Here is a 230,686-nt window from a genome sequence, read left to right on the forward strand (position 1 = left end):
CTCGATCTTGATCCGGGCCTTGTCGGTGGCCACGTTCGGCAGGTTCACCGTCGCGGTACCGGTGTTCGGGGTGCTCTCGGCCAGCACGTACGGGAAGGTCTCGCCACCGTTGACCGACAGCGTGATCTTCACGTTGCCGGTGTTCACCGGTGCCGCGTCGGTGCCGGCGACGTCCCAGGTCACGGCCTGCGCCGAGCCACCGTCGACGGTGGTGGCGGCGGCCTGCGAGGTGACCAGGAACGGCCCGGCGTCCGGCGCCAGGGTCAGCGCGACGTTGGCGCTGCCGACGCCGCCACCGCCGAGGCGACCGTCACGGGCGGTGAGCTTGAAGTTCAGCGTACGGTCGTTGTTGAAGCCGACCCAGTCGCGGGTGGGCAGGAACTCCGAGTAGCAGTCCAGGATCTCCGGCGGGACGTTCGAGGCGCTACCGCTGGTCGGCGGGGCCGGAGCGGTCGGGCAGGCACCAGTCTTGGCGTTGGTGTTGCCCACCAGGATCTGCGACATGTCCGGGAAGACCCGGGTGGAGTTCGTGGTCACCGCGTTCTGGCCCGGCGAGTGGTACTTCAGCGCGTCCTCCGGGGACACCCACGCCGGCTCGCCGAAGACCCGGAACAGCGGGCCGTTGGTCTTGGTGTTGTTCATCAGCGCGGTACCGGCGCTGCCGCCCCGGTCGTTCTGCTCCCACAGGTAGGTGAGTGTGTCACCGTCGACGTCGGTGGCGCTGCCGGTGAGGGCGAACGGGGTACGCACCGGGATGGTGACGTTGGCCGGCACGGTGACCACAGGAGCGTGGTTGGCGGTCTGCTCGACCAGGTACCCACCGTTGTCGATGGCACCACCCTTGGCGGTCTCGCCGACGAAGCCGGTGACCTCGTTGAGGTTGGTCAGGGTGAGCGGGGCGACGTTGGTGGCGGCCAGGGCGCCGGTGAAGGTGACCTGGAAGCCGGTGTCGTTGAGCGCGCCGCTGCCACCGAAGGCGGCCACGTTGACCGTGGCCCCCGCCGGCCAACCGGCGATGGACTCGATCGCCGCCTTGATCCCGGCGGTGGTGTAGTTGACCCCGCGCACGATCGGCGCCGAGTCGACGCCACCGTAGTTGACGGTGAACGAGTCACCGTCGGTGTCGAAGCCGATCAGCGACACCGTCTGCACCTCGTTGATGGCCGGCCGGTTCGCGGTCACGAAGTTCGTGATCTCGGTGAAGGTGCGGTGCGACCAGTACGGGTCGGTGTGCGGCTGGAGGTTGTCCTGCCGGCAGATGCCGGCGTACGCCATGATCGACGAACCGCTGCCCGGCTCGTACGAGTTGGCAGCGCTGCGGTTGCCACCGGAGCAGTTGTGCTGGTTGCCGTTGAAGGTGTGGTTGCCGGCGAACTGGTGACCGATCTCGTGTGCCACGTAGTCGACCGCGAAGTAGTCACCGACCGGGTTCGGCAGGCCGGTGCAGCCACGGGCCTTGCCGTCGCCGCCGACCACGCCGAGACCGGCGATGCCGCCGCCGCTGAGGCCGAGGCCGATGTGGCCGACGTCGTAGTTGCTGGCACCGATGATCTGGCCGAGCACGATCCGGTTGCGGTTCAGCAGGCCGCCGCTGCACCCGGCGACCTGGGCCGGGGTGTAGCACGGCGCCGAGCCGCACGGGCCGTTCGGCTCGGTGGCCAGGGCCGGGGTGTTCAGGTTGGTCTTGTCAGTGTCGTTGACCAGGACGAGCCGGATGGCGGTCTCGTCCTCGTAGATCTGGTTCACCCGGTTGATCAACGTCACCTTCGCCGCGGTCACGTTCTCCGCACCGAAGTAGTTGGCGTACGTCGGGTCGGTGACGAACGCGAGGCGGTAGGTGCGCAGGTTCACTCGCGGGCCGGCCACCGGCTCGTCGAGCGCCTCGTGGATCTCGTCGTGCAGGGCGTGGGCCGCCGTCTCGACGTCCTCCCGCTCGACGAAGTCGCCGTGCCGGTCCTCCAGGTCCCGGGCGAAGTAGCTCGCGTACAGGCTCTGGTCGCGCTCGTAGAGGGGGTCGATGTACCAGGCGCCTTCGGCCGAGCGGATCGAGGCGTGGAAGCCGAGCGGGGTGAGGTCCGCCCGGATCGTCGCGGTCGGGTCGTCCAGGCCCTTACCCGCGTACGTGGTGATCTCCGGATGCTTGGCGGCCAGGCCGGCCTCCATCACCGGCGACTTGACCAGCTCGAAGCGCTGGAAGGTGCCATCCGGCGCGGGCAGTGACACCACCTTCTTGAGCTGGCGCAACGCCCGGCGGTTCTCCGTCGGGGCCTGGTCCAGCACGCCCTTGATGCCGGCACGGTCGAGAGTGTAGGCACTGAGCCGCTTCGCCTTGATCGCGGCCGCTCGGCCGGACTTGGTCGCGGCGGGCTTGCCGTCCACCTTCCGCCACGGTCCCTCGGCAGAGGGTGCTGCGGAAGCGGGCGCCGGTGCCGCCAGGACCGGCAGCAACGCCGCGGTCATCACGGTTGCCAGGAATGCGGCCAGTCGACCACGGCGTGACCGGCCGTGGATCGACCGACCACCCGATGGGTGGGTGAGGGGGGTCCTCAAGTCAGCTCCCTGTTGATGGAGGGGTGAGACCGACCACGCCTGCCCGGGTCCACGGGACAGGCGTGAATGATCTACGGATCTGACAGCACCCTAAGCGGACAGCGAGAGTCAAACATCCCCTGAACAGGGCAGAAACTGGCCGCCAGTCCACCTGCTACCCGCCGGGCCGCAGCATCGGGAGCGGACCACCCTATGTGGAGCCTCTGCGTCGACCAGCTTCGACGCAAGACCAAAACGCTTGCATCGCGTAAACCTTTCGGACGGCGATGGCAATCGCCGTGATTTCTATCGTGTTAACGGCTGCCGACCGGAGATCCTGGATGACAACCGACCCAGAGTACGGGACAGGCAAGCTAAATCACATATCTAAATCTCTAGATGTTTTGGCCTTAGCATCCATGTCAGCCAGTTCCACAGTCACCGGTGGGCCTGTCACAAACAGGCTGGCCGTGCATCGGAAAGGAGGCGGGAGATGATCTTCTCCCGGCCACCCCGGCGCCTCGGGCGCCTCGGACTCACCGCCACTGCGGCGCTCACCACCCTGGCGTTCGCCGCACCAGCGAACGCCGAACCGGCGCAGGGTCGGATCATGCACGCCGACGACCGAAGCGCCGTCGCCGGCTCGTACATCGTCGTGCTGAAGGACAGTGCGGTGAGCCGGGCACAGGTCGGGGCGACCGCCAAGTCGCTCGCCGACAAGCACGGCGGCAGCGTCGCCCGTACCTACCGCGACGCGCTACGCGGCTTCGAGGTGCGGCTGTCCGAGCGGGCCGCCAAGCGGCTGGCCGCCAACCCCTCCGTCGAGTACGTCCAGCAGAACCGCACCGTATCGATCGCCGGCACCCAGTCCCCCACCCCCTCCTGGGGTCTGGACCGCGTCGACCAACGGGCCCTGCCGCTGAACAACAGCTTCACCTACCCCAACGACGGCACCGGTGTCACCGCGTACATCATCGACACCGGAATCCGGTTCTCCCACTCCGACTTCGGCGGGCGGGCGGTCACCGGATTCGACGCCATCGACGGCGGCAGTGCCGACGACGGCAACGGGCACGGCACCCACGTGGCCGGCACGGTCGGCGGCACCGCGTACGGAGTGGCCAAGGGAGTCACCCTGGTCGGCGTACGCGTCCTGGACAACAGCGGCGGCGGCACCTACGCGCAGGTGATCGCCGGCATCGACTGGGTCACCGCAGACCACCAGCCGGGCGAGCCCGCGGTGGCCAACATGAGCCTCGGCGGCGGCTACGACCAGGCCACCAACGACGCGGTCAACCGTTCCATCGCCGACGGCGTGGTCTACTCCATCGCGGCCGGCAACAGCAGCGCCAACGCCTGCAACTACTCGCCGGCCAGCACCCCGGCCGCGATCACCGTCGGCGCCACCACAAACACCGACGCCCGCGCCAGCTACTCCAACTTCGGCACCTGCCTGGACATCTTCGCCCCGGGCAGCAGCATCACCTCGGCCTGGATCGGCAGCGACACCGCGACCAACACCATCAACGGCACCTCGATGGCGGCCCCACACGTCGCCGGGGCGGCGGCCCTGGCGTTGGCCGCCAACCCCGGCTACACCCCGCAGCAGATCCGCGACCTGCTGGTCAACGACGCCACCAACAACGTGGTGACCAACCCCGGCACCGGCTCACCGAACAAGCTGCTCTACACCGGCAACATCGTGCCGCCCACCCAGGACTTCGGCCTCACGCTCACCCCGGGTGCCGGCGCCGTCGCCCCGGGCGGGTCGACCACGGTCACGGTCAACACCACCACCACGGTCGGTACGCCGCACAGCGTCGCGCTGAGCGTCAGCGGCCTGCCGGCCGGGGTGACCGCCGGCTTCAGCCCGGCCGCCGTCACCTCCGGTGGCACCGCCACGCTGACCCTGAGCACCGCCGCCACGACCGTGCCCGGTCTCTACACGCTGACCGTGGTCGGCACCGGACCGGAGACCTCGCAGGGCGCCACCTTCGCCCTCACCGTGAACGGTCCGCCCGGCTGCACCCAGACCAATGCCACCGACCACCCGATCAACGACAACGCCACAATCGAGAGCACCGTCGTGATCCACGGATGCGGACGCAACGCCAGCGCCACCAGCATCGTCGAGGTACGCATCTACCACACTTGGATCGGTGACCTGACCGTGTCGCTCATCGCCCCGGACGGCACCGCGTACGTGCTGCACAACCGCACCGGCAGCAGCGCCGACAACATCTTCCAGACCTACACCCGGAACCTGTCCGGCAAGGCCGCCAACGGTGCCTGGAAGCTGCGGGTCCAGGATTCCGCCTCCCTGGACACCGGCTACCTGGACAGCTGGGGGTTGACCCTGTGACCTGACCCGACGCCGTGTCCGCGACTGACCTGCGGACAGCACAGCGCCCGGAAATCCGGCCATCAGCCGGCTCTCCGGGCGCTGGTGCGTACGCTCAGACGTTGAAGCCGAGGGAGCGGAGCTGGTCCCGACCCTCGTCGGTGATCTTGTCGGGGCCCCACGGCGGCAGCCAGACCCAGTTGATCCGAATGTCGTTGACCAGACCCCCACCCGGGCCGGTGGTCAGCGCCTGGCGGGCCTGGTCCTCGATCACGTCGGTGAGCGGGCAGGCCGCCGACGTCAGGGTCATGTCCAGGGTGGCCACGTTCTCGTCGTCGACGTGCACCCCGTACACCAGGCCGAGGTCGACCACGTTGATGCCCAACTCCGGGTCGACGACGTCCTTCATGGCCTCCTCGACGTCGGCGACGGCGGCCTTGCTGCGCGCTGCCGGCGTGACACCGTCGGCGGCGGGGGTCGCGGCGGGCTCGGTCGCCACGGCGCCCGACTCCGGCGTGCTGGTTTCCTCGGTCATGCCTTCACCTCCGTCGGGCTCGCGCCCACACCGGCGCGTGCCGCGGCGTCCTTGAACGCCATCCACGGCAACAACGCGCACTTGACCCGGGCGGGATAGCGGGCTACGCCCTCGAACGCCACCCCGTCGCCGAGCACCTCCTCGTCCGGCGTGACCTGGCCACGGCCGGACATCAGCGCCACGAACGCCTCGTGCACCTGGAATGCCGCCCCCGCCTCCCGGCCGGTCAGCAACTCGTGCAGCACGCTCGCGGACGCCTGGCTGATCGAACAGCCCATCCCGTCGTACGACACGTCGTGCAGCACCTCGCCGTCGGTGGCCACCCGGACGGTCACCTCGTCACCGCAGGTGGGGTTGACGTGGTGCGCCTCGGCCACCCGGTCGGTCGGCTCCACCGGGTCGCGCAGCCCCCGCCCCTGCGGGTGCTTGTAGTGATCCAGGATGATCTCCTGGTAGAGCGATTCAAGCTGCATCAGCCGAATACCTTCCGCACCTGCTCCAGGCCCGCCACCAGGGCGTCGATCTCCTCCGTGGTGGTGTAGAGGTAGAACGAGGCCCGGGTCATCGCCGGCACCCCGAACCGGGTGCAGACCGGCCGGGCACAGTGGTGACCCACCCGCACCTGCACCCCCAGGGAGTCGAGCACCTGCCCGACGTCGTGCGGATGCACGTCGCCGAGGGCGAAGGAGATCGTGCCACCCCGGCCCACCGGCACCTCCGGGCCGAAGATCCGCAGGCCGGGCACGCTACCCAGAGCATCCAGGGCGTACGCGGTCAACTGCTTCTCGTGCCACTGGATGGCCCGCATGTCCAGCGCGGTGAGGTAGTCCACGGCCGCGCCCAGGGCGACCGCCTCGGCGATCGGCGGGGTGCCCGCCTCGAACCGGGTCGGCGGCGCGGCGAAGGTCGAGCCGGCCAGGCTCACCGTCTCGATCATCGAGCCGCCGCCGAGCACCGGCGGCATCGCGGCGAGCAGTTCCCCCCGCCCCCACAGCACCCCGATGCCGGTCGGACCACACATCTTGTGCCCGGTGAAGACGATGAAGTCCGCGTCCAGGTCGACCACGTCGATCGGCATGTGCGGCACGGACTGCGAGCAGTCCCACAGCAGCAGCGCGCCGACCTCACGCACCCGGGCGGTGATCCGCGCGGTGGCGTTGACCGTGCCGAGGATGTTGGACATGTGCACCAGCGAGACGATCTTCGTCCGCTCGGTGACCAGCTCCGTCAACCCCGACTCGTCCAGCCGGCCCTGCTCGGTGACCGGGAACCAGCGCAGCGTCGCGCCGGTGCGCTCGGCCAGCAACTGCCACGGCACGATGTTCGAGTGGTGCTCCATCTCCGAGATGACGATTTCGTCACCGGGGCCGAGCCGGAACCGAGGGTCGGCGTCCGGGCGCAGCGAGGCGTTGGAGAAGGCGTACGCCACGATGTTGATCGCCTCGGTGGAGTTCTTGGTGAACACCACCTCGTCGACGCTGGGCGCGTTGACGAAGCCGGCGACCTTCGCCCGAGCCGCCTCGTATCCCTCGGTGGCCTCGGTGCCCAGTGTGTGCACCGACCGGGACACGTTGGCGTTGTGCCGCTCGTAGTGTTCGCGCAGCACGTCGAGCACCTGACGCGGCTTGTGCGAGGTGTTGGCGCTGTCGAGGTAGACCAGCGGATGGCCGTTGATCTCCCGACCCAGGATCGGGAAGTCGGCGCGTACCGCCGCCACGTCGAAGCGCGGTACGTCGTCGTACTGCGGCATCCCCGGCGGGATCGCGATGGTGGTCATCGTCGTGACCAGCCTTTCCTTGGAGGTCAGGCCCGCGCCGAACCGGCCCCGGCCGCGTACCGCTCGTAGCCTTCTTCCTCGAGCTTGTCGGCCAGCTCCGGGCCGCCCTGCTCGACGATCCGGCCGGCCACGAAGACGTGCACGAAGTCCGGCTTGATGTAGCGCAGGATCCGGGTGTAGTGGGTGATCAGCAGCAGGCCGGTGTCGCCGGTGTCGCGCACCCGGTTCACGCCCTCGCTGACCACGCGCAGCGCGTCGACGTCCAGGCCGGAGTCGGTCTCGTCGAGGATGGCGATCTTCGGCTTGAGCAGCTCCAGCTGCACGATCTCGTGCCGCTTCTTCTCACCACCGGAGAAGCCCTCGTTGACGTTGCGCTGGGCGAAGGCCGGGTCCATGTGCAGGCGCTCCATCGCCCCGCGCAGCTCACCGCCCCAGGTACGCAGCTTCGGCGCCTCGCCGTCGATCGCGGTCTTGGCGGTACGCAGGAAGTTCGCCACCGACACGCCCGGCACCTCGACCGGGTACTGCATGGCCAGGAAGAGACCGGCGCGGGCCCGCTCGTCGACGGAGAGTTCCAGCACGTCGACACCGTCGAGGGTCACCGAACCGCCGGTGATCTCGTACTTCGGGTGCCCGGCGATCGAGTACGCCAGGGTCGACTTGCCAGAGCCGTTCGGGCCCATGATGGCGTGGGTCTCGCCGGAGCGGACGGTCAGGTCGACACCGGCCAGGATCGGCTTGAGCTCACCCTCGGGCAGCTTGACCGACACCTGCAGGTCACGGATCTCCAGGGTGCTCATTATCGGGTCACTCCATTGCTCGGCTGCGGGCGGCCGTCGTCGCCCACGGGAAGGTAGATGTCGCCGTCGCGGACTTCGACGGGGTAGACAGGAACGGGTTCGGTCGCGGGCAGGCCGGTCGGCTCGCCGGTACGCAGATCGAAGCGGGAGCCGTGCAGCCAGCACTCCAGCGTGCAGCCGGACACCTCGCCCTCGGAGAGGGCCACGGCGGCGTGCGAGCACTCGTCGTGCACGGCGTAGAACCGGTCGTCCTCACCGTGCACCAGAGCGATCTGGGTGCCCTCGACGTCGGCGCTGATCGCGGTGCCCTTCGGCAGATCCTCGACCGCACAGATCCGGATCATCAGGCGCCCGCCTTGGCCAGCCGCGCCTCGATGGCCTCCCCCAGCCGCTCGCGCAGCTCCTCGACCGGGATCTTGTTCAGCAGCTCGGCGAAGAAGCCCCGCACCACCAGGCGACGGGCCTCGGCCTCCGGGATGCCCCGGGCCATCAGGTAGAACAGCTGCTCGTCGTCGAAACGGCCGGTGGCGCTGGCGTGGCCGGCGCCGGCGATCTCGCCGGTCTCGATCTCCAGGTTCGGTACGGAGTCCGCCCGGGCACCGTCGCTGAGCAGCAGGTTCCGGTTGATCTCGTATGTGTCGGTGCCGGTGGCCTCGGCCCGGATCAGCACGTCACCCACCCAGACCGTACGGGCGCTGTCACCCTGCAACGCGCCCCGGTAGCCGACGTAGCTGCGGCAGTCCGGCACGGTGTGGTCGACCAGCTGACGGTGCTCCAGGTGCTGGCCGGAGTCGGCGAAGTAGACCCCGTACAGCTCGGCCTCGCCACCCCGGTCGGTGTACTCCACCGTGGTGTACTGCCGGACCAGGTCACCGCCGAGGGTCACCTGCACGTGCAGCACCCGGGCGTCGCGGCCCAGCTTCACCTTCAGGTGCTGGGCCTGCACGGCGTCGTCGGCCCAGTCGGCGACCGTGACCAGGGTCAGCTTCGCCCCGTCCCCGACGGTCACCTCGACGTTGTCGGCCAGGGTCGCCGAGCCCACCTGCTCCAGCACCAGGATCGCCTCGGCGAACCGGCCCACCTCGACGAAGGTGTGCCCGAAGGCCACCCCCTCGCTGCCCTCGCCGACCACCCGCAGCAGGGCCGGACCGCTGATCACCGCGTCCTGGGCCACCCGCACCAGCAGGGCCTGCGCGAAGCCGCCGTAGGCCAGCGCGCTGACCCGGTCGACGGGGGTCAGCACGCTACCGACCCGCTGGTCGTCGCGGCTGATCCGCTCCACCGTCACGCCCTCGGGCAGGTCGGCGTACTCGTGCCGGACCGTGCCGGTGGCGACCCGGTCGTCGCCGACCAGAGCGCGCAGCCGCTTGAGCGGGGTGAAACGCCACTCCTCCTCCAGGCCGGTCAGGGCCGGGAAGTCGGCGACGTCGTACGAGCGCAGCGCCTGCGACTTGGTGGTCGGCGGCGCGGAAGCCTGGATAGTCATCTCGTCCTTGGTCTGTTCTTGCGACGACGGTGAAGGTGCTGGGATGGCGGGCCGGAGGTACCGGCCCGCCGGGCGGGTCAGCCGACCGCGCCCTCCATCTGCAGCTCGATCAGGCGGTTGAGCTCCAGGGCGTACTCCATCGGCAGTTCCTTGGCGATCGGCTCGATGAAGCCACGCACGATCATCGCCATCGCCTCGTCCTCGCTCAGGCCCCGGCTCATCAGGTAGAAGAGCTGGTCCTCGCTGACCTTGGAGACGGTGGCCTCGTGCCCCATCGAGACGTCGTCCTCACGGATGTCGACGTACGGGTAGGTGTCCGAGCGGGAGATGGTGTCCACCAGCAGGGCGTCGCACTTGACCGTGCTGGCGCTGCTGTGCGAACCCTCCAGCACCTGCACCAGGCCCCGGTACGAGGTCCGGCCGCCGCCCCGGGCGATCGACTTGGACACGATGGTGCTGCTGGTGTGCGGCGCCGCGTGCACCATCTTGGCCCCGGCGTCCTGGTGCTGCCCCTCGCCGGCCATGGCCACCGAGAGCACCTCGCCCTTGGCGTGCTCGCCGGTCATGTAGACCGCCGGGTACTTCATGGTCACCTTGGAGCCGATGTTGCCGTCGATCCACTCCATGGTCGCGCCCTCGTGGCACACCGCGCGCTTGGTGACCAGGTTGTAGACGTTGTTCGACCAGTTCTGGATGGTGGTGTAGCGGCAGCGGGCGTTCTTCTTGACGATGATCTCGACGACCGCGCTGTGCAGGGAGTCCGAGGAGTAGATCGGGGCGGTGCAGCCCTCGACGTAGTGCACGTAGGCACCCTCGTCGACGATGATCAGGGTCCGCTCGAACTGGCCCATGTTCTCGGTGTTGATCCGGAAGTAGGCCTGCAGCGGGATCTCCACGTGCACGCCCTTCGGCACGTAGATGAACGAGCCGCCGGACCACACGGAGGTGTTCAGGGCGGCGAACTTGTTGTCGCCGACCGGGATCACCGTGCCGAAGTACTCCTTGAAGATGTCCTCGTGCTCCTTGAGGGCGGTGTCGGTGTCCAGGAAGACGACACCCTGCTCCTCCAGGTCCTCGCGGATCTTGTGGTAGACCACCTCGGACTCGTACTGCGCCGCGACCCCGGCGACCAGCCGCTGCTTCTCCGCCTCCGGGATGCCCAGCTTGTCGTAGGTGTTCTTGATGTCCTCGGGCAGGTCCTCCCAGCTGGTGGCCTGCTTCTCGGTGGACCGGACGAAGTACTTGATGTTGTCGAAGTCGATCCCGGTAAGGTCGGCGCCCCAGGCCGGCATGGGCTTGCGCTCGAACAGCCGCAGGCCCTTCAGCCGCAGGTCGAGCATCCAGGCCGGCTCGTTCTTCTTGGCCGAGATGTCCCGCACCACCGCCTCGTTGAGGCCACGCTGGGCCGCAGCCCCGGCGACGTCCGGGTCGGCCCAGCCGTATTCGTAGTTGCCCAGGGCGGCTAGCTGCTCCTCCTGGGTCAGGGGCTGGACGATCTGCTCGGTCATCTATCTGTCCTCACAGTGGTGACGGTCATACCGGACTGGGCAGGCGGCGAACCGGGAATGTGCGTGGTGCACACCCCGTCACCGTGCGCGATGGTGGCCAGGCGCTGCACGTGCGTGCCGACCAGGCGGGAGATCACCGTGGTCTCGACCTCGCACAGCGCGGGAAACTCGGCGGCCACGTGTGCCACCGGGCAGTGGTGCTGGCAGAGCTGGCCGCCGGAGGCGATCGTGGACGCACTGGCAGCGTAACCCTCGGCCGTCAGCGCGGCGGCGAGTGCCTCCGCGCGGGCCATCGGGTCGTCCCCGGCGTCGGCCAGGGCCGCCCGGCAGCGGGCCTCCAGGGCGGCCACCTGCTCGGCGGCGAACTGCTCCACCGCCTCCGGTCCCCCGGTACGCGCGATCCAGCGCAGCGCGGCGGTGGCCATGTTGTCGTAGTGGTGGGTGCCACAGCGGCTACGGGCGGCGTCCGTCAGCAGGAAGACCTTGGCCGGTCGGCCCCGTCCCCGGTGACCGCGTACGGTCTGCTCGCGGGCGATCACGTCGCCGTCGGCGAGCATCGCGTCGAGGTGCCGGCGGATCGCCGCCGGGCTGAGCCCCAGCGCGCCGCCCAGTTGGGCCGCGGTGGCGGCGCGGCGCTCCAGCAGCAGCTGGGTGACCCGGTCGCGGGTCGACAGGTCGGCGCTGGAAGCACCCTCGCCGGCCGGGCGGGCGGAGGCGGGCGGCACCGTACGACCGGCGGCCGAATCGCCCGCCGGCGGGTGCTCAGGGAGCCCTGCCGCCTTTTTCACAACGCCCACGTTACGTAATTCAACCAGGCCCTGCAAACGGGGTACCGGTGATCCGAACCACCGATCGGGCGGAGTCACCCGATCGGGAACAACTACGGTGCGTAGGATTCGCTCCGTGAAGCCACCTGCCCGGTTCTCGGTCTCCACCACGCTGCTCCGCCGCCTGGCGTTCGCCAACATCGTCGCCAACGTGGTGATCGTCGTCACCGGCGGGGCGGTCCGGCTGACCGCCTCGGGCCTCGGCTGCCCCACCTGGCCCAGGTGCACCGATGATTCGTACACCACGACCGCCGAGATGGGCATGCACGGGGTGATCGAATTCGGCAACCGGCTGCTGACCTTCGTCCTGGTGGCGATCGCCGGTGCCACCCTGCTGGCCGTCCTGGCGCACCGCCCGCGTCGAAGGGGCGCGCTGTCCCTCGCGCTGGGCGTCGTGCTGGGCATCGTGGCGCAGGCCGTGATCGGCGGCATCACCGTACGCACCCAGCTGCACCCCTCGGTCGTCGGCATCCACTTCGTGGTCTCGATGCTGCTGCTGCTCGTCTCGTACGCCCTGTGGCGGCAGGTGCGCGAACCCGAGGGCCCGAAGGTCGCCCTGGTCCCCCCGGCGCTGCGGACCCTGACCTGGATCACGGTCGTGGTCAGCGCGGCGGTGATCATCGTCGGGGTGCTGGTCACCGGCAGCGGCCCGCACGCCGGTGATGCCGACGCGGTCCGCAACGGCCTGGACCCGCAGGCCATCTCCCAGGTGCACGCCGACCTGGTCTTCCTGCTGATCGGCCTGACCGTCGGCCTGTGGCTGGCGCTGCGCGCCCTCGGCGCCCCGGCCGGGGCGGTACGGGCCGCCCGCACCCTGCTGCTGGTCGAGCTGGCCCAGGGCGTGATCGGCTTCGTGCAGTACTTCACCAACCTGCCGGTGCTGCTGGTCGGCGCCCACATGCTCGGCTCCTGCCTGGTCTGGCTGGCCACCCTGTCGGTGCTCTGGTCGATCCGGGAACGTCGCCCGATCGCCCCCGACCCCACCGCCCCGCACACCCGGACCGGCACACCGACCCAGGAGCCGGCGGCCGCGAGCGCCTGACCCGCCCCAGCGCCGAGCCTCGGCCCAGCGCTGGAACCGCCGCAAGATCACGCTCGATGCCGGATCGAGTGGCTTCGGTCGCGAGGAAGGCCACTCGATCCGGGATCGTGTCAGCGCGGCTCCGCCGCCCGCCCTCTGCTAGGCGGTGCGGGTCAGGTGGAGGCGGATGGCCTCGGCGAGGCGGTCCGGGGCGCCCTCGGCGTAGCCGAGGAACAGGGAGGGCTCGGTCAGCTCCAGCTCCACCAGCACGGGGTCACCCTCCGGGCCGGGGATCAGGTCCACCCGGGCGTAGAGCAGTCGGTCCGACCCGCCGGGCAGCGCGGCCAGGGTCTGCTCCGCCACCGCCAACTGGTCCCCGGTGGCGGTTCGCGGGTCGATCTCCTCGGCCTTGTACAGCCCCTCCGTACCCAGGTCGGGGCCGGTGAGCATCGGCCCCTTGCGGATGGCGTGGCTGAACGCCAGCCCTTGCGGGCCGGCGAAGTAGAGCAGGGCGGTCTCCCCCACGGTGTCCACCGCACTCAGGTACGGCTGGATCATGGTGATCCGGCCCGCAGCGCCGAGCCGACGGACGTGGGCAACGGCCAGTTCCCGGTGCTCCGGATCGGCCAGGTCGTAGCGGCCGGTGTCCTGGCTACCGGCGCTGACCGAGGGCTTGATGACGTACTCGCCGTCGTCGGCGGGGGGTTGCCAGTCCTCGCCGGGCAGCACCCAACCGGTGGGCACGGTGGGCACCCCGGCGGCGGAGAGCTCGTCCAGGTAGCGCTTGTCGGTGTTCCACCGCACCACATCGGCCGGGTTGGCCAGTCGGGGTACCCCGGCGGCCCAGGCGACGAACTCGGCGTGGCGGGACATGTAGTCCCAGGGTGAGCGGAGCACGACCAGGTCGTATCCGGCCCAGTCGACGGCCGGGTCGTCCCAGACGGCTGGTTCGGCCGTGATGCCGCGCTCGGCCAGCGGGGCGATCACCAGGCGATCGTCCGCTTCGAGGTCGGTGAATTCGGTGCAGGTGACGAGAGCGACCCGGGGTTCCCCCCGGGTCGACTGGTGGTGGTCGGTCAATTTATCTCAACGGGCCATCGTGCGTCGGGCCATCGATCGCCAGAGGTCGTTGCTCGGGCGCATCTGGTCCATCAGTTCCCGCTCCCAGGCGTTCTCCACGGCTACTCCGGCCTGCGCGCAGGCCTCCCGGGCGACGACCGTGTCCTGTGCGAACTGGTCGCCCCACGCACCGTCCGAACCCACCAGGACGATCCGTGCGCCGCGCTTGCCGACGTACTCGATGACCGCCTTCGCCCCGCCGTGTCCGGCGGCGAACGACTTGATGCCCGCGACCAGCCCGTTGGGGGCCGACCCGGAGGCGGTCTGATCAGCCGTCAGCGTCGTATCGGAACCATCTGCCATAACGCGAAGCCTAAGCAGACATGGGGCCGTACGCAGGAGAACCGTAAGCGTTTTGTGATACCGATAACGCCGAGGTTTAAGCAGGCCGGGAGGATTTTTGCCCGTATTTACCCGGACCAAAGCGGCCACAACGACCGGCTAGACCGGGGCGAACGACCCGGATCACCCGAGTTGGTCGATAATCCTGATTGGCCGACAATTCAGACAACCGAATACCGCATCACAGAAGAAGCCTGGCGTTGATCGAGAGCCCGGCTGACGCCTCAGAGGAGGGCGTCGAGGGCGGCGGCGGCGAAGACGATGGTCAGGTAGGTCGTGGACCAGTGGAACAGCCGCATCGGCTTGACCGCCTCGCCCCGCCGGGCCCGGCCGGCAAGCTTGTGCGCCTCGATGATGAAGATCGCGCCCACCACGGCGGTCGGCACCCCGTACACCGGGCTCAGGCCCAGGGCCCAGACGGCCAGCGAGGAGAGCACCGTCAGCCAGGCGAAGAGGATGATCTCGGCGTTCACCCGGCGGACGGAGGCCACGACCGGCAGCATCGGGATGCCGGCGCGGGCGTAGTCGTCCCTGTACTTCATCGCCAGGGGATAGAAGTGCGGCATCTGCCAGAAGAAGACCACCGCGAACAGCCCCCAGGCCACCGGGGACAGGGTGCCGGTCACGGCCGCCCAGCCGATCAGCACCGGGGCGGCTCCACACGCTCCGCCCCAGAAGGTGTTCGCCGCCGTGGTCCGCTTGAGCCACAGGGTGTAGACCAGGTCGTAGTAGACGATCGCGGCCAGGGTCAGCCCGGCGGCCAGCAGGTTGGTGAAGGCCGCCATCAAGACGATCGAGACCACCGCCAGCACCAGACCGAAGATCAGGGCGTTACGCGGCGTCACCGTGTGGGCGGGCAGCGGACGACGCTTGGTCCGCCGCATCACCTGGTCGATGTCGCGGTCGATGTAGCAGTTGAGCACGCTGGCCGCCCCGGCGGCGAGCGAGCCACCGACGAGCACCACCGCCATCAGCCACAGCGAGGGCAGGCCGCCGTGCGCGAGCATCATCGCCGGCACGGTGGTCACCAGCAGCAACTCGACGATGCGCGGCTTGGTCAGCGACACGTACGCGGCCACCACCGCCCGCACCTCGCGGGAGCGGGCCGGCGACTCCTCCGCCGAGCGCACCGGCGACTCCCCGTCAGGGTTACTGACCGGGCGCTCGGTGATCATGCTCACGGATTGCCACCTTCCAGCGTGGGCAGGGGAGGTCGGGACGGTCGGACCCAGCGGATCGACACACAACCGCCCCACACACTACGCGCTGTCGTTTTGGCTGCCCGGGCGACCCGGCAACGGTGCCAACCGTCACACCGACGGTGGATCCGCGCAGCTGAACCCGGCAACCGACCGGAACCGTACAGACCAGCATGTTGAGATCCTCGGGCGCACGTTCAGACACGCTCGATAGGGTCACCAGTGAGGGTTCCGCCCAACTCGCCGAGGAGCACTAACCACCGTGGCTGCCAAACGACCCGAGCACCCCGCACTTGACTGGTCCGACCTCGACCGCCGCGCCGTGGACACCGTCCGCGTGCTGGCCATGGACGCCGTGGAGAAATCCGGCAACGGCCACCCCGGTACGGCGATGAGTCTCGCCCCCGCGGCATACCTGTTGTTCAACCGGGTCATGCGGCACAACCCGGCCGACCCGTCGTGGCCCGGCCGGGACCGCTTCGTGCTGTCCGCCGGCCACTCCAGCCTGACGCTGTACATCCAGCTCTTCCTGGCCGGCTACCCACTGAGCCTGGACGACCTGAAGTCGCTGCGGCAGTGGGGCTCGCTCACCCCGGGGCACCCCGAGCACGGGCACACCCCGGGTGTGGAGACCACCACCGGCCCGCTCGGGCAGGGCATGGGCAACGCCGTCGGCATGGCCATGGCGGCCCGCCGCGAGCGCGGCCTGTTCGACCCCGAGACCGAGCCCGGTGACTCCGTGTTCGACCACCACATCTGGTGCATCGCCTCCGACGGCGACATCGAGGAGGGCATCAGCCACGAGGCCAGCGCCCTGGCCGGGCACCAGCAGCTGGGCAACCTCTGCGTGATCTACGACGACAACGAGATCTCGATCGAGGACGACACCCGCATCGCGATGAGCGAGGACGTGGCGGCCCGCTACGCGGCGTACGGCTGGCACGTGCAGACGGTCGACTGGCGCAGCGGTGACGCCGACCAGGGCGACTACCACGAGAACGTCGAGGCGCTGTACGCGGCGCTGCTGGCCGCCAAGGCGGAGACCAGCCGCCCCTCGTTCATCGCCCTGCGCACCATCATCGGTTGGCCGGCGCCGAACAAGCAGAACACCGGCAAGATCCACGGCTCGGCGCTGGGTGCCGACGAGGTGGCCGCCACCAAGGAGATCCTCGGCTTCGACCCGGCTGTCTCGTTCGAGGTGGCCGAGGAGGTGCTGGCCCACGCCCGGGGCGCCCTGCGCCGCGGCGAGGCCGCCCAGCAGGAGTGGTCCACCGCCTTCGGCGCCTGGTCCGAGGCCAACCCCGAGCGCCGGGCCCTGTACGACCGACTGGCCGCCCGGGCCCTGCCGGAGGGCTGGACGGAGGTCCTGCCGGAGTTCCCGGCCGACCCCAAGGGGGTGGCCACCCGGGCCGCCTCCGGCAAGGTGCTGGGCGCCCTGGCCCCGGTGCTGCCCGAGCTGTGGGGCGGCTCCGCCGACCTGGCGGAGAGCAACAACACCACGATGAAGGGCGAGCCCTCCTTCGTACCCAGCCAGTACGCCACCAAGGAGTTCCCCGGCCACGAGTACGGCCGCACCCTGCACTTCGGCATCCGTGAGCACGCCATGGGCGCGATCCTCAACGGCATCGCCCTGCACGGCGGCACCCGCCCGTACGGCGGCACCTTCCTGGTGTTCAGCGACTACATGCGGCCCTCGGTGCGGCTGGCCGCGCTGATGAAGCTGCCGGTGGTCTACGTCTGGACGCACGACTCGATCGGTCTCGGCGAGGACGGCCCGACCCACCAGCCGGTGGAGCACCTGACCGCGCTGCGCGCCATCCCCGGTCTGGACGTGGTCCGCCCGGCCGACGCCAACGAGACCACCTGGGCGTGGCGGCAGGCCCTGGAGCACACCGACCGGCCGACCGCCCTGGCGTTGAGCCGTCAGCCGCTGCCGACCCTGGACCGTTCCCAGCTGGCCGGTGCCGAGGGGGTCGCCAAGGGCGGTTACGTGCTGGCCGAGGCGTCCAACGGCAAGCCGCAGGTGATCCTCATCGGCACCGGATCCGAGGTGCAGCTCTGCCTGACCGCCCGGGAGCGGCTGGAGGCCGACGGCACCCCCACCCGGGTGGTGTCGATGCCCTGCCAGGAGTGGTTCTTCGAGCAGGACGAGGCCTACCGGGAGTCCGTGCTGCCGCGCGGGGTAAAGGCCCGGGTGAGCGTGGAGGCGGGCATCGGGATGTCCTGGCGCGGGATCGTCGGCGACTGCGGCGAGAGCGTGAGCCTGGAGCACTACGGCGCCAGCGCCCCGCACTCGGTGCTGTTCGAGCAGTTCGGCTTCACCCCCGACCGGATCGTGGCGGCCGCGCACGCGGCGCTGACCCGGGTCGGGGACATCACCGGTTTCACCACCGGCAACTGAGGGGAGCGTTGGCGCACATGACTACCGACAGGCTGGGCGAGCTTTCCGCCGCGAAGGTGGCGGTCTGGCTCGACGACCTTTCCCGGGTACGACTGTCCTCCGGCGGGCTGGACCAGCTGCGCCGGGAGAAGCACGTGGTCGGGGTGACCACCAACCCGACGATCTTCGCCAAGGCGTTGAGCGACGCCGACACCTACGACGGGCAGCTGCGCGACCTGGCCGTGCGGGGGGTCGACGTCGAGGAGGCGGTCCGCATGCTCACCACGTACGACGTGCGGTGGGCCTGCGACGTGATGCGCCCGGCGTACGACGCCAGCGGCGGGGTCGACGGCCGGGTCTCCATCGAGGTGGACCCGCGGCTGGCCCACGAGGCGGAGCGCACCGTGGCCGAGGCCAAGGCGCTGTGGTGGCTGGTCGACCGGCCGAACCTGTTCATCAAGATCCCGGCTACCGAGGACGGCCTGCCGGCGATCACCGCCACCCTGGCCGAGGGGATCAGCGTCAACGTGACCCTGATCTTCGGGCTGGACCGCTACTCGCAGGTGATGGAGGCCTTCCTGGCCGGCATGGAGCAGGCCAGGGCCAACGGCCACGACCTGTCCAAGATCGCCTCGGTGGCCTCCTTCTTCGTCTCCCGGGTCGACACCGAGGTGGACAAGCGGCTGGAGAAGATCGGCTCGGAGGAGGCCAAGGGCCTGCGCGGCAAGGCCGCCGTGGCCAACGCCCGGCTGGCGTACGAGCGGTACAGCGAGGTCTTCGGCAGCGACCGCTGGCAGGCCCTGGCGGCGGCCGGGGCGCACCCCCAGCGCCCGCTGTGGGCCTCCACCTCGACGAAGAACCCGGACTACCGGGACGTCATCTACGTCGAGGAGCTGATCGCCCCCGGCACGGTCAACACCATGCCGGAGGCGGTCATCCACGCCTACGCCGAGCACGGCGAGACCCACCCGGACACGGTCACCAACGCCTACGACGACGCCCGGCAGGTCTTCGAGCGGCTGGCCGCGGTCGGCGTCGACATGGCCGACGTGATCGAGGCCCTGGAGCGTGAGGGCGTGGAGAAGTTCGAGGCCAGCTGGCAGGAACTGCTCGACGGGGTACGCAAGTCGCTGGTCGCCGCCGCCAAGGGCACCGGCCACCCGGGCGGCGCCGCCCAGGCGTAGGCACCCCGGTCTCCCCCGCGCCGCCGCCGATGACCGGTGGCGGCGCGGGTGATCCGAGGGGGTGATCCGAGGGCTCACGGTTGGGTAGCGTTCTTCAGACAACCGGTACGGTCGATGTTGATCTGCCGGTACCCGGTGGGCCGTACTCCTGAGAGGTGCTGCCGGCGGGCCCGGGCCGGTCGGTGCACTGTGGGGCATGACGATGGACGATGTGGACGAGCGGAGCGAGGAGGCGGCGTGAACCCGCTGCGCGACCCGCAGGACCGGCGACTACCCCGGATCCCGGAGCCCTGTGCTCTGGTGATCTTCGGGGTGACCGGGGACCTGGCCCAGAAGAAGCTGTTGCCGGGCATCTACGACCTGGCCAACCGGGGGCTGCTGCCACCCGGCTTCGTGGTCGTCGGGTTCGCCCGGCGTGACTGGGTCGACGGCGACTTCGCCTCGCTGGCCCGGGAGGCGGCCAAGAGCCACGCCCGCACTCCCTGGCGCGAGGAGGTCTGGTCGCGCCTGGAACACAACATCAAGTTCGTCGGTGGCTCGTTCGACGACGACACCGCCTTCGACCGGCTCAACCAGTGCCTGGACGGTCTGCGCGACAGCCACGGCATCCACGGCAACGCGGCCTTCTACTTCTCCATCCCGCCGGCCGCCTTCCCGGTGGTGCTCAAGCAACTGGCCCGTACCGGCATGGCCGACAACGAGCGGTGCGGCGGCTGGCGTCGGGTCGTGGTCGAGAAGCCCTTCGGGCACGACCTGCCCTCGGCGAAGGCCCTCAACGACCTGGTCGACGACGTGTTCACCCGGCGGGACGTGTTCCGCATCGACCACTACCTGGGCAAGGAGACCGTTCAGAACATCCTCGCCCTGCGCTTCGCCAACAGCCTCTTCGAGCCGCTGTGGAACTCGCAGTACGTCGACTCGGTGCAGATCACCATGGCCGAGGATGTCGGTATCGGCTCCCGGGCCGGCTTCTACGACTCCGTCGGCACCGCCCGGGACGTGTTGCAGAACCACCTGCTGCAACTGCTGGCCCTGGTGGCCATGGAGGAGCCGACCAGCTTCGACGCCGACGAGATCCGGGCCGAGAAGCTCAAGGTGCTCAAGGCCATCACCCTGCCCAAGGACGTCAGCGAGGGCACCGTACGCGGGCAGTACCTGCCCGGCTGGGTCGGTGGCCAACGCGCCAAGGGCTACCTGGAGGAGGACGGGGTTCCCCCCACCTCGACCACGGAGACCTATGTGGCCGTCCGGCTCGGCATCCAGAACCGCCGCTGGGCCGAGGTGCCCTTCTACATCCGGGCCGGCAAGCGGCTGCCCCGGCGGGTGACCGAGGTGGCGGTGATCTTCAAGCGGGCCCCCCACCTGCCGTTCAACACGACCGACATGGAGATGCTCGGCAACAACCAACTCGTCATCCGGGTCCAGCCGGACGAGGGGGTGGTGCTCAAGTTCGGGTCCAAGGTGCCGGGCACCACGATGGAGGTCCGGGACATCGCGATGGACTTCCAGTACGGCGAGGCCTTCACCGAGTCCAGCCCGGAGGCGTACGAGCGCCTCGTGCTGGACGTGCTGATCGGTGACCGGACCCTGTTCCCGGACGCCGCCGAGGTCGAACAGAGCTGGGCCGTGGTGGACCCGCTGGAACACGCCTGGGAGGGCACCAAGCCCGAGTCCTACCGGGCCGGCGAGTGGGGTCCCCGCGCCGCCGACGAGATGCTGGCCCGCGAGGGTCGGGCCTGGCGGCGGGCGTGACCGGACACCCCGAGCGAACCTGGAGGCTGCGTTGATCGGACTGTGGGACACCACCGGCAACGAGGTGGTCAAGGCGCTCGCCGCGGAGCGGCGCAGCGCCGGTGGGGTGGCCAGCGGCATGGCCCTGACCCTGATCGTGGTGGTCGACGAGAAGCGGGTCCGCGACGCCGAGGCGGCGGCCACCATCGCCGCCGCCGCGCACCCCTGCCGACTGCTGGTGGTCGTCCGCTCCGACCTGGAACGGGACCGCAGCCGGCTGGACGCGGAGATCGTCGTAGGCGGGCGACTGGGCCCCTGCGAGGCCGTCGTCATGCGGATGTACGGGCGGCTGGCGTTGCATGCCGAGTCGGTGGTGATGCCGCTGCTGGTGCCGGACGTACCCGTGGTGACCTGGTGGCACGGCGAGCCGCCGATGGAGATCGCCACCGACTTCCTGGGGGTGGTGGCCGACCGGCGGATCACCGACTCGGCCCAGGCCGCCGACCCGATCGAGGCGCTGCGGCAACGCGCCCGGGACTACGCCCCCGGCGACACCGATCTGGCCTGGACCCGGATCACTCCGTGGCGGGCCGTGGTGGCCGGGGCCTTCGACACCACGGAGGCCCAGCTGACCGAGGCGGCCGTCATCGCGCCGCCGAGCGACCCCACGGCCGCCCTGATGCGCGGCTGGTTGCGCAGCCGGTTGGGCATCAAGCCACGCTGGGAGCGGACCAGGGAGTTCCCCCGGATGCGTGAGGTGCAGCTGCGCTGCGCCAACGGCGACGAGCTGACCCTGACCCGGGACGACAACGTGGCCATCTTCCGGCGTACCGGTCAGGAGGACCGGATCCTGCCCCTGGTCCGTCGGCCCCTGGGCGACGAGTTGGCCGAGGAGCTGCGCCGACTCGGCCCCGACCAGGTGTACGCGGAAGCCCTGGGTGCCTTCGCCGGACTGACCACCCTGGACCGTCGGCCCAGCCAGCGGGTGCACGTCTGGAAGGACCCGGCCACCGCGGAGCGGGCCGAGGCCGGGGTCACCGCGCACGCCTCCACGAGTACCCAATCCTGACCGCCCACCCCGCAAGAGGGCACTACACCGACCGCCCGGGCGGTCGCGGAAGGACACCATGAGCGAGGCGAGTGTCGCCGTACACGCCGATGCCGACCTGCTGGCCCAGGCGGTCGCGGCGCGGTTGGTGGTGAAGTTGCTCGACGCCCAGGCCGAGCGTGGCCAGGCGGCCGTGGTGCTGACCGGTGGGCGGATAGCCGCCGCGGTCTACCGGGCCGTCGCGGCCCTGCCGGCCAAGGACGCGGTGGACTGGTCCCGGGTCGACATCTGGTGGGGTGACGAACGGTTCCTGCCCGCCGGTGACCCGGAGCGCAACGAGACCCAGGCTCGGGCAGCGCTGCTCGACGCGGTGCCGGTGGCACCGGAGCGGATCCATGCGATGCCGCCCTCGGACGCCGGTGCCGACCCGGAGGAGGCCGCCGCCCGGTACGCCGCCGAACTGGCCCGGGCCGCCCGCCCCGGGACGGCCGTACTCCCCCACTTCGACGTGCTGATGCTCGGGGTGGGCGAGGACGGCCATGTCGCCTCGGTCTTCCCGGAGCATCCGGTGCACTACGAGAGCCGGCCGGTCAGCGCGGTGCGGGGCAGCCCCAAGCCGCCCCCGGTGCGGATCACCCTGACCCTGCCGGCGATCAACACGGCCGAGGAGGTCTGGTTGGTGGCCAGCGGGGCCGACAAGGCCCGATCGGTCGGGATGGCCCTGGCCGGGGCCGGGCCGGTGCAGATCCCGGCCGCCGGGGTGCAGGGCACCAGCCGCACCCTGTGGCTGCTCGACCGGGCCGCCGCGGCCGACGTCCCCGCCCGCTTCCGCAGCCTCCGCTGAAAGGAGGGGCCCCTTATTAACGCCTCGCGTAGTACAGGGGCCCCCGCTTAACACATCGGTCTGAGGCAGGCGGTGGCGTGCAGGCGGCGCTCAGCTCCCGCCACGCCGGTTGCGTAGGGCGGCGAGGGCCTCGGCGAGGATCGCCTCCCCCTCGGCGTCGGTACGCCGCTCCTTCACGTACGCCAGATGGGTCTTGTACGGCTCGCTGGTGACCCGGCCGGGTGGATCCTGGGCGTCCGGGCCGGCGGGCAGCCCGCAGCGGGGACAGTCCCACAGCTGCGGGGTCGCCGCCTCGGCAGCGATGCGGATGTCGGTGCGGTGCCCGTTGCGGCACCAGAAGCTGACCGAGCGGCACGGCACCGGCCGGTGGCGTTCGGGGTGGCGGGGCGGCGCGGACCCGACTCGGGCGCCTCGGATGACATTGCCGTTCGACACGGCGCTCGCTCCTGTCGTCGGAGGGGACCGCCGTCGAGGGGTGGACGGCGGGCGACGCGGTGCAGCGGGTGAAACGACGTGCGCGCGGCCCGTCGGGTGACGGACCGCGCGCAGATTGTACGACTAGTGGCGCCTGATCAGACGCCGACCTGCAACCGAAGCCAGAGGCCGAGCCCGACGATGCAGGCGAACCAGACGATGCCCACCAGCACGGTGTAGCGGTCCAGGTTCTTCTCAGCCACTGACGACCCGGCCAGGCTGGAGCTGACGCCACCGCCGAACATGCTGGACATCCCACCACCCTTGCCGCGGTGCAGCAGAATAAGCAGGACGAGCAGTACGCTCGTGATGACCAGCAACACGATCAACGTGTAGGCGAACCAGATCGGCATGGCGGGGGTCAGTCCTCTCGTTACGATCCTCGCCCGGGCAGTTCGGGCACGGCGGCACCGACCGGCGGACGGGCGGAGTCAAGGATAGCGAGCGATCAGCCGGTGATGTGCTCCGGGAACCGGCAGATCTTCGCGAACTCCTCGGCGTCGAGGCTGGCACCGCCCACCAGAGCGCCGTCCACGTCCGGCTGGGCCATGATCGACGCCACGTTCGACGACTTCACCGAGCCGCCGTAGAGGACCCGTACCTGGTCCGCGGTGCCCTGGTCGAAGGTCTCGGCGAGCCGGGTACGCAGCGCGCCGCACACCTCCTGGGCGTCCTGGGGGGTGGCCGTCTTGCCGGTGCCGATCGCCCAGACCGGCTCGTAGGCCACCACGACCTTGGTCACCTGCTCGGCGGAGAGCCCCTTGAGGGCCCCGTCGAGCTGCTCGGCGCAGTGCGCTACCTGCCCGCCCTGCTCCCGGACGTCGAGCCCCTCCCCCACGCAGAGGATCGGGGTGAGCCCGTTGGCCAGGGCGGCCTGCACCTTGGCGCCGACCAGGGCGTCGTCCTCGCGGTGGTACTCCCGCCGCTCGGAGTGCCCGACCACCACGTAGGTGCAGCCCAGCTTGGCCAGCATCGACCCGGCGATCTCGCCCGTGTAGGCGCCCGAGGCGTGCGCGGAGAGGTCCTGTGCCCCGTAGCCGATCAGCAGCTTGTCGCCCTCGACGACGGTCTGCACCGTACGCAGGTCGGTGAACGGCGGCAGGACCACCGTCTCCACCTCGGTCAGCTGCTTCTCGGTGAGGCTGGCCGCCAACTTCTGCACCAGCAGGTTGGCTTCCAGGTGGTTGAGGTTCATCTTCCAGTTGCCGGCCATCAGGGGCCGGCGAGGGGCGCTCGCCATCAGTTCTCCAGAGCCGCGATGCCGGGGAGGGTCTTGCCCTCCAGGTACTCCAGGGAGGCGCCGCCGCCGGTGGAGATGTGTCCGAAGGACTTATCGTCCAGGCCCAGGGCCCGCACCGCAGCGGCCGAGTCACCGCCACCGACGACACTGAAGGCGTCGGAGGCGGCGATCGCCTCGGCGACCCCCCGGGTGCCGTTGGCGAACGCCGCCATCTCGAACACCCCCATCGGGCCGTTCCAGAAGATCGTCCGGGCGTTGGCCGGGCCGTCGGCCGAGGAGCCCCGCAGGGCGGCGGCGAAGCCGGCCACCGTCTCCGGCCCGATGTCCAGGCCGACCCGGTGGCTGGGGATGCCGTCGGCCGGCACCACGTCGTGCGCGGCGTCCGGGGCGAAGGCGTCCGCGGCCACCACGTCGACCGGGAGCATGATCTTGCCTTCGGAGCGCTCCAGCAGATTGCGGCAGGTCTCGACCATCTCCTCCTCGCACAGCGAGGTGCCGATCTCGTGGCCCTGCGCCTTGAGGAAGGTGAAGCACATGCCGCCGCCGATGAGCAGCCGGTCGACCGTGGGTAGCAGCGCCTCGATCACGGCGAGCTTGTCGGAGACCTTGGAGCCGCCGAGCACCACGACGTACGGCCGTTCCGGGTTGCCGGTGAGGGTGGAGAGCACCTCCACCTCCCGCAGCACCAGGCGACCGGCGACGTGCGGCAGCCGGGCCGGTACGTCGTACACGCTGGCGTGCTTGCGGTGCACCGCGCCGAAGGCGTCGTCGACGTAGGCGTCACCGAAGGCGGCCAACTGGTCGGCGAAGGCACCCCGCTCGGCCTCGTCCTTGCTGGTCTCCCCCTTGTTGAAGCGGAGGTTCTCCAGCAGCGCGACCTCGCCGTCGCCCAGCGCCGCCACGGTCGCCTGGGCGGACTCGCCGACCGTGTCGGTGGCGAAGTGCACCGGGGCACCGAGCAGCTCGCCGAGCCGCCCGGCCACCGGGCTGAGGCTGAACTGCGGGTCCGGGCTGCCCTTCGGCCGGCCCAGGTGCGAGCAGACGATCACCTTGGCGCCGGCCTCGGTGAGCGCACCCAGGGTGGGCAGGACCGCGCGGATGCGGCCGTCGTCCGTGATGGCACCGGTCTGCTTGTCGAGCGGGACGTTCAGGTCGGCGCGCACCAGCACGCGCCGACCCGACACCCCCTCGGCGAGCAGATCGTCGAGGGTACGGATGCTCACAGAGCTAGCCTCCCGTTCGTGACTGCGGGGCTCGCAAGCTCACTCCTCGCACTCACAGCGACTGACCGACCAGCTTGACGAGGTCGACCAGGCGGTTCGAGTAGCCCCACTCGTTGTCGTACCAGCCGACGACCTTGACCTGGTTGCCGATGACCTTGGTCAGCGGCGCGTCGAAGATGCACGACGCCGGGTCGGTGACGATGTCGGCGGAGACGATCGGGTCCTCGTTGTAGGTGAGGATGCCCCGCAGCGGACCCTCGGCGGCGGCCTTGATCGCGGCGTTGACCTCGTCCACCGTGGTCGCCCGACCGACCGTGACGGTGAGGTCGGTGGCCGAGCCGGTGGGGATCGGCACCCGCAGGGCGTACCCGTCCAGCTTGCCCTTGAGGTCCGGCAGCACCAGGCCGATGGCCTTGGCCGCACCGGTCGAGGTCGGCACGATGTTCAGCGCGGCGGCCCGGGCCCGACGCAGGTCCTTGTGCGGCGCGTCCTGGAGGTTCTGGTCCTGGGTGTACGCGTGGATGGTGGTCATCAGACCACCCTCGATGCCGAAGGTGTCGTGCAGCACCTTGGCCATCGGGGCCAGGCAGTTGGTGGTGCAGGAGGCGTTCGAGATGATGTTGTGCTTGGCCGGGTCGTAGGAGCCCTCGTTGACCCCCATCACGACGGTGACGTCCTCGTTCTTGGCCGGCGCCGAGATGATGACCTTCTTGGCCCCACCGTCGAGGTGCGCCTTGGCCTTGGTGCCGTCCGTGAAGAAGCCGGTGGACTCGATCACCACGTCCACACCGAGGTCGCCCCACGGCAGCGCCGCCGGGTCCTTCTCGGCGTACGCCTTGATGCTCTTGCCACCGATGGTGATCTCGTCGGCGGTGGCCTTCACCTCGTGCGGCAGGCGGCCCAGGATGCTGTCGTACTTGACAAGGTGGGCGAGCGTGGCGTTGTCGGTGAGGTCGTTGACCGCAACGACCTCCACGTCAGCGCCGGACGCCAGCACTGCCCGGAAGAAGTTACGGCCGATGCGGCCGAAGCCGTTGATGCCAACCCGGATGGTCACAGGTCCCATCTCCTCGCGTTCTGGTTCGCCGGCGTGGAGACCCTCGGCCGGCGAAGCGGTGTGCGCCGACCGTTGGAGCCGGCCGTTGACGATTCATCTCGGCCACCCCGCCGCGGTCCGAGGGACCTGACCGCCCGAGGCGGTGGGTACGGCGGGTGCACCGGTTCCGGCCCCCTTGCCGTACGCAAGCGACCCTATCCGAGCGCGTCGAGCCGCGCTGCGTCGGGTGGTTGTCCACCCCACACCACACGGGACACCGCACCGCGCCGACGGCGCGTGTCGGCCCGACACCGACCCGCCCGCCGGACGACCCACCGTCCTATCAGACCACGAGCATGTCCGGCGTGACTGCCGCTTCGGTATCCGGGATGCCCAGGTCCCGGGCCCGCTTGTCGGCCAGGGCCAGCAGCCGGCGGATCCGACCGGCGATGGCGTCCTTGGTCAACGGCGGGTCGGCCAGGGCACCCAACTCCTCCAGGGAGGCCTGCCGGTGCTCCAGCCGCAGCCGACCGGCCGAGGTCAGGTGCTCCGGCGCATCGTCGGCGAGGATCTCCAGCGCCCGGGTCACCCGGGCCGCCGCGGCCACGGCCGCCCGCGCCGAGCGGCGCAGGTTGGCGTCGTCGAAGTTCGCCAGCCGGTTGGCGGTGGCGCGTACCTCCCGGCGTACCCGACGTTCCTCCCAGGCCAGCACGCTGGCGTGGGCTCCTATGCGGGTGAGCAGGGCGGCGATCGCGTCGCCGTCCTTGACCACCACCCGGTCCACCCCCCGCACCTCACGGTTCTTGGCGGTGATGCCGATGCGGCGGGCCGCCCCGACCAGGGCCAGGGCCGACTCCGGCCCCGGGCAGGTGATCTCCAGGGCGCTGGAGCGGCCCGGCTCGGTCAGCGAACCGTGCGCCATGAAGGCCCCCCGCCAGGCGGAGACCGCACAGCAGACGTTGGCGGCCACCACGTGCGGCGGCAGTCCCCGCACCGGCCGACCCCGCACGTCCAGCAGGCCGGTCTGCCGGGCCAGCGCCTCGCCGTCCTTGACCACCCGGACGATGAAGTGGCTGCCCTTGCGCAGCCCACCGGAGGCCAGCACATGAATCTCACTCGGGTAGCCGTAGACCTCGGCGACCTCCCGGCGCAGCCGACGCGCCACCGCGCCGGTGTCCAGTTCCGCCTCCACCACCACCCGTCCGGAGACGATGTGCAGCCCACCGGCGAACCGCAGCAGCGCGGCCATCTCCGCCCGCCGGCAGCAGGGCTTGGGCACGTCGACCCGACTCAGCTCGTCCTTGACCGCAGCCGTCATCGCCATTGTGCGTCCCCTCACGGACCGGTTCCGGCGTGTCGCCGGAGATTACGTACGTGTCTAACGATCGGCGCCCAGTACGGGCACCAGGGCGGCGGCCAGTGCGGCCGGATCATGACGGGGAGTACCGTCGTCGACCGCGACGGGAGCGAGGACCAGTCGGGCCCCCAGGGATTCTGCCGCACGGTAGACCGGGGCCGGATCCCCGACGGCCTTGGAGTCGGCGAGCACGTAGTCGACCGTCAACTCCGGCAGGTACCAGCGCAGGGCCGCCAGGTGGTCGGCGACGGACAACCCGAGGGTCTCCTGCTCGGCGGCCAGGTTCAGGGTGACCAGCCGACGAGCGGGACTGGCCAGGATGGCCGCGGCCAGCTGGGGTACCAGCAGGTGCGGCAGGACGCTGGTGTACCAGCTGCCCGGCCCGAAGATCAGCCAGTCGGCGGCAGCCGTCGCGGCGACCGCCTCCGGACATGCCTCCGGAGCCTGCGGGGTCAGCCGCAGGGACTCCACCCGGCCCGTACTCACCGCCACCTGGTGTTGGCCGCGTACGGTCCGCACCTCGTCCGGCCGGTCCGGATCGGTGCCGCGTACCTGCGCCTCGATGTCCACCGGCTGGCAGGACATCGGCAGCACCCTACCGACCGCGCCGAGCATCGCCCCGGCGTGCTCCAGGGCGGCCACCGGGTCACCCAGCAACTCCATCAGCCCACAGAGCACCAGGTTGCCGACGGCATGACCGGCCAGGGCGTCCCGGCGCCCGCTGTCGGCGGCCACCGCGGCGAACCGGTGCTGGAACAGCCCGGCGCTGCGGCGGGTGGCCGGATGATCCCCGGCCAACGCGACAAGTGCCTGCCGCAGGTCCCCGGGGGGCAGGCCACCCCGCTCGGCGCGTAACCGCCCGCTGGAGCCACCGTCGTCCCCGACGGTCACCACGGCGGTGATGTCCAGATCCAACTCGGGTGCGCAGCGGCGCAGGGCCCGCAGCGCGGCCGACAGGCCGTGCCCACCCCCGAAGGTCACCACCCGGATGGTCATTCCCGCCCCAGGTCCCGGTGCTGCGCGTTGGCGGCCAGGCCGGCCCGGCGCAACCGGGCGGCCAGTTCCTCGGCGATGGCCACACTGCGGTGCTTGCCGCCGGTGCAGCCCACCGCGACCGTCAGGTACCGCTTGCCCTCCCGCTCGAAGCCGGCCGTGGTGGCGCCGACGAGATCGGTGTACGCCGAGACGAAACCGTCCGCCCCCTCCTGCCCCAGCACGTACGCGCTGACGGCCTCCTCCCGACCGGTGTGCTCCCGAAGTTCCGGCACCCAGTACGGGTTGGGCAGGAACCGGGCATCCAGCACGAAATCGGCGTCCGGCGGCAGGCCGTACTTGAAGCCGAAGGAGATCACCGTCACCCGCAGCTTGCGGGCGTCCTCCCCACCGAACAGCTCCTCGATACGCCGACGCAGTTGGTTGACGTTCAGGTGGCTGGTGTCGATGATCACGTCGGCCTGGTCGCGGGCCTCCTCCAACAGCCCCCGCTCGACCGCGATGCCGTCGGCCAGCCGCCCGTCACCCTGCAGGGGGTGGGAACGGCGCACACTCTCGAACCGGCGGATCAACACCTCGTCGTCGGCGTCGACGAAGACCACCCGGGGCGCGTAGCCCCGCTCCTTGAGCTCCCGGATCGCCTCGGCCAGGTCCGTGGAGAAGGCCCGGGAGCGGACGTCCAGCACCATCGCGGTACGCCGGGCCGCCCCGCCGGCCTTGACGGCCAGCTCGGCCATCTCCAGCAACAGGGCCTGGGGAAGGTTGTCCACGACGTAGAAGCCGACGTTCTCCAGAGCCCGGGCCACCGTGCTGCGCCCACCGCCGGACAGTCCGGTGACCACGACCAGGGTGGTGTCCGTCTCCGCCGCCCCGGGACCGCCGGTGTGATGACCGTTCGTGTGCGCCTCGCCCACCCGTCAACCCCCAAGCTGTGGCGCTCCGGTCAGGCCGACCGGGCATGGTCAAAGCGACTCTAGTGCCGCCCGCCGGACCCTTGCCACCGACGCCCCGACCTCCCCGGCCAGCCCGCATGCCCCGACAGACCCGCCGGTCGGCCGCTGTGTCGGCTGACTGACGGCGCCCGGCCGGCTACGGCGTTATCCTCCGGCCATGGGCAGACACGGAGCGCGACTGCGCTGGGTGGTGGCCCTGGTCTCGGTCACCGTCGCCGTACTGGCCACGATCGACCACGCGCGGCAACGCCAACGTGAGCACAATGCCAGCCCCGAGGCCGTCACCGTCACCGTCGAGGCGATGTTGCCGCAGCCGGACCAGGTGGCCGACCTGGCCGCCGCGTACGGCTGGCGCGACGGCTCCGCCCCGGTCGAGGACCCGGACGACCAGTCAGTGCTGCTGCGGTTGCGGTGGTCCGGCCCGGGCCAGCCCGGCACCTATCAGGTGATCCTGCTGGACAACCGGCTGGATCCACCCCGGGTGGTGCCTCCGACCGGTGGCTGGGACGCCACCGGCAGCACCGGGTTCAACTGGGCCGGTTCGTACGAGACCCTCGCCGGACGGTACGACTTCCTGGCCGGTGCCGTCTCCCGTCCGGAGTCGAGCGACTCGCTGCGTACCCCGGACAACCTCGGCGCGGTCAGCACCCGGGCGGTCGCCGAGGGCGACCTGGTGGCCCTCTTCCAGATGGGCCCCGCCGCCGCCCTCCTCACCGACCCCGCCGACCTGCTGGTAGCCCTCTGCTACGTAGACCCCACCGGCACCCCCCGCTGGGCCAAACCCGTCCCCCTTATCCCGTGACTGGCTCACCGCCAGCGGCCATCGGCTCAGCTCCTAGGATCTGCTGAATGAAGGACAACCGCTGGACGACGGTCACGCCCGCCCAGTTCGACCGGGAGCGTGCCGCGGTGGAGCACGTCCGGCGGCTGCTTCCCGACACCGAGCCGTACCGCGCCTGGTCGAACTTCACCTTCACCGCCGAATCCGGTCATGTTCACGAGGTCGACCTCTTGGTGGCCGCGCCAAGCGGGATCTACCTGATCGAGATCAAGAGCCTCAGCGGCCGGCTCACCAACAACGGGTCAAACTGGTTGCTGGGCAACGAATCGGTCAGGACTTTCGACAATCCCCTGCACCTGGCCGACCTCAAGGGCAAACGGCTGCGCTCACTGCTGACCGCGCAGGCGCTGAAGGAGCGTCTCGCAATCCGGATACCCTTCATCCAAGGCGCGGTCTTCCTGTCCTTACCTGAACTGCAGATCGCCCTCGCAGACCATCAACTGCACTGGGTGTTCGGTCCGGAGCCGACCGAGAACGAAAAAGGCCGTCCACTTCCGGGAATCTGGTCAGGACTTCTTGGTCGCGCACCCCAAGACGAGCGGGGGCGGGTCACTCCGGAGGTCTCCCGGGCACTGCCCCGGTTGCTCTCCGGTGTCGGTGTTGCCCGCAGCCGCCGATATCACCAGGTCGGCGCATGGCAACTCGACGCCCGTCCCATCGATGTCGGCCCGAACTGGCAGGACCACCTAGCCCACCACGACCAGTTCGACCGTGAATATCGGCGGGTTCGCATATATCTGGTGGAACGGAATTCGGCCAAGGCCGAGCGGGCCAGCATCGAACGCGCCGCACGGCGTGAAATGCTCGCTCTGCACGGGATCAGCCACCCCGGCATCGTTCAAGTCGACACGATGGAGCCGCACGACGGCGGACCAGCGTTGGTCTTCCGTCACGACCCTCGTGCCATGCGACTCGATCACTTCATCACGCAGTACGGCGCTCGGCTGGAGATCGGCCGCCGGCTTGACATGATCCGCCAACTTGGCGACGCGGTCGCCTACGCCCACGGACGACGGCTGTACCACCGGGCCTTGTCCGCCCGCAGCGTCCTGGTGACGCCGGGCGAGCAGAGGCGTGGACAGACCGAGGATGATGCCTGGCTCAGACCACGTGTGCAGATCAGTGACTGGCAGACCGCCACCCGGCTGCCCCATTCGTTCAGCGGCAACAGCGCCGATCTGCCGATTCCCTCGACAACACGGTTGAGCGCTCATCTGGATCGATCCGCTGAGGCATACCTCGCGCCGGAACTGAACACTCCCGCCCCCGATCCCGTCGCGCTGGACGTCTTCGGGCTGGGCGCCCTCGCCTACCTACTGCTTTGCGGCCAGCCCCCGGCCAGCAATCGGCGCGAGCTGTTGACCCGGTTGACCAGCGACGACGGCCTTCGACCATCGTCGTCCGCCGACTCGATCTCTGAGTTCATGGACGAGCTGGTTCAGGCTGCCACCGCACCGGTACCGACTCGCCGCCTCTCCAGTGTCGCGGAACTACTCGAGATGCTGACGCTGGTCGAAGAGGAACTGACCGCGCCGACGAGCCCCCAAGCCCCCACGACGGACTCGGTTGACCTGCTGGAAGCGCGGGTGGGTGACCAGATCTCGGACTGGCGGATCATCAGAAAATTGGGCACCGGCTCAACTTCCCGAGCCTTTCTCGCAGAGAACCTACGCACTGGTGCCCGTGAGGTGCTCAAGGTCGCCCTTTCGGACGAGAAAGCGGGACGGCTGACGCACGAGGCACAGTTGCTACGCGGCATTCACAAGGATTCGCGCATCATCCGGCTTGCCCGTGAGGAACCAGTCCACGTCCCGCCCCGCTGGGTGATCGTGCTTGAGCACGCCGGTGAAGTGACCGTCGCACGCAAGCTGCGGGAAGACGGCCGGTTGACGATCGACGAGCTGGAGACGTACGCCGACTATCTCTTCGGCGCCGTCGACCACCTGCAGGGCGAAGGCGTGTTCCACCGGGACATCAAGCCGGACAACATCGCCATTCGGATCAGACCCAACCGGACTCGCCAGCTGGTGCTGTTCGACTTCTCGCTGTCCGGGGTGCCATTGGATGACATCGAGGCCGGCACTCCCCGGTATCTCGATCCCTTCCTGGGCACCACCGCCCGCCCTCGGTATGACGAACACGCCGAACGCTACGCAGTCGCCGTGACCCTGCACGAGATGGCCTCCGGCGAATTGCCTATCTGGGGGGATGGCGCGACCGAGCCCCGGTACACCGACGGGCCGCCGGTACTGGCCGCCGAGGCATTCGACCCGGCCATCCGGGACGGCCTCGTCGACTTCTTTCACCGGGCTTTCCACCGCGATGCGCGCCAACGACACGGTTCCCTGAAGGACATGCGGGACGCCTGGCAACAGGTCTTTCGCCGCTCCGACCACCACGCCCCAATCGGATCCGTCCATCCTGAGGACGAGGCGGAGGGCACTCAGGACGAGCGGGATGCCGCCGCTGATCGCGCGACACGGGCGACGGTGCTGGAGGCGTCCGGCCTCACCCTGCGGGCGGTCTCCGCTGCCCACCGGCTCGAGGCAACCACCGTCGGCGAGTTGCTGGCCCTGGGATCAAAGCAACTCTTCACCCTGCCCGGTCTCGGTGCGAAAACCCGGCAGGAGTTGCAGCGCCGACTCCGGCAGTGGCGGGACCGACTGGGTGAGCAGGAGACCGCGCCGACGACCGCAGCCGACCGGGCTGCCGCGCAGTCCGAGATCGACGCGGCACTGAAGACGGCGTCGGAGGCAGATCCTGCCGATCTGGTCCCGGACGCGCTGGCCACCATGGGCCTGGACACCATCATCGCCCGGCTGCTACCGGACCCGAGCTCCGGTAAGCGCAACCCCGACGAGGTGGAGACGATCCGGATGTTGCTCGGTCTGCCGGACGAGGCGGGCAACCTGCCACCGCTGACATCGTGGCCGGAGCAGACGGCGGTCGCCCGGTTGGTCGGGGTCAATCCGGGACGGGTGGCGAAGTTTCTGAACGCGCAGCGCAAGCGATGGTACGCAGATCCAGTGGTTCGCAGCGTCCGGCTCGAACTGATCGATCTGCTTGCCGAGAGCGGCCGGGTTATGGGGGCGTCCGAACTGGCCGCCGCTCTACTTGTCCGCCGGGGTTCCGGCAAGGACAAGGACGAGTTGCGCCGGTCCCTGGCCATGGCGTCGGTACGGGCTGCCGTGGAGACCGACACCTTGACGGGCGAGCCCCGCTTCGTCTCTCGTCGACACGATGAACGACTGCTGTTGGCGCTGGAGGCGGGCCAAGCCGACCCACCCGGCACACCCACCGCGTCGGCTCTGCTCGACTACGCAGCAGCGCTAGGTAGGGTCGCGGACTCGCTCGCCGAGCAGGAGGTGTTGCCCAGTCCGGCGACTGTGCTGCGGGAACTCGGCGCGGTCGACCCGCGCACCGCGCACACCGGCATCGCGCTCGATGAACGCCGGATGGTGCAGCTCGCAGCCGAGGCGTCAAGAGCAGCTGCGGCCTCACCTCGGCTGGAGATCTATCCTCGTAACCTCGATCCGGTCCGGGCAATGCGTCTCGCCCAGGCCGGGGTGGTGCCCGCGCCTGTCGGGGAGGCCGAACCGGCCGGCCTCAGCCAGCAGCAGATCAACGACAAGGTCCAGGCCCGTTTCCCGGAACTGCCTCCCCTGCCACACCACCCCCGGCTTGACCGGTTGCTCACCGAGGCCGGCTTTGACCTGGTTTGGCGCTCCGGTCGCTACTACGCCCGGCGGGCCGCATTGTCGTCGACCAGGTTCGCATCGTCGCAGCGGCGGCCCACCGGAAGCGGAGTTACCCCCTGGACCGCCGAGTCGCCCCATCTCGCCGCAGCGCTCCGCGCCGAGCAGCAACTCATAACCGCAGGTGAGGACACGGGTTTCCGGGTTCTGACCGTCCGGGCCGACCGATACGGACAGGCTGCAGGCGAGCTGACTGGTCGCTTCGGTGCCCGGTCGGTCAGCGTCGCGGGCCGCTTCGTCACCGAGCTTCGTACCCTGGTCGAATCGCGATCGCGGCCGACGTGGCAGACCGTGTTGACCGCCGACCGAGCCGATCCGAACTCGCGGGATGCGTTGAAGCTGAACGAATTCACCGGTCGGGCGTGGCAGAGCTTCCGTCCCGCTCTGCTGGCGCTTCCTGACCGGCAGTTCCCGCTGCTGCTGATCGACGCCGCGCCACTGGTCCGCTACCGCGGCATTCACCTGCTTGAAGAACTGGCTGAGACGGCCCGTGCCGGCGCGGGGGCGGTGTGGCTGCTCTGCCCGATGGAGGATCCCACCCAGTTGCCCCACCTGGACGACACGGTGGTCCCGGTTCCGGCCTACGAGTGGATCGTCCTTCCCGACGCCTGGACCACCAACGCCCACCGCAGCCAACAGGTCGGCTGATCACCGGTTCGGGTACAGGACGTTGTCGCCATGAAGTTCGCCATGCGTACGTCCGGCGAGCCAATTCACCTCGGCCTTTCCACTGGCAGGCGCGACATCCTGCTCGTCCATGAACTCCGCTTCCCAGCGGGCCAGGTCGCCGGCTCTCGCCCGGATGAATGCGGCACCGTCGCCCGCGATCAGGTGAGTCAGCGCCTTGGCACCGATGCCGTGACTGCGAACTACCCGGCCGAGCATGGACGGTGGCAGCCGCAGCAGGTCATCGCGGGCCGACAGCCCCGAGCCGCCGGGCAGGATGATCCGGTTGGCCGGCCACGACTCCTCGGGCACCCCGGTCACGATCCGCCGGTAGGCGGCGGTGCCAGTCGTGGCCAGCAGGGTGTCGAGGTCGATCTGTCCGCCGTTCAGCCCGAGACGCTCCGGGAGATGAAGTCGTTCCCACAGGATGAAGGCTCGGACCCGACCGTCGTCGGCGTCGAACCAGTCCGGCACCGGCTGGGCTCGGTGTTCCTGGAGGTCGAGCGCCTGCCCATCGGCAAAATCGCGGAGTTGCCGCAGTGCCCGGCGGGTCTGAAACTCGCCGCCCCCGGCAAGCATTCCGGACCACGAGGTCGCCCAGAACCACCGGAAAAGGCTGCGGAGTTGGACCCCGTCTGGCGTAGGGACGAGGTGGAAGAACGCCGCCAACAGCATGATCTGCTGCGGGTAGGGCACCAGGCGCGTGGCCGTGACGCCGACCTCGTACCGCAGAAACTGCACCGCGGCGTGCAGGGCCGGCTCAGCGGCGCGAGCGGCCCCGTCGAGATCACCACCCAGCCGATCGGCCAGCGCCCCCCACCGTGTGGTCTGCACGTCCTCCTCGCCGGCGATGGCCAGGATGGTCTGGAAGACCACGCTCACAGGAATCTCGCCGATGCCGCCGGCGGCGATGCTCTCTCGGATCGTGCTGATCCGATCCGCCAGGGTGGTCTCCGCATCACTGCGGTAGGTCAGCGCGGAGACCATCTGGTCCGGAGTGATCTGCTGGCCCTTGCTGTTGAGCCGGGAAAACGCCTCGACGGCGTGGGACAGGTCCCCACCGACCAGCCGCACCACGGCGATCTTGTACGAACGGATTCGTTGCGCGAGCTGCTCGGCCTCCTCGACCAGCAGGTCGCACTCCGCCGGGTCGGGCACCTCCTGGGCCAACCGACGGGCATGGGCGAGGAAGTCCATGGTGCGCAGCACCGCCTGCATCGGCAACAACCGAGCGGAAGGTTGCGCTCCTGGCCAGTGCCCGAAGCGCGGTTCCGGATGCGTGGACAGACCCAGGTCACGGTAGATCCGCCAGAGCCACTCCCCCGGTGCGTGCGGTGGTGCATGCCGGCGTGCCAGGGTGCCGAAGAGAGTGGAGAGCCGTTGATGCCCGTCGATCAGGTAAGCCACCGGGCCGTCGACCGGCGGTGGCGGCACCTCGATCCCGGCGACCTGGCCGAGGCTGGGCAGGTTCTTCGTCGTCTCCCAGAGCAGAAGGCTGCCGATGGGGTAACCCCGCTCGATGCTGTCGTAAAGGTCGACCATCTGCTCGGGACGCCAGACGAACGGCCGCTGAAACCGGGGCACCCGTAGCCGGCCGTTGGCCACCTCGTCCAGTAACTGCTCCAGCAGCAGGACCTCCGGCTTGACGGTGCTTTCCTCGGCGTGTTCCGCCATCAGCTGTTCTCCGATTCCCGCCTCGTCAGATCCGGCTCGCGACCAGGTCAAGCAACTTCCGCAGCTCGTCCACCACGTCCTCACCCAGGGTTGCGAAGTCGCGCTCGGTCAACTGTTCCTGCCACAACGCCAGCCGTTCCAGGAGATCGTCGCCGAAACCATCGTGCAACCCTAAGCGCACCTCGAGCTCGAGATCGTGGAAGAGTTGCTGGAGCTGATCACGAACCGCCTTGGACCGTTCGGCTTTCGTGAAGCCGTGCTTCATGTCGATGTGGCTGCGCTGTTGTGGGGTCAGCCGCCGCAGCAGCGACAGTTTGCGGGACGTCTCCTTGTGCTTACCAATGGTGGCGAGCACCCGGTGCGGGACGTAGTTCTCCGCCTCCCGCCGCGTCAGCACGTGCACCTTGACGTCCATCCCGGCCAGTTCGTCGGCTCGATCGTGGTTGCCGGTTCGTTGCTGAGGAATCAGGCTGTCGCTGTCGAGCAGGGCCACCACGCGAATCAACTGGCGGTAGCGGCTCACATGCTCGCGAACCACCCGTACGACCTCACCGCTGCCACCCGCGCTGTGCACCTCCAGCCACGACTGCTTCAACGCGGTCAGGATCCGCTCATGGCGCAGCGCGTGGGCGACGGCGGTCAGGAACGCCCCGTCGGAGCCGCTGTTCTCGACGACCAGCACGGCGGGCCGGCACAGGTCCGCGGAACAGTCGGCGAGGTCGGTCAGGCCAACCCGGACCACATCATGCAGCTGGGTCTTGCCGGTCCACGCTTGCTCGACCATGCCCTTACGGGCCAGCGCGACGTAGGTGTCGGCGAGCCGGGGCAGGCACTTCGGAAGATGCTTCGCCACGGCCGCCACCACCTCGTGGTTCGTCACCCAGTCGTGGCGCCCATCGGGAAAGCACCGCAGCAGGCTGTGAAGGTCGTTCGGGTCGTACGAATCGACATCGTCGATCGCGAGAAAGACGTCTACGGAGAGTTCAACCCGCACGGCTGTCCCGCCTTTCCCACTGGGCGCGGGCCAACTCCTTGGTCTCCTCGTAGTCCTCGGAGAAGACACCGGCGGGCCAGTAGTCGAGGTTGCCGTCGGCGTCGATCTGGATACGCCGGGCGGTGGCAGCCCCATCGGCTGCGTCGACGAAATAGACCGCGACCTGCGACGGATCTGCCCTTCCTTCGGCGATACGTCTACGCAGCCGCAGCAGCAGGGTCTCGCTGTGCGTCTCGATCAGGAAGCGGGTCGGGGTGCGCTGGGCCGCTTCAAGGTAGAGGTCAGCCAGGGCCGCGTGGGCTCTCGGATGCAGGTGCAGCTCCGGCTGCTCGATGATCTCCAATATCGACCCGGTAGGTGGGTTGATCAAATCCGCAGCCCGTTGCACGAAGATCGGCAGTACCTGCGCCACGCCGGTGCCAGCGTCGGCAAGGTTGACTCTGATGGTGTCGTCGTCCCGGGAGGTGAGCACCACCGACCACATTCCGCCCCGCTCGACGACATCGACCTCCCAGCCGGGCAGGTGGTCGGCGAAGTTCTCGTTGATCTGCCGGATCAGTCGGCTCTGGGTGCGTACCTTGTCGCTGGCGAGGATGCCGGCGGCATGCTCGCCGAGCATGCCCACCTCGGCCGGTGCCCGTCCAGGCAGGCGGTACCGGCGCTGCGGGCGGTCGCGGAACGGTCCGAAGTAACGCACCGTCGGGTACGCCGCTCGAACGTCCAGGCTCAACCCGAGTAGTTCGTTCACCAACTCTTCGGGCAGGCGGCCCGCGCCCCCCGCCGGTTTCTCGACGTCGATCGGTAGTAATCCCTGGAAGACGATCGGAACGTCAGACCACGTCACCTCGCCGGCCTCGGTCTCGACCGTGTAGCGGGGCGTCTGGCGCGGATCGCTCAACTCCCATTCCAGTCGGAATCGACGCAGGCCGCCAGTGGTAACCCGCAGCTCGCTGACCACCTGCGTATGGTGCTCCCGGACGTGCTGCACGGTGCCGGACAGTTCGATCGAGCCACTGGGACCGTCGAGGCCCAATCCGAACTGGAAGCTGCCCAGCGCCCGGTTGCCGTAGACCAGGTCGGTGAACGAGTCAACGACGTTCTCCCCGAGTTGGTCCAGGTCGAGCGGCTCGGGCGAGTCGGTACGGATGCCGGTGCCGAACACCAGCGGGGCCCGCACGAGGGCGCTCTTGCCGGCATTGTTCCGGCCGAGCACCAGGGTGACCGGCCGCAGCTCGATGTCCTGCTGCCGGGTGAAGCAGCGGTAGCTGCCCAGGGTCATTCTGACCAGAGACATGGATCAAATCCTGATAGCTTCAGCGGATCTTGGCCAGAGCTCGCTCGGTCAGCTGCGAAGCCAGCTCCACCGCCTCGTCGTCGACCAGTTGGCAGTTGATTCCATACGGATCCGTCGAAACCACCCTACGCAGCGTGACTCGCTCATCGGCGATGTCAGCGACGTCCTCCGGCCGCAGTCGCAGGGTCAGACCGCCGTTGGCAGGTTTGATGTACGCGACGGCACCGAACCGACGCGGCCCGTCATCCCGGACCATCAGGTACTGGGTGTAGCCGTCATAGGAACGATTGGACTGCCCCATCTCGATCATGGTGCCCTGCTCCAGTACCCGGTTGAGGAAGGCCAGCACCCGCCGGGTCGTCGCGCCGTCTCGGGCTCGGGTGTAGACGAATTGGAGAATCGCGAAGCTGTCCTCGTCGTCCAGGCCAAGCACCGAGGTACTGACCGCCGTCTCAGGCTCTACTTCCGGCGCTGCCCCGCTCGGGTCGTCGACCGGCTCGGGCTCCGCGCCACCACGACGCTGGTACTCGATGATCTCTTCGACCGTGCCCTCGATAATCCGCACGTGCTTCTCCGCTCTCGGGTCAGCGTGCGAGCTTAACGAGGCGAACATGAATATGAAGCTCCGATTTCTCGGCATGTCGCTGTCAGGTCGGCGACAGTGCGGCCGTTGGGGGTGCGCTGCGCTGCCGGATAGGGTGGCTCGGTTCAGGTACCGGTAGCGGATGGGGCGGATGGCCGTGATCGACCAGGAGGCGCTGCGCAAGGATCTTCAGGGCCAGCTCCGGAGGTTGGAGAAGGACCTGATCGCGCAGATCGCCGAGGTCGACGGCCTGCATGAACGGCTGAGGAGCGAGTACGACCGGGCGTTCAAGCTCAAGCGGACGGCCGCTACCTGGACCGAGTGGCGCGACGAGCGCGCCACCCAGGCCGCGGTGGCGTGGGTGCTCGGCACGGTCTTCGTCCGGTTCTGCGAGGACAACGGGCTGCTCGACGATGCCTGTTACCTGACCGGGCCGGCACCGCAGCGGGCCGTGCTCGCCGAGGAGTCCCAGGAGGAGTTCTTCGGCCGCCACCCGAAGCTGACCGACCGGGACTGGCTGCTCGCCGGTTTCGACCAGATCCGCCGCTCGCAGGCGGGCAAGTTGCTCTTCGACGAGGAGCACAACCCGGCGTACCAGATTCCGATCAGCCACGACGCCGCCAAGGCGCTGATCGCCTTCTGGCGGCGGCGCACCGACGACGGCGCCCTGGTGCACGACTTCACCGACCCGACCTGGGGCACCCGTTTCCTCGGTGATCTCTACCAGCACCTGTCCGAGTCGGCCCGGAAGACGTACGCGCTGCTCCAGACGCCGGACTTCGTCGAGGAGTTCATCCTCGACCTGACCCTCACCCCGGCGATCGACGAGTTCGGCCACGACGTCGTGCGGGTGATCGACCCGACCTGCGGCTCCGGGCACTTCCTGCTGGAGGTCTTCGACCGGCTCTGCAAGGCCTGGCACGCCGAGGAGCCGGAGAAGGACCCGCACGAGGTGGTCCGGCTGGCCCTGCTGGCGGTGCACGGCGTCGACATCAATCCGTTCGCGGTGGCGATCGCGAGGTTCCGACTGCTGGTCGCCGCGTTGCGCACCGCCGGCTTCGCGACGCTCGCGCAGACCAAGGGGTACGACTTCCCGCTCCAGATCGCCGTCGGCGACTCCCTGATCAAGGACCGCCAGCTCAGCCTCTTCGATGACGTCGACGAACTGGCGCGGTTCCGCTACGCCACGGAGGATCTGGACAACTATCCGGACATGCTCCGCGAGGGTCGCTACCACGTGGTGGTCGGCAACCCGCCCTACGTCACCCCGAAGGACAAGCGCCTCAACGACCTCTACCGGGAGATGTATCGCGACGTCTGTTCAGGGAAGTATGCCCTGTCGGTGCCGTTCGCCAAGCGCTTCTTCGATCTGGCAAAGCGCGCGGAGCCGGACGGCCGGGGCTCGGGCCACGTCGGACAGATCACCGCGAACTCGTTCATGAAGCGCGAGTTCGGCCGGAAGCTGATCACCGATTACCTCGCCAGCAAGATCGACCTGACCTACCTGGTGGACACCTCCGGCGCGTACATCCCCGGACACGGCACTCCGACCGTCATCATGATCGGCCGCCCTCGCCCGGCGAAGCTCGGCGCCGACACGGTCCGCACCGTGATGAGCGTACGCGGCGAACCGGGGGTGCCCGCCGATCCACGCGACGGCCTGGTCTGGCAGGCGATCCTGACCCAGTACCGCAACGCGGGCTCCGAAAGCGAATGGATCTCCGCCGTCAACCACCCTCGGGAGCAGCTCGCCTCCTTCCCCTGGAGCCTCACCGGCGGCGGCAGCAGCAGGGTCTTCGAACTGGTCGATACTCGAACCAACCGACTCGGTCACGTCATTCGCGGGAAGGTGGGATTCGCGAGTTTCCCCGGCCAGGACGAGGTCTTCTTCGCGCCACCAGCCTGGTTCCGAAGACATCGGATCGCCGAGCGCAGGCCACTGATCACCGGCGACGCCGTCCGCGATTGGAGCCGGGTCACGAAGATCGACGCGATCGTCCCCTACAACCAGAGTCTCGAGCCCCTGGCTTACCAAAGCAACGCCAGTTGGGGAAAGCATCTCTGGTTGTTTCGGGAGACGCTCAAGGGCACCGTCGGTTTCGGGGGACAGTCCAGGGACGAGGCGGGCGACACCTGGTGGTCCTGGTATCGCTGGATTCCGGATCGCTACCGCAATCCGCGATCCATAACCTTTGCGGAGGTCTCGACTCACAACAGATTCGTGTTCGACCGAGGCGGTGCCGTCTTCAAGCAGACCGCGCCGGTGATCAAGTTGCCGGAGACAGCGACCGAGGATGACCACCTGCGGCTGGTCGGGGTACTGAACAGCTCGACCGCATGCTTCTGGCTCAAGCAGGTCTGCCAGAACAAGGGTGGCAGCGGCATGGGCCGTGGCGTCCAGGATGAGCCTTGGGAGAACCGTTACCAGTTCAATGGGACGAAGTTGCAGGAGTTTCCGCTGCCGGAGGCGTACCCGCTGGAACTGGCGCGGGAGCTGGACGCGGCTGGGCAGCGCCTGACGGCGGTGAGCCCGGCGGCGGTCGCGGCCGAGGGTGTGCCGACCGCCGGGCGGCTGGCCGACGCCGAGCGCGAGTGGCATTCGATCCGACGCCGGATGATTGCGCTCCAGGAGGAGCTGGACTGGCAGGTCTACGCGCAGTACGGGCTACTCACCGAAGAGTTGACCGCACCGGCCGAGTCCGTCCCGGAGCTGAACCTCGGCGAGCGGGCGTTCGAGATCGTGCTCGCCCGACGGAAGAAGGCAGGCGCGATCGATACCCAGTGGTTCATCCGGCACCGCTCAACGGAGGTCACCGAGCTGCCCGACCACTGGTCGCCGGAGTACCGGGCGGTGGTGGAGAAGCGGATCGAGGTCATCGAGTCGAACCGCTACCTCGCCCTGATCGAGCGGCCGGAGTGCAAGCGCCGTTGGTCGACGGACGGCTGGGACAAGCTGCTGGGCAACGCGCTGCGGGAGTGGCTGTTGGATCGCTGCGAGGCGCGCGAGCTGTGGTATACCCCGGACGAGTACGGCAATCCACAGCCCCGCCCGCTGACGGTCGCCCAGCTCGCCGACGAACTGAGCCGCGATCCCGACGTGCTCGCGACGGCCGGGCTCTACGACGCCGCCCGTGAGCTGCCCATGCTGCTCGCTGATCTCATCGACACCGAGCATGTGCCGTTCCTGTCGAAGCTGCGCTATACCGACAGCGGCTTGGAGAAGCGGACCGAGTGGGAATCGGTCTGGGAAAAGCAGCGCCAGGAGGATGCCGCTCCCGACGAGCCGGCCCGGCGGGCGATCCGCGAGACGATCGTGGTGCCGCCGAAGTACAAGTCCGCCGACTTCCGGAAGAACAGTTACTGGAGCAACCGGGGCAAGCTGGACGTTCCCAAGGAACGCTTCATCTCGTACCCCGCGTCAGGTCCGGCCAACGACCGCTCTCTGTTGATCGGCTGGGCCGGCTGGGATCATCGCGAGCAGGCCCAGGCGTTGGCACAGCTCGTCGTGGAACGGCAGGAGTCCGACGGCTGGACCGCCGAGCAGTTGACACCGCTGCTGGCGGGGCTGCACGAGGTGCTGCCATGGGTACGCCAATGGCACGGGGGACCCGATCCGGACACCGGCGAGTCGCCGGCCGACGCCTACGATGCCTTCCTGGCCGAGCGACTCAACGACCTTCATCTCACCGAGACCGACCTGGCCTCCTGGCAACCGGCACCGGCCCGCGCCCGCAGAAGCCGGTGACGCCCCGACTCGGGACTGTCGCCGTCCTGGTCAGCGACGGCGCAGCGCCTTGACCCGGTCCCGGCCAAGCACGCCGAGGTAATCCCACGGCTCGTCGAGACAGGAATCCACCTCGGCCGCTTCGATGATCTCGATCAGTCGAGCGACCAGCTCGTCGGGGTCCGGCTGCAACTGCTCGCAGAGCTGGATGTGAGCCGCCCGCAATGCGCCGCCGATCTCGGCCGGCTCGTCCTCGTAGACCTCCCAGGCGTCGTTGAGGTAGCCGGCCAGTCCGTCCCACGCGCGGGCTGCCCGCTCGACCACCAGCAACGCCTCAGGGCTGGCCGGGCGCTGGACCAGCACCCGCACCTCTTCGACGATCGCCCGGCCGGCCTTCTCCACGTCGTGCAGATCCCAGCGGTCTCCGGCGGTCGCCTCGTGGGCCAGGTTGTCGATGCTCCGGCGGACGGCGGCCAGCTCGGCGTCGGTGGGTGGTGCGAGTCGTCCGGCGTACGCCAACAGCCGGGATTCCAGTACCCGGTCGTCGGCGGCCCACTCGGCAAGCAGCGACGCCAACCGCCGGGCCGGGATCGTGTACGCCAGCTCGGTCAGCTCGGCGATCTTGGGGTCAACCTCCACGGCCGATGGTGGTGTCGCCTGGGATGACCAGGCGAACCCGTCCTCCAGAGCGGCGACCGCGAGCGCCACCGCGTGGCCGCACAACTCCTCCGGCGCCGGACAGTCGCACTCGGCGGTGAAGCCACCCGCTGTTACGCCCACCCAAACGTCATATGGTGGCTGCCTGCCCTCACGGAAGGTGCAGGACGCTCCCCCACCGGCCGGAATGATCGTGCCCGGCTGCCCGGCTGCCAGAAGCTTGTCCGCTGCGTCGCAGGCCACGGCACCGGCCTCGTTCCGCAGGGCGTCAATGTCGATGCGTACCGCCACCGGCCTATCTAACCGCGCCCTACGACGAGGCCGATATCAGGGCGACCGTTACGCGACGGATGACGCCGTAGCCAGACGACACACCGTGGCGGCACCTGCTGTAGCGCCACCTTCGATCGCCGCCCGGGACGAGCGAGCCAGAGGAGATCAGCGGCGCAGCCCGGTGACAAACGCCGACCAGGCAGCCCGGTCGAAGCGCAACACTGGTCCTGCCGGGTCCTTGGAATCCCGCACCGCCAACCCCGCAACCACTTCCGCCACCTCAACGCAGTTGGAGCCGCTCGCGCTGCTTCGAGTGCTCTTGCTCCACGTCAACTCGCGAGCGGTCATCAGTCGCCCCTTGTGAGTGCGGGTCAATCCGGGTAGTCGTCAACGATCCGCCTCATGAAGGCCGCCGACTCGTCGGGATCGAGCGCCTTTGCGATGAGGTGGTCGAACACGAGTCTATATCGCGCCACGTGCCTCTCTTCCTCGAGCAGGAGAGTGCTGGAGTCGTTGTCGATGTAGACGACCGTAGGATCCAAGGCTGGGTCGGCGTAGTCGAGCAGAGCAAAAGGCCCGCCCATCGCCGCGTGTGCACCGGCCGAGAAGGGCAGGATCTGTATCTCGACGCCCGGTAGTTCACACGCCTCAATCAGCCGCGTCACCTGCGCGCGCATCACCTTCGGCCCGCCGACCACCCGGCGGACAGCCGCCTCGTCGATGACAATCCACAACCTCGGCGGCTCGTCCCTTGAGAGCAGGACCTTACGACCAAGGCGAGCCGCCACGCGCCGGTCGATCTCGTCCTGGTCGGCGGTGCTGCGGCCGGCCCTGACGATGGCACGGACATACTCCTCGGTCTGCAACAGGCCCGGCACGTAGAGGCTCTCGAAGGTGCTGATCGAGGTCGCCTCGGCCTCGAAGCCGACGTAGTCGTCCGGCAACACGTCACCGTAGGCACTCCACCATCCCTTCTGGCGTGCCTGTCGGTGCAATGCGGCCAGCGACCCCCGCTCCTCGGTGGTAGCTCCGTAAAGGTCGAGCAACGACTGTAGGTCCTTGGCCATCACCCGCGAGTGCCCGAGTTCAAATCGAATGACCTTGGTCCGGTGCCAGCCAAGCTGACCGGCCACCTCTTCAGCGGTTCGACCGGTGCGATCACGTAGTCGGCGCAGCTCCCGTCGCAGGCGGCGGGCTCTGATCGTCGGGCTCGGCACTTGCGCCATCCCCAGCTCCTTCACGCAGAGTAACCGATTGTTTCCGGGACGACACTAAACAGTCAAAGACGATGCCTCCAGAATTATGACGTTGCATTTTTCCTAGACTTACCCCAATCTGCTTGTAACCACTTCATCACACAGCGAAAAGGGGCGGCATGACTGACAACCGGTCGTCGCAGTGGGGGCGGGGCAGGCGGGCCGCCGGGTTTCAGGAGGATCTGGCCGCCGTACTGGATGGGGCTGACGTGTCCGAACGGCAGCGGGCCGCCATCGCCCACGCGCTGACCAGGCAGAGCGCGCTTACGTCGTACGTCGATGCCCTGGTCGACCGGTACACGACGGAGCGCGAGCGGCGCTCGGGTGCCCTGCCGCCCACCAACGCGGGCCGGTTTCCCCGCCGTTGGACGTTGCACCTGACCTACCTGGCCATCGACCCGCAGGAGGCCCGGGAGCAGGCGGTCGTCTACACCGAGGGGCTGACGATCCTCCGCCCCGAATTGCCCGCCGGTGCCGCGCTGCTGTCCCGCGCAGACGCCTGGAACCACGTCGAGCCGGTCTTCTGCGGCCGGACCGGTCCGGACGGCGAGGTCTGCATGGATGTCACCGGACATCCCGGCTTCCACAGCGCGGCCGGTCCCGGCGGGCTCTGCTGGGGTGACGGCGACGACCCAGCGCCGCAGTGACGGGGTGTGCCGCCGGAGACGGCACGGCGGTTGGCCGGCGCTCGCGGAAGACAGTTCCCGGTGCGCCTTCCGCTACGGTGTTAACCATGCTGGCACGGTCCCCTCAACCCCTGCTCCGGGAATTCATCGAGATCCCCGAGCCCTCGGCCACCAGCGACAGCGACTTCGTCCTCAAGCTCGCCGATGGGGTCAGTGACACCGAGCGGACCCTGAAGGATTACGTCATCCCGCCAGGGTTGGTCGACAACTTCGATCAGGCCCTCGGGCTGATCTCCACGGCGCTGGCCACCGGTGCGTCCCGCGCCGCCTACCTGCACGGCTCGTTCGGCTCCGGCAAGTCACACTTCATGGCGGTGCTCTACGCGCTGTTGCGCGGTGAGCGGGCCGCCCGGGAACGAGACGAGTTCGCTCCATTGCTGGCCAAGCACGACACGCGGTTGGCCGGCCGCAGGTTCCTACTCGTGCCGTACCACCTGATCGGGGCCAAGTCGCTGGAGCAGCGGGTGCTCGGCGGCTACATCGAGCAGGTCCGACGGCTGCACCCGGACGCCACGATCCCGGCGGTGCACCGTACGGACGCCCTGTTGGACCAGAGCCGTCACCTGCGCGAGCAGATCGGCGACGAGGCGTTCATCGCTGGTCTGCCGCAGGGTGAGGACAAGTGGGGGGACCCCGAGGGACGCTCCTGGGACCCGGCCCAGCTCGACGCGGCCTTCGCCGCAGCGCCCGACGACGAGCTCCGCCGCCAGTTGGTCCACGACCTGCTGAGCACCTGGCAGCAGGGCTTCTTCCGGAACGCGCTGGAAGACTCGGAGGGCTTCGTCTCGCTCGACCGGGGCCTCACCGAAATCGCCCGGCATGCCAAGGAGCTGGGTTACGACGCGCTCGTGCTCTTCCTCGACGAACTGATCCTGTGGCTGGCCAACTCCATCGGCGACCAGCGGTTCGTGTCCCGGGAAATCCAGAAGATCACGAACTTCGTGGAGGGCAGCGACGCCCGCCGCCCCATCCCGGTGGTCACCTTCATCGCCCGCCAGCGCGACCTGCGTGACCTGGTCGGCCAGGAGGTCACCGGGGCCAGCGAGCTGGGCTTCCAGGACACCCTCAACCTCGCCAGCGGACGCTTCGACGTGATCACGCTGGAAGACCGCAACCTGCCGGAGATCACCCGTAAGCGGCTGCTCAGGCGGGTCGGTGGGGACGATGGGCCAGCCGATCAGGCGCTCGCCGAGGCGTTCGAGCGGGTCACCCGGGTCCGCAACGACGTGTGGACCACACTGCTGGGCACCGACACCGGCAGCGGAGCAGACCTGGAGTCGTTCCGTAAGACCTACCCGTTCAGTCCGGCCTTCCTTTCGACCTTGGTGCATGTCTCCAGCGCGCTGCAACGCTCCCGCACCGGGCTCAAACTGATGCGGCAGCTACTCGTGGACCGCCGCGACGACCTGCGGCTCGGTGACCTCATCCCGCTCGGTGACCTGTTCGACGTGCTCCGCAAAGGCGGAGATCAGCCGTTCACCGAGAAACTGAAGGCCGAGTTCGAGACCGCGCAGAAACTCTACGAGAACAAGCTGCGGCCATACCTGCTGGAGCGGCACCAGCTCACTGACGACGACCTTGCGGCAGTTCGCCACCAGAGTTCGCCGGACCCGCAAGTGGCTCCGCGGATCAGGGCCTTCACCGGCGAGGACCGGCTGATCAAGACCCTGATCCTGGCCGCGCTCGCCCCCTCCGTCCCGGCCCTGCGCAACCTCACCGCCCGCAAGCTCTCCGCACTCAACCACGGCAGCATCACCAGCCCGATCCAGGGTGGTGAGGTCAGCCTGGTCAAGCGGCGGATCGAGGACTGGGCCGCCCGATTCGGCGAGATCAAGATGCTGGACGGCGACGGTGTGCGCCTCGACCTCATCGGGGTCGACGTGGAGAGCGTGCTCAACAACGTGCGCCACCTCAACACCCGGTCCACCCGTCAGCGACTCGTCAAGCGCCTGCTCTGGAAAGAGTTCGGCATCGTCGAAACCAACCAGGACTGCGACCAGGCGACGCTGACGTGGCGAGGCAGCCGACGCAGCATCGAGGTCGTCTTCGGCAATATTCGCGACGAAAAGGAGCTGCGCGACGAGGCCTTTCACCCGTTCCTCCCCACGTCGTGGCGGCTCGTCGTCGACTATCCCTTCGACGAGAGCGGATACCACCCCTCAGACGACCGGAATCGGGTCCAACAGTTGCGGTCCCGCTTCACCGACCAGGTGCTCTGCTGGATTCCGGCGTCACTGACCATCGGGCGGCAGCAGGATCTGGGCCGATTGGCGGTACTGGACGCCCTCTTGACCGGACGTCGGTTCGATGATGCCGCCAAGCACCTCAGCGAGGACGACCGGCGGCGGGCGCACGCCACCCTGACCAGCCAGCGCGACGCGCTGACGGTCGCGGTCACGGCGGTGTTGAAGCAGGCGTACGGACTGGCTACCAAAAAGCCCGAAGATGTCCTGCCCACGTACGACGAGCACCTGATCACGCTGAGCGGCGGTCCGACACCCACGCTGCCGATCGGGGCCCGTCTGGCCGACGCCCTGCGCGACGTCGCCGATCAACTTCTGCGGCAGCAGTACCCTGCCCATCCCGACTTCGATCCGGACCGCCGCGAAGAGGTCCTGAAGCCCGCCGACATCCGTACGGTCCTGGAGTACGTCCGGCGTGCGGTAGAGGCGCTCGACGGCCGGATCGAGGTGGAGAAGAAGGACCGTCCGGTACTCCGCCGGATCGCCAACCCGCTGCTGCTCGGCGAGATGCACGAGGCTGCCTTCGTTCTGGGGCGCCATTGGGTGGAGCACTTCCAGCGCCGAGCAGGCCAGGAAGGCATCGAGGGCGACCTGCGGGTGCCCGATCTGCTGCGCTGGCTCGATGAGCCGCGAGCGCAAGGGCTGGACCCGCTCGTCGCTCAGCTCGTGCTGGCCTGCTTCGCCGAACAGACCGACCGGGCTTGGATCCGGCACGGCGTCGTCGTCACTCCGCAACCTGAGCTGACCGCGATCACCGGGGAGCTGTCCCTGCGTACCCCGCAGCGGCCCGACCCGGCGGACTGGACCGCGGCCCGGGAGCGGGCAATGCACCTGTTCGGCTTCATGCCACCCGGCCCGGCTCGCGGCCGGCTGGTGGCGATGTTCGTGCAGGATCTGTCGAAGCGGGCCAGATCACACAAGGAGGCGGCGCACCGGCTCGTCGAGGATCTGGAACGACACGCAGCGCAGATCGGGCTCGAGCCACGCGCACAGTGGCCACGGCTGCGCACCGCGCAGGCCGCCGCCGATCTGCTCGACGAGCTGGACTCACCCCACCAGGAAATCGACGTCGTGCGACAGCTCGCTCACGCCGACCTTGGCGGTCCGGCCGAACGCGCAGGCCGCAGCATCCGCAGCGCGGAGGATGTCCGCCGCGCCCTGCGTGACGCGCCATGGGATACGTTCGGGCTACTCGCCGATCTCGACGGGCAGTGGTCGACCGAGGCGGCCGAGATCCTGCACTCAGTACGCCAGGCGCTCCTCGACGACGAGTTGACCACCCCGCTGGCCGGAGCCTTCGGTAAAGCCCGCAGCCGAGCGACCGAGCTGTTGCGCCGGGCCACGAAGCGTCCACCTCGCCCTGTTTCCGCCCTCCTGGCAGACGAGCCGACCTCGACAAGGACCGCCTTGGTCCACGATGCCGGGCCCCTGGAGCAAGGGGACACCGTCGTGGCCACCGACGAAGACCTCGACGCTGCGTTGGAGGGTGTCCGCGCGGTGCTTCGACAGCATCCCGAACGGAGGGTCGAGCTGCGCTGGCGGGTGCTGCCGTGAGCCGCACGACCGGAGTCACGGCGAGCCAGGCGGACAGCGGCCCGGCCGCATTGCCCGTCAATCCGGGCGCGCTCGCCCAGCGCATCGCCCAGCAGTTTCGGAAGTACCCGCCCCGGGAAGGGATTTCGCCGGTGGTGCTGGTCGCCGCAGCACCGGTGTGGCCCCACGATCCGTTGCTGAACGTCGGGGACCGCCGAGTCCGCGTGTTGCCGTGCGTGTCGGTCCTGGCGATCTGGGAACAGGTCACCCAGACCCATGATGATCCGGTGGTGCTCCTGACCGACGTGTCGCAGCATGAGTTGGGCACGGGACTCCTCAGCCGGGTGTTCCGTCGCCGGGTCATCCATCTTGAGCCGTGGGATCTGGTGGCCGAATGCTTCGGTGCCCGGCAGCTCGATTCCCGGCTGGTGAACCTACGTTGGGCGGGCACGGCGTTGATCGAGGCCATGCCGCCGAAGGGGTGGCCCCGGCTCCCCGGCACGGTGCTGGAACGGGACACCGCCCTGCGTCACCTTGCCAGTGAACGGCTGGGGATGGCCCGGCTGGGGATGACACCGGATGCTCTGGATGTCACCGCGCTGTTGTGGTGGACGACTCTGTCGGGGACTGCAGAGGCGCTCGCCGCGTTGCCGGAGGCCGAACGCAGCGGCCTGACCGACTGGCTGGTCGCCAGCTTCGGTGCGCCGATGCGAGCCCTGACCGCGCTGTTCACTGTGGATCGGCTCGGCGATGCTCTTCCGCTGGGGCTCGTTTGCGCGGCACTCTGGTCGCCCAACGCCAGCGCCGATCCGGACATGTTGCGCGCCCAAGGTCGAATCGAACAGTACTTCGGCAACCCGCCGTTGCCCTCAAGCGTCATCAGCCGCTTCGGTGCTGCCGCCGACCGGGCGATGAGCGACCTGCTCCAAGCCGCCGCCCGTCGCGACGCCCGGCTGCCGTCCGCCCGGCAGATCAGTCACACCGTCCTGGACCGGGCCGAGCAACTGCTGTTGATGTTCGGGGCGCAGGAGGCGGGAACAGTCAGCATCACCCTTCGCTCGGGCTTCGAACACCGCCTCGGCGTGACGGCTAGCGAGATGCAGGCTGCGTTGTCGGCCACCGATGCCGGCCGACAACCGGAACGGGTCTCCGCCGCAGTGAACACGCTCGACGCCGCGATAACGGAGCTTGCGGCACACCGGTTGTCGACCGCCTACCCCCACCGGGTCGAACGGGCCCGGATGGCGCTGCGGTTGGTCCGCTGGCTGACCGTAGGAACTGATGAGCCAACCGGTATCGCGCACGGCGTCGACCAGCAGGTTGCCGAATGGGGCTGGGTCGACCTGGCGTTGGAGCACGTCTGGGCTGGCGACGATGCCCACACCGAACTGGGTCGCGCCTACCGTTCCGTGTACGACCGAGTTCAACACCGCCGGCGCGAGTTGGACAGCGCCTTCGCCGAGAGGCTTGCCAACTGGACCCGCGACGGCAGTCCCACGAACGGCCTCCTCACGGTGGAGTCCCTGTTGCCGAGGATCGTCGCACCCGTGGTGCAGGAAGGCGCCCGGCCCCTGCTGCTGATCGTGCTCGACGGGATGAGCACGGCGGTCGCTGCCGGTCTCGGCGAGGAACTGGCTTCCCTGGGCTGGGTGGAGTACGACCCGCTCGGCGAGGCTGGCGAGACACGACGACGTGCTGCGATTGCGGCTCTGCCGACCGTGACCTCGGCATCTCGGACCTCGCTGCTGCAGGCAAAGCTCGGCACGGGAGACCAGGCCGCCGAACGGGCCGCTTTTCGGCGGCATCCGCTTTGGCGTGGCCGCCGCGCCGAAATCTTTCACAAGGGCAACGTGCTCGGCGAGGCGGGCGATGTACTGCACGAGCGACTGGTGCAGGCGCTCAGCGACGCGGACACCCTGGTCGGTGTCGTGGTGAACACCGTGGACGACGCGCTCGACCACGGTCGGGAAAGCGCTGACCCCGGCTGGCAGCTCGCCAATCTCGGTCCGCTGCGTGCGCTGCTCGACCACGCTCGCTACCACGGTCGCGCAGTGATCCTGACCAGCGATCACGGTCACGTACTCGAACGCGACACCGAGCAACGGGCAGTGGCAGGCGCAGCCTCCGCCCGGCACCGAACCGACGCCGCACCAGCAGGTGAGGGCGAGGTGGAACTCGTCGGCCCTCGAGTGGTCGCCGAAGGACAACGGGTGGTGGCACTCTGGGATCCGCAGTTGCGCTACCTGCCGCGACGGGCCGGTTACCACGGCGGTGTTTCGCTGGCTGAGGTCACCATACCGGTGCTGGCCCTACTGCCGCTCGGTGCGTCCGCGCCAGCCGGTTGGCAACCGCTGCCCGCACCTCAACCAGCCTGGTGGACAACCAGTACGAGCACCCAGCAGCCGACCATGTCGAGCTCGGTAACCGCTTCGGGACGAAGCGACATCAGCCGAAACCCCGTCCGCAAGCAGCGGAAGCCTGCAGCTCCGGTTGGTGCCACCGCACTGTTTGACCTTCCCGGCCCACCGTCCGCTCCCTCTGCCCGGGGCGTTTCGCTGCTGGACCAGTTGTTCGACTCGGAGATGTTCAAGGCACAACAAGCCACTACGCCACGTCGGGTCCCCGAAGCCAAGATTCGCTCCGCCTTGGCAGCCCTACTCGACAACAATGGGATACTGCCAACCCTGCTGCTGACGGAGCGAGCAGGCGAACAGCCGGCACGGGCCAGCGGCTTCGTCGCCACTCTGCAACGGATCTTCAACGTTGACAACTATCCCGTCCTGTCCCAGATCGACGACGGACGCAACATTCGGCTCGATGAGGCGCTGCTGCGCCAACAGTTCGGCATTTCCGAGCGGGCGCACAAGACTGACCGTCAGGACTGATTTCTTAATTCTCTGGATAGTCTCCCTCGCCACCGCCCCTCCTCACCGACCCCGCCGACCTGCTGGTCGCCCCCTGCTACGTCGACCCCACCGGCTCCCCCGCTGGGCCAAACGGGTACCGGTCCCCCGGTGGCTCAGCGGGCCTGCAGCCAGCGGATGTGGATGTCCTGGTAGCGGAGCGGGTCGACGGCGGCCGGGTCATCGAGGAGTTCGACGAGCAGAGCGCCGTTGGGCAGCCGGCGAGCCCGGTCTGCGATCTCGGGCAGCGGTGCGGGTGGCAGTCGACGATCGGGGCCCAGGTAGGTCCACCAGCCGAGTTCCGCCAGCCAACCCCCCACGGGGTGCGAGCCGTCGTGAATGTCAAGGTGCCACACCTGCTCGGTGGACCACTCGTCGAGAATCCGTCCGGAGTCGGCGTGCAGCCGTACGGCGACGTCAAGCCACAGGTCGGTCAGTCGAGCGTGCAGTTGGCGGAAGGTGTCGGCCGCCGGCAGCGGGCGGCGGTGACAGTACGCCGAATCCAACGCCCAGGTCAGCGTCCCCGCCCGCCACATCACGAAGAAGACGTCGATCTCGTCGTTCGTCCAGAACTGGCCACTCGCGGTGCCCGTCGCCATGGCCTCCAGGGCCGCCTGCGCGTCGTCGACCGTACGCAGCTCGCTGTCCGAATCGAAGAACAGGTTGATCAGCCCGTCAGGGCGTTGCGGCACCAGGCCCCGGGCGCCCGCCAAGGCGTACAGCTCACGAAGAGCCGGCTCCGCCGCCGACTGCACATGCAGTTCCCAGATCCAGTCCGACCCCACCCCGGCATGGTGAGGTTCGCCCCCGGGCATCGCAAGACACCCGGGTCCCACCTGCCGATCTGCGCCTGGATGATCAGGTCCCGCACTTTCCATCGCGCAAATCCCGGATGACCAGCGACGGCATTCAGCAGTCGACTCAGCGCCTCCCTGATCAGCGCCTCGCGATACTCAGGCGTCTCCGATGAACCCCGTGCTGGGATCGATCATGGCCAGGAAGGCGCGGATGTTCTCCCGGTGCTCATCGAGCGACAGGTCCCCGGTCGGGCTCAGGCCGAATCCGTAGCCGGGATTCGGCCCGCTGAGCCAGGTGTAGTGGGTGCCACCGCCGGAGTCTGGGCGCAGGGCGAACAGCTCTCCGTCGACCTCGATAGTCAGCGAGGTGGCATCGACGGCACCCTCAGGTCGGGGATGCAGGCCGGGCTCGGCCTGCGGCTGGGGTTCCCGGTCACCGCCGTCATCCGCATAGAAATCCCTCACCCGGTCATTGTCGTGGACCGGCCCAGCCGGTTCGGGGTCACCGCAGATCCAGCCGCATGAGCACCCGGGGGAATCCGGCGAGTACCGAGGTGGTGTCGGCTGCCTTCACGAAGCCCGCCTGCTCGAAGACGGCGCGGGTGCCGACGTAGGCCATGGTGAGGTCGACCTTCTCGCCGCGGTTGTCGACCGGGTAGCCCTCGATGGCCGGTGCGCCGCTCTCCCGGGCGAAGGCGACCGCGCCGGCCAGCAGGTGGTGCAGAATGCCCTGTTTACGGTGGCCGGGACGGACCCGGAAGCACCACACGCTCCACACATCGAGATCGTCGAGGTGCGGGATCCGTCGGTTGCCGGCGAAGCTGGTGTCGGCTCGCGGGTGCACCGCCGCCCAGCCGACGACCTCCTCCCCGTCGTAGGCGAGCACCCCGGGAGGGGGGGTCATCCCGACGAGTTCACGCATCCGGTCGCCGCGCATCGTCCCGCGCAACCGCTGGTTCTCCTTCGACCCGATGCGGTAGCTCAGGCACCAGCACACGTTCGCGTCCGGCCGCTTCGGGCCGACGAGGGTAGCGACATCCTCGAACACCGTCGCCGGGCGTACCTCAATCGCCATGGCCCCCACCCTGCCACCACCCACCGACATCTCCGCCCGATCCCGGCGGACGCACCGCGCCCACCGGTCCCTCGGCCGGGAATGGCGACCGGTCCGCCGGACGGGGTGGCTCGTAGAATCCTCGGATGGTCTCCCCCGCCGATATGAGCATCGCCGACGTGAGCATCGCCGATCTGGCCACCTCCGACGCGCCGGCCGGGGAGAAGGTGACAGCGGCGCTGGAGGTGCTGCGGCGGGTCTTCGGGTACGACGCCTTCCGGGGCTTCCAGCGCGAGGTCATCGACCACGTGGTGGCCGGCGGGGACGCCCTGGTGCTGATGCCGACCGGGGGCGGCAAGTCGCTGTGCTACCAGATCCCGGCCCTGGTCCGCGACGGGGTGGCGGTGGTCATCTCGCCGCTGATCGCCTTGATGCAGGACCAGGTGGACGCGTTGACCGCGGTCGGGGTGAAGGCCGGTTTCCTCAACTCCACCCTCGATCTGGACACCCGCCGGCTGGTCGAGGCGGAGTTCGTGGCCGGGGAGATCGACCTGCTCTACCTGGCCCCGGAGGCGTTGGCCAGCCGGGCCACCCTGAGCCTGCTGGACCGGGCCCGGATCAGCCTGTTCGCCATCGACGAGGCGCACTGTGTGTCGCAGTGGGGGCACGACTTCCGGCCGGACTACCTGAACCTGTCGATGCTGCACGAACGCTGGCCGGGGGTACCCCGCATCGCCTTGACGGCCACCGCGACCAGCGCCACCCGGTCCGAGATCGCCACCCGGCTCAACCTGACCGAGGCCCGGCACTTCGTGGCCAGTTTCGACCGGCCCAACATCCAGTACCGGATCGTGCCGAAGCGGGAGCCGCGTAAGCAACTGCTGGCCCTGCTGCGCGACGAGCATCCCGGGGACGCCGGCATCGTCTACTGCCTGTCCCGCGCCTCGGTGGAGAAGACGGCGGAGTTCCTGGTCGCCAACGGCATCGACGCCCTGCCGTACCACGCCGGTCTGGACGCGCGGACCCGCGCGGCGAACCAGCAGCGGTTCCTGCGCGCCGACGGGGTGGTGATGGTGGCGACCATCGCCTTCGGGATGGGCATCGACAAGCCGGACGTCCGGTTCGTCGCCCACCTCGACCTGCCCAAGTCGGTCGAGGGCTACTACCAGGAGACCGGCCGGGCCGGGCGGGACGGCCTGCCGTCGACGGCCTGGCTGGCGTACGGGCTCCAGGACGTCGTGCAGCAGCGCAAGATGATCGACACCTCCGAGGGTGACCTGGCGCACCGGCGTAACCTCGCCGCCCATCTCGACGCGATGCTGGCGCTCTGCGAGACCGTCCGCTGCCGTCGGGTGCAGTTGCTGGAGTACTTCGGCGAGTCGGCCACCGGCGACTGCGGCAACTGTGACACCTGCCTGGAGCCGCCGGAGTCGTGGGACGGCACGGTCGCCGCGCAGAAGCTGCTCTCCACGGTCTTCCGGCTGGACCGGGAACGCAACCAGCGTTTCGGGGCCGGGCACTGCATCGACATCCTGCTGGGCCGCAACACCGACAAGATCACTCAGTACCGGCACGACTCGCTCACCGTCTTCGGCATCGGTGACGACCTCAGCGAGGCGGAATGGCGGGGGGTTGTGCGCCAACTGCTGGCCGAGGGCCTGCTGACCGTCGAAGGGGACTACGGCACCCTGGCCCTAACCGAGGCCAGCGCCGAGGTGCTGGGCCGACGCCGTACGGTCATGCTGCGCCGCGAAGCGCCCCGCCCCGCCCGCGCAGCCCGTACCCCCAAACCCCGAGGCGCAGCCACCGTGATCGCCGAGTTGCCGGCGGAGGCGACCGGCACCTTCGAACGCCTCCGCGCCTGGCGAGCCGCCACCGCCAAGGAACAGGGCGTCCCCGCCTACGTCATCTTCCACGACGCCACCCTGCGCCAGATCGCCGCCACCCTCCCCACCACCCTGGCCGCCTTGTCCCAGATCAACGGCGTAGGCGAAACCAAACTGGCCAAATACGGCGACCAGATCCTCACCGTCCTCACCGAACCCTGACATCGTTGATCATGAGGTTAGCGGCGGAGTTGATCTCCATCACTGCCGCTAACCTCATGATCAACGGGGGCCTCGGCGGGGGCCTCGGCGGGGGCCTCGGCGGGGGCCTCGGCGGGGGCCTCGGTAGGGGGTGGGGGTGGGTTGAGGGTGGTGAGGATGGTCTGGGCGGTGCGGGGGCCTATGCCGGGGACTTGGGTGATCTCCTCGACGGTGGCCGTTGCCAGGCGTTTCAGGGAGCCGAAGTGGTGCAGGAGGGCTTTGCGGCGGACTTCGCCCAGGCCGGGGATGTTGTCCAGGGCGGAGGCGGTCATCCGCTTGGAGCGGCGTTGCCGGTGGAAGGTGATGGCGAAGCGGTGCGCCTCGTCGCGTACCCGTTGCAGCAGGTAGAGCCCCTCGGAGGTGCGCGGCAGGATGACCGGGAAGTCGTCGTCGGGCAGCCACACCTCCTCCAGCCGCTTGGCCAGGCCGCACAGGGCCACATCGTCGATGCCCAGCTCGGCCAGGGCCTGGGCGGCGGCGGCCACCTGGGGAGCCCCGCCGTCGACCACCACCAGTTGCGGGGGGTAGGCGAACTTGCGCGGGCGGCCGGTGGTCGGGTCGACTCCGGGGCGGTCCGGGTCGGCGGCGGTCTCCTCACCGATCTCGCCGGTCTCGGCGCGCACGTCCAGGTAGCGGGCGAAGCGGCGGCGCAGCACCTCGGACATCGCGGACAGGTCGTCCGTGGCCCCTCGGATGATGAAGCGGCGGTACTCGCTCTTGCGGGGTAGGCCGTCCTCGAAGACGACCATGCTGGCCACCACGTCGCTGCCCTGGATCTGGGAGATGTCGAAGCACTCGATGCGCAGGGGTGCCGTCCGCATCCCGAGCGCCTCGCTGATCTCGTCCAGGGCCTTGCTGCGGGTGGTCAGGTCACCGGCCCGCTTGAGCTTGTGCCGGGCCAGGGCGTCCTTGGCGTTGCGCTCCACCGTCTCCAGCAGGGCACGCTTGTCACCACGCTGGGGCACCCGCAGACTGACCCGGCTGCCCCGGTGGGTGGACAGCCAGTCGGTCAGGGCCTCGGCGTCGGCCGGCAGCTCCGGCACCAGCAGCTCGCGCGGCACATCGGCCTCGCCGTGCTCACCGCCGTAGACCTGGGTGCAGAAATGGTGCACCAGGTCACCCGTGGTGAGGTCCTCGGTCTTCTCCACCACCCAGCCGCGCTGGCCCCGCACCCGACCGCCCCGCACATGGAAGACCTGCACGGCGGCCTCCAGGGGGTCGTCGGCGAAGGCGACCACGTCGGCGTCCGTACCGTCGCCGAGCACCACGGTCTGCTTCTCCATCGCCCGGCGCAGGGCGGCGACGTCGTCGCGCAGCCGTGCCGCCCGCTCGAACTCCAGCTCCGCGCTGGCCTGGGCCATCTCGCGTTCCAGCCGGCGCACCATGGTGTCCGTGCGCCCGGCCATGAAGTCGCAGAACCCCTCGACGATCTCGCGGTGCTGCTCGGCGCTGACGCTGCCGACGCAGGGGGCGGAACACTTGCCGATGTAGCCGAGCAGGCAGGGGCGGCCGACCTGACCGGCCCGCTTGAACACCCCGGCGGAGCAGGTCCGCGCCGGGAAGACCCGCAGCAGCAGGTCCAGGGTCTCGCGGATCGCCCAGGCATGGGAGTACGGCCCGAAGTAGCGCACCCCCTTGCGCTTGGCCCCGCGCATCACCTGCAACCTCGGATATTCCTCGTCGAGGGTGACCGCCAGGTAGGGGTAGGACTTGTCGTCGCGATAGCGGACGTTGAACCTCGGGTCGTACTGCTTGATCCAGGTGTATTCGAGCTGGAGGGCCTCGACCTCCGTGCCGACCGTGACCCAGTCGACCGATTCGGCCGTGGTGACCATCTGTCGGGTCCGCTCGTGCAGCCCCAGCAGGTCGGCGAAGTAGGAGTTGAGGCGGCTGCGCAGATTCTTCGCCTTGCCGACGTAGATCACCCGACCGGTGCCGTCACGGAACCGGTAGACCCCCGGGGACTCCGGGATGGTGCCGGGGGCGGGGCGGTAGGTCGACGGATCAGCCACCCTTCGAGCCTAGTCGCCGCCCCCGACAGCCCGAATCGTCCCTGGTCGACGCCTTCCTGCCCGAGCGGGCCCGATACGACGACCCTCCCGATTGACGTCTTCCAATATTGACCGGCCCGTCCTACCATCCAGTAGCCGAATGTTCTTCACGTAATGATCCCGTCCGATGGCCCCCGTCCACAGAGGATCGCCATGACTGGTCACACCGCCACCCGCCGGCTGTTCGCCGGGGCGACCGGCGCCATCGCCGTCGCCGCCCTGCTGGTCGCCGTCCCAACCAGCGCCACCGCCACCGCCCCCACCACCGCCGCGCCGGCGACCAGCACCCTCGCGGTGAATGTCGCCAGCGCCTTCGCCGGCAACGACTACTGCCTCGGCGAATGCTCCGAGATCCTGCCGCCGGGCCAGAACGGCAACGCCACCCTGGTCGAGATCCTCGGCAACCAGGCCTTCGGCACCCTGCCCCGGCACTCCGCCGACCAACTCGACAAGTACGCCAACCTGGTCTACGGCTACGCCGGACTGCGCGAGGACAAGATCGGCGAGTTCTTCCACGACGCCGCCTTCGGGGTCGCCCCCAACCAGGTCGAACGCGACTACTCCCCCCGCTCGGACGTCCGCATCGTGCGGGACAAGGCCACCGGGGTACCACACATCACCGGCACCACCCGGGCCGGCACCATGTACGGCGCCGGGTACGCCGGAGCCGAGGACCGGCTGTTCACCATGGACCTGCTCCGCCACGTCGGCCGGGGCACCCTGACCTCCTTCGCCGGTGGCGCCCCCGGCAACCGCGCCCTGGAACAGAGCGTCTGGCGTACCTCCCCCTACACCGAGGCCGACCTGGCCGCCCAGGTCGAGGCGCTGCGCCGCAAGGGTGGGGCCCGCGGCGAGCAGCTCTACACCGACGTGCAGGAGTACACCGCCGGCATCAACGCCTACATCGGCACCTGCATGTCCGGCCGCAACTGCCCCGGCGAGTACGTGCTGACCGGTCATATGGATGCGATCACCAACGCCGGTGGACCGAAGCCGTTCACCATGACCGACCTGATCGCCATCGCCGGGGTGGTCGGCGGCCTGTTCGGCGGCGGAGGCGGCAACGAGATGCAGTCCGCCCTGGTCCGCATCGCCGCCCGCGCCAAGTACGGCCCGGTCGAGGGCGACCGGGTGTGGAACGGCTTCCGGGGCCAGAACGATCCCGAGACCGTGCTGACCCTGCACGACGGTCAGAGCTTCCCGTACGGCGCCGCCTCCCCCGACGCCCCCAGCGTGGTGCTGCCCGACGCGGGCTCCGCCCGGGTCGAGCCGGTCGTCACCGACCCCACCGGCTCCGCCACCACCGCCGGCACCAACAGCTCCTCCGAACTGGCCGCCGCGCTGTCCGGGCTTACCATCACCCCGGCCAACCGGGGCATGTCCAACGCGGCCGTGATCTCCGCCGAGCACTCCGCCACCGGCCACCCGATCGCGGTGTTCGGGCCGCAGACCGGCTACTTCTCCCCGCAACTGCTGATGGTCCAGGAGTTGCAGGGCCCCGGCATCAGTGCCCGGGGGGCCGCCTTCGCCGGGCTGAACCTGTACGTGCTGCTCGGCCGGGGTCAGGACTACGCCTGGAGCGCCACCTCCGCCATCCACGACATCACCGACACGTACGCGGTGCCGCTCTGCGTGCCCGGCGGCGGTACGCCCACCCTGGCCGGCACCCACTACCTGTTCCGGGGCCAGTGTCTGGCGATGGAGGAGCTGTCGCATGTCAACCGGTGGAGCCCCACCGTGGCCGACAGCACCCCGGCCGGGTCGTACAAGCTGGTGGCCTGGCGGACCAAGCTGGGCCTGGTGGCCTGGCGCGGCACCGTCGGCGGGGTCCCGCACGCCTTCACCCAGCTGCGTTCCACCTACGGGCGGGAGGCCGACTCGGCGATCGGGTTCCAGATGTTCAACGACCCGACCCAGATGGGCACCGCCTCGGCGTTCATCGAGTCGGCCCACAACGTCGAGTACGCCTTCAACTGGTTCTACGTCAACTCCACCCAGTCGGCGTACTTCAACTCCGGGCTCAACCCGGTGCGGGCCGTCGGCAGTAACCCGAACCTGCCGATGAAGGCCGAGCGGGCCTACGAGTGGCAGGACTTCGACCCGGACACCCGCACCGCCCGGTACGCCCCGCGCTCGGCCCACCCCCAGTCGATCGACCAGGACTACTACATCAGCTGGAACAACAAGCAGGCCAAGGACTTCGGGGCGGCCGACGGCAACTTCAGCTTCGGTGCCGTGCACCGGGGTGACCTGCTGGACAAGCCGGTGAAGGCGGCCATCGCGGCCGGCCGCAAGTTCGACCGGGGCTCCCTCACCGAGTTGGTGCAGCGGGCCGGGCTGACCGACCTGCGCGGTGCGGAGGTGCTCGACGAGCTGATCCGGGTGCTGGAGAGCCAGCCGGTCACCGACACCGCCCTGGCGGCCGAGATCAGCCGGCTGAAGGCGTGGCGGCAGGCCGGGGCGCTGCGGGTGGAGACCGCCAAGGGCAGCAAGGTGTACCAGCACGCCGAGGCGATCCGCACCTTCGACGCCTGGTGGCCCCTGCTGGTCCGGGGGATGTTCCGGGACCAGCTCGGCCCGGACCTCTACCAGTCCCTGATCAACACCCTGCCGATCAACGAGTCACCCTCCGGCCTGCAACAGGGTGACGTGTCGAACCTGTCCTCCTCGGCCAACGGGGCACAGACCCACAAGGGCTCGGCCTTCCAGTACGGCTGGTGGGGCTACGTCGACAAGGACCTGCGTACGGTCCTGGGTGACCCGGTCGCCGGTGGTCTGGGGCGTACCTTCTGCGGCAACGGCAACCTGGGTTCCTGCCGGCAGGTTCTGCTGGACACCCTGCGCACGGCGGCGGCCACCCCGGCCACCACCACCTACCCGGGTGACGCCAGTTGCGCCGCCGGGGAGCAGTGGTGCGCGGACGCGATCATCCAGTCCCCGCTGGGCGGCATCAAGCACGCCACCATCGCCTGGCAGAACCGACCCACCTACCAGCAGGTGGTCTCCTTCCCGGCCCGCCGCGGCGACGACCTGACCAACCTGGCCGCCGGGCGGCCGGTCAGCGCCTCCAGCAGCCAACTCGGCAACGGTGCCGCCCGCGCCGTGGACGGGAACCTGGGTACCCGCTGGGCCAGTTCCTGGTCGGACAACCAGTGGATCCGGGTGGACCTGGGCAGCGTGCGGCAGATCGGCCGGGTGGTGCTGGCCTGGGAGGCGGCATACGCCCGGTCGTACCGGGTCGAGGTCTCCGCCGACGGCAACACCTGGCGGTCGGTCTGGTCGACCACCGCGGGCGACGGCGGCACCGATGTGGTGGCCTTCACCCCCCAGCAGGCCCGCTACGTACGGATGACCGGCCTGACCCGGGCCACCTCCTACGGCTTCTCCCTGTGGGAGCTGTCCATGTACGCCCACTGAGCGCTACCGGCGTGGCCGGGGACAACCCCGGCCACGGCCGCGCTGGATCCGCACTCTTGAGCCGGTGGGTCGTCTCGTCGACGGCCCACCGGCCGGCGTTTCAGGCCAGGGAGATCTGGTCGCCGGAGACCTTGACCTCCTTGGCGGCCAGCGGGGCCTGGGCGGGACCGGACTTGACCGAGCCGTCCTCGATCGAGAACCGGCTGTTGTGGCAGACACAGTTGATCGTGCCGCCCTCGACCGTCGTCACGTTGCACCCCTGGTGGGGGCACTTGGGGTCGAAACCACGGAACTCCCCCGGCGAGGGCTGGGTGATCACGATCCCCGGGGCGGACAGGATCGCACCCCCACCGACCGGGATGTCGCTGGTCCGGGCCAGGGACTGGCTGTCCTGCCGGCCACCCCCGCCCGCATCGCCGGTGTTCGTCACCTGCGGACCCGGGCTGGTGGTGGTCGCGCCCTCGTCGTCCCCGCCGCCGCAGGCGGCCAGCATCGCCGCCGCGCCGGCCGCACCCGCACCGGCCAGCAGGGCCCGCCGTGTCCGTACCGGCCTGGCCGCCACCTGGTCGTCAGTCATCCCGCACCCTCCTCGGCTACCACCGTGCATGATTCGTGCTCAGGTTTTCTCAACCCGCACCACTCTGCCTGGCGGTTCACCCGATCGACCACCCGGCGGTGTCTACGCGGAGCATCCGGTCAGCCGGCCGCGACGCTCTTTCGTCCGGCCCGCGCCTTGGTCCCGGCCGCCGCCTTGGTTCCGGTCGACTTGGTCCCGGTGGTCTTGGTGCCGTTGGCCTTGGCCGCGCGGGCGGTGGCCGCCGCCGCGCCCTGGGCCGTGCCGTCGAGCTTGAGCACGGTACGCAGGAACTGCCCGGTGTGGCTCTCGGTGACCTCGGCGACCTCCTCCGGGGTGCCGGTGGCCAGCACGGTGCCGCCCCGGTGACCCCCCTCGGGGCCCATGTCGATCAGCCAGTCGGCGCTCTTGATCACATCCAGGTTGTGCTCGATGGTGATCACCGTGTTGCCCTTGTCGACCAGCCCCTCCAGCACCATCAGCAGCTTGCGGATGTCCTCGAAGTGCAGGCCGGTGGTCGGCTCGTCGAGCACGTACACCGTCCGTCCGGTGGAGCGCTTCTGCAACTCGGAGGCGAGCTTGACCCGCTGCGCCTCACCCCCGGACAGGGTCGGCGCGGGCTGGCCCAGCCGGACGTAGCCCAGGCCCACGTCGACCAGGGTCTTGAGGTGCCGGTGGATGGCCGGGATGGCGGAGAAGAACTCCGCCGCCTCCTCGATCGGCATCTCCAGTACGTCCGAGACGGTCTTGCCCTTGTAGTGCACCTCCAGGGTCTCCCGGTTGTACCGGGCCCCCTTGCAGACCTCGCACGGCACGTACACGTCCGGCAGGAAGTTCATCTCGATCTTGATGGTGCCGTCGCCGGAGCAGGCCTCACAGCGGCCACCCTTGACGTTGAAGGAGAACCGGCCCGGCCCGTACCCCCGCACCTTGGCCTCGGTGGTCTCGGCGAACAGCTTGCGGACGTGATCCCAGACCCCGGTGTAGGTGGCCGGGTTGGACCGGGGGGTACGCCCGATCGGGGACTGGTCGACGCCGACGACCTTGTCCACGTTCTCCAGCCCGGAGACCCGGGTGTGGCGGCCGGGCACCAGCCGGGCGCCGTTGATCTGGTTGGCCAGTACGGCGTACAGGATGTCGTTGACCAGGGTCGACTTGCCGGAGCCGCTGACCCCGGTCACCGCGATCAGCTGGCCCAGCGGGAAGCTGACCGTCAGGTTGCGCAGGTTGTGCTCCCGGGCACCGTGCACCACCAGCTCCCGGCCCGGGGTCTGCGGCCGCCGACCCTTCGGGGTCGGAATCTCCCGCCGACCGGACAGGTAGGCCCCGGTGATCGACTCCGAGTTCTCCAGCAGGGCCGGCACCGAGCCGCTGTGCACGATCCGCCCACCGTGCTCCCCCGCGCCCGGCCCGATGTCGACGATCCAGTCGGCGGTACGGATGGTGTCCTCGTCGTGCTCCACCACGATCAGGGTGTTGCCCAGCCCGCGCAGCCGGACCAGGGTCTCGATCAGCCGGTGGTTGTCGCGCTGGTGCAGACCGATGGAGGGCTCGTCCAGCACGTACAGCACACCGACCAGCCCGGAACCGATCTGGGTGGCCAGCCGGATGCGCTGCGCCTCACCACCGGACAGGGTGCCGGCGGGACGGTCCAGGGAGAGGTAGTCCAGACCGACGTCGAGCAGGAACCGCAACCGGGCGTTGATCTCCTTGAGCACCCGCTCGGCGATCAACTTCTGCCGGTCGGTCAACTCGATGCCGGCCAGCAGGTCGGCACACTCACCCACGGACAGGTTGCACACCTCGGCGATGCTGCGTCCGGCCAGGGTGACGGCGAGCACCTCGGGCTTGAGCCGGGCCCCGCCACAGGCGGCACACGGCACGTCGCGCATGTAGCCCTCGTACTTCTCCCGGGACCACTCGCTCTCGGTGTCGGAGTGCCGGCGCTCGATCCACTGCACCACCCCCTCGAAGCCGGTGTAGTACGACCGCTCCCGGCCGTACTTGTTGCGGTAGCGCACATGCACCTGGTCGCCGGAGCCGTGCAGGATGGTCTTCTGCGCCCTCGACGGCAACGCCCGCCAGGGGGTGTCGATGTCGAAGTGCTCGGCCTCGCCGAGGGCCTCCAGCAGGCGCAGGAAGTATTCCAGGTTGTGCCCGGTGGCCCAGGGCTGGATCGCCCCCTCACGCAGGGTGCGTTCCGGGTCGGGGATGAGCAGCTCCGGGTCGACCTCCTTCTTGGTGCCCAGGCCGGTGCACTCCGGGCAGGCACCGTACGGGGCGTTGAAGGAGAAGACCCGGGGCTCCAGGTCCTCGATCGCCAGGGGGTGGTCGTTGGGGCAGGCCAGGTGCTCGGAGTAGCGTCGTTCCCGCTCCGGGTCGTCCTCGGGCACGTCGACGAAGTCGAGCAGGACCAGACCGCCGGAGAGCCCCAGCGCCGCCTCGACGGAGTCGGTCAGCCGCTGCTTGGCGCTGGGCTTGACGCTGAGCCGGTCGATCACCACCTCGATGGTGTGCTTCTCCTGCTTCTTCAGCTTCGGCGGGTCGGTGAGCTGGTGCACCACCCCGTCGACCCGGGCCCGCGCGTACCCCTTGGCCTGGAGTTCGCCGAACAGGTCGACATACTCACCCTTGCGTCCGCGGACCACCGGAGCCAGCACCATGAACCGGGTGCCCTCGGCCATCGCCAGGACCCGGTCGACGATCTGCTGCGGGCTCTGCTTGGAGATCCGCTCACCGCAGACCGGACAGTGCGGCTCCCCGATCCGGGCGAACAGCAACCGCAGGTAGTCGTAGACCTCGGTGATGGTGCCGACCGTGGAGCGGGGGTTGCGCGAGGTCGACTTCTGGTCGATCGACACCGCCGGGCTCAGTCCCTCGATGAAGTCGACATCCGGTTTGTCCATCTGGCCGAGGAACTGCCGGGCGTACGACGACAGCGACTCGACGTACCGGCGCTGCCCTTCTGCGAAGATCGTGTCGAAGGCCAGGCTCGACTTGCCCGACCCGGACAGCCCGGTGAACACGATCAGGGCGTCCCGAGGGAGGTCGAGGCTGACGTCACGCAGGTTGTGCTCGCGTGCGCCACGAATGATCAGACGGTCGGCCACGGTCGATGTGCTCCCGGGTGAGGATGACGAGGAGGATCTGTCCGCTTCGGGGGTTGACCCAGCGGTTGTGCCGGCGCGGAGAAGGCGCCCCGGCAACTGTAGACCCGCCCTACGACAACCACCCCCCGCCACACAACCCCACCCCTCGCCTCCACCCCACGGCGAGGGGGTGGGGTGGGTCAGTGGGGGCGGCGGGGGCGGGTGGTGCGGCGGTGGGTTTCGTGGGTCATCTCGCGGTGCAGGCGGCGCCAGTTCTGCCAGCGGCGGGTGGAGAGGTCGCCGCTGGCCAGGGCGGCCTGCACGGCGCACCCGGGCTCGGCGTCGTGGCCGCAGTCGCCGTACCGACAGCCGGTGGCGAGGTCGGCGATGTCGCTGAAGGCCCGATCCAGGCCGGCGGCGCCGTCGAGCAGACCGACCGCCCGCACCCCGGGGGTGTCCAGCACGGTGCCGCCACCCGGCAGCGGCACCAGGGCCCGCCAGGTGGTGGTGTGCCGGCCCTTGCCGTCCACCCCACGGATCGACTGGATCGGCATGACCACAGCCCCGACCAGCGCGTTGACCAGGCTCGACTTGCCGGAGCCGGAGGGCCCCAGCAGGCCCAGGGTCGCACCCGGGGCCACCTCGGCGCGCAACCGTGCCAGGCCGCTGCCCGTCTCGGCGCTGACCGGCAGCACCGGCACCCCGGGGGCCAGGGCCGCCAACTGATCGGCCACCGCCGCCGGGTCGGCGGCCAGGTCGGTCTTGGTGAGTACGACCAGGGGCCGGGCGCCCGACTCGTGCACCAGGGAGAGCAGCCGCTCGATGCGGGCGGCGTTCGGCGTGGGGTGCACCGGCTCCACCACGGCGGCGATGTCCAGGTTGGCGGCCAGCAGTTGACCGCTGGCGTCCTTGCCGGCGGTGCGCCGGATCAGGGCGGTACGCCGGGGCAGCACCCCCTCCACGGTCACCCGCGCGTCGGGCCAGGTGCCCAGCAGCACCCAGTCGCCCACCCCGGGCAGTCGGGTGGGGTCGCCGACGGCGGCGGCCAGGACGGCACCGGAGCAGGAGGCGCGGGTCGGCCCCTGCTCGGTGAGTACGATGCAGAATCCCCGGTCGACCCGGGCCACCCGGCCGGGACGGTACGGGGTGTGGATACGACTCAGGTACGCCGCTCGGTCGGTGTCCCAACCCAGGGCGGTAAGGGTGATGTTCACGTCTCCTCGTTCAGGGTCGCTGCGGGTGATACAGGGGTGCGGTGACCGGCATGACCACCACCTCCTCCGCTCCGGCGCCGCGAACCTCCTCACGGTAGGAGGGGTGGCGCCGAGCCGGTAGCGAATTCCCCGGCGACTCGACCGGCACGGCGGGCTAGGGTCGAACCGTGACCCGGGACCCCCTGCTGTTGAGCGGTGATGTGGACGACGCCACGACCCGCCTGCTGCGCACGGCGGCACGCTTCGACGCCACCGATCTGGCGCAGGACTGCCTGCTGCCGGGGTGGACCCGCGGGCACCTGCTGGCCCACCTGTCCCGCAACGCCGACGCCCTGGTCAACGCCCTCACCTCGGCCCGCACCGGCGACCTGGTCCCGATGTACCCCAGTGAGGAGGCCCGGGCCGCCGGCATCGAGGCCGGGGCCTTCCGCTCGCCTCAGGAGCACCTGGACGATCTGCGCCGCAGCGCCGACCGGTACGCCGAGGCGGTCGCCGCGATGCCGGTGCCGGCCTGGTCGGCCACCGTGCAGACCCGGCGTGGTCCCCTGCCGGCCGCCGTGCTGGTCTGGCGTCGGCTGCGGGAACTGGAGGTCCACCATGTCGACCTGGCCGCCGGTTACCGCCCACAGGACTGGTCACCGAGCTTCGCGCACCGGCTGCTGCACGAGGTGGTCACCGATCTCGGCGAGCGCGATCGGGTGCCGCCGCTGGTGCTGCACTTCGACGGCGGCAGTCACGAACTCGTCATCGGTGACCGGGCCCAGGCGCCGGTCGTCTCCGGTCCGACGGTCGAGGTCGCCGCGTGGTTGACCGGCCGCAGCCCAGGTACCACCCTGACCGTCACCCCCGATGGTCAGCTACCCGACCCACCGGAATGGATCTAGCCAGAGATGACCTACGACGGAGCAGTCACCCCCGGCGGCCCACCAGCGGTACGCGAACTCGACCGGCTGACCATCACCAAGGTGTCGGTCGGGCCGATGGACAACAACGCGTACCTGCTGCGCTGCCGTGACACCGGCGAGCAGGTGCTGATCGACGCGGCCAACGAGGCACCCCGGCTGCTGGAACTGATCGGTGACGCCGGGCTGACCGCGGTGGTCACCACCCACCAGCACATGGACCACTGGGTGGGGCTGGAGGAGGTCGTCGCCAAGACCGGTGCCCGCGCGCTGGTGCACGCCGACGACGCGGCCGGGCTGCCGATCGAGGCGCAGACCCTGGCCGAGGGCGACACCGTACCGGTCGGCGACTGTGCCCTGGAGGTCATCCACATCAAGGGGCACACCCCGGGTTCGGTGGCGCTGCTCTACCGCGACCCGGCCGGCGTCCCTCACCTTTTCACCGGGGACAGTCTCTTCCCGGGTGGCGTGGGCAACACCGACCAGGATCCGGAGCGCTTCGCCGCCCTCATCGACGATGTGGAGCACAAGCTGTTCGACCGGCTCCCGGACGAGACCTGGTTCTACCCGGGCCACGGGCGGGACTCCACCCTGGGTGCGGAGCGCCCCCAGCTGGGTGAATGGCGGGCCCGGGGCTGGTGACCCGGGGGATGGTCGGAGGTCAGCCGGTCACCGCACGCAGCCGGCGTCGGGTGCCGAGCAGCACCACGGCGGCCAGCACCAGACCTCCGACCATCGTGACCAGCAGCGGGCTCGTACCGCTGGGCAGCAGCCCGGCCAGGGACCGCGAGGCGGTGCCCACCGCCAGGTAGAGACCGGCCCAGGCGCCCGCGCCGAGGGCCGCGAACCCGAGAAACCGTGGGTACGACATGCGCAGGCCGCCCGCCGCCAGCGGCAGCAGCGCGTTGAACACCGGCAGGAAGGGCGCTACCAGCACCAGTCGACCACCGTTGCGGCGCAGGATGCGTTCGGCGGCCACCCAGCGGGGCTCGCCGACCCAGGCACCGAACCGGCTGTGCCGCAGCCGCTCGCCCCAGTGTCGGCCGACGAGGAAGGTCATGGACCAGCCCACCAGGCATCCGGTGACCACGGCGACGAAGGTCGCCAGGCCGGTGCTGGGCGTTCCGACGGCCACCGCGGCGAGCACGGCCACGTCACCGGGGACCAGGACCCCGAACAGTGGCACCGCGTCGAAGAGCATGACCACCCCGAGCAGGGCCATCAGGCCGGCGATGGGTAACTCTCCAACCTGGGCCAGCTCGTCTGCCATACCCCGTACGCTATGGCCTGATCACCACCACGGACATCAGATTTCCACCCGACATTGCCCCGGATTCACCTCCGGGGCCTCCCTGAACCCTCGGGGAGCGGATTGTGCCGACGCCTCGCCGACACCTCAGGCGCTTCACCCGGCAAATCTGCATTTCACCGGCTAATGTCGGGAAAGTATCGGACGATCACCGGCATGTGACCGGGGGTCGTCTGCTGGACAGGGAGAGAGAACGCATGGCAACCGGCACCGTGAAGTGGTTCAACTCGGAAAAAGGCTTCGGATTCATCGAGCAGGACGGCGGCGGACCCGACGTGTTCGTCCATTACTCGGCGATCGCCAGCAGTGGCTACCGGGAGCTGAACGAGGGTCAGAAGGTCGAGTTCGACGTGACCCAGGGACAGAAGGGTCCGCAGGCGGACAACGTCCGTCCGCTGTAACCGGTGTCGGTGGCGGCGGTCGGGACCGACCGCCGCCACCCGTAACCCGAGCTTTCCGGACCGTCGGATGCCCTTATCCGTCGGTCGAAGGCTGTGCGGCGGACCCGACGATCGGGAGGACCACTGCGGAGGGACGCTCCGGATCGTGCAGGATCTCCCGATAGCCACCCCGCAAGGTCACGGCCGCCCCGAGGGGTTCCCCGGTGCCCGGGTTGCGGGCGTACCGAGGATGGGCCCCGCCGGAGACCTGGAGCCGCAGCCGGTGCCCGACGGCGAACCGGTGGGCCACCGGCCACATCTGCACCGTGACCGCCACCGTGCCGGAGCCGTCGGCCGGCAACCGCTGCGGATCGACCCGGACCAGGCCGTCGCAGATGTTCCAGGATCGCCCCTGCCGGTCCACGTCGCACAGTCGCACGAACACATCGAAGTAGTCGAGTTCACTGCGTACATGAATCTGTGCGCGTACCGGCCCGATCACCTCCAGCGGGCTGGTCAACGGCTCGCTGGTCCAGGTCAGCACGTCGGGCCGGGCCTCCACGGGCCGGTTGTCGACCGCTCCGGCCCGCTGGGCCACCAGCAGCGCACCCCCCAGGGAGGGGGTCGGATCCGCCGGGTCGTAGAAGAATCCGTCCGGCGAGGACGGCACCGGCGGGCAGGTACGCAGGGCCGAGTGCGGATGCAGATACCAGTCGGTGGTCTGCGCCGAGGGCGGCCAGTCCGGCAGGTCACGCCAGCCGCCGCCGACCCCACCGACGTGTACCCGCACCGGGCCGTCCGTCGGCTGCGTGGCGCCTCGGTCGATGTCGTCGGTCGGCAGGTGGGTGCCGAGCCAGCCCAGGCCCTCGCGCAGGGCCGCGACGTACAGTCCGGGGCTGCCGTGGGTCCACGGCCCGATGATCAGCCGGGGCTGGGCGCCCCGGGCCCGCAACGCGGTGTAGTCGCTCAACTGGGCCGGCAGGAAGATGTCGTGCCAGCCGCTGACCATCGCCACCGGCGCCCGCACCAGGTCCAGCCGGTCGTCGAAGACCCGGGCACGCCAGTAGTCCGCCTGCGGGGTGTGGTGGCGCAGCCACTGCTGGAAGAACGGGACGGTGACCCCGGTGGCCACCCGGTCGGCCTCCACCAGCGGCAGGTGGGACAGGGCGGCGAGCAGTCGGGGCTGGCCCCGTTTGAGTTCCCACTGCCGGGCCAGCCACGGCACGGTCTGCGCCTGCAGCAACTCCACCCAGGTCAGGACGGTGTCCAGGGCGAAGGACTCCCCGGCGTAGGTGGAGTCACGGGTGGAGGAGGCGGTGGCCACCGCCACCATGGCCCGCATCTCCTCCCCCGCGTCGGCGGCCAGGGCCCACTGCACGAAGCCCTGATAGCTGGCGCCGAACATGCCGAAGGCGCCGCACCACCACCGTTGCCGGCGCATCCAGTCGAGGGTGTCCAGCCCGTCCTCGCGCTCGTGGACGAAGGGATCGAAGACTCCGCCGGAGCCACCGGTGCCCCGACAGGACTGGATGACCACATGGAATCCCTGCTCGGCGGCGATCCGGCAGAGCAGCCGCATCGGCCCGCCCCGGCCGTACGGGGTCCGGATCAGCACGGTGGGGGCCTGGGCCAGGGCGGGGGCGTAGTGGTCGGTGCGCAGGATCACCCCGTCCCTGGCCCGGACCGGGATGTCCCGGGTGACGGTGATCCTTCGGGTACGGGCCCGGGGCAGCCGCAACGCGACCCCGGCGAGTCGGGAGGCCAGCCGTTCCAGCACGGGCCCTCAACCCGCCCGATGCCGTGGGGGTGGGGTGGGCCGGGCGTCGCGCACCGCGTCGCGGTGTTCCCGCAGGGACACCCCCATGGCGGTGATGAACCGGTACACGACTTCCAACTCCTCGTCCTGGAACTCGTCCATCACCACATCGGTGCGCTGACCGAGGGGGCGGAAGAAGTCCCGGGCGACCGTGGCCCCCTGCTCCGCGTAGTGCAGCAGCACCTTGCGCCGATCGGTGGTGTCCCGGTCGCGCCGCAGGTGCCCGGCGCGTTCCAGCCGGTCGATCAGGGCGGTGACGGAGCCCGAGGAGAGGTCCAGGTGCTCGGCCAGTCGACCGGGGGTGATCGGCTCGCCGGACAGCTCGGCGTCCATCACGGCGATCAACGCTTGCAGGTCGGTGCCGTTGAGGCCGTGTTGACCGGCGAAGGCGTGCCCGACGTGCTGGGCCTCCACGCAGTAGCGCCGCAACTCGGCGGTGATCTCCGCGACCAACATCTCCCGCCGGGTTTCACGCCGCCGGTACATCCCGTGCCCTGCCACGTCGCGCCGCTTCCCTCCCGAGGCCTCCGGATGCGCAGCATAGCCCAGACCGCGTCATCTCTCGACAGCCAAGATACTCGAAGGACGAGAGCTGTTGCGCGTCGTTTCTTGATAAGCAAGAATCTCGACAATCAAAATATCGGCTCCCTCGGCGGGAGCCGGACCGAATCCAACGACCGGAGCGCCGAGCATGTCTCTGTTCACCCGTGTCGCCCGCAGCCGTCGGGCCGCATGGCTCACCGTCGCCGTGGCCGTCCTCGTCGGCGTGGCCGTCTTCGGGCTACCCATACCCAGCAACCCGGCACCGGTCTCCGCCACCGGCCTGTCCGAGCAGTGGCAGTCCACCCAGGTGGAACGCCTCCAGCGGGAACTACCCGCCAGCGGCGTCCAGCCGGCCGTCGTGGTGGTCAGCCGCGACGACGGCGCCCCGCTGACCGAGGCCGACCGGGCGGCGATCACCGAGGGCACCGGCGGGCTGCGCCAGTTGGCCGTCGGCGGGCAGGTGGCCCCGCCGCAGCTGTCCCCGGACAACACCGTGGCCCTGGTGGCCGTACCCCTGGACAGCACCGGCGGCCAGGAGGTCGTCGCCGACCGGGTGGCCGAGGTGCGCTCCGCCCTCAGCGGCTTCCCCGGGGACCTGACGGTCGAGGTGACCGGCCCACCGGCCTTCACCGCTGACCTGACCAAGGTCTTCGAGGGCGCGGACGTCACCCTGCTGCTCTTCACCGCCGCCGTCGTGGCCGTGCTGCTGCTGGTCACCTACCGCAGCCCGGTGCTGTGGCTGGTGCCCCTGGCCGTCGTGGCCGCCACCGAACAGATCACCCTGCGGGCCCTGGAAACGATCATTCCGGCGGTCGGCATCAACTTCGCCGGCGGCGCCGTCACCGGCATCGCCAGCGTCCTGGTCTTCGGCGCGGCCACCAACTACGCCCTGCTGCTGATCGCCCGCTACCGGGAGGAACTACGCCGGGAGGAGGACCGCTTCACCGCGATGCGGGCCGCCCTGCGGCGTACCGCCGAGCCGATCCTGGCCAGCGGCAGCACGGTCATGCTCGGCGTACTCACCCTGCTGCTGAGCGAGCAGGAGACCAACCGTGCCCTGGCCGTGGCCTGCGCCACCGGCATCCTGCTCGCCATGGCCTCGGCCCTGTTCGTCCTGCCCGCCGCCCTGGTCCTGCTGGGACGCCGACTGTTCTGGCCCTTCGTGCCCGCCGCCGGCAGTGTCGGCCGAGAGGGCCGGATCTGGGGGGCCCTCGGCTCTGCCGTGATCCGTCGCCCGATCCCGGTGGCGGTGCTGGCCACCCTGCTGCTCGCCGGGCTGGCCCTCGGTGGCCTCGGCATCCGCACCGGGCTGTCGGAGACCGAGCAGTTCCGGGTGAAGCCGGAGGCCGTCGCCGGGGCGCAGACCCTGGCCCGCGCCTTCCCGGCCGGAACCACCCAGCCGCTGGCGGTGATGACCAACCCGGCCGCCGTGCCGGCGGTCACCGCAGCCGCCGCCGAGGTGCCCGGGGTGGCCTCCGCCCGACCCGGCCCGGCCGGTGCCGAGGTGGCCCAGGTCGATGTGGTCCTCGAAGCCGAGCCGGGCACCGAGGCCGCCAACCAGACCCTGGAGCGGCTGCGGGACACCGTCGGCGCCGTCGACAATTCGGCACCACCGGCCGTGGCCGGAATCGAGCAGCCCTCCGGAGCGGTCGTCGGGGGCACGGTCGCCGGCCGGTACGACTCCGCCGCCGCCGACGCCAAGGACCTGCGGCTCATCCTGCCGCTGATCCTGCTACTCGTCGGGGCCGTGCTGGTCCTGCTGCTGCGCGGCCTGCTGGCCCCGGTGCTGCTGGTGGCCACGGTCGTCGCCTCGTACTTCGCCAGCCTCGGCGGAGCCTGGTTGATCTTCGAGTACGTGTTCGACTTCCCGGCGATGGACACCGGGGTGCCGCTGCTGGCCTTCGTGTTCCTCGTAGCCCTCGGGGTCGACTACAACATCTTCCTGGTCACCCGGGCCCGGGAGGACGCCCGCAGCACCGACACCCGCCAGGGCATGCTCTCCGCCCTCCGGGTCACCGGCGGGGTGATCACCAGCGCCGGCATCCTGCTCGCGGCGGTCTTCGCCGTGCTCGGGGTCCTGCCGCTGATCACCCTGACCCAGATCGGGATCATCGTCTGCCTCGGGGTCCTGCTGGACACCCTGCTGGTCCGTACGGTCGTCGTGCCGGCCCTGGCCTTCCTGCTCGGTGAGCGGTTCTGGTGGCCGGGTCGGATCGCCCCCGAACCGACTCAGTAGCCCAGGCAGACGCACTCCGTCATCAGGGCGCGCACGTTACGCACGTAGCTCGGGTTGGGGATGGCCAACGGCTGCCCCTCCCGAGCTACCGCGTGGTGACCGTAGTTGTAGGCGGCGATGATCGCGTTGAGCAGGCAGGAGTTCAGCTCACTGCTGCACAGATCGGTGTCCAGGCGGTAGTCGGCGTCGAAGTACATGTCGCCGATGTACTTGGTGAGCCAGGCCAGGTAGGTGGCCCCCAGGTAGGCGTTGTCCCGGTGGTCCCACACGTCGTGGTTCTGGCCGAACCGCTGGTTCATCCAGGTAGCCGTGTCCGGCATGACCTGCATCAGGCCGATGCCGCCGTCACAGGCGACGATGTGGGACTGCCAACCGCTCTCCTGCCAGGCGGTCGCCTTGATCAGATTGGCCGGGATCCGGATGTCCGGCGCCGAGGTAGGCCAGTAGGTGCGGCCCGCGGCCTCGGTCAAGGCGGCCTTGACCTGCGCCCGGCTGGCCTCCTCGCCCTTGTAGCTGGGTTTGCAGCCGCTCGGGGCGGGCTTCGGCGGCGCCGGCGGTACCTTCGTCTCCGTCGGCGGCTCCGGCACCGCGCGGGGAGCCGTGCTGGTACGCCGGGGCTTCGGCGGCGCCTTCGTCGTCGCCTTCGCACTGGGCCGGGTGCTGGCCTTCGGCGCGGCACCCAGCGACTCCACCGCCTCCGGTGTCGGGCTCGGCTCGCCTGGGGTGGCCGAAGTGCTCGGCTCCACCACGGACGCCGGCTCCTCCTCGGGCAGGGCCACCGGGGCCGGCAGCTCGCCGGCCGGAGGGTCCACCCTGGCGCATCCGCCCCCGGCGACCAGCAGCGCACCCACCACCAGTGCCGCCGTCAACCGGCTGACCTTGCGCCCCATCCGGGCCCCCTTCGGCAGTCACGAACCGCCGCCGCACCCTAACAACTATCGACCGGCGCGGTGGTCCCGTGCGGACCCCGCCGCTGCTCAGGTGGGTTACCGGTGGCCACCGCACGGTCTCGGGTGGCCCAGGCGACCATGAACACCGCGGTCCACGCCGCACCCAGCGACACCGCGGCCAGGGTGCCGCTGGCCGTACTCAATCCCAGGTACAGGCGGGCGCCACCGATGCCGACCACTCCGGCCACGGCTGCCGTCCACAGCGCCACCGCCACCGGCCACCTCGCCTGGCGGGACAGCAGCCAGGCCAACATGCACAGACTGGCCGCCACCACGGCGTTCTGGGTCCAGATCTGCGCCACCGGGCCCTCGGCCACCAACTCGGTCACCACCGCCAGGACCACCAGGGGTACGAAGGCGCCGACCGTGCCGACCACACTGAGCAGGTCACCCCGCCAGGGCCGGTGCCGAAAGGCCTGCACCCCGGCCACCACCGCCACCAGCACGATCAACGCCGACCCCCGCAGCACGGTCACGCCGAGCTGGGCCACCTCGACCGCCCCGGGGGTACGCCGGGCGGCGAACCAGCTTCCGATCGCACCGTCGATGAGGGCCAACCCACTGTGCCGTACCGCCGCCCGCATCGTCCCGGTGATCGCCAACGCGACCACGAACAGCAGTCCCACCCCGGCGGTCAGATTGGCCAGCAACGCCCAGGTCGGCCCGAAACGCATACTGAGCAGGAAGAACAGCAGCCCGTACCGGGCCGACAACCAGCGCACCGGGGGCAGTCGGGCGGCCCGCACCAGCAACGCCCGTACCGGATCGGGGTTGCGGCCCAGCCACCGGCCGCCCAGCACCACGGCGACCAGCGCGGCCACCAGGACCAGCACCGCCCCGGTCGCCCGACCCAGCAACCGGGACACCGTGTGGTACGACTCACCCGCCAGATGTCCCACCAGGACCGAGCCACCCACCCAGGTGATCACCCCGGCCAGGTTCCACGGCGCGAACCGCCGGTACGGCATACCGGCCGCCCCGGCCAGCCGGGGCACCAGGGTACGGGCGAAGGCCACCCAGCGGGCGGTGAAGACCCCCCGACCCCCCATCCGTACGACCATGGCGTCCGCCCGGGCCCACCGGTGCGCCCCCATCCGGGCGCCCCACCGACTGGCCCGCAGCCGTGGCCCGTAACGCCGACCGGCCCGGAAGGCCACCGTGTCGCCCGCGGCGGCCGCCAGAATCATCACCAGCAGAGCCGGTCCGAGTCGGAGGGTGCCGGTGTAAGTGAGGAAACCGACCAGCAGCAGAGTGGCCTCCCCCGGCGCGACCAGGCCGATGATCACCCCGGTCTCCGCGGCCACCACCAGCGCCGCCACCACGTAGATCAGCCAGGATGGTAGGTGTTGCAGCGAACTCAGCAGTTCATGCACGCCGGCCCCCCGGGGTCACCTCAGCAAGGCTGCCCCGTAAGTGTGACAGCGCCGACATGTGGCGCAGCGCACTACGCCACCGGCGACCCCGACGCGGCATAGGCTCGGCACAGGCGGGAGGATGGAACTCATGCAGCTTCGCACCGACCTCCGCAACGTCGCCATCATCGCTCACGTCGACCACGGCAAGACCACCCTGGTCGACGCCATGTTGCGGCAGGCCGGCGCCTACGGCGCCCGGGGCGAGGTGACCGAGCGGGTGATGGACTCGATGGACCTCGAACGGGAAAAAGGCATCACCATCCTGGCCAAGAACACCGGCGTGCGCTACCTGCCCGCGGACGGCTCCGACCCGGTCACCATCAACATCATCGACACCCCCGGCCACGCCGACTTCGGCGGCGAGGTGGAGCGTGGGCTGACCATGGTCGACGGGGTGGTGCTGCTGGTCGACGCCAGCGAGGGCCCGCTACCGCAGACCCGGTTCGTGCTCCGTAAGGCCCTCAAGGCCCGGATGCCGATCATCTTGGTGATCAACAAGGTGGACCGTCCGGACGCCCGGATCAAGGAGGTCGTCGACGAGGCGTACGAACTCTTCCTCGACCTGGACGCCGACGAGTCACAGATCGACTTCCCGATCGTCTACGCCTGCGCCCGCGACGGCATCGCCTCCCTGACCCAGCCCGCCGACGGCTCCGTGCCGCAGGACAGCACCAGCCTGGAACCTCTGTTCCGGACCCTGCTGGACACCATCCCGCCGCCCGCCTACGACGAGCAGGCGCCCCTTCAGGCCCACGTCACCAACCTCGACGCCTCCCCCTTCCTCGGCCGGCTGGCCCTGTGCCGGGTCCGGCAGGGCACCATCGCCAAGGGGCAGACCGTGGCCTGGTGCCGCACCGACGGCAGCACCCAGCGGGTACGCATCTCCGAACTGCTGATGACCGAGGGCCTGGAGCGCAAGCCCGCCGACTCGGCCGGGCCGGGCGACATCATCGCGGTCGCCGGCATTCCGGAGATCATGATCGGCGAGACCCTGGCCGACGCGGAGAACCCCCAGCCGCTGCCCCTGATCACGGTCGACGAGCCGGCCATCTCGATGACCATCGGCACCAACAACTCGCCGCTGGTCGGTCGGGTCAAGGGCGCCAAGGTCACCGCCCGGATGGTCAAGGACCGCCTGGACAAGGAACTCGTCGGCAACGTCTCACTGCGGGTGCTGCCCACCGAACGCCCGGACGCCTGGGAGGTGCAGGGCCGAGGTGAGCTGGCGCTGGCCATCCTGGTCGAGCAGATGCGCCGCGAGTCCTTCGAACTGACCGTCGGCAAGCCCCAGGTGGTGACCCGGGAGATCGACGGCAAGACCTGTGAGCCGGTGGAGCGGCTGACCATCGACGCCCCGGACGAGTACCTGGGCGCGATCACCCAGCTGCTGGCCACCCGCAAGGGCCGGATGGAGCAACTGGTCAACCACGGCACCGGCTGGATCCGGATGGAGTGGCTGGTCCCGGCGCGCGGTCTGATCGGCTTCCGCACCGAGTTCCTCACCGAGACCCGGGGCACCGGCATCCTGCACCACGTCTTCGAGTCCTACGAGCCCTGGTTCGGCGAGCTGCGTACCCGCAACAACGGCTCGCTGGTCGCCGACCGCTCCGGCAGCGTCACCGCGTTCGCGATGACCAACCTCCAGGAACGCGGCCAGCTCTTCGTCGAGCCCGGCACCGAGGTGTACGAGGGCATGATCGTCGGGGAGAACTCCCGCTCGGACGACATGGACGTCAACATCACCAAGGAGAAGAAGCTCACCAACATGCGCTCGTCGACCGCCGACGAGACCGAGAAGCTGATCCCGCCTCGCAAGCTGTCGCTGGAGCAGGCCCTGGAGTTCTGCCGCGAGGACGAGTGCGTCGAGGTCACCCCGGCCGCCGTACGCATCCGCAAGGTGACCCTGGACCAGACCCAGCGGGCCCGCGCCACCGCCCGCCGCAAGCACGCCGGCTGACCCCGCCCGTTTCAGGGAAGGGCCCCTTCACCTCACCAGGGGTGGAGAAGGGGCCCTTCCTTTCCGTTACCCTCGGCGGGTGATCTTCGAGGGGTGGGCGGCACGGCTCGACGCGGTGCCGGGGACCATCTCGGTGTACGCCGGCGCCCTGGACGCCCCGCCCGCCTGGACCCGCCACCCCGAGGCCACCCACTACGCGGCGAGCACGATGAAACTGGCCGTGCTCGCCGCACTGCACCGGGTCGCGGAGAACGGTGGACCCGACCTGGACACCCCGATCGAGGTGACCGACCGGTTCACCTCGGCCGCACCGGACGCCGCCGGCTTCTCCTGCGCCCGGGAGTACGACAACGACAGCCTGGTCTGGGAGCGACTCGGCCGGCGGGTGTCACCCCGGTGGCTGGCCGAGCGGATGATCGTACGGTCCAGCAACCTCGCCACGAACCTGCTCATCCAGCAGGTCGGGCTGGCCGCCGTGGCGGAGGTCTGGGCGTGTGTCGGCGCCCGGCACAGTGTCACCGGACGCGGCATCGAGGACTTCGCCGCCCGGGAGGCCGGGATCAGCAACCTGGTCACGGCCGCAGACCTGGCCGCCCTGCTCGACGCCATCGCCACCGGAGCCACCCGGGCCGGAACACTGGCCTCGCCGGCCGGGTGCGCGGCGATGCTGGAGGTCCTCTGCGCCCAGCAGATCCGGCAGGACATCGCCGAGGGACTTCCCGCCGGCACCCGCCTGGCCCACAAGAACGGCTGGGTACGCGGGGTCCGGCACGGCGCGGCCGTGGTCTTTCCCGATGACGCCGCCCCGTACCTGCTCGTGGTCTGCACCACCACCCCGCTCGGCGAGCACCAGCGCAGCACGGAGGCCGACATCGAGGCGCGCCGCCTGATCGCCGACATCTCGGCCGGGGTCTGGCAGGCCCGCCACGACCTGACCGCCACCGACCCGCGCTGAGTCCTCAGCTCTTTGTTGTCGCCGGTTCCCGTCGTCGGTCCCGGGAGGACTTGGCCAGGCTGACCACGGTCGCCACCGCCAGGGTCACCACGATCACCAGCAGGGACAGCCAGGTCGGAATGTGCGGTGCCCAGCCCACCGGCTCGCCCCCGTTGAGGAAGAACAGCCGGTTCTCCGCCAACGCCTCCAGGACCAGCTTGACCCCGATGAATCCGAGCACCACGGCCAGGCCGTAGCTCAGGTAGATCAGCCGGTTCAGCAGGCCACCGAGCAGGAAGTACAGCTGCCGCAGCCCCATCAGCGCGAAGACGTTGGCGGTGAAGACCAGGTACGGCTCATGGGTGATGCCGAAGATCGCCGGGATGGAGTCCAGGGCGAAGATCAGGTCGGTGGTCCCGATCGCGGTCATCACGATGAGCATCGGGGTGACCTTCCACCGGCCCTGCTCCCGGGCGGTCAATCGGGCCCCGTGGTAGTCCCGGGAGATCGGCAGGGCCCGACGACTCCACCGGATCAGCACATTCTCCTGGAACTCCTCCTCCGCCGACTCGCCCTGCCGGGCCAGGTTGATCCCGGTGTAGATCAGGAAGACGCCGAAGATGTAGAGCACCCAACTGAACTGGGAGATCAGCGCGGCCCCGGCCGCGATGAAGCCACCCCGCATGACCAGCGCCAGCACGATCCCCACCAGCAGCACCTTCTGCTGGTACTGCCGGGGCACCGCGAAGCGCGCCATGATGATCATGAAGACGAAGAGGTTGTCGACCGAGAGGCTGTACTCGGTCAGCCAGCCGGTGTAGAACTGCCCGGCCACACTCCCCCCGGCGGTGGCCCAGAGCCCGACGCCGAAAAGCAGGGCCAGCCCCACGTAGCAGGCCACCCAGAGACTGGACTCACGCACGCTCGGCTCATGCGGGCGCCGGCCGATGATGAACAGGTCCACCAGGAGCACCCCGGCCAACACGACAAGCGTGACGACCCACACGAGTCCGGACACCTCCACAGTCTCGTCCCCACCCCACCCCCCAGCAACACACCACCGCACACCCACCCAGCTCACCCACCCTAGGCTTCCTAGGAGGCTAGGCGCCACCCACCCCGCACCCCCTGATCGCCCCGTTGATCATGAGGTTGACGGCGAAGTTGATCACCCTGACTGCCGCTAACCTCATGATCAACGGGGTCAAGGGGGTGGGTGGAGGGGGTGGGGTGGGGCGTGGCAGGCTGCGGGGATGGTTCTTGAGGTTGCGTTGATCGATGTGGTGCCGGGTCAGGAAGACGCCTTTGCCGCCGCGTACGCCGAGGGGCATCCGGTGTTGGCGAGCACCCCGGGCTGCCGCTCGGTACGGATGACCCGGGGGATCGAGTCGCCCTCCCGCTTCGTGCTGCTGGTCGAGTGGGACTCCGTCGAGGCGCACGAGCAGAACTTCCGGGCCAGCGAACGGTTCCTCCGGTGGCGGGAGTTGATCGGGCCGTACTTCGCCAGCCCGCCCCGGGTCGAGCACTTCGTGGACGTGCCGGCCTAGCCGGGCACGAACGGCTCCGGCGCCGGGCCCACACGCAGGCGCCGGCCCCGCATCGTCCGGGGCCGGCGCTTTTTGTCGTACCCCTGTTCTAGCCTGCGCCTCGCGTCGGCACCGCTTCCCGACGGCTACGGGGGCGCCGGGCCGGTGCCGACGCGCCCACGCTCACCGCGCCGACGCGCCCGCCCCTACCCGTCCAGCCAGCCGGCCAGCACCTGAGCCGTCTCCTGTTCGGGCAGCGCCGCCTCCAACAGCCGATGGGTCATCCGCTCGTACCGGTCGACGTCCGTCGCGGTGGTCAGCCGCACGTCCGTGGTCAGCGCCTCCAGCATCACCGTCCGCGGATCCGCCGGATCCGGGAAGGAGTAGCAGGAGTACGGGGTCAGCGGCAGCGGCCCGACCTCCGACCCGTTCGGCAGCAACCGGATCGTCACATGCGGCAGCTCGGTCAGATCCAGCAGGTGGCGTACCTGCTCCCGCCAGACCTCGACCGGGTCACCGGCCCGCTCGCAGGCCGCCCTGGTGATCAGCGCCGTGTAGTGCGGCGGCTCTATCCGGCGCAGCACCGCGTGCCGGGCGGACCGGGCCCGCAGGTCGGACTCCACATCCACCTCGGGATCGATGAGCTGACCGGCGGCGATGCGCAGCCGGGCGTACGCCGAGGTTTGCAGCAGGCCCGGCACCACGCAGGGCTGGTATTCCACGATGCCCGCCGCCCCGGCTTCGAGTTCGGCGTAGGTGCGCTGCCGTACCCCCATCTCGCCCAGCGCCTTCCACCAGCCTCGGCTGGTGGCGGCGTCGCGGGCGATGACGATCAAGGCGTCGCGCTGGGAGGGCGGCACCTGGTAGACGTCGAGCAGATCCAACACGTCGGCCAGATCGGGACGACTCTGCCCCAACTCGATGCGGGACAGCTTGGAGGTGGAGGCCCAACCCAGCCGGTCACACACCTGTTCCAGGGTCAGTGTCTCTCGGCGCCGAAGCTGTCGCAGCTCCGCTCCGAGCCGCGCTCGTCGAATGACCGGACTCGTTGGCAACGGCATCCCCGCCTCCCCACCGAGGGAGAGTACGCACGACGATCACCCAGCGCAATAGGATGCTCGCATTCCGCTATTCTCCCGGGCTGGAACAGCTCATCGCGAGAAGGCCACCCGGATCACCGCACCCCGGCCGCGTCCATCCCCCGCAACTCCTTCTTCAGCTCGGAGACCTCGTCGCGGATCCGGGCGGCCAGCTCGAACTGAAGCTCTCGCGCGGCGGCCAGCATCTGGTCGTTGAGTTCCTGGATGAGCTGCGCCAACTCGGCCCGCGCCATGCCCTCCCGGGCGGGGGTGGCGGCACCGGCCCGGCCCCGACTGCGGGTCTCCTTGACCGGCGCTTTGCCTCGGGACAGCTGCCGCACCGCCCCGCCGACCCGGGTGGCCTCGGTGTCCTCCGCCTCCCGGTAGATGTCATCGAGGATGTCGTGGATCTTCTTACGCAGGGGTTCGGGGCTGATGCCGTGCGCCTCGTTGTGCGCGATCTGCTTGGCCCTGCGCCGGTTCGTCTCGTCGATCGCGTTCGCCATCGACGGGGTGATCTTGTCGGCGTACATGTGCACCTGGCCGGAGACGTTACGCGCGGCCCGGCCGATGGTCTGGATCAGCGATCGGCCGCTGCGCAGGAAGCCCTCCTTGTCCGCGTCCAGGATGGCCACCAGGGAGACCTCCGGCAGGTCCAGGCCCTCCCGCAGCAGGTTGATGCCGACCAGCACGTCGTAGTCGCCCCGGCGCAGCTCACGCAGCAGCTCCACCCGGCGCAGGGTGTCCACCTCGGAGTGCAGGTAGCGCACCCGGATGCCGTTCTCCAGGAGGTAGTCCGACAGGTCCTCGGCCATCTTCTTGGTCAGGGTGGTGACCAGGACCCGCTCGTCGCGCTCGGTCCGCAACTTGATCTCGTGCATCAGGTCGTCGATCTGGCCCTTGGTGGGCTTGACCACGACCTCCGGATCCACCAGGCCGGTCGGCCGGATCACCTGCTCGACGAACTCCCCCTGGGAGTGTTCCAGCTCCCAGGTCCCCGGGGTGGCCGACAGGAAGACCATCTGCCCGACCCGCTCCAGAAACTCGTCGAACCGCAGGGGCCGGTTGTCCGCGGCGCTGGGCAGCCGGAAACCGTGGTCGATCAGCATCCGCTTGCGGGAGGCGTCGCCCTCGTACATGCCGCCGATCTGCGGAATGGTGACGTGCGACTCGTCGATCACGGTGAGGAAGTCGTCCGGGAAGTAGTCGAGCAGGCAGTGCGGTGGGCTGCCCGGCAACCGGCCGTCGATGTGCATCGAGTAGTTCTCGATGCCGGAGCAGAAGCCGACCTGCCGCATCATCTCGATGTCGTACGTGGTGCGCATCCGCAGCCGCTGCGCCTCCAGCAGCTTGCCCTGGCGATCCAGCTCGGCCAGCCGCTCGGCCAGCTCGGTCTCGATGTCGCGGATGGCCCGTTCCATCCGCTCCGGCCCGGCCGCGTAGTGGGTCGCCGGGAAGATCAGCAGGTGGTCCACCTCGCGCACCACGTCACCGGTCAGGGGGTTGAGGTAGTAGAGCTTCTCCACCTCGTCACCGAACAGCTCGATGCGTACGGCCAGTTCCTCGTACGCCGGGATGATCTCCAGGGTGTCGCCACGCACCCGGAAGGTGCCGCGCTGGAAGGCCATGTCGTTGCGGGTGTACTGGATGTCGACCAGGCGGCGCAGCAACTGGTCGCGATCCAGTTCCTGGCCGACGGCCACCCGCACCGCCCGATCCAGGTATTCCTCCGGGGTGCCCAGCCCGTAGATCGCCGACACGGTGGCCACCACCACCACGTCGCGGCGGGTCAGCAGCGACATGGTCGCCGAGTGCCGCAGCCGCTCCACCTCCTCGTTGATCGAGGAGTCCTTCTCGATGTAGGTGTCGGTCTGCGGAATGTACGCCTCGGGCTGGTAGTAGTCGTAGTAGGAGACGAAGTATTCCACCGCGTTGTCCGGCAGCAGCTCGCTGAACTCCTTGGCCAGCTGCGCACAGAGGGTCTTGTTGGGCGCCAGCACCAGGGTGGGACGCTGCAACCGCTCGATCAACCAGGCCGTGGTGGCGCTCTTGCCGGTGCCGGTCGCGCCGAGCAGCACGGTGTGTCGGTCGCCCCGGCGCACCCGCCGTTCCAGATCGTCGATCGCGGCCGGCTGGTCGCCGGCCGGCTGGAACTCGCTGATGACCTGAAACCGGCCGTCCAGCCGGGGAATGTCGAGCGCCATGTCGTCCACGGTACGCGGGGGGCCCGACAGTTCGCGGTGACTACGCCCCGCAGGTGACCGGCCTCAATATTCGCATTGTGTGGTTCTTCTCACCCGGCTACCCTTCTTTGCGTAGGCCGCTCGCGGCGGCCGTCCGGGGTCGGTGGCGGGCCACAGGTCATGCCGCCCCCGGCGCAGTGGGTAGCAGCACCCAGATTTGTGGCGTGCGCACCCGACGTGGTCGCGCGGACGACGCGCTGACCGGCCGCCGCGAGCGCCCCTATGTCGTCACCCCACCCCGGTCCACGGCGTTCATCCTCCGTGGAGAACAGCTCACGACCACTGCCCAGCGGCCGAGCCGACCGCCGACATCGCGCCGGTTCCCGCCGCCACCGTGCCGTCCTCAATCTGGACCGCCCCGGCCTGGATACCGGCCAGCCGGAACAGACCGGCCCGGATGCCGACCAGCCAGACCGACCCGGGCCAGGGCTGCCGGGCCTGGCGGGGCTGTCTGACCGACTGCTCGACCCGGTGGCCGAGGAGGAGGACCTCGCCGGTGCCGACGAGGAGGCCGAGGAGGCCCGGCAGAGGTTCGCCCGGCGCCGCCGACTGACCCTGACCGGGCTGGCGCTCACCGCCGGACTCTCGGCCGTCCTGCTGGTGCTGACCCTGCTCAACTGGGTTCCCCAGGAGCCGGCCAGCCGTCCGTTGACCTCGGCCGAACGGGGCCGGCTGGCGGTGATGCGGGTGACCAACCAGCGCGACCTGCGGGCCGGGTTGCAGGTCACGATCGGCCGTGGCGGCGACCGCACCGACCTGCTCGGTTGGGTCGACTGGGCCCGCCGGTTGGTCTACGTCGACGTGGGCGGAGCCGGGGCGGGGGTGCTGCGGGGCCTGGCGCAGGCCACCCCCACCGTACTGATGTCCCGGCCCGATCCCACCGCGGTGCCGGCACCGGCGATGCCGCCCCTCATCCCACCGGTCGACGGCTGGCGGGTGGCCCCGGACCAGCGGCTGACCCCACTGCTGGCCATGATCTTCGCGCTGACCGCCGACCGTCCGGACCCGGTAGACGAGACTTCGGGCCGGTGGGTCGGCCGGGAACGACAGCACGGGGAGAACCTGGACATCCTGGAGGCCCCCTGGCCGGGCCCCGAACCGGCCGAGGCCACCCGCTACTTCCTGGACCCCGACGGGAGGCTGCTCCGGCTGGAGGCCATGATCGCCCCGGTCGGGCCGGTCACCGTACACCTGAATCGGGTGGATCGGCCGACCCTGCGGCCGGTCGACGCGCTGGGGGGCCGCCCCGGCCTGCCCCGCGCCCTCAACTCGGCCGAGCGGGACCGCTGGCGGGGGCTGCCCGCCCGGTTGCGGGCCGCCGGTGGCGCCACCCTCACGGTGACCGTACCGGCCTCGGCCGACACCAACCTGCGGGGCCGCGGCTGGTTGAGCTGGACCTCCAACACGGCCTACCTGGGGGTCACCGACCTGGACGCCGAGGGCACCCGCACCCTGGTACGCCGAGAGGGCGGCAAAGTCACCCGGGTCGACACTGCGGCGCCGGGGGACCCGGCGGACCCACCGCCCCTGCCACCACCGGGCTCCGGTTGGCGGGGCGGAGCGCACCGCGCTCAGGCACTGGACCCCCTGGTGGCCCGGGCCCTGCGGGCGGCCCGCGGCAGCGGCCCCTCCGGCACCCCCCGCCGGGTACGCGGCGACAACCTGACCGGCAGCGTGGTCGACGTCATCGAGGTCGGCAGCGGATCGGGTAGGACCCGGTACTGGGTGGACCGGTCCGGTCTGCTGCGCCGACTGGAACTGCCGACCCCGGGCGGCGCCTGGGCCCAGTTGGACCTGAAACCCGGCCGGGTCCCGTCGATTCCCAAGCCGACCAAGGCCCGCTGACCGCCTCCGGGCCCGGCTAGGGGCGCCATCCGGTCCGGGCCGCCCACTCCTCCGCCCGCAGGTGCTCCTCGTCGAACCAGGGGTCCTTCGCGGTCGCGTACGCCCCGCTGTCCGGTGCCGAGGCCGCCAGTTCCCGCTTGAGCATCAGATAGGCGGCCCGCCGGTCCGGATCGGCCAGCAGGTGGTCCCGCATCAGCAGGGCGTACCGCCAGCCGGGTGACCCGGTCACCCGCAGGTGCAGATGCACCGGACGGGCCGGGTCGGCGCTGCCGTGCAGGCGCTTGGCCCACCGGCCGGAACCCGCCCCCCGGGGGGTGTCCCACCAGTCTCCGGGCATCCGGGGAAAGCCGGCCTCGGCCAGGGGCTGCGCCAGGGCGTCCGCCTGGGCCAGGGAGGAGACCCCGAGCTGGATGTCGATGACGTCCTTGGCGGCCAGACCCGGCATCGCGGTGGAGCCGATGTGATCGATCCGCAGTTCCTCCGGGGCGATCGCCTGTCGGATCCTGGCGGCCAGCCGGGCGTACTGCTGCGGCCAGGTCGGATCCGGTTCGGTGAGGATCACCTGGTGCGCCCGGACCGCCCGTCGATGGCGCAGGTTGTCCTCGAAGGGCACCAGCCGCTCGTGCCACAGGGCGTCGACGGCGGCGTGCAGCTGCGCCAGGGTGCCGTCGTTGCTGAGCAGCACGTCCGCGACCGCCGCCCGGCGGGCGTCGTCGGCCTGACCGGCGATCCGCCGCTCGACATCGGCCCGGCTCATCCCCCGGTCGCGGGTCAACCGCTGCACCCGGGTGGCCAGCGCCGTCTGCACGACCACCACCAGGTGGTACGTGGGAGCCAGCCCCACCTCCACCAGCAGGGGTACGTCGTTGACCACCACCGCATCGGGTGGGACGGCGGCCACCAGTTCGGCCGTACGGGCCCGCACCCGGGAGTGGACGATGGCCTCCAGCCGGCGGCGGGCAGCCTCGTCGGTGAAGACCAGGTCGGCCAGGGCGGCCCGGTCCAGGGCCCCGTCGGGGTCGAGTACCCGTTCGGAGAAGGCGGCCACCACCTCGGCCAGTCCCTCGGTGCCCGGGGCCACCACCTCCCGGGAGAGCTGATCGGCATCGATGAGCACCGCGCCGCGTTCGACCAGTCGCCGCGCCACCGCGCTCTTGCCCGAACCGATTCCGCCGGTCAATCCCACCTTCAGCACGGCCTCAGTCAACCCGATCATCGCCGTACCGCCAAACAGGGCCCGCGCCCGGAAACGGCGAGGGCCCCGCCTCGAACCCGGAGATCCGGGTCGAGACGGGGCCCTGCTGCCTTGTCGGCTGGCGGGTCACTTACCGCCGGCGAGCTTCTCCCGCAGAGCGGCGAGGGCCTCGTCGGTGGCCAGGGTGCCGGCCGGCTCCTCGGCCTGGCGGCTGGGGGCCGCGCTGGTCGTGGTGGTGGTGCCGGTGGGGGCGGGCTGCGGGTTGGCAGCGGCCTCGGCCTCGGCGGCCCGAGAGGTCTGCACCTGCTTCTGGTGCGCCTCCCAGCGCTGCCGCGCCTCGGCGTACTGGTTCTCCCAGGTCTCGCGCTGCTTGTCGTACCCCTCGAGCCACTCGCCCGTCTCCGGGTCGAAGCCCTCCGGGTAGATGTAGTTGCCCTCGGCGTCGTAGGTCGCGGCCATGCCGTAGAGGGTCGGGTCGAAGTGCTCCTCGCCCTCGACGAAGCCCTCGTTGGCCTGCTTGAGCGACAGCGAGATCCGGCGGCGCTCCAGGTCGATGTCGATGACCTTGACCATGACCTCGGAGCCGACCTGCACGACCTGCTCCGGGATCTCCACGTGGCGCTCGGCCAGCTCGGAGATGTGGACCAGGCCCTCGATGCCGTCGTCCACCCGGACGAAGGCGCCGAACGGCACCAGCTTGGTGACCTTACCCGGCACGATCTGCTGGATCGCGTGGGTGCGGGCGAACTGCCGCCACGGGTCCTCCTGGGTCGCCTTCAGCGACAGCGAGACCCGCTCGCGGTCCAGGTCGACGTCCAGGACCTCGACCTCGACCTCCTGGCCCACCTCGACGACCTCGGAGGGGTGGTCGATGTGCTTCCAGGACAGCTCGGAGACGTGCACCAGGCCGTCCACGCCGCCCAGGTCGACGAAGGCGCCGAAGTTGACGATCGAGGAGACGACGCCCTTGCGGACCTGCCCCTTCTGCAGCTTGTTGAGGAACTCCGTGCGCACCTCGGACTGCGTCTGCTCCAGCCAGGCCCGGCGGGACAGAACCACGTTGTTGCGGTTCTTGTCCAGCTCGATGATCTTGGCTTCGAGCTCGCGGCCGACGTACGGCTGCAGGTCGCGCACCCGCCGCATCTCGACCAGGGAGGCCGGCAGGAAGCCGCGCAGCCCGATGTCGAGGATGAGGCCACCCTTGACCACCTCGATGACCGAGCCGCGGACGACACCGTCCTCGTCCTTGATCTTCTCGATCGTGCCCCAGGCCCGCTCGTACTGCGCCCGCTTCTTGGAGAGGATCAGCCGCCCCTCCTTGTCCTCCTTCTGGAGGACCAGGGCCTCGATGTGGTCACCGACCGTGACGACCTCTGCCGGGTCCACATCGTGCTTGATCGACAACTCACGAGAGGGGATGACGCCCTCGGTCTTGTAGCCGATGTCGAGCAGGACCTCGTCCCGGTCGACCTTGACGACGGTGCCTTCGACAATGTCGCCGTCGTTGAAGTACTTGATGGTCTCGTCGATCGCGGCGAGGAAAGCTTCCTCGGAGCCGAGGTCGTCGACGGTGACCTTGGTGGCGCTCGAGGGGGCCTCGATGCTGCTCGTCATGTGGGCGGTTGCTCCGGTCGGATGTGTGTCACAGCAGGCGGTTGTCGCGGTGACCTGTGCGCGCCAACGGATCCGTCGGCGGGCCCACCCAAAAATCGCGTAACGAGTTCTTGATGTGGCTCCGTCGACCGCGCACCTGCTCCCTGCCGAGGCACACGATCCGCGAGCGCATCCAATACCCTACCCGCTGCATTACCACAGCGTGCAAGCCCTCCCGTCTCCTCATCACCGCACCACCCGCGAAAGCGGAGATTTCGCCCGGCTGGCCCCAGCCGGCACCGGGCCGCCCCGAGCCCGCGTACCCCAGGGGCCTAGCGTGAACGGGTGGACGACGACAACCGGGTGACCCGGCGCCGGGTGGACGACACCGAGGCGCGCCGCGCCAACCGCCACTGGTGGGACGCCGACGCCGACGCCTACCAGGCCGAACACGGACACTTCCTCGGCGAGGTGGACTTCGTCTGGTGCCCGGAGGGGCTGCGCGAGGCCGAGGCCCGGCTCCTCGGCGAGGTGGCCGGACGCCGGGTGCTGGAGGTCGGCTGCGGAGCCGCCTCGTGCGCCCGCTGGCTGGCCACCGAGGGCGCCTGGCCGGTAGCCGTGGACCTCTCCGCCGGCATGTTGCGCCACGCCGTCCAGGCCGCCGAGCGCACCGGGGTACGCGTACCCCTGGCCCAGGTCGACGCCATGGCGCTGCCCTTCCGCGACGCCAGCTTCGACCTCGCCTGCACCGCCTTCGGCGCGGTGCCCTTCGTCGCCGACTCGGCGGCCCTGATGCGCGAGGTGCACCGGGTGCTGCGCCCCGGGGGTCGTTGGGTCTTCTCGGTCACCCACCCGATGCGCTGGATCTTTCTGGACGACCCGGGCGAGGGCGGGCTGACCGCGGTGCACTCGTACTTCGACACCCGCCCGTACGTGGAACAGGACGAGCAGGGCGCGGCCAGCTACGTGGAGCAGCACCGCACTCTCGGCGACCGGGTCCGCGAGCTGGTCGGGGCCGGGTTCCGGCTGCTGGACCTGGTGGAACCGGAGTGGCCGGAGGGACACGAGGGGATCTGGGGGCAGTGGAGCCCGCTGCGGGGCCGCCTCTTCCCCGGCACCGCCATCTTCGTCAGCGAGAAACCCGCCAGCTGAGTCGCACTTCCGGTGCGGCCTCAGGGCGCATCCACGGCGGTACGCTCCCCTCATGAGCGCCGAGCCCATCCCGACATCACCTGGCCCCTGGTGTCCGGATCCGATGCGGCAGCAGCGTGCCGACTACACGCTGGAGGACCTGCTCGCCCTGCCGGACGACGCCCCCCGTGTCGAACTCGTCGACGGAGTCATCCACGTGACACCCTCCCCCACCCTGGGCCACCAGAACATCTCGTTCCTACTGACCTCGTGGCTGCACTCCCACGCTCCGGCCCAGTTGCGCGCCACCCAGGCGGTCGGGGTAGCTCTCAGCCACAACACCAGCCGACAACCGGACGTGGTGCTGTACCGCGCCGGACTGCCAACTGAGCGGTCCCGGCTCCGGCCTGCGGACGTGGTCCTGGCCGTGGAGATCGTCTCGCCGGGCACCCGGCGGGTCGACCGGTTCGCCAAGCCGGGCGAGTACGCCGCCGCCGGCATCCCGTTCTACTGGCGCATCGAACAGGACCCGGTGCATCTGTACGCGTACCGGCTCGGTGACCGGATCGGGCCGGGCGGTGAGCGGCAGTACGAACTCGCCGCGGACAGCGCCGACCTGATCGAGCTGACCGAGCCCTTCGACATCAAACTGCCGATCGCCGAGATCGTCCCGTAGCCCGTACCATCTGGTCGTTTTCCTCCGGCGACCTCGGGTAACCCGGCGGCATGGCCGACACGGAGTTCCGCACCGGCGACCATGTCTCCTGGGCCAGCCACAGCGGCCGGGCGTACGGGGTCGTCAAGGAGAAGCTCACCGAACGCACCCACGTCCGAGGACACCCGGTGAACGCCTCCCCGGAGGACCCGCAGTACCGGATCACCAACGACGACTCGGGCAGGGATGTCGCCCACCGGCCGGAGGTGTTGCGTCGTGAGCGGTCGTGACGATCCCGACCAGACCTACCGGGAGTTCACCGAGGCGGTGAACATGAAGCCCGGTGAGCTGTCCACCTGGTTGGAGACCGAGGAGTCCAAACAGGTCGGTTGGCACAAGGGCGGCGGCGAGTCGGTCGGCCACCAGTCCGGCCGGAGGATCATCGACCTGCTGCGACGCAAACGCGACCAGCTCACCGAGGCGGACTACAAACACATGCGCAAGGTCGTCGGGTACGTCCGGCGCCACATGGCCCAACGGCCCAGCGGCGACGTACGGGCGACCCGGTGGCGCTACTCCCTGATGAACTGGGGCCACGACCCGGTCAAGGCCAAACTGCCGCCGCCCGGCGGCCCCTCCCGCAAGGCCCTCCAACGGCACGGGGCTCCGCCGAAGGCCCGCCGGCCCCGACCGGCCTGACGACTGACGGGCAGGCGGGAACTCCTCGACGGCGCCACCGGCCGCTGATCCCTCGACCTCACCGAGCCGGTCGCCGACGCGCACTTGACCTTGCCGCTGACGGCAGGGTCGCAGGATCGACGGCATGAACGATGTGCAGCGCAGAGTCGTCGTCGTCACCGGTGCCGGCACCGGCATCGGCCGCGCCACCGCCCGAGGGTTCAGCGCCGACGGCGCCCAGGTGCTGGCGGTCGGCCGCCGAAGCGCGCCGCTCGCCGACACCGCTACCGGTCACCCGCTGATCACCCCGTTGGCCGTCGACGTGACCGCGGCCGACGCACCCCGCCGGGTGATCGACGCCGCTCTCGACCGGTACGGCCGGTTGGACGTGCTGGTCAACAACGCGGGGATCGCCGGTGCCGGCCCGCTAGCGGAACTGGACGAGGCAGCGACCCACGCCCAGTTCGCCACCAACCTGCTAGCCCCGGCCCGCCTGGCCCACGCCGCCCTCGGCGCGTTAGCCGCGAGCCGAGGCGTGATCGTCAACGTCACCACGGCGGTCGGTCAGCGAGCCTGGCCGGGTGCTTCGATGTACGCCGCCGGCAAGGCCGCCCTGGACTCGCTGACCCGCAGTTGGGCGGTGGAACTGGCGCCGCGCGGCATCCGGGTGGTCGCGGTTGCGCCCGGCGCGATCGACACGCCCATCGGCGAACATCAGGGGCTCTCCCCGCAACAGCGCGCGGCGCTGCGGCGCTGGCAGATCGACCGTACGCCGCTGGGCCGCCTCGGAACTCCCGAGGAGGTGGCCTGGGCCATCGGGCGACTCTGTGAGCCGGCGGCGGGCTTCCTCACCGGGGTGGTGCTGCCGGTCGACGGCGGGGCGGTCATCGGCTGACCGGCCCGCCCGGTCGGCGGCTGCTCAGCTGTCGAACCAGACCACCAGCCGTACGTTGTCGCCGCCATGCCGTTCGGCGAGATCGCGCATGGTGTCGAAGAGCGCGCGCAACTGCGGATCGACACGCAACACGTCTGCCGGCCGGAGCCGCTCCACCCGCCACATCCGATCGTCGGCGCGCCACTGCGTACCCTCCGGATAACTGCTGCCCCTGGGGTCGGCGTGTTCGCCGGCCACCGCCCGCCAGGCATGCCCGTGGTGGCCGGCCTTGCCGATGAACCGCGGACCTTCGCTGGTCAGCTCGTACTCGTGGATCCGGTCGTCAACGCGGGGCGCCAGGGCATTCCAGTCGATGCGGGCCAACTCGGTCCAGGTCACCCACGTGTGATCGTGCGTGCCGTCGTACCGGAGAGCAAGCAGGTCCGGGCCGGCGTCCTCCGGCAGGCCCCTACCGGGGGCAACGGGTTCGAACCCGGCGTGGTTCCGTACCCCGAACAGCAGCCCGAAGGCATCGTAGTGACGAGGTAGGTCCTCCAGACTGAGGTCGGTCAGCAGCCATGGTGAACCCGGACCGTACGGGCGAACCTCCACCCCACCTGCGATATCGGTGCCCATGCCAGCTCGCCTTCCCGCACAGGACCCGCAACGGTGCCCGATTGCGCCCCGTGCTCCCCCGCCTCGGGCACCGAGGACGATATACGTCAGTCCCGATAGGCTCGCTCTTCTCCGCCGGCTTCGCCCGTCGCGGGCTCAGCCAGCGGGGCGGGCTCAGCCAGCGGGGCGGACTCAGCCAGCGGGGCGGACTCAGCCGGCAGACGGACTCAGCCGGCAGGTCGGCGGGATGGCACGAAAGGCGTCGACGGATGCGGATCGGGGAACTGGCCAGGGCCACCGGCAGCACCCCTAGGGCGTTGCGCCACTACGAGCAGCACGGTCTGATCGAATCGCGCCGCTCCGCCAACGGCTACCGGTGGTACGACGCGAGCACCGTGACCCGGGTCCGGAACATCCGGCACCTGCTCGCCGCCGGGCTGACCCTCCAGGATGTCGACTTCTTCCTGCCCTGTCTGGACGGGGACGTGACCACGGCTCCGCCGTCACCCGCCGGCCTCCAGGTGGCCCGGGCCCGGCTCGCCGCCCTCGATGCCCGACTCGCAAAACAGCACACCATCCGCGACCGCCTCGCCGCTGCCCTCGAAGACGTCGGATAGTCCCTCTCGGGTGACCCCGTCACCGACCCACCACCGGTGACCAGGTCGGGGTTGCGGGGCAGCCCGGCCCGCGCAGGGATCAAGCCTGACCGCCCGGAGCGGGTCGGGCTGCCCGGAACCCCCACCCCGCCCGCAGCGGATCAGTGGTCGGCGCTGTTCCAGTCGCGGCCCTCGCCGACGGAGACCTCCAGGGGTACGGAGAGCGGGTAGGCCCCGCCCATCTCGCGGCGGACCAGCTCTTCCAGGGTCTCCCGCTCCCCCGGCGCCACCTCGAAGACCAGTTCGTCGTGCACCTGGAGCAGCATTCGGGACCGCAGCCCGGCGTCGCGCAGGGCGGTGTCGACATGCAGCATGGCGACCTTGATGATGTCGGCCGCCGAGCCCTGGATCGGGGCGTTGAGGGCCATCCGCTCGGCCATCTCCCGGCGCTGCCGGTTGTCGCTGACCAGGTCGGGCAGGTAGCGGCGGCGGCCCAGGATGGTGGAGGTGTAGCCGTCCTGGCGGGCCCGGGCGACCACCTCCTGCAGGTAGTCGCGGACCCCACCGAACCCGGCGAAGTAGACCTCCATCAGCCCGCGCGCCTCCTCGGCGGTGATGCCGAGCTGCTGGGACAGGCCGAAGGCGCTCAGCCCGTACGCCAGGCCGTAGTTCATGGCTTTGATCTTGCGCCGCTGGTCCGGGGTGACCTCGGCGACCGCCACCTCGAAGACCGAGGAGGCGGTGGCCGCGTGGAAGTCGTGCCCGGAGTTGAACGCCTCGATCAGCGCCTCGTCACCGGAGAGATGCGCCATGATCCGCATCTCGATCTGGCTGTAGTCGGCGGTGAGCAGGCACTCGTACCCCTCCCCCACCACGAAGGCGCGGCGGATGCGCCGTCCCTCCTCGGTGCGGATGGGGATGTTCTGCAGGTTGGGCTCGGTGGAGGAGAGCCGACCGGTGGCGGCCACCGTCTGGTTGAAGGTGGTGTGGATGCGCCCGTCGTCGGAGACCGACTTGAGCAGACCGTCCACCGTCGACTTGAGTCGGGCCACGTCCCGGTGGCGCAGCAGGTGGTGCAGCAGGGGATGCTCGGTCTGGGCGTAGAGCCACTGCAGCGCGTCGGCGTCCGTGGTGTAACCCGTCTTGATCTTCTTGGTCTTGGGCAGGTTCAGCTCGCCGAAGAGGATCTCCTGGAGCTGCTTGGGCGAGCCCAGGTTGAACTCCCGATCGATCACCCCGTACGCCCCCTGGGCGGCGGCCTTCACCTCGGCGGCGAAGTGCGCCTCCAGCTCGGACAGGTAGTCGGTGTCCGCGGCGATGCCGACGCGCTCCATGCCGGCCAGCACCCGCATCAACGGCAGCTCCACCTCGGCCATCAACCGGGCGGACTGCTCCCCGTCGCGGGACAGCTCGGTGTCGATCGCGTCGGCCAGGTCCAGGGTGGCCCGGGCGTGCAGCATGAGGTTCTGCTCGGCCTGGCCGTTCGGGCCCAGCCCGTCGAGGGTGAGCTGGCCGTCCTCCGGGGCGTCGACCCGCAGCTCGCGGTGCAGGTAGCGCAGAGCCAGGTCGGTCAGGTCGTAGGAGCGCTGGTCGGGGCGGGCCAGGTAGGCCGCGATCTGGGTGTCCCGGGCGATGCCGGCCAGGGACCAGCCGCGCGCGGTGAAGGCCAGCACGGCCGGCTTGCTGTCGTGCAGCACCTTGGGGCGGGTCTCGTCGGCCAGCCACTCGGCCAGGGCCGCCTCGTCGGCAGGGTCGAGGGTGCTCGGGTCGCACCAGGCCGCCACGCCGTCGGCGGTGGCCAGGGCCAGGCCGGTGATGGTGGCGGTGTGCCGCCGGTTCGGGCCGGTGTCCAGCTTGACCGCCAACCCGACCGGGGTGCCCGGCGACGCGTGGGTCTCCAGCCAGCCGGTCAGCGCACCGGGCGCGGCGAGCACCTCACCGGTCAGGTCGAAGCCCGCCTCGGCCTCCGGCTCGACGGCGTCGAGGTACTGGTAGAGCCGGTCCCGCAGGATGCGGAACTGAAGGGCGTCGAAGACCTGGTGTACGGCCTCCCGGTCCCACCCCTGCCAGCGGGCGTCCTCGGGGCGGATCGGCAGGTCCAGGTCGGCGACCAGGCAGTTGATCTCGTAGTTGCGGATCACGTCGGCGAGCCGCTCCCGCAGGCTCTCACCGGCCTTGCCCTTGATCTCGTCGGCGCGGGCGATGATGCCCTCCACCCCGCCGTAGGTGTTGATCCACTTGGCGGCGGTCTTCGGGCCGACACCGGGCACCCCCGGCAGGTTGTCACTGGTCTCCCCGACCAGGGCGGCCAGATCCCGGTAGCGGCCGGGGCCGACACCGTACTTCGCCTCGACCGCAGCCGGATCCATCCGGGCCAGGTCGGAGACGCCCTTGCGGGGGTAGAGCACCGTGATCTGCTCGTCGACGAGTTGGAAGGCGTCCCGGTCGCCGGTGGAGATCAGCACCGGGATGCCCTGGTCGCGGGCCTGGCAGGCCAGGGTGGCGATGATGTCGTCGGCCTCGTAGCCCTCCTTCTCCACCACCGGGATCCGCAGCGCCGCGAGAACCTCCTTGACCAGGCTGACCTGGCCCTTGAAGTCGGTCGGGGTCTCGCTGCGGCCGGCCTTGTACTCCGCGTACTTCTCCGTGCGGAAGGAGCGGCGGGACACGTCGAAGGCGACCACGATGTGGGTGGGCTGCTCGTCCCGCAGCACGTTGATCAGCATCGAGGTGAAGCCGTACACCGCGTTGGTCGGCTGCCCCGTCGTGGTGGAGAAGTTCTCCACCGGCAGGGCGAAGAAGGCCCGGTATGCCAGGGAGTGTCCGTCGACGAGAAGCAGGCGCGGCGTCGTAGCTGTCACGCCAGCGACTCTAACCCCCACCCCCGACACCCCCACCCACCCCACCACCCCCACCCCGTCCGACCCGGGTTGATCATGAGGTTAGCGGCAGCTTGGAGATCAACTACTGCCGCCAACCTCATGATCAACGCAGGTCAAGAGGGTGGGTGGGGGGTGGGGGGGTGGGTGGTGGGTTAGAGGACCTTGGCTAGGAAGGTTTTGGTGCGGTCGTGTTTCGGGTTGGCGATTACTTCGCGGGGGTTGCCCTGCTCGACCACTACGCCGCCGTCCATGAAGACCAGGGAGTCGCCCACCTCGCGGGCGAAGCCGATCTCGTGGGTCACCACGATCATCGTCATGCCGTCGCGGGCCAGGTCCTTCATCACGTCCAGGACCTCGCCCACCAGTTCCGGGTCCAGGGCGCTGGTCGGCTCGTCGAAGAGCATCAGCTTGGGCTGCATGGCCAGGGCGCGGGCGATGGCCACCCGCTGCTGCTGACCGCCGGAGAGTTGGCTCGGGTAGTTGCCCAGCTTGTCACCGAGGCCGACCCGCTCCAGCAGTGCCACCGCCCGGTCGCGGACCTCGGCCCGCTTCTCCTTGCGCACCAGCAGGGGTGCCTCGGTGACGTTCTCCAGGGCGGTCTTGTGCGGGAACAGGTTGAACCGCTGGAACACCATGCCGATGGCGCGGCGTTGGGCGGCGACCTCCTTCTCCCGCATCTCGTGCAGCTTGCTGCCGCGCTGCCGGTAGCCGATCAGGTCGCCGTCCACCCAGATCCGACCGGCGTTGATCTTTTCCAGGTGATTGATGCAGCGCAGGAAGGTCGATTTGCCCGAACCGGAGGGCCCGAGCAGGCAGCACACCTCCCCGGCGCGTACCTCAAGGTCGATGCCCTTGAGCACCTCGATCGAGCCGAACGACTTGTGCACCTGTTCGGCTCGTACCATCGGCCCGGACTCGGAGGCCGGGACGCCGGACTGGGCCGGCACGCTCGCCTGCGTCATACGCCCCCTGCCCCTCCGGTGGCGCCGCCGCCACCGACCGCCATGCCCCGCAGCCGGACCTTGGCCTGACCGGCGCGACCGCTGCCCCTGGCGAAGTGTCGCTCCAGGTAGTACTGCCCGACCAGCAGCACACTGCTCAGCAGCAGGTACCACAGGGTCGCCGCGACCAGCATCGGGAAGACCTGGAAGGTCCGGCTACCGACGGCTCTCAGCTGGAAGAACAGTTCGGTGGAGACCGGCACGAAGGCCACCAGCGAGGTGTCCTTGAGCATCGCGATGGTCTCGTTGCCGGTCGGCGGGACGATCACCCGCATGGCCTGCGGCAGGACGATCCGGCGCAGGATCTGCCCCTGGGTCATGCCCAGCGCCTGGGCGGCCTCGGTCTGTCCCTCGTCGACCGACTGGATGCCGGCCCGGACGATCTCCGCCATGTAGGCGGCCTCGGACAGGCCGAGCGCCAACATGCCGGCGACGAAACCGGTGAGCAGATCCGTCGCCGAGAAGCCGAACAGTCGCGCCTCGAAGTCCTGCACCCCGAACAGCGCGCCGATCTGCCGGTCGAAGGGCAACCCGAACTCGATCCGGGCCCAGAGGATGCCCAGGTTGCCGAAGAGGATCGCCAGCACCAGCCGGGGCACCGCCCGGAAAAACCAGGTGTACGCCCAGGCCACGCCGCGCAGGATCGGATTCCCGGACAGTCGCATGATGGCGAGGACGACGCCCAGCACGATGCCGATCAGCATGGAGGTCACCAGCAGCGCGAGGCTGCCACGGACACCAGCCATGATCGGCGGCCGGAACATGTTGTCGACCATGAACGACCAGTTGAACGCCTCGTTCGTCACCAGCAGGTGCACGAACATGGCGACCAGCACCCCGATCACGGCGACGGCTACCCACCGCCCGGGATGCCGCACGGGCACGGCCTGGATGGGTTCCGGCCGTGCCCGTTCGGGTGAATCGGTGTCGACTGACATGTCAGCTGGCGGGGTTCAGTTCCGACGTGGTGATGGCCCCACCCTCGACGCCCCACTTCTCCAGGGCCGCCTTGTAGCTGCCGTCGGCGATGACCGCCTGCACGGCCTCCTTCAGCACCTCGGCGAAGGCGGCCTGGTCCTTGGGGACCGCGTAGCCGTAGGGCGCCGACTCGTAGATGTCGCCGAGCACCTCCAGCTGGCCGTTGCTCTGCTTCACCGCATACGCCCCGACCGGCGAGTCGGCCAGCATGGCGTCGTTCTTGCCGCTGACCACGGCGGCCGTCGCATCGCTCTGCGCCTGGTACTGATCGATGGTGATCTCCGGCTTCCCGGCGTCGGTGCACGCCTTCGACCGGGCGGTGATGTCGTCGAGCTGCACGGTGCCGACCTGCACGGCGATCTTCTTGCCGCAGGCGTTGTCCGGGTCCACCTGGGCCGGGTTACCGGCCTTGGTGGCCCACTGGGTGCCGGCGGAGAAGTAGCTCACCATGTTCACCGACTGCAACCGCTCGGCGTTGATGGTGAACGAGGAGACCCCGATCTCGTACTTGCCGGACTGCACGCCCGGCAGGATCGCGTCGAACGGCGCCGACTCGTACTCCGCCTTCAGGCCCAGCTTCTGCGCCACCGCGTTGAACAGCTCCACGTCGAAGCCGATCACGGTCTGACCGTCGGTGTCCAGGAACTCCGCCGGGGCGTACGTCGCGTCGGTGCCGACCTTGATCACACCATCGGCCTTGATCGCGTCGGGCACCTTGGCGGCGAGATCGTTGTCCGGCGCCGCGCTCACCGACGGACCGGAACCGGGCTCGTCGGAGCTCTCCTGCTCGCCGCAGGCCGCCATCGAGAGGGTGAGCAGCGCCGCACCGGCGACACCGATGACAGCCCGGCGACGACCCTTGAGGTTGAACATGTCGTACTCCTTGCGAAGAGGGGTGACGGCCGTTCAGGCCACGCCGAGGTAGGCCTCTTTGACCGACGGGTCGTGCAGCAGGTCGGCGCCGGTGCCTTCCTTGACGATCCGGCCGGTCTCCAGCACGTACGCGCGATGCGCCCGAGCCAGAGCCTGTTGTGCGTTCTGCTCCACCAGCAGGATCGTGGTGCCCTGCTGGTTGATCTCCGTGATGATGCTGAAGATCTGCTGGATCAGCATCGGCGCCAGACCCATCGACGGCTCGTCGAGCAGCAGCAGCTTGGGTCGGCTCATCAGGGCCCGGCCCACCGCCAGCATCTGCTGCTCACCCCCGGAGAGGGTGCCACCGACCTGCTTACGCCGCTCGGCCAGCCGGGGGAACAGCTCCAGCACCTTGGCCAGATCCTTGGCCACCTCGCTGCGGTCCCGGCGGGTGTAGGCACCCATGTCCAGGTTCTCCATCACCGTCATGCCGGGGAAGATGCCCCGGCCCTCGGGTGCCTGGCACAGCCCACGCCGCACCCGCAGGTCGGCCCGGAGCTTGCTGATGTCCTCACCGTTGAACATGATCCGCCCGGAGGCGATCGGCCGGATGCCGGAGACGGCCCGCATCGTGGTGGACTTGCCGGCGCCGTTGGCACCGATCAGGGCCACGATCTCGCCCTCGTTGACGGTCAGGCTGATGCCGTGCAGCGCCTTGATCCGCCCGTAGAGCAGACTGACGTCCTCGATCTCAAGCAGCGTCGTCATCCGGCACCCCCAGGTAGGCCGCGATCACCCGGTGATCCTCACGCACCTCGGCGGGGAGCCCATCAGCGATCTTCTTTCCGAACTCCAGCACCACGATCCGGTCGGTCACACCCATGACCAGACGCATGTCGTGCTCGATGAGCAGCACGGTGACGCCCTGGTCCCGGATCTTGCGGATGAGCTGGAGCAGCTCCTCCTTCTCCGCCGGGTTGAAGCCGGCAGCCGGCTCGTCCAGGCAGAGCAGTACCGGGTCGGTGGCCAGTGCCCGGGCGATCTCCAGCCGACGCTGCTCGCCGTACGACAGGTTGCGGGCTGCGTCGTGCATCCGGTGCGGGATACCGACGAAGTCCAGCAGCCGCTCGGCCTTCTCCAGCCCGTCGCGTTCCTCCCGGCGGTGCCGGGGCAACCGGAACAGCGCGGACAGCACGCTGGTCTTGTGGTGCGCGTCCGCGCCGACCTGGATGTTCTCCAGCGCGGTCATCTCCGGGAACAGGCGAATGTTCTGGAACGTCCGCGCCATGCCCATCTTGGTGATCTGGTGCTTCTTCTTGCCGGTGATCCGCTCGCCCCGGAACCGGATCTCACCCTCGGAGGGCTGGTAGATGCCGGTCATCGCGTTGAAGCAGGTGGTCTTGCCGGCACCGTTGGGGCCGATCAGCCCGAGAATCTCGCCCTTGTAGAGGGTGAAGTTCACGTCGTTGAGGGCCACCACGCCGCCGAAACGCAGCGTGACGTGGTCGACCTCCAGCAACGGCTCCCGCTTGGCGGTGGACTCCACCGCCGGGGCGCCGGCCTGCTCAGGAACGGTCGGCTTCTGCACGGTCTCACCCACCGACGATCACCTCCTTGCGACGATCCTTGAACTCCGCCGCCCGTCGTCGGTTCGGTATCAGTCCCTGCGGCCGGAAGATCATCATGACCACCAGCACCAGGCCGAAGAACATGAACCGGTACTCGTACAGCTCGATGCCGAAGAACTCGATGCCGCGGAACCGCTCGATCATGTACGCCACCAGGCCACCACCGACGATCGCGCCGACGATGTTGCCCGAGCCGCCGAGAATGACCGCGGCCAGGATGATGATCGAGTTGAGCAGCTCCAGGTTCTGCGAGCTGACGAAGTTCTGCTTGCCGGCGAAGAGCGCCCCCGCCAGACCACCGATGAACGCACCCGAGGCGAACGCCCAGAGCTTGAACTTGAACGTCGGCACACCCATCAGCTGCGCCGCGTCCTCGTCCTCCCGGATCGAGATCCAGGCCCGGCCGACCCGGCTGCGGTTGAGGTTCCGCACCCCGATGACCACCAGGATGATCAGGGTGAGCACCAGCCAGTAGTACGGCCGAGGGTCCAGCACACCGAAGATCGGCTTGCCGTCGGAGTAGCTGCCCGGCGGGTGCGGGATCTGGTTGAAGCCCCGCTGTCCCTTGAGGAACTCGGAACTGGTCGCCGCCACCCGGATCATCTCGGCGAAGCCGAGGGTCACGATGGCCAGGTAGTCGCCCCGCAGCCGCAGGGTCGGGGTACCCAGCATCACGCCGGAGATCATGGTGAGCACGAGCGCCACCGGCAGGGCCAACAGCCACGGCCAGAGGCTCTTGAGATCACTGCTCGGCGAGGTCAACACCGCCACCGTGTACGCGCCGACGGCGAAGAAGCCGAAGTAGCCGAGGTCGAGCAGGCCGGCGAAACCGACCACGATGTTCAACCCGACCGCGAGCAGCACGTAGATGGAGATGGTGAAGAGCACCTGCCCGAAGTTCGACCCGGTGGTCGGGATCGGCCCGAGCCACTGGTAGAACTCCCGGTTCGGCAGAGCGTAGAAGAAGACGATCACTGCCGCGATGACAGCCCACCGCATCCAGCGGGGCGCGTTGTGCCAGCGCTCACCCACCGCCTGGCGACCTGAGTAGATCCATTCCCTCACGCTTGTCATGCGCGGGCCCTCCCCAACGACTCGCCCAGCAGACCGGTCGGCCGGAACATCAGCAGCACGACCAGGACGACGAAGGCGACCAGGTCCTTCCAGTTCGCGCCGAACAGGGCCGACGCGTAGTTCTCGACCAGGCCGAGCAGCAGTCCGCCGACCAGCGCACCGCGCAGGTTGCCGATGCCGCCCAGAACCGCCGCGGTGAACGCCTTCAGCCCGAGCAGGAAGCCGACGCTGTAGGTCAGGGTGCCGATCCGAATGTCGTAGAGCATCCCGGCGACACCGGCCATCACACCACCGATGATGAAGACCACCAGGATGATCCGGTCCTTGTTGATGCCCATCAGCGCCGCGGTGTTCTGGTCCTGCGCGACCGCGCGGATGCCCCGACCGATACGGCTGCGGTTGATGAACAGGTCCAGCGCGACCATCATCGCCAACGCTGAGACGATGACCAGCACCTGCACCATGGTCACTTCCGTACCGGCGACCTCGAACAGCACGAGGTCGGGCCGGACGATCGTGGGCGCACCGACCGGAAGCCGCCGGGTGTAGATACCGAACGCCTCGGCGATCGCGATCGAGGCGCCGATCGCGGTGATCAGGAAGGCCAGCGGTGGGGCGTTGCGCTTACGCAACGGCCGGTACGCCACCCGTTCGACCACCGTCGCGGTAGCAGCGGACGCCGCCGCCGCTATCAGTGCACCGACCAGCAGATAAAGCAGGATCGAGCCGAAGCCGGTGGCTACCGAGTCACGACCCAGACCGAGTGCGGCCCAACCCCAGATGGCGGCGAAGGCGCCGGCGATGAAGACCTCGGAGTGGGCGAAGTTGATGAGTCTCAGCACGCCGTAGACCAGCGTGTAACCCAGCGCGACGAGGGCATAAATGGCGCCCACCGTCAGCCCGGTTATCGTATATCCCCCGAAATCGGAGAATAGGGCGTTGAAGTTCAAGGAAGGGCACTCCGTACAGGAAGGGAAGACAGTGAAGGTGCGGCCGGGAAAGGTGCTCCCCGGCCGCACCCCACGATCACAGCGGAACCGTTACGGGACCGGTCAGGCCTTCGGGACCTCCTGGTCCGGAACAACCTTGCCGCCCACGACCTTGTACGCCCAGACCTTCACCTGAGCCGGGTCGAGCTCACCGGTCTCGGTGAACTTGTAGCTCGCCGCGACACCCTCGCCGCTGTAGCCCTTCACGAACTCCAGCATCTTGGTGCGGGTGGTGTTACCGGCCTTGATACCGGCGAGCAGGATGTTCGCCGCGTCGAAGGCGGTGTCGCTGTAGGTGCCCGGGTCGCTGCCGTTGAGGGCCTTGAAGTCCTCGACGAAGCTGCCGCGCGCCTCGGTGGCCGGCTGGCAGGGGCAGGTGAGGATGGTGCCCTCAGCCGCCGCCGCACCGGCGCCCTCGATGTAGGCGGCGTCGTTGACGCCGTCACCGGCGACCAGGACGGCGTTGACGCCGGCAGCGGTGAGCTGCTTGCGGATCAGGCCGGCCTCCTGGTAGTAACCGCCGTAGAAGATCGCGGTCGCGCCCGAGGACCGGACCTTGGTGACGGTCGCCGAGAAGTCGTTCTGCTTGCCGTCGCCCTGGACCTTGTCGCTGTCGACGACCGCGGCGCCGAGGACCTTCTTGACCTCGTCGGCCAGACCGGCGCCGTACGCGGACTGGTCGTCGATGACGAAGACCTTCTCGGCCTTCAGCACGTCCTTGATGTACCGACCGGCGGCCGGGCCCTGGCTGAAGTCGCTACCGACCGCCCGGAAGAAGGTCTTCCAGCCCTGGTCGGCCAGGCTCGGCCGGGTCGCCGACGGGGTGATGTGGACCAGCTCGGCCTCGGAGAACAGCGGGTTCGCGGCCTCGGACTCACCCGAGAACGCCGGACCGACGATACCGAGGATCTTGGTGTCGTCGATCGCCTGCTGGGCCAGACCCGGCGCCTGCTCCGGGTTACCCTGAGAGTCCAGCGGCACCAGGGTCACCTGGCAGTCCGCGTTCTCCTTGTTGTACTTGTCGACGGCGAGCTTGACGCCACCGTTCATGTTGATGCCCAGCGCCGCGTTCGGGCCGGTCAGCGCGCCGAAGAAGGCGATCTTGCTGCCGCAGCCGTCGGCGCTGGCCTCGTCGGTTCCACTGTCAGACTTGCAGGCGGCCGTACCGCCAAGGGCGAGCGCGGCGATCGCCACCCCACCGACCAAACGTGCGAGCTTCTGCCTCAAGGCCCGAACCCTCCTCAGTCCCATGGCCCGAACCACCCGCTACCAATTGGCCATTGCGGGGGCGGACGAACCAGACCGTCGTCGCCGGTCTGGGGCCGGACGTTATCCCACCGTGCAGGCGTGACGTAAGACCCGGAAGGGGCCGTTGACCGAACCGTTACACGCCGTGGCGGATAGGGTGCGATCGCTGTAAGAGGGCACCGTTGATTGATCAGCCCCGAGGCTGTTTCACCTTCGTTTTATCGGCAAGACCCACTGCTTGGTGATCTTCCTTCAGCGGCCCGCCGAAAGGTGTGCCCACCAGGCGCGTAACCCGCCTCCCGCGTCCGCAAACACCATAAGCCGTCCTGGTTCCAGCGCCACCACCAGCGCCGTCTCCCCCGACGGCACCGGAACCGGCAGGGCGACCGGACCCCACGACCCGCCACCATCCTCCGACCACCACAGACGGTGACCATCAGCGTCGATGGTCACCGCCACCACCCCGTCGGCCGAGGCCGCCAACGCACGCACCGATCCCGCCCCCCGACCACCCGCACCGAAGCCGCCAACCCACCGCCAACCCGCCGAACCCCACTCCCATGCCCCGAAGCCATCACGAACCGGACCGACCGCCAACGCCGCACCGCCCACAGTGACCACTCGCTGGGCCTGGCCCGGACCCTCCACACCGGGCAGTCGCACCCGCCGCCACACCCGCCCGTCCGGCGAACTCCAGGCCACCGGCACCGCACCGGGCACCAGCACCGCACCCACCGCCAGCCAACCCGAGGGCACCGCCACCGCGTCGTACGCCACCGTCCGGCCCCGGTCGTCACTGGCCAGCTCCGGCAACCCCTCGTGCACCGCGAAGCGCTCCCCGTCCGGCGAACTCCACACCGCCGCCCCGGTCACCCGGGCTCCCACCAGCAACCAACCCAGCGGCCCGACCGCCACCCGGGAGACACTCACCGCCCGAGGCCCGCCGAACAACTCGAACCCCGCCGCCGTCTCGCGCAACACACCGTCGGGATGCAAGAGCCAACTGGCCACCCGCGGATTGCCGTGCGCGCCCCCGCTGGCCGCGCCCAGGGCCACCAGCCGGGCCTCCCGGCAGGCCACCGCGTAGAGCAGGTGCCGGGCACCGTACACACTTGAGGACACCAGCCGGACCGGTGACCAGACCGAGGTGTCCATCGTGGTCCAGGCGGCCGGGACCCTCCGCCCCGCCGCATCGACGACCGCACCGACGGCGTACCAGCGCCCGCCGCAGACGGTCGCGTCCCGCACCAGCACCCGGCCGGCTTCGGAACTCGTCGGCAGGACGACCGCCTGCCAGGCCGGGCGCAGCGGCTCCGGCGGCGCGGGCGGGGCATCCGAGGGCGAGCAGCCGGCCACCGCCACCACGACGGCGGCGACGACCGCACTGCACCGCCGGATCGCCACGGCCCGATGCTATATCGACGCCGGCCGCTAGCCGTGCCCGTCGAGCAACCGACTCAGGGAGCCGGCTGGGTCACCTCACCACCGGCGGTCTCGGCGAGGATCCGCTCGGAGACCTCCTTCATGGTCATCCGGTGATCCATCGCCGTACGCTGAATCCACTTGAAGGCCTGGGGCTCGGTCATGTTGTAGGTGGTCATCAGCGCGCCCTTGGCCCGCTCGACGGTCTTGCGGACCTCCAACCGGTCCGTCAGCCCGGCGACCTCGGACTCCAGGGCGGCGATCTCCGAGTAGCGGGACAGGGCGATCTCCACCGCGGGCACCAGGTCACTCTTCTGGAAGGGCTTGACCAGGTAGGCCATCGCACCGGCGGCCCGCGCCCGCTCGACCAGATCCCGCTGGCTGAAGGCGGTCAGAATGATCACCGGAGCGATGCGGGCCCCGGCGATCCGCTCGGCGGCGGCCAGCCCATCCATGATCGGCATCTTGATGTCGAGGATCACCAGATCGGGCTTGAGCTCCTCGGCCAGCCGGACGGCGGTCTCGCCGTCACCGGCCTCCCCGACCACCTCGTAGCCTTCCTCGGCCAGCATCTCGGCCAGGTCCAGCCGGATCAGTGCCTCGTCCTCGGCGATCAGTACCCGCCTGCGCGCGGCATCCGTCTGCGTCTCGGCCACGAGCCACTCCCACCATCGTTTCCTGCACGGCTACCCACCCATGCTCTCGCACGAGAGTAGTCGGGTACAGTAAGCCTCACTCGCCGGGATGGTGGAACGGCATACACGGAAGTCTCAAACACTTCTGCCCGAAAGGGCTTGCGGGTTCGAATCCCGCTCCCGGCACTTTGTCATACAGGCGTTCGACGATGCCGATGTGCATCCGCCCGAGACCCGGGCGCGGGTCCGTGTACTCCGCGCCCAGGGCCACAACATTCGCTCGATAGCGCGCATCCTGGCCCTGCCCTACACCACGGTGTGGCACTGGTGCGTCGACCGGCCCGATGCCGCCCAGATCAACAGCGCGGCCCGCTGTTTCCGCTGCCGGCCGGAGCTGACCGGCCCCGCCGACCCTGCCGCCTACGCCTACCTGCTCGGTCTTTATCTCGGCGACGGGCATCTCGTCACCAGCGACCGGGTGCCGGTGCTGCGCATCTACTGCACCGACACCTGGCCTAACCTGATCGAGTCCTGCGATGCCGCGATGAGAGCCGTGCTCGCGAACCGGGTGCAACGGATCCAGAAGCAGGGATGTGTAGCGGTGCAGAGCACCGGCAAGCACTGGCCGTGCCTCATCCCGCAACACGGTCCGGGCAAGAAACACCAGCGGCCGATCGTCCTCGCCGGCTGGCAGTGGGAGATCTTGACTGCTCAGGCAGGCCACTTCGTACGCGGGCTGTTCCACTCCGACGGCTGCCGGGTCTCGAACCGGGTCACCGTCAGAGGGCGGCGGTACGCCTATCCCCGCTACATGTTCGTCAATGAGTCCGCCGACATCATGGGCCTGTGCCAGTGGGCGCTGGACCTGCTCGGCATCGCCTGGAGGATGAACCGCCGCAACAGCCTCTCGGTGGCCCGACGGGAGGCGGTCGCCGCCCTGGACCGCCATGTCGGCCCCAAGTCGTGACCGCCCCGGGGCGGGGCGGTCACGACTGGCCGGTGGTCAGATCGCCGCCAGGGCGCGGGCCAGGTCTTCGCGCAGGTCCTCCGGGTCCTCCAGGCCGACGGAGAGGCGCAGCAGGGCGGCATCCGGCTTGGCGTCTGAATCGACCGGGCGGTGGGTCAGCGAGGCCGGGTGCTGGATCAGGGTGTCGACCCCGCCCAGGGAGACCGCGTGGGTGATCAGCCGGCAGGCGCCGGCGACCGCGGCGGCGGCCGGGGCGCCGCCGCGTACCTCGAAGGCGAGCAGGCTGCCGGGGCCGGACATCTGCCGGCCGACGAGCCCGGCGGGGTCGTCGAGGCCGGGGTGGTGTACCCGGGTGACCGCGGGGTGGGCGCCGAGCCAGGCGGCGAGTTTCTCCGCTCCGGCCTGCTGGGTGCGGACCCGCACCGGCAGGGTCTGCAGGCCACGGTGCAGCAGGTACCCGCCGAGGGGGTGCAGGATCGCGCCGGTGACGGCCCGGACCTGGCGCAGTCGGGCGGCCCATTCGGGGTCGCAGGCCACCACTCCGGCGAGGACGTCGCCGTGGCCGCCGATGCTCTTGGTGGCGCTGTGCAGCACGAGCCGGGCGCCGTGCCGGGCGGGCTGCTGGAGGATCGGGGTGGCGACGGTGTTGTCGATCAGCAGCGGCACCGGCCCGGCGGCTTCGGCCAGGGCGGCGATGTCGAGCAGGTCGAGGGTGGGGTTGGCCGGGGTTTCGGCGATCACCAAGGCGGTGTCCGGGCGGATGGCGGCGGCCACCTGGTCGGGTCGGGCCCAGGTGACCTCGGTGCCGAGCAGGCCGGTGGCCAGGATGTGGTCGGTGCCGCCGTAGAGGGGGCGTACGGCGACCAGGTGGCGTTTCCCGTCGCGGGTGGCGGCGAGTACGGCGGCGGTGAGGGCGGCCATGCCGCTGGCGTAGGCGACGGCCTCGGCGGTGCCTTCCAGTTCGGCCAGGGCGGTCTCGAAGCGGGCCACGGTGGGGTTCCACAGCCGCTGGTAGACGGCGCTGGCGCCGGGGGGTAGCGGGTTGCCGGTGGCGAGCACCTCGTACGCGTCGCCGCCGTCGTCGACCGAGGGCAGGGGGTTGGTGGTCGAGAAATCGATCGGCGGCACATGGACGCCGAGGCCGGTGAGGTCTTCACGGCCGGCGTGCACGGCTCTGGTGTCCACGGTCGTCATGCGGACAGGATCGAATGATCAGAGCATCAAAGGCAACAGTTTCGAATACAATTCGTAACATTCCCCTTCCTGTTGTGCACTTATTCGGTGGAGGATGATCTCATGCCCCTCGTATCGAATGATCTACGGCCGTTCGCGGCCCTCGACGACACCGACCGCGCGATCCTGGCGGAGTTGTCCGCCGACGGGCGGCTGCCGAACAACGCCCTGGCCGAGCGGGTGGGGGTGGCTCCGTCGACCTGTCTGGCGCGTACCCGGGCGCTGCGGCAGAGCGGGGCGATCCGCGGGTTCCACGCGGAGGTGGATCCGGCGGCGCTGGGTCTGCCGTTGCAGGCCCTGGTGTCGGTACGCCTGACCGAGCACGCGCGGGGGGCGGTGGACGCCTTCCGGGCCCGTTCGGTGCGGCTGCCGGGGGTGGTGTCGGTGTTCCATGTCGCGGGGGCGGAGGATTACGTGCTGCATGTGCGGGCCGCTTCGGCCGAGGCGCTGCGGGACTTCGTCCTGGATCATCTGGCGGTGGATCCGGCGGTGCAGCACACCCAGACCAGCCTGATCTTCGAGCAGGCGCGCGGGTTGGGCTGATCACCTCCGCTCCGATCGGGGAACAAATCCGGCATCCTCCGGGTTGGCAGCGGCTGTGATCGACGTACCGCTTTCTGTTCTGGACCTGGCCCCCGTCGCGGCCGGCGCCTCCGCCGGTGAGGCGTTGCGGCACACCACCGAGTTGGCCCGGCGTACCGACGAGTTGGGATTTCACCGGTTCTGGGTGGCCGAGCACCACAACATGCCGGCGATCGCCTCGTCGGCACCGGCGGTGCTGATCGCGCATCTGGCCGCGCACACCAGCCGGATCCGGCTGGGTTCGGGTGGGGTGATGCTGCCCAACCACGCGCCACTGGTGGTGGCCGAGCAGTTCGGCACCCTGGAGGCCCTGCATCCGGGCCGCATCGACCTGGGCATCGGGCGGGCTCCGGGTACGGATCAGGTGACCGCCCTGGCGTTGCGTCGGACGATGGAGGGGCTGTCGGCGGAGAAGTTCCCCCAGGAGCTGGCCGCGCTGATGGACTTCTTCGACGAGGACCGCCCGGGGCGGATCATGGCTTCCCCGGGGCGGGGCCAGCGCCCGGCGGTGTGGCTGCTGGGTTCCAGTGGGTTCAGCGCCCAACTGGCCGGGGCCCTGGGCCTGCCGTTCTCCTTCGCCCATCACTTCAGCGGGCAGCACACCCTGCCGGCGTTGGCGTTGTACCGGCAGAGTTTCCGCCCGTCGCGGTGGCTGGAGCGGCCGTACGCGATGGTGGCGGTGAACGCGGTGTGTGCGGAGACCGACGAGCGGGCCGAGTGGTTGGCCGGGCCGGCGGGGTTGTCGTTCCTGCGGTTGCGGTCCGGGCGTCCGGAGCCGTTGGCCTCGCCGGAGGAGGCGGCGGCGTACCCGTACACCGATCTTGAGCGGGAGTTCGTGGTGCAGCGCCGGGAGGGTCAGGCCACGGGCTCGCCGGAGACGGTGGCCCGGCAGTTGGGCGACCTGCTGGCGCGGACCGAGGCGGACGAGTTGATGCTCACCACGATGGTGTACGACATCGCCGACCGGGTGCGGTCGTTCGAGTTGATCGCCGAGCGGATCGCCGGGGGCCTGCGACGCTGAGTGAAGGCACAGGTGCCGGGCAGGTTCGGTGCATCTACGGTGGTGGCCCAGGTCACAGCGGTTCTGTGCCGCGAAACACGATCTTCATGGGAGCGTCACCCCCGCGACGCGGAGTGCGCTTAACTTTATAACCGGTGGTGGTACGGCACTCTCCGGTCGGGACGGGTCGGGGGTGCCGCGGTGTGGGGCACCGGGCCGCAGTTGAGCGGATTCCGCGATTGCGGCCCGGTGCCTGTCCCTTTCTTCAGGCCTCAGCGCAGGTAGATGCGCGGGGTGGGCGGGGTGGTCATGCCGTCGCCGAGGAAGAAGCTCGGGTGCGGCGGCTGGTTGTAGGCGGTGTTCTGCCAGGCCACGGCCACCCGGTACTGCGGATCGTGCATCAGGGTGTGGATCCGGTTGCTGGTCGGGGTGGGGGTGCTGTAGATCCGCAGGGCCCGGCTGTCGCTGGTACGCCAGACCACCTCTTCCCGCCAGTCACCGAGGATGTCGGCCGACAGTGCCGGGGTGGCCTTGGTGCCGTTGTTGGCGGCCACGTCGACGCCGGTCAGCAGGCGGGTGTCGCCGTTGGGGCCGTACTTGTCGATCCGGGTGGCGTCGAGCAGTTCCCGCACCGGGTCGCCGTCCCACCAGATCAGAAAGTTGGTCGAGGAGGGTTTGCGGCCGATGTTCTGACCCCGGGTGTTGGCCAGCCCGCTGACCGCCGAGGACCAGGATTCCGCGCCGGGGCTGCCGGCCCAGATGTCGCCGGAGACACCCCGGCCGTTGTCCCCGCCGGGCGGGGTGGACCAGATGAGTTGGCCGGTGCGGGCGTCGGCGAGGTAGGAGCTGGGTTTGCTGCCGTCCTCGTTGACCTTGAAGACCTCCAGGCCGGGTCGGGTCGGGTCGAGGTCGCCGACGTGCATGGCGTCGCCGTGGCCGGTGGCGGTGGAGTGCAGTAGTCGACCGTTGTCGTCGATGGTGGCGGCACCGTAGACGATCTCCTGTCGGCCGTCTGCGTCGACGTCGGCCACGGACAGGTTGTGGTTGCCCTGTCCGGCGGCGGCGCCGTTGCCGCTGGTGTTGGAGTCGAAGGTCCACCGCTTGGTCAGGCTGCCGTTGCGGAAGTCCCAGGCGGCGATGACCGCCCGGGTGTAGTAGCCCCGGGCCATGATCAGCGAGGGGCGTTGACCGTCCAGGTAGGCGGTGGCGGCGAGGAACCGGTCGACCCGGTTGCCGTAGGAGTCGCCCCAGGAGGAGACGGTGCCTCGGGGCGGGTCGTAGTTGACGGTGGACAGGGCGGCACCGGTACGACCGTCGAACATGGTCAGGTACTCCGGGCCGGCGAGGACGTAGCCGCTGGAGTTGCGGTGGTCGGCGCTCGCGTTGCCGATGACCTGTCCGGTGCCGGAGCGGCTGCCGTCGGCGGTCTTCATGGCAACCTCGGCGCGGCCGTCACCGTCGTAGTCGTACACCTGGAACTGGGTGTAGTGGGCACCGGCCCGGATGTTGCGGCCCAGGTCGATGCGCCACAACCGGGCGCCGGTGAGAGTGTACGCGTCGACGTAGACGTTGCCGGTGTAGCCGGACTGGGAGTTGTCCTTGGCGTTGGAGGGCTCCCATTTGAGCACGAACTCGTACCGGCCGTCGCCGTCGAGGTCCCCGACGCTGGCGTCGTTGGCCGAGTAGCTGTACGCCTCACCGCTTCCGGTGGTGCCTCCCGGCGGGACCTGCAACGGTACGTCCAGGTAGCCGGCCGGGAACTGCAACGCCGGGGCGGAGTCGGCCTGTTCGACGCCGTCCACCACGGCCCGCACGGTGTACGCGGCACCGGCGGCGGTCCCGCTGTCCAGGTAGTTGGTGGCCCCGGTGATCGGGGTGGAGTTCACCCGGGTGCCGCCCCGGTAGAGGTTGAACGCCACCCCGGAGGTCTCGGTGCCCAGCAGCCGCCAGGACACCAGGTTGCCCGAGCCGGAACGCACGCTGACCAGCCCTCGGTCCAGGTTCTCCGCCTGCATCGACCCGGGCGGCGGAGTGGTCGGTGGTGGGGTGGTCGGCGGCGGAGTGGTCGGCGGTGGGGTGGTCGGCGGCGGAGTCGTCGGGGGCGGAGTCGTCGGGGTGGTGGCGCCGGTGCAGGTCGTGCCGTTCAGGGCGAAGCTCGTGGGGGCCGGGTTGGTGCCGCTCCACGAGCCGTTGAACCCGAAGGAGGTGCTGGCGTTGCTGCCGATCGCGGCGTTGTAGTCGACGTTGCGGGCGCTGACCTGGGCCCCGGACTGGGTGACGGTGGCGTTCCACGCCTGGGTGACCTGTTGACCGGCGGCGGGCCAGGCCCAGGTCAGGGTCCAACCGTTGAGGGGGTCACCGAGGTTGGTGACGGTGACGTCGGCGCCGAAGCCGCCGCCCCACTGGTTGGTGATGCGGTAGTCGACCCGGCAGCCGGTGGCGGCGGCCGAGGCGGTCAGGGTGGTGAGGGTACCGGCGGCGAGGGTGACGGCGGTGGTGGTGGCGAGCACGATGACCCGACGGGCCGTGCGGGGCATGGAGGTCCTCCGGTGGAGGTCGGGCGCGCGGCAGTGGTGGCTTCGCCGACCCTGCCCGAGGCCGGCGGGTGCCGCGCTGGCGGCAGAGAACCCGACGAATCGACGTCGGTAATTAGATTCCCGCGCAGCTGCGATGCTAGGGCACGCCTTTTCCCCGCACAATCTCGCAGGCGGCGGACCGGTCTGGGTGGGCGAGGCTCAGCGGTCAGCGGCGGAGAGGGCGGCGACTTCCTCCGGGGCCGAATCGGCCTCGGGGGCACCCTGCGCCGCGCTGGCCGCCTCGGCGATGGCCCGCTGACGGCGGGCCCGCCGCACCAGCCGCACCGCCAGCAGCAGGGCGGTGACCCAACCGGCCGCCAGCAGCAGGTAGACCAGCACCGGCAGGGCACCGTCGAACTCGGCGGTACGCATCAGGATGCGGGCGTTGGTCAGCACGATCACGCCGCCGACGGCCGCGCCGAGCATCTGGGCGGGGACGATGCGTACCAGCCAGGCGGCGATCGGTGCGGCGATCAGGCCGCCGATGAGCAGGGCCAGCACGATCGGCAGCAGGAAACCCTCCGTGCCCAGGCCGATGAGGAAGCCGAGGCTGGCCGAGACGGCGACGAGGAACTCGGAGGTGTCCACCGAGCCGATCACCTTGCGGGGTTCCATCCGGCCGCTGACCAGCAGCGCCGGGGTGGCGACCGGCCCCCATCCCCCACCGCCGGTGGCGTCGACGAACCCGGCGACCAGGCCGAGGGGGCCGAGGAAACGCCCCCGCAGTCGGCCCGCGGTCGGGTTGCGGCGCAGCGGCCGGGAGAACCGCACCAGCAGGTACGCGCCGAGGGTGAACAGGATCGCGGCCATCCAGGGGGCGGCGGCCTCGGTGGAGAGTGAGCTGAGGAAGGTGGCGCCCGCGAAGGCACCGACCGCCCCGGGGATGGCGATGCGGATGACCACCCGCCAGTCGACATTGCCGAACCGCCAGTGCGCGGCACCGGCGGCCAGGGTGGTGCCGATCTCGGCCAGGTGCACCGAGGCGGAGGCTGCGGCCGGGGCGACCCCGACCAGGAGCAGCAGGGTCGAGGAGGTCAGCCCGTACGCCATGCCGAGCGCCCCGTCGACCAGTTGGGCGGCGAGCCCGACGAGCGCGATGACCAGCAGCTTGCGCACGGCCGCCCCCAAACTTTTCGGCAACTCCTATCAACTTGGTCGAGAATGCGGCACCGGGGGGCCTTCGGTCAAGCCCTCGATCAGTCAATGACACGACTCCCCCGGCTCTCCCCCTTTCCCCTGAGCAGCGGGGTCAGGTCCAGGCGCGGGGGTCGGAGACCAGGCGGGTGACCGGCTCCGGCAGGGTGCCCTGGGCAACGTCGGCGATGGTGACCAGTTCGAGGATCTGGCGTTCGCTGGCGCGTAGGGCGATCCAGACGTCCTGCAACGCGCGGGCCGCGCCCTGGTAGCCGAGTTGCTCGGGCCGCTGCCCCCGGATGTGTGCCAGCGGTCCGTCGATCACCCGGATCACGTCGGCCAGGGAGATCTCCTCGGCGGGCCGGGCCAGCCAGTAGCCGCCCTCGGGGCCCCGCTGGGCCTGCATGATGCCGCCCCGGCGCAGTTGCAGCAGGATGCTCTCCAGGAACTTCGGCGGGATGTCCTGGGCTCGGGCGATCTGGTCGGCGGTAACCGGGCGGCCCCGACCGACCCCGGGCACCGAGGCCAGTTCGGTAACCGCTCGAAGGGCGTAGTCAACCCGCGCGGAGAGTCGCATGGCGGACACGTTAGTCGGCCCGCCCCGCCACCCGGACGATCACCCCTGCACCGATCGGCTGACCCGGATGGTACGGCCGTCGATCGGGCGGGGATTCGCGCCGCGCTGAAGGAGAGGCCGTCAGCCGGTCGGGTCAGGCGCCGACGCGGCGCAGCAGACCCTCCTGGACGACGCTGGCTAGGTGCCGCCCGTCGACCGTGAACAGCCTGCCGGTGGCGAGCCCTCGGGCCCCGGAGGCCGAAGGGCTCCAGCAGTCGTAGAGGAACCATTCGTCGGCGCGGAAGGGGCGGTGGAACCACACCGCGTGGTCGAGGCTGGCGCCGGCCACCCCACCGGGCCCCCACACCTCGCCGTGCACCGAGAGCACCGAGTCGAGCAGGGTGAGATCGGAGGCGTACGTGAGGGCGCAGGCGTGCAGCAGGGGATCGTCCGGCAGCTTGCCGTCGATGCGCATCCACACCCGCTGGTGCGGGTCGGCGGGACGGTCGCCGGGGCGTACCCAGCCGGGCTCGCCGACGTAGCGTACGTCGATGGGTCGGGGGATCTGTCCCCAGACGCCCAGCCGTTCCGGGTAGCGGGCCAGCCGGTCGGACATGGTGGGCACCTGCTCGGGCCCGGGTACGTCCGGCGGGACGGGGGCATGGTGGTCCAGCCCGTCCTCGGGGCGCTGGAAGGACGCCGACATGAAGAAGATCGGCTTGTCGTGTTGCAGGGCCACCGAGCGGCGTACCGAGAAGGAACGGCCGTCCCGGATGTTCTCCACCTCGTAGGTGATCGGCTCGACCGGGTCGCCGGGGCGCACGAAGTAGCCGTGCAGCGAGTGGACCACCCGCTCCGGGTCGACCGTGCGGCCGGCGGCGACCAGGGCCTGGCCGGCAACCTGGCCGCCGTACACCCGCTGGGGTCCTTCCGGGGGGCTCATCCCCCGGAACGACATGGTGCCGGTCGGCGCCAGGTCGAGGACCTCCAGCAGTTGGTCTACGGCGGCCTGGCCGACGAGTACCTGGTCGTCGCTCACTGCAGGGCCCGCGCCGAGGCGGCGTCGACCAGCGAACCGAGCTGGTGCACCCGCAGGGTGTTGGTCGAGCCGGGGGTGCCGGGCGGGCTGCCCGCCACGATGACCACGTAGTCGCCGGGGTTGCCCCGGTTGAGCCCGAGCAGCGCCTGGTCGACCTGCCGGAACATGTCGTCGGTGTGCTGGACGAACGGCATCAGGAAGGTCTCCACCCCCCAGGAGAGGGCTAGCTGCTGACGCACCTCGGGGACCGGGGTGAAGGCCAGCAGGGGCAGGTCGCAGTGCAGCCGGCTGAGCCGTCGCACGGTGTCACCGGTCTGGGAGAAGGCGACCAGGGCCTTGGCCCCGATGGCCCGGGCGATCGAGGAGGCGGCGACCGTGAGGGCCCCACCGTGGGTACGCGGGTCGTGCTGGAGGCGGGGCACGGCGATCGAGCCGGACTCCGTGGTGCTGACGATCTTGGCCATGGTGCTGACCGTGAGGACCGGGTACTTGCCCACGCTGGTCTCGCCGGAGAGCATCACCGCGTCGGCGCCGTCGAGTACCGCGTTGGCGACGTCGGAGGCCTCAGCCCGGGTGGGCCGCGAGTTCTCGATCATCGAGTCGAGCATCTGGGTGGCCACGATGACCGGCTTGGCGTTCTCCCGGCACAGCTGCACGGCGCGCTTCTGCACCAGCGGCACCTCGTCCAGCGGCAGTTCCACGCCGAGGTCACCCCGGGCGACCATCACCCCGTCGAAGGCGAGCACGATCGCCTCCAGGTGGTCGACCGCCTCCGGCTTCTCGACCTTGGCCAGCACCGGCCGGTGTACGCCGACCTCGCTCATGATGCCGTGACACAGCTTGATGTCGTCGGCGGAGCGGACGAAGGAGAGGGCGACCAGGTCGACCCCGAGGCCGAGGGCGAAGCGCAGGTCCTCGGCGTCCTTGTCGGACATGGCGGGCACGCTGACCGCCACGTTGGGCAGCGAGACGCCCTTGTTGTTGCTGACCGGTCCACCCTCGGTGACCAGGACCCGGATGTCGTTGCCGGTGACGTCGGTGACCTCCACGGCCACCCGACCGTCGTCGATCAGCAGCCGGTCGCCGGGCTTGACCTCCTGCGGCAGCTTCCGGTAGGTGCAGGACACCCGATCCTTGCTGCCCAGCACGTCGTCTCCGGTGATCACCACGGAGTCACCGGTGCGCCACTCGTGCGGGCCGTCGGCGAACCGACCCAGGCGGATCTTCGGCCCTTGCAGGTCGGCCAGGATGGCCACCGGCTTGCCGGTCGCCTGGGAGGCCTCGCGTACCAGGTGGTAGACCGCCTCGTGGTCGGCGTGGCTGCCGTGGCTGAAGTTGAGCCTCGCCACATTCATGCCGGCCTCGACGAGCCCGCGAATACGCTCGGGGGACGAGGTGGCGGGGCCAAGAGTACAAACGATCTTCGCGCGGCGTGTCACGCCCATCAGGCTAGTCTCTCCTCCAGGTCGGACCAGGGGCCGACCCCTTGCGCAAAGCGGAACAATTGTCCAACGGCGCGCGACGTACGCGCGCTGCCGGCGGGCGGGGACCACACCGGAACGTCGATGGCGGGCAACAGCGACCGCGCGCCGGAATGGTACGCCTCCCAGTCCAGGTTGCGCCCAGCCGCACCGTCCCCACAACCGCTGGTGACCGCACGATCGCCGAAGGTCAGCTATCCGATTCGGCTCAGCTTTCCGCCCTGACCAGCGGAAACTCCAGTGAACCGGCCGGGCAGAGGAAAGTCATCACGTCCACCCGGTAGAGCCCGGCCTGTACCGCCGGGTCAGCTTCCATCACGGTGCGCACGTCGTCGACCGAGCCGGTGCGGGCCAGCCCGAAGCCCAGGGGCGGGTCCGGCTGCCGGGCCTTGCCGTCGACCGCGCCGGAGACCAGGATGATCCCCCGCTGCTGGAGCGCCTGCATGTGCTCGGCGTGCTCGGCCTGCAACCGCTGGATGGTCTCGGCGGGCAGGGCCCGTCCGGCCGGGCCGGGATACAGCACGATGCACTCGTACGTGTCGAGCGCGAAGTCCAGATGCGGCTCTGCGGTCATGACGCTCCCTTCCGCGGCCCGTCTGCCCGTTTCGCGGCCCACCTGCGCCCGACGGCGGCACACACGCCGGCACCTCAGCCTGCCACGAAGCAGCAGGCCGTACCGGCCGCTCAGCCGATCCCGGTCCGGTGCTCCCGTGACCCGGGCGGGGTGCGGCGATGACGGCTAGATTTGCCGACGACGACGATCTAGAGGATGGGACTGACGCATGGCTGGCAGCGCTGACACTCGACCCGCCAAGGCTTCCGGCACCTACCGGATCGGTGGCGACCTGACCGTCGACCGGCTCGGCTACGGCGCCATGCAGATCACCGGACCGGGTGTCTGGGGCGACCCGAAGGACCCGGCCGAGGCGGTACGGGTGCTGCGTCGGGCGTACGAGCTGGGGGTGACCTTCATCGACACCGCCGACTCGTACGGGCCATTCGTCTCCGAGTTGCTGATCAAGGAGGCACTGCACCCGTACGCCGATGATCTGGTCATCGCGACGAAGGCCGGGCTGTCCCGCAGCGGCCCCAGCGACTGGCGTCCCCTGGGGCGGCCGGAGTACCTGCGGCAGCAGTGTGAACTGAGCCTGCGCCACCTCGGCCTGGAGAGCATCGGGCTCTACCAGTTGCACCGGATCGACCCCAAGGTGCCGCTGGCCGACCAGCTCGGGGAGCTGGTGCTGCTCAAGGAGGAGGGCAAGATCCGGCACATCGGGCTCTCCGAGGTGACCGTCGAGCAGATCGAGGCGGCCCGCGAGATCGCCCCGATCGCCTCCGTGCAGAACCTCTACAACCTGGTCAACCGCAAGGCCGAGGAAGTCCTGACCTACTGCGAGGGCAACGACATCGCCTTCATCCCGTGGTACCCGATCGCCACCGGCGAACTGGCCCGCCCCGGCGGCCCGCTGGACGCGATCTCCACCGAGCACGGCGCCACCCCCGCCCAGCTAGCCCTGGCCTGGCTGCTGCGCCGCTCCCCCGTCATGCTCCCCATCCCCGGCACCTCCTCGGTGGCCCACCTGGAGGAGAACGTAGCCGCCGCCCAGGTCACCCTGTCCGACACCGAGTACGAAACCCTCTCCACCCCCACCCCCTGACGACCCCACCCGACCCCTACGCGCACACCCCCGCGCGCCCCTCCACGTCGACGCTCCACGCACGCCCCCGCGCGCGCCTCTCCGCGTCGACGCTCCACGCGCGCCCCCGCGCGCGCCTCTCCGCGTCGATCTTGCACTTTTGGTCGCTGATACGCCCTCTTTGTCGTCTATGCACCGACAGAAAGTGCATGATCGACGCAGCAAGCGAGGCGGGGTGGGGTGGGGTGGGGTGAGGTGAGGCGGGGTGGGGTGGGGTGGGGCCGCGCGTACCTCCTTTGCGGGGGGTCGCGCGGCCCCGGGTGTGTTGGGGGTCTAGCTGGCGGTGGTCACCTCCGGCTCGGGGTCGGGGTCGGGCCGCGCCGGGCTGTTCTTGACGTACGTCGGGTGCAACTGCACCGGCTTGACCTCCTGCTCGCGGCGCTGACGTGCCCGCACCCGCAGGTTGAGGAACTCCACGAAGATGGAGAAGGCGATCGGCCCGTACACGTAGCCCTTCGGGATGTGCTGGTCCAGGCTCTCCGCGATCAGGCTGGCACCGATGATCAGCAGGAAGGACAGGGCCAGCATCTTCACGGTCGGGTGCTGGTTGACGAAGTTGCTGACCGCCGCGGCGGAGACCAGCATGATGATCATCGCGATCACCACGGCGGCGATCATGATGGCCAGCTCGTCGACCATGCCGACCGCGGTGATCACCGAGTCCAGCGAGAAGACGATGTCCAGCACCAGGATCTGGGCGATCACCGAGGCGAAGGAGACCGCCTTCTTCTTCGACTTGCCGTGATCGGAGCCCTCCAGGTGCTCATGGATCTCGTATGTCGCCTTGCCGACCAGGAACAAGCCGCCTAGCAGCAGGATCAGATCCCGCCCGGAGATCTCCTGCCCGAGCACGGTGAACAGGGGCGCGGTCAGCCCGATGATCCAGGACAGCGAGGCCAGCAGCAGCAACCGGGTGATCAGGGCCAGGGAGATGCCGATCGTACGGGCCCGGGCCTGCTGATGTTCGGGTAGCCGGCCGGACAGGATCGAGATGAACACGACGTTGTCGATGCCCAGCACGATCTCCAGCAGGAGCAGGGTCGCGAAGGCGATCCACAGCTCGGGACTGGTCAAGAATTCCATTCCATCCTCGACTCTCAGGACGCCGCCGGGCGGGGCACCCGGAACCATCGGCGATCTGCGCAAGCATGGCGTACCGCGTCACTCCCCGCACCGCAACCCCGCCCCAGCGGCGACCGCCGGACGCCCGGCGTGGCGACGATCCGCCGGGAACCGGCGGAGGAATGGGCGCCGAGCGGTTCGCCGATACGAATGTCGAATGATTGTCCAGATCCGCAAGGCACATCTTCTACAATCGTCGGATCTGACATGCGTGGAGCCCTATTGAAATCGGGGCCGGAGCGACTTCCGGAGGTGGCACCGTAGACAGTTCATCGATAGCCGGCAGCAGTTCTCGGCGACATTTGAGGAAAGCTTGAGATTGGCCTTGGCCACCCCACTGCCGATCAAAGTCAACCCATTGCTAGCTGCCCGTACCTGTGCTTAGGTGGCGAACTAGATCCACCCGATCACTGTGGAGGGCTTTCCATGCGTCAAGCTGTTCCGTCTGCGTCACCAAGTCGGGTAAAGCGTCACATCGCAGTTGCCGCCGCACTGCTCATCGGCCTTCCCGGAATGGCGGTGTCGATTACCGCTCCGGCCGCCGCCCAGCCGCTCGAATCGCACTGCGGAAACGAGACCGGCGGCAAGTCGGTCCAGGGCTTCATCAGCCACGAGGAACTGCGCCGCAGCCTCCAGCAGATCGAGCACACCAGCAAGGGCAAGGTCCAGGTCGACGTCGCCGGCTACTCGAACCAGGGCCGCGAGATCTGGACGGCCCGGGTCGGCGAGGGCGACACCGTGGTCCTGGTGCAGAGCCAGATCCACGGCAACGAGATGCACGGCACCGCGGCTGTCCTCGACGCCCTGCGTACCCTGGGCAACAACTCGAAGCGGTCCGAGGAGATCCGCAAGGCCGTCACGATCGTCGCCATCCCGAAGCTCAACCCGGATGGCAGCGAGGCGGACATTCGGCAGAACCAGCGCACCTGGAGCGATGTCGTCGCCGACTTCCCGCAGCTCGCCGACGCCCGTACGGCGTGGAACTACAACACCCGGGTCGGCGGGTTCGACGTGAACCGCGACTTCAACCCCAACCTCGACTACGTTCCGCAGGCCGCCCACTTCCCGGGCAACAGCGCCTCCACCGGCTGGTACATCACCCCGGAGGCGCAGACGTCCCGTGACGTGTACCGCGCGCTGGAGCAGGAGTTCGGCACGGTCGACATCTTCGCCGACCTGCACAACCAGGCCGCCTGCTACACCGGCGAGGGAATGGACGACTACACCACCCTCTCCATTTCCGGGCGCTTCATCAGCAACCCCGCCCAGCACGGTAACTGGCCGAAGTTCGACTACGACGCCGCCCGCCGGGTGAACGTCGCGGTGTACGACGCCCTCCAGTCCGGCAACTCGCCGCAGAGCAAGGTGACCCTGTACCCGCAGAACACCAACCTGCCGGGCACCGCCCTGGGTTCGTTCGCCCTGCGGGGTAGCGCGAGCATCCTGTTCGAGACCCGTGGGCAGACCCAGTCCTGGGGCCAGAAGCAGCACGGAATGCTGACCAAGCAGGTCGAGGACGGCCTCTTCGGGATCTTCAACTCGATCACCGACGGGACCCTGGACACCATCGACCCGGAGCGGTACGAGCTCATCCCCGAGCGCCGCAGCGTCCCGCGTAACTGAACCGAGTAGCAACACTGTCGCCCCGGCCGTCGCGGCCGGGGCGACACCCGTTTCTCCCCGCCGGAGTCAGCGCCGCCGGTGGGCCGAGGGCGCGGGGATCAGGGCCGCGCGGGGAACTGGGTGAGGAAGGCCCGCCAGGCGGTCGGGGTGAAGGTCAGCGCCGGGCCGGTCGGATCCTTCGAATCGCGTACGCCGACCACACCGGGCAGGTTGTCGGCGACCTCGACGCAGGCACCGCCGTTGGTGGAGGAGCGCGACGAGGTACGCCACCGCGCGCCGGTCAGGTCGCCCAGATCTTCGCCGCCTCCTTGAGCATGTCGAGCGACTGGCCCACTGGAAGGGCTTCGCCCTGGACTGCGTCCCACACCAGCGCCAGACGAGCAATCGAATCAGGCTGCCCGGTCGTCTGCGACTCCAGCTGATGGTCCGTGCACCCGGCACGTGATCCGTCAGGCAAATCGGCCAGAATGAACGCCCCGGCCAGTCCTGAGTAGATGCCAGCGGAGAGCGGCACGATCTGCAACCGAACAAGCGGCTGCTCGGCGAAGCTCAACAGGTGCTCGATCTGCTCGGCCATCACGTCCGGGCCGCCGCAGGCTCGCCGCAGCACCATCTCATCCAGCACCACGAAAAGCTGCGGGCTCGGGTCACGGTCGAGCACCCCCTGCCGCTGCATCCGCGCCGCGACCCGCTGATCCAACTGTGAAAGCGGCGTACCCGCCGCTCGAAACGTCGCACGCGCGTACCCCTCGGTTTGAAGAAGGCCAGGCACGAACGAGTGCTCATACCAGCGCAGCGCGGTCGCCTCTTGCTCAATCTGCCTTAACCATTCCCGCAGCCAGACCGGCGAGGAATCGCCCTTGACCAACTCGTCCCAGAGGGTCGCGAAGTAGCCGCCGGTCTCCAAGGCACCGTCCACTGCGGTCAAATAGGGCAGGGTCGGCGGCTTCGTGCCGGTCTCGATGGCGCTCACCTGCGAATCCGAGCAGAACACCCGCTCGCCGAGTTGCGCCTGAGTCAGCCCGGCGGCCCCACGCCGACGCCGCAACTCACGAAGCAGGTACTCCGAGGGAGAGATTCCCACGACTTCCACACCCTTCCCCGGCGCTGTGCACCGTTCCGCGCCCATTCGAGCCTGGCCGCTACTTTCCGCGATCACGTGCTGACTATTCACACCGTATGGGGCGTACGTCCAGGGTGGAAGTAGCACGGCGTGCCTGGTGGAGGTCGATCCCCCCGACCCGGCGGGCGCGTACGTGGCGGGGGTCGCTGCCGGATGTCCCCACCGCAGCGACCCCCATCCAGAGCACCGCAGGCGATTCGCGCCCGTGGCAGGAAGTGGCCGTGGGCATCGGCCTGCCACACCGACCAGACGAGGAGGTGCCCGTGACATTGCCCAGGCCCGCGAATGCTGTCCCCGTCTCGCGCTGGAGGAGTCGCCCGGCCACCCCGACCCCCGGTGCACGGGAGGACGGCACCCCTCGCGTCGTGCCCGGCGTCTACCTGCTGACCCGCGAGGCGTCACCGCAGTTCGCCGGGCCGATCACGGTCCGGGTGATCCGCGAGCTGACCGACCGGAACAGCTACCACGGCTGGGCCTGGATCCAGGTCTACGTACTCGACCGCAACGGCGACGCCGTCCAGCGCCGGGAGTTGTTCGTACGACCGATCGGGCTTCGACGCGTACCCCCGCCGAGCAGAAGCCGGGCTCGGAGCCGGCGGCGCGGCACGACCGAGGGCGACCGGTGAGACGGGCGCACCTGCGCGATCACGTCCCCTCCCGCCCGACCTGGCGCTGCCAGGCGTGCGGCAGCTCCTGGCCCTGCTCCCCGGCGAAGCTGCGCCTGCTCGCCGAGTACCGGGGCGACATGCCGGGGCTACTCGTCCACCTGGTGACCCTGCGCGAACAGGCCACCGAACAACTCGCCGACCTGCATCCCGACGCCTACCCGACGAACCTGCACCAACGCTTCACCGACTGGGTCCCGATCCGCACGGAGCCTTGATGCTCGTCTCAGGTGAACAAGAGCTGGTTGCCGTCGTGGCGCAGTAGGTCGCAGGAGATGCCGGCCAGGGTAGGGCGGAATTGTCTCCCCTGGTCGCTAGGCTTGTGGCAGACGGACTCAGGGCGGGAGATCTCGGAGCTGGGGAAGGAGGTGCCGCCGGTGGTCAACGCACACGACGTTGCGGCGGCGGTATTGAGCGAACTCGGCCCGATGACCGCCATGAAGCTGGAAAAACTCGTCTACTACTGCCAGGGCTGGCACCTGGCGCGCGAGGGGCACCCCCTGTTTCAGGAGCCGATCGAGGCGTGGCGCGAGGGTCCGGTGGTGCCACTCCTCTACCGCCACCACCGAGGGCAGCGCATCGTGTCCGAGTGGCCGCACGGCGAGCCGTCTCACTTGACACCGCCCCAGACAGCCACGGTCCGTTGGGTGACCGAGAGCTACGGCCGGTTCTCCGCCACCGAACTGTCGACCATGACTCACAACGAGCTTCCATGGCGCGTCGCCCGAGGCGCCCTTCCCGAGTCCGCAAGCTCGACAGAACAACTCAATGTCGAACTCATGCGGACATACTTCGCCCGGCAAGTGGCCAGCGTCGAAACCGCTGTCACCCTCGCCTCCGCGAACGCCGCGCTCGAAGGCATCGAGTTCGACGAGGACTGGCAGAACAAACTTCGCGATGTCGCCTCCGGTGTCATAGACGCCGACGAGCTGATCGCTCAGGAAATCGCCCGGATCCGCGGTGACCGAGACTGACCCGTACTGCTGGCCAGGCTCAGACTGCCTGAAGAACAATCTGGGCATTTCTGACATCAAGCAACTGAACGAAGTCGAATCCAGACTGGCCTCGATCCGTGAAGTTCAAGCCTCCCGGATGATCCTTCCCGGCAACTATGGCTTGGAGCACCTCCAAGATTTCCACCGACACCTCTTCGCTGCCGTGTACCCGTGGGCCGGAGAAACCAGGACAGTCGACATCAGCAAGCCTGGCGCAAGGTTCTGCCACTGGCGCTTCATCGACGATCAAGTAAGCGCCATCCTCAGTCGACTCCCCGAGGACGGCTTCCTACTTGGTCTGCGTCCGGACGCGTTCGTCGAAACCCTCGCGCACTACTACGGTGAGCTGAACGTGTGTCATCCCTTTCGTGAGGGCAACGGACGAGCCATCCGCTCATTCCTGCGACAACTCGCGGCGGCAGCCGGCTACCTGCTCGACTGGTCCGAGCTGAACGCGGAAGCAAACATCAACGCCTGCCAACAGCACCTCATCACGACCGACCTGGGCCCGCTGATCACCGTGCTGCGCCCCGTCGTACGACGACTGCCCTGAAGCGCTGCGTGGCGGACGGCCTACTACTCCCCTTCCAGTAGGCCCCGAGCCAACGCATCTGCCCTGATATCGAAGAGAGAAACCAATTTGCCCTGCCTCTGCGCTTTCCAGACGCTCCAGCCGTTGATCGCCGGCTTGCCCGTGACCGTTGATCCAGCGGGTGAGGGCGACATGAACCTCTCGCCACTCTCCAGCTCAATTTGGCCAGTGATGCTTACCCGAGCTGCGTACTTCACTCCCTTATAGGTGAGGACCAGCGCTTCACCTCCGACGAGGGCACCCACCTCGACAAGACGAGCAATGGTGACGCCTCCGAAGTGAGCACGGGTCCGTCGGGCAGCGGCCCTAGCGGTCGGAGGCGTGGCGACCTTGTCACTGGGCGGCAGAGTGAATCCTAGTCGACCCGGCTCCCAAATGACCTCACACAGCCGCTCATACAGCCGCTGGCGCAACTCGATCGCCGCCAAATCGAACCGGGGCACACTGCGAAGTAGCTTTTCCAAGCGATACTTCTTGATGACTCCGTCGGTGAACGGCTTGTTTCGTTGATAGGTCACCGGGTGCAGGGATGCCGCGAGGTGATTTTGCCCTCGGTACCACTCCACCTTCTCTTCAAACGGCGCGTCTTGATAGCTTGCATTGTGCGACTTGCGCAACAGTAGCAGTGCACCGAGTCGGTCGCGCTGGTTACGGAAGTTGACCTCCGTCCGCACTTCAGTCTGGTATCGCTCGAACTTGTCCGCCCAGACGTGCTCCACCTCGAACGGCTCACTCTTGTCGAGATATCGGTTGATCTCGTTGGGCCTACCGCATTCAGTCTCAACAAAGGAGGTCAGACGGGCCAGAAGGTAGCGCACCTGCCTTGTGTTGTCGGATCTCTTACCGAAGGTTCGAATGTTGGTGAATTCCGCATTCAGCTCGGCGACTCTTCGCCCGAGAATCCTCGAAATTTCGTCAATATCCTGAGCCCGCCGCAATTCTCCAACGAGCGGGAAGAGCTCCCTGTACAGATCCTCCGGATTGCGGAACGCATTATCGACAACCATTCGAACGTAGACAAAATCCAGGAAATTGGCCACCAGTCTGGCCTTGTCCCGGAACTGGGAAACAGTGTCCGCAGGGCGCAGGGCGGCCAGCAGAAACGGCATCTGGATAAGATCGTTGCGGGCGTTATAGAACACGGCCTCCAAGCCAGGTTCGAACACCTGCATCGCCGCGTGAAGTGTACTGAATCTTTTAGCAAGCAGGACCAAGTCCTGCTCGATAAACCGGGCGAAGTCCGGCGCGTAGCGCAGGCCCATCCGCCTCGTGGAATTGTCCTGAACCCAACCGTGGAAAGAGACCCCTACGTTTCCTGCCTCTTCCAAGTCTTCGGCGTATCGACCAATCAGCAGATCCTGAAAGAACATCGTAGACGCCTGCGACCCGGCGGCCCCTAGAGTGATCAGCATTCGGTTCCACGCATCCCCCAAACGGGGCAGATTGTCGTCGTTCTTAGCCTGCCGAAGCAAGAAGCTCTTCAGCAGATCGGCCGGGCCGAGTTGCACGCCCCGGTCATTCATCGTTTCGAAGATCTCCCAGCCCTGCTGACGATCGTTTGCGTTGATGCCGACCAGACAGACTCGGTTGAGCAACCAGTGGATGAACAGGGGCAGGGCCTCGTCCCGGATGTCTTCCGGCAACAGCTCGACAATCTCCTGACTACGCTCGTAGAGATTAGACACCGAAGGCGACGCATCAGCCGATAGTGTCACCGGCTTGTCGTCATAGATCATCTCAAGCAACGCCGCTCGCTCCTGCGAGCGTATAGCATACGCGCGTTCACCATATGATGTACCCGCGATCAAGGGCTCCAAGGCATTGATGTCGTTCCGGTACTCCGGCCGCTCCGCCTCTAGAGCCAGCCGCCTCAGATGGATCAGCAGCAGATGCAGTGTCGTGATGCGCTGCTGTCCGTCTACCAGTGCCGCCAGGTCGTCGTCGTGGTAGTAGACGAAAGGACCGAGAAAGTAAGGACGGTAGTGCCGGGCTGCCTTCCGCTCGTGGCCGGGCTTCCAGTCCAAACGGAAGTGGTTGGTCAAATCGTCGAGCAGCGCCTTCACATCCTTGCGCTCCCAACTGTATTCGCGCTGATATGGATCAAGTTTGAATTGGAATTGATTAAACAGGGTATGGATGGTAAAGCCGTCGCCACGGATCGGAGCGTCAGACATTGGGAACCTCCACCGGATCAGGGACCCTCGGGGCAGCAGAGTCGTCAGGCAGGTTTCGAGTCGGAGTTACCGAGAGCCTCGGCGATGGCGGCGAATTCGCGGAGGGCCGCTTGGAGGTCGTCGACGATTTCCTGGGCGATCACCTCGGGTGGCAGCAGAGCGTCGGCGTCCTCCATGGAGGCGTCCCTCAGCCAGGCGATGTCCAAGTTGACCTTGTCCCGTGCGATCAACTCGTCGTAGTTGAACACCTTGAACCGTTCGGTCTCCACCCGCTCGCCACGGTCCTTCCCGGGCAGGTAGCAGTCCACGAAATCCTGAAGGTGTTCGCGGCGCAGCGGATTCTGCTTGAGGGTGAAGTGCTGGTTGGTGCGGAAGTCGTACACCCAGAGCTTCTGGGTCCAGGGTTGTTCCCGGGCCCGCTTGCGCTCGAAGAACAGCACGTTGGCCTTGACACCACCGGCGTAGAAGATGCCGGTGGGCAGCCGCAGCAGGGTGTGCAGGTCGTACTGCTTGAGCAGCCGGCGGCGGATGGCTTCCCCCGCACCACCCTCGAAAAGCACGTTGTCCGGCAGGACAACAGCGGCCCGGCCGTCGATCTCCAGCATGGATGCGATGTGCTGGACGAAGTTGAGCTGCTTGTTGGCGGTCGCCGCCCAAAAGTCGGTCCGCTCGATCTCCCGATCCTCGCGGGACGCCTTGCCGGTCTCGGTGACCGACCGGATCGTGGAGCTGCGGCCGAACGGCGGGTTGGCCAGCACCAACGTGTAGCGGCGAGCAGGCGGCTTGCCCAGCGCATCACCGATGGTGATCAGCGATTCGCCGCCGGGGGTGCCGATGCCGTGCAGCAGCATGTTCATGGCAGCCAGCCGGGCGGTGCCCTCGACCAGTTCCGTACCGGTGATCGCGCCAGCCGCTAGGCGACGGCGCTGGTCCGGGGTGATGCTGCTGCCGTGGTAACGCTGAATGTGCTCGAACGCGGCGAGTAGGAACCCACCGGTGCCGCAGGCCGGGTCGGTGATCGTGTCGTCCGGTGTGGGCTGCATGCAGTCGACCATCGCGGCGGTCAGCGCCCGAGGGGTGAAGTACTGTCCCGCTCCCGATTTGGTGTCCTCCGCGCCCCGGGCCAGCAACTCCTCATAGGCGTCGCCCTTGACGTCGACGCCGGTCCCCGACCAGTTCTCCTTGTCGATCAGGTCGACGATCAGCCGCTTCAGCTTCGCCGGGTCCTGGATCTTGTTCTGCGCCTTGCGGAAGATCGTGCCGAGCGTGCCGCCTTCCTTGGCCAGTCCGGTCAGAATACGCCGGTACTGCACCTCCAGCGCGTCGCCCTCGGCATCCAGCAACGTCTGCCAGCTCAGCTCGGCGGGCACGATCTGCTCCGGCCGCATCGGCCGCTTGGCCCGCTCGTCGGCCATCTTGAGGAACAGCAGGAACGTCAACTGCTCCACATAATCGATTGTCGACACACCATCGTCGCGCAGCACGTCACAGTAGTTCCAGAGCTTCTGCACCAGCCGGCGCGAATCCACAGTGCTCACAGCGGCAGTGCCTCCTGCTGGTAGTCATCGCCGGTCACCCTGGTCGGCGGTGCCGGCAAGTCTTTCTTCGTACGCCGAGAGCGAGACTTCTGCTTCGGCAACGCCGCCTCGCGCCCGGCCCGAATCCGCGCCAACAACTCCGACGCCGGTTCATCATTCGGATCCTGCGGCACCAACCGACCCGCAAACGCCTCCGCCAGCAACGACGCCCGAAGTTGAGCCGCCTTCTGCCGCGCAGCCGCCACAGCCTTCTCCATGCCATCCAACATGGAGAGGTACGTCTCGGCCGTCTGCACCAGCGCTTCCTGCTCCTCACGAGGAGGAACAGGGATGGGGAACCGCCGCATCTTGCCGAGGCTGATGGAGGCCAGGTTCACGCTCTGGAGACCGTTGACCTCGAACCAGCGCCGACCAAATCCGTTGGCGTGCCACGCCAGCAACTTCGGGTGCAACACTTCATCCCTGATCCGGGCACGGAAAACATGGTTCTGGTGGATGCAGTCGGCTACCTGTCCTTCCCACACCCAGCCTCGGCCCAGCTTGTCCCGATCCCCGCCCTCGTTAAGCAGCACGTCACCGGGGACCAACCGCAACTGCTCGGCCTTCCTGGGAGGCACCCGAATCCGGGTTACCTCAGCAAGGTCGAGACGTCCCCGCTGCACGTTCGCCACTCGGAGATACGGAACCTCCACAAAATCGGGATCCGACTGCCGCTTGGCATCTTTGGTCACACCGCCGACGACTTCGGCAATCTCCCCCAGTCGCTTCCACTGCCACGTGCTCGGGATATCCGGCAGAGTGCCATCAACCACACCGGCCGATTCCGGCAACGGTGCCGCGCCTTCTGACACTTGGTCAGACAGACGACCGACACCAGCGAGAAACATAATCTGATCTCGAAAGCGATCCACACGCCGAGCAATCCCAGCCAGTTCGCTCAACCCAATACTGAACCTCGATAGAAGATTGTCGAGAGCGACGACGATGCGATCCTGCTCAGCGAGGGGCGGCATCGGGACCGGGAATTTCTTCATCATTGTAAGGCTGATAGATGCCAGGTTGACGCTTTGTAGGCCGTTTTGCTGGAACCACTTCTGCCCGAAACTGTTGGCAAACAGCGCAAGGAGCTTCGGCGCTAGGACCCCGTCGATGATGCGGGCGCGGAAGACGTGGTTCTGGTGGATGCATCCTGGGATCTGATCTTCCCAGATCCAGCCTCGGCCAAGCTTGTCGCGGTCCCCTCCTTCGTTGAGAAGGACATCCCCATACTGAAGGCGCAGAGAATCTGCCTTCTGCTCAGGGACTCGAATGGTGGCGACGTTCGAAAGATCCAGGTAGCCACGCTGAACGTTTGCAACTCGGAGGTAGGGAACCTCGACGAAGCTTGGATCCTGTTGTCGCTTGCTGTCCTTCGTGACTCCGCCGACGACCTCGGCTATTTCACCGAGGGTTGTCCATGTCCAAGATGGTGGGATCTCGAACGGATGGGTCATGCGGATAGTTCCTGGTTCAGTTCGGTGAGGAGGGGTTCGGCGCGGTCGCCGAAGGTGTGGGCGTAGCCGTCGATGCCGCCGCGTTCGGTGAAGGGTGCGCCGTCCAGGTCGTCCGGGGTGACCTCCACGCTGACCGCTATCACGTTCTTGATCCTCTCCAGCCACCACACCTGGTCGGCAGTGAAGGTAGCTCCCGCCTGTTCCTGCCGCAGCAGCCACCCTCGGAAGCGTTCCTCGATGACGCTGCGGTAGGGCCGCAGCTCGGTGTCCAGCCCCAGTTCGTACCGGATCAGGCTGACCAGGTCGGTGACGCTGCGGGGGCCGGGCGCGTCGGCGGTGCGGCCGAGCAGGACGTACGCCTTCCAGAGTGAGTCGGCCGTCCAGGCTTGCGGTGGTCGGGCGATCCGCCGGGCCAGGTCGGACAGGTCGGCGTACCCGATCCGGCCGCGTCCCTCGTAGAAGACCTGGAGGGCGGTGATCTCCGCGCGGTGGTCTTCCAGGTAGGCGTGCCAGTCCTTGACCATGTTCTGGGCCAGATCCTCGGCTGGCACCCCGCGCGCCGACAGCAGGGTGTCGACGTTCACCTCGTCGATGGTGATGTCGTGGGCCCGCCGGATGGCCAGGATGCGTTCCCGCAGTTCCGGGTTGGCGGCCAACGGGCGCAGGGCATCGGCCATCAGCTCGCGTACCGCTCGGGGGCCGGCGGCCTTCGCGGGGTTGAGCTGTTCCGGAGCGATGGCCTCGACCAGTCCCCGGGCGATCGCGGTGAGCGGCTGCCCGGCCAGCTCGGCGAGTTCCTCCCGCTCCGCGTCGGTGATCTTCCGGTCGAGCCGGGACAGCCGAGCCGACAGGGTGGCGACCTCGTCCGGGTTGGCGGTCAGGGTGCCTGCCTTGCGGAGCAGGTCACGCAGGGAGATCTGCTTCTCGGAGTGGCGGTGCAGGGGCACCGCCTCGTCCAACTCGGCTTCGGTGACGCCGACCGCGTCGACGATGACGAACCGGTCCTTGACCTGCGCGTCGGGGGTGACCGCCTGGAACTCGGCGGGGTCGATGGTGCGTGCCCCGCGTCCCTTCATCTGCTCGAAGTAGGTGGCGCTGCGGACCGGCCGGAGGAAGAAGACGCACTCCAGGGGGCGGACGTCCGTGCCGGTGGCGATCATGTCGACGGTCACCGCGATGCGCAGCTCCGGGCTGTTGCGGAAGGCTTGCAGCAGGGTGTCGGGGTTGGCCCCCTCACGACGGGAAGCATAGGTGATCTTCGCGGCGAAGTCGTTGCCACGCCCGAAGACCTGCCGCACCATCGTCACGATCTCCTCGGCGTGATTGTCGTCCCGCGCGAAGATCAGCGTCTTGGGCACGGTGTTGCGGCCCGGGAAGATCTCGGTGAACAACCGATCCCGGAAAGTCTCCAGCACCAGGCGCAGCTGCCCCTTGGAGATCACCGATCGGCCGACCTGGCTGCCCTCGTACCGGAAATCGTCCTCCAGCTCCTGGTAACGCTCGGCCCGGGTACGCCGATCGCGCAGCGGCACCACCGTTCCGGCGTCGATGGTGTGCCCCGCCTCGGTGATCTGGGTCTTGATCCGGTACACGTCGAAGCCGACATTGACCCCGTCGGCCACCGCCTGCTCATAGGTGTACTGCGAGACCAGGTGCTGCTGGAAGAAGCCCAGGGTCTGGGCGACCGGGGTGGCGGTCAGGCCGACCACGAAGGCGTCGAAGTACTCGATCACCGCCCGCCACCGGCCGTAGATCGAGCGGTGACACTCGTCCACCACGATCAGGTCGAAGGTCTCCGGCGGGATGCGCGGCTGGTAGCCGACCTCCGCCGGAGCGTCCAGCTCATACTCGTCGTACGCGCGGTCGTCGGCATCCGGGTCGGGTAGGTCCTCACCGCGCAGGGCGGCGTAGAGCCGCTGAATCGTGGAGATGACCACGGTCGAGGAGTCGAGCAGACCCGCGCCGGAGAGCCGGTCCACGTTGTACAGCTCGGTGAACTTTCGCCCGTCGCCCGGGGTCTGGTAGCCCGCGTACTCCTGGAGGGTCTGCCGACCCAGGTTGTTGCGGTCGACGAGGAAGAGGATCCGGTTCGCGCGGGCGTGCTTGAGCAGCCGGTGGCTGGCGGTTACCGCGGTGAAGGTCTTGCCCGCGCCGGTGGCCATCTGGATCAGCGACCGGGGATGGTCGCCGGCCAGCGAGCGTTCCAGGCCCACGATCGCCTCGATCTGCGCCGGCCGCAGACCGGAGGGATTCAGCTCCGGCATCTGCCGCAGGCGGGCGCGCAGCGTCGGCGCGGCCGGGTCGTCGTCGGCCTCCCGCATCCACCGGGCCAACGTCTCCGGCCGGTGAAAGGCAAAGACCTCCCGGGTACGCGGATGCGGGTCCAGTCCGTTGACGAAGGCGGTCTGCGTGCCGGTGGCGACATAGCCGAACGGCAGCGGCACGTCTCGCCGCCAGGCGCTCAGTTTCTGCGCGGGGGTCAGCCCGCTCCGGTACCGGTCGAGTTGCGCCTCCACGCCACGCGGGGCGGTGCCTTCGCGCTTCGCCTCGATGACCCCGACCAGTTGCTGATCGACATAGAGCAGGTAGTCGGCCCGACCACTGGCCAGGGTCACCTCCCGAAGGGCAACGCCGCGTCCCGCCTCCAGGTTGGCGTCTTCCTCGTCCTGGACCTGCCAGCCGGCCGCGTGGAGCTGCCGGTCGATCTCGACCCGGGTCTCTGCCTCGTTGAGGGGTCTGCGGGAGGCACGCCGGGCACGAGCGATGAACTCCTCCCGGCGGGCCGCCGACACCTTGCCGGTCCGGCTGGTGTCCCGGCGCTGTTGTTCGGCACGGGCCGCCGGCTCCAGGCGGGTGACCAGCTCGGCGGCCTCCTCGCGGGCGGCGGCGGCATTCCGGACCGCCTGGTCGGCGGCCCGCTCGGCTTCTGCCTGCGCCCGCTCGACGGACTGCGCCCCGGTGAGCAGCAGCTTCGCCTCGGCCAACTCCCGGCGGTAGCGGTCCAGCTCGTCTTGGAGGGCGTCGGCGACGCTGCGCGGAACCTGCTGCTGTGGTGGCGTGGGCGGCACGAAGCCGATGGGCGAACGGTCACCGGACACCGCCCGGTGAAACCACAGGCCCAGCTCGAAGCAGGTACGCAGCATCTCCAGTGCGGCACGCACCTCGGCCAGGTGGTCGTGCACCGCCTTGTTGCCCTGATCCCGCAGGCTGTGGAAGGCCCGGTGGATCTCCCGGGTCAGGGTCCCGTCCGCGTGCAGCGCCTCCACCCGGTGGTAGAAGTCGCTGCGGGGGTGCTGCCCGGTGCGCCGCAGCAGTTCCTTGGCCAACTCGTCGCCGAAGGCGCGGATCTTGAACATCGCGGCCTGCGCGTCGACATAAACCAGCAGCTCAGCGCCCGCCCCATACCAGACCAGCAGCGGATGATCCTTCAGCAGGAAACCGAAGTTGGCCGACCGTTCCGCCAAACGCCGTAATTGTCGCGGATTCACGTTCCCCCACGTCCACAGTTGCCGATGAACACGCCAGGATACGTACGAGGAATGGCGTTTGACCCACCTTGTCGCCGACCCGACACGCGCTGGCCCCGGTGGCGCCGCCCATCGATGCGGTGCCGTCCCGCGACAGCGGGCGGACGTGTGGATCACGCCGTACGATGCTGCTCCGTAGCTTTTGGACGAGGAGGATCATGTCCACGGCACCGCAGACCTCAACGCTCCGGCTGTTCGCCGTCGACGCGGGCATGCTCGTCGCCACCATGCTCGCCTTCGGCGGCTATCTGATGCCCTGGTTTCGTCGGAGCGAGCGCGCCCTGTGGTCCTTCTCCGGCTGGGAGTACGCCTCGCTCGGCGATGGGGGCGGCTGGACTCTGCTCACCTTCGGTTGGCTGCTGCTGGCTGCCGGGGCGGCACTGTGGGCAGGACGGAGCGTGGTGGCGGCGATGACCGGAGTGGTCGCCGCCATCGGCACCCTGGTCACCGCTCTGGCGGTGGTGGCGGCGAGCTTCGCCATGTTGGGCGAGCAGAGCAGCCTGGATTCGGTGGCGGAGCGACCGTTCGGTGCCGGGCTGCCGATCATGGCGGTTGGTATCGGACTGCTCCTGGCCACCTCCTGCCGGGCGATCGTCCGATGCCATCTGCTTCAGGTCGCCGAGGACCAGCACGAACCGCCTCAGCCGCCGTCTGCGTAGCTCAACACCTAGCGGCATAGCGAATTTGCTCCAGCGCGAATTGCTGGTGTGGAAATCGCAGATCCGAAGCTTCCCAGCCCCGCTTCCGGGTGACGCTAAATAAGCATTATCGCGACTACGCCAGGTTTGCGAGCTAGCACACAATTCATCCGGACATCGAACCCGCACGAGATGAATGAGCTAATTTGAATAATTGACGGTTACAGATGAATTTCGTTATTCTTGCGCGGCAGATGGCGCTCTGCGTGTTCGACGGGGCCCCACACTCAGCGTCAGCATGGAGGAATCACCATGGACGATGCCCGCAAGACCTGGCGACGACGTTCCACGAAATCATCGGCGGTCGCCATTGCGGCTGCCCTACTCGTCTCGGTGGCCGCGTCACCGGTGGCTGCGGCCGAGGGCAGCATTCTCGGCATCGACAATCCGAATGCCATTCCGGACAGTTACCTCGTGGTACTCAAGGACGACTCGGCCGTCAACGCCCAAACGCTGACCCGTGAGCTGACCACCAGGTACGACGTCAAGGTGGCGCACACCTACTCGCATGCGTTGAACGGATTCGCGGGCACGATGAGCCACGCCACTGCTCGCCGGCTCGCTGCCCAGCCGGGAGTGGCGTACGTCGAGCAGGACATCGAGGTCCGACTCACGAGTACGCAGGTGAACCCGCCGTCGTGGGGGCTCGACCGGATCGATCAGCGGCACCTGCCGCTCGACAACACGTACACGTACCCGGACGCGACGAACAGGGTGCGGGCGTATGTGATCGACACCGGGATCCGGACGACACATGCCGATTTCGGTGGCCGGGCGGTCTGGGGCATCAACACCACCGGGGACGGGATCAACACCGACTGCAACGGCCACGGTACGCATGTCGCGGGCACCCTCGGTGGCAGGGCATTCGGGGTTGCCAAGAGCGTGTCACTGGTCGCGGTCAAGGTCCTCGGCTGCGGCGGAGTGGGTACCACGGCGGCGGTCATCGCCGGGGTCGAATGGGTGACCGCTCAACACGTGACCAAGGGGACGGCGGTGGCGAACATGAGTCTCGGCGCCAAAGGCAGCCACGTCACCCTGGAGAACGCGATCCGGGGTTCCATCCTGAAAGGCGTGCTCTACACGATCTCCTCGGGTAACAACAACTCCGACGCCTGCGAATACACCCCGGCCAAGGTCCTTGAGGCGATCACGGTGAACGCCAGCACCATCGGCGACTCCCGGGCACTGTTCTCCAACTGGGGCCGCTGCACCGACATCTTCGCCCCCGGCCAGGAAATCCGTTCCGCCTGGTACACCAGCGACAACAGCTCCTACATTGCCAGCGGCACCTCGATGGCCGCCCCGCACGTCGCCGGTGCCGCCGCCCTGATCCTCGGCGTCACCCCCGGCCTGACGCCTCAGCAGGTAGGCAACCTGATCTTGGGCAACGCCACCCAGGACAAGATCCCCAACCCGGAGGGCTCGCCGAACCGGCTGCTCTACGTCGGCCCGACCGGGGTCGTCCCCATTCCGGGTGGTGCTCCGCTGAGCCCGACCGGTTCCTGATCTCCGACTCGCACAGTGGGGCCGCAGCAGAACTGCGGCCCCGCCCGCGTTCTGGTCCGTTACTGGACGGCCCGCCAGGCAGCGCCTCAATCCGCCGGCTGGCCTTGCCGGACGATGCCACGCGCGAAGGCGAACAGGCCCGCCTGGTCGACCCGCTCCGGGTCGACCAGCACGGTCACCCCGACTCCCGGCTCGGCCAGCCAGAACACCTGAACATCGGTCGCCAGGCCGGGCCCTTCGGGGTGCGGGAACTCGGTCACCTGGGAGTCGTCGTACTCGCGTTCGTGGTACTCGACGAGGAAGTCGCGCAGCCCGTCGAGGTCGGCCAGCCGCTGCCCGCGCAGCACATGCACCCGCAGGTCCACCCGGTGCCCGTCGGCGACCTGCCGCTCCCAGACCCGGCTGGTGATCTGCACGTCCCCCCACTCGCTGGCGAAGTCGGAGACCAGGTCGCCCAGCCCCTCCGGCACCTCTCCGATGTGGAACCCGTCCAACGTCCCGCTCTCGCTCACTGCGCCACCTCCCCTGTCGTCGCGCCCTCGGCGGTCAGTTACCCAGTGCGCGTACCTTCGCGATGGTCTCCTGGACGTGCTGTTTGGCGGGCTCACCACCCTGGGCGGCCTGCGCCAGGGCCTGCCGGTACGAGTCGATCATGTTGATCAGCGGCCCGGCGGCGACCCCCTGGAGGGCCCCCGCGACGAGTTGCCGCGCCTCGGCCGCATCCTGCGCGGCGGCGGCCGTCTTCGCCTTGGCCTCGTCCAGCTTCTGTGCCGCCGCCGCCAGCCTGGCGATCATCTCCGCTGCACTCACACGCCCTCCCTCACGTCCTCCGCCACCCGAGCAACGACCACAAAGGAGCCTACGAGACTCCCGCACCCTGAAACAGCAGCGGAGATCGTGGTACGAAAGTGCCCCTGGAGGGGCGCAGGCGTACCAAGATCTCGGCGCATCTTCACCGCAGCGTGCGGATCAGGATCAGATAGCCGCAGTAGGCGAGCGGTACGGCCAGGAAGCAGAGCAGGAAACCGATCACCGGGTAGCGGGGTGCGGTCGTCGCGCCGACGGCGGGCCGACCCCAACGGCCGAGCACCAGCCAGCCACCGATCAGCGAGGCGGCGGGCAGGCCGGCGCACATCCAGGAGAACAGGGTCCAGCCGCCGACCACGCCGATTCCGGAGGCCAGCACCATCACCAGCATGATCAGCACCGACACGGCCGCGAACCCGAGGTAGACGGCGATCGCCCGGGCCATCGGGGACCAACTCGGCAGCAGCGCCGGCCGCTGTGCCAGCACCTCGGTCTGCTGGGCGTACCGGTCGGCCTCGTCGGCCCACCGCCGTACCATCTCCAGCTCGGTTGCCGGGTCGACCTCGCCGACCCGCTGGCCGGGCACCCCGGCCGCCGTCGCGCTCACCGCCACCGGCAACGCCCGCTCCGCCTCCCCCACACCCCCCTGGGAGTACGCCCCGACCCCCGGCCGCCCCGGCGCGGCGGCTACGCCGCCGTCCCACCCCGTCCCGTTCGCAGGTGGCCCGGACACCGGCGCACCGGGTGGACCGGAGACGGGCGCGGTGCTCGGCTGCGGCCCGACGGGCGGCGGTGCGACGGCGATCGTGCGGCCCAACTGGTCCAGCCGCTGCCCCTGGGCCGACAGTCGACGGTCCAGGTAGTCGACGGCCGCACCGAGATCCCGCCGCCGGTCGGCCTCGGCGGCGACACCCTGCTCGTCGGCGCGCTGCTGGACGGACAGGTGCCGGACCAGCGCGGCGTACTCGTCGAAGGTGGACACGCTCACTCCTGCCCGTCGCCGGGGTGCTCGTCGCGGGCGAACGGCACGATCAGTCGGATCCGCTGGTCGTGCCGGTCGACCAGCAACGCCCGGTCGGCCCGGGGGGTGTACGCCAGGTCGTGCACCCCCAGGTGCAGGCCGAGGTCGGCGCCGGGCACGTTCAGCGCCACCAGGCAGGCGATGTCGTCGCGGTTCTGGGTCCCGCCGAGGTCGTCGGCGAGTCGACGCAGCCCCCGCCACCAGCCGAGCAGGTGCACCCCGTGACCGGGGCCCTGACGCAGCAGGGTGCGCAGGTCGTCGTGGCCGCTGCGGAAGGTGGCCGGGTCGCTCTCGGCGAGCAGTCCGGCGGCGGCGTCCATCCCGAACACCACCAGGTAGGCCCGCCCCGGCGGGGTCGTGGGGTCGGTCGCGCCGAGGGTGGCCAGGTGCTGCCGCAGGGCGGGGGCGTCGAGGCGTACCACCGGGTGGCCGGCGGCGGTCAGGGTGGCTGCGGTGTCGTCGGCGGCCGGGTCGGCGGCGGCGACCAGGGGGGCCAGTAGGAAGGTCACCTCCCCGGGGGTGTGCTGCCGGGCCAGGCTCAGGGTGGCCGCCCGCAGCACCTCGGCACCGGCGGTGGCGGTGCCGACCACGGCCAGGTGCCGCCCGGGGGCGGTGTCCATGATGAACAGGGCGCTGGTGCCGTCCACGTCGACCGTGCGACCGACCAGGGCCAGGGGTCGCCGACCGCCGGGGCGCAGGCCGGTGAAGGTGGGGTCCTCCTCCACCCGGGCGGTCTCGTAGCCCCGGAACACCGAGGGTGGCCGGGCGGTGGCCGGGCGGGCCTGCCACAGCTCGTGCCGCAGTCGGGTCAACTCCTCGGCGGCGGCGTAGGCGTCCGGGAAGCGGATGATCGTGTTGGCCCCGGACACCCCGGCGGCGGTGTTCACCACGGCCGAGCCGACCGGCAGGGTGGCCGCGGCGTCGTTGAGCTGGTCGAGCACTCCCCCGCCTCCGGGCAGCGCCACCCGCAACGCGAACTGCCCGAACACCGCCTCGGCCCGACCGTAGAGGGCCTCGATGCCGGTGGTGCTCTGGCTGGCCAGCACCAGATGGATGCCGTACGAGCGGCCCTTGCGGGCCAACTCCTCCAGCAGGTCCACCGACTCCCGGGAGATCGGGTCGTTGCCGGCCAGCAGCACCTGGAACTCGTCGATCACGGCGACGATCCTCGGCACGGCGGTGTCGGCGGGCAGGTCGGCCAGTTTGGTGACCCCGTGGCGTTTCAGGGCGGTGGCCCGGCGGTGCAGTTCGCGGCGCAGTTCCCGCAGCACGGCCACCCCGTACTCGCGGTCGCTCTCGATGCCCACGGCTCGGGCGTGCGGCAGCCAGGAGGGGTCGCGGCCGGTGGGGACGAACTCGGTGAAGCTCACCCCCTCCTTGAAGTCGAGCAGGTAGAGCTGCAACTCGGTGGGGGCGTAGCGGGCGGCCAGCCCGTAGAGCACGTCCAGCAGGAACACCGTCTTGCCGCTACCGGTACGCCCACCGACCAGCCAGTGCGGGGTGGCGTCGTCGAAGGCGATCGTGAAGGGTTCCCGGCCGGCTCGACCGACCACGGTACGCAGGCCGGAGCGGGCCGAGGCGGCCCACCGCTGGGACGGCAGCAGATCGGCGAAGCCGACCGTGGCGCCCCGGCGGGCGGTCTCGCCGAGGTGGGTGGCCAGCGCCGCTACCGAGGCCGGCGGCGGGTCGCCGTCCAGGCGTACCGGCAGGGGCAGGCCGCTGCCGTCGGCGCTGAAGGGTGCGTGCGGCGGGTCACCGACCCGGGCGTACCCGTCGATCATCCGCAGGGTGGTCGTGGTGCCCAGCGGCGGCAGCGTCTCCCCGGGCCCGGCGGCGGTCCACCCGGCCAGCAGGACGCAGACGGCGGCGGCCGGTCCGGCGTGGGTGAGCGCGGCCAGCCGGGCGGCCTCGCGGGGGGAGGGGACGGAGGCGGCGACCAGCACCAGGAGTTCCTGGTCGGGGCGGTCGCTGCGCCGGGCGGTACGGGCGTGTTGTTCGGCGGCGTCCAGCAGGGTGGCGACTTCCGCCTCGGTGGTGGCCGGTGGGTCGATGACCCCGGAGTCCAGCAGGGGTCGCAGGGGTCCGAAGGTGGCCCCCAGGGCTCCGCTGTCCAGCCCGGCCACCCGGACCGAGCCGGGTGCGGCCGTGGCCAGCAGCCGCAGCACGACCGCGCGCAGCAGCCCGGCCACGGCCGGGTTGCGGGCGTCCGTGTCGACGGCCAGGTGGTGGCCGGCCCCGAGGGGCACCAGGACGGGGAAGCCCGCACCAGCGGTGACCGCCTCGCCGAGGCGTACCGGCACCGGTTGACCGGCCAGGGGGGTGCCCGGGGTGGGGGTGGCCAGGGTGCCGCCGACCCGGGCCAGCCGGGTCAGCAGGTCGGGGTCGACCCTGGGTGCGGGGGGTGTCGTCCCCCGCAGGGCCTCCCGGGCGGCCTCGAGGTGGGCCCGGGCGGCCCGGTGGGCGGCGGTAGCCTGCCCGTACGCCGACGCGAGCCTGCCCAACCTCTGCTCCTCCGCCGCCCGTCCTGTGGTCCGCTGAAACCCTAACGGACCACGGCCGGGCGGGCACGCGTCCGCGTACCCGGACGTGTCGGCCCACAGTGGAACGGCGACGGCCGACGGTGCGCGGGGTGCGTACCGTCGGCCGTCGGCGGTGAGCGGTCAGCCGGTGACCGCGTTGAGGGCCGGCAGGTAGCCGTGGCGGTAGCCGTCGGCGTTCGGGTGGTACGCCTCGATGACCCCGGTGACGTCACGGATCCACGGCTGGGCGGCGCAGACGCCGTGACCGGCGAAGGTGGGCCGGGTGTCGGCGAAGGTGGCCCCGGCCGCCGCCGCCCGGTCGGCGGTGACCTGGGCCAGGGTGTCGGCGGCCTCGTTGAGCAGGGTTCGCTTCTGGCTGCTCATCGCCAGCAGTCCACAGGAGCCGGTCTCGAACAGGCGCGGGTAGCCGAGCACGATCAGGCGGGCGTTGGGGGCCCGGTCGCGGATGGCGGCGTAGGTGCGGTCCAGCCGGGCCGGGAGGGTGCCGGTGGCGAAGGCCTTCGCCTGGTTGACCGCGTTGGTGCAGCTGGAGGTGCTGCCGAACCGGCAACTGGTCATCACGTCGGCGAAGCCGGCGTCGTTACCGCCGACCGTGATGGTGACCATGGTGGTGGTGCTGCTCAGCGAGCTGAGCTGGTTGTTGAGCACGTCGGCGGTGACCGCCCCACCGCAGGCGGGGAAGCGGAAGCTGGCCACGTTGTTGGCCGCGGCCCACAGCGGGGCGTACGACTTCTGACTGCGCAGGCAGGTGGACAGGTCGTACGGGCCGGCGCCGACCCCGGAGGAGTAGGAGTCGCCGAGGGCTACGTAGTGGATGGGAGCGGCAGCCTGGGCGGCGGCGGGCACGGCCAGCGCACCGAGGGTGGCGGTGGCGATGGCGACCAGCGCGGCCAGGGCGCGGGCCAGCGGACGGTGGGGCATTGGCGGACCTCCACAAGGGGGTGGTGGTGGAGCCCGAGAACCGCGCGCGTGGCCAAGGGTTGTTACTGGGCGGTAATGCTATCGAAACATCTGGATTAAGGGAATAGCCGACGGCACCCGCCCGATCGGCGTGATCAGGCGGGTGCCGTGTGCTCTGGGCCGCGTGCTGTTAACAGGGGGCCCTTCCTATGCACGAGGCGTTAAGAAGGTGCCCTTCCTTACACCGTCAGCGGGCGGGAGTCGGCGCGGACGGGAGCGGGCAGGGCACCCACCCCGTCGAGGTAGTGGTGGATCGCCGCGGCGGCGGCCCGCCCCTCGGCGATCGCCCAGACGATCAGCGAGGCGCCCCGGTGCATGTCACCGGCGACGAAGACCCCCTCGGTCTCGGTCTGCCAGTCGGCCCGGGAGTCGATCGCGCCCCGGGCGTTGCGGGCCACCCCGAACTGGGCCAGCAGCGGCTGCTCCTCGGTGCCCTCGAAGCCGATCGCCAGCAGCACCAGGTCGGCGGGCAGTTCCCGCTCGGTACCCGGCACCGGGGTGACGATCCGTCGGCCGTCGCGCTTCTCCACGGTCACCTCGGCGATGCGTACCGCCCGGACCGCGCCGGTGCCGTCGTCGACGAACTCCTGCACCGCGACCGCGAAGACCCGCTCGCCGCCCTCCTCGTGGGCGGCGTACTCCCGCAGGATCCACGGCCAGGTGGGCCAGGGGTCGCGGGCCTCGTCGCGGGCCCGGGGCGGCTGCGGGTACAGGTCCAGCTGGTGTACGCCGGCCGCCCCCTGCCGGTGGGCCACCCCCAGGCAGTCCGCCGCGGTGTCCCCGCCGCCGATGATGACGACATGCTTGTCGGCCGCGTCGATCGGAGTGCCGTCGGGCAGGGTGGCCAGGGCGGGGCGCCCCTCACCGGCTGCGGCAACCACCCGGTTGGCCGCCACCAGGTGCGCCATCGCCTGGTGCACCCCCCGCAGTTGCCGGCCAGGGGTGTCGGACTCGCGGCCCTGCAACGCCCCACAGGCCAGCAGCACCGCGTCGTGCTGCTCGCGCAACTGCTCGGCGGTGATGTCGACGCCGACGTTGACCCCGGTGCGGAACTGCACCCCTTCGGCGGCGAGCTGGGCCAGCCGGGTGTCGATGTGCCGCTTCTCCAGCTTGAAGTCGGGGATGCCGTACCGCAGCAGGCCACCGATCGCGTCGTCGCGCTCGTACACGGTGACGGCGTGACCGGCGCGGGCCAGCTGCTGCGCGGCGGCCAGCCCGGCCGGGCCGGAACCGACCACGGCGACGGACCGGCCACTCGGCGGCGGCACCTCGGCCGGGGTGAGCCCCCGGGCCACGGCGGCGTCGGCGATCTCCGCCTCGACCTGCTTGATGGTCACCGGGTCACCCCCGGCGATGCCGAGCACGCACGCCGCCTCGCAGGGCGCCGGGCAGAGTCGACCGGTGAACTCGGGGAAGTTGTTCGTGGCGTGCAGGGACTCCACCGCCGCGTCCCAGTTGCCGGTGCGGACCAGGTCGTTCCAGTCCGGGATCCGGTTCGCCAGGGGGCAGCCGGCGGTGTCGCTGTGGCAGAAGGGGATGCCGCAGTCCATGCACCGGGCCGCCTGCTCGCGGATCAGCTCCTCACCGGCCGGGGGGTAGACCTCCCGCCAGTCACTGATCCGCACCGGCACCGGCCGGCGGGCCGGCATCCGACGGGGGTGACGCAGAAAACCGTTCGGGTCAGGCACGAGCCACCTCCTGGGCGACCACCCGGTCAGCGGGCGGGACCGACTGCGACGCCTGCGTGGGCGTCGGCTGCGGTGGGGCGGCGGCGGGCGCCAGGGCGCTCATCACCGCCTCGTCGACGTCCTGGCCGGCGGCTTCGGCGGCCTGCATGATCTCCATGACCCGGCGGTAGTCCCGGGGTACCACGGCGGTGAACTCCTCCACCGCCTCCGGCCAGCGCTTGAGCAACTGCTCGGCGACGGCCGAGTCGGTCTCGGCGAAGTGCCGCTGCACCAACTCGTGCAGCCGGGCCCGCTCGGACTCACTGGGGGCGGACAGGTCGACCAGTTCGGTGTTGACCCGCCGTCGGTCCAGGTTCCAGACGAAGGCCGTACCACCGGACATGCCGGCGGCGAAGTTGCGCCCGGTGGCGCCGAGCACCACCACGGTGCCCCCGGTCATGTACTCGCAGCCGTGGTCGCCGACTCCCTCGACGACGGCCACCGCACCGGAGTTGCGGACCGCGAACCGCTCCCCCACCCGACCACGCAGGAAGACCTCTCCCCCGGTGGCGCCGTACAGGATGGTGTTGCCGGCGATGATCTGATCCTCGGCCCGGCTACCCGGCGCGGCGTCCGGGGTGACGAACGGCGAGGTCCGCGCCGGTCGGACGATCAGCCGACCACCGGAGAGCCCCTTGCCGACGTAGTCGTTGGCGTCGCCGTACAGCCGCAGGGTGACCCCCCGGGGCAGGAAGGCCCCGAAGGACTGCCCGGCGGTGCCGCGCAGGGAGAACTCGATCGTGTCGGTGGGCAGCCCGGCGCCGCCGTAGCGGCGGGTGACCTCCCCGCCGAGCATCGCCCCGACGCTGCGGTGCTCGTTGCGGATGGTCACCTCGGCCCGCACCGGGGCGGGCTCGCCGTCGCCGCGCAGGGCCGGCTCCGCCAGCGCGATGAGCTGGTTGTCCAGCGCCAACTCCAGGCCATGATCCTGGGCGCGTACGCCCCGACGGGCCGCCCCCTCGGGCAGCTCCGGCAGGTGCAGCACCCGGTGCAGGTCCAGCCCGCCGGCCTTCCAGTGCTCGATCGCCGGTGCCACGTCCAGCAGCTCGGTGCGGCCGATCGCCTCGTCGATGCTGCGCAGACCCAGCTCGGCCAGGTAGCCGCGGATCTCCTCGGCGAGGAACAGGAAGAAGTTCTCCACGAACTCCGGCTTGCCGGTGTAGCGCTCCCGCAGCACCGGGTTCTGGGTGGCGATGCCGACCGGACAGGTGTCCAGGTGACAGACCCGCATCATGATGCAGCCGGAGACGATCAGCGGGGCGGTGGCGAAGCCGAACTCCTCGGCACCGAGCAGGGCCGCGACGATCACGTCCCGGCCGGTCTTGAGCTGACCGTCCACCTGCACGGTGACCCGGTCACGCAGCTTGTTCAGCAGCAGGGTCTGCTGCGCCTCGGCCAGGCCCAGCTCCCAGGGGGTGCCGGCGTGCTTGAGGGAATTCAGTGGGGAGGCCCCGGTGCCGCCGTCGTGACCGGAGATCAGGATGACGTCGGCCTTGAGCTTGGCCACCCCGGCGGCCACCGTGCCGACCCCGACCTCGCTGACCAGCTTGACGTGCACCCGGGCGGCCGGGTTGACGCACTTGAGGTCGTGCACCAGCTGGGCCAGGTCCTCGATGGAGTAGATGTCGTGGTGCGGCGGCGGGGAGATCAGACCCACCCCGGGGGTGGCGTGCCGGGTCCGGGCGATCCACGGCCACACCTTGTTGCCGGGCAACTGCCCGCCCTCGCCGGGCTTCGCGCCCTGGGCCATCTTGATCTGGAGGTCGTCGGCGTTGACCAGATATTCGCTGGTCACCCCGAACCGGCCGCTGGCGATCTGCTTGACCGACGAGCGGCGCTCCGGGTCGTGCAGCCGGTCGACGTCCTCGCCGCCCTCACCGGTGTTGGACTTGCCGCCCAGGCGGTTCATCGCGATCGCCAGGGTCTCGTGCGACTCCGCCGAGATCGACCCGTACGACATGGCGCCGGTGGCGAACCGCTTGACGATCTCGCTGGCCGGCTCCACCTCCTCGATCGGCACCGGCGGCAGTTCCCCGGTACGCAGCCGGAACAGCCCGCGCAGGGAGCCGGCCTTCGCGGCCAACTCGTCGACCTTGGCGGTGTAGCTGCGGAACACGTCGTACTGGCGGCTGCGGGTGGCGTGCTGGAGCAGGAACACCGTCTCCGGGTTGAACAGGTGCAGTTCACCCTCGCGGCGCCACTGGTACTCCCCGCCCACCGGCAGCCGGTCGCCGGCCGGGACTCCGGGCGCCGGCCAGGCCAGGGCGTGTCGGGCGGCCACCTCGGTGTGGATGCCCTCCAGGCCGACCCCGCTGATCGTGCTCGGGGTGCCCCGGAAGTACCGCTCGATCAGGCGGCTGTGCAGCCCGACCGCCTCGAAGACCTGCGCCCCGCAGTACGAGGACACCGTGGAGATGCCCATCTTGGACATGATCTTCAGGACCCCCTTGCCGAGGGCCTTGACGTAGTTGCGGATCGCGGTGCGCGGCTCGATCCCGGCCAGCGCGCCGGTGGAGATCATGTCCTCGACCGACTCGAAGGCCAGGTACGGGTTGACCGCCGCCGCGCCGTAGCCGATCAGCACGGCCGCGTGGTGCACCTCCCGGCAGTCGCCGGACTCCACGATCAGGGCCACCTGGGTACGGGTCTGCTCCCGGACCAGGTGCTGGTGCACCGCCGCGGTGAGCAGCAGCGACGGGATCGGGGCCAGGTCGGCGTTGGAGTCCCGGTCGGAGAGGACCAGGATGCGTACCCCGTCCTCGATCGCCTCGGAGACGTGCCGGCAGATCTCGGTCAGCCGGGCCTTGATCCCGGCGCCGCCGTCGCGGATGCGGTAGAGCCCGGAGACCCGTACCGCCTTGAAGCCGGGCAGGTCGCCGTCCTCGTCGATGCTGAGGATCTTGGCCAGCTCGTCGTTGTCGATCACCGGGTAGGGCAGCACGATCTGCCGGCAGCTCGCCGGGCCGGGGTCGAGCAGGTTGCCCTCCGGGCCGATGGTCGAGGCCAGGCTGGTCACCAACTCCTCCCGGATGGCGTCCAGCGGCGGGTTGGTGACCTGGGCGAACAGCTGGTGGAAGTAGTCGTAGAGCAGCCGGGGCCGGGTGGACAGCGGGGCGATCGGGGTGTCCGTGCCCATCGACCCGATCGGCTCCGCGCCGGTACGGGCCATCGGGGCGAGCAGGATCTTCAGCTCCTCCTCGGTGTAGCCGAAGGTCAGCTGACGACGGCGTACCGAGTCGTGGGTGTAGACCTGGTGTTCGCGGGCCGGCAGGTCGTCCAGCTCGATCAGCCCGGCGTGCAGCCAGTCGGCGTACGGCTGGGCGGCGGCCAGCTCGGTCTTGATCTCCTCGTCGTGCACGATCCGACCGGTCGTGGTGTCGACCAGGAACATCTTGCCGGGCTGGAGGCGACCCTTGGCTACCACGGTGGCCGGGTCGAGGTCGAGCACCCCGGCCTCGCTGCCCAGCACCACGAGCCCGTCGGCGGTCTGCCACCAGCGCCCCGGCCGCAGGCCGTTGCGGTCGAGCACCGCACCGACGATCTCGCCGTCGGTGAAGGCGACCGAGGCCGGGCCGTCCCAGGGCTCCATCAGGCTGGCGTGGAACCGGTAGAAAGCCCGCTTGTCGGCGGCCATGTCCGGGTCGTTCTCCCAGGCCTCCGGGATCATCATCAGCACCGCGTGCGGCAGGCTCCGCCCGGCCAGGTGCAGCAGCTCCAGGACCTCGTCGAAGTTGGCCGAGTCGGAGGCGGCCGGGGTGCAGATCGGGAAGACCCGGCGGATGTTGCCCGGCAGATCGGGGGTACGCAGCAGGGCCTCACGGGCCTGCATCCAGTTCCGGTTGCCCCGGATGGTGTTGATCTCACCGTTGTGGGCGATGAACCGGTACGGGTGGGCCAGCGGCCAGGAGGGGAAGGTGTTCGTGGAGAACCGGGAGTGCACCAGGGCGATGGCGCTGTCCACCCGCTCGTCGGTCAGATCCGGGTAGAAGGCCGGTAGCTGGTCCGGGGTGAGCATCCCCTTGTAGACCATGGTCCGCCCGGACAGCGAGGGGAAGTACGCCGGCACTCCCCGCTCGGCGGACTCCCGCTCGGCCTGCTTGCGTACGCAGAAGGCGACCCGCTCCAACTCCAGGCCGCTCAGTGGGGAACCGGCCGGACCGGCCGGGGTGTCGGTGAGCCGACGGGCGGCGAGGAACAACTGCCGCACCCGGGGCATCGCGGCCAACGCCGTGTCGCCCAGGTCGGAGGGATCGACCGGCACATCCCGCCAGCCGAGCAGCTCCGCCCCCTCGACCAGGGCGTACTTCTCGACCACCTGGCGGGCCCGCGCCGCACCGGCGTCGTCGTCCGGCAGGAAGACCAGACCGGTGGCGTACTCACCGTGCGGGGGAAGGGGGAAGTCCACCACCGCGCGCAGGAAGGCGTCCGGTACCTGGATCATGATGCCGGCGCCGTCGCCGGTGTTCGGCTCCGCGCCCCGGGCACCCCGGTGGTCCAGCCGGCAGAGCGCGCCCAGGCCGTTGGCGACCACCGTATGGGAGCGCCGTCCGTGCAGATCGGCCACGAAGGCGACCCCGCAGGCATCGTGCTCATGAGCGGCGTCGTACAGGCCGGCAGGAGACGTCACCTGGGGGTCCTGCGGTGCCGGCTGGGGGCGGTGTGGGTACGCAAAGGCCACCGGGCCTCCTGTCGTCACTCAGGCTAAAAAATGATCGGGACGACGTCGGCCCTATACGGACTATTAAGTCTACGTTAGGGCTCGTAGGGCAAGGCCAGTGCAGATTGATCACACCGTCCAGACTCTGAGACGGGTAATCTCGCCGGGTGGATTCCGAGCGTACCGACCTCCTCGACCGATTGGAACGGTTCTACGACGCGGTGCCCCGGGACGCGGCACATGTGGAAGATCACGGCGCTCTGGTCCTCTTCGTTCGGGAAGGCCGCGGATGGCCGTTCTACGCGCGACCGCGTCGGGGTGCCGGGCGGCCGCCGTCGCTGGCCGAGCTGACCGAGGTCCGCGCCCGGCAGCGGGAGTTGGGCCTGCCCGAGGCGCTGGAGTGGGTGCACGACCTCAACCCGGACCTGCTCCCGGTGGCCCGTGCGGCCGGCCTGGCCGTACTCGAAGCGCCGTTGATGGTCCTCGACCCGGCCGCCCTGCCCGACCCGGTGACCCTGCTCCACCCGGAGGCCGTCGCTGGCGTGTCGGTGCGGTTGCTAGGCCCGACGGACGATGATCTCGGTGCAGCGGTGGCCGCGCGGCGGGCGGTGGCGGCGGTCGGATTCGCCGCGCCCGGCACCGCGCGGGGCAGGTCCGGAGCGGCCGAGCGCGACGCGGCCATGATCGGCCTGGACGAGGCGGCGGTCGACGAGGAACGCGCCCGCATCGCCAACGGCAGCCACCTCTCGGTACTGGCCGGCACTGCCACCGAAGGCCCGCTGGCCAGCGGCATGGCCATGCGGGTCGGTGACGTCGCCGAGATCGCCGGGGTGGCCACCCTGCCCAGCGCCCGCCGTCGAGGACTCGGTGCGGCGGTCACCGCCACCCTGGCCCGTGCCCTGCTGGCCGACGGAACCGACCTGGTGTTCCTCTCCGCCGGTAGCGAGGAGATCGCCCGGGTCTACCTGCGGGCCGGTTTCCACCGCGTGGGCACCGCCTGCGTGGCCGAACCTGCCGCCGTCACCACCTGACCGGCCCGCACAACCTGATCCGACAGCCGCACAGGTGCACCGACTGCCGCTCTGGTCGAGCCAAGCGATCAACACCTACCATGTGTCGATGATCGATCAAGGTCAGACACGCGTCCCCATCCCGGTCGTCGCGGCCGCGATCATTTTCCCCCTGGCGAGCGTCATCCAGGCGATCCAGTTCAAGACGAGCACTGCTCCGGGGGTCACCGACACGAGGGCGACCGTGTTCGCCGTGGGGGTGGTCCTTCTCTCGCTGGCCTTCGCGTACGGCCTGTGGCGCCAGGTCGGGCGCGCCCGGATGCTGACCGCCGGCTTCGCCGCCTTCAACATCGCGTACGGCCTGACGGCACTGCCCGACATCGACGCGTTGACCGTGTTGCGGATGGTGGCGCTCGCTGCCGTCATCGGCCTGCTGCTGCTGCCCGCATCGTCTCGGCAGTGGTTCTCGCCCGCCGCCTGAGCCGCCGTTCGACGGGCCAGTGTCACCCAGCATGGTGTCGGGCCGCGCGGATGAAGATCATCCTCGCGGCCCGACACCTGACTCGACCCGGGTCGGTGAACCGGATCTACGCGGTCACTGCCTAGATGCCGCCGATTCGTCCCGGCGTCCAGTTGTACGTCGGCGTCCGCACCGGCGCGGACGGAGAGTTCTTCGCCGGGGTCGTCTTCGGCTGGTAGCCACCGCTGCCGTTACCCCTGACGCCGCTGCTCGCCTTGACGACATTGCGCTGCGCATGCTCCGGAAAGACCGTCGCATGCCGTGAGGACTCACAGCCGACGAACCACTTGCAGGCGTTGAAGTTGGCGTTCTCCAGCAACAGCACGTCACCCATGAAGTCCAACCCGGTCCTGGGCTGCTTGATCACCTGATCCACGGCCTCGCCCAGGATCCGGCGATGGACGCTGACGGCGTAGTCGGCGAACAACATCCCCTGGGTCTCCATCTGATACGCCAGCCTCCGGTAGCTCTCGTCCTGGCCGGGACGGCGGGCGTTCTGCTGGAACTTCTGGTTCTGCCAACTGAGCTTCGTGTGCTGCACCTTGGCCGCGGAGAGCTTCTTAGCCGGGCCTGCGGTGGATTTGAGCAACTTGCCGGTCTGCATCACGGCCTTGCCGCCGGGAATCAGGCCGGCCACTCCGATGGCGGCGTCGGTCCAGTCCCCATTCTTCGCACTCTTGCCCGCATCATAGGCACCGGCCAGCGCGGATCCCGCCGTGAGGACCGGCGCGAGCACCTGTAGCGGCGGAATGACCGCACAGGCCATTGCTGCCACCCCCAGCCCGAGTGAGATGTTCCCGGCATTGTCGGACAGGAATTTGCCGGTCGACACGGCGGCGTTCGCCGCCTTCTTCACGACACTGCGGAGAAACTCGCCGTCCGGATCGGTGAAACTCACCGGGTTGTTGTTGCTGTAGGCATAGCCGTGCATCTGCTGCGGGTCCGCGTAGTCGATCACGGGGTCGACGCTGATGAACCGGCCGATGAAGGGATCGTATTCTCGGGCACCTATGTGGGTCAGGCCGGTGGGATCCTTGGTGCCGCCGACGAATCCCTTGTCCATGGCTGCCGGCCAGATGCCGACCGCGTTGCCCCGGTTGTCGCCATAGGGCAGGGTGCGACGCTTGGCGATCGCCAGGGTGGCGGCGTTGATGGTCAGTTCGGCCGTGCCGTGATGGTCACCGAGAATCCAGTACAGTCCCTCGCCGGTCCGCATCGCGACGACTGCTTCCGCATGGGTGTAGTAGCGGGTGGCGGTCTTGGCGGCGGTGGCGTTGGTGTAGCGGACCTCCAAGCCGCCGGGCAGGTAGAGGGTCTTGCCGGTGGCGTCGGTACGGGTCAGCCGGTTGCCCTCGGTGTCGTAGCGGAAGCTGGTGGTGGTGCCGCCCTCGGTGACGCTCTCCAGGTCACCCTCCCGGTTCCACACCAGACTCTGGGTGGCGCCGCTGGCCGTGGGCCGGGCGACGGTGTTGCCGGCGTTGTCGTGGCCGTAGTTACGACTCCACGACACGCCTCCGGTCGCGGTGACGTTGGTGACGGTGTGCGGGCGGGCCGCACCCGCCGGCGGGTGGGTGTAATTGAAGGTGGTGTTCGTCGCCGCGTGCCGGGTCTCGGTCAGCCGGTTGCCGGTGACGTCGAAGGTCCAAGAGTGCCAGTAGGGCGCCGGTCCACCGAGCCCCGCCACGGTGGGACTCTGGGCACAGTCACCGGAGCCCGGGGTCCAGGCCCCGGTCAGTCGCCGCAGGTGGTCGTACGTGTAGCACTGGGTGTCCGCGGTCTGCCCCTGCGGCTGCTCCTTGATCTTGGTGACATTTCCGGCCGCGTCGTACTCGTAGGACCAGTTCGCCGCTTCCGGCTTGAGCTCCGGCACCACATTGGTGGCCTTCAGCCGGCGGGTCGGCTCGTCGAAATCGGAGGTGACCGCCACCCGCGAGCCGAAGGCGCCCAACTCCCGCCCGGTGAGCTGACCCAGCTTGTTGTAGGTCACCGCCCCGACGTAGATCTGTGCCGCCGACAGCAGCGAGCCGTCCTCGCTGAGGTCGTTGTAGCCGAAGGTCAACCGTTCCGACGGCAGGTCGGCTGCGGCCGGCAGGTCTACCTGGTGCGTCTGTCCGTTGACCCGGTAGCTGGTGGTCGTGGTGTAGACGCAGGGATCCGGTCCCGCCGCGGCACACAGTTGAGGCTCCGACGCGGGCACCACCAGGGAGGTGGAGGTGGTCCGCCCGAACGCGTCGTAGGAGTCGGTCCGGCTGGTCCACGCCTGACCACCGGTGTAGCGGGTGGTGGAGGTCAGCTTGCCCTTCCCGTTGGGCAGGGTGTCGAAAACCCAGTCGGCCCGTATCGCGCCGGTGGCGCTGTCGTCCCGCACGCTGGTCTTGCGGCCCAACTCGTCATAGGTGTAAGCGACGGTCGTGGTTCCGGTGCCCAACGGCGCCGTCACCGTGAGTACGTTGCCCTCGGCGTCGTAGGTCGAAGTGGTCGTGCCCTTGTCCGGGTCGACCGCCTGAATCTCCCGACCGCGCAGGTCGTAGCTGTACGACCAGGTGTTGCCGGCCGGGTCCTTGATCGTCTTCTGCTGCCCGAGCAGGGTGTAGGTGTACTGCGTCTCGTCGTACGTGGCGGGATCGGTCGAACCGACGTCGGACCGGTTCGCGTACTGCCGCAGTCGGGTGGTCTGTCCCTTGACGTCGGTGATGACGGTGCTGACGATGCCGCCCTGCGGGGCGGTGACGTGCATCCGGTCACCGTCGTGGCTGGTGCTGGTCCGCCACTTCTCCACCCCGAGGGCCTTGAAGATCTCGGCGGTACGTCGGCCGGCCCCGTCGTACACGTTCTGCGTGATCGACGGGATCTGGCCCTGCGGCGTGCCGAGGGTCGTCGAGGGTGCCGCGTTCGTGGTGTCGTAGTACGGCTCGGAGGTCCACTCCACCTCGCCCCGGGCGTTGTGGAACGTCTCCGTCAGCAACCGCCCGCCGCCGGTGGCCTGGGTCTGGCTCTGCCGCTCACGCAGGAAGCCGTCGTACAGGGTGACCGACTTCTTGTACGTCGAACCGGTCACCAGCAGGCTCTCGGTGGAGACGGCGGTCGGACCACCGCTGTTGCGCATCTGATAGCTGATCTTCGTACTGGCGCTCTGGTTGGCCTTGTTCCGACCGGGCAGCCACACGTTCGTCAGCCGGCCCAGACCGTCGTAGGTCAGGTCGGTGAACGCCCCGTTCTCGTCGGTCACCCGGGTGGCCAGGTTCCAGGCCGGTTCCCGGGCGGTGGTCTTCGTGTGGCCGAGCGGATTGGTCTCCACCGTCTGGGTGAGCAGGCCACCGTTGGCCGTCGTGTAGTCGGTCGTGCTGCTGTAGCCCCTGGCGTCGGTCGTGGAGGTGACCCGGCCGTTGGCGTCGTAGCTCATCGACTGGGTGCGGACATATACCGGGTTGGCGCCGTCGAACCGGTCCAGTTCCTCGGTGCGCACCACATTGCCCTTGGTGGGGGCCGCGCCGAAGGACGAGTCGCCGGTGTAGCTGTCGTAGAAGGAACGATCCCGCTTCAGGACCGTGGCCGGCGTCGCCGTGCTCGGCGCGTCCGCGCACCTGATCGACAGCACCTCCGTCTGACTGACCCGGTCGATCATCCAGCTGCCCTCGTTACGGGCGTACCGGGTACGGGTGCAGGTCTCGTCCCCGGTGACGTTCTCGTCACCGGCGTCCTCCACCGCCGTCGGCAGACCGTCCGAGTTGTACGTGGTGGCGGTCTTCGTGATGCGGAACCCGCCGGCCGCGAGGGCGGTACGGGTCCGGGTCGAGGCGTTGTTCACCATCCAGGCGTTGGTGGTCACGCCGTTGCGCGTCCGGGTCGCGGTCGGGCCACGGCGCCACGGCTCGTTCAGGGTGGAGGAAACCTCGGCACCGTTGACGCCGCTGCTGCTGACCCCGTTGTAGGTGATCTCCTGGCGGAGGAAGCCCTGGAGCGCCTCGTGGTCGGTGATCGTTCCGCCCCAGGTGTCCGACACCTGCACGGAGCGGGTGCCGCTGGGCTGCTTGTCGCCGTGCATGCCGCGTAGGTAGCGGTATTCGACCGCGGTCTGTACCCCGTTGGTCGGGTCGCCCTGGCGGACCCGTACCCGGCCGTAGCCGCGCCAGTCGCCCCAGGTGCGGTGTTTGTCCTTGGTCAGCTCGTCGGTGTTGTACGCCCAGGCAGGGTTGTCGAGGTAGTCGTAGAAGGTGGTCTGGTTCGGCTGGTCGGTGACCAGGTCGTCCTGGTCGATGCGGGTCACGACGTACTTGTGGAACCAGTCCAGGGTCGGGTCCCCGCTGCCGGGCCAGGAGAAGTAGGCGGGCATACACCGTTTGGTGTTCGAGTGCGGCGTCGGCAGGCTGGTGCGGGTGCAGTCGTGGCCTGAGTAGGTGATCAGGATGTCGCCGCCGGTCTCGGTGCGGATCTGCTTGATCCGCCACCGGTTCAACTCGGTGCGCTGGTCCGAGGGCCCGTCGACCCGGTTGGCCAACGGCTCGGCTCCCGGGTTGAAGGTGATCTCCGGGTCGGAGACGGCGACACCACCGGCAGTGGTGACGTGCCCGGTACGGGTGATCCCCCGCAGCCACATCGGCGTACCCTCACCGGTGCCGGCGTTGATGAACTCGTGCCGCAACGCCCAGGACTCCACATCCCGGTACGACGAGGTGCCGTTGCGCAGCTGCGCGGTGACCTTGGTCAGCCGACGCGCCGACCAGAACGTCGGCGAGTTCTGCTCCACGCACGGGGACTCATCGCAGTACTGGTCCCACGGCGTGTCCGGCCAGGAATTCGGCCTCGGATCCGACGTCCACTCCGCGCCCGTCCAGCAGTTCGACAGACACCGCGGGCCGGTCTCGAACGTCACCCGCAACGGCGCGGCCGCGCTGTACTCGGCGCCCTTGCGCATGCCGTACTCGATGCGGTCCAGGTAACCGCCCCGGTCATAGGTGGTCCGCTGGGTCGGAGTGTTGTTCCGCCCGTACGCGCCGGTCTCCTTCTTGTAGAAGTAGGCCAGCGAGTTGTTGTTCGGATCGACCACGTAGTCGAGGTTCCACCGCCATCCCTGGTCGCAGCGGGCGTTCGCGAACGTGGAGTCGTAGCACGGCTCACCGGAGTTGTTGCCGTACACCGGAGTCGTCCACGTCGAGTTCGTCACCGGATCCCCCGACGACCAGCCCGGCAGCCGGTGGTAGCCGAAGTAGTACTGCACCCCGTCGGTGGTGGTCACCTTCCAGTACTCGTTGTCGTCGTCACCGTTATTGCGCGCCGAATCGGTGACCCGTTCGATCCTGGTGCCGTCGTCGTTCTTCAACCGCCACACCGAACCACTCCGGACCAGCTCACCCGCCCGACCGTTCAACGACAACGTCGCGTTGTCGCTGAACCAGCACAGGTCGCCGGTCTTGTGACCCGGATTGTCGTCCCCGCAGGAGGCGTACCGCCGCTCGATGAAACCCGGCCAGGACGACCAGCCGTCGCCGACCCAACCACCCTGGTTGTTCGTCATCGAGGTCATCCCGTCGACACTGCCCGACGAGTACGCCAGGCTCACCGACGGTGACGGCCCACCCAACGACGGTGGCATCCGCAGTTCGTAGGACCAGGAGAAGTCACCGGTCTGGGTCGACACCTCCCAGGCTCCGGCCGGCGACAGATCGGTCGCCTTGTAGTCACCGTTGTCACCGGCCGAGTCGGCCTGCACCGCGAGCAGCGTCATTGCCTCACCCGGCAGGCTTACTCGCGCCGACACCGTCGACGCGCGCGCGTCGTTCACCGACGGGATCGGCGTCGACGTCTGGCACTGCGCCACCTGCGGCGTGGTCACCGCGCACTCCGGCCGCTGCACCAGCCGCAACCGCGACGCCCAGTCACCACCGTAGGCGTGCGCGAACCCCGAGAAGTCCACCTCGACAGAGACCGGGCCGCTGCCTGTTCCCCCGTCCGCACGGCCCAGGCCCAGCAACACACCCTGCACGCCGGCTCGCGCCGTGGCCGCCCGGTCGAACACCCGCACCGACACCACGTCCGGCCCGGCCAGTCTCCGGGCGCCGAGGCCCTCCGACTCCACGGCGGACACCGTCACCGGCAGCTCACCGGCCCGACCCGCACCGGCCACCTTCGGCCGGGCCGTCGCCGTGCCGGCCGCCGGCCAGTTCACCGGGCGCGGCTGACGCACCGTCCGCGACTGCGCCGAGAAATCCGGCCGGGCGGCTTCCGGCCGGACGTCGGTCACCTTAAGCCCGGTGACCTCCTTCGGCTTCGGCGGTTCCCACTTCGGCGCGGCAACGGCAGCCGACGGCTGCTCGAACAACGTCACCGCCAGGACCAGCGCCATCGGGGCGGCCAGCCATCGTAAGCACCGATTGGTACGACCCATCGTTCTCGCCCGCTGTGGCGGGCCACCGACCTCAACGCTCATCGCAATGCTCCCCATGCATGTTCGACGGACAAACCGGAGGTGGAACGAGACGATCCGAAGATCAAAAGAGACCGGCTCGGGCAGCCTGACGTGACCGGTGTCGGACTGCCCGGAGCCGGTTGAGTTGCGGTTGCGTGGAACTACTGAGCGGCCTGCTGACAGATCTCCCAGGCCGACAGGGTGCGCTGGAACGCGTGCACGTCATCGATCTCGCCGCGCCAGTGGCTCGCGGCCGTACCCGACGACTGTCCACGGCCGATCGCGAACGATCCGGTCGCCGACCAGTCGCCGGTGAAGGACGTCTCGGCGGTCTCCCCACCGCAGCTGAGCAGATCACCCATCACATACGCGCGGATCTTGTCGGTGGCCGCGTCGTACACCCCGGCCAGGTGCACCCAGGTGCCGTCGGTCGGCGGCCCCCAGGCGAAGCCGTCCGCGCAGGCGGTCGTCGGGTTTCCGCCGTCGGTGGGACGCATGGCGAAGCACCAGCCGCCGGCGCCGCCGTTGGCGTCCTTGTCGTACATCAGCTGGAAGCGGCTGGCCGTCGTACCGTCCTGGCTCAGCACCACCTGGTGATCGTCGGCAGCGAGGTCGGACGCGCGGACCCAGGCCATCACCGTGAAACTCCTGGTGGTGTCGAGCACCGGCCCGGTGGTGGTGATCTGACCGCCCGTTCCGGTGAACGAGGCTGCGTTACCGAGATAGCCCGGCCCGAACGCCACCGAACCCGACAGCGTTCCCGGCAACAGCGCGCTGCCGCCCGAGCCCGAGTCCGCCGCCGTCGTGCCCGACGCCTCGTCGAACCTCCAGCGGGAGAACTTGTTCGGCGCCGGCGACACCCAGAACTGATGCAGATACGTCGGGCTGATGTTGCCGGCGATGTCCTTGGCCACCACGTTCAGCGTGTGGACCATGTCCGTGGCCGGGGTGTGGGTGACCGACATCGTCTTCGGATCCGTGCCTGATGCCGCGACCGTGGTCGTCGAGCCGTTGTCCACCCACCAGGTGAAGTCCGCCGTGTCCGGGCTGCCGTCGGCCGCGAAGATGCCCGGGGTGCCCACCTCGGCGCCCCATTCCCGCAGCGGGTACTGCGTCGAGGACACCGGGGCCAGCACTGGTGGTGCCGTGTCCACGGTCAGGGTCTGCCACCCCGACCAGTCGCCGGTCAGATTGTTCTCGTCGGAGGAGCGTGCCCGCCAGTGGTAGGTCTGCCCACTGGCCAGCCCGGACGGCACCCGCCACGTCGCGGTACCCGGTGCGGCGGTCGTCACCAGTGCCGAGGAGTTCCCGGCCACCAGCGTCGCCGACGCCGAGGCCGCGGTGCGGACCTCGAAGGCGGTCCGCAGGTTTCCGTTGTACGGGTCAGACACGTTCGCCCGCAGGGTCGGAGTCGTGGTACGCACCACCGCCGGCGAGGTGCACGCCTTGTAGCAGTCCGTCGTCGTGGAGAACGGCTGCGCGACCGGGGGGTTCGGCTTCTTGTCGTACGTCACGATCAGGTAGGTGTGACCGGTGAAGAACTTCTTCCACCGAGCCTGCGACGACTCGTGCTCGCCGGTGCGGGTGCACGCACACAAACCGACCGTGTAGGTCGTGGCATTCGCCGTCGCCCGCGCCTGCACGTCGGTCTTCACCTTGCTGTCATCGAACACCGCGTCCGCGTCCGGCTGAACGGACCCACAACCACCGGCCTCGTTCGCGTTACCCAACCAGGAGCCCAACCAGTACGACGACGGCAGCGGCCGGGTCGACCAGGCCATCCGGCCACCGCTGGACACCGTGATCCCATCCGTGTTGGTCCGGTACAGGTGCACCGCGGTCGGGTCGCAGGACCACGAGTGGTCGAGCTTCATGGTCACCTTCGCCGACAGGATCTGGGTCCCTCGCAACGTCGAGACGTTGAAGTCGAAAAACGACCGGTACAACACATCGTCGTACGGGTTGCGACCGACCCAGGCGCGGTTACCCACGTCCCAGGCCTTGTTCGCGTCGTTCGCGAACGCCCACTTCGACCGCAGGCCGTTGAACGGCGGATCCACGAACACCGGCCAGGTCACCTCTGGATCATCGAGCATGGATTCGTCCGCGATCACGACAAGCTCGTCCTCGTCCATGGTGATCGCCACGGTCGTACGCCTCGACGTGACTGCGGGTTCCGCACCGCTCGCCGGCTCGGCGGTGGTCCGGTCACCGCCTCGCATCGGCAGTACCTCGCCGGCAGCTGCCGGATCCACCGACGAGTCCCACATTGACGCCGAGTGCGTGACCGCCATGGTCTGCCCACTCGGGTCGGTCAGCCGCAACCCACCATCGGCCTGCGTCTCGACGCTGACATCCCCGCCCAGCACGTACCGCAGGTTGCGCACCTGAGGATTCGCCGCCGCCGCCGGAGACAGAATCTCCACCGCATGCGTGAACCCCTCCGACAAGGCGGTGACGTGCAGGTTGACCCCGGGCAGCACATCGTCGTACACCGCAGTTGCACCCACCAGCCGCGGCACCGGCAACGCCCCCAGCGGCCACGAAAGGATGAACGACGAGCCGCCCTCCCGCCATGTCACCAACGGCGCCGATCCACCGGCCGAGAACCGTACATCGGCCAGCGTCGCGGCCGGCACCACCGCACCGCCCGACACCGACAGGGTGGGGTCGATCGCCGTCCACGAACCGTCGGAGCGCCGGACCCGCTGCGGCACCGCCGACACCGTGAGCGTCCGCGTGCCAGTCGGATCGACAGCTACCTGCTCGGACTCGGTCCGCTCACTCAACACCTCCACCGACACACCGCACTGGGCGGCCAAGGCGGCGGCGGCAGTCTCGTTCGCCGCCTCCGCCACCGTGCAGTCTCGCTCCAATGTGGACTCTGCTAGCGCGGATGCGGGCCCACCGGCCACCACACCGAGCCCTGAACCAAGCAGTACGGCAACCAACGCGGTTGCCAGCCGACGCGGTCTCTGCGACCGAACTTGGGCAGGCTGAGACCATGATTGTTTGACCAATGTAGACACCCCCGTGACGATTGATCACCCACCCTTCCCTGCACGTTTCGATCTGTCAATATCATCCGGCCGTAGCTCTGCGGCATTTGTTCGACACTGCCAGAAAGATCATGTGTGCAATCCGTGATCAGCACGAGCACCGCCGGCCGGGGACGGCCGGGCGGTCGTCGGCGGTGGCAGCCGGCGGGGCGGGAGACTCCGCGGTCAGGCGGGCGGGGCGAGAGACTCCGCGGTCAGGCGGGCGGGCGCCACTGGGCGGCGATAGCGGCCGTGGTGCCGAGCAGCCGAGGGCTGATGGCGCCCAGGGCGGCGTCGCGGGCACGCAGGGCCAGCCGGCCCCGGGTCTGGAGAACCGCGGACATCCGGCGGGTCTGCCGAACCACGGCCGCCGTACGAGGACGCCGTGCCCGGTCGTACGCCACCACCGCATCCGGCAGGGTCGACTCGCGCAGCAACGCGGCGAGTGTCGCCGCGTCCTCGAAGGCCAGGCACGCGCCCTGGCCGAGATGCGGCGGCATGGCGTGGGCCGCGTCGCCGAGCAGCACCACTCCGCCGGGCCCGGACGGGAACCCGTACGCCTTCGGCAGCGGGCGCAGCTCGCGGATCTCCTGCTGCACCAGGTCCTCGGGTTCGGTGGCGGACAGCAACTCGTCGACGGGTCCGGGCCAGCCAGCGTACCAGCGGCGCAGCAGGGCCAGCTGGGTCTGCGGCGGTTCGGGTCGGGCCGCACCCGCGGCGGTCGCCATCCAGTAGATGCCGCCCCGGCTGGAGGCACCGGAGGAACCCCGCTCTCCCAGGGAGGCGGCCACGAACCGGTAGCCGGCGCCGAGGATCTCCCCGCCCACCGAATCGGGCAGGCTCGGCGCCCGGTACCAGGGGATCACCGCCCGCCAGGCGGCACAGCCGGAGCTGACCACGCCGGCTTCCGGGGCGAGTTGACGACGGATGAGGCTGTCGACTCCGTCCGCGGCCACCACCAGGTCGGCTTCGAAGGTGTGCCGGCCGTCGCCGACCGCGGGACGCTCACCCGGGGCCACCCGTACGGTCCGCACGGTCACCCCGGTACGCAGCTCGACCCGCTCGCCCAGGCCGGCGATCAGCGCGTCGTGCAGGTCCTCCCGGTGCACCACGACGGGAAGCCGCTCGACCGGGACCGGTCTCGGCTGCACCAGCCAGTGACCGTCCGGACGGCGTACCCCGCCGTCGGGCAACGGGGTGGCCACCGCGTCCAGGCCGGCGCCGAGGTCCAGGGCACGCAGGGCCCGGACCCCGTTCGGCCAGAGTACGACCGCGGTCGCCTCCGGGCGGATCCGGTCGGCCTGTTCCAGGAGGGTGACCTGCCAGCCGGACCGGGCTAGCGCACCGGATACCGCCAGGCCGCCCAGCCCGCCGCCGACCACCACCGCGGTCCGCATGGCCACCCCCTCGTTCAGCTGTCGCGTTCGGCGGGGCGGGCCGAGGCCCCCTCGCCGTCGACGGGCTCGTCGTCCGGCCGGTCCCCGGCAGCGCCCGCGTCGGGCTCTCCTGGGGCCGTACCGGTCGGGTCGGGTCCCTCCGGCGGCGCCTCGCCGGTCGCCTGCCAGTGCCGGAACTGCTCCTCGCTGACCGTCCGGTAGCCCTCCGGCGCGGCCGACTGCTCGGCGGCCTGCCGGGCGGACAGGTCCACCTGGGAGACGTCGGAGTCGGCCGTCGGGGCGGCGGCCGCGGCGCCGATCGGGATCAGGTACTGGCGCGGGCCACGGACCAGCAGGAAGTAGGCCAGGGCGCCGAGGAACACCAGCGCCGCGGTCCAGACGTTGAGGCGTACGCCGAAGATGGTGTTGGCCTCGTCGGTCCGCATCATCTCGATCCAGAACCGGCCGGCGGTGTAGCCCATCACGTACAGCGCGAAGGCCCTGCCCCGGCCGAGCCGCAGCTTACGGTCGAGGTAGAAGACCAGGGCGGCGACCCCGACGTTCCACAGCGCCTCATAGGCGAAGGTCGGGTGGTAGAGCCCCTCCTCCAGGATCGGCCGGCCGGCCTCGTCGCGCAGCGCCTGCCCACCCTCCATCCGGTGGATCTCCAGGCCCCAGGGCAGGTCCGTCCGGCTGCCGTACAACTCGTTGTTGAACCAGTTGCCGAGCCGACCGACCGCCTGGGCCAGGGGCAGACCGGGGGCCAGCGCGTCGGCCACCACCGCGAAGGGGATGCCCAACTGCCGGGCGGCGAACCAGGCCCCTACCGCGCCACCGGCGACCGCGCCCCAGATCCCCAGCCCACCCTCGTGGATGTAGAAGACCCTGATCGGGTCACCACCGGTGCCGAAGTACTGCGCCGGTGAGGTGATCACGTGGTAGATCCGGGCGCCGATGATGCCGGCGGGCACCGCCCACAGGGCGATGTCCAGCACCGCGCCGGGAGCTACCCCCCGCTGACGCAGTCGCCGGTCGGTGACCCAGCAGGCCACCACGATGCCGGCGAGAATGCAGAGGGCGTACGCCCGCAGGGGAATCGGCCCGAGATTCCACACGGCGGTACTCGGGCTGGGGATGGCGGCCAGGTAGGTCGGCGAGGCGAGACTCACGGGCGCACCCTACCGCTGCCCACCCCACCACCGTCACCCCGGCCACCCAACCTCCCACCCCCATCCCCCACTCAGCCCCCGCGATCTTGCACTTTCCGTCCCCGCATACCGCCCATTCCCGGCGAATCGGCGACCAAAAGTGCATGATCGACGCGGCTCAGGGGGCGGGGTGAGGGTGCGGGAGGGAGGGGGTGGGGTCAGGGGGTGGGGTGGCGGACGCCGGTGGCCAGGTCGGTGGCCAGGGTGGTGAGGGCGGTCAGGGCGGTGGGGGTGTCGGGGGCGTCCAGCAGGCAGCGGATCAGGGCGCTGCCGACGATCACCCCGTCGGCGTAGCCGGCGACCGTGGCGGCCTGGGCCCCGGTGCCGACGCCGAGCCCGACGCCGACCGGCAGATCGGTCACCGCGCGGACCCGGGAGACCAGCACGGGTGCCGCCTCGGAGGTCTGGCTACGGGCGCCGGTCACCCCCATCAGGGCGGTGGCGTAGATGAAGCCCCGGCAGTGGGCCGCCGTCATCGCCAGGCGCTCGTCCGTCGAGGAGGGCGCCACCAGGAAGGTACGGTCCAGCCCGTGGGCGTCCGAGGCGGCCAGCCACTCGTCCGCTTCGTCGGGAATCAGATCCGGGGTGATCAGCCCGGTACCACCGGCGGCGGCGAGATCCCGGGCGAAGGCGTCGACACCGTACTGCTCGATCGGGTTCCAGTAGGTCATCGTCACCACCGGCGCACCGGTGGCCGTGACCTCCTCGATGATCCGCAGGGCGTCCCGGGTGCGTACGCCCCCGGCCAGGGCGATGTCGCTGGCCCGCTGGATGACCGGACCGTCCATCACCGGATCGGAGTACGGGATCTCCAGCTCGATCACGTCGACCCCGGCGGCCACCATCGCCTTCATCGCCGCGATGCTGCCCTCGACCGTGGGGAAACCGGCCGGCATACAGCCGATCAACACCGCCCGTCCGTCCGCCCGTGCCTTGTCGAAAACCACCCCGATGCGGCTCATGCCTAGTCTCCGTCCAGAACGCCGAAGTACTTGCCGGCGGTGTGCACGTCCTTGTCACCCCGGCCGGAGAGGTTGACCACGATGGTGGGCTCCCGGCCCAGCTCGGCGGTGAGCTTCCCGGCGATGGCCAGGGTGCCGGCCAGGGCGTGCGAGCTCTCGATCGCCGGGATGATCCCCTCGGTACGGCAGAGCAGCTGGAAAGCCGCCATCGCCTCGTCGTCGGTGACCGGCAGATAGGTGGCCCGCCCGGTGTCGTGCAGCCAGGCGTGCTCCGGCCCGATTCCGGGATAGTCCAGGCCGGCGGAGATCGAGTGGGACTCGACCGTCTGACCGTCGGCGTCCTGGAGCACATAGGTGCGGGCGCCGTGCAGCACTCCGCTGGAACCACCGGTGATGCTGGCCGCGTGCCGACCGCTGAGCACCCCCTCGCCGCCGGCCTCGAAGCCGTACAGCCGCACCTGGGGGTCGTCGACGAAGGCGTGGAAGATGCCGAGGGCGTTGGAGCCGCCCCCGACGCAGGCGGTGACCGCGTCCGGCAGGGCACCGGTGAGGTCCAGACACTGCTGCCGGGCCTCGTCGCCGATGCCCCGGACGAAGTCGCGGACCAGCGCCGGGAAGGGGTGCGGACCGGCTGCGGTACCGATCAGGTAGTGGGTGTCATCGACGTTGGCCACCCAGTCCCGCATCGCCTCGTTCATCGCGTCCTTGAGGGTCCGCGAGCCGGTGGTCACCGGGATCACCGTGGCGCCGAGCATCCGCATCCGGGCCACGTTCAGGGCCTGCCGTTCGGTGTCGACCTGGCCCATGTAGACCACGCAGTCCAGGTCGAACAGGGCGGCGGCGGTGGCCGCGGCGACACCGTGCTGACCGGCACCGGTCTCGGCGATCACCCGCTTCTTGCCCATCCGCCGGGTCAGCAGCGCCTGACCGAGCACGTTGCGGACCTTGTGCGCCCCGGTGTGGTTGAGGTCCTCCCGCTTGAGCAGCACCCGGGCACCGGCCTGGGCGGAGAAGCGGCGGGCCTCGTACAGCAGGGAGGGGGTGCCCGCGTAGTCGCGCATCAGGGCGGCCAACTCGGCACGGAAGCCCTCGTCGACCATCGCCGTACGGTGTGCGGCCTCCAGCTCGTCGAGGGCGGCGACCAGGGCCTCCGGCACGAACCGTCCGCCGAAACGACCGAAGCGGCCGGCGCCGTCCGGGACCTGTGCCGCCGGGCCGACCGACGCCGGGGTGCTCATGCCGTGACCTGCGCGCTCATCGGGGATCCTCTCCCTCGGAATCGATCGGTACGACCTCAGCGCACCGGGCGGGGGGTGGCCGGGTGGTTCCCGGCGTTGACCAGTTCGGCGACCGCCTCGCGGGGGCTCTTCTTGGTGACCAGCCCCTCGCCGACGAGCACCGCGTCGGCACCCGCGGAGGCGTACCGGATCAGGTCGTGCGGACCCCGTACCCCGGACTCGGCGATCTTGACGACGCTGCTCGGCAGGCCCGGGGCGATCCGTTCGAACACCGATCGGTCGACCTCCAAGGTACGCAGGTCGCGGGCGTTGACCCCGATCACCTGCGCCCCGGCCTCCAGGGCCCGGTCGGCCTCCTCCTCATCGTGCACCTCGACCAGTGCGGTCATGCCCAGCGACTCGATCCGCTCCAGCAGGCCGACCAGCACGTTCTGCTCCAGGGCGGCGACGATCAGCAGCACCAGGTCGGCGCCGTGGGCCCGGGCCTCGTGCACCTGGTAGCTGGAGACCACGAAGTCCTTGCGCAGCACCGGGATGTTCACCGCGGCCCGCACCGAGGCCAGGTCCTCCAGCGAGCCACCGAACCAGCGTCCCTCGGTGAGCACGCTGATCGCCCGGGCACCCCCGGCGGCGTACTCACCGGCCAGGTCGGCCGGGTCGGCGATCTCGGCCAGTTGGCCCTTGGACGGTGATGAGCGTTTCACCTCGGCGATGACGGCGACGCCCGGCCGCCGCAGGGCCGCGTACGCGTCCAGCGGTGGTGGAGCGGCGGCGGCGAGTTCACGGATCCGCTCCAGCGGAACCTGCTCCTGCCGCCGGGCCACGTCCTCTCGGACGCCGGCCAGGATCTCGTCGAGCACGCTGGTCGGGGCGGCCGACGAACCGGCTTCGTCCCCCTCCGCGTGCGCATGCTCAGCAGTCACCAACGGACTCCCCTCTCCGGGTGTCATGGGCCGATGCTAGGTGGCCCGGCCTGGAACCGCCCGCCGGGGGTATGGCGCTCCTCACGAGATGGGCTGGGGCATAATGGCCGACTTGCGCGCACACGTGGTAACTCTACGTCACCAGTAGATCGACAGTCACCCATGCGAGCGCTCATCGGAAGTGATCGACGCCTCATCACGATCACCCTCGATGCTGTGAGCTACCTCAAGGACCAAGGACTCTTTGCCTGGTCAGGGGGGCTACCTCAGTGTTGACGTTGCAGTCATCACTACGAAACGTGAACCGCGCAGCATCGTTCTCGGGCAGACTCAGGTTCGCGCCTGCCCCTTCACCACGACGATCCTCCCGGGGTGCTTCATGAGTTCCTCCGCGCCGCACCAGACCATCGGACTCACCACCATCTCCCGCACCGTCGCGTCGCTCGCCGTCGGTGTCGTCCACACGGTCGAGCGCGCGGTGGGCGACCCCACCCGGATCCGGACCGCCCGGGGCAACGCCTGGGAGGCCGTCTGCGCCGACCGGGCCCGCGCAGACCAACGGGCCGCCCTGGACCAACTGGTCGCCGAACTCGCCGCCACCCGGGTCCGCGACCGGGAACCGGTCAGCTGACCAACCCGCCACACCGACCGGCCGCAGCCACCTAGCTCAGCCGCCACGCGGCCGGACGTCCACGCAGCTCGGCCGTCGCGCGGCGCGGCGGTTTCAGCGCACCGTGGGGTCCTCGCCCCGGTCCAAGGCCTCCCAGGCGTCCCTCGTACCGGCGCCCTCGATCGGGCCGCCGCTGTCGACGGCCTGCCCGGAGCGGCGTTCGTACCGGGCACCCATCGCCGGCCACCGGTCACCCCGCAGCGCGGTCAACACCCCACCGGCCGCGGCGATCAGGCCACCGAGCAGGGTGAGGGCCGGCCACTGCCGGCTGACCTGGTCGCCCAGGTCGGCCACCAGCCCGTAGCCGCCACCGGCGGCCATGGCCAGGCCGAGCAGCGCCAACAGCCCGCCGACCCCCCGGCGCAGCCAGCCGCCGGTGGCCAGCATCGCGCCACCCCCGGCCAGCCCCACCAGGGCCAGCGCCGGCAACCACGGCAGCAGACCGGCGCCGCTGCCCTCCTCGTCGAGGGCCGAGCCGGTGGCCTGCACCGTCCAGGTGCGGGTCACCGCCCAGAGGGCCAGCCCCGCGCCGGCCAGGCAGGCCAGCACGGCGTACGCCAACTCACGCCGCGCCGAAGGTCGCGCCGCCACCTGCGGCTCGCTCAGCTCGCTCACCGGATCGACCTGCCCGCCACGACATCCACCCGCGATCGTCGGGCCGGGATCACCATGCGTACGGTCATCGGGCCGGCCTCAGGGTCTCCGCCGCGGCGATGGCCGCCAGGACGGCGGCGGCCTTGTTCCGGGTCTCCTGGTCCTCGGCGGCCGGGTCGGAGTCGGCCACCACCCCGGCCCCGGCCTGCACGTAGGCCCTACCGGCGCGCATCAGAGCGGTCCGGATCGCGATCGCCATGTCCAGGTCGCCACCGAAGCCGAAGTAGCCGACCGTACCGCCGTAGAGACCACGGCGTACCGGTTCCAACTCCTCGATGATCTCCATGGCGCGCACCTTCGGGGCCCCGGAGAGGGTGCCCGCCGGGAAGGTCGCGGCGAGGGCGTCGAAGGCCGTGCGGTCCTCGCGCAGGGTGCCGACGACCGTGGAGACGATGTGCATCACATGGCTGTACCGCTCGATGGTGGCGAACTCCGGCACCTCGACCGTGCCGGGCCGGCAGACCCTACCCAGGTCGTTGCGTCCCAGGTCGACCAGCATCACATGCTCGGCCCGCTCCTTGGGGTCGGCCAGCAGTTCGGCGGCCAGACGGGCGTCGGCCTCCGGGGTGACCCCGCGCGGACGGGTGCCCGCGATCGGGTGCAGCAGGGCCCGCCGCTCACCACCCTCCTCGATGGTCACCTTGAGGTGCGCCTCCGGGGAGGAGCCGACGATGTCGAAGTCGTCGAAGCGCAGCAGGTACATGTAGGGGCTGGGGTTGGTGGTGCGCAGCACCCGGTAGACGTCCAGCGGGTCGGCCTCGGTGTCGCGTTCGAACCGTTGGGCCAGCACGATCTGGAAGCACTCGCCGGCCCGGATGGCCTCCTTGGCCGCCTCGACCGCCTTGGGGTAGCCCCCGTCGGGGGTACGGCTGCGTACCTCACCGACCGGCTGGCGGTGCACCGTGGAGACCATCGGGGGGATCGGCCGGGACAGGGCGGTCGTCATCGCGTCCAGCCTGCCCACCGCGTGGTGGTAGGCGGCGGCGACCAGGGCCTCCCGGCCCGGCTCGTCCAGCGGGGGCAGGACCGCGTTGGCCACCAGGATCGCCGAGCCGTCGAAGTGGTCCAGCACCACCAGGTCGGTGGCGAGCATCATGCCCAACTCGGGTACGCCCAGGTCGTCCTCGGTCAGGTCGGGCAGCCGCTCGAACCGCCGGATCAGGTCGTAGCCGAGGTAGCCGACCATCCCCCCGGTCAGCGGGGGCAGCCCGGCCTGCGGATCACCCGGGGGCCCGGCCAGCGCGCTCACGGTCGCCCGCAGCACCTCGACCGGGTCACCGCTGGTCGGCAGGCCGGTCGGTGGGGTGCCGAGCCAGGTGGCCGCGCCGTCGCGCTCGATCAGGGTGGCGCTGCTGCGTACCCCGACGAAGGAGTACCGGGACCAGGACAGTCCCGCCGAGCCGACCCCCTGCTCGGCGGACTCCAACAGGAAGGTTCCCGGGCCACCGGCTAGCTTGCGGTAGACCCCCACCGGGGTCTCCGCGTCGGCGAGCAGCCGACGGGTCACCGGCACCACCCGCCACCGGGCGGCCAACTCGGTGAAGGTGGCCTCGTCCGGGCTGACCCGACCGTCCGTCACGAGGTCACCTCCCCGGTGACCGGAAGCTCCGTGTGAAAGCAGGTGCGCTCCCCGGTGTGGCAGGCCGCACCCACCTGGTCGACGCTGACCAGCAGGGCGTCGCCGTCACAGTCCAGGGCCACCGACCGGACGTACTGGTGGTGGCCGGAGGTGGCGCCCTTGACCCAGTACTCCCGGCGGCTGCGCGACCAGTAGGTGGCCCGGCCGGTGGTCAGGGTGCGGTGCAGGGCCTCGTCGTCCATCCAGGCGACCATCAGCACCTCACCGCTGTCGTGCTGCCGGACCACGGCGGCCACCAGACCCTCCGGGGTACGGCGCAGCCGGGCGGCGATCGCCGGGTCCAGCCGGGAGGGCCGGTCCGGGCCGCCGGAGGGTGGCGCTTCGTGGTGGGCGCCGGTCACCGGCGCGTCAGGTACGGACACAGTTAGCCATTGTTCCGCACGCGGCGCGGGTACCCCACCGGACTCCCGCCCGCCAGACACAGGTGGCTCGTCGGCAGCCTTGGACGGGACGGCGGGCGCAGCCGGAGCACTGGTGGCGTTGGGCGGGCCGGCGGGTCGGGCCAGTTGGGTGATGTAGCGGTCCAGGCGGCCGTCGAGCAGGGCCTCGGCGAGGTCCGGGCCGCCCGCCTCGGCCACCTCGGCGGCGTACGGGCGGATCAGCGGCAGGATGCCGGCCACCAGTCGGGCGGCGGCGGCCCACAGGGGGCCGGTCGAGCCGGGCCAGAGCCCCAGGCAGCGCAGCATGTCGTCGCGGTACCCGGCCGGGGCCACCGGCAGGTCCAGGGCGGCCGTGAAGGCCGACCGGCGGGACGCCACCCGGACGGTGGGATTGGCCAGTCGCAGCACCGACGGGCAGAGCCGGGCCAGGTCGGCGGCGGCCAGCCGCAGGCCGAGCCGATCGGTGGCGTCCCGGGCCGAGGCCACCTTGCCGAGGGTGGCGATCAACTCCTCCAGCCGTGGCTCGTCGGCCGGCTGGCAGAGCACCGGCAGATCGATCCGGGCCCGCCAGCGCGGATCGGCCCACAGCAGCCGGGCGGGGGCCGTCACGGGCAGACCGAAGGCCCAGTCGGCCGGCTCGCCCAGCCGGGTGACCCAGGAGCGGATGTCCCGAGCGGCGACGGAGACATGGGTGAGTCGGCCGGAGTGCTCCGCGAAGTAGGCCCGACAGGCCGCGTACGGGGCACCTCCGACCAGCAGGTCGACATCCACGTCGCTGTGCGCGGTGGCGGCCCGGCGGGCGTGACTGCCGCGCAGCAGGATGCCCACCACGGGTCGGTCGGCGCTCGCCCGCAGCCGTGCGGTCCAGTCGGCGAAGAAACGACTGTCCGGTGACGGAGCGTGATCCACCGCGCCATCCTGCCGCATGTCCGATCTAAGGTGCAATGCCCGATGACAGACCCGTTGTACCTTACGGAGCTCTCCGCCATGTCGTCGGCAGGCGCGCATCGAGGGACGCAGGCGTCGCCATTGCTCCGCCGAAACTGATTCCCCCAGCGCCGATCGCCACAGATGATGAGTTTCTCGGAGGTGGCCGATGGTCGACGCGATCGTCGTCCGTGGCCTGGTCGTGGACCGGGGCGGGCGGCGAGTTCTGGACGGCATCGACGCCGTCGTTCCCGGCGGCACGGTCACCGGGCTGCTCGGGCCGAGCGGAAGCGGCAAGACCACCCTGATGCGGGCGATCGTCGGGGTGCAGGTGATCACGGCTGGCGCGGTGACCGTGCTGGGTCAGCCGGCCGGCTCGGCAGGTCTACGCCACCGGGTCGGCTACCTGACCCAGGCCCCGAGCGTCTACGCCGACCTCACCGTCCGGGAGAACGCCCGCTACTTCGCCGCCCTGCACGGCCGAGGCGCGGCCGAGGCGGACCGGGCCGTGGCCGATGTGGGGCTGGCCCCGGCGGCAGGGCAGTTGGTGGGCAACCTCTCCGGTGGGCAGCGCAGCCGGGCGTCACTGGCCTGCACCCTGGTCGGTGACCCGGAGTTGGTCGTGCTCGACGAACCGACGGTCGGCCAGGACCCGGTGTTGCGCGCCGACCTCTGGGCCCGTTTCCACGAGCTGGCCGCGACCGGGACGACCCTGCTGGTGTCCAGTCACGTCATGGACGAGGCGGCCCGCTGCGACCGGCTGCTGCTGATCCGCGCCGGACGGCTGATCGCCGACGACACCCCGGACGCCGTCCGGGCCGCCGCCGGGGTGGACGACCTCGACGAGGCGTTCCTGCGACTGATCCGAGCGGGCGAGACCAAGCCGACCGGGGAGGCGGGATGAACCCCCGAATCCTGTTCGCCACCGTCGGGCGCATCCTGCGCCAACTGCGTCACGACCGGCGGACGGTGGCCCTGCTGGTGGTCGTGCCCACCGTGCTGCTGACCCTGATCTACTACATGTACGCCGACCAGCCCACCGTGCCGGGAAGGCCGTCCGCCTTCGACCGGATCGCCCTGGTCATGCTCGGCTTCTTCCCGTTCATCATCATGTTCCTGGTGACCAGCATCGCCATGCTCCGCGAGCGGACCACCGGCACGCTGGAACGACTGCTCACCACCCCGCTGGCCAAGGCCGACCTGCTCTTCGGGTACGGCATCGCCTTCGGATTGGCCGGCGCGGTGCAGGCCACCATCGCCTCGGCCGTGACGTACTGGGTCTTCGGCCTGCACACCGCCGGCAGCAGCGGACTGGTGATCATGATCGCCGCGTTGAACGCGGTGCTGGCCGTCGCGCTCGGGCTGCTGTGCAGCGCCTTCGCCCGCACCGAATTCCAGGCCGTACAGTTCATGCCGGTCGTGGTCGCGCCGCAGATGCTGCTCTGTGGGCTGTTCGTGCCGCGGGAGCAGATGGCGGGCTGGCTGCAGGCGGTCAGCGACGTGCTGCCCCTGACGTACGCCGTCGAGGCCCTGCAAGAGGTCGGCGCGCACGCCGAGCCGACGGCGACCATGTGGCGTGACGTGGCCGTGGTCGCCGCCGTGACGGTGCTGGCGTTGCTGCTCGCCGCGGCCACCCTGCGACGACGCAGCGGCTGACGCCGGGCCTCCGGGCCCCGGGATCAGCCTGGGCCCGCTACCTCACCGCCCCGCTGCCCGACCAAGATCAGCGGGTCTGTTCCAGCCAGGAGGCGTAGAGCAGGGCGTAGACGGAATCGGGGTCGGCTACCAACTCGTCGTGCGGGCCCCGCTGCACGATCCGACCCCGGTCCACCACGATCACCTCGTCGGCGTTCTGGGCGGTGGAGAGCCGGTGCGCGATGGCCAGGGTGGTGCGCCCCCGGGTCACCGCGTCCAGGGTCCGTTGCAGCCGGACCTCCGTGGCCGGGTCGACCGCGCTGGTCGCCTCGTCCAGCACCAGCAGGTCCGGGTCGGCCACGTACGCCCGGGCCAGGGCGACCAACTGCCGCTCCCCCACGCTGAGCGCCTCACCTCGCTCACCGACGCCGGTGGCCAACCCGGCCGGCAGGCCCTCCAGCCAGTCACTCAACCCCAGCTCGGTGAAGGCGGCGGTGAGTTGCTCGTCGGTCAACTCCGGACGGCCGAAGCGGACGTTGTCGGCCACGGTGGCGTCGAACAGGAAGCCGTCCTGCGGCACCATCACCACCCGGGAGCGCAGCGACTCGAACCGTACGTCCGTCAGCGGCACCCCGGAGAGCAGCACCTGGCCCTGCGACGGATCCATCAGTCGGGTGAGCAGTTTGGCGAAGGTGGTCTTGCCGCTGCCGGTCTCCCCGACCACGGCCACCCGACTCTTCGCCGGGATCTCCAGGCTGACCTCGTGCAGCACGGTGGGACCGTTCGGATAGGCGAAACTCACCCCGGCGAAGCGGATGTCCAGCGGGCCGGGTGGCAGGTCCCGCCCCTGCTCGCCCGGGTCGGCCACGTCGGGAGTCAGGTCCAGCACATCCAGCACCCGACGCCAACCGGCGATCGCGTTCTGCGCCTCGTTGAGCACCTCCGTGGCGATCTGCACCGGCTGGATGAACAGGGTGACCAGGAACAGGAAGGCGGTGACCTCACCGATGCTCAGGGTCTGGTCGGCCCCGAGCAGCACCCCGACGACCACCACCCCGGCCAACGCCACCCCGGCCGCCAGCTCGCCGACGGAACTGCCCAGGATGCTGATCCGAATCGCCTTCTGCTGGGCCAGCCGTTGGGAGTCGATCGCCTGGTCCAGCCGCCGGGCGGTCCGCCCGGCGATACCGTACGCCCGGATCACCGGCGCCCCCACCACGCTCTCGCCGACCGCGCCGAGCAGGGCGCCGGTGCGTTGCCGCACCACCCCGTAGGCGGCGGCCAGTCGGCGCTGAAGCAGCCGGATCACCACGACCGCGGGCACGAAGGCGGCATAGACCACAAGGGTCAGTTGCCAGGAGTACGCCAGCATCACCGCGGTGGTGACCGCCAACTGCCCCAGGTTGACCAGCAGGATCACCCCGCCCCACTGGAGGAACTGGGTGATCTGGTCGACGTCGCTGGTCACCCGGGAGACCAAGGACCCACGCCGCTCGGACTGCTGGTGCAGCATCGACAGGTCGTGCACGTGCCGGAAGGCCCGCACCCGCACGTTGGCCAGGGCGGTCTCGCTGACGGTGAACAGCCGCCGCATCATCAGGTAACCGCAGACGGTGGTCACCACCAGCACCGCCCCGGTCACCGCCACCACGCTGAACAGCGCGTTCAGGTCCAGCCCGCCGACGATGCCCCGGTCGATGCCCTGCTGCACGGCCACCGGCACGGCCACCCGCCCGACCATGTAGACCAGGGCCAGACCTAGAGTGCCGGCCAGCCCGACCCGCAACTCCGGCGAGAGGGCCAGCCCACGGCGCATCGTCTGCCAGGTCGACTCGGCCCGCTCCGCCGCCTCTGCGTTGCTCGCGCTCACCGGATCACCTTCCGTTCCCGACTGCGGGACTCCGCTGCGCTGCGTTCCTCGCGCTCACCGGGCCTGCCTTCCGTTCCCGACTGCGGGACTCCGCTGCGCTGCGTTCCTCGCGCTCACCGGTCCACCTCCAGGCCGGTGGGCAGGGGGGTGACCTCGTCGTACTCCGCCGCGCTCTGCTGCTCGACCTCGGCCTGCTCGTAGGCCGTCACCAGGTCGACGTAGCCGGGCACGGTGGCCAGCAGGGTCGAGTGGGGGCCGCGCGCGATCACCCGGCCCTGCTCCAGGTAGATGACCTCGTCGGCCAGGGCGATGGTGGCCCGGCGGTAGGCCACCACCAGGATCGAGGCGCCGGGACCACCCCCGGTCGAGGAGCGCAGCCCGGCCAGGATGGCCGCCTCCACCCGGGGATCCACCGCGCTGGTCGCGTCGTCGAGCACCAGCAGGCGGGGCCGCCCGGCCAGCGCCCGGGCCAGGGTCAGTCGCTGCCGCTGCCCGCCGGAGAGGGAGGTGCCCCGCTCACCGACCATGGTGTCCAGCCCGTCGGGCAGGGCGGCGACGAACCCGTCGGCCTCGGCCAGCCGCAACGCGGCCCAGACCGCCTCGTCGTCGATACCCGGCCGGTCCAGGGAGACGTTGGCCCGGATGGTGTCGTCGAAGACGAACGGCACCTGGGCCACCAGCGCCGCGTTGGCGGCCAGGGAGTCCGCGGTCAACTCCCGGACGTCCACCCCGTCCAGGCAGACCGTGCCGGACAGCGGATCCACCAGTCGCACGGCCAGCGAGGCGATGGTGGACTTGCCGGCCCCGGTCGGCCCGACCAGGGCCACCGTCTTGCCGGCCTCGACCGTGAAGGAGACCTCGCCGAGCACCTGCGTCCCGGGCAGATGCGCCTCGGCGGGTTCGTAGGCGAAGCCGACCTCGGTGAAGGTGAGCGAGGCCGGCGCGGTCGTGGAGGGCAGCCGGGTGTCGCCGTACGGCATCTCGCCGGTGGCCTGCAGGACCCGGTTGACCCGGTCCCACCCGGCGACACTGCGCGGCAACTCGGCCAGCACCCAGCCGATCGCCCGCACCGGGAAGGCCAGCACGGTGAACAGGAAGGCCACGCTGACCAGGTCCGCGACGTCGATGGCCCCCTGACGCAGGCGGTACGCCCCGACCACCAGCACCGCCAGGGTGCCGAGGCTGGGCAGGGTCTCCAACATCGGGTCGAAGATGCCGCGCAGCCGCCCGACGGAGATCAGGGCGTCGCGCAGTTGCCCGGCCCGGTCGGCGAACCGGGCGGTCTCCTGGCTCTCCCGACCCATGGTCTTGACCACCAGGGCACCGTCGAAGCTCTCGTGGGCGATCCCGCTGACCTCGGCCCGCAGCCGCTGGGCACGGGCCTGACGCGGGGCCATCCGCCGGGAGTAGGCCACGTTGAGCGCGAACAGGGCCGGGAAGACCGCCAGCCCGACCAGCGCCAGCGCCCAGTCGGTGAAGAAGAGTGAGGACACCGCCCCGACCAGCATCACCAGGGTGCCGACCGCGAAGGGCAGCGGAGCGATCGGCTGCCAGGCCGCCTCCACGTCGGAGTTGGCGTTGGACAGCAGGGTGCCGGTGGCGTTGCGGTGGTGCCAGGACAGCGGCAGGTCCAGGTAGCGACGGGTGACCCGGCGCCGATAGGCGGCCTGGAGTCGGTACTGCATGTAGCCGGCGCCGAGTCGTCGGCCGAAGATGCCGACCACCCGCAGCACACTGAGCCCGAACAGGGCGGTGGCCGCGATGGCCAGGGCGCTGACCCCCACCGAGCCGCTCTCGATCGCCGGGACCACCACCTCGCCGACCACCCGGCCGACGATGAAGGCGCTGGCCACCACCATCGCGCCGAACAGCACACTGCCGCTGACCGCGACCGCGAAAATCCTCGGCTGCTCGCGGATGGCCCGCCCCAGGACGGCCAGACCACGACCCAGCACATCCCGACTAGTCCCGCTCGCCACTGTCTCCCCCGCCGTAAGCCGCCAATATCCTCTCTCATCCTTACCGTTGTCCGCTCCCCCCGCCGACCCCCCGGTGATATGTCCGACGTCACCCTCCGGGGACAACCAGGCACGACGGCCCATCCGGCGGGGTCGGTGAAATGGGCCTAGCATCGCTGTCATGTCGCGGTACGCCCGATCGGAGCGCAAGGCGCTCGCCGACCTGATGTCCACGCTGGGGCCGCAGGCCCCTACCGTCAACGAGGGTTGGACGGTGCGTGACCTCGCCGCCCACCTGGTGATCCGCGAACGTCGGCCGGACGCCGCCGCCGGCATCCTGTTGCCCCCGCTGCGGGATCGCGGCGAACGGGTCCGCCGGCAGGTCGCGGCCGGCGACTGGGCCGACCTGCTCGACCAGGTGCGAAACCCTCCGGTGTGGAGCCCGATGAGCAACCCCCTGACCGACGAGCTGGCCAACACCCTGGAGTTCTTCATCCACCACGAGGATGTCCGCCGGGCCCAGCCGCAGTGGCAGCCGCGCGAGTTGCCGGCCGGGCTGGACCAGACCCTGTGGCGGCGCACCTCGACGATGGCCCGCCTGCGGCTGCGTCGTTTCCCCGCCCGACTGGTCGTGCAGGCACCGGGGCACGGTGAGGTCGTCACCGGCCAGGGCGGCGAAACGGTGCGTCTGGTCGGCCCCCCGGGCGAATTGACCCTGTTCCTGTCCGGTCGGCAGCGGGTGGCCCGGGTGGAGATCGAGGGCCCGACGGCCCTGGCGGACCGGCTGCGCGGGGCCAAGCTGGGCTTTTAGCTAGGTGTGCAGAACCGGCCACCGACCACACCCGAATAGTTATCTGGTGCGTACCGTGAGTTGATCGAGCCTCCCGTACGCTTGCCGCGCCGCTCCGCCCGGGGCGACAGGAACAGGGAAACTCGATGCGAAGCTTTGCGCTGTCCGTCCTGCGAGAACCGCCCTTCACCGCGGATCAGCACCAGGACACCGAGGCGCTGGCGCAGGAGAGCGAGAGCTGGGCGCAGCGGCTGGGACTGATCAGTAACGGACAGCGGTTGCGTCGCGCGGACGCTGCCGGGCTGGCCGGCCGGGCCTGCCCGCAGGCACCCCGTGATCGCCTGCGCCTGCTGTCCGACCTGATCTCCTGGCTGTTCGTGATGGACGACGCCTGCGACGAGGACGGTCTGGGGGCCGATCCGACCCGCCTGGCCCCCACCCTGGCGGCCCTGCTGGACGTACTGGATCAGCAGGGTGGCCGGGACGCCGACCCGGCCGCCGGCGCGTTGGGGGCGGCGCTGGCCGACCTGTGCCGCCGGGTACGCGCCCACGACCGGCCGGCCGTGTTGCTGCGGTTCACCTCGGCCATGCGGGAGTACCTGCTGGCCCTGCTCTGGGAGGCGGCCAACCGGGAGCACGACCGGGTGCCCCCGGTGCACGAGTACGTGCAGATGCGTCGGCACACCGGCGGGGTCTTCCCCAGCCTCACCCTGACCGACCTGGCCCTGGACGGCTTCCCCTCGGCCGAGCACCGGGCCGACCCGCAGTGGGCCGCCCTGGATCAACTCGCGGCCAACCTGATCTGCTGGTGCAACGACGTCTTCTCGTACCGCAAGGAGCATCGGGCCGGGCCGGACGCGCACAACCTGGTCACCGTCCTGAGCCGGGAGACCGGCGACGAGACCGCGGCGATCCGAGCCGCGGCGGCCCGCTTCAACGAGGAACTCGGCACCTACCTGACCACGGAGAGCGACCTGCTGGCGCAGCACGGCGAGGCGGTCCGGCCGGCGTTGGCGACCCGCCGGAACTGGATCCGGGCGACCTACGACTGGTCCCTGGCAGCGCAGCGCTACGCCTGAACGGGCCGACCGGAGCGGAAACCGGCCGGTGGATGATCGACGGGGCTAGCCGACTCCCCGCACAGGCAATACCCTTCGGTAACGAACACTCGACGTGACGATGGTCACGCCTCCACCCCCGAAGGCGGCTACAGCGATGGCTCTCGATGTACCGTACCGTTCCATTCCTGACATGTTCCTCAAGCGCGTGGCGGCCACCCCCGACCGCCAGGCTTTCGGTCGTCCCGGCCCGGACAACTCCCCGGTATGGCTGACCTGGGCGCAGGTCGCCGAGCGGGCCAAGGCGGTCGCCGCCGGTCTGCACGGCCTGGGCGTCGGCCAGGAAGACCCGGTGGCGATCCTGGCGAACACCCGGCTCGACTGGGTCATCGCCGATTTCGGCATCATGTGTGCCGGCGGTGCCACCACCACGGTCTACCCCACCACGGAGCCCGACGACGCGACCTACATCATCGCCGACTCCGGTTCCAAGGTGCTGTTCGCCGAGGACCCCAGCCAGGCGGCGAAGATCGCCGGGGCCCAGCTGCCCGCGCTGACCCACGTGATCCTCATCGACGGGGAGCCCGACCCCTCGGCTGCCGTACCCCAGCTCACCCTCGCCCAGCTGGAGAAGCAGGGCGCCGAGCGGCTGGCCGAGGATCCGGAGCTGGTCGACCGCCTGGTCTCCGAGATCGGCCCGGACCACCTGGCCACCCTGATCTACACCTCCGGCACCACCGGCCGCCCCAAGGGGGTCGAACTGCTGCACGGTGGCTGGTGCTGGGAGGGTGTAGCCCAGGAGGCGGTCGGTCTGCTGCGCAATGACGACCTCCAGTACCTCTGGCTGCCGCTGTCGCACTCCTTCGGCAAGACCCTGCTCTGCGGGGCCACCCACGTCGGCCTGCCGACGTATGTCGACGGCCGGGTCGACAAGCTGGTCGAGCTGCTCTCGGTGGTCCGACCGACCCTGATGTGCGGTGCCCCCCGGGTGTTCGAGAAGGTCTACAACAAGTCGGTGACCACCGCCCAGGACGCCGGTGGCGCCAAGGCGAAGATCTTCGCCTGGGCGGTCGGGGTCGGCAAGGAGAAGGTCGCCCTGGAGCAGGCCGGCAAGCCCCTGCCCGGCGGCCTGAAGTTCAAGTACTCGCTGGCCGAGAAGCTGGTCTTCAGCAAGCTCCAGGCCCGCCTCGGTGGCCGGATCCGGGTACTGGTGTCCGGTGCCGCCCCGCTCAGCCCGGAGATCGCCACCTTCTTCGCCGCCGCCAACCTGCCCATCTCCGAGGGGTACGGGCTGACCGAGTCCAGCGCCGGCAACTTCGTCAACCCGCCCAACGGGCTGCGCATCGGCACGGTCGGCAAGGCGATGGGTGACCTGGAGTGCCGCATCGACACCGACGGGGAGATCCTGATCAAGGGTCGTCCGGTGATGCGCGGCTACCACAACCTGCCCGAGGAGACCGCCGCCGCCTTCACCGAAGACGGCTTCTTCCGCACCGGTGACATCGGCGAGCTCGACGCCGACGGCTACCTGCGGATCACCGACCGGAAGAAGGACCTGGTCAAGACCTCCGGCGGCAAGTACATCGCCCCCTCGTACATCGAGGGCATGTTCAAGGCGACCTGCCCGTACACCTCGCAGGCGGTGGTCATCGGCCAGGCCCGCAACTACTGCACCATGCTGGTCACCCTGGACCCGGACGCCATCGTCGGCTGGGCGGCCGGCACCCCCCTGGAGGGTCGGCCGTACGCCGAGATCGTCGCCTCGCCGGAGGCCAAGGCGATGGTCGAGGAGTACGTCGCCCAGCTCAACAGCAAGCTCAACCGCTGGGAGACCATCAAGCAGGTCACCATCCTGCCGCGCGACCTGACCATCGAGGACGGCGAGATCACCCCGTCCCTGAAGATCAAGCGTCGCGGGGTGGAGAGCAACTTCTCCACCGAGATCGACAAGATGTACACCGGCACGGTCGCCGAACTCTGACGGCGATCCGCTCCGAGCCGGCCCCGCACCCCACCCAGGGCGCGGGGCCCGCTCGTTGCCTCCCGACCGCTCAGGCGATGACGCTGGGTTCCCGCCAGCGGGGCGCCCCGCCCCGGTCCAGGTCGTAGCGGACCGCGGCGAGCCGCCCGACCGCCTCGACCAGGTCGGCCGAGGGCAGGGTGAAGGGCAGTCGCAGGAAACGCTCCAGGGTGCCGTCCAGGCCGAACCGGGGACCGGGGGCCAGGCGTACCCCGACCTCCTCGGCCGCCCGCGCCAGGGCGCTGGAGATCGGCCCGTCCAGCTCGGCCCAGAGGGTCACCCCACCCCGGGGCACGGTGACCCGCCACTCCGGCAGCCGCGCCGCCAGGGCCCCGAGCAGGGCGTCGCGCTGGGCGGTCAACTGGGCCCGCCGGGCGGCCACGATGGTCGGCGCGGCGGCCATCAGGTGTACGGCGACCAGTTGGTCCAGGACCGGGCTCGCCATGTCCACCCCCACCCGGGCTGCGGCCAGCCGCTGCACCTGTGGGGCGGAGGCGCGGATCCAGCCGATCCGCAGCCCACCCCAGAAGGGCTTGCTCATCCCGCCGATGCTGACCACCCGGGAGTGCCGGTCGAAGCTGGCGGTAGGCGGCGGCAGGGGGGAGTCGTCCAGCGACAGGTCCACGAAGGACTCGTCGATGACGAGGTCGGTGCCGACCGCGTGGGCGGTGGCCACCAGCCGCTCCCGCAGGTCGGCCGACATCAGGTGACCGGTCGGATTCTGGAAGTCGGGGATCAGGTACGCGACCCGGGGACGCACCTGCCGCAGCGAGCCGAGCAGCAGGTCGGCGTCCCAGCCGTTCAGCTCGGCGGCCAGGCCGTGGGTGGTGATCCGGGCCCGCCGGGCGGCCAGGGCGGCCAGGGCGTTGGGGTAGCTCGGCGACTCCACCAGCACGCTGCCACCCGGGGCCAGGGCCAGGCGCAGCACCAGATCCAGCGCGTGCTGGGTGCCGTTGGTGACCATGATCTGATCCGGTGAGGTGGGCAGGCCCCGGTCGGCGTACGCCTGGGCCACCGCCTCCCGCAGCTCGATGATGCCGATCGGGTGGTAACCGGCACCCCCGAGGTAGCGCGGCAGGTCCTCGGCCGCCGCGCGGGCGGCCGGCAGCAGCTCCGGTGGTGCGGCCAGGGCCGCCACCCCGAGATCGAGCATGTCCCGGTCGTCCAGCGGGATCCACAGGCCGTTGCTGGCCACCCGGTGGGTTCCGGGCAGCATCGTCCAACTGCCCGCACCGCGCCGACTGGCCAGGTGTCCGCTGTCGCGCAGTTCGCGGTAGGCGGCCGTGACGGTGGTCCGGCTGATCTGCAGCGCCTCGGCCAGGTCCCGCTCGGCCGGCAGCCGTACCCCCAGCGGTAGCCGACCGTCCGCGAGCAGGCCGCGTACCGCACCGGCCAGGGCGGCGTAGTCCGGTCTGCGTCGGCGGCCCGGCAACGCATGCCACTGCCCTAGCAGGCGGGCCAATTGGGCTCCGCGCACCTGACTGGTCATGGCCGCCCCCCCGATATTGGCTCTTTCTGACCCTCAATTGGCCACTAGGGTGGCAGGAGTGACTTTGATTGGCAACCTGCGGCATCGTCCGGTGCGACGGCTGGTGCAACTGTTCGTCGGCCTGCTGCTGTACGGAGCCAGCATGGCGATGATGCTCCGTTCCGAACTCGGCCTGAACCCCTGGGACGTGTTCCACCAGGGGGTTTCCCGGCTCACCGGGCTGAGCATGGGCACGGTGGTCATCCTCGTGGGGGCGGTGGTCCTGCTGGCCTGGATCCCCCTGCGGGAACGTCCCGGCCTCGGCACGGTGGCCAATGTGCTCGTGGTCGGCCTGACGGTCGACCTGACCCTGGCCCTGCTGCCGCCGGTGGAGAACCTCGCCGTCCAGATCGTCCTGCTGACCGCCGGGATCGTGGGTAACGGGCTGGCCACCGCCCTCTACCTCGGGGCCCGCCTCGGGCCCGGCCCACGGGACGGGCTGATGACCGGTTTCGTCGCCCGCCGGCCGGGACTCTCGTTGCGCCTGGTCCGCACCGTCCTGGAGATCGGGGTACTGGCCGTGGGCGCGCTGCTCGGCGGGAAACTCGGCATCGGCACGGTCGCCTACGCCCTGGCCATCGGGCCGCTGACGCAACTCTTCCTACCCCACTGCGACGTGCCGGAGCCGCAACGGGAGGCCCCACCACGGGTCGAGACGGCATCGACCGTCTGACGGTCACTCAGAGCAATCAACCTGGTCGACGATCGGCCGTGACCACCGAGGTCACGGCCCTGCCTTCCGGCCCGCATATAACCGCCCGTAACTCTTGGGTGGGTGGTGTTTTCTTGACCCCGGGTGGGACGGCAGAATCCTCACATGGGGGAGAACGCCTGGCGCCGGACGGATGCATGGATCTTCGTCTCGCTGGTGATCGCCAGCGGTGCGGGACGGCACCGGCGGTCCCCGACCACCCGCCGCCCGGAGGGCGTACGCCTGGCCGATGTGCTGTCCACGGCCGACCATCTTGACCAGAGCATCCCGGAGCGGCACGACATCGAGGAGGCGATCCGGCGGCTGCTCGGTGCCGGCCTGGTCGATGTCGCCGACGGCTGGTTCCGGATCACCCCGGACGGCGAACGGCTGTGGCGGTCCCGGCCCACCGCCGGGCTGGCCACCACGGTCGACACCGTGCAGAGTGTACTCAGCCGCCGGCACGCGCCGGGGTCGGCCGAATGGCACCTGGACGAGGCCGAGCACGCCGCCGCCGTACAGGAGTATCTGGTCCGGACCATCCCGATGCCCCGCCGTTCCCCGGAGGGGCATTCCGGCCGCAACTGAGCCCGCGAGGGGTCAGCGGGCCGGGTGCCTGAGCCCCACGAGGGCCAGCGGCCGGGGTGCCTGAGCCACGGCGAGGGTCAGCGGACCGGGTGACCGGCCGTGCGCAGGGCGTCCTTGACCTGGCCCACGGTCAGCTCCCCGAAGTGGAAGACACTGGCCGCCAGCACCGCGTCGGCGCCGGCACCGATCGCCGGTGGGAAGTGGGCCACCTCGCCCGCGCCGCCGCTGGCCACCACGGGAACCTCGACCACCCGGCGGACCGCCCCGATGAGCTCCAGGTCGAAGCCCGCCTTGGTGCCGTCGGCGTCCATGGAGTTGAGCAGGATCTCCCCGGCGCCCAGCTCCGCGCCGCGCTGCGCCCACTGCACGGCGTCCAGCCCGGTGCCCCGTCGGCCGCCGTGGGTGGTGACCTCGAAGCCGCTGGGGGTGGTGCCGGCCGGGGCCCGTCGTACGTCCAGGGAGAGCACCAGCACCTGCCGGCCGAACCGGTCGGCGATCTCGGCGATCAACTCGGGTCGGGCGATCGCGGCCGTGTTCACCCCGACCTTGTCGGCTCCGGCGCGCAGCAGGGTGTCCACGTCGGCGACCGTGCGTACCCCACCGCCGACGGTCAACGGGATGAAGACCGACTCGGCCGTACGCCGCACCACGTCCAGCATGGTGCCCCGGTCACTGGAGGAGGCGGTCACGTCCAGGAAGGTCAACTCGTCCGCGCCCGCCCGATCGTAGGCCGCCGCCAACTCGACCGGATCACCGGCGTCGCGCAGGTCGAGGAAGTTCACCCCCTTGACCACCCGACCCGCGTCCACGTCGAGACAGGGGATCACCCGTACCGCCACCGTCATGACATCAGCCTTTCGTCGCGCCTCGGACCCGCTGCGCCCCCGTCCGAGGCCGCCGGCGGTGTTAACCGGGGTCCCCTGCTCTACCGCAGGCGTTAACAAGGGGCCCTTCCTTACTGCTCGCCCTACTGCTCGGCCAGGGTCTGGAGGGCCTGGGCGACCGTGAAGGCACCGGCGTAGAGGGCCTTTCCGGCGATCACACCCTCGACTCCGATGGGTTCCAGGGTGGCCAGGGCCCGCAGGTCGTCCAGGGTCGAGACACCCCCGGAGGCGATCACCGGGGCGTCGGTACGGGAGCAGACCTCCCGCAGCAGGTCCAGGTTCGGCCCCCGCATGGTGCCGTCCTTGGTGATGTCGGTGACCACGTACCGGGCGGCACCGGCCTTGTCCAGGCGCTCCAGCACCTCGTACAGGTCACCGCCGTCGCGGGTCCAGCCCCGGGCCGCCAGGGTGCGTCCCCGCACGTCCAGCCCGATCGCCACCCGGTCGCCGTACTCGCCGCAGATCCGGTCGCACCACTGGGGGTCCTCCAGGGCGGCGGTGCCGATGTTCACCCGGGCCGCACCGGTGGCCAGGGCGGCGCGCAGTGAGGCGTCGTCGCGGATGCCACCGGACAACTCCACCTGCACGTCGAGCCGACGCACCACCTCGGCCAGCAGTCCGGCGTTGGAGCCCCGGCCGAAGGCCGCGTCCAGGTCGACCAGGTGGATCCACTCGGCGCCGTCCCGCTGCCAGGCCAGGGCGGCCTCCAGCGGGTCACCGTAGGTGGTCTCGCTGCCTGCGGCGCCCTGCACGAGCCGGACGGCCTGGCCGTCGGCGACGTCCACGGCGGGCAACAGAGTGAGGCTCACGTGTCTTTGTCCTTCCAGAGTCAGGAACGGCGATCCAGGGCGATCACCACGATCACCGGCAGTACGAGCAGCAACAGCACGATCAACACGACACGCAGCGCCAGGTCCGGTACGAGCACCCAGATCAGGGTGATCATCGCCAGGGTCAGCGCCGCGATGGTGGCCCGTTCCCTCCGGGAGTAGCGCAGCAGGCGTCCCGTACGCCCACGTCGCACCGTGGGCACCATCCGCCGGACCAGCGCCCGGCGGCGGGCCCGGCGGGCCATGGCCCGTTCCCGGGCCACCCGTCTGCGCGCCGCCTCGGCCTCCCGGGCCGCCCGGCGACGGGCCCGCTCCTTGCTCACCGGGCCCCCCGCCGCACCCGGCCGCCCGGCCACGCCGGGCCGTTCGGTTCAGCCATCGGTGGGGAGTGTGGCCAGCCAGTTGCGCAGCAACATGGCGCCGGTGTCGGCGGACTTCTCCGGGTGGAACTGGGCGGCCGACAGCGGCCCCCGCTCCACCGCGGCGACGAAGTCGGCCTCGTGGTGGGCGATGGTCACCCGAGCGCCGGCGGCGGTCAGGGCGGCCGGGTCGCAGACGGCGTACGAGTGGACGAAGTAGAACCGACTGTCCGTCGGCAACCCGGCGAACAGCACCGAACCGGCCGGCGGCTCGACCGTGTTCCAGCCCATGTGCGGCAGCCGGGCGGCCGGCAACCGGCTGACGTTGCCGGGCAGCAGGCCCAGTCCCTTGGTGACGACCCCGTGTTCGTCACCGGACTCGAAGAGGATCTGCATGCCCACGCAGATGCCCAGCACCGGACGGCCGGCGGCTACCCGTCCGGCGATCACCGGACCGGCACCCAGGGCCTCGATGCCGGCCATGCAGGCGGCGAAGGCACCGACCCCGGGCACCACCAGACCTTCGGCGTCGGCCGCGGCGGCCAGGTCGTCGGTGACGGTGACCTCGGCACCGGCGGCGGCCAGGGCCCGCTCGGCGGAGCGCAGGTTGCCCGAGCCGTAGTCGAGCACCACCACCCGGGGCCGGGGGGTGTCGCGGTCCGTCACGATCCCTCCCCGGGCAGCAGCCACAGCACCCCGGCCACGGTGGCCAGCACCGCCAGCAGGGCGGTGACCACGACGGCCCCGCGCGGGGCGCCCTGCCGGTGCAGGGACCAGGTCCCACCCACCAGCACCCCGGCGAAGATCAGCAGCAGGGTCGGCAGGATCGAGCTCATCGACGCCACCCCCGCCCGTACCGCCCGGCGGCCATCACAGGGCACCCTTCGTGCTGGGGATGACCCCGGCCGAGCGCGGATCGATCGCGGTGGCCTCCCGCAGGGCCCGGGACACCGCCTTGAACTGCGCCTCCACCACGTGGTGGGCGTCCGGGTGGCCCCCCGGACGGGCCGCCCGCAGCACGTCCACGTGCAGGGTGATCCGGGCCGCCTGGCCGAAGGACTCCCAGATGTGCCGGGTCATGCTGGTCGGGTAGACCGGCCCGATGTACGGGGTCAGCAGCGGCTCGTCGTGCACCACGTACGGCCGACCGGACAGGTCGACGGCGGCCCGGACCAGCACCTCGTCCATCGGGACGGTGGCCGAGCCGTACCGGCGGATGCCGGCCTTGTCCCCCAGGGCCTGGTCGAACGCGGCGCCGAGCGCCAACGCGGTGTCCTCCATCGTGTGGTGGGCGTCGATCTCCAGGTCACCCACGGTCTGGACGGTCAGGTCGAAGCCGCCGTGCCGGGCGATCTGGTGCAGCATGTGGTCGTAGAAGCCGACCCCGGTGCTGATCTCCGCCGCTCCGGTGCCGTCCAGGTCGATCTCGACCAGGACCTTGGTCTCCTTGGTGATCCGCTCCACCCGGGCGGTCCGGCTCATCATGTGCCTTTCGGTCGCGGCGGGGCCGACAGGCCCGCCCGCTGGATCTGATCGATGGCTGCCAGGAAGGCGTCGGTCTCGGCGGGGGTGCCCGCGGTCACCCGCAGCCAGCCGGGCAGGCCGACGTCGCGGACCAGCACACCATGATCGAGCATCGCCTGCCAGGCCAGGGTCTGGTCACCGTCGACGGCGTACAACACGAAGTTGGCGTCACTGTCGGCCACCCGCAGGCCACGGCGACGCAGCTCGGTGACGATCCGGTCGCGCTGCTGCATGATCGCGGCGACCGTGCCGAGCAGGGCGTCCCGGTGGGCCAGGGCGGCCCGGGCCGCGGCCTGGGTGAGCGCGGAGAGGTGGTACGGCAGGCGGACCAGTTGCACCGCCTCCACCACGGCCGGGTCTGCCGCCAGGTAGCCCAACCGGCCACCGGCGAACCCGAAGGCCTTGCTCATCGTGCGGGTGACCACCAGCCGGGGGTGACCGGGCAGCACCGCCAGGGCGCTGACCGTACCCGGGCGGGCGAACTCCGCGTACGCCTCGTCGACCACGACCATCCCGGGGGCGACCTCCAGCACCGCGGAGATCACCGCCGGGTCCAGGGCCGTGCCGGTGGGGTTGTTCGGCGAGCAGAGGAAGACCACGTCCGGTCGGTGTTCCCGGACCTGGGCCACGGCCTCCTCGACGGTCAGCCCGAAATCGACCCCCCGGCGGGCCGGCACCCACCGGGTGCCGGTGCCCAAGGCCAGGAGCGGATGCATCGAGTACGCCGGGACGAACCCCAGGGCGGTACGCCCCGGACCCCCGAAGGCCTGGAGCAGTTGCTGCTGGATCTCGTTGGAGCCGTTGGCCGCCCACACCCCCTCGGTGGTCAGCCCGTGACCGAGGTAGGCGGCCAGGTCGGCGCGCAACGCCACCGCGTCCCGATCCGGATAGCGGTTGAGGTCCCGCACCTCGGCCGCGACGGCCTTGGCGATCGCCTCGGCCACCTCCTCGGGCACCGGGTAGGAGTTCTCGTTGGTGTTCAGCCGCACCGGCACGTCCAGCTGCGGGGCGCCGTACGGCGACCGGCCACGCAGGTCGTCCCGGATCGGCAGGTCCTCCAGCCGGGTCATGACATCTCCGGGAAGCGGAGGCTGACCGCCTGGCCGTGCGCCGGCAGATCCTCGACGGTGGCCAGGGTGACCACGTGCGGGGCGACCTCCCGCAGCGCCGCCTCGGTGTACTCCACCAGGTGGATGCCGCGCAGGAAGGACTGCACGGACAACCCCGAGGAGTGCCGGGCACAGCCGCCGGTGGGCAGCACGTGGTTGGAGCCGGCGCAGTAGTCACCCAGGGACACCGGCGAGTACGCCCCCACGAAGATCGCCCCGGCGTTGCGTACCCGCATCGCCCACTCCCGGGCGTCGACCGTCTGGATCTCCAGGTGCTCCGCCGCGTACGCGTCGACCACCCGCAGCCCGGCCGCCAGGTCGTCGACCAGCACGATGCCGCTCTGCGGACCGTGCAGGGCGGTGTCGACCCGCTCGGCGTGCTTGGTGGCCGGCACCTGCCGGGTCAGTTCCCGGTCCACCGCGTCGGCCAGGGCCACCGAGGGGGTGACCAGCACGCTGGCCGCCAGGGGGTCGTGCTCGGCCTGGCTGATCAGGTCGGCGGCGACATGCACCGGGTCGGCGCTGTCGTCGGCCAGGATGGCGATCTCGGTCGGGCCCGCCTCGGCGTCGATGCCGACCACACCCCGCAGCAGCCGCTTGGCCGCGGTGACCCAGATGTTGCCCGGACCGGTGATCATGTCGACCGGTGCGCAGTGCGCGCTGCCGGCGGCGTCGACCGCGCAGCCGTACGCCAGCATGGCCACCGCCTGGGCGCCGCCGACGGCGTAGACCTCGTCGACCCCCAGCAGGGCGCAGGCGGCCAGCACCCGCGCATCGGGCAGCCCGTCGTTGTCCTTCTGCGGCGGACTGGCCACCACCAGGGACCGGACTCCGGCCTCCTGGGCGGGCACCACGTTCATCACCACGGTCGAGGGGTACATGGCCAGCCCGCCGGGGACGTACAGGCCGACCCGGTCGACCGGAACCCAGCGTTCGGTGACCGTACCGCCCGGCACCACAGTGGTGGTGTGATCGGTACGACGCTGGTCGGCGTGCACCTTGCGGACCCGGGCGATCGCCTCCAGCAGCGCGGCCCGTACCTGCGGATCCAGGGTGCTCTCCGCCGCCGCGATGGCCTCGACGGGCACCCGCAGCACCTCCGGGGCCACCCCGTCGAACCGCTCGCTGGCCTCGCGGACCGCCGAGTAACCATGCTCACGGACCGCCGTCACGAGCGGACGGATCTGCTCGACCGCCACGGAGACGTCGAGCTGGGCACGAGGCAGCAGGTCACGCGGGTCGGGCACGCCGCCGCGCAGGTCGATGCGGTTCAACACCCCTGCGAGTCTAGGCGGCCCGTCAGGCGGCGACCCGCGCCGCCCGTAGGCCGGGACGGTGAGCCGGGACACTCGTCACCCCGCCGGTGCGGCTACCCTCGATTCCGTGAACGCACGGCTGCCGGTGTTCCCGCTCGCCACGGTGCTCTTTCCCGGGCTGGTGCTGCCACTGCACATCTTCGAGGAACGTTACCGTGCCCTGGTCCGACGCCTGATGGCCCAGCCCGAGGGCACCCCACGCGAGTTCGGGGTGGTGGCCATCCGCAGCGGCTGGGAGGTGGCCCCCGCCCCCGGCCGGGTCCTCGCGGGCAGGGGGGAGTTGACCCTGCACGAGGTGGGTTGCAGCGCGGAGCTACGACAGGTCACCGAGTTGGCCGACGGTGGTTTCGACATCGTCACCGTGGGACGGCGCCGGTTCCGGATCGAGCAGCTCGACAACGCGGCCGAGCCCTACCTGACCGCCGAGGTGAGCTGGCTGCCCGAGCCGACCGGCCCGGACGAGGCGGCGAACCTGCTGGCCTCCCGGGTGATCGCGGTCTTCCGGGAATACCTCGGCCTGATGCGCACCGAGGCCGGTCAGCTGACCGAGCAGCTGCCGGAGGACCCTACCGTGCTCTCCCATCTGGTGGCCGCGACGGCCGCACTGACCGTGGCGGACCGGCAGCGCCTGCTCGCCATCGACGACACCACGGCCCGGCTGCGCGCCGAGCTGACCCTGCTCAACCGCGAGGCGGCTCTGCTGCGCCAGGTGCGGGCGGTTCCGGTGCCGCTGGCGGAGTTGGCCAAGCCCCCGCCGGCCCCGAACTGACCCCACCGGCCGCCGGCGCCCCCGGCGCGAACCCGCCGGATGGCGGTGGCGGGCCGCCCGGGGCAGGCGGTGGCGGGTAGGCGCCCGGAGCGGGCGGTGGCGGGTAGGCGCCCGGAGCGGGCGGTGGCGGGTAGGCGCCCGGAGCGGGCGGTGGCGGGTAGGCGCCCGGAGCGGGCGGTGGCGGATAGCCGCCCACCGCGCCCGGCCCGGCCGGCCAGGGGCCGGGTCCACCGGGCGGGTAGCCGGGCGGCAGGGTCAGGTCGGGCTCCGGCTCCGGGCGCAGCGAGGGCCACTGGGACCAGCCCGCCAGCATGGTGTACGTCACGACGGCGCCGAAGGCCGGCAGGAGCAGGTTGCCGTACGGCAGGGGTAGCACCCCGAGGACCATCTCGATTCCACCGGCCCGCAGATCGGGCGGCTTGGTGAAGGCGGTGCCCTCCGGTGCGGTGGCCAGCAGACGTTCGTAGCTGCCCAGCCCGATGCGGCGGCCGACCTGCCAGGCGACCAGCGCCGCGGCCAACGCCCCGGCCACCGCCACGACCAGCCCGAAGGGGCCCCGGCGGCGGCGCAGCACGATCCACAGGGCCAGCCCGGCGAGCACCCCGAAGGCCAGGCCGAGCAGGCTGAACCAGCCGTCGGCGGCGACCGGCTGCTCCGGCTGAGGCTCGCCGTAGACGGCGCCGTTGGCGGTCTTGACCACCGGGGTGGCCGGGGAGATCACCGCCCACAGCAGCCCCAACGGCACCCCGAGCAGGGCCAGTACGAACACGGCCACCAGTCCCACCCGTACGCCGCGGCGGGGTGGGTCGGCCGGTGCCTGGGGGGCGACCGACGCGAGCGGTGCGGCCGGTGCGGGCGCCTGGGGTTCAGCCGAGGCGGCCGGTGCGGGCGGTTCGACGGCGGGTGTCTCCGGACTCACCCGATGATCCTCGCAGCTTCCTCGACGCGGTGTACACGGTGTGGTCGCCTCAGCGGGCGAAGGGCTCCAACATCACCGAGGCGGCCCGCATCCAGGCCTGCCGGGTCTCGGCCTGCAGCTGGTGATACTCGATCGAGGAACCGGTCTCCAGGGCCGGGTCGTAGGGCACCACGGCCACCGCCCGGGTACGGGTGGCGAAGTGCTTCTCCAGATCGTTCTGCAACGGCAGTCGGCCCGGGGTGGGACAGGAGATCAGGGTGACCGCGTTGTCGGCCAGCTCGCCCATGCCCTCGGAGTGCAGCAGGTCGAGCATCCAGTCGGCGCTGAAGGCGGCGTCCTCCCGGGGCACCGTGGTGACCACCAACTGGTCGGCGGCGTGCATCACCGTACGCCAGTTCGGGCTCTCCACGTTGTTGCCGGTGTCCACGCAGATCACCTCGTGGGTACGCCGCAGCAGCTCCAGCACCCGTTTGACGGTGAACTGGTCCAGCCGCTGGGCGAACCGCGGACTCTCCTCACCGGCCAGCACGTCGTAGGACCCGTCGGAGGCGTGTCGCAGGTAGTCGTCCAACGCCTCCAGCAGCTCGTTGCCCTCCCGGATCTCGATCTGGACGAGATCGGCCACCAGGTGCCGGATGGTCCGGGCGTGTCGGGCGCTGCCGGCGCGTAACCCGAGGGTGCCGCGTAACTCGTTGTCGTCCCAGGCCAGCACCCCCCGGCCGCGTACGCTGCCGATGGTCGCCGCCGCCAGCACGGTGGCGGTGGTCTTGTGCACCCCGCCCTTGGGGTTGGCGAAGGCGACCACCCGTGGGGTGCCCAGGTCCTTGCGCAGCACCGTGGCGGCGCGTTCCAACTCGTTCTCGATGCTCTGCGCCCGCCACTCGATCCGCCCGGGGCGCCCGGCCACCGCGGCCGAGGCGACCGCCGCGACAGGCCCGGGCGGGGCGGGCGGGGCGGGGAGCCCGGCCGGGGGTGCGGGAGGTGCGCCGAGGCCGGCAGGCGGCCCCTGGGGCGGGCCGGGCGGCTGGTAGCCGCCGTTGTCCAGCAGGGCGTAGCGGGAGTCCATCGGCGGGGCGGCGTGCCGGTACCCGTTGTCCAGCAGGGTATACCGGGACTCCACCGGCTCCGGTCGACGTGGCTCCGGCACCTGGGGGTAGGCCGGTTCCGGCGGGTGGGCCACCGGCTCCGGCGGATATCCGGGGTGGCCGCGGTACCTGGGTGCCGGTCCAGGGGCGTCGAGCCGGTAGCCGGGCTCCGGGCGGTAACCCGGGTCGGCACCGTACGCCCGATCCGGCGGCTGGGCGGTGGCCGAGGCCCGCCCCGAGTAGCCGGAGCCCGACGCCCGACGCGGCAGCGGCTCGGTCGGCGGCGGTGGGGGCGGTGGCTCGTCGGCCTGTCGCTCGTTGGTTGCCTGCTCAGCGCCGCGACCGCCGAGGCGGGCTCGGTCGAGCAGGGCCCGCCACCGCGGTGCCGGCTCGGCGGGCCGTCCCCAACCGGTCTCGCTGCCGTCCACGGCTCGCCTCCCCAGCGCCTCGGTCTCCGTCTGACAGGCTACGAACGAAACCGTCCTGAGGCCACACCGGGACACCCACCGATATGGCCTCAACTGTCACGGTGTCGGCTCCGGACCGTCCACCACCTGTAGGTCCGTCTCACCCTCGCGGAAGGAATCCGTCGAGGTGGGAGTGGCCGAGGGGGGCGCGTACACCGGCGGGGTCCGGGAGGGCGTCGGCGAAGGTGACGAATCCGTCACTTCCGGCGTGGCCGGTGCCTCCTCGGGTACCGGAGTCCAGGACGGCAGCGGGTACTTCGGGTTGGGCGTGGGGCTGGACAGCGTCTCCCGATCGACCGGGGGTCGGGCCACGTCGCGCTGCTCGGGCAGCGGCGGGGTGAACACCGTCCGTTCCAGTCGCCGGACCTCCGGGGCGGGATCGACCACCCGTACCCCCGGACGGGTCGCCACCCCCCGCAGCACGGACGGCTTGGCCCGGACCACGACGGCGTAGACGCAGGCGCAGCTCTCCCGGTAGGCGGCCGCCTCCCGCTCCGCCAGGCGCGCCCCACTGACGTAGAGCTGACGCAGCTCGCGTTCCTGCGGCCCACCGCCGCCCAGGGCGGCAGCCCGCGACCGGTAGTCCGCGGCCTCCCGCTCCTTGCGTTCGGCCAGGTCCGTCATCCCGGCCGTGACGTCCTCGGGCAGCCGCTGGGCGGGAATGCGCACGATCTCGGTCTGCCGGTCCGGCAGCGGCACCCGGCCGAACACCACGGAGACCCCGACATCGCCGACCACCGTCGCCAGCGACTGCGGGGTGACGTACTCCGACAGGGAGACCAGGGCGTAGGTGCCGTCGGCCAGGGGCGTGCGGCGGGCCAGGCCGGCCAGGTCCGCCGCGGCCGTCCGCTCGTAGCTGGGGATCGAGTCGCCGTCGGCGATGCCCACCCGGGTCACCTCGCCGACCGTGCGGTCGGACAACGGCGGGCCCCCGGTGGCGAACACCGCGGTGAACAGCACGGCACCGCAGGACAGCACCGCCACCCAGCTGAGCAGCGAGTTGCGGGCCGGCCCCTGGTCCAGCCGTCTCAACATGGCGGCGAGGCGGGGCAGCAGCCGCTGGTCCAGCTGCCGCAGCAGATCGCCGGCACGCACAGGCGGTCCCCTCGTCGGATCGGTCGGGACGGGCGGGACGTGTCAGTCGCGGAGAATCTCCAGCGCGCGCCCCAGATCGTCAGGGTAGTCGCTGACGAAGCGGACCTCGTCCCCCGTACGGGGGTGCTCGAAACTCAACTCTCTGGCGTGCAACCACTGCCGATCCAGCTTGAGCCGGGCGGAAAGAGTCGGGTCCGCGCCGTACGTCAGGTCACCCACGCAGGGGTGCCGCAGGGTGGAGAAGTGCACCCGGATCTGGTGGGTACGACCGGTTTCCAACTGCACGTCGACCAGGCTGGCCGAGGGAAACGCCTCGATGGTGTCGTAGTGGGTGATGCTCGGCTTGCCGCCGGAGACCACCGCCCAGCGGTAGTCGTGATGGGGGTGGCGGTCGATCGGGGCGTCGATGGTGCCGCGCAGCGGATCCAGGTGCCCCTGCACCACGGCGTGGTAGCGCTTCTCCACCTCGCGGTACTTGAAGGCCCGTTTGAGGAAGCTGTACGCCTGCTCGCTCTTGGCCACCACCATGATCCCGGTGGTGCCGACGTCGAGCCGGTGCACCACCCCCTGGCGCTCGGCGGCGCCGCTGGTGGCGATGGTGTGGCCGATGGCGGCCAGTCCGCCGATCACGGTCGGGCCCCGCCAGCCGGGGCTGGGGTGGGCGGCCACCCCGACCGGCTTGTCGACCACCACGATGTCGTCGTCGGCGTAGACCACCCGCAGGCCCGGTACCGCCTGCGGCACCACGATCGGCGCCGCGACCGGCGCGGGCAGGGTCACCTCGAGCCAGGCCCCGGCCCGGACCTTGTGCGAGTTGGGGCGTACCGCGCCGTCGACCAAGGCCTCCCCGGCGTCGACGAGGGCGGCGGCGGTCGTCCGGGACAGCCCGAACAGCCGGGCCACCGCCTGGTCCAGTCGCATTCCGTCCAGGCCGTCCGGGACGGGCAGGCTGCGGTGGTCGCCACCGGCGGAGAAGGTCGTCGTCATGCCGGCTCCCGCCGCTCGTCGTCCGTGGTCTGCGCCGTCGGTTCCGGCGCGCGTTCGGCAGCCTTGCGGTCGTCGCCGACCAGCCGGGTGCCGTCACGCTGGCGGCCGGTGAACTCCAGCCAAACGGCTAGGACCACGCCGCAGACCAGGGCACTGTCCGCGATGTTGAAGATCGGAAAAACCCGGCCGTACGGGTCGAACACGCTGATCATGTCGACCACGTGGCCGACGAACCAGCCCGGGGCCCGGAAGATCCGGTCGATCAGGTTACCGGTGACGCCGCCGACCACCAGGCCGAGGGAGATGGCCCAGGGCACCGACCGCAGGGTCTTCCCCATCCAGCCGATCCAGGCCAGCACCCCGATCGCGATCAGCGGGAAGACCCAGGTGTAGTCCTTGCCGATGCTCCACGCGGCCCCGCTGTTGCGGGTCAGGGAGAGATAGAGGGCACCCCCGAGCAGCCGCACCGGCTCCCGGTCGCTCAGCTCGGCCAGCGCCAGGTGCTTGGTGAGCAGGTCGACCGCGAACGCGAAGGTCGCCAGGCCGAGCAGGATCGCTACGGGTCTACGCCGCGATCTCGTGGCGGTGCCCGGCTCGGCGGTGCCGGATCCTGCGGACGGTACTGCGCTCATCTGCTCCCCATCGACGTATCACGGCGGTGCCGTGGCACCGCCGTGCACCAGCGCCGGGGAGCCCGCCGTCAGCGTCGCTCCGCCAGCTGTTTGCAGGTCACACAGAGGGTGGCCGACGGGAAGGCGGCGAGCCGCTCCACCGGGATGGGGTTGCCGCACCGCTCGCACCAGCCGTAACCACCTTCGTCGAGGCGCTCCAGAGCCCGCTCGACCTGCGTGATCCGTTCCAAGATGCTGTTGGCGAGAGAGATCTCCTGCTCCCGCTCGAACGTCTTCGTGCCGGTGTCGGCCTGGTCGTCCCCGGCCGAGTCGGTGAGGCGGTCGCGCTGCAGCTCGGTGATCTCGCTCAGCGTCTGATCGTACTCGGCGCGCAGCTCGTCGTGCCGTGCTGCCAGGGCGGCGCGGATCTTCTCGGTCTCCGCGGCACTGCGGGTGGACGTCATCGCGGGCTTACGACCGGCGGTCCTGGTGTCGGCTGGTTTGGCCATCATCACTCCCTATGCCACGGAACCGCGGAGGTCCGCGGCGCCCCTGGACTGAGGCCGCCGGCATCGGCCACCCCAGGTACAAAACGGGCGCGCGGCCCACTGGCCGCGCACTCCGGAGATTCGCAAGGATACGGAACGTAAGGTCGTCCGACAACGTGCCGCACCGAATTGCCCGTTCCACCCCGATCCGTACGGGAACGAAGCACAGCGAACGCTAGCAGACCCCCACCCCCAACCCCCGCCCTCCGCCGAGTTGATCAAGAAGTTGGCGTCTGGATCCGGCGATTCCGCGACGCAAACCTCTTGATCAACACGGGTGGCCGGGGTGGTCAGTGAGGTGGGGGGTTGAGGAGGCGGTGGAGGTTGGCCGGGAGGTCGGTGGGGGCGGGGTCGATCACGAAGAGTTTGTCGCGGCTGGCCGCGCCGGTGCGTAGGGACACCGCGGCCGGGCGGACACCGAGGGCCTCGGCCAGGGCACGACGGGCGGCCTCGGTGGCCCGGCCGTCGACCGCGGGAGCGTTGACCGCGATCACCAGAGCGGGCCCGTGGGGGCCGTCGTAGCGGCCACCCACCCGGGCCCGGGAGGCCCCCGGCTTGACCCGGACGGCGACCGTCAGCGCCTCGGCGGTCATCGGCTCGGATCAGTACCGTTCGGACTGCGCCAGCAGGATGGTGTCCGGGGTGCAGTCGGCGCACGGGGTGAAACCCAACGAGACCGCCTCGGCCACCACCAGGGGCTCGTGGTCCCGCCCGACCAGGTGCGTGCACTCGTCGAGGTGGTAGCGGGGCCGGCCGTCGACCACCCGAACCTCGTCCAGCAGTCGGGACACCCGGGCAGCCTGCTCGGGGGTGACCTCCTGCGCGCCGGGCTCGTCGTCGTACGGCTCTCCCGCTCCGGCGGTCGCCACGGACACCCCCGCGTCCGCGGCGGCCATCGACTCGGCGGCGGTGGTCGTCGGCGCGGTCAGGTCAGCGGCCGTCGGCGTGGTCGCCTCGGCGGTGCCCATCGTGGTCGTCACCGGCGACCCGGGTGGTTGCCGCCACCCGGGCACACCGGCATCCGAGGTTGATGGGACATGCTGGGTCGGGATCGTGGCCGAACGACCCCCGGCACCCTCCCGCTGGGTCGCGGCCCGGCCGGCGGCAGCCTGGCGGGCCCCCGCGACCAGTGCCACCGCAGCCAGCAGGCTGGCGCCGATGGAGACGACCAGCAGGGCACTGGACCCACTGGCCAACCCGAACACAAGAAGCGCCACCGCGACGAGGATGAGCGCGAGACTGATGACTATCACGGCTCACCCCCGCCGCGTCGTAGAAGATGAGGCAGAGCAGGCGGCCGTCAGGACGGCCGCCGCCCGGTTCAGCGACCGGCCTCGAGTGCCCCGGAGCGACCCCCGCCGTAGGAACCGGCGAGACCTGCGGCGGCCAGGCCGTTGCCCGCCGCGCGGGTGCCCTCTCCGCCACGGGTCATCTCCGCCTCCAGGCCCTGACCACGACCGTCGAGGTCGCGCAGCTGGCTCTCCAGGTAGGCCTTGAGACGGGTACGGTACTCGCGCTCGAACTGCTTGAGCTCCTCGATGTGCTTCTGCAGCGCGGTGCGCTTGGCGTCCAGGCCGCCCATGGCCTCCTGGTGACGCTGGCGGGCGTCCCGCTCCAGCGCGTCGGCCTTGGCGCGGGCCTCGCGGGTGACCTCCTCGGCCTTGGAACGGGCCTCGGAGAGCAGCTGGTCGGCCTCACGACGGGCGTCGGAGACGTGGTCGTCGGCGGTCCGCTGGGCCATCATCAGCACCCGCAGCGCCTGCTGCTCGCCGTCACCGCCCGGCACCGCGCCACCGGCGGCGGCGCGTACCTGCTCCAGCTCGGCCTGCATCGCGCGGGCGGCCTGCTCGGCGGCGGCCTTGTCGCGCTGCACCCGGTCGAGCTGGGCCTTGACGTCGTTGAGCTCGGCCGCCAGGCGGGCGTCGCCACCGGGGCCGGCGGGTGCGCCGCCCCGCCCACCGCGCTCCACCTGGGCGCGCAGTTCGTTGTTCTCCTCGATCAGACGGGCGAGTTCGCGCTCGACCTCGTCCAGGAAGGCGTCGACCTCCTCCTCGTCGTAGCCCCGCTTACCGATCGGCGGCTTCTTGAAGGCGACGTTGTGGACGTCGGCCGGGGTCAGCGGCATCGAAACTCCTCGGGTCAGTTGCGGCCGCGATAGCGCGTCGGTCATCAGGCGGTCCTGAAGATCGCCGGCTCTAACACAAACCTCATCAGCACGAACAGGATAACCAGGAGCACAAGGGAGGCCAGGTCGATGCTCACGGTACCAATTCGCAGCGGAGGGATCACACGCCTCAACGCCCAGAGCGGGGGATCAGTGACGCTCCACACGGATTCCAGTCCGGCTGATGCACCGCGACCAGGCTGCCAGCGCCGCCCGTACTGAAGGACCGCACTCAGTACGAACCGGGCCAGCAGGATGATCAGGAACAGATAGGTGATCAGGTAGAGGACCTGTAGCAAGATCGACAACACGGTAGGCGACGTCCCTCGGGTCGGGCGGGTCAACTCAGGCTGAAGAACCCGCCCTCGGCGATCTTGGCCTTGTCCTCCGCGGTGACCTGGACATTGGCCGGCGAGAGCAGGAACACCCGGTTGGTCACGCGCTCGATCGTACCGCGCAGGCCGAACGCCAGCCCGGCAGCGAAGTCCACCAGTCGGCGGGCATCGGCCTCATCCATCTCGGTGAGGTTGATGATCACGGGCACCCCGTCGCGGAAGTGCTCGCCGATGGTGCGGGCCTCCCGGTAGGTGGTCGGGTGCAGGGTGGTGATCTGGTAGCGCTGCTCCTCCTCCTGGACCACCGCACGCTCGCGGGGCTGCGCCTGCGGCGCCAGGGCCAGGTTGTCCCGGGTGTGGTACGTCAACGCGCCGGACTGCTCCCCCGAGGACCGGGTGATCGAGCGTACGCTGGACCGATCCACCCGCTCGGGGCGGTCGGAGTCCAGTCGCTCGGACTCGCCCAGCCGACTGCTGGAGCGCTCGCCGAGCCGACCCCGGTCGCCGAGCCGGGGACGAGGCGCCGGAGGCTCGTCCATCTCGTCGTCCACCTCGTCGCCGAACTCCTCGGCATACCGGCTCTGCCGGTAGCGCGACTCGCGGTACCCACCCTTGTCGTACCCACCGTCGTCATAGGCCCGCTCGTCGTCCTCTTCGACAAGTCCGAGCCAGACCCCCGCCTTGCGCAGTGCACCCATCCCCGCGCCCTTCCCGTCCGCCGTGCGGCACACGCCCCCGTACGTGTCGCCTGTCGCGAGTGGACCATTCCTGCCCACCGGACCGGAACGGCAATCCCCTGACGCACAATTCGCGTTGCACGTCACGCCCCCCGGTCGCCGGTAAGGCCGCTCCCACAAACAACACTGATGTAATTTGCTTCTCTCGCGGCCAGGCTACCGCAGCGTGGGACGCATTCCGAGCAACGCGCTGCCGACGCGGACATGTGTCGCGCCGTGGCCGATCGCCGCCTCCAGATCCCCGCTCATCCCGGCCGACAGGACGACGGCCTGCGGATGCTCCGCCCGCAACCCCTCGGCGATGGTGGCCAGCCGGGCGAAGGCCCTCTCCGGCTCCCACCCCAGGGGCGCCACCGCCATCAGCCCGGCCAACCGCAGTCCCGCCGAGTCGGCCACCGCGGCGGCCACCGACCCCAGGCCGATGTCCGGATCGGCCGAGTCGGCCACCGCCCCGCCACGGGACGGGTCGCCGTCGACACTCACCTGCACCAGCACCTCCAGCGGCCGGTCCCGTCGGGCGGTCGCGGCGGTGTCCAGGGCGGCGGCCAACCGGACGCTGTCGACCGACTGGACCACGTCGGCGTACTGGACCACGGACTTCACCTTGTTGCGCTGCAGGCGCCCGATGAAGTGCCAGCAGGGGGTGACCCCGGCCGCCGCCACCTGGGCGGCCTTCGGGGCCGCCTCCTGGTCGCGGTTCTCACCGACGTCGGTCACCCCGAGCCCGGCCAGGGCGATCACGTCGGAGGCGGGGTAGGTCTTGGTGACCGCGATCATGGTCACCTCGGTCCGGTCCCGGCCCGCCGCCGCGCAGGCGTCGGCGATCCGGGACCGGACCCGCGCCAGCCCGGCGGCCAGTTCGGCACGTCGGTCGGGGCGTACCAGAGCGGGGCTGTCCGTCATGGCCGGTACTCAGGAACCGTTCTTGAGAAAGTCGGGCACGTCCACGTCGTCGAAGAGCACCCGGCGCGGCGACTGGGGTGCCACCGGGGTGGCCGGCGAGGGTACGACCGGGGTGCTCGGCTGGGCGGGCTGGTTCTGATTGGTCTTGCGGGCCGGCTCGGCCGCCTTGTAGGCCGGGGTGCCGCCGTCGAAGCCCGCCGCGATCACGGTCACCCGCACCTCGTCGCCGAGCGCGTCGTCGATGACCGCACCGAAGATGATGTTGGCGTCCGGGTGGGCCGCGTCCGTGACCAGCTGCGCCGCGTCGTTGATCTCGAACAGACCCAGGTCGGAGCCACCGGCGATGGAGAGCAGCACCCCGCGCGCGCCGTCCATGCTCTGCTCCAGCAGCGGACTGGAGATGGCCGCCTCGGCCGCCTCGACCGCGCGGTTCTCGCCCCGGGCGCTGCCGATGCCCATCAGCGCGCTGCCCGCGCCGCTCATCACGCTCTTGACGTCGGCGAAGTCCAGGTTGATCAGACCCGGGGTGGTGATCAGGTCGGTGATGCCCTGGACACCGGAGAGGAGCACCTGGTCCGCGGTACGGAAGGCGTCCATCATGCTGATGTTGCGGTCCCCGAGGGCCAGCAGCCGGTCGTTCGGGATGACGATCAGGGTGTCGCACTGGTTGCGCAGCTCGTCGATGCCGGCCTCGGCCTGCACCTGGCGACGCTTGCCCTCGAAGGAGAACGGGCGGGTCACCACACCGATGGTCAGGGCGCCCAGCTTCCGGGCGATGTTGGCCACCACGGGCGCGCCGCCGGTGCCGGTGCCGCCACCCTCGCCGCAGGTCACGAAGACCATGTCGGCGCCCTTGAGGACCTCCTCGATCTCGTCGCGGTGATCCTCGGCGGCGTTCTTGCCGACGTCCGGGTTGGCGCCGGCGCCCAGACCCCGGGTCAGTTCACGGCCGACGTCCAGCTTGACGTCGGCGTCGCTCATCAGCAGCGCCTGGGCGTCTGTGTTGATCGCGATGAACTCGACGCCTTTGAGCCCAACCTCGATCATCCGGTTGACGGCGTTCACGCCGCCGCCCCCGATGCCGACGACCTTGATGACCGCCAGGTAGTTGTGCGGAGGTGTCATCTCCGGTCCTTCCCTTCGAGATTGGCTACTCCCCGACCGGTTACGGCGCGGCCAGACCCATGGTCGACCCGACTGTCACCAGCGAGGCCGAGGGGGTAAACCCTCACCCTCTACTAGAGGGTTACAGTTATGTCAACCACTGATCCTCTTTCCGGCAACGTAGGCGCAGCCGAGCGAGGAACCAAGGACCCTTTCGGCGTGTCGCCGGTCAAGCGGGAGGGTTCACGCCCCTGATCGGTCGCTCACCGGAAGGTGACCACCTCCGGGGCGCTGACGTCGATCCGGGTGGCGTCCTGATCCAGCAGGGCGGTGGCCACCCGGGCCTTGTCCGTCCCCCGGGTGGAGTCTCCCCAGAAAACGGTCAAGTCGTCGCGCAGTCGGACGCTGATCCGGGCCAGGCCCTCGACCGTGATCTCCACCAGGTCCGCCCGCAACTGCGGGGTGAGGGCACCGAGCACCTCCAGGGCGGCATGGGTCGCCGGATTCTCCGGGCCCGGGTCGGTCAGCCGGATCAGCGGAAGGCCCGCCGGGCGCTGCGGCAGGGTACGGAAGGCCACCCCGGCGGCGTCGACCACCACGAACTGTTCCCCGCTCGGCACCACCGCCACCGGGGTGCGCTCGGTGAGTCGTACGACCAGGGCGTCCGGCCAGTCCCGGTGCACCGACACCCGCTCCACCGGCGGCAGGGCGCCGATCCGGTCGGCCAGCTCGGTCAGGTCCACCCGGGCCAGGGGAGCCCCGTCGAGCACCCCGGCGGCGTTGCGCACCTGCACGTCGGTGACCAACTCGGCGCCCTCCACCCGCACCTCGCGTACGCCGAACAGTCCGGTGCCCAGCAGCACCCAGGCCACCAGGCCGGCCACGGCCAGCACCCCGCCGGCCACCGCCCACGGCAGTGCGGCCCGCATCCGACGGCGCCGGGCCCGGGCCATGAACCGGCGGGTGGAGGCGGGCACCGCGTCCCGACCGGCACGGACCAGCTGCCACTGGCGGACCGGACGCCACCCTCCGCCGCCGTCCACCCCGCCACCGCGTCGGCGGGCCGGTCCGGGACTCATTCCACCTCGGGGGCCGCGCCGTTGCGCGCGGCGGCGTCGGGCACCGTACCGCCGATGCTCGCCGAACCCCCGGCCAGGCCACCGGCCACCGTGCCGGCGTCCGGATCGGCGGTACGCGCAGTCAAGGCCGCCAGCAGTTCGTCACCCATCAGCGAGATCGGCGGGGCGCCCATGGTCACCACCACGTCGCCGGGGCGGGCCCGACGGGCCACCTCCGTCGGGGCGTCCTCCCAGGAGTCTACGAAGACCTTCCGTTCCGCCGGCAACCCGACCGCCTCGATCAGGGCCGCCGACCCCTCCCCCGGGCCGCGCTGCTCACCCGGGCCGAAGACCTCCAGCAGCACCAACTCGTCCGCGATCGCCAGCGCCTCGGCGATCTCCGACTGCAGGTCCCGGGTCCGGTACAGCCGGTAGGGCTGGAAGACCACCAGCAACCGGCCCTCGCCGGCCACCTCACGCAGGGTCCGCAGCGCCAGGGTTATCGAGGTCGGGTGGTAGGCGTACTCGTCGTACACCAGGACACCGTCGGCGACCCCCTTGCGTTCGAAGCGCCGCCGTACCCCGGGGAACGACCCCAGCGCGGCCTCCGCGGCCGTCAACGGCAACTCCAACAGGTACGCGGCCAGCACCGCCGAGGCGCTGTTGAGGGCCATGTGCCGGCCGGGCACCGGCATCCGGAACTCCCCCAGCGGGCGTCCGTCGATGTGGGCCAGGTAGCGCACCCCCTGAGCCGAGGAGGCCATCTCGCTGAGCCGCAGATCGGCCTCGGCGGACTCGCCGTAGGTGTACACCCGGCGTCCCTCCGCCCGCAGGATGGCCGCCAGCCGCTGCCCACCCGGATCGTCCGCGCAGGTGATGATGAAGCCGTCCGGGTCGGTGAGCCGGGCGAACTCGGCGAAGGTGGCCTCCAGATTGGCCAGGTCGCCGTAGGTGTTCAGGTGATCCGCCTCGATGTTCGTGACGATCGAGACGAACGGGCGGTAGATCAGGAAGGACCGGTCGCTCTCGTCGGCCTCGACCACGAAGTACTCGCCGGTGCCGTGATGGGCGCCCGAGCCCACCTCGGAGATCTCGCCACCGATCACGAAGGAGGGATCGGCGCCGGCCCGCTGGAACACCATGGTGACCATGGAGGTGGTGCTGGTCTTGCCGTGGGTGCCGGCGACCGCCACCGTACGCCGGCCGGTCATCGCGGCGGCCAGTGCCTCGGAACGGTGCAGCACCCGCAGGCCGCGCCGCCGGGCCTCGACCATCTCCAGGTGATCGGCCGGGATGGCCGAGGAGTAGACCACGGTGTCGACACCGTCCAGGTTGGCCGGCTCATGCGTCATGTGGATGGTCCCGCCGAGGGCCCGCAGGCCGGCCAGCGACGGCCACTCGCGCAACTCGCTGCCGGAGACCGGCAGGCCCCGGGTGAGGAACAGCCGGGCCAGGCCGCTCATGCCGACCCCGCCCACCCCGATCAGGTGGATGTGACCCAGATCCTCGGCGGTCAACGTACCGGCCGGGCTGAACGTCTTCATCGGGCCGCACCTTCTTTCGTTCGCGACTGCGGGGCTCGCAGGCCCGGCTCACTCCTCGCGCTCACTGAGCCGATCTTCGTTCGCGACTGCGGGGCTCGCAGGCCCGGCTCACTCCTCGCGCTCACTGAGCCGATCATCGTTCGCGACTGCGGGGCTCGCAGGCCCGGCTCACTCCTCGCGCTCACCGGGAAACCGCCTCGTAGACGAAGTTGAGCAGGGCCTCGTCGCCGTCGCGGCGGCCGTAGGCCGCGGCGGCATTGCCCATCGCGTGCAGCCGCTGCGGGTCCCGGATCAGCGGGATGACGGTACGTTCCAGCCAGTCCGGGGTCAGTTCGCCGTCGTCGACCAGCAGGCCACCGCCGGCCTCGACCACCGGCAGGGCGTTGCGCTTCTGCTCCTGGTTGCTGTGCGGGTACGGCACATAGATGGTCGGCAGGCCGATGGCCGCCACCTCCGCGCAGGTCATCGCACCCCCCCGGCCCAGCATCAGGTCGGCGGCGGCGTACCCGGCATCCATGTCGGACAGGTACGGCAGGGTCACGTACGGCACCGGCAGGTCGGTGGGGATCGACACCGGCTCGTTGCGGGCCCCCATCACGTGCAGCACCTGGATGCCGTTGCGGGCCAACTCCTTGGCCGCCCCGGCCACCGCCAGGTTGATCGACCGGGCCCCCTGGGAACCACCCGCCACGAAGAGCACCGGCAGGTCCGGACGGAGCCCGAAGTGGGCCCGGGCCGCGCCACGCATGGCCACCCGGTCCAACCCGGCGATGTTGCGCCGCAGGGGTACCCCGACCACCCGGGCCTCCCGCAGCGCCTCGGCCTGGGCGGGTTGGTGGGGGAAACCCACCGCCACGTTCTTGGTGAACTTCATGCCCAGCCGGTTGGCCACCCCCGGCGGCACGTTGACCTCGTGGATGACGATCGGCAGCTCCCGCCGCCAGGCGGCCAGGTACGCCGGCACGGAGACGTACCCGCCGAAGCCGACGACCACCTCGGCGCCCACCTCGTCGATGACCTTGCCTGCGGCGCGGGCCGCGGTCCACATCCGGCCCGGGGTACGGACCAGGTTCAGGTTGATCGACCGGGGGAGCTGGTACGCCGGGATGTTGCGCAGGTCGTAGCCGGCGGGCGGGATCAGCTGGTTCTCCAGGCCCTTCGGTGTGCCGAGACAGGTGATCCGGACGCCGGGGTCGTGACGGCGCAGGCAGTCGGCGAAGGCGAGCAGCGGGTAGATGTGTCCCCCGGTGCCACCGCCTGCGAGTACCACCGAACGCAGCGGACCCATCAACGTCTCCTCTCGTTCGCCGACCCGCCGCGGCCCCGGCTGTCCCGGGCACCACGCGATGCGGCCTGGTCGTCCTCACGCCGATTACGGGCCCGGGGTACGGACCTGCGGGCAGCCGGCGGCGACGCCGCACGGCGACGCCGGCCGGGAATCGGCGGCAACGGAGCCCACACTAGTCGGACCCATCGGGCGGGCGGACGGGCATGCAGGGCCCGGGCCGCATCGGGTTCCGCCCGGGCGAAGGAGGCCAACATGCCGACCGCCGCGAGGGTGACGACCAGGGCGCTGCCGCCGACCGAGATGAACGGCAGGGGTACCCCGGTCAGCGGCAGCAGACCGATCACCCCGCCGATGTTGATGAAGGCCTGCCCGATCAGCCAGGCGGTGGCGCCGGCCGCCGCCAGCCGCCGGAAGGGATCGTCGACCCGGCGGGCGATGCGCAGGCCGGTGTAGGCCAACACGGCGAACAGGGTGACCACCACCGCGCAGCCGACCACCCCTAGTTCCTCGGCGATCACCGCGAAGATGAAGTCGTTCTCCGCCGCCGGCAGCCAGTCCCACTTGCTGCGCCCCTGACCCAGCCCGGTGCCGAACCAGCCCCCGTTGGCGATGGCGTACCGGGCCTGCACCATCTGGTAGCAGAGTTCCTCCCGGCACTGCTCCAGCGGCGGCGGGCTGACGAACATGGTCAGTCGCTGCAGCCGGTAGTTCTCCTCACCCACGACCCCGGAACCGGCGCCGAGGGAGGCCACCGCCACCAGCAGGCCGATGCCGGCCAGGCCGATCGCGCTGAGGGTGGCGAAGACCCGCAGCCGCACCCCGGCCGCCCAGAGCAGGCCGACGACCAGCGCCACCAGGCAGAGCATGCTGCCCAGGTCGTTGTAGCCGACCAGCACGAACATCAGGCCCACCACCGGGAACAGCGGGGTGGCCAGCTCCCGCCACCAGCCCAGCGCGGCACCCTTGCGGGCCAGCACGTACGCCCCCCACAACACCAGCGCGAACTTCGCCAGCTCGGAGGGCTGCAACCCGAGACCACCGACGTACAGCCCGAGCAGCTCGGCCTCCAGCGGCCCGATCCTCGCCGGGGAGCCGGTCAACCGCCCGTACGCCACCAGCGCGTTCAGCAGCAACAGCAGTCCCACCGCGACGGCCAGCACCGGCCGCCCCAGGGCCCGGAAGGTCCGGGCCGGCAGACGCTGGCAGACCCAGAAGGCCACGATGCCGATGACCGCGAAGAGCGCCTGCTTGACCAGGGAGGCGGAGGCGTTGCCCCCGGCGGCGTAGTCGCGCACGCTGGTGGCCGAGAAGACCATGGTGAGGCCGATCAGCAGCAGCAGCCCCGAGCTGGCCAGCAGCAGATGGTACGAGGCCAGGGGCCGGGACAGCAGGCCACGCAGGGCGGCCAGGGCGGCGAATCCGCCCATCGGGTCCAGGCCACGCCACGGACCACCCTCCGCTACCGGAGCGGACGAACCCGCCCCACCGGCCCGGGCGGCGCTACCCGTGGCGGACCCGGCACCCCGCCCCGCAGCACCCTCCCCGCCAGCGGTCCCACCACCCGCCGTGACCGCCGTACCACTCTTGGCCGCAGCACCCTCTCCGCCCGCGGCACGACCACGCCGCCGACCCACCGACTCCCCGCCACTGTCTTCCCAGGCCTCCCCCACAGCGCCATCATCGCCGCTGCCACCACCCCACGCCCCCGGTATCCCCCACTCGGCGTGTCGCACCCCCGGCCCCCCGCCTTGGTTGATCAAGAGGTTTGCGTCTGAATCCGGCCTTCCGGTGACGCAAACCTGTTGATCAACGCCGCTGAACGGGGGTCAGCCCATGTTGGCCAGGAAGTCGCTGTAGAAGAGGCCCAGGGCGATGGCCACCCCGATGCCGGCGATGATCCAGAAGCGGACCACGATGTTGACCTCGCTCCAGCCGGCCAGTTCGAAGTGGTGCTGGAGGGGGGACATCCGGAAGACCCGCTTGCCGGTGGTCTTGAAGGAGATGATCTGGATGACCACCGACATGGTGATGATCACGAACAGGCCGCCGATGATCGGCAGGAGCAGGATCGTCCGGGTGGACATCGCCATGCCGGCGATCAGGCCGCCCAGGCCCAGGGCCCCGGTGTCCCCCATGAAGATGCGGGCCGGTGAGGTGTTCCACCACAGGAAGCCCACACAGGCCCCGGCCGCCGCCCCGGCGATCAAGGCGATCTCCAACGGGTCCCGCACGGCGTAGCAGTAGTTGTTCGGGTTGGCGGTGTACGCCGGGTCGGCGCACCAGTGCCGGTACTGCCAGAAGGCGATCACCGCGTACGCCCCGAGCACCATCACCGAGGCCCCGGTGGCCAGGCCGTCCAGGCCGTCGGTGAGGTTCACCCCGTTGGTCGCCGCCATCACCACGAAGATGAAGATGATCACCGCGCCGATCTTGGTGACCTCCAGGGCCGGGATGTCCCGGATGAAGCTCAACGTCGTACTGCCGACGGTCTCGGTGTTGGTCTGGGTGCCGTCGGCGTCCGTCATGGTGGAGGGGAACCAGAGGGCGACCACCCCGAACACCGCGCCGACCAGGATCTGCCCGAGCAGCTTGCCCTTGGCGCTCAGGCCACCGCTGTGCCGCTTGCGCACCTTGAGGAAGTCGTCGATGAAGCCGACCGCGCCGCAGAAGACCATCAACCCGAGCAGCACCAGCGCGGTGATGGTCGGCTCCACCTGGGCGATCTGCGCGTCCGGCAGGGTGGTCAGGGCCAGGTGACCGGCCACGTACGCGATCACGGTGGCGAGGATGAACACCACCCCGCCCATGGTCGGGGTGCCCTTCTTGCCCTGGTGCATCTGCGGGCCCTCGGCCCGGATGGGCTGACCCGCCTTGAGCCGGGTGAACACCTTGATCGCGATCGGGGTGCAGAACAGCGAGACCAGGAAGGCCACCCCGATGGCGACGATGACGGCCCTCACGCGGCGCCACCCCCGGTGGCCGGATCAGCCTCGGCACGCAGCGCGTCGGCCACCTCCCAGGTCCGGTACCGGGACCCCTTCACCAGGACCACGTCCCCCGGCCGTAGCTCGCTGCGCAGCACCTCAACGGCCGCCGCCTGATCGGTGAGCAGCACCGATTCTCCTCCCCAGTCACCTACCGATGTCGCCCCGCGGTGGATCGGCGCCGCCGTGTCGCCGACCACGAGCAGCCGGTCGACACCCAACTCGGCCGCCAGCCGGCCCACCTCGGTGTGCCCCTGCTCCTCGTACTCGCCCAGTTCGGCCATGTAGCCGAGGACCGCGAGGGTTCGCCGACCCGCGCCCACGCCGGCCAGCGCCCGCAGCGCCACCGCCATCGAGGCCGGGTTGGCGTTGTACGAGTCGTCGATCACAGTCACCCCGTCGGGGCGTTCGAAGACGTCCATCCGGCGGGTGGAGACCAGGCCCAGCGCGCCCAGGCCGACCGCGATCTCGGCCAACGGCATACCCAACTCCCGGGCCACCGCCGCGGCGGCGAGGGTGTTCCACACCTGGTGCCGCCCGGTCAGACCGAGCCGCACGGACGCGCTCCCCTCCGGGGTCACCAGGGTGTACGCGGCCCGCCCCCGCTCGTCCAGGGTCACCTCCGCCGCCCGCACCTCGGCGTGCGCCGCCTCGCCGTAGCGGACCACCCGGGCGGCCGTACGCTCGGCCATCGCGTCGACCAGCGGATCGTCGGCGTTGAGCACCGCCAGCCCCTCGGCCGGCAGGGCCTCGACCAGTTCCCCCTTGGCCAGGGCGATGTTCTCCTGCGAGCCGAACTCGCCGATGTGCGAGACCCCGACGTTGAGCACCACGGAGATACGCGGCGGCGCCACCTCGCACAGATACCGCACATGCCCGATGCCCCGGGCCCCCTTCTCCAGCACCAGGTAGCGCGTCGAGGGCCCGGCCTGCAACGCGGTGTACGGGTGACCCAGCTCGTTGTTGAACGACCCGGGCGGCGCCACGGTCTCCCCCAGCCGCGCGGTCAACTGGGCGATCAGGTCCTTGGTGGTGGTCTTGCCGGAGGAACCGGTCAACCCGATCACGGTCAGCTCGGGCAGCCGGTCCACCACGGCACGCGCCAGCCGGGCCATCGCGGCCAGCGGATCGGCGACGATGATCATGGGTACGCCGGACACCTCACGGCTGCCCAGCACGGCCACCGCCCCGGCCTGCACCGCCGAGTCGGCGAAGTCGTGCCCGTCCACCTTCTCCCCGTCGAAGGCGACGAAGAGGCCGCCGGGGGTGACCTTGCGGGAGTCGAACTCCACACTGCCGGTGACCTGCACGGCCGGGTCGGCGGCGACCAGCCGCCCGTCGACGGCCGAGGCGATCTCGGCCAGGCTCAAGGCGATCATCGCTGGCCTCCCAGGCTGCCGAACCGGACCCGCAGCGCGTCGGCCAGTTCGGTCACGTCATCGAACGGATACACCTCACCGGCGATCTCCTGACCACGTTCGTGGCCCTTGCCGAGCACCGCGACCACATCGCCGGGCTCGGCCAGCCGAACCGCCTCGTCGATCGCCGCCCGCCGTCCGGCCACCTCGAGGATCCGGGCCGGCGTCCCGGCCCCGGTAGCCCCGGCGAGCACCTCGGCGCGGATCGCCGCGGGGTCCTCGGTGCGGGGATTGTCGTCGGTCACCAGCACCACGTCGGCCCCCTCGGCGGCGGCGGCACCCATCGTCGGCCGTTTGCCCCGATCCCGGTCACCGCCCGCGCCGATCACGCAGATCAGTCGGCCGCTGCTCATCTCCCGCAGGGCGGCCAGGACGGCCACCACCGCATCGGTCTTGTGGGCGTAGTCGACGACCCCGCGTACCCCGCCGGCCACCCCGACCGACTCCAACCGCCCGGGTACCCCGCCGCAGGCGGCCACCCCGGCCGCCGCTACGGCCGGCTGCACCCCGGCGGCCACCAGTACGGCGACGGCCAGCAGGGCGTTCGCCACGTTGTGCCGCCCGGGCAGCGCCACCCCGGCGTCGAGCACCAGATCGTCCGGGCCGTGCACGGTGAACCGCTGGGCGTACCCCTCGCCGTCGATGTGCTCCGCCCACCAGGTGGCCGACCGGTCACCGGCCGCGGAGAAGCTGACCGTGGCGGGCCGGAACAGGCCCTTCAGCGCCGGATCGTCATGGTTGAGCACCTCGACCCGGCAGCGGCCGTCGAACAGCCGCGCCTTGGCCGCGAAGTAGTCGTCGGCGTCGGCGTGGAAGTCGAGGTGGTCGGAGCCGAAGTTGGTCCAGCCCCCCACGTCGAAGCGCACCCCGCCGACCCGTCCCATCACCAGGGCGTGGCTGGACACCTCCATGACCACCGCGGTGACCCCGCGTTCGAGGGCGGCGGCGAGCATCGCGTGCAGGTCGGTGGCCTCCGGGGTGGTCCGCACGCTGTCCAGCACCAGGTCGCCGAGGCGGGTCTCCACGGTGCCGATCAGGCCGGTGGTGTGGCCGGCGGCCCGCAGCCCCGACTCGACCAGGTAGGCCGTGGAGGTCTTGCCGGCGGTGCCGGTCACCCCGATCACGGTCAACTTCTCGGTCGGGTTGCCGTAGACGGCCGAGGCCAGGGTGCCGAGCACCGCGCGGGGGTCGGGCACCACCAGGACGGGCAGCCCGTGCTCGGCGGCCAGTTCGGCACCGGCCGGGTCGGTGAGCACCGCCAGGGCACCGGCCGCCGCCGCCTCGGCGACGAACTCCGCGCCGTGGCGCCGGGCACCGGGCAGGGCCGCGTACAGATCGCCGGGATGAACCTCACGGCTGGCGTGGGTCACCCCGGTCACCACCGGATCGACGGTGATAGGGGGCGCCACGGCGAGCCGGGCGGCTAGGTCACCGAGCCGGATTCCGGTCACGGTACGGGGACGAGGATTGCCGCGCACGGCGTCAGACCCTACCCGGTCGCCCGCTCGTGGCCGCACGGCGCGCCTGAATCTCCGCCACAGGGAGTCGAACCGCAGGTCGGGCGGCGACTGGCCAGCCGGGCAGCCCGGATCGCCCCGCCGGCAGGCCGTGCCGGCGGGGCGATGCGGACCGGACCGTCCTACGGAAAGACGGTGAACTTCGGCGCGGGCTCACTGGAGGGGGGCACCTTGAAGTGCCGCAGAGTGAAGGTCATCATGTCCCGGAAGGCGGGCGCCGCCACCTTCCCGCCACCACCGCTCGGGCTGTGTACGAAGACCGCGATCACGTACCGGGGGTTCTCCGCCGGTGCCATCCCGATGAACGAGGCGACATCCCCGGGCTGCTTCTTGCCGTCGACCAGCCGCCACCCGGTGCCGGTCTTACCGGCCACCCGGTAGCCGGGGACCGCCGCGGCCAGCCCGGTGGCGTTCTCCACCGTGGTGACCGCCTCCAGCAGGGTACGCAGGGCCTTGGCGTTCTCCGGGCTGAGCACCGGGCGGGTCGCCGGCGGCTCGGCCGGGGTCCGGTTACCCTGCGGGTCGATGGTCTCCTTGACCAGGTGCGGCTGGATGTAGGTGCCGTCGTTGGCGATGGCGGCGTACGCAGCGGCCATCTGCAGGGGGGTGGCATCCACGCTGTGCCCGATCGGCACGGACCCCTGCGAGGAGTCGCTCCACTCCGACAAGGGCAGCAGCCGGCCACCGGCCTCACCGGGCATGCCTACCCCGGTCGGCTTCCCCAGACCGAACCGGCGCTGGTAGTCGATCAGCCGTTCCGGGCCCAGCTTGTCGGCGATCTGGATGGTGCCGACATTCGAGGAGTACGCCATCATCCCGGCCACACTCATCCGCCGTCCGTTGGCGAAGTGGGTGTCCGGGAACCAGGTGTCGCCCTTGCGGATCGCGTTGGACACCGGGAACGAGGTGTCCGGGGTGATCACCCCCTCCTGAAGGGCCGCCCCGAAGGTGATCGCCTTGTGCACCGAGCCCGGGTCGACCACGAAGCTGGTGGCCGCGTCCTCCCGGTCGGTCGGTTCGCTGGCCTGCGGTCGCGCCGCGTTGTAGGTCGGCTGGCTGGCCTGGGCCAGCACCTCCCCGGTACGGACGTCCAGCACCACCGCGGCGGCGGTGCTGGCCTGGGCCGCCTTGGCCTGCTCGCTGAGGATGCGCTGCGTCATGAACTGGAGGTCCCGGTCGATGGTCAGCACCATCGAGCTGCCCGGCTTGGCCGGGGTGGTGCGGCTGTAGCCGGTGGGGATGGGCGCGCCGAGGCCGATCTCGAAGGTCCGCTCGCCGTCCTCGCCGTGCAGCAGGTCGTCGTAGCGTGCCTCCAGCCCCTCCAACCCGGTCATGTCGAGGCTGGTGAAGCCGATCAGGTTGGCGGCCAGGTCACCGCCGGGCACCTCGCGTCGCTCGTCGCGCTGGGTGTAGATGCCGGGCAGTTCGAGCTTCATGATCTCGCGGGCCCGGTCGATGTCCACCCCCCGGGCCAGGTACTCGAACCGGGAGTCGACCCCGTTGATCCGCTTGCGGGGCTGCATCTTCTCGGCCAGTTCGGAGGCGGGGATGCCGAGCAGCGGGGAGAGGGTCCGGGCGGTCGCCGGGATGTCCTGCACCCGGGTGGGATCGGCGTAGACGTAGCGGGCCTCGACGCTGTGTGCCAGGGCCGCGCCGTCCCGGTCGTAGATCGCCCCCCGTGGCGCGGGTAGCTGCACGGTCCGCAGCCGGTCGGCCACCCCTCCGTCGGCGTATGCCGGGGTGTCCACGGTCTGGAGCACGACCAGCCGGATGCCGATGGCGACGAACATGGCCATCACCAGCGCGGTACCCAACCGCAGGCGACGGGCCGGATCGGCGAGCTTGGGCGGGCGGGGCGGCTTGCGGGCGGGACGGCGGGGGGCCCCGCGCTCCTGGCGCCGGGGGTCGGTCACCCGTCGCCGGGGCGGCTCGGCCTCCTCGCCACGCGGGGTGCGGGGCGTGACGGTGCGCACCACCGAGGTGCGACCGGCGCCACCGTCCCTGCGGGCTGCGGCGCCCGACCGGCCCCCACCCCGGGTCGCCGCCGCCCGACCCCCGTCGAGCACCTGGAGGGCCGGCCGGAAGGGATCCTGGGACCGGTTGCTGCGGGGGGTACGCCGCTGCTCGGTCCGCCCGGCTGCCGGGGTGGCGCCGCCTTCGCGGATGGTACGACCCCGAGGGGTGTACGCCCGGGCGTCGGAGATGCCGCCGATGCCCGGTTCGCCGCCGCGTTCCCCGGCGGCGCGCTCTCCGTTGGCGCGGGGTGGCACCTGCCGATCGGAGGCACCACGTGACGAACCGCGCCGGGAGCCTGTGGCGTCCCGGCGCGGTTCCTCCGACCTCGGTGGCACGGTCTACCCCTCCGTGCCCTGGGTGCTCGTGATCGACGCCTGCCCACCGGCCGGCTGCGGCACCCCGATCAGCTTGCCGTCGGGCAGCCGGATCAGGGCCGGCTCCCCCGACTCGACCAGCCCCAGCTTGCGGGCCTGGGCGGCCAGGTTGCCCGGCGCCTCCGCGTCGGCGATCTGCTTGGTCAGCTGCTGCTGCTCCACGTCGAGCTTGGCCTGCTGCTCCTGAAGCTCCAGCAGCCGGAAGGCGTTCTCGTTGATCTTCGTGTTGACCGCCAGGATGCCCAGCACCCCACCGACGACCAGCATCACGACCAGCGCCGCGAACGGCGCCCGCGGCACCCGTACCGGCGGCGGCGGGGCGACCCGCAGCTGCGGCGTCACCGCCCGCTGCGGCTCGGTGACCCCGGCCCGCTCGACCGGCCGCAAGGCGGCGTTGCCCTCGGTGCGGAACTCGCGCGCCCCCCGGGCGCGAGTCTGCTCCAGCGGGCTCATCCGCTCCGTACGCCGGGTGGTGTCCCCGGTCCCCCGAACCCGCTCTGCCGCGATCCGGCCCCCCGACCGCGGTACGCGCTGCCCGGCGCCGGCGATGTTCCGGCGCTTGTCCACGCTCATGTTCCCTCCCCCTCTTCGTCCGTCGTCTCCCCCGGGCCCGGCTGCGGACCCGTTGCGGATCCGGTGGCCGATCCCGTCCCCGGTTGGTGCATCGCCTTGACCCGGCGGCGGTACCGTTCGCGGTCGGTACTCCCCTGCTGCCGGGCCTGCGGGTCGATCCGTTCCGCCGCCCGCAGCCGCACCGAAGCGGCCCTCGGGTTGGCGGCGACCTCCGCCTCCCCGGGCAGCTCCGCGCCCCGGCTGAGCAGCCGGAACGTCGGCTCCGACCCGGGCAGTTCGACCGGGAGGTCGACCGGGCCGGTGCTACGGACCCGATCGGCGAGCGCCTGTTTGGTGAGCCGGTCCTCCAACGAGTGGTAGGACATGACCACCAGACGACCACCGACCGAAAGCCTGTCCAGGGCCGCCGGCAGCGCCGTCTCCAGCGCCGCCAGTTCCCTGTTTACCTCGATCCTTAAAGCCTGAAACGTTCTCTTAGCCGGGTGTCCACCGGTTCGTCGGGCTGGTGCGGGTATGGACTCCCGAACCAGCTCGGCCAGTCGGGCCGAGGAGGTGATCCGGTTGCGCTCCCGCTCCCGGATGATCGCCGAGGCGATCCGTCCGGCGAACTTCTCCTCGCCGTACACCCGCAGCACCCGGGCCAGGTCCGGATGGGCGTACGTGTTGACCACCTCTTCGGCGGTCACCCCCCGGGTCTGGTCCATCCGCATGTCCAGCGGCGCATCCTGCGCGTACGCGAACCCGCGGTCGGGCGCGTCGAGTTGCAGCGAGGAGACCCCCAGGTCGAACAGCACCCCGTCGACACGCGGATAACCCAGCCGGTCCAGCACCTCGGGCAGCTCGTCGTAGACGGCGTGCTCCAGGTGGATCCGATCGGCGAAGCGGGCCAGCCGCACCCGAGCGTGGGCCAGTGCCTCGGTGTCCCGGTCCAGGCCCACCAGGATGGTCTCCGGATGGGCCAGCAACACCGCCTCGGCGTGGCCGGCCAGCCCCAGGGTCGCGTCGACGTGCACGGTGCGACCGCCTCGGCCCAGTGCGGGGGCCAGCAGCTCGAGACACCGCTCAAGCAGCACCGGCACATGCGTGCCGCGTAGCTCCCCCATGTCGACCCCCACTGGCTTGACCTTGTTGTCTTCTGCGTTCTGCTCGTCGGACGACGCCGTGCCGTCGTACCGCCAGATCCCCATCCGCTCCCCGCCCGGCCGTCGGGCCACAGCCCTCCGTGTCGGATCGTGCCCCTGGCACCGGGGAAGGGATGCCAGGAACTCGAAAGCGGCTGGAGATCTCGCAGTACGTCGGGCGTCGTCACGCCCTACAGACCGCCGGGCAGCACCCCTTCCTCGATGTCGGCGAAGTCGTCTTCGCTCTCGGCGAGGTAGGTCTCCCAGGCGACCTTGTCCCAGATCTCCACCCGGGTGCTCGCGCCGATGACCACCAGGTCCCGGTCGAGCCCCGCGTAGCTGCGCAGGTGTGCCGGGATGGTCACCCGGCCCTGCTTGTCGGGCACTTCGTCGTGTGCACTGGCGAAGAAGACACGGCTGTAGGCCCGGGCCGCCTTGTGTGTCATCGGCTGTGCACGCAACTGCTCCGCGATGCGCTGGAACTCCGGCGTCGGGAAGACGTAGAGGCAGCGTTCCTGCCCTTTGGTGATCACGACACCCCCCGCCAGCTCATCCCGGAACTTCGCCGGAAGGATCAACCGGCCCTTGTCGTCCAGACGAGGAGTGTGGGTGCCGAGAAACATCGGCCCAACCCCCTCGCCCTTTAGCGGCGTTCGCGCGCCGCTGACCCCCCGGGCCGGTGGGCCCTCCCGGCCTCACCAATGCGCCCCACTCTACTCCACTTCCCTCCACCCGCAACCAGATTGGACCGCGTGGCGCGCCATTCTGGACGACAAAACCGCACGTCAGTCGGGGTGGAGGGGAGTGGAGGGCGCAGCGGGGTGCGCGACCGGGTCCGCTATCCGACATAGATCCACTCCGGTCGGCCGAACGGCACCGGCCGCATCGCCGACAAACCCCACCCGAACGGATCGGCAATCTGACCCATGCCATGGTCCGGTAACCTCGCTCGCGTGACGGACGCGAAAATGCCCCTACGGGCGAAGGTGGCCAGTTCGGTGTCACGAACCGCCGCGGCGCTGTCCCGGGCGGCGGGCCGCGGCGACGGCTCGGTGATCGGCGGTTGGATCGGATTGAAGATCGATCCGGACCTGCTGGCCCACCTCTCCGCCGGACGGGCCATCGCGCTGATCTCCGGCACCAACGGCAAGACAACTACCACCCGACTGGCCGCCGCGGCCGTCGGGGTGCTGGGCCGGGTGGCCACCAACTCCTTCGGCGCCAACATGCCCACCGGCCACACCTCCGCCCTGGCCAAGGCCGGCAGCACCCCGTACGCCGTGCTGGAGGTCGACGAGCACTACCTGGCCCAGGTGATCGAGGCGACCGACCCGCACGTGGTGGCGCTGCTCAACCTCTCCCGCGACCAGCTGGACCGTGCCAAGGAGGTCGCCATGATGGCGCAGCTCTGGCGCGCGGCACTGGTCCGGCACCCGGACATCCGCATCGTCGCCAACGCCGACGACCCGATGGTGGTCTGGGCGGCCACCCCACCGGCCACCCACGACCAGCGGATCAACCCGCCGCACGTCACCTGGTTCTCCGCCGGGCAGCGCTGGCACGACGACTCCTGGGTCTGCCCCGAGTGCGGGTCCACGATCCAGCGCTCCGGGGAGCAGTGGTGGTGCACCGGATGCCCGCTGCGCCGGCCCCAGCCGCAGTGGACGGTCGACGAGGAAGGCGTCCTGGACCCGACCGGAGCCTGGTACAAGGTCAAGCTCCAGCTTCCCGGCAAGGTCAACGTCGGCAACGCGGCCACCGCCCTGGCCGTCGCCGCCGAGTTCGGCGTCCGCCCCTTCGACGCGGTTCCCCGCCTGGCCGACGTCACCTCGGTAGCCGGGCGGTACGCCCAGGTCGTCCGGGACGGGCGTACGGTCCGGCTGCTGCTGGCCAAGAACCCGGCCAGCTGGCTGGAGGCCTTCGACATGGCCGAGCTGGCGCCGACCCTGCTGTCCATCAACGCGCGGGACCCCGACGGGTTGGACACCTCCTGGCTGTTCGATGTCGACTTCGCCCCGCTGCGGGGCCGCCAGGTGCTGATCACCGGCGACCGGGCGTACGACCTGGCCGTCCGGCTCGACGTCAACGACGTGCCCTTCCAGCACGTACGCACCTTCGACGACGCCGTCCGGGCGGTGCCACCCGGGCGGTTGGAGGTCATCGCGAACTACACCGCGTTCCAGGACATCCGAGCGGAGTTGGACCGTGTCAACTGAGACCCTGCGCATCGTCTGGATCTATCCCGACCTGCTGTCGACCTACGGCGACCGGGGCAACGTGCTGATCCTGGCCCGGCGGGCGCGCCAGCGCGGGTTCCCGGTCGAGGTGCTGGAGGTCCGCTCCGACCAGCCGTTGCCGAACACCGCCGACATCTACCTCATCGGTGGTGGCGAGGACGGTCCGCAGGCCCTCGGGGCCCAGCGGCTGCTCGCCGACGGTGGGCTGCACCGGGCCGTGGCCCAGGGCTCGGTGGTGTTCGGGGTCTGCGCCGGCTACCAACTGCTCGGCACCTCCTTCTTCGCCAAGGGCACCCAGTACCGCGGTCTGGAGCTGCTCGACCTCAGCTCGGACCGGGGCGCCAGCCGGGCGGTCGGCGAGCTGGCCGGGGAGATCGACGCCCGGCTGGGCCTGCCGCCGCTGACCGGCTTCGAGAACCACGGCGGGCGTACCCAACTGGGCCCCGGGGTCTCCCCGCTGGCCCGGGTCACCGCCGGGGTCGGCAACGACGGCGCCACCGAGGGGGCCTGGCGGGGCAAGCTGCTCGGCACGTACTCCCACGGGCCGGCGCTGGCCCGCAACCCGGCCCTGGCCGACCTGCTGCTGCGCTGGGCCACCGGCGCCCAGCAGTTGCCGCCGCTGGACGACACCTGGGCCGACCGGTTGCGCGCCGAGCGTCGGGCTGCGGTGGCGGCTGCCGCCCGGCCATGATCCCGGACGGGCGGCGGCCCGGACGAGGTGTGCTGCCGGCCGTCGTGGCGTCGTCGAAGCTGCGGTTCGGGACGCTGGTGTTCCTGCTGGTCGGGTTCGGGGTGATCCTGCTGCTGACCCCGCTGCCCGACCCGGCCACCCTGCCCCACCTGGCCGACCGGCTGGGTGGGTTCGCCCCGGTCGCGGCCGTCCTCGGCGGGGCACTGCTGCTGGTGGCGCTGGTGCCGCGTACCTTCATCACCCTCGCCGCCGGCGCGATCTTCGGGATGCTGCCCGGTGCCCTGTATGCCCTGGGGGCCGCCCTGGTCGCGGCGGCGGCCGGCTTCGCGGTCGGCCGGCTGCTCGGGCGGGACTTCGTCGCCGAACGGGTACGCGGCCGGCTGGCCCGGCTGGATCGCTGGTTCACCCGGCAGAGCGTGTTCGGGGTGATCACCGTACGGCTGCTGCCCATCTCCGGGTTCGGCCTGGTCAGCTACGGCTACGGCACCACCGGCGCCCGGCTGCTGCCCTTCCTCACCGGCAGCGTGCTCGCCTCCGTGCCCACCGCCTTCGGATACGCGGCCCTCGGCGCCGCCGTCACCAGCCCGGGCGGGATCAACTGGTACGCCGCCGCCCCGGCCGCCCTGGGCTTCATCGCCAGCGCGATCCTGGTCGCCCGGTGGTGGCGCGCCGAACGCCGCCCTCGATCCGACGTCCGCTGACCGCCGCGCACAGCTCGGCAACTTCAGGGATAGTGCTGCCTCCGGAGGCGCTGAGGCAGCACTATCCCTGAAACTGTCGCCCGCACCCGGGTCGACGGCGGGTCAGCCCGGCGGGGTGATCAGGCCGGTTTCGTAGGCGGCGATGACCAGGTGTACCCGGTCCCGAGCGCCGAGCTTGCTGAACAGCCGAGCCACGTGCGCCTTCGCGGTCGCCACACTGATCACGAGTTGCTCGGCGATCTCGGCGTTGGACAGGCCCCGACCGACCAGGGCGAGCACCTCGCGCTCCCGGTCGGTGATCCCGGCCAACGACCGCGAGCGGGACGCCGCTGCCGGCTGGCGGACGAACTCGGCGATGAGCCGGCGGGTCACCCCGGGGGCGATCAACGCGTCCCCGGCGGCCACCACCCGGATCGCGGCGAGGATGTCCTCCAGCGCCATGTCCTTGACCAGAAAACCGCTCGCCCCGGCGCGTAACGCGCCGTGCACGTGCTCGTCGTCGTCGAAGGTGGTGAGCACCAGCACCCGGGTGGGACCACCAGCAGCGATGATCTGGCGGGTCGCCTGGATGCCGTCCGTGCCCGGCATCCGCAGGTCCATCAACACCACGTCGGGCACCACCTCGCGGGTCAGGCGCACCGCCTCGGCGCCGGTACCGGCCTCCCCGACCACCTCCATGTCCGGCACGTCGGCGATCAGCACCCGCAACCCGGCCCGGACCAGCGGCTGGTCGTCGACGAGCAGCACCCGAACACTCACCGCCGCACCGCCGCACCCGGCAACTCGCCGTCGGTCGTGTGATCACCGCTGGTCGGGGCTGTGTCGATCGGTCGGGCAGGGTCCGGCGGCTCGCCGCCGTCGGTCGGTACGGAGAGCGGCAGCTGGGTGGTCACCCGGAAGCCGCCCTCGGGTCGGGGGCCGGCGTGAAACTGGCCGCCGAGGGCCTGGACCCGCTCCCGCATCCCGATCAACCCATGCCCCTCGACGCCGATCGGGCCACCCCGGCCGTCATCGACGACCTCCACCGCGATCAGGTCGGGAACACACCGCACGGTGACCCGGCAGAAGTCGACGCCCGCGTGGCGTACCACGTTTGTCAGCCCTTCCTGAACGATGCGGAACGCGGCGAGGTCGACCTCCGGCGGCACCGGGCACTCGCCGTACCGACGCAACTCGACCCGGACCCCGGCGTCGGCCGCCGCCGCGACCAGCCGGTCCAGGTCCGCCAGGCCGGGGGTCGGAGCCAACGCCGCCGCCTCCCCCGCGCCGCGACGGAGCGTGCCGAGGGTACGCCGCAGCCCGGCCAGAGTCTCCCGGCTGGCCGCCTCGATGGTGGCCAGCGCGGCCCGGGCCTGCTCCGGCTGGGTGTCGATCACCCGGGCGCCCACGCCCGCCTGGATGGCGATCACCCCGATGCTGTGCGCCACCACGTCGTGCAGTTCGCGGGCGATGCGCAGCCGTTCGGCGGTGACCGCCTCGGCGGCGGCGTGCGCCCGCAGCGCGGTCGCGTGCTCGCGCCGCGACCGCACCGAGTTGCCGAGTGTCCACGCCGTCGCGACGGCCAGCCCGGAGAGCAGGGCCTGATCCACCGGTTCCACGCCGCTGTTGACGAAGGCCACCAGGATCTGCGTCCCGAGCACCACGACGGCGGCGAGCCCGGACACCCGGCGGGACCGGTTCGCGGCGATCACGCCGAGCGCCGCGTCCACGGCGAGGAACTGCACGGTGAAGAGCCGGCCGAGATATCCCTGGTCCCCGCCGTGCACCGTGACGCTGGTAAGGGTCGCCCCGACCAGCATCAGCCCCAGTCCGGTGAGCGGCCGACGGCGCAACAACGCCGCCGGCAGGGCCACGATCAGCAGCGGCACCAGGTACCGCTCGGGCAGCCACCAGCCCAGCACGCCGATCCCGTTGCCGGTCGTCGCCGCCGGCGGCGCCATCACCCAGAGCAGCGGCAGGATGGCCACCCCGGCCCAGACCAGCACCGCCCGCACCGCCGACAGGGCGGTACGCGACCGGATCCGGGCGGTGGCCTCCACGCGCACACGGTATCCAGCCAGGCACGGTGTGGGCATCGGCCCACGGGCGTACGCCCGTGGGACAGTGCCCGGCGCGGCGGTGTGGCCCGCGAGCCGATGCCGCGCGACCCGGTCTTCGGGAGGGTAGGCATCATGATCGAGCTTGATGGCCTGACCAGGCGGTACGGGCGCACCACCGCCGTCGACGACCTGACCCTGACCGTACGGCCGGGTCAGGTGACCGGCTTCCTGGGCCCCAACGGCGCCGGCAAGTCCACCACCCTGCGCATGGTCCTCGGGCTGACCGAGCCGAGCAGCGGCACCGCCACGGTGGGCGGCTTCCGGTTCCGGGACCTTCCCCGCGGGTTGCGGCACGTCGGTGCGCTGCTGGACGCGGGCGACGTGCACCCTGGGCGCAGTGCCCGGGCTCACCTGGCGGCGCTGGCCCGCAGCAACGGCATCGAGGGCGGGCGGGTCGACGAGGTGCTGGGCCGGGTCGGCCTCGACAGCGTGGCCGACCGCCGGATCGGCCGATTCTCCCTCGGCATGCGGCAACGCCTCGGCATCGCCGCCGCCCTGCTCGGGGACCCGCCGGTGCTGCTGTTCGACGAGCCGTTCAACGGGCTGGACCCGGAGGGGGTGCGCTGGGTACGGAAGCTTTTCCGGCGGCTCGCCGCCGAGGAACGTACCGTCTTCGTCTCCAGCCACCTGATGAGCGAGATGGAGCACTGTGTCGACCGGCTCGTGGTGATCGGCCGGGGCCGGTTGATCGCCGAGGAGTCCCTGGCCGAGTTCGCCGCCCGCGCCGGTCGGTCGGAGGTGGCCGTGCGTACCCCCGATCCGGCGTCGCTGGTGACGGCGCTGACCGCCGAGGGTGCGGCCGTACGGTCCGATCCGGACGGGACGCTGGCGGTGACCGGGGTGACCGCCGAGCGGATCGGCGAGCTGGCTCTGGGCCTGCGGATCCCGCTGCACGAACTGACCACCCGCACCGCCTCGCTGGAGGAGGCCTTCATGGCGCTCACCGCCGCCGACGTCGAGTACGCCGCAGGGGAGGGCCGATGACCACCGGGGCCCCGACCCGCACCGCGCCGGCACGGACCCGGCAGCCGGCCCGCTTCCGTGACCTGCTCGCCGCCGAATGGATCAAGCTTTGGTCGTTGCGCTCGACCTGGGGGGCCTTCGCCCTGATCCTGCTCGCCATGGTCGGCCTGGCCGTGCACGCCGCGCTGGCCACCCAGGCGGGCTGGCCGGACTGGCCGGCCGAGCGGCGGGCGGTCCGCTCCCCGCTCTGGGACGCCTTCCCCACCGAGGCACAGATGTTCGTCGTCCTGGCGGCCAGTGGCGTCGGCGCGGTCTCGATCGGCGGCGAGTACGCCACCGGGCTGATGCGTACCACCTTCGCGGCCGTCCCCCGGCGCGGCGCCGTGGCCGCCGCGAAGCTGACCGTGTTGCCCGGGGTGCTGACCCTGCTCGGGCTGCTCGGCGCGGCGGCGGCGTTCGCGGTGTCGCAGGCGATCCTCGCCGACGTCGGCGCGAACATGTCGATCGGCGACCACGGCGCGCTGCGCGGTCTCGCCGCGTCCGCGCTGCTGGTGCCGCTCTGCGCACTGGTCGGCATGGCCCTGGCGGCGCTGACCCGGCACACCGCGCCCGCGATCGTCACCGCCGCCACAGTGCTGCTCCTGCTGCCCACCGCCGTCAGTGCCGACGAACGCTGGAGCGCGCTGCTCCGGCAGGCCATGCCGATGCCGGCCTGGCAACGGCTGATGGAACCGACCGGTCCCCCGCCGTGGATCAACGACCCCTACCCGGCCACCGTCGCCTGGTCCTGGACCACGTACGCCGTCTGGGCAGCGGTGGCCGCCATGGTCACCGTGCTCGCGCTGCACCGCCGCGAGCCGTAACGCGGCGCGCTGCCGCCTGATGTTAAGAAGGGGCCCTTCCTCTACACGAGGCGTTAGGAAGGGCCCCTTCCTTTCACAGCACCACGGAGACCATCCGGCCGGCGATCACGATGACCTTGCGGGGGTCCTTGCCGGCCAGCACGGCGGACACCGCCTCCAGTGCCTGCTCCCGCACAGCTTCCTCGGTCGCGTCGGCGGGGACCTCGATGCGGCCCCGGACCTTGCCGTTGACCTGCACCGGGTAGGTCACCGACTCGGCTACCAGCAGGGCCGGGTCGGCTACCGGGAAGTCCGCGTAGGTCAGGGAGGTGTCGTGGCCCAGTCGCCGCCACAACTCCTCGGCGATGTGCGGGGCGACCGGGGCCAGCATCAGCACCAGCGGCTCGGCCACCTCACGGGGGGTGGCCGGCAGCCGGGTCACCGCGTTGGTCAGCTCGATCAGCTTGGCGATCGCGGTGTTGAACCGGATCGACTCCATGTCGCCCCGGACCCCGTCGATCACCTTGTGCAGCAGCCGTCGGGTCGCCTCGTCGGCCGGGGTGTCGACCACCCGGGAGGCCCCGGTCTGCTCGTCGACGATGGCCCGCCAGACCCGTTGCAGGAACCGGTACGAGCCGATGACCGCCCGGGTCTCCCAGGGGCGGGACACCTCCAGCGGCCCCATCGACATCTCGTACACCCGGAAGGTGTCGGCGCCGTAGGCGGCGCACATCTCGTCCGGGGTGACGATGTTCTTCAGGGACTTGCCCATCTTGCCGTACTCGCGGTTGACCTGGACGTCACCCAGGTAGAAGCCGCCGTCGCGTTCGACGACCTCCTCGGCGGGCACGTAGGCACCCCGGGCGTCGGTGTACGCGTACGCCTGGATGTAGCCCTGGTTGAACAGCTTGCGGAACGGCTCGAAGCTGGACACGTGGCCCAGGTCGTACAGCACCTTGTGCCAGAACCGGGCGTACAGCAGGTGCAGCACGGCGTGCTCGGCCCCGCCGACGTACAGGTCCACCCCACCGCAGTCGCCCTCGCTGCGCGGGCCCATCCAGTACCGCTCGTTGTCGGCGTCGACGAACCGCCCGTCGTTGGTGGGATCCAGGTAGCGCAGTTCGTACCAGCAGGAGCCGGCCCACTGCGGCATCACGTTGGTCTCCCGGGTGTACCGCTTGGGGCCGTCACCCAGGTCCAGCTCCACCTCCACCCAGTCCCGGCGGCGCGACAGGGGGGTCTCCGGGTCGCTGGCGGCGTCCTCCGGGTCGAAGGTACGCGGGGAGAAGTCGTCCACCTCGGGCAGCTCTACCGGCAGCATCTCCTCCGGCAGGGCGATGGCGGTGCCGGCCTCGTCGTACACGATCGGGAAGGGCTCACCCCAGTAGCGCTGCCGGCTGAACAGCCAGTCCCGCAGCCGGTAGGTGGTAGCGCCCTGACCGTTGCCGGTCTCCTCCAGCCAGGCGATGATCCGGGCCTTGGCGTCGGCCACCCCCAGCCCGTCCAGGTCCAGGCCGCGGTCGGGCGCGGCGCTGTTGATGGCCGGCCCCTCCCCGGTGTACGCCTTGCCCTCGAAGCCCTCCGGCGGGGCGACCGTACGCACGATCGGCAGTTCGAAGACCTCGGCGAAGTCCCAGTCCCGCTCGTCCTGGGCGGGCACCGCCATGATCGCGCCGGTGCCGTAGCCGGCCAGCACATAGTCCGCGATGAAGATCGGGATCTGCTTGCCGGTGACCGGGTTGGTGGCGTACGCCCCGGTGAAGACCCCGGTCTTCTCCTTCGTGTCGGCCTGCCGCTCGACATCGGTCTTGGCCGCCGCCGCCTTGCGGTACGCCTCGACCGCGCCCCGGGGGTTGGTGTGCCCCCCGGTCCAGGCCTCCCGGGTCCCCTCCGGCCAGGCGGCCGGCACCAAGGCGTCGACCAGCTCGTGCTCCGGGGCCAGCACCATGTAGGTGGCCCCGAAGACGGTGTCCGGCCGGGTGGTGAAAACAGTGATGCGGGCTTCGCCCGCAGAATCGGAATCACGGGTCGCGGCCGGGAAGGAGATGTGGGCGCCGGTGGAGCGGCCGATCCAGTTGCGCTGCATCAGCTTGATCGGCTCGGGCCAGTCCAGCTTGTCCAGGTCGTCCAGCAGCCGGTCACCGTAGGCGGTGATCCGCATCATCCACTGCTTCAGGTTGCGCTTGTAGACCGGGAAGTTGCCCCGCTCGGAGCGCCCGTCGGCGGTGACCTCCTCGTTGGCCAGCACGGTGCCCAGGCCGGGGCACCAGTTCACCGGCGCCTGCGAGATGTACGCCAGGCGGTGGTCGTCGATGATCGACCGCTGCTCGGCGGCGGACAGCTCACCCCACCCACGCCCGTCCGGGGTACGCCGGGTGCCGCCGGCGAACTCGGCGGTCAGCTCGCTGATCGGGCGGGCCCGATTGGCGTCCCGGTCGTACCAGGAGTTGAAGATCTGCAGGAAGATCCACTGGGTCCAGCGGTAGAAGTCGGTGTCGATGGTGGCCACCGACCGCCGCTGGTCGTGGGCCAGGCCCAGCCGACGCAACTGCTCCCGATACCGCTCGATGTTGGCCTCGGTGGTGGTCCGGGGGTGGGTGCCGGTCTGCACCGCGTACTGCTCGGCGGGCAGGCCGAAGGCGTCGAAGCCCATCGCGTGCAGCACGTTGCGCCCGGCCATCCGCTGGTAGCGGGCGAAGCAGTCGGTGCCGATGTAGCCCAGCGGGTGCCCGACGTGCAGGCCGGCGCCCGAGGGATAGGGGAACATGTCCAGCACGTACAGCTTCTCCGCGCCGGAACGCGGGTGGGCCGGGTCGGCCAGCGGGCCGGAGGGGTTCGGCGCGTGGAAGGTGCCCTCGCGTTCCCAGACGTCCTGCCAGCGGCGTTCGATGTCGTCGGCCAGGGTGGCGGTGTACCGGAACGGTGGCGTGTCGCTCGTCGGGGTGGCTGCCTCGCTCATGCCGCCCCACCTTGATGAATCGCTCGCTGCCGCTCGCTCATGGCCTTCTCCTCGCATCGCTCGGCGGAGTCTCTCGGAGTGCTGGCTGGTCTCGGGTCTGTCTCGCCGGCCCACCCCCGAGGGCCGGCGGCGGGCACGAAAAAGCCCCTCACGCAGGAGGGGCCGCCGTGCTGTCGCGCGTTCAGCGCATCAGCACGGCTGGGTAAGCAGGAAGACTCCGGCCATGTCCGGCAGTGTACCGCCAACCGGTACGAGCGCGCCGTGCGCCACCCACCCGGCCCCCCATCACCCGAGAAGAACCAGCGATATGCGCTGCGTGAGTGACAAACGTTGCGTAAGCCCTCAAACACCTGCGCAGGTCGGCGTCGGCGACAAACATGGTTAGCCTGAGAGGCCAGTGAGATTGTTGCGGCAGACGAGGCTTGCACGTCGCGAACCAACGGCGGGGCCAGGTGCTCTATTCAGAGCTGCCGTGATGGCGACGAGGAGGAGGCCCGTGACACAGCAGACCTGGGACGAGGTTGGCGGCCTGTTGCCGTTCGACGAGTTCCGCGCCGCCAGCGACGCCATCGTGGCCAACATCGAACAGGTCATCGAGGGCAAGACCGCCACCGTGCGACTCGCCCTGGCCGTCCTGCTCGCCGAGGGTCACCTGCTCATCGAGGACGTACCGGGAGTCGGCAAGACCAAGCTGGCCAAGGCGCTGGCCCGGTCCATCGACTGTTCGGTACGCCGCATCCAGTTCACCCCCGACCTGCTGCCCAGCGACGTCACCGGGGTCAGCGTCTACAACCAGGAGACCCACGACTTCGAGTTCCGCCCGGGTGCCGTCTTCGCCAACCTGGTCGTCGGCGACGAGATCAACCGGGCCTCCCCGAAGACCCAGTCCGCCCTGCTGGAGTGCATGGAGGAACGGCAGGTCACGGTCGACGGGGTGACCTACCAGCTGCAGACCCCCTTCATGGTGATCGCCACCCAGAACCCGATCGAGATGGAGGGGACGTACCCCCTGCCGGAGGCGCAGCGGGACCGCTTCACCGCCCGGATCGCGATGGGTTACCCGGATCCGGCCGCCGAGCTGGCCATGCTCGACGCGCACGGTGCGGTGGATCCGCTGCCGGCCCTGCGGCCGGTCTCCGACGCCGAGACGGTGCGCCGGCTGATCGGGCACGTCCGGCACGTGCATGTCGCCGACGCGATCAAGCAGTACGCCGTCGACCTGGTCACCGCCACCCGCGAGTCACCCGACCTGCGGCTCGGCGCCTCCCCCCGGTGCACCCTGCAACTGCTGCGCACCGCCCGGGCCGTGGCCGCCCTGGACGGGCGGGACTACGTGCTTCCGGACGACCTTCAGGCGCTGGCCGTGCCCGTACTGGCGCACCGGCTCATCCCCACCGCGGACGCCCAGCTGGCCCGGCGCACCACCGACGCGATCATCGCCGAGTTGGTGCACCGGCTGCCCCTGCCGCACGACCGCAAGCGCTCGCCGTACGACAACCGGCCGCCGACCGGCAACGGCCGGGCCCCCTTCGAGCCGCGGAGGCCGTGACGTGCGTGACGGTCTGCGCGGACTGACCACCCGTGGCCGCTCGTTCCTGGCCGCCGCGGTGGCGGCGGCCATCTCCGCCGGCATCCTCGGCGAGAAGGATCTGCTCCGGGTGGCCGTGCTGCTGGCCGTCCTACCCCTGCTAGCCGCCCTCTACGTCGGTCGGAGCCGGTACAAGTTGGCCTGTCACCGGTCGCTGGAGCCGCACCGGATGCCGGTCGGGGCCAACGCCCGGGTGGTGCTGCGGTTGCAGAACATGTCCCGGCTGCCCACCGGCACCCTGCTGCTGGAGGACCGCCTGCCGTACGCCCTGGGCAGTCGTCCCCGGGTCGTGCTGGAACGGCTCGGCGCCCACCAGGCCAGCTCGGTGGCGTACACCGTGCGGGCCGACGTCCGCGGCCGGTACGAGGTGGGTCCGCTGATGGTGCGGATGACCGACCCCTTCGGGTTGTGCGAACTCACCCGGGCCTTCCCGGGCACCGACCGGCTGACGGTCGTCCCGCAGGTGGTGCCGCTGCCGTCCGTGCGGCTGCCCGGGGAGTACACCGGCAGCGGTGAGAGCCGGTCCCGCTCGGTGGCGGTGCACGGCGAGGACGACGCGGCGACCCGTGAGTACCGGCGCGGCGACGACCTGCGCCGGGTGCACTGGAAGTCGACCGCCCGCACGGGTGAGCTGATGGTGCGCCGGGAGGAACAGCCCTGGGAGAGCCGGGCCACCGTGCTACTGGACACCCGGGCGTACGGCCATCACGGTGACGGGCCGACGGCCAGTTTCGAGTGGACCGTCTCGGCGGCGGCCAGCATCGCCGTACACCTGCGTCAGGCCGGCTACAAGCTGCGCCTGGTCACCGGCGCCGGGGTGGACATCGACGCGGGAGAGGGCGGCGACGGGCAGCTGCTCGACCATCTCGCGGAGGTCCGGCTGGACCAGCGGGTCGAGATCACCACCCTGATGCAGCACGTCCGGCAACGCTCCGACGGTGGTCTGATCATCGGCCTGTTCGGGTCGCTGAGCACGGCCGAGGCGGAGTTGCTGGCCGGGCTACGGGCCAACAACGCCACCTGTGTGAGTTTCCTGCTGGACAGCTCCGCCTGGCTTAACCTGCCGGCCCAGGCCCGGGCCGAGGCCGACCAGGCCCACGACGCCGCCGCCCTGGCCCTGCTCCAGTCCGGTTGGCGGGTCATCGGGGTCGACCACGGTGGTCGACTGCCGGCCCTCTGGCCACAGGCCGGGCGGGGTTCGCAAGGGTTCGCCCTGCGTGCGGCGATGGCCGAGACGGTGGCCGGCGGCGTGCGATGAACGGAAGGTCCCCCTCATGATCGCCCACCGGAACCTGGGCCTGGTGGCCGCCGCGGCTACCCTGCTCGCCTCCGCGCCGCTGTCGGCCATCTTCGAACGCTGGACCTGGTTCGTGCAGGCCGTCATCGCGGTGGCCGCGGTGGCCGCCGCGGCGGCCCTGGCCCGACTCGGCCGATTCCCGCTGTGGGCCCAGGTCCTGGCCATGCTGGGGGGCCTCACCCTCGCCCTGACCTGGCTGTTCCCCAGCGGTGGCGAGTTGCTGGCCGTGCTGCCCACCCCGAGCACCTTCGGGCACTTCGCCCAGTTGATCACCGGCTCGGTCGAGGACATGCGCGCCTACGGCGTCAAGGTGCCCGACACCGACCCCCTGCTGTTCGTCACCGTGCTCGGCATCGGTGCGGTGGCCGTGGTGGTGGACGTGCTCTGCGTCGGGATGCGTCGGCCGGCCCTGGCCGGGCTGCCGATGCTGGCGATCTACTCGGTGCCGGTGGCCGTCCACGTGGACAGCGTCCCGCCGTTGCCGTTCGCCATCGGCGCCGCCGGTTTCCTCTGGCTGCTGGTCACCGACAACGTGGACCGGGTCCGCCGCTTCGGTCGCCGGTTCACCGGTGACGGCCGCGACGTCGACGTGTGGGAGGCCTCCCCGTTGGCCGCCGCCGGTCGGCGGCTGGCCGTGGTGGGCCTGGCGCTGGCGGTGCTGGTGCCGCTGGCCGTGCCGGGAATGACCGTCGGCCTGATGAACTCCTTCAACTCCGGGGTGGGTGCCGGCCTCGGCACCGGGCTGGGCGGCTCACCCGGCCGGGTTGACCTGTTCGCCGCCCTCAGCGGGGAACTCAACCAGTCCCAGGTGACCGACCTGGTCAAGGTCACCACCAGCGAGGAGGAGCCCTTCTACCTGCGCTTCGGGGTCGCCGACGACCTGCGCGCGGACGGCTTCCGGGTACGTGGCCCCAACGGCCAGCGCGCCAACGGGGACCTGCCCGATCCGACCGGAGGGCCACGGCCCGGGGTCGAACGGACCCGGCACCGGGCCACCGTGGAGGTGTCCCGGGAGCTGAACATGCCCCTGCTGCCGTTCTACACCGAACCGGTGAACGTCGACGACCTCGGTAACAACTGGTTCTACGACCCCAACCTCCAGGTGATCTTCTCCAATCGGGACAACTCCCGGGGCAAGAAGTTCTCGTTCGACTACGTACGGTCCACCTACACTCCGCAGGCCCTGCGCTCGGCGCAGCCGCTGCCGGCCGACCTGCCGTTGCGTCGACAGCAGACCGTCACCCCGGACGTGCCCGAGGTGCGGGCCCTGGTCGCGGAGCTGACCCAGGACAGGCGCACCGAGTACGACAAGGTCCGGGCCATCTACGACTATTTCTCCGAGGACAACGGCTTCACCTACCAGTTGAGTACCGAGGAGGGCACCAGCGGCCAGCAGATCCTCGACTTCCTGGAGAACAAGGCCGGCTATTGCCAGCAGTACGCCGCCGCGATGGCCTGGATGGTGCGCGACGCCGGCATCCCGGCGCGGGTCGCCTTCGGTTTCACCAACGGCAACCGGCGTACCGGTGACACCCTGACCCTGACCAACCGGAACCTGCACGCCTGGACCGAGGTCTACTTCGACAACTTCGGTTGGGTGCCGTTCGACGCCACCCCGACCTACGGGGTGCCCGGCTCCACCCGGTCCGCCTGGGCGCCGGACGTCGATGCGCCGGAGGAGACCACGCCGCAGCCCGGCGCCACGGACACCCCGGACGAGATCGACACCACCGCGGCCCCGGACAGCGGCCCCAACCAGTTCGACGAGGGTGTCGACCCGGGTGCCGCCGCCAGCCCCGACACCCCCGCCGGGCAGTCCTCGCCGTGGCCCTGGCTGACCCTGCTCGGGGTGCTGGCGCTGCTCCTGCTGCTGGCCGTGCCGGCGCTGCGCCGGCTGGCCCTGCGTCGGCGGCGGGGTCGACCGGCCCCGGTCGCCCGGACCCTAGACCCGCCGGACCCGACCTCCGCCACGACCGGCCCGCCGACCGTGGTGGTCAGCGCCGACCGGGCCCGCGCGGACGCCCACGCCGCCTGGGACGAGCTGATCGACACCCTGGTCGACTACCGGGTCCGGGTGGACCCGACGGAGACCCCCCGGGCGACCGCCGAACGGCTGGCCCGGGAGTCGGTCGGCGCCGACACCGAGGCCGGTACGGCGGTACGCCTGCTCGGGCGGGCCGAGGAGCGGGCCCGCTACGCCCGGGACCCGTTGACCGGAGAGCCCCTGCCCGCCGCCCTGCGGACGGTCCGGGGTGCCCTGGCCGGGCAGGCCGACCGGCGTACCCGCCTGATGGCGACCGCCCTGCCCCCGTCGGTGCTGGGCCGTTGGCGAACCACCCTCGCGGACACCTCGGCCCGCCTGGTCGCCTCCGGCGGGGAACTCCGATCCCGACTCCTACGCTTCAACCCCCGCCGTCTCCTAGCCACCCGACCCCCCCGCTAAACGCACCCACCCTGCCTGCTCCCCGCCCCGCCCGTCGCCCCGCCGACGGGCGGGCGCCCGCACCACCTCGCCGCGCTGATCTTGCACTTTTGGTCGCCCGAATGTCCGGCTTGATGACTTTTGTCCTGACCAAAAGTGCAAGATCGCGGCCGAGATGGGAGGGGCACGGGCGGGGCGGTGCTTGCAGGGCGCCGAGTCCGTTGGGGCGGGGAACGCCACGACGCCTGAGGTCTGGTGAAGGGAAGCGCTGTGACGCCGAGGTCCGCATCACGCTTGTCGTCGGATGGGGAACCCACGGCGTCGAGGCATAGTTGAAGGGAACGCACCGCCAGGACGCTGACGCCACGCCAGCTGAGGTCCGGGCGGGCGGGGGCGGCATGAGACCGAGGGCGGCTGGCTGATCAGGGGCACGGCGGACAGCTCGATCGACGCGTCGATCGAGCTGGGAAAGCGTCGCCGGCGTGGGCCGGTGACGCGGTCCGCCGTCTAGGGCTGGTGGTACCGGGTCAGCGGTGCCCCTCCGGGCGTTGCCGCCACCGGTCCTCCATCCGGTCGATGAATCCCGGCCGCCGTCCGGCACGACCGCGAGATCGGCGACGGCTGGCTGTGCCGCCGACGACGTGCAGGTCCGGCGACTGCGCCCGACGGTGCGACTGCACCGCGAACGCGGCCGAGGCCAACATGACAACGAACCCCGCCACTGCCAGCGGCGGAGTTTTGATCACCGCGCCATATACCAACAACGCCAAGCCGGCGACGATCAGACCGGCAGCGACGAGCAGGCGACGCCGCGCATGGAAGCGCGGATCGCTGGCGCGCACGGCCGAGGCGAATTTGGGGTCCTCGGCAAGCGACCGCTCGATCTGCTCGAACAGCCGCTGCTCGTGCTCCGAGAGCGGCACGGCACTCCTCCCCGGTCACGTTGGTCGGTCCGGTCGGACCGACAGACCGTGGCAGCCAACCGGCTGCTTACCCGCAAGTCTACGAGGGGGCTCGCGCCTCGGAAAGCGGGACGACCTATGGCAGGGTCGGATTTTCCTTTCGTCGCCCATCGCGACCGATGAGCAGACTGGCCGGACCTATGACGGACCGCCCGAAACGGGCAGCCGCGGCGTCCGCCGCGACCTCCGCCTCCCGCCATCCCCGCTCCGGCTCGCCGAGGGTGAGCTGCCGGGGGGTGGCGTCCGCCGGATGCAGGCCCTCCGCGCGTACGCCCAGCAGACGGATCGGGTCACCGGGGGACAGAGCGGTGAACAAGGACCAGGCCGTGTCGAAGATCTCCCGAGCGACATCAGTCGCTACTTCCAGGGTGCGCGATCGACTGACGGTACGAAAATCCGACATTCGCACCTTCACCGACACGGTTCGTCCCACCTGCCCGGCGTCCCGCAGCCGGGCGCCGACCTTCTCGGCCAGGGCGAGGATGGTCCGGCGCAGGCGTTCCGGGTCGACCACGTCGACCTCGAAGGTGACCTCCGCGCCGATCGACTTCTCCACCTGCTCGGGGCTTACCCGGCGCGGGTCCCGCCCCCAGGCCAACTCGTGCAGATGGGTGGCGGCGGCCTGACCCAGCGCGGTACGCAGCATCCCGATCGGGGCCTGGGCCAGGTCGCCGACGGTACGCAGACCTAGCCGCAGCAGCGCCTCGGCGGAGCGCTCCCCCACCCCCCACAGCGCCGACACCGGCAGCGGGTGGAGGAAGTCGAGCACCTGGGCGGCCGGGACGACGAGCAGCCCGTCGGGTTTGGCCCGGGTGGAGCCGAGCTTGGCGACGAACTTGCTCGGCCCCACCCCCACCGAACAGGTCAGTCCCTGTTCGGCCGCGACCCGTTCACGGATGCGACGGCCGATCGCCGCCGGCGAGCCGAAGAGTCTTCGGGCCCCCGCTACGTCGAGGAAGGCCTCGTCCAGCGACAGCGGCTCGACCAGCGGGGTGACGTCCCGGAAGATCTGCATGACCGCCCGGGAGGCGGCCGAGTAGCGGGTGAAATCCGGCGGCAGGAAGATCGCGTGCGGGCACAGGGCCCGGGCCCGCATGGTGGGCATCGCGCTGCGGACGCCGTACCGTCGGGCCTCGTAGCTGGCGGAGCTGACCACCCCGCGCGGCCCGACTCCGCCGACCACGACGGCCCGGCCGCGCAGTTCCGGCCGGTGCCGCACCTCCACGGAGGCGTAGAAGGCGTCCATGTCGACATGCAGGATCGGACAGCCGGTGTCGTCGGCGTCCGGCCCGAAGCGGGGATCACCGCCCCGGGGTATCGACTGGCTGCGGCCCACCTGGGAAGGTTAGCCCCCCGCACCGACACCCTCGGCCGGTCAGCCCCGTACGACCAGCAGCGGAATGGTCATCTCGGCCGCCGTGTCCGCGCCGTGGAAGCCGACCAGCCGGGACAGCATCGGGCTCTCCGAGCGGCTGGCCAGCACGGCGTACGTGTCGTTGCAGACCACCACGAGGTCGCCGACGCGCGCCAGGTGTTCCTCGTACACCGGCCCGAACCAGCCGGTGGCCACCGCCTCCTCCCGGGTCAGCACCCGGGCCGCCGGGCCCAGCACCTGCGACCAGGCGGCCCGTACGTCTTCGGTGGCCCCCGGTACGACATGCAGGT

The 230,686-nt window shown here is 70.3% G+C and carries 185 protein-coding genes, 1 tRNA gene and 3 pseudogenes (2 of these 189 only partly in view); 60 read left to right on the forward strand and 129 right to left on the reverse strand.

Going from position 1 to position 230,686, the window contains the following annotated elements; all coding sequences use genetic code 11:
- Positions 1–2,379 carry the 5' portion of a M12 family metallo-peptidase gene (locus ABZ795_RS07815; protein WP_357529749.1) on the reverse strand. Its footprint begins 1,158 nt before the window's first position, so 2,379 of the gene's 3,537 nt are visible here — the first part of the coding sequence; the start codon lies at positions 2,377–2,379; the stop codon falls past the left edge of the window.
- A gap of 643 nt (positions 2,380–3,022) precedes the next feature.
- Here ABZ795_RS07815 and ABZ795_RS07820 point away from each other — a divergent pair.
- Entirely contained in the window at positions 3,023–4,891 is a 1,869-nt protein-coding gene (locus ABZ795_RS07820) for a S8 family peptidase (protein WP_357529750.1), read from the forward strand.
- Positions 4,892–4,985: 94 nt separating this feature from the next.
- Here the strand turns inward: ABZ795_RS07820 and ABZ795_RS07825 are convergent, their stop codons facing one another.
- The 8 genes from ABZ795_RS07825 to ABZ795_RS07860 form a co-directional block, all read right to left on the reverse strand.
- Positions 4,986–5,405 (reverse strand): metal-sulfur cluster assembly factor, encoded by a 420-nt coding sequence (locus tag ABZ795_RS07825; protein WP_357529751.1) that lies wholly within the window; start codon positions 5,403–5,405, stop codon positions 4,986–4,988.
- Positions 5,402–5,878 (reverse strand): Fe-S cluster assembly sulfur transfer protein SufU, encoded by a 477-nt coding sequence (gene sufU, locus ABZ795_RS07830; RefSeq protein WP_357529752.1) that lies wholly within the window; start codon positions 5,876–5,878, stop codon positions 5,402–5,404. Before sufU ends, ABZ795_RS07825 begins: the two co-directional genes overlap by 4 nt.
- A complete protein-coding gene (locus tag ABZ795_RS07835) occupies positions 5,878–7,182 on the reverse strand; it encodes a cysteine desulfurase (RefSeq protein WP_357529753.1) in 1,305 nt (434 codons plus the stop codon). Before ABZ795_RS07835 ends, sufU begins: the two co-directional genes overlap by 1 nt.
- Positions 7,183–7,208: 26 nt before the next feature.
- A complete protein-coding gene (gene sufC, locus ABZ795_RS07840) occupies positions 7,209–7,982 on the reverse strand; it encodes a Fe-S cluster assembly ATPase SufC (RefSeq protein ID WP_357529754.1) in 774 nt (257 codons plus the stop codon).
- On the reverse strand, positions 7,982–8,326 hold the full coding sequence (locus ABZ795_RS07845; protein WP_327024994.1) for a non-heme iron oxygenase ferredoxin subunit: 345 nt from the start codon (positions 8,324–8,326) through the stop codon (positions 7,982–7,984). Before ABZ795_RS07845 ends, sufC begins: the two co-directional genes overlap by 1 nt.
- Positions 8,326–9,468, reverse strand: a complete 1,143-nt coding sequence (gene sufD / locus ABZ795_RS07850; RefSeq protein ID WP_357529755.1) for a Fe-S cluster assembly protein SufD — start codon at positions 9,466–9,468, stop codon at positions 8,326–8,328. Before sufD ends, ABZ795_RS07845 begins: the two co-directional genes overlap by 1 nt.
- A gap of 77 nt (positions 9,469–9,545) precedes the next feature.
- Complete coding sequence (gene sufB, locus ABZ795_RS07855) at positions 9,546–10,976, reverse strand: Fe-S cluster assembly protein SufB (protein WP_357529756.1); 1,431 nt, start codon at positions 10,974–10,976, stop codon at positions 9,546–9,548.
- Positions 10,973–11,701, reverse strand: a complete 729-nt coding sequence (locus ABZ795_RS07860; protein WP_327027043.1) for a transcriptional regulator — start codon at positions 11,699–11,701, stop codon at positions 10,973–10,975. Before ABZ795_RS07860 ends, sufB begins: the two co-directional genes overlap by 4 nt.
- Positions 11,702–11,861: 160 nt before the next feature.
- Here ABZ795_RS07860 and ABZ795_RS07865 point away from each other — a divergent pair, with 160 nt between their 5' ends.
- On the forward strand, positions 11,862–12,845 hold the full coding sequence (locus ABZ795_RS07865; RefSeq protein WP_357529757.1) for a COX15/CtaA family protein: 984 nt from the start codon (positions 11,862–11,864) through the stop codon (positions 12,843–12,845).
- A 138-nt stretch (positions 12,846–12,983) separates the two neighbouring features.
- On the opposite strand, the gene ABZ795_RS07870 is transcribed toward ABZ795_RS07865, so the two are convergent.
- The 3 genes from ABZ795_RS07870 to ABZ795_RS07880 form a co-directional block, all read right to left on the reverse strand.
- Complete coding sequence (locus ABZ795_RS07870) at positions 12,984–13,904, reverse strand: hypothetical protein (RefSeq protein WP_357529758.1); 921 nt, start codon at positions 13,902–13,904, stop codon at positions 12,984–12,986.
- A gap of 6 nt (positions 13,905–13,910) precedes the next feature.
- On the reverse strand, positions 13,911–14,246 hold the full coding sequence (locus ABZ795_RS07875; protein WP_327024989.1) for a hypothetical protein: 336 nt from the start codon (positions 14,244–14,246) through the stop codon (positions 13,911–13,913).
- A 263-nt stretch (positions 14,247–14,509) separates the two neighbouring features.
- Positions 14,510–15,466, reverse strand: a complete 957-nt coding sequence (locus ABZ795_RS07880; RefSeq protein WP_327024988.1) for a heme o synthase — start codon at positions 15,464–15,466, stop codon at positions 14,510–14,512.
- A 280-nt stretch (positions 15,467–15,746) separates the two neighbouring features.
- On the opposite strand from ABZ795_RS07880, the gene tkt reads away from it, so the two are divergent.
- From tkt to pgl, 5 genes are all read left to right on the forward strand, one after another.
- Complete coding sequence (tkt, locus tag ABZ795_RS07885) at positions 15,747–17,885, forward strand: transketolase (RefSeq protein ID WP_327024987.1); 2,139 nt, start codon at positions 15,747–15,749, stop codon at positions 17,883–17,885.
- Positions 17,886–17,902: 17 nt separating this feature from the next.
- Positions 17,903–19,048 (forward strand): transaldolase, encoded by a 1,146-nt coding sequence (gene tal / locus ABZ795_RS07890; protein ID WP_357529759.1) that lies wholly within the window; start codon positions 17,903–17,905, stop codon positions 19,046–19,048.
- Positions 19,049–19,285: 237 nt separating this feature from the next.
- Entirely contained in the window at positions 19,286–20,800 is a 1,515-nt protein-coding gene (gene zwf / locus ABZ795_RS07895; protein ID WP_357529760.1) for a glucose-6-phosphate dehydrogenase, read from the forward strand.
- Positions 20,801–20,831: 31 nt separating this feature from the next.
- The gene (locus ABZ795_RS07900) at positions 20,832–21,848 is read left to right on the forward strand and encodes a glucose-6-phosphate dehydrogenase assembly protein OpcA (protein ID WP_327024984.1); all 1,017 of its coding nucleotides are present in this window, start codon (positions 20,832–20,834) and stop codon (positions 21,846–21,848) included.
- Positions 21,849–21,906: 58 nt separating this feature from the next.
- A complete protein-coding gene (gene pgl, locus ABZ795_RS07905) occupies positions 21,907–22,671 on the forward strand; it encodes a 6-phosphogluconolactonase (protein ID WP_327024983.1) in 765 nt (254 codons plus the stop codon).
- A 90-nt stretch (positions 22,672–22,761) separates the two neighbouring features.
- Here the strand turns inward: pgl and ABZ795_RS07910 are convergent, their stop codons facing one another.
- The 8 genes from ABZ795_RS07910 to rapZ form a co-directional block, all read right to left on the reverse strand.
- Positions 22,762–23,106 carry an RNA polymerase-binding protein RbpA gene (locus ABZ795_RS07910; protein ID WP_357529761.1) on the reverse strand — a complete coding sequence of 115 codons (345 nt, stop codon included), beginning with the start codon at positions 23,104–23,106 and terminating at the stop codon, positions 22,762–22,764.
- Positions 23,107–23,243: 137 nt separating this feature from the next.
- Positions 23,244–23,498, reverse strand: coding sequence for a preprotein translocase subunit SecG (secG, locus tag ABZ795_RS07915; RefSeq protein ID WP_327024981.1), 255 nt, complete (start codon positions 23,496–23,498; stop codon positions 23,244–23,246).
- A 95-nt stretch (positions 23,499–23,593) separates the two neighbouring features.
- On the reverse strand, positions 23,594–24,385 hold the full coding sequence (tpiA, locus tag ABZ795_RS07920; protein WP_327024980.1) for a triose-phosphate isomerase: 792 nt from the start codon (positions 24,383–24,385) through the stop codon (positions 23,594–23,596).
- On the reverse strand, positions 24,385–25,608 hold the full coding sequence (locus ABZ795_RS07925) for a phosphoglycerate kinase (protein WP_327024979.1): 1,224 nt from the start codon (positions 25,606–25,608) through the stop codon (positions 24,385–24,387). Before ABZ795_RS07925 ends, tpiA begins: the two co-directional genes overlap by 1 nt.
- 52 nt (positions 25,609–25,660) lie before the next feature.
- Positions 25,661–26,665 carry a type I glyceraldehyde-3-phosphate dehydrogenase gene (gene gap, locus ABZ795_RS07930; RefSeq protein WP_327024978.1) on the reverse strand — a complete coding sequence of 335 codons (1,005 nt, stop codon included), beginning with the start codon at positions 26,663–26,665 and terminating at the stop codon, positions 25,661–25,663.
- Positions 26,666–26,987: 322 nt separating this feature from the next.
- Entirely contained in the window at positions 26,988–27,968 is a 981-nt protein-coding gene (whiA, locus tag ABZ795_RS07935; protein WP_357529762.1) for a DNA-binding protein WhiA, read from the reverse strand.
- Positions 27,969–28,022: 54 nt separating this feature from the next.
- Complete coding sequence (yvcK, locus tag ABZ795_RS07940) at positions 28,023–28,997, reverse strand: uridine diphosphate-N-acetylglucosamine-binding protein YvcK (protein WP_327024976.1); 975 nt, start codon at positions 28,995–28,997, stop codon at positions 28,023–28,025.
- Complete coding sequence (rapZ, locus tag ABZ795_RS07945; RefSeq protein ID WP_357529763.1) at positions 28,994–29,908, reverse strand: RNase adapter RapZ; 915 nt, start codon at positions 29,906–29,908, stop codon at positions 28,994–28,996. The genes yvcK and rapZ overlap by 4 nt, the downstream gene beginning before the upstream one ends.
- Before the next feature lie 196 nt (positions 29,909–30,104).
- Here rapZ and ABZ795_RS07950 point away from each other — a divergent pair, with 196 nt between their 5' ends.
- Both ABZ795_RS07950 and pglW read left to right on the forward strand, forming a co-directional pair.
- Positions 30,105–30,749, forward strand: coding sequence for a hypothetical protein (locus ABZ795_RS07950; protein ID WP_357529764.1), 645 nt, complete (start codon positions 30,105–30,107; stop codon positions 30,747–30,749).
- A gap of 47 nt (positions 30,750–30,796) precedes the next feature.
- A complete protein-coding gene (gene pglW, locus ABZ795_RS07955) occupies positions 30,797–35,191 on the forward strand; it encodes a BREX system serine/threonine kinase PglW (protein WP_357529765.1) in 4,395 nt (1,464 codons plus the stop codon).
- Here pglW and ABZ795_RS07960 read toward each other — a convergent pair whose 3' ends face one another.
- The 4 genes from ABZ795_RS07960 to ABZ795_RS07975 are packed head-to-tail and all read right to left on the reverse strand — an operon-like array spanning position 35,192 to position 39,736.
- Entirely contained in the window at positions 35,192–36,883 is a 1,692-nt protein-coding gene (locus ABZ795_RS07960) for a DUF262 domain-containing protein (protein ID WP_357529766.1), read from the reverse strand. It lies immediately after the preceding gene.
- A 25-nt stretch (positions 36,884–36,908) separates the two neighbouring features.
- Positions 36,909–37,877: a hypothetical protein gene (locus tag ABZ795_RS07965; protein ID WP_357529767.1), complete on the reverse strand. Its 969-nt coding sequence runs from the start codon at positions 37,875–37,877 to the stop codon at positions 36,909–36,911.
- Entirely contained in the window at positions 37,867–39,171 is a 1,305-nt protein-coding gene (locus ABZ795_RS07970) for a DUF3696 domain-containing protein (RefSeq protein WP_357529768.1), read from the reverse strand. Before ABZ795_RS07970 ends, ABZ795_RS07965 begins: the two co-directional genes overlap by 11 nt.
- A gap of 19 nt (positions 39,172–39,190) precedes the next feature.
- Positions 39,191–39,736: a hypothetical protein gene (locus tag ABZ795_RS07975; protein ID WP_357529769.1), complete on the reverse strand. Its 546-nt coding sequence runs from the start codon at positions 39,734–39,736 to the stop codon at positions 39,191–39,193.
- Between the two features lie 169 nt (positions 39,737–39,905).
- Here ABZ795_RS07975 and pglX point away from each other — a divergent pair, with 169 nt between their 5' ends.
- Positions 39,906–43,499, forward strand: a complete 3,594-nt coding sequence (pglX, locus tag ABZ795_RS07980; RefSeq protein WP_357529770.1) for a BREX-2 system adenine-specific DNA-methyltransferase PglX — start codon at positions 39,906–39,908, stop codon at positions 43,497–43,499.
- A 30-nt stretch (positions 43,500–43,529) separates the two neighbouring features.
- Here the strand turns inward: pglX and ABZ795_RS07985 are convergent, their stop codons facing one another.
- The 3 genes from ABZ795_RS07985 to ABZ795_RS07995 all read right to left on the reverse strand — a co-directional run bounded on the left by ABZ795_RS07985 (position 43,530) and on the right by ABZ795_RS07995 (position 45,634).
- Positions 43,530–44,258 carry a hypothetical protein gene (locus tag ABZ795_RS07985; protein WP_357529771.1) on the reverse strand — a complete coding sequence of 243 codons (729 nt, stop codon included), beginning with the start codon at positions 44,256–44,258 and terminating at the stop codon, positions 43,530–43,532.
- Between the two features lie 315 nt (positions 44,259–44,573).
- Positions 44,574–44,756, reverse strand: coding sequence for a DUF397 domain-containing protein (locus tag ABZ795_RS07990; RefSeq protein ID WP_357529772.1), 183 nt, complete (start codon positions 44,754–44,756; stop codon positions 44,574–44,576).
- Between the two features lie 23 nt (positions 44,757–44,779).
- Entirely contained in the window at positions 44,780–45,634 is an 855-nt protein-coding gene (locus ABZ795_RS07995; protein WP_357529773.1) for a DUF5753 domain-containing protein, read from the reverse strand.
- Between the two features lie 149 nt (positions 45,635–45,783).
- Here ABZ795_RS07995 and ABZ795_RS08000 point away from each other — a divergent pair, with 149 nt between their 5' ends.
- The 3 genes from ABZ795_RS08000 (at position 45,784) to pglZ (ending at position 53,011) form a co-directional block, all read left to right on the forward strand.
- Positions 45,784–46,311 (forward strand): hypothetical protein, encoded by a 528-nt coding sequence (locus ABZ795_RS08000; RefSeq protein WP_357529774.1) that lies wholly within the window; start codon positions 45,784–45,786, stop codon positions 46,309–46,311.
- An 86-nt stretch (positions 46,312–46,397) separates the two neighbouring features.
- A complete protein-coding gene (locus tag ABZ795_RS08005; protein WP_357529775.1) occupies positions 46,398–50,147 on the forward strand; it encodes a hypothetical protein in 3,750 nt (1,249 codons plus the stop codon).
- Entirely contained in the window at positions 50,144–53,011 is a 2,868-nt protein-coding gene (gene pglZ / locus ABZ795_RS08010; protein WP_357529776.1) for a BREX-2 system phosphatase PglZ, read from the forward strand. The genes ABZ795_RS08005 and pglZ overlap by 4 nt, the downstream gene beginning before the upstream one ends.
- Before the next feature lie 134 nt (positions 53,012–53,145).
- Here the strand turns inward: pglZ and ABZ795_RS08015 are convergent, their stop codons facing one another.
- The 3 genes from ABZ795_RS08015 to ABZ795_RS08025 form a co-directional block, all read right to left on the reverse strand.
- Entirely contained in the window at positions 53,146–53,814 is a 669-nt protein-coding gene (locus tag ABZ795_RS08015; RefSeq protein WP_357529777.1) for a hypothetical protein, read from the reverse strand.
- Positions 53,815–53,982: 168 nt separating this feature from the next.
- Positions 53,983–54,291 carry a hypothetical protein gene (locus ABZ795_RS08020; RefSeq protein WP_357529778.1) on the reverse strand — a complete coding sequence of 103 codons (309 nt, stop codon included), beginning with the start codon at positions 54,289–54,291 and terminating at the stop codon, positions 53,983–53,985.
- Between the two features lie 37 nt (positions 54,292–54,328).
- Positions 54,329–54,901 carry a GNAT family N-acetyltransferase gene (locus ABZ795_RS08025; protein ID WP_357529779.1) on the reverse strand — a complete coding sequence of 191 codons (573 nt, stop codon included), beginning with the start codon at positions 54,899–54,901 and terminating at the stop codon, positions 54,329–54,331.
- Between the two features lie 143 nt (positions 54,902–55,044).
- On the opposite strand from ABZ795_RS08025, the gene recQ reads away from it, so the two are divergent.
- Positions 55,045–56,928: a DNA helicase RecQ gene (gene recQ / locus ABZ795_RS08030; RefSeq protein WP_357529869.1), complete on the forward strand. Its 1,884-nt coding sequence runs from the start codon at positions 55,045–55,047 to the stop codon at positions 56,926–56,928.
- 17 nt (positions 56,929–56,945) lie between these two features.
- On the opposite strand, the gene uvrC is transcribed toward recQ, so the two are convergent.
- Positions 56,946–58,979 (reverse strand): excinuclease ABC subunit UvrC, encoded by a 2,034-nt coding sequence (uvrC, locus tag ABZ795_RS08035; RefSeq protein WP_357529780.1) that lies wholly within the window; start codon positions 58,977–58,979, stop codon positions 56,946–56,948.
- A 192-nt stretch (positions 58,980–59,171) separates the two neighbouring features.
- Here uvrC and ABZ795_RS08040 point away from each other — a divergent pair, with 192 nt between their 5' ends.
- The gene (locus ABZ795_RS08040) at positions 59,172–62,435 is read left to right on the forward strand and encodes a penicillin acylase family protein (RefSeq protein WP_357529781.1); all 3,264 of its coding nucleotides are present in this window, start codon (positions 59,172–59,174) and stop codon (positions 62,433–62,435) included.
- Positions 62,436–62,535: 100 nt separating this feature from the next.
- On the opposite strand, the gene ABZ795_RS08045 is transcribed toward ABZ795_RS08040, so the two are convergent.
- From ABZ795_RS08045 to rsgA, 3 genes are all read right to left on the reverse strand, one after another.
- Positions 62,536–63,012 carry a Rieske (2Fe-2S) protein gene (locus ABZ795_RS08045; RefSeq protein ID WP_327024967.1) on the reverse strand — a complete coding sequence of 159 codons (477 nt, stop codon included), beginning with the start codon at positions 63,010–63,012 and terminating at the stop codon, positions 62,536–62,538.
- Positions 63,013–63,131: 119 nt separating this feature from the next.
- A complete protein-coding gene (uvrA, locus tag ABZ795_RS08050; protein WP_357529782.1) occupies positions 63,132–66,119 on the reverse strand; it encodes an excinuclease ABC subunit UvrA in 2,988 nt (995 codons plus the stop codon).
- A 179-nt stretch (positions 66,120–66,298) separates the two neighbouring features.
- A complete protein-coding gene (gene rsgA / locus ABZ795_RS08055; RefSeq protein WP_357529783.1) occupies positions 66,299–67,312 on the reverse strand; it encodes a ribosome small subunit-dependent GTPase A in 1,014 nt (337 codons plus the stop codon).
- A gap of 167 nt (positions 67,313–67,479) precedes the next feature.
- Between rsgA and ABZ795_RS08060 the strand changes: the two genes are divergently transcribed.
- On the forward strand, positions 67,480–68,196 hold the full coding sequence (locus tag ABZ795_RS08060; RefSeq protein WP_357529784.1) for a maleylpyruvate isomerase family mycothiol-dependent enzyme: 717 nt from the start codon (positions 67,480–67,482) through the stop codon (positions 68,194–68,196).
- A gap of 6 nt (positions 68,197–68,202) precedes the next feature.
- Positions 68,203–68,856 (forward strand): MBL fold metallo-hydrolase, encoded by a 654-nt coding sequence (locus ABZ795_RS08065; protein WP_327024963.1) that lies wholly within the window; start codon positions 68,203–68,205, stop codon positions 68,854–68,856.
- A gap of 19 nt (positions 68,857–68,875) precedes the next feature.
- Here the strand turns inward: ABZ795_RS08065 and ABZ795_RS08070 are convergent, their stop codons facing one another.
- Positions 68,876–69,484 carry a VTT domain-containing protein gene (locus tag ABZ795_RS08070; RefSeq protein WP_327024962.1) on the reverse strand — a complete coding sequence of 203 codons (609 nt, stop codon included), beginning with the start codon at positions 69,482–69,484 and terminating at the stop codon, positions 68,876–68,878.
- A gap of 236 nt (positions 69,485–69,720) precedes the next feature.
- Here ABZ795_RS08070 and ABZ795_RS08075 point away from each other — a divergent pair, with 236 nt between their 5' ends.
- Positions 69,721–69,924 (forward strand): cold-shock protein, encoded by a 204-nt coding sequence (locus tag ABZ795_RS08075; RefSeq protein WP_327024961.1) that lies wholly within the window; start codon positions 69,721–69,723, stop codon positions 69,922–69,924.
- Between the two features lie 73 nt (positions 69,925–69,997).
- Here the strand turns inward: ABZ795_RS08075 and ABZ795_RS08080 are convergent, their stop codons facing one another.
- Both ABZ795_RS08080 and ABZ795_RS08085 read right to left on the reverse strand, forming a co-directional pair.
- Positions 69,998–71,680, reverse strand: coding sequence for a CocE/NonD family hydrolase (locus ABZ795_RS08080; RefSeq protein WP_327024960.1), 1,683 nt, complete (start codon positions 71,678–71,680; stop codon positions 69,998–70,000).
- Between the two features lie 6 nt (positions 71,681–71,686).
- A complete protein-coding gene (locus ABZ795_RS08085; protein WP_327024959.1) occupies positions 71,687–72,205 on the reverse strand; it encodes a MarR family transcriptional regulator in 519 nt (172 codons plus the stop codon).
- Between the two features lie 205 nt (positions 72,206–72,410).
- On the opposite strand from ABZ795_RS08085, the gene ABZ795_RS08090 reads away from it, so the two are divergent.
- Positions 72,411–74,498: an MMPL family transporter gene (locus ABZ795_RS08090; protein ID WP_357529785.1), complete on the forward strand. Its 2,088-nt coding sequence runs from the start codon at positions 72,411–72,413 to the stop codon at positions 74,496–74,498.
- Here the strand turns inward: ABZ795_RS08090 and ABZ795_RS08095 are convergent.
- Positions 74,492–75,388: a transglycosylase SLT domain-containing protein gene (locus ABZ795_RS08095; RefSeq protein WP_357529786.1), complete on the reverse strand. Its 897-nt coding sequence runs from the start codon at positions 75,386–75,388 to the stop codon at positions 74,492–74,494. The genes ABZ795_RS08090 and ABZ795_RS08095 overlap by 7 nt on opposite strands.
- Before the next feature lie 38 nt (positions 75,389–75,426).
- Positions 75,427–76,821, reverse strand: coding sequence for a VTT domain-containing protein (locus ABZ795_RS08100; protein ID WP_357529787.1), 1,395 nt, complete (start codon positions 76,819–76,821; stop codon positions 75,427–75,429).
- Positions 76,822–76,951: 130 nt separating this feature from the next.
- Here ABZ795_RS08100 and typA point away from each other — a divergent pair, with 130 nt between their 5' ends.
- A complete protein-coding gene (typA, locus tag ABZ795_RS08105) occupies positions 76,952–78,820 on the forward strand; it encodes a translational GTPase TypA (protein ID WP_357529788.1) in 1,869 nt (622 codons plus the stop codon).
- A 79-nt stretch (positions 78,821–78,899) separates the two neighbouring features.
- A complete protein-coding gene (locus ABZ795_RS08110; RefSeq protein WP_357529789.1) occupies positions 78,900–79,775 on the forward strand; it encodes a serine hydrolase in 876 nt (291 codons plus the stop codon).
- A 4-nt stretch (positions 79,776–79,779) separates the two neighbouring features.
- On the opposite strand, the gene ABZ795_RS08115 is transcribed toward ABZ795_RS08110, so the two are convergent.
- A complete protein-coding gene (locus ABZ795_RS08115; RefSeq protein ID WP_357529790.1) occupies positions 79,780–80,778 on the reverse strand; it encodes a TerC family protein in 999 nt (332 codons plus the stop codon).
- A gap of 229 nt (positions 80,779–81,007) precedes the next feature.
- Between ABZ795_RS08115 and ABZ795_RS08120 the strand changes: the two genes are divergently transcribed.
- Positions 81,008–81,301: an antibiotic biosynthesis monooxygenase family protein gene (locus ABZ795_RS08120; RefSeq protein WP_357529791.1), complete on the forward strand. Its 294-nt coding sequence runs from the start codon at positions 81,008–81,010 to the stop codon at positions 81,299–81,301.
- Positions 81,302–81,486: 185 nt separating this feature from the next.
- Here ABZ795_RS08120 and ABZ795_RS08125 read toward each other — a convergent pair whose 3' ends face one another.
- Positions 81,487–82,341 (reverse strand): helix-turn-helix transcriptional regulator, encoded by an 855-nt coding sequence (locus tag ABZ795_RS08125; RefSeq protein ID WP_327024951.1) that lies wholly within the window; start codon positions 82,339–82,341, stop codon positions 81,487–81,489.
- 113 nt (positions 82,342–82,454) lie between these two features.
- Entirely contained in the window at positions 82,455–84,563 is a 2,109-nt protein-coding gene (gene uvrB / locus ABZ795_RS08130; protein WP_327024950.1) for an excinuclease ABC subunit UvrB, read from the reverse strand.
- A gap of 300 nt (positions 84,564–84,863) precedes the next feature.
- On the opposite strand from uvrB, the gene ABZ795_RS08135 reads away from it, so the two are divergent.
- Positions 84,864–86,447, forward strand: coding sequence for a hypothetical protein (locus ABZ795_RS08135; protein ID WP_357529792.1), 1,584 nt, complete (start codon positions 84,864–84,866; stop codon positions 86,445–86,447).
- A gap of 16 nt (positions 86,448–86,463) precedes the next feature.
- On the opposite strand, the gene coaE is transcribed toward ABZ795_RS08135, so the two are convergent.
- Complete coding sequence (gene coaE, locus ABZ795_RS08140) at positions 86,464–87,642, reverse strand: dephospho-CoA kinase (RefSeq protein ID WP_357529870.1); 1,179 nt, start codon at positions 87,640–87,642, stop codon at positions 86,464–86,466.
- Between the two features lie 126 nt (positions 87,643–87,768).
- Positions 87,769–89,256, reverse strand: a complete 1,488-nt coding sequence (rpsA, locus tag ABZ795_RS08145) for a 30S ribosomal protein S1 (RefSeq protein WP_327024948.1) — start codon at positions 89,254–89,256, stop codon at positions 87,769–87,771.
- Positions 89,257–89,580: 324 nt separating this feature from the next.
- Between rpsA and ABZ795_RS08150 the strand changes: the two genes are divergently transcribed.
- The 5 genes from ABZ795_RS08150 (at position 89,581) to ABZ795_RS08170 (ending at position 92,594) form a co-directional block, all read left to right on the forward strand.
- Positions 89,581–90,387 carry a class I SAM-dependent methyltransferase gene (locus tag ABZ795_RS08150; RefSeq protein ID WP_357529793.1) on the forward strand — a complete coding sequence of 269 codons (807 nt, stop codon included), beginning with the start codon at positions 89,581–89,583 and terminating at the stop codon, positions 90,385–90,387.
- A gap of 52 nt (positions 90,388–90,439) precedes the next feature.
- On the forward strand, positions 90,440–91,042 hold the full coding sequence (locus ABZ795_RS08155; RefSeq protein WP_357529794.1) for a Uma2 family endonuclease: 603 nt from the start codon (positions 90,440–90,442) through the stop codon (positions 91,040–91,042).
- 50 nt (positions 91,043–91,092) lie between these two features.
- Positions 91,093–91,311, forward strand: a complete 219-nt coding sequence (locus ABZ795_RS08160; protein ID WP_327024945.1) for a DUF2945 domain-containing protein — start codon at positions 91,093–91,095, stop codon at positions 91,309–91,311.
- On the forward strand, positions 91,298–91,720 hold the full coding sequence (locus ABZ795_RS08165; protein WP_327024944.1) for a DUF3140 domain-containing protein: 423 nt from the start codon (positions 91,298–91,300) through the stop codon (positions 91,718–91,720). Before ABZ795_RS08160 ends, ABZ795_RS08165 begins: the two co-directional genes overlap by 14 nt.
- Before the next feature lie 124 nt (positions 91,721–91,844).
- Entirely contained in the window at positions 91,845–92,594 is a 750-nt protein-coding gene (locus ABZ795_RS08170; protein ID WP_357529795.1) for an SDR family oxidoreductase, read from the forward strand.
- A 24-nt stretch (positions 92,595–92,618) separates the two neighbouring features.
- Here the strand turns inward: ABZ795_RS08170 and ABZ795_RS08175 are convergent, their stop codons facing one another.
- On the reverse strand, positions 92,619–93,209 hold the full coding sequence (locus ABZ795_RS08175; protein WP_357529796.1) for a hypothetical protein: 591 nt from the start codon (positions 93,207–93,209) through the stop codon (positions 92,619–92,621).
- 248 nt (positions 93,210–93,457) lie between these two features.
- On the opposite strand from ABZ795_RS08175, the gene ABZ795_RS08180 reads away from it, so the two are divergent.
- The gene (locus tag ABZ795_RS08180) at positions 93,458–93,805 is read left to right on the forward strand and encodes a MerR family transcriptional regulator (RefSeq protein ID WP_327024941.1); all 348 of its coding nucleotides are present in this window, start codon (positions 93,458–93,460) and stop codon (positions 93,803–93,805) included.
- A gap of 140 nt (positions 93,806–93,945) precedes the next feature.
- Here the strand turns inward: ABZ795_RS08180 and polA are convergent, their stop codons facing one another.
- From polA to ABZ795_RS08235, 11 genes are all read right to left on the reverse strand, one after another.
- Positions 93,946–96,645, reverse strand: a complete 2,700-nt coding sequence (polA, locus tag ABZ795_RS08185) for a DNA polymerase I (protein WP_357529797.1) — start codon at positions 96,643–96,645, stop codon at positions 93,946–93,948.
- A 173-nt stretch (positions 96,646–96,818) separates the two neighbouring features.
- Positions 96,819–97,628, reverse strand: a complete 810-nt coding sequence (locus ABZ795_RS08190; protein WP_357529798.1) for an amino acid ABC transporter ATP-binding protein — start codon at positions 97,626–97,628, stop codon at positions 96,819–96,821.
- On the reverse strand, positions 97,625–98,605 hold the full coding sequence (locus ABZ795_RS08195) for an amino acid ABC transporter permease (protein WP_327024938.1): 981 nt from the start codon (positions 98,603–98,605) through the stop codon (positions 97,625–97,627). The genes ABZ795_RS08190 and ABZ795_RS08195 overlap by 4 nt, the downstream gene beginning before the upstream one ends.
- Before the next feature lies 1 nt (position 98,606).
- Positions 98,607–99,518 carry an ABC transporter substrate-binding protein gene (locus tag ABZ795_RS08200; protein WP_357529799.1) on the reverse strand — a complete coding sequence of 304 codons (912 nt, stop codon included), beginning with the start codon at positions 99,516–99,518 and terminating at the stop codon, positions 98,607–98,609.
- Between the two features lie 33 nt (positions 99,519–99,551).
- A complete protein-coding gene (locus tag ABZ795_RS08205) occupies positions 99,552–100,268 on the reverse strand; it encodes an ABC transporter ATP-binding protein (protein WP_327024936.1) in 717 nt (238 codons plus the stop codon).
- Positions 100,252–101,046, reverse strand: a complete 795-nt coding sequence (locus tag ABZ795_RS08210; protein ID WP_327027040.1) for an ABC transporter ATP-binding protein — start codon at positions 101,044–101,046, stop codon at positions 100,252–100,254. Before ABZ795_RS08210 ends, ABZ795_RS08205 begins: the two co-directional genes overlap by 17 nt.
- A gap of 46 nt (positions 101,047–101,092) precedes the next feature.
- Positions 101,093–102,202 carry a branched-chain amino acid ABC transporter permease gene (locus ABZ795_RS08215; protein WP_357529800.1) on the reverse strand — a complete coding sequence of 370 codons (1,110 nt, stop codon included), beginning with the start codon at positions 102,200–102,202 and terminating at the stop codon, positions 101,093–101,095.
- A complete protein-coding gene (locus ABZ795_RS08220; RefSeq protein WP_327024934.1) occupies positions 102,199–103,152 on the reverse strand; it encodes a branched-chain amino acid ABC transporter permease in 954 nt (317 codons plus the stop codon). The genes ABZ795_RS08215 and ABZ795_RS08220 overlap by 4 nt, the downstream gene beginning before the upstream one ends.
- Positions 103,153–103,254: 102 nt before the next feature.
- Entirely contained in the window at positions 103,255–104,418 is a 1,164-nt protein-coding gene (locus tag ABZ795_RS08225; RefSeq protein WP_327024933.1) for a branched-chain amino acid ABC transporter substrate-binding protein, read from the reverse strand.
- Positions 104,419–104,691: 273 nt separating this feature from the next.
- Positions 104,692–105,843, reverse strand: a complete 1,152-nt coding sequence (locus ABZ795_RS08230) for a hypothetical protein (protein WP_357529801.1) — start codon at positions 105,841–105,843, stop codon at positions 104,692–104,694.
- Between the two features lie 53 nt (positions 105,844–105,896).
- A complete protein-coding gene (locus ABZ795_RS08235) occupies positions 105,897–106,517 on the reverse strand; it encodes a response regulator (RefSeq protein WP_327024931.1) in 621 nt (206 codons plus the stop codon).
- Positions 106,518–106,599: 82 nt separating this feature from the next.
- On the opposite strand from ABZ795_RS08235, the gene ABZ795_RS08240 reads away from it, so the two are divergent.
- Together ABZ795_RS08240 and ABZ795_RS08245 are read left to right on the forward strand one after the other, a co-directional pair.
- A tRNA-Leu gene (locus tag ABZ795_RS08240) sits at positions 106,600–106,682 on the forward strand.
- 31 nt (positions 106,683–106,713) lie between these two features.
- A complete protein-coding gene (locus tag ABZ795_RS08245) occupies positions 106,714–107,463 on the forward strand; it encodes a transcriptional regulator (protein ID WP_357529802.1) in 750 nt (249 codons plus the stop codon).
- 36 nt (positions 107,464–107,499) lie between these two features.
- On the opposite strand, the gene ABZ795_RS08250 is transcribed toward ABZ795_RS08245, so the two are convergent.
- A complete protein-coding gene (locus ABZ795_RS08250) occupies positions 107,500–108,657 on the reverse strand; it encodes a PLP-dependent transferase (RefSeq protein WP_327024929.1) in 1,158 nt (385 codons plus the stop codon).
- A 102-nt stretch (positions 108,658–108,759) separates the two neighbouring features.
- On the opposite strand from ABZ795_RS08250, the gene ABZ795_RS08255 reads away from it, so the two are divergent.
- Together ABZ795_RS08255 and ABZ795_RS08260 are read left to right on the forward strand one after the other, a co-directional pair.
- Positions 108,760–109,239: an Lrp/AsnC family transcriptional regulator gene (locus ABZ795_RS08255; RefSeq protein ID WP_327024928.1), complete on the forward strand. Its 480-nt coding sequence runs from the start codon at positions 108,760–108,762 to the stop codon at positions 109,237–109,239.
- Between the two features lie 55 nt (positions 109,240–109,294).
- Positions 109,295–110,299, forward strand: coding sequence for an LLM class flavin-dependent oxidoreductase (locus ABZ795_RS08260; RefSeq protein ID WP_357529803.1), 1,005 nt, complete (start codon positions 109,295–109,297; stop codon positions 110,297–110,299).
- Between the two features lie 251 nt (positions 110,300–110,550).
- Here the strand turns inward: ABZ795_RS08260 and ABZ795_RS08265 are convergent, their stop codons facing one another.
- The 6 genes from ABZ795_RS08265 to ABZ795_RS08290 form a co-directional block, all read right to left on the reverse strand.
- A complete protein-coding gene (locus tag ABZ795_RS08265; protein ID WP_357529804.1) occupies positions 110,551–112,815 on the reverse strand; it encodes a cellulose binding domain-containing protein in 2,265 nt (754 codons plus the stop codon).
- Between the two features lie 198 nt (positions 112,816–113,013).
- Complete coding sequence (locus tag ABZ795_RS08270; protein ID WP_357529805.1) at positions 113,014–113,970, reverse strand: sulfite exporter TauE/SafE family protein; 957 nt, start codon at positions 113,968–113,970, stop codon at positions 113,014–113,016.
- A 133-nt stretch (positions 113,971–114,103) separates the two neighbouring features.
- Complete coding sequence (locus ABZ795_RS08275; RefSeq protein ID WP_327024924.1) at positions 114,104–114,565, reverse strand: Rrf2 family transcriptional regulator; 462 nt, start codon at positions 114,563–114,565, stop codon at positions 114,104–114,106.
- Positions 114,566–114,698: 133 nt separating this feature from the next.
- A complete protein-coding gene (locus ABZ795_RS08280; RefSeq protein WP_327024923.1) occupies positions 114,699–115,583 on the reverse strand; it encodes an acyl-CoA thioesterase II in 885 nt (294 codons plus the stop codon).
- Entirely contained in the window at positions 115,580–117,028 is a 1,449-nt protein-coding gene (pyk, locus tag ABZ795_RS08285; RefSeq protein ID WP_327024922.1) for a pyruvate kinase, read from the reverse strand. The genes ABZ795_RS08280 and pyk overlap by 4 nt, the downstream gene beginning before the upstream one ends.
- 244 nt (positions 117,029–117,272) lie before the next feature.
- Complete coding sequence (locus ABZ795_RS08290) at positions 117,273–117,638, reverse strand: YciI family protein (RefSeq protein ID WP_327024921.1); 366 nt, start codon at positions 117,636–117,638, stop codon at positions 117,273–117,275.
- 208 nt (positions 117,639–117,846) lie between these two features.
- Here ABZ795_RS08290 and ABZ795_RS08295 point away from each other — a divergent pair, with 208 nt between their 5' ends.
- Entirely contained in the window at positions 117,847–118,722 is an 876-nt protein-coding gene (locus ABZ795_RS08295; protein WP_357529806.1) for an aldo/keto reductase, read from the forward strand.
- 312 nt (positions 118,723–119,034) lie between these two features.
- Here ABZ795_RS08295 and ABZ795_RS08300 read toward each other — a convergent pair whose 3' ends face one another.
- The gene (locus ABZ795_RS08300) at positions 119,035–119,844 is read right to left on the reverse strand and encodes a TerC family protein (protein ID WP_357529807.1); all 810 of its coding nucleotides are present in this window, start codon (positions 119,842–119,844) and stop codon (positions 119,035–119,037) included.
- A gap of 552 nt (positions 119,845–120,396) precedes the next feature.
- Here ABZ795_RS08300 and ABZ795_RS08305 point away from each other — a divergent pair.
- Complete coding sequence (locus ABZ795_RS08305; protein ID WP_357529808.1) at positions 120,397–121,506, forward strand: M14 family zinc carboxypeptidase; 1,110 nt, start codon at positions 120,397–120,399, stop codon at positions 121,504–121,506.
- A gap of 98 nt (positions 121,507–121,604) precedes the next feature.
- Here ABZ795_RS08305 and ABZ795_RS08310 read toward each other — a convergent pair whose 3' ends face one another.
- Positions 121,605–121,799 carry a DUF397 domain-containing protein gene (locus tag ABZ795_RS08310; RefSeq protein WP_357529871.1) on the reverse strand — a complete coding sequence of 65 codons (195 nt, stop codon included), beginning with the start codon at positions 121,797–121,799 and terminating at the stop codon, positions 121,605–121,607.
- Entirely contained in the window at positions 121,787–122,590 is an 804-nt protein-coding gene (locus tag ABZ795_RS08315; protein WP_357529809.1) for a helix-turn-helix transcriptional regulator, read from the reverse strand. Before ABZ795_RS08315 ends, ABZ795_RS08310 begins: the two co-directional genes overlap by 13 nt.
- 404 nt (positions 122,591–122,994) lie before the next feature.
- On the opposite strand from ABZ795_RS08315, the gene ABZ795_RS08320 reads away from it, so the two are divergent.
- The 4 genes from ABZ795_RS08320 to ABZ795_RS08335 all read left to right on the forward strand — a co-directional run bounded on the left by ABZ795_RS08320 (position 122,995) and on the right by ABZ795_RS08335 (position 124,842).
- Entirely contained in the window at positions 122,995–123,255 is a 261-nt protein-coding gene (locus tag ABZ795_RS08320) for a hypothetical protein (RefSeq protein WP_357529810.1), read from the forward strand.
- Positions 123,252–123,512, forward strand: coding sequence for a flavin reductase (locus ABZ795_RS08325; RefSeq protein ID WP_357529811.1), 261 nt, complete (start codon positions 123,252–123,254; stop codon positions 123,510–123,512). The genes ABZ795_RS08320 and ABZ795_RS08325 overlap by 4 nt, the downstream gene beginning before the upstream one ends.
- Positions 123,513–123,671: 159 nt before the next feature.
- Positions 123,672–124,268 (forward strand): type II toxin-antitoxin system antitoxin SocA domain-containing protein, encoded by a 597-nt coding sequence (locus ABZ795_RS08330; protein ID WP_357529812.1) that lies wholly within the window; start codon positions 123,672–123,674, stop codon positions 124,266–124,268.
- Positions 124,255–124,842 carry a Fic family protein gene (locus ABZ795_RS08335; RefSeq protein WP_357529813.1) on the forward strand — a complete coding sequence of 196 codons (588 nt, stop codon included), beginning with the start codon at positions 124,255–124,257 and terminating at the stop codon, positions 124,840–124,842. The genes ABZ795_RS08330 and ABZ795_RS08335 overlap by 14 nt, the downstream gene beginning before the upstream one ends.
- A 23-nt stretch (positions 124,843–124,865) precedes the next feature.
- On the opposite strand, the gene ABZ795_RS08340 is transcribed toward ABZ795_RS08335, so the two are convergent.
- The 4 genes from ABZ795_RS08340 to ABZ795_RS08355 are packed head-to-tail and all read right to left on the reverse strand — an operon-like array spanning position 124,866 to position 133,550.
- Positions 124,866–127,055, reverse strand: coding sequence for a DUF262 domain-containing protein (locus ABZ795_RS08340; protein ID WP_357529814.1), 2,190 nt, complete (start codon positions 127,053–127,055; stop codon positions 124,866–124,868).
- 44 nt (positions 127,056–127,099) lie between these two features.
- On the reverse strand, positions 127,100–128,593 hold the full coding sequence (locus tag ABZ795_RS08345; protein ID WP_357529815.1) for a class I SAM-dependent DNA methyltransferase: 1,494 nt from the start codon (positions 128,591–128,593) through the stop codon (positions 127,100–127,102).
- A complete protein-coding gene (locus tag ABZ795_RS08350) occupies positions 128,590–130,086 on the reverse strand; it encodes a restriction endonuclease subunit S (RefSeq protein ID WP_357529816.1) in 1,497 nt (498 codons plus the stop codon). Before ABZ795_RS08350 ends, ABZ795_RS08345 begins: the two co-directional genes overlap by 4 nt.
- Positions 130,083–133,550, reverse strand: a complete 3,468-nt coding sequence (locus ABZ795_RS08355; RefSeq protein WP_357529817.1) for a DEAD/DEAH box helicase family protein — start codon at positions 133,548–133,550, stop codon at positions 130,083–130,085. Before ABZ795_RS08355 ends, ABZ795_RS08350 begins: the two co-directional genes overlap by 4 nt.
- A 221-nt stretch (positions 133,551–133,771) precedes the next feature.
- Here ABZ795_RS08355 and ABZ795_RS08360 point away from each other — a divergent pair, with 221 nt between their 5' ends.
- Both ABZ795_RS08360 and ABZ795_RS08365 read left to right on the forward strand, forming a co-directional pair.
- Positions 133,772–134,272, forward strand: coding sequence for a hypothetical protein (locus ABZ795_RS08360; RefSeq protein ID WP_327024901.1), 501 nt, complete (start codon positions 133,772–133,774; stop codon positions 134,270–134,272).
- Between the two features lie 291 nt (positions 134,273–134,563).
- On the forward strand, positions 134,564–135,820 hold the full coding sequence (locus ABZ795_RS08365) for a S8 family peptidase (RefSeq protein ID WP_327024900.1): 1,257 nt from the start codon (positions 134,564–134,566) through the stop codon (positions 135,818–135,820).
- A gap of 86 nt (positions 135,821–135,906) precedes the next feature.
- On the opposite strand, the gene ABZ795_RS08370 is transcribed toward ABZ795_RS08365, so the two are convergent.
- The 7 genes from ABZ795_RS08370 to gltB all read right to left on the reverse strand — a co-directional run bounded on the left by ABZ795_RS08370 (position 135,907) and on the right by gltB (position 147,502).
- Positions 135,907–136,332 (reverse strand): hypothetical protein, encoded by a 426-nt coding sequence (locus tag ABZ795_RS08370; RefSeq protein ID WP_357529818.1) that lies wholly within the window; start codon positions 136,330–136,332, stop codon positions 135,907–135,909.
- A gap of 34 nt (positions 136,333–136,366) precedes the next feature.
- Positions 136,367–136,630: a DUF6244 family protein gene (locus ABZ795_RS08375; RefSeq protein WP_102660593.1), complete on the reverse strand. Its 264-nt coding sequence runs from the start codon at positions 136,628–136,630 to the stop codon at positions 136,367–136,369.
- A 142-nt stretch (positions 136,631–136,772) separates the two neighbouring features.
- Positions 136,773–137,609, reverse strand: a complete 837-nt coding sequence (locus ABZ795_RS08380) for a hypothetical protein (protein ID WP_357529819.1) — start codon at positions 137,607–137,609, stop codon at positions 136,773–136,775.
- A 2-nt stretch (positions 137,610–137,611) separates the two neighbouring features.
- The gene (locus tag ABZ795_RS08385) at positions 137,612–140,149 is read right to left on the reverse strand and encodes an FtsK/SpoIIIE domain-containing protein (RefSeq protein WP_357529820.1); all 2,538 of its coding nucleotides are present in this window, start codon (positions 140,147–140,149) and stop codon (positions 137,612–137,614) included.
- Positions 140,150–140,308: 159 nt separating this feature from the next.
- A complete protein-coding gene (locus ABZ795_RS08390; RefSeq protein WP_327024896.1) occupies positions 140,309–141,109 on the reverse strand; it encodes an SGNH/GDSL hydrolase family protein in 801 nt (266 codons plus the stop codon).
- A gap of 218 nt (positions 141,110–141,327) precedes the next feature.
- Complete coding sequence (locus tag ABZ795_RS08395) at positions 141,328–142,836, reverse strand: glutamate synthase subunit beta (RefSeq protein ID WP_327024895.1); 1,509 nt, start codon at positions 142,834–142,836, stop codon at positions 141,328–141,330.
- Complete coding sequence (gene gltB / locus ABZ795_RS08400; protein ID WP_357529821.1) at positions 142,829–147,502, reverse strand: glutamate synthase large subunit; 4,674 nt, start codon at positions 147,500–147,502, stop codon at positions 142,829–142,831. The genes ABZ795_RS08395 and gltB overlap by 8 nt, the downstream gene beginning before the upstream one ends.
- Before the next feature lie 197 nt (positions 147,503–147,699).
- Between gltB and ABZ795_RS08405 the strand changes: the two genes are divergently transcribed.
- Both ABZ795_RS08405 and ABZ795_RS08410 read left to right on the forward strand, forming a co-directional pair.
- Positions 147,700–148,563: a GNAT family N-acetyltransferase gene (locus tag ABZ795_RS08405; protein ID WP_327024893.1), complete on the forward strand. Its 864-nt coding sequence runs from the start codon at positions 147,700–147,702 to the stop codon at positions 148,561–148,563.
- An 88-nt stretch (positions 148,564–148,651) separates the two neighbouring features.
- Positions 148,652–149,023, forward strand: coding sequence for a hypothetical protein (locus ABZ795_RS08410; protein ID WP_357529822.1), 372 nt, complete (start codon positions 148,652–148,654; stop codon positions 149,021–149,023).
- 121 nt (positions 149,024–149,144) lie between these two features.
- On the opposite strand, the gene ABZ795_RS08415 is transcribed toward ABZ795_RS08410, so the two are convergent.
- The 7 genes from ABZ795_RS08415 to trpC all read right to left on the reverse strand — a co-directional run bounded on the left by ABZ795_RS08415 (position 149,145) and on the right by trpC (position 164,150).
- Positions 149,145–155,405: an RHS repeat-associated core domain-containing protein gene (locus tag ABZ795_RS08415; protein WP_357529823.1), complete on the reverse strand. Its 6,261-nt coding sequence runs from the start codon at positions 155,403–155,405 to the stop codon at positions 149,145–149,147.
- Between the two features lie 224 nt (positions 155,406–155,629).
- A complete protein-coding gene (locus tag ABZ795_RS08420; protein ID WP_327024889.1) occupies positions 155,630–158,326 on the reverse strand; it encodes a LamG domain-containing protein in 2,697 nt (898 codons plus the stop codon).
- 395 nt (positions 158,327–158,721) lie between these two features.
- Positions 158,722–159,903: an NAD(P)/FAD-dependent oxidoreductase gene (locus ABZ795_RS08425; protein WP_327024888.1), complete on the reverse strand. Its 1,182-nt coding sequence runs from the start codon at positions 159,901–159,903 to the stop codon at positions 158,722–158,724.
- Between the two features lie 14 nt (positions 159,904–159,917).
- Positions 159,918–161,051: a prolipoprotein diacylglyceryl transferase gene (lgt, locus tag ABZ795_RS08430; RefSeq protein ID WP_327024887.1), complete on the reverse strand. Its 1,134-nt coding sequence runs from the start codon at positions 161,049–161,051 to the stop codon at positions 159,918–159,920.
- A 197-nt stretch (positions 161,052–161,248) separates the two neighbouring features.
- Positions 161,249–162,052, reverse strand: a complete 804-nt coding sequence (gene trpA / locus ABZ795_RS08435; protein ID WP_327024886.1) for a tryptophan synthase subunit alpha — start codon at positions 162,050–162,052, stop codon at positions 161,249–161,251.
- 2 nt (positions 162,053–162,054) lie between these two features.
- On the reverse strand, positions 162,055–163,290 hold the full coding sequence (trpB, locus tag ABZ795_RS08440) for a tryptophan synthase subunit beta (protein ID WP_357529824.1): 1,236 nt from the start codon (positions 163,288–163,290) through the stop codon (positions 162,055–162,057).
- A 56-nt stretch (positions 163,291–163,346) separates the two neighbouring features.
- On the reverse strand, positions 163,347–164,150 hold the full coding sequence (gene trpC, locus ABZ795_RS08445) for an indole-3-glycerol phosphate synthase TrpC (protein WP_327027038.1): 804 nt from the start codon (positions 164,148–164,150) through the stop codon (positions 163,347–163,349).
- Between the two features lie 442 nt (positions 164,151–164,592).
- Between trpC and ABZ795_RS08450 the strand changes: the two genes are divergently transcribed.
- A complete protein-coding gene (locus ABZ795_RS08450; protein WP_327024884.1) occupies positions 164,593–164,844 on the forward strand; it encodes a hypothetical protein in 252 nt (83 codons plus the stop codon).
- Between the two features lie 93 nt (positions 164,845–164,937).
- Here the strand turns inward: ABZ795_RS08450 and ABZ795_RS08455 are convergent, their stop codons facing one another.
- The 4 genes and pseudogenes from ABZ795_RS08455 to ABZ795_RS08470 all read right to left on the reverse strand — a co-directional run.
- Positions 164,938–165,498 carry a Trp biosynthesis-associated membrane protein gene (locus ABZ795_RS08455; protein WP_327024883.1) on the reverse strand — a complete coding sequence of 187 codons (561 nt, stop codon included), beginning with the start codon at positions 165,496–165,498 and terminating at the stop codon, positions 164,938–164,940.
- A 64-nt stretch (positions 165,499–165,562) separates the two neighbouring features.
- The gene (locus ABZ795_RS08460; RefSeq protein WP_327024882.1) at positions 165,563–167,116 is read right to left on the reverse strand and encodes an anthranilate synthase component I; all 1,554 of its coding nucleotides are present in this window, start codon (positions 167,114–167,116) and stop codon (positions 165,563–165,565) included.
- Positions 167,113–167,538 carry a phosphoribosyl-AMP cyclohydrolase gene (gene hisI / locus ABZ795_RS08465; protein ID WP_327027037.1) on the reverse strand — a complete coding sequence of 142 codons (426 nt, stop codon included), beginning with the start codon at positions 167,536–167,538 and terminating at the stop codon, positions 167,113–167,115. Before hisI ends, ABZ795_RS08460 begins: the two co-directional genes overlap by 4 nt.
- A gap of 240 nt (positions 167,539–167,778) precedes the next feature.
- A pseudogene (locus ABZ795_RS08470) lies at positions 167,779–168,720 on the reverse strand (hypothetical protein); the annotation flags it as partial.
- Between ABZ795_RS08470 and ABZ795_RS08475 the strand changes: the two are divergent.
- Complete coding sequence (locus ABZ795_RS08475; RefSeq protein WP_327024881.1) at positions 168,653–169,387, forward strand: ABC transporter ATP-binding protein; 735 nt, start codon at positions 168,653–168,655, stop codon at positions 169,385–169,387. The pseudogene ABZ795_RS08470 and the gene ABZ795_RS08475 sit on opposite strands and share 68 nt — an antisense overlap.
- The gene (locus ABZ795_RS08480; RefSeq protein WP_327024880.1) at positions 169,384–170,139 is read left to right on the forward strand and encodes an ABC transporter permease; all 756 of its coding nucleotides are present in this window, start codon (positions 169,384–169,386) and stop codon (positions 170,137–170,139) included. The genes ABZ795_RS08475 and ABZ795_RS08480 overlap by 4 nt, the downstream gene beginning before the upstream one ends.
- A 67-nt stretch (positions 170,140–170,206) precedes the next feature.
- Here ABZ795_RS08480 and ABZ795_RS08485 read toward each other — a convergent pair whose 3' ends face one another.
- Both ABZ795_RS08485 and ABZ795_RS08490 read right to left on the reverse strand, forming a co-directional pair.
- Positions 170,207–171,934, reverse strand: a complete 1,728-nt coding sequence (locus ABZ795_RS08485) for an ABC transporter ATP-binding protein (RefSeq protein WP_327027036.1) — start codon at positions 171,932–171,934, stop codon at positions 170,207–170,209.
- Positions 171,935–172,101: 167 nt separating this feature from the next.
- Complete coding sequence (locus tag ABZ795_RS08490) at positions 172,102–173,967, reverse strand: ABC transporter ATP-binding protein (protein WP_357529825.1); 1,866 nt, start codon at positions 173,965–173,967, stop codon at positions 172,102–172,104.
- Positions 173,968–174,127: 160 nt separating this feature from the next.
- On the opposite strand from ABZ795_RS08490, the gene ABZ795_RS08495 reads away from it, so the two are divergent.
- The 3 genes from ABZ795_RS08495 (at position 174,128) to ABZ795_RS08505 (ending at position 177,775) form a co-directional block, all read left to right on the forward strand.
- A complete protein-coding gene (locus ABZ795_RS08495; RefSeq protein WP_327024878.1) occupies positions 174,128–174,757 on the forward strand; it encodes a TIGR03085 family metal-binding protein in 630 nt (209 codons plus the stop codon).
- Between the two features lie 125 nt (positions 174,758–174,882).
- Positions 174,883–175,815, forward strand: a complete 933-nt coding sequence (locus ABZ795_RS08500; protein ID WP_327024877.1) for a terpene synthase — start codon at positions 174,883–174,885, stop codon at positions 175,813–175,815.
- A 136-nt stretch (positions 175,816–175,951) separates the two neighbouring features.
- Entirely contained in the window at positions 175,952–177,775 is a 1,824-nt protein-coding gene (locus ABZ795_RS08505) for a long-chain fatty acid--CoA ligase (RefSeq protein WP_327024876.1), read from the forward strand.
- 70 nt (positions 177,776–177,845) lie between these two features.
- Here the strand turns inward: ABZ795_RS08505 and ABZ795_RS08510 are convergent, their stop codons facing one another.
- Positions 177,846–179,303: a PLP-dependent aminotransferase family protein gene (locus ABZ795_RS08510; protein WP_327024875.1), complete on the reverse strand. Its 1,458-nt coding sequence runs from the start codon at positions 179,301–179,303 to the stop codon at positions 177,846–177,848.
- Between the two features lie 58 nt (positions 179,304–179,361).
- On the opposite strand from ABZ795_RS08510, the gene ABZ795_RS08515 reads away from it, so the two are divergent.
- Together ABZ795_RS08515 and ABZ795_RS08520 are read left to right on the forward strand one after the other, a co-directional pair.
- Positions 179,362–180,015, forward strand: coding sequence for a hypothetical protein (locus ABZ795_RS08515; RefSeq protein WP_357529826.1), 654 nt, complete (start codon positions 179,362–179,364; stop codon positions 180,013–180,015).
- A 144-nt stretch (positions 180,016–180,159) separates the two neighbouring features.
- Entirely contained in the window at positions 180,160–180,621 is a 462-nt protein-coding gene (locus ABZ795_RS08520; RefSeq protein WP_327024873.1) for a hypothetical protein, read from the forward strand.
- A 77-nt stretch (positions 180,622–180,698) separates the two neighbouring features.
- Here ABZ795_RS08520 and hisF read toward each other — a convergent pair whose 3' ends face one another.
- The 8 genes from hisF to hisD form a co-directional block, all read right to left on the reverse strand.
- Positions 180,699–181,466 carry an imidazole glycerol phosphate synthase subunit HisF gene (hisF, locus tag ABZ795_RS08525; protein WP_357529827.1) on the reverse strand — a complete coding sequence of 256 codons (768 nt, stop codon included), beginning with the start codon at positions 181,464–181,466 and terminating at the stop codon, positions 180,699–180,701.
- A 122-nt stretch (positions 181,467–181,588) separates the two neighbouring features.
- Positions 181,589–182,314 carry a bifunctional 1-(5-phosphoribosyl)-5-((5-phosphoribosylamino)methylideneamino)imidazole-4-carboxamide isomerase/phosphoribosylanthranilate isomerase PriA gene (priA, locus tag ABZ795_RS08530; RefSeq protein ID WP_327024870.1) on the reverse strand — a complete coding sequence of 242 codons (726 nt, stop codon included), beginning with the start codon at positions 182,312–182,314 and terminating at the stop codon, positions 181,589–181,591.
- A gap of 20 nt (positions 182,315–182,334) precedes the next feature.
- The gene (locus tag ABZ795_RS08535; RefSeq protein WP_327024869.1) at positions 182,335–182,658 is read right to left on the reverse strand and encodes a hypothetical protein; all 324 of its coding nucleotides are present in this window, start codon (positions 182,656–182,658) and stop codon (positions 182,335–182,337) included.
- 48 nt (positions 182,659–182,706) lie between these two features.
- Positions 182,707–183,360 (reverse strand): imidazole glycerol phosphate synthase subunit HisH, encoded by a 654-nt coding sequence (hisH, locus tag ABZ795_RS08540; protein WP_327024868.1) that lies wholly within the window; start codon positions 183,358–183,360, stop codon positions 182,707–182,709.
- Positions 183,357–183,530, reverse strand: coding sequence for a hypothetical protein (locus ABZ795_RS08545; RefSeq protein WP_013735064.1), 174 nt, complete (start codon positions 183,528–183,530; stop codon positions 183,357–183,359). The genes hisH and ABZ795_RS08545 overlap by 4 nt, the downstream gene beginning before the upstream one ends.
- A 34-nt stretch (positions 183,531–183,564) precedes the next feature.
- Positions 183,565–184,176, reverse strand: a complete 612-nt coding sequence (gene hisB, locus ABZ795_RS08550) for an imidazoleglycerol-phosphate dehydratase HisB (RefSeq protein WP_327027035.1) — start codon at positions 184,174–184,176, stop codon at positions 183,565–183,567.
- The gene (locus tag ABZ795_RS08555; protein ID WP_357529828.1) at positions 184,176–185,288 is read right to left on the reverse strand and encodes a histidinol-phosphate transaminase; all 1,113 of its coding nucleotides are present in this window, start codon (positions 185,286–185,288) and stop codon (positions 184,176–184,178) included. The genes hisB and ABZ795_RS08555 overlap by 1 nt, the downstream gene beginning before the upstream one ends.
- Entirely contained in the window at positions 185,285–186,604 is a 1,320-nt protein-coding gene (hisD, locus tag ABZ795_RS08560) for a histidinol dehydrogenase (RefSeq protein WP_357529829.1), read from the reverse strand. Before hisD ends, ABZ795_RS08555 begins: the two co-directional genes overlap by 4 nt.
- A gap of 106 nt (positions 186,605–186,710) precedes the next feature.
- On the opposite strand from hisD, the gene ABZ795_RS08565 reads away from it, so the two are divergent.
- A complete protein-coding gene (locus ABZ795_RS08565) occupies positions 186,711–187,412 on the forward strand; it encodes an LON peptidase substrate-binding domain-containing protein (protein ID WP_327024864.1) in 702 nt (233 codons plus the stop codon).
- 136 nt (positions 187,413–187,548) lie between these two features.
- Here the strand turns inward: ABZ795_RS08565 and ABZ795_RS08570 are convergent.
- The 24 genes and pseudogenes from ABZ795_RS08570 to mraZ all read right to left on the reverse strand — a co-directional run.
- Positions 187,549–188,331 (reverse strand): annotated as a pseudogene (locus tag ABZ795_RS08570) (DUF2567 domain-containing protein); the annotation flags it as partial.
- Positions 188,332–188,380: 49 nt separating this feature from the next.
- Positions 188,381–189,844, reverse strand: a complete 1,464-nt coding sequence (locus ABZ795_RS08575) for an AAA family ATPase (protein ID WP_357529830.1) — start codon at positions 189,842–189,844, stop codon at positions 188,381–188,383.
- 96 nt (positions 189,845–189,940) lie between these two features.
- Positions 189,941–190,978 carry a hypothetical protein gene (locus ABZ795_RS08580; RefSeq protein WP_357529831.1) on the reverse strand — a complete coding sequence of 346 codons (1,038 nt, stop codon included), beginning with the start codon at positions 190,976–190,978 and terminating at the stop codon, positions 189,941–189,943.
- Positions 190,979–191,020: 42 nt separating this feature from the next.
- The gene (locus ABZ795_RS08585) at positions 191,021–191,965 is read right to left on the reverse strand and encodes an RluA family pseudouridine synthase (protein ID WP_327024860.1); all 945 of its coding nucleotides are present in this window, start codon (positions 191,963–191,965) and stop codon (positions 191,021–191,023) included.
- Entirely contained in the window at positions 191,962–192,597 is a 636-nt protein-coding gene (gene lspA / locus ABZ795_RS08590; RefSeq protein WP_327024859.1) for a signal peptidase II, read from the reverse strand. Before lspA ends, ABZ795_RS08585 begins: the two co-directional genes overlap by 4 nt.
- A 68-nt stretch (positions 192,598–192,665) precedes the next feature.
- A complete protein-coding gene (locus tag ABZ795_RS08595) occupies positions 192,666–193,085 on the reverse strand; it encodes a TraR/DksA C4-type zinc finger protein (RefSeq protein WP_327024858.1) in 420 nt (139 codons plus the stop codon).
- 329 nt (positions 193,086–193,414) lie between these two features.
- Positions 193,415–193,717, reverse strand: coding sequence for a DUF167 domain-containing protein (locus ABZ795_RS08600; RefSeq protein ID WP_327024856.1), 303 nt, complete (start codon positions 193,715–193,717; stop codon positions 193,415–193,417).
- A gap of 9 nt (positions 193,718–193,726) precedes the next feature.
- On the reverse strand, positions 193,727–194,377 hold the full coding sequence (locus ABZ795_RS08605) for a hypothetical protein (RefSeq protein WP_327024855.1): 651 nt from the start codon (positions 194,375–194,377) through the stop codon (positions 193,727–193,729).
- A gap of 68 nt (positions 194,378–194,445) precedes the next feature.
- Positions 194,446–195,249, reverse strand: coding sequence for a DivIVA domain-containing protein (locus ABZ795_RS08610; protein ID WP_327024854.1), 804 nt, complete (start codon positions 195,247–195,249; stop codon positions 194,446–194,448).
- Positions 195,250–195,293: 44 nt separating this feature from the next.
- Positions 195,294–195,599: a YggT family protein gene (locus ABZ795_RS08615; RefSeq protein ID WP_013735078.1), complete on the reverse strand. Its 306-nt coding sequence runs from the start codon at positions 195,597–195,599 to the stop codon at positions 195,294–195,296.
- Between the two features lie 29 nt (positions 195,600–195,628).
- Positions 195,629–196,321: a cell division protein SepF gene (sepF, locus tag ABZ795_RS08620; protein WP_357529832.1), complete on the reverse strand. Its 693-nt coding sequence runs from the start codon at positions 196,319–196,321 to the stop codon at positions 195,629–195,631.
- Between the two features lie 195 nt (positions 196,322–196,516).
- Positions 196,517–197,263, reverse strand: a complete 747-nt coding sequence (locus ABZ795_RS08625) for a YggS family pyridoxal phosphate-dependent enzyme (RefSeq protein ID WP_357529833.1) — start codon at positions 197,261–197,263, stop codon at positions 196,517–196,519.
- A gap of 9 nt (positions 197,264–197,272) precedes the next feature.
- Positions 197,273–198,388, reverse strand: a complete 1,116-nt coding sequence (gene ftsZ / locus ABZ795_RS08630) for a cell division protein FtsZ (protein WP_327024851.1) — start codon at positions 198,386–198,388, stop codon at positions 197,273–197,275.
- Between the two features lie 242 nt (positions 198,389–198,630).
- Positions 198,631–199,410: an FtsQ-type POTRA domain-containing protein gene (locus ABZ795_RS08635; protein ID WP_357529872.1), complete on the reverse strand. Its 780-nt coding sequence runs from the start codon at positions 199,408–199,410 to the stop codon at positions 198,631–198,633.
- Positions 199,411–199,442: 32 nt separating this feature from the next.
- Positions 199,443–200,969 (reverse strand): UDP-N-acetylmuramate--L-alanine ligase, encoded by a 1,527-nt coding sequence (gene murC / locus ABZ795_RS08640; RefSeq protein WP_357529834.1) that lies wholly within the window; start codon positions 200,967–200,969, stop codon positions 199,443–199,445.
- 181 nt (positions 200,970–201,150) lie between these two features.
- A complete protein-coding gene (gene murG / locus ABZ795_RS08645; protein WP_327024849.1) occupies positions 201,151–202,257 on the reverse strand; it encodes an undecaprenyldiphospho-muramoylpentapeptide beta-N-acetylglucosaminyltransferase in 1,107 nt (368 codons plus the stop codon).
- Complete coding sequence (locus tag ABZ795_RS08650) at positions 202,257–203,684, reverse strand: FtsW/RodA/SpoVE family cell cycle protein (protein WP_327024848.1); 1,428 nt, start codon at positions 203,682–203,684, stop codon at positions 202,257–202,259. The genes murG and ABZ795_RS08650 overlap by 1 nt, the downstream gene beginning before the upstream one ends.
- Before the next feature lie 399 nt (positions 203,685–204,083).
- A complete protein-coding gene (gene mraY / locus ABZ795_RS08655) occupies positions 204,084–205,217 on the reverse strand; it encodes a phospho-N-acetylmuramoyl-pentapeptide-transferase (protein ID WP_357529835.1) in 1,134 nt (377 codons plus the stop codon).
- Complete coding sequence (gene murF / locus ABZ795_RS08660) at positions 205,214–206,620, reverse strand: UDP-N-acetylmuramoyl-tripeptide--D-alanyl-D-alanine ligase (protein ID WP_357529836.1); 1,407 nt, start codon at positions 206,618–206,620, stop codon at positions 205,214–205,216. The genes mraY and murF overlap by 4 nt, the downstream gene beginning before the upstream one ends.
- Complete coding sequence (locus ABZ795_RS08665; RefSeq protein ID WP_357529837.1) at positions 206,617–208,137, reverse strand: UDP-N-acetylmuramoyl-L-alanyl-D-glutamate--2,6-diaminopimelate ligase; 1,521 nt, start codon at positions 208,135–208,137, stop codon at positions 206,617–206,619. The genes murF and ABZ795_RS08665 overlap by 4 nt, the downstream gene beginning before the upstream one ends.
- Before the next feature lie 161 nt (positions 208,138–208,298).
- Positions 208,299–210,527: a penicillin-binding transpeptidase domain-containing protein gene (locus tag ABZ795_RS08670; protein ID WP_357529838.1), complete on the reverse strand. Its 2,229-nt coding sequence runs from the start codon at positions 210,525–210,527 to the stop codon at positions 208,299–208,301.
- Between the two features lie 3 nt (positions 210,528–210,530).
- Positions 210,531–211,139, reverse strand: coding sequence for a hypothetical protein (locus tag ABZ795_RS08675; protein WP_357529839.1), 609 nt, complete (start codon positions 211,137–211,139; stop codon positions 210,531–210,533).
- On the reverse strand, positions 211,136–212,242 hold the full coding sequence (gene rsmH / locus ABZ795_RS08680) for a 16S rRNA (cytosine(1402)-N(4))-methyltransferase RsmH (RefSeq protein ID WP_357529873.1): 1,107 nt from the start codon (positions 212,240–212,242) through the stop codon (positions 211,136–211,138). Before rsmH ends, ABZ795_RS08675 begins: the two co-directional genes overlap by 4 nt.
- Positions 212,243–212,451: 209 nt before the next feature.
- Positions 212,452–212,883 carry a division/cell wall cluster transcriptional repressor MraZ gene (mraZ, locus tag ABZ795_RS08685; RefSeq protein ID WP_111246328.1) on the reverse strand — a complete coding sequence of 144 codons (432 nt, stop codon included), beginning with the start codon at positions 212,881–212,883 and terminating at the stop codon, positions 212,452–212,454.
- 345 nt (positions 212,884–213,228) lie between these two features.
- Between mraZ and ABZ795_RS08690 the strand changes: the two genes are divergently transcribed.
- From ABZ795_RS08690 to ABZ795_RS08700, 3 genes are read left to right on the forward strand one after another with little or no spacing between them, the layout of a single operon-like run.
- Positions 213,229–214,476: a MurT ligase domain-containing protein gene (locus ABZ795_RS08690; protein WP_327027031.1), complete on the forward strand. Its 1,248-nt coding sequence runs from the start codon at positions 213,229–213,231 to the stop codon at positions 214,474–214,476.
- Entirely contained in the window at positions 214,466–215,188 is a 723-nt protein-coding gene (locus tag ABZ795_RS08695) for a glutamine amidotransferase (protein ID WP_327024841.1), read from the forward strand. The genes ABZ795_RS08690 and ABZ795_RS08695 overlap by 11 nt, the downstream gene beginning before the upstream one ends.
- Positions 215,189–215,232: 44 nt before the next feature.
- Positions 215,233–215,889 carry a VTT domain-containing protein gene (locus ABZ795_RS08700; protein WP_357529840.1) on the forward strand — a complete coding sequence of 219 codons (657 nt, stop codon included), beginning with the start codon at positions 215,233–215,235 and terminating at the stop codon, positions 215,887–215,889.
- A gap of 102 nt (positions 215,890–215,991) precedes the next feature.
- Here the strand turns inward: ABZ795_RS08700 and ABZ795_RS08705 are convergent, their stop codons facing one another.
- Together ABZ795_RS08705 and ABZ795_RS08710 are read right to left on the reverse strand one after the other, a co-directional pair.
- Positions 215,992–216,648, reverse strand: coding sequence for a response regulator transcription factor (locus ABZ795_RS08705; RefSeq protein WP_327024839.1), 657 nt, complete (start codon positions 216,646–216,648; stop codon positions 215,992–215,994).
- Positions 216,645–217,928, reverse strand: coding sequence for a sensor histidine kinase (locus ABZ795_RS08710; protein WP_357529841.1), 1,284 nt, complete (start codon positions 217,926–217,928; stop codon positions 216,645–216,647). Before ABZ795_RS08710 ends, ABZ795_RS08705 begins: the two co-directional genes overlap by 4 nt.
- Positions 217,929–218,060: 132 nt before the next feature.
- Here ABZ795_RS08710 and ABZ795_RS08715 point away from each other — a divergent pair, with 132 nt between their 5' ends.
- Together ABZ795_RS08715 and ABZ795_RS08720 are read left to right on the forward strand one after the other, a co-directional pair.
- Positions 218,061–218,972 carry an ATP-binding cassette domain-containing protein gene (locus ABZ795_RS08715; RefSeq protein WP_357529842.1) on the forward strand — a complete coding sequence of 304 codons (912 nt, stop codon included), beginning with the start codon at positions 218,061–218,063 and terminating at the stop codon, positions 218,970–218,972.
- A complete protein-coding gene (locus tag ABZ795_RS08720; RefSeq protein WP_357529843.1) occupies positions 218,969–219,814 on the forward strand; it encodes a hypothetical protein in 846 nt (281 codons plus the stop codon). Before ABZ795_RS08715 ends, ABZ795_RS08720 begins: the two co-directional genes overlap by 4 nt.
- 73 nt (positions 219,815–219,887) lie before the next feature.
- Here ABZ795_RS08720 and leuS read toward each other — a convergent pair.
- Positions 219,888–222,793 (reverse strand): annotated as a pseudogene (gene leuS / locus ABZ795_RS08725) (leucine--tRNA ligase).
- A gap of 455 nt (positions 222,794–223,248) precedes the next feature.
- Here leuS and ABZ795_RS08730 point away from each other — a divergent pair.
- From ABZ795_RS08730 to ABZ795_RS08740, 3 genes are read left to right on the forward strand one after another with little or no spacing between them, the layout of a single operon-like run.
- Positions 223,249–224,301 carry a MoxR family ATPase gene (locus tag ABZ795_RS08730; RefSeq protein ID WP_357529844.1) on the forward strand — a complete coding sequence of 351 codons (1,053 nt, stop codon included), beginning with the start codon at positions 223,249–223,251 and terminating at the stop codon, positions 224,299–224,301.
- A 1-nt stretch (position 224,302) separates the two neighbouring features.
- Positions 224,303–225,598 (forward strand): DUF58 domain-containing protein, encoded by a 1,296-nt coding sequence (locus ABZ795_RS08735; RefSeq protein WP_357529845.1) that lies wholly within the window; start codon positions 224,303–224,305, stop codon positions 225,596–225,598.
- Between the two features lie 16 nt (positions 225,599–225,614).
- On the forward strand, positions 225,615–228,080 hold the full coding sequence (locus tag ABZ795_RS08740; protein ID WP_357529846.1) for a DUF3488 and transglutaminase-like domain-containing protein: 2,466 nt from the start codon (positions 225,615–225,617) through the stop codon (positions 228,078–228,080).
- 506 nt (positions 228,081–228,586) lie between these two features.
- Here the strand turns inward: ABZ795_RS08740 and ABZ795_RS08745 are convergent.
- From ABZ795_RS08745 to ABZ795_RS08755, 3 genes are all read right to left on the reverse strand, one after another.
- Complete coding sequence (locus ABZ795_RS08745) at positions 228,587–228,982, reverse strand: DUF3040 domain-containing protein (protein ID WP_327024832.1); 396 nt, start codon at positions 228,980–228,982, stop codon at positions 228,587–228,589.
- A gap of 115 nt (positions 228,983–229,097) precedes the next feature.
- A complete protein-coding gene (locus tag ABZ795_RS08750; RefSeq protein WP_327024831.1) occupies positions 229,098–230,357 on the reverse strand; it encodes a DNA polymerase IV in 1,260 nt (419 codons plus the stop codon).
- 39 nt (positions 230,358–230,396) lie between these two features.
- Positions 230,397–230,686 carry the 3' end of a nucleotide pyrophosphatase/phosphodiesterase family protein gene (locus ABZ795_RS08755; RefSeq protein ID WP_357529847.1) on the reverse strand. The gene runs 889 nt beyond the window's last position, so the window shows 290 of its 1,179 coding nt (coding positions 890–1,179); its start codon lies beyond the right edge, outside the window — the gene reads right to left on this strand; its stop codon occupies positions 230,397–230,399.

The organism is Micromonospora sp. NPDC047134, from assembly GCF_040643455.1.
Classification (GTDB): Bacteria; Actinomycetota; Actinomycetes; order Mycobacteriales; family Micromonosporaceae; genus Micromonospora.

Excerpts from the sequence above, each read along its gene's own strand:
- ABZ795_RS07820 (WP_357529750.1), top strand. The coding sequence starts at position 3,023 with ATGATCTTCTCCCGGCCACCCCGGCGCCTCGGGCGCCTCGGACTCACC.
- ABZ795_RS07825 (WP_357529751.1), bottom strand. The coding sequence starts at position 5,405 with ATGACCGAGGAAACCAGCACGCCGGAGTCGGGCGCCGTGGCGACCGAG.
- sufU (WP_357529752.1), bottom strand. The coding sequence starts at position 5,878 with ATGCAGCTTGAATCGCTCTACCAGGAGATCATCCTGGATCACTACAAG.
- ABZ795_RS07835 (WP_357529753.1), bottom strand. The coding sequence starts at position 7,182 with ATGACCACCATCGCGATCCCGCCGGGGATGCCGCAGTACGACGACGTA.
- sufC (WP_357529754.1), bottom strand. The coding sequence starts at position 7,982 with ATGAGCACCCTGGAGATCCGTGACCTGCAGGTGTCGGTCAAGCTGCCC.
- ABZ795_RS07845 (WP_327024994.1), bottom strand. The coding sequence starts at position 8,326 with ATGATCCGGATCTGTGCGGTCGAGGATCTGCCGAAGGGCACCGCGATC.
- sufD (WP_357529755.1), bottom strand. The coding sequence starts at position 9,468 with ATGACTATCCAGGCTTCCGCGCCGCCGACCACCAAGTCGCAGGCGCTG.
- sufB (WP_357529756.1), bottom strand. The coding sequence starts at position 10,976 with ATGACCGAGCAGATCGTCCAGCCCCTGACCCAGGAGGAGCAGCTAGCC.
- ABZ795_RS07875 (WP_327024989.1), bottom strand. The coding sequence starts at position 14,246 with ATGGCAGATGGTTCCGATACGACGCTGACGGCTGATCAGACCGCCTCC.
- tal (WP_357529759.1), top strand. The coding sequence starts at position 17,903 with ATGACTACCGACAGGCTGGGCGAGCTTTCCGCCGCGAAGGTGGCGGTC.
- pgl (WP_327024983.1), top strand. The coding sequence starts at position 21,907 with ATGAGCGAGGCGAGTGTCGCCGTACACGCCGATGCCGACCTGCTGGCC.
- secG (WP_327024981.1), bottom strand. The coding sequence starts at position 23,498 with ATGCCGATCTGGTTCGCCTACACGTTGATCGTGTTGCTGGTCATCACG.
- tpiA (WP_327024980.1), bottom strand. The coding sequence starts at position 24,385 with ATGGCGAGCGCCCCTCGCCGGCCCCTGATGGCCGGCAACTGGAAGATG.
- whiA (WP_357529762.1), bottom strand. The coding sequence starts at position 27,968 with ATGGCGATGACGGCTGCGGTCAAGGACGAGCTGAGTCGGGTCGACGTG.
- yvcK (WP_327024976.1), bottom strand. The coding sequence starts at position 28,997 with ATGACCATCCGGGTGGTGACCTTCGGGGGTGGGCACGGCCTGTCGGCC.
- ABZ795_RS07950 (WP_357529764.1), top strand. The coding sequence starts at position 30,105 with ATGGGCAGACACGGAGCGCGACTGCGCTGGGTGGTGGCCCTGGTCTCG.
- pglW (WP_357529765.1), top strand. The coding sequence starts at position 30,797 with ATGAAGGACAACCGCTGGACGACGGTCACGCCCGCCCAGTTCGACCGG.
- ABZ795_RS07960 (WP_357529766.1), bottom strand. The coding sequence starts at position 36,883 with ATGGCGGAACACGCCGAGGAAAGCACCGTCAAGCCGGAGGTCCTGCTG.
- ABZ795_RS07970 (WP_357529768.1), bottom strand. The coding sequence starts at position 39,171 with ATGTCTCTGGTCAGAATGACCCTGGGCAGCTACCGCTGCTTCACCCGG.
- pglX (WP_357529770.1), top strand. The coding sequence starts at position 39,906 with ATGGCCGTGATCGACCAGGAGGCGCTGCGCAAGGATCTTCAGGGCCAG.
- ABZ795_RS07990 (WP_357529772.1), bottom strand. The coding sequence starts at position 44,756 with ATGACCGCTCGCGAGTTGACGTGGAGCAAGAGCACTCGAAGCAGCGCG.
- ABZ795_RS07995 (WP_357529773.1), bottom strand. The coding sequence starts at position 45,634 with ATGGCGCAAGTGCCGAGCCCGACGATCAGAGCCCGCCGCCTGCGACGG.
- ABZ795_RS08000 (WP_357529774.1), top strand. The coding sequence starts at position 45,784 with ATGACTGACAACCGGTCGTCGCAGTGGGGGCGGGGCAGGCGGGCCGCC.
- ABZ795_RS08005 (WP_357529775.1), top strand. The coding sequence starts at position 46,398 with ATGCTGGCACGGTCCCCTCAACCCCTGCTCCGGGAATTCATCGAGATC.
- ABZ795_RS08025 (WP_357529779.1), bottom strand. The coding sequence starts at position 54,901 with ATGGCGATTGAGGTACGCCCGGCGACGGTGTTCGAGGATGTCGCTACC.
- recQ (WP_357529869.1), top strand. The coding sequence starts at position 55,045 with ATGAGCATCGCCGACGTGAGCATCGCCGATCTGGCCACCTCCGACGCG.
- ABZ795_RS08040 (WP_357529781.1), top strand. The coding sequence starts at position 59,172 with ATGACTGGTCACACCGCCACCCGCCGGCTGTTCGCCGGGGCGACCGGC.
- ABZ795_RS08045 (WP_327024967.1), bottom strand. The coding sequence starts at position 63,012 with ATGACTGACGACCAGGTGGCGGCCAGGCCGGTACGGACACGGCGGGCC.
- ABZ795_RS08065 (WP_327024963.1), top strand. The coding sequence starts at position 68,203 with ATGACCTACGACGGAGCAGTCACCCCCGGCGGCCCACCAGCGGTACGC.
- ABZ795_RS08070 (WP_327024962.1), bottom strand. The coding sequence starts at position 69,484 with ATGGCAGACGAGCTGGCCCAGGTTGGAGAGTTACCCATCGCCGGCCTG.
- ABZ795_RS08075 (WP_327024961.1), top strand. The coding sequence starts at position 69,721 with ATGGCAACCGGCACCGTGAAGTGGTTCAACTCGGAAAAAGGCTTCGGA.
- ABZ795_RS08085 (WP_327024959.1), bottom strand. The coding sequence starts at position 72,205 with ATGTACCGGCGGCGTGAAACCCGGCGGGAGATGTTGGTCGCGGAGATC.
- ABZ795_RS08090 (WP_357529785.1), top strand. The coding sequence starts at position 72,411 with ATGTCTCTGTTCACCCGTGTCGCCCGCAGCCGTCGGGCCGCATGGCTC.
- ABZ795_RS08095 (WP_357529786.1), bottom strand. The coding sequence starts at position 75,388 with ATGGGGCGCAAGGTCAGCCGGTTGACGGCGGCACTGGTGGTGGGTGCG.
- typA (WP_357529788.1), top strand. The coding sequence starts at position 76,952 with ATGCAGCTTCGCACCGACCTCCGCAACGTCGCCATCATCGCTCACGTC.
- ABZ795_RS08120 (WP_357529791.1), top strand. The coding sequence starts at position 81,008 with ATGGTTCTTGAGGTTGCGTTGATCGATGTGGTGCCGGGTCAGGAAGAC.
- ABZ795_RS08125 (WP_327024951.1), bottom strand. The coding sequence starts at position 82,341 with ATGCCGTTGCCAACGAGTCCGGTCATTCGACGAGCGCGGCTCGGAGCG.
- uvrB (WP_327024950.1), bottom strand. The coding sequence starts at position 84,563 with ATGGCGCTCGACATTCCCCGGCTGGACGGCCGGTTTCAGGTCATCAGC.
- rpsA (WP_327024948.1), bottom strand. The coding sequence starts at position 89,256 with ATGACGAGCAGCATCGAGGCCCCCTCGAGCGCCACCAAGGTCACCGTC.
- ABZ795_RS08155 (WP_357529794.1), top strand. The coding sequence starts at position 90,440 with ATGAGCGCCGAGCCCATCCCGACATCACCTGGCCCCTGGTGTCCGGAT.
- ABZ795_RS08160 (WP_327024945.1), top strand. The coding sequence starts at position 91,093 with ATGGCCGACACGGAGTTCCGCACCGGCGACCATGTCTCCTGGGCCAGC.
- ABZ795_RS08170 (WP_357529795.1), top strand. The coding sequence starts at position 91,845 with ATGAACGATGTGCAGCGCAGAGTCGTCGTCGTCACCGGTGCCGGCACC.
- ABZ795_RS08175 (WP_357529796.1), bottom strand. The coding sequence starts at position 93,209 with ATGGGCACCGATATCGCAGGTGGGGTGGAGGTTCGCCCGTACGGTCCG.
- ABZ795_RS08180 (WP_327024941.1), top strand. The coding sequence starts at position 93,458 with ATGCGGATCGGGGAACTGGCCAGGGCCACCGGCAGCACCCCTAGGGCG.
- ABZ795_RS08190 (WP_357529798.1), bottom strand. The coding sequence starts at position 97,628 with ATGACGCAGGCGAGCGTGCCGGCCCAGTCCGGCGTCCCGGCCTCCGAG.
- ABZ795_RS08195 (WP_327024938.1), bottom strand. The coding sequence starts at position 98,605 with ATGTCAGTCGACACCGATTCACCCGAACGGGCACGGCCGGAACCCATC.
- ABZ795_RS08200 (WP_357529799.1), bottom strand. The coding sequence starts at position 99,518 with ATGTTCAACCTCAAGGGTCGTCGCCGGGCTGTCATCGGTGTCGCCGGT.
- ABZ795_RS08205 (WP_327024936.1), bottom strand. The coding sequence starts at position 100,268 with ATGACGACGCTGCTTGAGATCGAGGACGTCAGTCTGCTCTACGGGCGG.
- ABZ795_RS08215 (WP_357529800.1), bottom strand. The coding sequence starts at position 102,202 with ATGACAAGCGTGAGGGAATGGATCTACTCAGGTCGCCAGGCGGTGGGT.
- ABZ795_RS08250 (WP_327024929.1), bottom strand. The coding sequence starts at position 108,657 with ATGACGACCGTGGACACCAGAGCCGTGCACGCCGGCCGTGAAGACCTC.
- ABZ795_RS08255 (WP_327024928.1), top strand. The coding sequence starts at position 108,760 with ATGCCCCTCGTATCGAATGATCTACGGCCGTTCGCGGCCCTCGACGAC.
- ABZ795_RS08265 (WP_357529804.1), bottom strand. The coding sequence starts at position 112,815 with ATGCCCCGCACGGCCCGTCGGGTCATCGTGCTCGCCACCACCACCGCC.
- ABZ795_RS08275 (WP_327024924.1), bottom strand. The coding sequence starts at position 114,565 with ATGCGACTCTCCGCGCGGGTTGACTACGCCCTTCGAGCGGTTACCGAA.
- pyk (WP_327024922.1), bottom strand. The coding sequence starts at position 117,028 with ATGGGCGTGACACGCCGCGCGAAGATCGTTTGTACTCTTGGCCCCGCC.
- ABZ795_RS08290 (WP_327024921.1), bottom strand. The coding sequence starts at position 117,638 with ATGACCGCAGAGCCGCATCTGGACTTCGCGCTCGACACGTACGAGTGC.
- ABZ795_RS08295 (WP_357529806.1), top strand. The coding sequence starts at position 117,847 with ATGGCTGGCAGCGCTGACACTCGACCCGCCAAGGCTTCCGGCACCTAC.
- ABZ795_RS08300 (WP_357529807.1), bottom strand. The coding sequence starts at position 119,844 with ATGGAATTCTTGACCAGTCCCGAGCTGTGGATCGCCTTCGCGACCCTG.
- ABZ795_RS08305 (WP_357529808.1), top strand. The coding sequence starts at position 120,397 with ATGGCGGTGTCGATTACCGCTCCGGCCGCCGCCCAGCCGCTCGAATCG.
- ABZ795_RS08340 (WP_357529814.1), bottom strand. The coding sequence starts at position 127,055 with ATGTCTGACGCTCCGATCCGTGGCGACGGCTTTACCATCCATACCCTG.
- ABZ795_RS08350 (WP_357529816.1), bottom strand. The coding sequence starts at position 130,086 with ATGACCCATCCGTTCGAGATCCCACCATCTTGGACATGGACAACCCTC.
- ABZ795_RS08360 (WP_327024901.1), top strand. The coding sequence starts at position 133,772 with ATGTCCACGGCACCGCAGACCTCAACGCTCCGGCTGTTCGCCGTCGAC.
- ABZ795_RS08365 (WP_327024900.1), top strand. The coding sequence starts at position 134,564 with ATGGACGATGCCCGCAAGACCTGGCGACGACGTTCCACGAAATCATCG.
- ABZ795_RS08390 (WP_327024896.1), bottom strand. The coding sequence starts at position 141,109 with ATGCCCCACCGTCCGCTGGCCCGCGCCCTGGCCGCGCTGGTCGCCATC.
- ABZ795_RS08410 (WP_357529822.1), top strand. The coding sequence starts at position 148,652 with ATGATCGATCAAGGTCAGACACGCGTCCCCATCCCGGTCGTCGCGGCC.
- ABZ795_RS08415 (WP_357529823.1), bottom strand. The coding sequence starts at position 155,405 with ATGGCGCTGGTCCTGGCGGTGACGTTGTTCGAGCAGCCGTCGGCTGCC.
- ABZ795_RS08425 (WP_327024888.1), bottom strand. The coding sequence starts at position 159,903 with ATGCGGACCGCGGTGGTGGTCGGCGGCGGGCTGGGCGGCCTGGCGGTA.
- trpA (WP_327024886.1), bottom strand. The coding sequence starts at position 162,052 with ATGAGCCGCATCGGGGTGGTTTTCGACAAGGCACGGGCGGACGGACGG.
- trpB (WP_357529824.1), bottom strand. The coding sequence starts at position 163,290 with ATGAGCACCCCGGCGTCGGTCGGCCCGGCGGCACAGGTCCCGGACGGC.
- ABZ795_RS08450 (WP_327024884.1), top strand. The coding sequence starts at position 164,593 with ATGAGTTCCTCCGCGCCGCACCAGACCATCGGACTCACCACCATCTCC.
- ABZ795_RS08475 (WP_327024881.1), top strand. The coding sequence starts at position 168,653 with ATGGTCGACGCGATCGTCGTCCGTGGCCTGGTCGTGGACCGGGGCGGG.
- ABZ795_RS08480 (WP_327024880.1), top strand. The coding sequence starts at position 169,384 with ATGAACCCCCGAATCCTGTTCGCCACCGTCGGGCGCATCCTGCGCCAA.
- ABZ795_RS08485 (WP_327027036.1), bottom strand. The coding sequence starts at position 171,934 with ATGCGCCGTGGGCTGGCCCTCTCGCCGGAGTTGCGGGTCGGGCTGGCC.
- ABZ795_RS08495 (WP_327024878.1), top strand. The coding sequence starts at position 174,128 with ATGTCGCGGTACGCCCGATCGGAGCGCAAGGCGCTCGCCGACCTGATG.
- ABZ795_RS08500 (WP_327024877.1), top strand. The coding sequence starts at position 174,883 with ATGCGAAGCTTTGCGCTGTCCGTCCTGCGAGAACCGCCCTTCACCGCG.
- ABZ795_RS08505 (WP_327024876.1), top strand. The coding sequence starts at position 175,952 with ATGGCTCTCGATGTACCGTACCGTTCCATTCCTGACATGTTCCTCAAG.
- ABZ795_RS08510 (WP_327024875.1), bottom strand. The coding sequence starts at position 179,303 with ATGACCAGTCAGGTGCGCGGAGCCCAATTGGCCCGCCTGCTAGGGCAG.
- ABZ795_RS08520 (WP_327024873.1), top strand. The coding sequence starts at position 180,160 with ATGGGGGAGAACGCCTGGCGCCGGACGGATGCATGGATCTTCGTCTCG.
- hisF (WP_357529827.1), bottom strand. The coding sequence starts at position 181,466 with ATGACGGTGGCGGTACGGGTGATCCCCTGTCTCGACGTGGACGCGGGT.
- ABZ795_RS08545 (WP_013735064.1), bottom strand. The coding sequence starts at position 183,530 with ATGAGCTCGATCCTGCCGACCCTGCTGCTGATCTTCGCCGGGGTGCTG.
- hisB (WP_327027035.1), bottom strand. The coding sequence starts at position 184,176 with ATGAGCCGGACCGCCCGGGTGGAGCGGATCACCAAGGAGACCAAGGTC.
- ABZ795_RS08555 (WP_357529828.1), bottom strand. The coding sequence starts at position 185,288 with ATGACCCGGCTGGAGGACCTGCCGATCCGGGACGACCTGCGTGGCCGG.
- ABZ795_RS08585 (WP_327024860.1), bottom strand. The coding sequence starts at position 191,965 with ATGACGACGACCTTCTCCGCCGGTGGCGACCACCGCAGCCTGCCCGTC.
- lspA (WP_327024859.1), bottom strand. The coding sequence starts at position 192,597 with ATGAGCGCAGTACCGTCCGCAGGATCCGGCACCGCCGAGCCGGGCACC.
- ABZ795_RS08595 (WP_327024858.1), bottom strand. The coding sequence starts at position 193,085 with ATGGCCAAACCAGCCGACACCAGGACCGCCGGTCGTAAGCCCGCGATG.
- ABZ795_RS08600 (WP_327024856.1), bottom strand. The coding sequence starts at position 193,717 with ATGACCGCCGAGGCGCTGACGGTCGCCGTCCGGGTCAAGCCGGGGGCC.
- ABZ795_RS08610 (WP_327024854.1), bottom strand. The coding sequence starts at position 195,249 with ATGCCGCTGACCCCGGCCGACGTCCACAACGTCGCCTTCAAGAAGCCG.
- sepF (WP_357529832.1), bottom strand. The coding sequence starts at position 196,321 with ATGGGTGCACTGCGCAAGGCGGGGGTCTGGCTCGGACTTGTCGAAGAG.
- ABZ795_RS08625 (WP_357529833.1), bottom strand. The coding sequence starts at position 197,263 with ATGACGGACAGCCCCGCTCTGGTACGCCCCGACCGACGTGCCGAACTG.
- ftsZ (WP_327024851.1), bottom strand. The coding sequence starts at position 198,388 with ATGACACCTCCGCACAACTACCTGGCGGTCATCAAGGTCGTCGGCATC.
- murC (WP_357529834.1), bottom strand. The coding sequence starts at position 200,969 with ATGAAGACGTTCAGCCCGGCCGGTACGTTGACCGCCGAGGATCTGGGT.
- murG (WP_327024849.1), bottom strand. The coding sequence starts at position 202,257 with ATGGGTCCGCTGCGTTCGGTGGTACTCGCAGGCGGTGGCACCGGGGGA.
- ABZ795_RS08650 (WP_327024848.1), bottom strand. The coding sequence starts at position 203,684 with ATGGGCGGATTCGCCGCCCTGGCCGCCCTGCGTGGCCTGCTGTCCCGG.
- murF (WP_357529836.1), bottom strand. The coding sequence starts at position 206,620 with ATGATCGCCTTGAGCCTGGCCGAGATCGCCTCGGCCGTCGACGGGCGG.
- ABZ795_RS08675 (WP_357529839.1), bottom strand. The coding sequence starts at position 211,139 with ATGAGCGTGGACAAGCGCCGGAACATCGCCGGCGCCGGGCAGCGCGTA.
- rsmH (WP_357529873.1), bottom strand. The coding sequence starts at position 212,242 with ATGGGGGAGCTACGCGGCACGCATGTGCCGGTGCTGCTTGAGCGGTGT.
- mraZ (WP_111246328.1), bottom strand. The coding sequence starts at position 212,883 with ATGTTTCTCGGCACCCACACTCCTCGTCTGGACGACAAGGGCCGGTTG.
- ABZ795_RS08690 (WP_327027031.1), top strand. The coding sequence starts at position 213,229 with ATGCCCCTACGGGCGAAGGTGGCCAGTTCGGTGTCACGAACCGCCGCG.
- ABZ795_RS08715 (WP_357529842.1), top strand. The coding sequence starts at position 218,061 with ATGATCGAGCTTGATGGCCTGACCAGGCGGTACGGGCGCACCACCGCC.
- ABZ795_RS08720 (WP_357529843.1), top strand. The coding sequence starts at position 218,969 with ATGACCACCGGGGCCCCGACCCGCACCGCGCCGGCACGGACCCGGCAG.
- ABZ795_RS08740 (WP_357529846.1), top strand. The coding sequence starts at position 225,615 with ATGATCGCCCACCGGAACCTGGGCCTGGTGGCCGCCGCGGCTACCCTG.